This is a genomic window from Pseudomonas sp. Mb7, assembly GCF_054790525.1.
In genome coordinates, this window is the sequence record NZ_CP186501.1 from 5,545,188 (window position 1) to 5,774,049 (window position 228,862).

The window sequence follows — 228,862 nt, forward strand, 5'->3', positions numbered from 1 at the left end:
ACCGCTGCCGCTGGCCGATGCCATCACCCATCAAGCCATGGCCGAACGCTGCCGCAAGCAGAACCTTGAGTTCACCGGACGCCAAGCGTGGCTCGGGCGCATCCGCCAGTTGCTCAGCGCCCAACTGAACGCCGCGCCGGGGCTGGAAGGCCTGGCGCAACAGATGAAGTGTTCGCCACGCACCCTGCGCCGGCATCTCAAGGACATGGGCTGCAGCTATCAGGAATTGCTCGATGAACTGCGCTTCGAGCGAGCCAAGCAGATGTTGTGTGAGGATCAGTTGCCGATCTACCGCATCGCCGAGACCCTTGGCTTCAGTGAGACTGCGAGCTTTCGTCATGCCTTCGTGCGCTGGAGCGGCGTGGCGCCGAGCCAATTCCGGGCCTGAGGGGCGAATTGCGGTCAGTTTTTTTGGCCATATCCATCCCCTTTTGGCCTTTCCTGCCGTTCTCCGATTCACCTCGCGCCGCAACACTGGGAGCAACCGAATCAGCCCTGCGGAGAACAACAAATGCTGACGATCTACTCGGACGATCACCACCTGCACCATGGCCGCTGCGAACTCATCGATGGCCAACTGAAGCCGTGCTTCGAGATGCCGTCGCGCGCCGACCATGTGCTGCAGCGCGTTAAAAACCAGAACCTCGGCCCGGTCGAGGCGCCGAAGGATTTCGGTCTGGAGCCGATCGCCCGCATCCACAGCCGTGACTACCTCGACTTTTTCAAAGGCGCGTGGGCGCGCTGGACTGAATTCAATACCGACGGCGATCTGCTGCCCTACACCTGGCCGGCGCGCACTCTGCGTGCAATCAAACCGACCAGCCTGCACGGCCAGCTCGGCTATTACAGCTTCGATGGCGGCGCACCGATCACTGCCGGCACCTGGCAAGCGGCGTACAGCGCGGCGCAAGTTGCCCTGACCGCGCAAGCAGAAATCCAGCGTGGCGCGCGCGCTGCCTTCGCGTTGTGCCGGCCACCGGGACACCACGCTGCCAGCGACTTGATGGGGGGTTATTGCTACCTCAATAACGCTGCGATCGCCGCGCAGGCGTTCCTCGATCAGGGCCACAAGAAGGTCGCGATACTCGACGTCGACTATCACCACGGCAACGGCACGCAATCGATTTTCTACGCGCGCAGCGACGTGCTGTTCACCTCGATCCACGGCCACCCGGAAGCAGAATTTCCGTTTTTCCTCGGCTACGACGATGAGCGTGGCGAAGGTGCCGGTGAAGGCTTCAACTTCAACTACCCGCTACCCGCAGGCTCCGGCTGGGACGTGTGGAGTGCGGCGCTGGATCAGGCCTGCGACGAGATCGATCGCTACGGCGCCGACGTCATTGTCGTATCGCTCGGCGTCGACACCTTCAAGGATGACCCGATTTCGCAGTTCAAACTCGACAGCCCCGATTACCTGGCGATGGGCAAGCGCATCGCTGCACTCGGCAAACCGACATTGTTCGTCATGGAGGGCGGTTACGCGGTGGAGGAAATCGGCATCAACGCGGTGAACGTATTGGAAGGCTTCGAACGATAACCAGATTCTCGTCGCAACCGTAAACACCAGACCCGCCCAGGCGGGTCTTTTTTTGGTTCTTCACGGAATCCCGGGAAACACAGAAACAAGAACGCCGATTTGATTGATGATGTTCGTGCGAGCAAACACATCTAACAAACCGGCGTTCTTATGCGCGATATTAATACTTTCCTTCCTTTTTGGGAGGGCTTTTCTGTCGTCACGATCAAGCCTGATGGTGACGCGCTTCAGATCGACCTGATTCCCCACGCCACCCGATTCCCTTCCTGTAGCGGCTGCCAAAAGACCTGTTCAACCACGCATGAGTATTGCGAGCGAACCGTCCGCGATTTACCGATTCTCGGCCGTGCGGTGCGCCTCAGCGTGTTGCTCAGGCGTGTTGGCTGTCGTGATTGCGGTAAACGTATGGAGGCCGTCAGTTGGCTGGACCGCTATGCCCGCATGACGCGGCGTCTGGCCGAGGCGGTTATTCAAGCCTGCGAGCGCCTTCCCACACTGCACGTGGCTCAACTGTTTGGCCTGCACTGGGACACCGTTCGGTTGCTGGAGCGTCGAGCCTTGCAAGCGGCGTTAAGCGTTTTGCCAAAGGCGCAACCGCGACGTCTGGTGATGGACGAGTTCGCCCTGTTCAAAGGTCATCGTTACGCCAGCGTTGTCCTAGATGCGGATACACGGCGAGTGCTGTGGATCGGTGAAGGTCGCAGCCGAGCAGCGGTCAGGCCTTTCTTCAAAGAACTGGGGCCAGAGGGTTGTGCTCGAATCGAAGCGGTGGCGATGGACATGAACACCGCTTTTGACCTGGAGGTTCGTCAGCACTGTCCCAACGCGCGAGTGGTCTACGACCTCTTTCATGTGGTGGCCAAATATGGCCGAGAGGTGATTGATCGGGTCCGCGTCGACGAGGCTAACCGGTTGCGTCACGACAAGCCTGCCCGCAAGGTTATCAAGCAGGCGCGATGGCTGTTGCTGCGCAATCCGCAGAACTTGAAAACGCCGGAACAACAGGTCCGCCTGGAGGATCTGCTGGCGGCCAACCAAGCGTTGATGACGGTCTACTTGATGAAGGCTGAACTCAAAACACTCTGGACCCCCAGTACTGCCTGGGGTTGGCGATCGGCCTGGAAGCAATGGCTGCGCCATGCGCATGAAAGCGAAATACCAGCTCTGATCCAGTTCGCCAAACGGCTAAAGGGTTACTGGAGGGGCATCGTGAGCCGGGTTCGCTGGCCGATGCACACCGGTCAGTTGGAAGGAATAAACAATCGAATAAAGGTCATCAAGCGGATGGCGTACGGTTACCGAGATAGCGAATTCTTTTTCATGAAGATCAAGAGCGTCTTTCCCGGTAATCCGTGAAGAACCCTTTTTTTGCCCGCAATATGTATGTACCGCACGTCCTCCGCCGCTCGCCGCTACCTTGCCCGGAACCGCCGCCCTTGGGCGCGCCCATCAGAGCAGGAGTTGCCCATGCCCGAAATCCCCTCGCCCAGCGCCGTAGATGTCGTGACTCAACTGGTGACCGGCCCTTCACTGCGAGAAGTTGCGTCGAAAACGCTGCGCCCCGCGCTCAGGACGCTGTATCCCGACCTCGATCTCGACCCGCAGCTGGCCATGGTCGTAAGACCGACCTGGGTCATTGAAAATGATCGGGTCGTCCCGGGTCGCCACCTGATCGAATCGCTGACCGACACCCTGGTACGCCTGGGCCTCTCCGGCACGACTGTGGCGTATCTCGACGGTGAGCATTATCTGACCTTGCAGCCCGACCTGCCGTCCGCCATCCAGCTGCCGGTGAAAATCAGCGCGATCGGTAAGCTGCTCAATGAGCTGGCACCGTTGCTGTTCATCGCCTACAAGGAACACCAGGTCAATTACTGGGATGATTTCACCTACCCAGGGCAGCCGCGCTGGCAGCAGATGTCACAGGCCCTGCGCAATTTGTGGAAGGTCGACGCGAACCCTGGCTGGGATGCCGACCAGCGCGCCATGGCCGAAGCGCTTTATAAATACCCGGACAAACACCAGCGACTGCCCACCGACAAATACAAGACCCGCGCCTGCCTGATTGATCTTGACCGCGGCGAGGGTGACGAGCAGAAGCATGTGACCCTGCTCGATACCGCGGTACTGATCGGCACCGACGACAAGCGCACGTTGATCATGACCCACTCGGTGCTGCAGGGCTTCGAGAGTTTTCAATCGCTGGAAAAACTCGGCGAAGCCCTGCCGCGTCGTTATTGGCAAGGTGCCTCCGGTGCCGGGTTGAAATGGCGACTGGTCGAACCACAGGGCCATTTCTTCGACTATCAAGCCTGCACACTGGTCGCCCTGGAAGCCGAGGCGCTGGGCGCGATCAATTATTTTCAGGGTTCGAGTTCCAGCGAGCTATATCCGCACACCGGGACTGTCGGCAATCCGCGAGAGCCGACACCACGCCTCAAACCTCATATCGCTCGCCTGCGTCCGATGCTGCCAGAATGGCTCGACAGCGCCTCTCCCGCCGATCAAACCCGTTACAGCCGGCATCTGCTGGATCTGACGATGGTGCAGCACACGAACAAGGGAAAATCATTTCAAAGCGAAGTCATCAGCCTGCAAGCGTTCACCCGTGATGCCCTGAAACAACAGATAGCCAAGGATCATCCGCAAGCCGGCGAGGTGAGGATCGATGACATCGAGATCAGCATCACCAGCCTGGTGGTCTGGGGCACATTTGTCTTGCCGGGTAACACGCAGACCAAGACGCTGTCGCTCATTGAACTCGCGCTGCAGAACCTCGCGGGGCAGCCAGCCGGCAACAAAACCGCACGTTACAAGGATGGCGGCGTGTTGCCTGAGTGGATGACCGCAAGCTACCTGCAACAACTGGTCAGCAGCGTCGATATCGGCCAGACCTACCCCGCGTACCTGCAAAACCTGCTGATTGACAACAATGAGCAGGCGTCGGCACTGCAAGCACTTTATGCCAGCCAGTTGCCCATCGAACTGCCGCTGCTGGCGTTGCAGCACAAAATACAGGGCAAGACCGGCATCACTGAACAGGGTTACCGCTATGTGGTTGCCGCGCTGGCAAACACCGGCGATGAGCGTCATGTCGATCGCGATGAAATCGTCATTCGCCCGCTGGGGTTCGTGGCCCATCGCAGTCGATCACAGGCCGATATCGTCAACAACATGTTCGTCATCGGCCCGCGCGAGGCGGACAAAGGGCCGTGCCTGCTTTATCGACCGCTGTTCGAAACGGCACTGATGCAATTTCCCTCACACGCCAACCTGTTTTACGAGATCCAGCACTCACAGGAGCTGCGCGAATCGGTCCTGGCCTGGTTGCCGGACGATGTGCGCTTCAACTACAGCCAGTTCGTCTTCACCGCCCGATTGCCTTCAGTCTGGACTATCCCGCAATTGCTGGTGAACCCCTTCACCGCCCTCGACATGTCCGGCCCCGTTGCGCTGGCGACCGCAACGATTGAACACGATGTACTGGCGACCCTGCATAACAGCAACGTGCAGGCTGTCATCACCCAGGCCGATCGGCAATCGGTCTCTGATGCAGAAGCACGCTGGGCAACGCTCAAACACGGCGGCTGGATGCTGTTCAACGCGGCTTTGCCATTCCTCGGGCGCAGCGTCGGCACGGCAGCGTGGATCTGGCAGATCATGGACGACCTGCAAGAGATCAGCGACGTGGCCAATGAGCAATCCGGCAAGCTTGCCTGGACAGCCCTCACCGACATTCTCCTGGCCTTGGGCATGGTGCTCGCCCATCGCGCAGCGGTCGGCGACAAGCCATTCAGCGAGTCGATCCCGCAGGAAGAACCCACCGCCACCGTCACCACCGAACTCGTCGTCAGCAAACCGTTGCAGTTGCCGGACGTCTCCAGCACTGCACTGCCCATTGCGCATGAGATGGTGGTCAACCCCTTCACGGCGCTGAAACGATCCCCGGTCGCACTCGCAGCGCTGCTCGACAGTTTTCAGATCGCCAAACCCAAAGGCATCGGCGATGCCGCCACCGAGGGCACGCACAGGCATCTTTATTCCCGTCAACAACAGCGGTTCGCTCCCGTCGGCCAGCGCTGGTTCGAAGTCATGCTCAATGAGCACGCCGAGGTGCAGATCATCGACTCGCGCCAGCAACCGCCGCGCAACGGGCCGCAACTGACCCGCACGGCCAACGGCCAATGGGTGGTCGACCTTCGCTTGCGCCTGCGAGGCGGCGGACTTGACAGCGCACTTGAGGCAGTTCAGGACGTGAGCAAAATGGACGCCAGGCAACTGACTGCCGAAATCAGTGCGTTCGACGCAACGATGAAAGCCAAGCAGATTCAGCGTGATGCTGACCACAAAGCCTTCAACGATGCGGACGGGCAAGCACGAGGACCGGCACGCGAGCACTATCTGGCAACGCTAGGCGCACAGCTCAAGGCGTACGGCGCGAATATTGAACAGATCAAGGCGTTGAATCAGAAAGAGCCGATTCCGAACTACCGGACCGTCATGATTGAGCGACTGCAAATGCAGCTGTTTCTCGGGCAGGAATGGCTCGACCTGCATTCCGCCGTATTTCAGACTGACCTGAAGGCCATGCAGACAATGCTTGCCGATGAAGCCGGTTTCATCGCGCAGGCGTTTGTTCAGACCTTTGAAAGAATGACCCTCCAGACCCAGGCCATCATTGAAAAAACAGAGTTGGCCAATAGCCGTTTTGACGAACTGATGTTGTTGGGAAAAGATGCCGTCAAAATTATTCCAACCTACCGCAAGGCATTGCCGAAATATGATCTGAACGACCTCAAGCTTTTGCAGATCAGTCTTGGCCAGGAAATTTGCATCAAGGCCGGTACGACAGCGGACGTCGCCAATGCCTATCAGGCACTCGCCAGTCTCGTCGAAGACGCCGCGTTGAGTATCCAGAGCACGCTGAATCTGACCGAGGATGAAAGCCTCGACAACCTGCGCGAACGCATCGATGTCCTGAGCAATGTGGCCGAACAGTTTTCCGCCATCGATCAGCGCTTTGGTGATCTGCTCATCGACTACCCCGAACAGATCAACACTGAGCGACTGCAGCATGTGCGTAAACGGGTAAACGGGTTCAGGGCGCGCACGGATGTAAAACTGGCCGAGTTGCTGCACTTCAAGCACTTGCTGGGACCGACATCGGGGCCTTCGAAGGCGAGATCATCAACGCGCCAGATCATCAAAACCCAATCCAGAGGCACGGTAGTCGGCAATCGAAAAAAACGCATCAAGGGGCAAAAATCCGACCAGGTGGAAGTACGAACCACCCTGACGGGTGTCATCGCCACATTCCAGGAAGAGTCACCCGGTGTCTGGGTAGAACAGCGCACGGCAAAGACCCGCCAACCCAAGGCCCATTCTTCCGTGAGTGCCAGCAGCCGTGCCGGCCAGGCGCTGATCGACGGCCTGGATGCATTCCACCAACGTATCGAGGCTCACCTCAAACGAGGGCGGCGGATACCTGTCGAGGTCGAGGAGGAATACCACAAGCATGCCGCTGTCTTGCGCGAAGCCAATGCGGCGATTGATGAAGCATTGACCGCCAGTAATCTGACCGCAGACTTCAAAAAGCCGACCGAAGAAATCAGCCACAAGCTTGACGAGGCCGCTAACGCCCTTGACGAAAAAGGCACCAGCATTCGCATCGGACTGGTCAAACAACAACCACCGACTGCGGCGGGGGTGCAGTGGCTCAAAGAAAAAGGTGAAGTAACGGTTTCCAAAACCATTACCCGTCGCCGGCTCAAAGGCCACTCAAGGGGTTTTCTCGACGAATACGAAGTACGCGATGCCCACACCGGCAAGGTGCTGTGTTACGCACACTTCCACTACAGCAGTGTCGACGCTCCCGTCGCTTCGTTCACCGCCGGTCATATGAAAACAGTCGCGCAACGACACATCGGCGGTTCCCACGAGCCGAGCGATCCCACCAGTTCGCAGCTCCTCGAAATCCATCGCAGCGAGATTTCACGACAGTCAGCCGAGCATCTGTTCTTCACGCCTGCCAAACCTGCCGCAAGCGCTTCAGTGCCGCTGTAATGTCAGGTTCAGGGACGGCGGCAAAGCCCAGGACCAGCCCGGCGCGCTGGTCCAGCGGTGCAGTGGAGTCCGGCAGCCAGTAACTGCTCAAGCCGTTGATCTCCACGTCAACGCCTGCTGCCTGCGCAATCAACTGCTGCTCGCGCTCGATGCTTGTTACGGCCACCGTCAGGTGCAGCCCGGCGGAAACGGCGGGCAAATCTCCAACACCGGCAATGGCGGTCGGCCAACCGTGGAGCAAGGTATTGCGACGACTCAGGGCGGCGCGGCGCATGCGCCGGATATGCCGCTGGAAATGCCCGGCCGCCATGAACTCGGCCATCACCGCTTGGGTACTGACCTCGGAATGGCGGACATCCACCGCGCGGCGTTGCGAGAAGGCATCGACCAGCGCCGGCGGCAGCACCAGATAACCGAGGCGCAATGCCGGAAAGGCAACTTTGCCGAAAGTGCCGACATACAGCACTCGCCCCTGTCGATCGAGTGCCGCCAACGGCGCCAGCGGCGCACCGGTGTAGCGGTATTCGCCATCGTAGTCGTCCTCGACGATCCAGCCTTGGTTGCGCTCGGCCCAGGCGAGCAGTTCGAGGCGCCGGGCAAGACTCATCACCACGCCTGTCGGGTACTGATGAGAGGGCGTCACATACGCCACACGACAATCCCCGGTGGCCGACAACGCCGAGCAGTCCATGCCCTCCTCGTCCACGGCAATCCCGTGCAAACGAGCGCCCGCCACCGCGAACGCATGACCGGCCGCGCGGTAGCCCGGATTCTCGATCGCCACACCATCGCCCGGCTCCACCAGCAGCTGTGCACAAAGGCTAATGCCTTGCTGTGCGCCGCTGGTGATCACAATTTGCTCAGGCGAGCACTGCATGCCGCGCGAACTACGCAAATAGGCAGCGATCATTGCACGCAGGCGCGCGTCGCCTGACGGGTCGCCGTAACACAACTGCTCCAGATCCGGTTTACGCCAGAAAGCCGCATTCAGCTTGGCCCACACCTCGAATGGGAACAGATCAAACGCCGGAACCCCGACGCGAAAGGCTCGCGGTGGACCGCTCGGTGGCTTGGACAAATGGTTGTTTTCAATGCGCGAAAAACCACCGCTGTGGATAACTTTACTGGATGAAACCACAGGTAAATCCAGCCAATTTGTGGATAAGGCTGTGGGTAAGCCTGTTGAAAACCCTGTGGATACTTTTGTGGATAGTTTTTTTGCCGAGGCCGTTACTGGCATCAATTGTGCGACGTAGGTTCCGTCCCCCACTCGCCCTTCAATAAAACCCTCGGCATAGAGTTGATCGTAGGCGCGCACAACGCTGTTACGCGAAATCCCCAGCGCCGCCGCCAGATCGCGACTGGCTGGCAACCGCGTGCCACTCGCCAGCCGTCCATCCAGTACGCGCAGGCGCAAAGCCTGATACAGCTGACGGCTCAAACCCTGACGGCGATCAAGCTCGATCCCGGCAGGGTTGAACGGCATGGATAACAGCGGCGAATCGGGCATGGCAATGGACCTATGAAATTGGTCATCAATGGCTCTTACAACAGACCAATAGCCTGCCTAGGATGCTGGCATTCGCCAAGGAAAATCTGCCCATGTACACGCCACGCGCCTTTGCCATCGAAGAGTTGTCCCAACTGCACGAACTGATTCTCGCCACCCGCCTCGCCATTCTGGTGAGTCATGGCGAAAGTGGCTTGCAGGCCAGCCATGTGCCGGTACTGCTGCATTGCGAACAAGGCGAGTACGGCACGCTCTACGGGCACCTGGCCCGCGCCAACCCACAGTGGAAAGACCTGCGCGACGGCGCCGAAGCCATGCTGATCTTCGCCGGCGCCGATGCCTACGTCAGCCCGGGCTTTTACCCGAGCAAGGCCGAACACGGCAAAGTCGTGCCGACCTGGAACTACATCGCCGTGCACGCTTATGGCCACGCCGAAACCTTCAGCGATGGCGGACGCCTGCTCGACATTGTCAGCACCCTCACCGACCGGCATGAGGCCGGCCGCGCCCAGCCGTGGTCAGTCGCCGACGCGCCCGCCGATTACATCGACGGCATGCTCAAGGCGATTGTCGGTTTCGCCATTCCCATCGACCGTCTCGAAGGCAAGCGCAAGCTCAGCCAGAACCGCAGCGCCGAAGACATTGCCGGCGTCCGCGAAGGCCTGGCCGCCAGCCCGGACATCAATGATCAAACCCTCGCCCGATTGATGCGCTAAGGAAATCCCCCATGAGTCAGATCGACATTCGCCCGGTCAGCGCCGACGACCACGCCGCCTGGCTGCCGCTATGGCAGGCCTACCTGCGTTTCTACAACACCGAACTGCCGGACGCTGTGACGCACAGCACCTGGCAGCGCTTTCTCGACCCGAACGAACCGACCCACGCCGCCCTCGCCTGGGCTGGCGGTAAAGCGGTAGGCATGGTGCATTACATCTATCATCGTTCGAACTGGAGCATCGAAAACTCCTGCTACCTGCAGGACTTGCTGGTGATCCCGGAGACCCGGGGCACCGGCGTCGGCCGCCGGTTGATCGAACACGTCTACGCCACCGCCAAGGCTGACGGCTGCTGCAAGGTTCATTGGTTGACCCACGAAACCAACGCCACCGCGATCCAGCTCTACGAGCGTATCGCCGAACGCCCGGGCTTCATCCAGTTTCGCCAAGCCCTTTAAGGAGACGCACGCATGATCGCTTCACTCGCTGACTGGAAAGGCGTCCCCGCCCCCACCGCCACCTTGCTTGAAGGGCGTTTTATCCGTCTGGAAAGACTCGACCCGGCGCGCCACGGTGACCAACTGTTCGCCGCACTCGAAGGCCCCGGTGCCGACCCGAAACTCTGGGATTATTTGCCCTACGGCCCGTTCCCGGAACGCAGCGTTTTCGACGCTTGGCTGAACAACCACGCGGCCGCCAGCGACCCGTATTTCTTCAGCGTCGTCGATCGCGCCAGCGGTCAGGTACAAGGCATCCTTAGCCTGATGTCGATTGTCCCGGCCCAGGGCCGTATCGAAATCGGCCACGTCACCTTCGGCGCGCCGATGCAGCGCTCGCCGAGAAGCACCGAGGCGGTGTACCTGTTGGCCAAATATTCCTTCGAACTCGGCTACCGCCGCCTCGAATGGAAATGCAACAACGGCAACGCCCGCTCGAAATACGCCGCCGAACGTCTGGGCTTCAGCTTCGAAGGCGTGTTCCGCCAGCACATGGTGGTCAAGGGCCAAAACCGCGACACTGCGTGGTACTCGATTCTGGATGGAGAGTGGCCGGCAATTGCGGCAGGTTTCGAGCGGTGGCTGTCGGATGAAAATCAGACGCCCGACGGGCAGGTGAAAGGCTTGGTGGAATGCCGTAGTTAAATCGTCAAAGCAAAAGATCGTCCGAACGCGGCCCGAGCCTTCGGCAGCTCCTACACGGGATTGACGTTCACCCTGTAGGAGATGCCGCAGGCTGCGATCTTTTGATCTATTTTAAGCCCAGTTTTTGCGCCAGCACCGCAATGTGCTCTGGCCCGATCCCGCAGCAACCGCCCAAATGGCTCGCACCGCGCTGCTGCCAGTCAATCGCCCAGTGCAAGTAACCCGGCGGATCCAGGTCATCGCGCAGCGGATCAAGTCCGTCATTGGCCGTAGCTTCTTTTGGCTGCGGCGGAAACGCATTGGCGTAAGCACCAATGTGAATTTTCGCCCCCAAACGCTCGAAGGTGTCACGCGCGGCATCAATCGCGGCACCGATCACTTCCGGCTGACTGCAATTGAACAACAACGTCTCGACGCCCAACTCAGCCGCCACCGCAGCCGCCTCGGCGACTGGCTCACCAGAGCGCAGGCGCGGTACTTCATCGGTGTCTTCGTCCTTTAAGGTGAACGACAACCAGAACGGTTTGCCATCCTTCGGCAACCCGGCGTGAATGGCACGCGCCTCGATGATCGAGCTTTGGGTTTCCGCCAGCCACAGATCAACGTGCGGGGCCAAGCCATTGACCAAGGGCGCCAGCAACTCGGTCACTCGGTCGGCGTTGAACAGATCCGGACGATAGGAGCCAAACAGCGGCGGCAATGAGCCAGCCACTCGCACGGATTTCCCCGAGGCCTGCACCGCACGTCGCGCCAGCTCACCGGCCAACGCGGCCAGCGCCTGCCCTTCAGCGGCGAAGCGCTCTTCGCCAATATGGAACGGCACCACGGCATAACTGTTGGTGGTAATCACATTGGCGCCACTGGCGATATAAGCGGCATGTACCCCCTCAACCGCTTGCGGCGCCTCGCTCAACGCCAGCGCCGACCACTCGGGCTGACGAAATGGCGCACCCGCGCGCTGCAACTCACGGCCCATGCCGCCATCGAGAATAATCGTGCTGCCTGCGCCCATATGCTTTTCACTCATATGCTTATGAAAATAACTCACTATCAGAGTCGTTCTTATAACTATTTAATACGCACCATTCCGTTAAAAACAACCTCTTTTTTACCCAGGGATCGACTGTGAAATTTCAACCGCTACTGGCCTTGGGCCTGACCATTCTGGTCGCCTCCACGCAAGCCTTTGGTGGCACGACGCTGGACCGTATCGAGCAAAAGAAAGAACTGGTCGGCGTGCTGATGGAAAGCTACCCACCGTTCTCGTTTCTCAATGACCAGAATCAGCTTGATGGCTTCGATGTTGACGTCGCTAAGGCCGTGGCTGACAAGTTAGGCGTGAAGTTGCGACTGGAGACACCGTCCTGGGACGTCATTGCCGCCGGCCGCTGGAGCGGGCGCTACGATATCTGCATCTGCTCGATGACGCCGAGCAAGGCCCGCGCCGAAGTGTTCGACTTCCCGGTCGAGTACTACGCCTCGCCAGCGGTGATCGTGGTCAACGCCAAGGATGAGCGGATCCACGACGCCAAGGATCTGAGCGGCAAAAAAGTCGGCCTCACCAGCGCGTCCAGTTACGAAAGCTATCTGAACAAGAACCTGGTCATCGAAGGTGCCGAAGACAAGCAGTTGCAGTACCCGTTCGAAGATGTGCAGATCGCGCCGTACGATACCGACAACGTCGCCTTCCAGGATTTGGGCCTGGGCGCCGGCGTGCGCCTGGATGCAATCCTCACCAACCTCGTCACCGCGCAGCCACGCCTGAACGAAGACAAACGCTTCAAACTGGCCGGCGCGCCGCTGTACTCGGAGCCGAATTCGGTGGCCATCGAAAAGGGTGATGCGCAATGGGACGCCAAGGTGCGTGAAGTCTTCGCGCAACTGAAGCAGGAGGGCACCCTGAGCAAGCTGTCACAAAAATGGATCGGCGCTGATATAAGCCAATGACTTCTTTCCCGACACCTCCACAGCCACCACAACCGGTGGCTGAATCACGCCTGCAACGCCTGTTCGGTTTTCGTACGCGGCTGTACCTGACATGGGCGGCGCTGTTCTGCCTGTTCGCCGGGTTCTTCCTGAGCTTCGACCTGAAGTTCTCGATCATCCTCGACAAACTGCCCAACCTGGTCGGCTTGCACCTGGCGCCCAACGGCTTTCTGCAAGGCGCGGCGCTGACGCTTTTCCTGTGTATGTGCTCGATTGTCGCCTCGTCCCTGCTGGGCTTCATCACGGCATTGGCGCGCCTGTCGAAAAGCGCCGTGGCGTTCGGCATCGCCAGTTTCTACACCTCGTTCTTTCGCGGCACGCCACTGCTCATTCAGATCCTGTTGATCTACCTGGGCTTGCCCCAACTGGGCATCGTGCCTGGCGCCATCGTCGCGGGCATCATTGCCCTGTCGTTGAACTACGGCGCCTATCTCAGCGAAATCTTCCGCGCCGGCATCCTCGGTGTCGACCACGGCCAGCGCGAAGCTTCGCTGGCACTGGGTATGCGCGAGACGGTGATTTTCTGGCGCATCACCCTGCCGCAAGCCATGCGCACGATCATCCCGCCCACCACCAACCAGTTCATCTCGATGCTCAAGGACTCGTCGCTGATTTCGGTAATGGGCGTCTGGGAAGTGATGTTTCTCGCCCAGTCCTATGGACGCTCAAGCTACCGCTATATCGAAATGCTGACGACGGCGGCGATCATTTACTGGCTGATGTCGATTGGACTGGAATTGATTCAGGCGAAAATGGAACGCCATTATGGAAAGGCATATGTGCGGCGTAGCTAGGGCGATCAGCACATTGCGGGCTGCGTCGGGTTTTAATGGGGCTCTCGGCGTATCCGCACGACGCCCATTTTCAGGCCAAACAATCGGAATATTGAGTCCAACGACCTCAACGTCTGATTACCCTCAGCGTGCTCTATGTGTATCAACGTGCGGACCGAAATTTTGCACATCTTAGCGAATTGGATTTGATGCAGCCCTGTCACCTCCACTCGTAAACGGCGGACGGCTTCGCTGATGTCCAATGTCCCGTCGGCCAGCGCTTCTTGGATGCTTTCGATGAGCGCCATGCGCTCAGCTACCGTCAGGCTCATTGCAGATCCCACGCTTTCATTTCCTCTACTTTTAAATACATTTCAACAGAGCCTTCATTGATGCCGGATGCAATGTAGTGCATTCAAAGCCTGATAGAACGCCAAAATCTGCAACAAAATGCAGATTTACTCCTGACAAGCGAAATCTGAATGCAAAACAATGCAGATCAGCAACCGACATCATTCTGTAAAAACCCTTCGCTATACAGGACGGCCCGTCTTATAACAAAAAGGCCGTCCGACCATGCCGTTCCCGCCCCAGCGTCTGTCTCTCGCCATTGCCCTGTTGATCACCGCCACGGCAGCCCACGGCAAAACCGTGCAGATCGACACCGCCACTACGGCAGCGCAAACGCTGGGAGGCAGCGATACGCTGACGATTTCCGCACCGGGCAGCATCACCAACAGCGGCAAGGCCGTGAGCCTGAAAGACAAGACCAGTAGTGAAGGTGTGGTGATCGATAACGCCGGCAAAATCGTTTCCAGCGGTGGCCGGGCCATCGACAGCAGCGGTGACCTGACCCAGGCGCGCAACTACACGATTTACAACCGCAGCGGCGGGCAGATTCTCGGCGTCAACGATGCTTTGCGCATCGACAGCAACTTTGTCAGCGGCAGTCTGTTGATCGACAACAGCGGCGTGATTCGCTCCACCACCGGCCAGGGACTGGACCTCGATGCGCTACGCAGTGCCGGCGTGAAAACCACCATTATCAACCGCGTCGGCGGGCTGATTCGCGGCGACGCCAGTGACGGCATGAAGACCGGCGCCAATGCGACCATTACCAACTACGGCGAGATTTCCACCGGCGATTCGCACAATGCCGACGAGAAGTTCGATGGCATCGATATTGACTCCGCGAGCGGCGTCAGCGTGACCAACTACGGGGTGATTTCCGGTGGCCGGCACGGCATCACCACCGATCTTGGCGCGACGCTGATCAACTACGGGCAGATCACCGGCCGTAATGGTTCCGGCTTCGGTTCCGACGGCGATGGCACGGTGATCAACCACGGCACCATCACCGGGGCTTACTCAGGCTTGCAAGCGAACGGTGACGGCGACGGCGTGGACATCGACAAGATCGCCCACATCGAAAACTACGGGACCATTCAGGGCGTCGGTGCGGGCGGTGTGGACAAGGGTGGTTTCGCCAACGGCAGCGAGGGTATCGCGCTGGGTGGCGGTTCCATCCTCAACGCCAGCAACGCTTTGATCAGCGGTGCCGACAGCGCCATTCTGGTCGACGATGGCAGCGGCGGCTCGGGACTGGCGGCGACCACGCTGGAAAACTTCGGCACCATTCAAGGCCTCAACGGTTTTGGCGTGAAGTTCGTCGGTGATTTCGCCGACAACGTCATCAACGGCGGCACGATCAGCGGCAGCAATGGCCTGGCGCTGGATCTGGGTGGCGGAAACGACAGCCTGACCTTGCGCAACGGCAGTCGCTTTGTCGGCGTGGTGGATGGCGGCAGCGGTTACGACCGGGTGGTGATGGACGATGCGGCCGGTGGCAGCTTCGGCGCCAGTCGCAACTTCGAATGGTTGGAGGTCAAGCAAGGCGCGTGGACGCTGTCGGGCAGTGGTGATTTCAGCGACGGCGGCGCGGTGCGCAACGGCGCAACGCTGATCAATCAAGGCAGCATCGCTGGCAACCTGACCGTCGACGCGGGCGGTGTGTATGCCGGTGGCGGCTCGGTGGGCAATCTTAACGTTAACGGCATTTTGCACACGGACACCGGACTCGGCCGCGCCACGATTGTTCGCGATTTGACCATGGGCAGCACCGCCACTCTCGCCTACGGTGTCAACGCCGACGGCAGCAGCGCGCCCGTGCAGGTTGGCGGCATCGCCAATCTCAACGGCGCAACCCTCGCGGTGAATCCCGGCAGCGGCACCTATCCATGGCAGAGCCACTACACCGTGCTGCAAGCGGCGCAGGTCAACGGCACTTTCGGCAAGGTCAGCAGCGACTATGCGTTCCTGACGCCGACCCTCGCCTACACGCCAACCCAGGTCGACCTGACCTACACCCGCAATGACGTGGCGTTCAATGAGTTCGCCACGACCGGCAACGGCAGCAACGCCGCCAACAGCCTCGCCTCGATCGGTAAAAACAATGCGTTGTACAACGCCCTGCTCAATACCAGCCAAAGCAGCGCTGGCGCGGCAATCGAGCAACTGGCCGGCGCCAGCAACGCCAACCTGACCAGCGCCACCCTCGGCGCCAGCAGTCAGGTCGGCAACAGCATGCTCTCGGCGATGCAGCAAATGGGCGGCAGCCCGGGACTGCTGGTCGGCCTCGATCAACGCGACACGCCCGTGCTGGCGGCCAACGGCGTGCCGACCGAGGCGCGCAACCTGAATGATCCGAACGCTCGCGGCCGGCTCTGGCTGCAAGGCATCGGCGGCTACGGCAAGCTCGATGGCGAACACGGCAGCAGTGGTCTGGAGCAACGCACCAAGGGCAGCGTGCTAGGCGCCGACTGGGCACTGAATCCGGCGTGGCGTCTGGGCGTACTGGGCGGCTATTCGAAAACCGATCTGGACGCGACCGGCGTCGACGGCAACGTCGAGAGCTGGCACGCCGGCGTCTACGCGCTGCACCAGAACGGCCCGATCGCTTTGCGCCTCGGCGCGGCGTACAGCGGCCATCAGGGCGAAAGCAAACGCACCATCGCCTTCAATGGTTTCAGCGACCGCCCGAAAGGCGACTACGACGCCGATAGCCAGCAAGCCTTCGCCGAACTCGGCTATGCCATGGGCAGCGGGCGCCTCAGCGCCGAACCATTCGCCAGCCTCGGCTATCAGCGCTACCACCGCGACGGCTACCAGGAAAAAGGTGGCGCCGCCGCACTGCAAGTCGACAGCCAGACCCAAGACAACTTCAGCAGCACCTTCGGCCTGCGCCTAGCGCACCTGAGCAGCCTGGACAACGGCATGAGCGTGACCCCGCGCATGGCCGCTGGCTGGAAACACACCTATGGCGATGTCAGCAGCTCGACTCGTCAGGCCTTTATAACCGGCGGCACGGCGTTCAGTGTCGATGGCAGCTCGCTGGATCGCGACAGCCTGGTGCTGGAAGCCGGGCTGGATGTGGGGATCTCGGCGCGGCACACGCTGGGTGTGGGATACAGCGGTGAGATCGGCAGCAACAGCCGCAATCACGGTTTGATCGGGCAGTGGCAGATGAGTTTTTGAGGTTGAACAGTCGGCGGGGGCTGGATTGATTGTAGGAAAAAGGACCGCAGCAGCCGAGTAAAAGTCTTGGTTGCGAATCTCGCGGTCATTTTCTACAAAATGATGCGATGTCGCCTGCAAGCCTACGGGAAGCAGCCGACATCGGATTTTCGGGTGCATCAATAGAGTTGGGTCTTCTTCCAAAGAAAGGCCCAACCCGATGCCCACTCAACACATATTCAAACCAAAACACTTGGCTTTGGCCATTTCGCTGGCGCTGGGTTGCGTAGCGGTCGCCAACGCTCAGCAACCCTCTGAAGTCGCTGATTCACCCGCAATAATGGATGCTGCAGAATCGTCCGAAACCAGCCATAAAGAAATGGCGCTTGAACGACTCAGGGCATTTCTCACTGCCCCAAGTACGGTGCCCATCGCTTTTGAAACCCCTGAAAAGACTTTTAAAGGTACCGCTGTAAACGATCTGATCACGCTCACGGACGGCGCAAGCTTTACGGGCCTGCTGGATGGTGGCGAGGGGGATAACGTCCTCTTTTTGAATGCCGCTGAAGGCGGAGAGTTGAAAGACACACGTAACTTCAACGGTCTATTTCTCGCTCGAGGAGCCTGGACGTCGAGTTCCAAGGGAGACTTCAAGGAAGGTGTGCTGGTGAACAGTGGTACCGCTCTGACCAACTTGGGAAGCATCAAGGGCGACGTGTATGTCGAGAGCGGTGGCAGCTTTGCCGGTAAAGGTGTGGTGGGAAGCCTGGAGGTCGCCGGCCTGCTCACCGTCAATGAGGTGCTAGGCAGCCCGCGCGTGAAAGGCGACTTGCGCTTGTCCCCGACCGCCGAACTGGCTTACGAGGTAACCCCCGGTGGCAGTCAAACGATCAAGGTTGATGGCACCGCCAAGCTGGAAGGCGCCACCCTGAAAGTCGTTGCGGCTCCGGGAGAATATCCGCAAAGCAGACAGTACAAAATCCTCGAAGCCGGCAAGGTAGAAGGCGAATTCGGCACGGTCGTTAGCGACCTCGCCTTCATGACAGCCACTGCGCAATACAACAAAAAGTCCGTCGGGCTGACTTACGCCCGTAACGGTGAGCCGCTTTCGAGCGCTGCCACGACAGACAACGCTCGTGCCGCTGCCGAGGGCATTGTCGATCCAACAGCACCTGCGCCATCTGCGACACCAACGCCATTGACGGCGTCTGCACCAGCTCCAATTTCTGTTCCTGTTCCGACTTCAGCGCCGACTCCCATTGCAGAGTCCACCCCTTCGCCAATGCCGGACGAACCTCTTACTGCGCAAGTTAACGAGTCCGCCGAACAGCCCGCACCTGCGCCAATAAAACCTGCAAACGCAGCAGTCGCCGCGCTTCTGACCAGCGACAAAACCACCGCACCGGTCGCCCTCGAACAACTCGCCGCCGGCAGCAACGCCAACCTCGCCAAAGCCACGCTGAGCAGCATCACTCCGGTGAGCGCGAGCATGCTTTCGGCCATGCAGCAACTGAATAGCCGTTACGGTTCTGCCTACAGTTCCGGCAACTCGCCGCGTCAGGCCGCCGGCGCTGCCGATTCCGGGCGCGTGTGGATTCAGGCGCTTGGCCATGGTGGCAAAGTCGACCGCAACTTCGACAGCACCCTCAAACACGCTACCCAAGGCCTGGTCATGGGCGCCGACTGGCGGCTCAACGAGCAATGGCATGTCGGCCTGGTCGGCGGTAAATCGCAGACCAGACTCGATGCCCGGCAATACGATGGCGAACTCGACAGCTGGCACCTCGGTGCCTACGCCGCACGTCAGGACGGCCCCTTCTCACTGCGTCTCGGGGCGACCTACGCCAGTCATGACGGCGCCAGCAAACGTCGCGTGGCCTTCAACGGCTTCAGCGATCGCCTCAAGGGCAACTATGACGCCAACACCCAACAAGCCTTTGCCGAACTGGCGGTCAACATTGGCCGGCACAACGCGACGCTCGAACCGTTTGCCAGCGTCGGCTATCAGCGCTATCAACGCGACAGCTACCGTGAAAACGGTGGGGATGCGGCGCTGGAAGTCTTCGGACAAACCCGCGACAACCTCAGCAGTACGTTTGGCCTGCGCACGGCGAAAATCAATCGGCTGGACAACGGCATGACGCTGACACCGCGATTCAGTGCCGGCTGGAAACACACCTTTGGCGAGATCGAAAGCGACACCCGCCAGCAACTGGTCAAGGGCGGCAAACGCTTTGAAATTGCCGGTGCCGCGCTGGATCGCAACAGCCTGTCGGTGGATGCAGGCCTCGATCTCGGGCTGTCTGCCAATCACACGGTCGGCGTGGGTCTCACGGGTGAAATGGCCACTGACAGCCGCACTCACGGCGTAATGGGCCAATGGCGCATGGCGTTCTGACTGACACAACATTCTTTGTAGGAGCTGCCGAAGGCTGCGATCTCTTGATCTTGTTTTATGAACGCCAAACAACATCAAAAGATCGCAGCCTTCGGCAGCTCCTACAGGATCAAAATACGCAAAAAAAAGGGGAGCACATGCCCCCCCGAGGTTTAAAGCGTTGGATCGCGGCCGTTATCTCAGCCTTCGATCTCGATCAGAATTTCACCCGGATTGACCCGATCCCCCTTGGCCACATGAATCGCGGTGACTTTGCCCGCGACCGCAGCCTGGACTTCGGTTTCCATCTTCATCGCTTCGGTGATCAGCACAGCCTGGCCGGCCTTGACGGTATCGCCCTCCTTGACCAGGACATCGACGATGTTGCCTGGCATGGTGGTGCTGACGTGGCCCGGCGCCGACGCCTGCTTGCGTTTGCTGCTGCCTCCGCTGACAAATTCGTTGAGCGGTTCGAACACCACTTCTTCCGGCATGCCGTCGATGGACAGGTAGAAGTGACGCTTGCCTTCGGCCTTCACACCGACACCAGTGATGTCGACGCGATAGGTTTCGCCGTGAACGTCGATGACGAACTCGGTCGGCACGCCTTCGCCACCCGCTTTTGTCACACCGCCCACTTCAGGAATTGGCAGCAGCACTTCCGGGGTAAGGGTGCCGGCGGCACGCTCTTCGAGGAACTTGCGGCCGATGTCCGGGAACATGGCAAAGGTCAGCACGTCTTCTTCCGACTTGGCTAAGGCGCCGATGTCAGCACGCAGCTTGGTCATTTCCGGCTTGAGCAGATCGGCCGGACGCACGTCGATGACTTCTTCACTGCCGATCGCCTGGCGACGCAGCTTCTCGTCGACCACGCCCGGCGCTTTGCCGTAACCGCCTTGCAGATACAGCTTCACTTCGTTGGTGATGGTCTTGTAGCGCTCGCCGGCCAGCACATTGAAGAACGCCTGGGTGCCGACGATTTGCGAGGTCGGGGTCACCAGCGGCGGAAAGCCAAGGTCCTCACGCACGCGCGGGATTTCCGCCAGCACTTCGGCCATGCGGTTAAGAGCGCCCTGCTCTTTCAACTGATTGGCGAGGTTGGAGATCATCCCGCCCGGCACCTGGTTGACCTGCACACGGGTGTCGACGGCAGTGAATTCGCTTTCGAACTGGTGGTATTTTTTGCGCACGGCGTAGAAGTACAGACCGATCTCTTGCAGCAGTTCCAGGTTCAGGCCGGTGTCGTACTCGGTGCCCTTGAGCGCTGCGACCATCGACTCGGTGCCCGGGTGGCTGGTGCCCGAAGCGAAGCTGGAGATCGCGGTGTCGATATGATCGGCGCCGTTTTCGATCGCCTTGAGCTGGCACATGGTCGCCAGACCGGCAGTGTCGTGGGAGTGGATGAACACCGGCAGCGATTGCTCGGCCTTCAACGCGCGAACCAGTTCACCGGTGGCGTACGGGGTCAACAATCCAGCCATGTCCTTGATCGCCACCGAGTCGCAACCCATGGCTTCCATCTGCTTGGCCTGAGTGACGAACGCATCGATGGTGTGCACCGGGCTGGTGGTGTAAGCGATGGTGCCCTGTGCATGTTTGCCGGCAGCCTTCACCGCTTCGATGGCCACACGCAGGTTCCGCACGTCGTTCATCGCGTCGAAGATACGAAACACATCGATGCCGTTTACCGCAGCTTTAGCGACGAAGGCTTTTACTACGTCGTCGCTGTAGTGGCGGTAGCCCAGCAGGTTCTGCCCGCGCAAGAGCATTTGCAGACGAGTGTTAGGCAGCGCCGCGCGCAGTTGGCGCAGACGCTCCCACGGGTCTTCTTTCAGAAACCGTACGCAGGCGTCGAACGTCGCCCCGCCCCAGCACTCCAGCGACCAGTAGCCGACTTTGTCGAGCTTGTCGCAGATCGGCAGCATGTCTTCGGTGCGCATGCGGGTGGCGAGCAGCGATTGGTGAGCGTCGCGCAGGATGGTATCGGTGACAAAGATCTTCTTGGACATTGTTGTATTCCTCACAGGCCTGCGTGGGCGGCGATGGCGGCGGCGATGGCCAGGGCCAGCTCTTCGGGTTTGCGCTTGATCGAGTAGTTAGTCAGTTCAGGGTGGCTTTCAACGAAGCTGGTATTGAACTGGCCGCTGCGGAATTCCGGGTTGCGCAGAATTTCCTGGTAGTACGCGGCGGTGGTCTTCACACCTTGCAGACGCATGTCGTCGAGGGCACGCAGGCCACGGTCCATCGCCTCTTCCCAGGTCAGCGCCCAGACCACAAGCTTCAGGCACATCGAGTCGTAGAACGGCGGAATGGTGTAGCCGGTGTAGATCGCTGTGTCGGTGCGCACACCCGGGCCGCCGGGGGCGTAGTAACGGGTGATCTTGCCGAAGCTCGGCAGGAAGTTGTTCTTCGGGTCTTCGGCGTTGATACGGAACTGCAAGGCGAAACCACGGTGCTGAATGTCTTCCTGCTTCACCGACAACGGCAGGCCGGAGGCGATGCGAATCTGCTCGCGGACGATGTCGATCCCGGTGATTTCTTCAGTGATGGTGTGCTCCACCTGCACCCGGGTGTTCATCTCCATGAAGTACACCTCGCCCTCGGCGAGCAGGAACTCCACGGTACCGGCGTTCTCGTAGCCCACCGCCTTGGCCGCTCGCACCGACAGGTCGCCGATGTAGGCGCGCTGTTCCGGGGTCAGTTGCGGGCTCGGGGCGATTTCGATGAGCTTCTGGTTACGGCGCTGGATCGAGCAGTCCCGTTCGAACAGATGCACGACGTTGCCGAAGCTGTCGCCGAGGATTTGCGCTTCGATGTGCTTGGGATTGACGATGCATTTTTCCAGGAACACTTCGGCAGAACCGAAGGCCTTGGTTGCTTCGGAAATCACCCGAGGGAAATTCTGTTCGAGTTCTTCGCGGCTGTTGCAGCGACGGATACCGCGACCGCCACCACCGGAAGTGGCTTTGAGCATCACCGGGTAACCGATGCGGTCGCCCTCGGCCAAGGCTTCTTCGATGTCCGCTACGTTACCTTCGGTGCCCGGCGTCACCGGTACACCGGCCTTGATCATGCTGCGCCGGGCTTCGGTCTTGTCGCCCATGCGGCGAATGACTTCCGCCGACGGGCCAATGAATTTGATGCCGCGCTCGGCGCAGATGTCTGCCAGCTCGGCATTTTCCGAAAGGAAACCGTAACCGGGGTGCAACGCATCGCAGCCGGTTTCAACCGCCAGGTTCACCAGCTTGCGCGGGTTCAGGTAACCGGCCAGTGGCTCGGCACCGATGCTGTGGGCCTCGTCCGCGCGCTTCACATGCAGCGCATGGCGGTCGGCGTCGGAAAAAATCGCAACCGAGCGAATGCCCATTTCGGCGCAGGCTCGCACGATTCGTACGGCAATCTCACCACGGTTGGCGATCAGGATCTTTGTTATCACTTGGAGGTTCCCTTGAGCCGGTGGCACCACGACCTGCTAGACCCAGGTCGACGCGTGACCAAATGTTTCAATTCAGTCGCAGGTCCACACTAGCGCTCATGAGGGATTAACAAAAATGAATAAAAATTGGGTTAGCCATAAGTAAAGACTTATAGTTAAACAATCAGCCTGCCGACAGAGCCTATAAGAAATGCGTAAGTCATTGATGCGTATGACATTGCGTCAGTTGCAGATCTTCAACGAAGTGTGTGATTTACGCTCTTACAGCCGCGCAGCCGAGGAAATGTCGCTCACGCAACCGGCCGTCAGCCTACAGATTCGTCAGCTCGAAGAGCTGATCGGGCAGCCATTATTCGATTACGTCGGCAAAAAACTCTACATGACCGAAGCCGCCGAAGCACTTCAGCGCGCCAGCCGGGACATCTTCGGGCGTCTGGAAAACCTCGATATGCAACTGTCCGACATGCAGGGTTCGCTGCAGGGCCAATTGAAACTGGCGGTGGAATCCAGCGCCAAATACTTCGTGCCGCACCTGTTCGCCGCGTTCAAGCGTCAGCACCCGGAAGTGAATCTGCAACTGACCGTGGTCAACCGTGGCCAGGTGATTCGCAGGCTGTCCGACAACCGCGACGATCTGGTGATCATGTCGATGGTGCCGCAGGACATGGGTCTGGATTTCCTGCCGTTCCTCAACAACCCGATTGTTGCCGTGGCGCGCCCGGATCACCCGCTGGCACACATGGGCCCGCTGCGGTTGCAGGATCTGGAACCCTACACGCTGCTGATCCGCGAGCCCGGCTCGGGCACACGACTGGCCTGCGAAGAGTACTTCAAAGAGAAACGCGTGCACTTCACCCAGACTCAGGAAGTGGCCTCGGCCGAAGCTCAGCGTGAATGTGTTCAGGCGGGTCTGGGCCTGGCGCTGTTGACGCGCCACGCCCTGAACCTGGAACTGGCGACCGGCGGGCTCGTCGAGCTGCCGGTCGAGGAATTGCCGCTATTCCGTAGCTGGTGTCTGGTGCAAGCCAAAGCCAAACGCTTGTCACCGGTGGCGCACGCCTTCCTGGCGTTTATCCGTAGCGAGCGCGTGCAGATCAGCGCGCTGGTTGAGCGCTTCGACGGGAAGCTGCGGGTGCTGCCTGCCAGTGAGTGATCTCGGGAAAGTCGCCGATTTCGGCTTGAAGCTGACGGAGTTCGAAGCGATCTTCGATAGCGCGGCGAAACTCCATGCGGCGCTGGTCTTCCTGCTGACGACGGGTTTTCGCGGCGCTGTTGCGTTCTTCGTAGGGCTGAGCCATTTCGAGTCTCCCAAGGCGATGACGGGAGTTTCACGATAGGCGGCGGGGATGACGGTTTGGCTGCGTGTCGATGACAGTGCGATGAAACTTGCGCAGGGTTGTGGTGTTTTTGAGGACGCCTTCGCGAGCAGGCTCGCTCCCACACTTGATCTCGGTATGACACAGAATTTGTGTACCCCGAAGATCCCCTGTGGGAGCGAGCCTGCTCGCGATTAAGGTCGGAACGACCTTAGATGACTTCAGTCATCCAGCGCTTTCACGGCTTTCGGCGACAAGCGCAAGCTGCGCAGACTGCGCTTCACGCTCTTCAGGTGATTGACCAGACTCGGCCCACGCGCCATCGCCACGCCCATCGCCAGCACGTCAATCACTACCAGGTGAGCAATACGCGAAGTCAGCGGCGTATAGATTTCGGTGTCTTCGTGCACATCGATTGCCAGATTGACGGTCGACAATTCGGCCAACGGCGTCTGGCTCGGGCACAAGGTAATCAGCGAAGCGCCGCTCTCACGCACCAGATTGGCGGTGATCAGCAGATCCTTGGAACGCCCGGACTGCGAAATACAGATCGCCACATCGGTCGGTTTCAACGTCACCGCCGACATCGCCTGCATGTGCGGATCGGAATACGCCGCTGCAGTCAGCAGCAAACGGAAGAACTTGTGCTGCGCATCCGCCGCCACTGCACCCGAGGCGCCGAAGCCATAGAACTCGACCCGCTGCGCCTGCGACATCAGTGTCACCGCACGCTGCAACTCAACCGGATCGAGCTTCTCGCGAACCTCCATCAAGGTGTGCAACGTGGTGTCGAAGATCTTCAGGCTGTAGTCGGCGACCGAGTCGTCTTCATGGATCGCGAACTGGCCGAAGCTTGCACCGGCCGCGAGGCTTTGCGCTAACTTCAGTTTGAGATCCTGAAAACCGGAGCAACCGATGGCGCGACAGAAGCGCACGATGGTCGGCTCGCTGATGCCAACGCTGTGGGCCAGGTCGGCCATGGAACTGTGCATCACCGCCGCAGGGTCAAGCAGCACGTGGTCGGCGACCTTGAGCTCCGACTTGCGTAACAGGTGACGTGACTGGGCGATGTGTTGCAGCAGATTCAAGGGGCTGGACTCTTCTTATGGGCAAGGATGTAGCACGCTTGTAGTTATACTACATGAATTGGCTTTTTGCCTGCTCAATGCGTAACTCCATGTCCCCATATCAGGCGCGATGGGGTGTATGTAGCCCTTAAAACGGTTTTTCCTGTTCGCGCAAAAGCCCGGCCAGACCGCTCGCCTCCACCGGCCGGCTGATCAGATAACCCTGCACTTCATCGCAACGCTCAGCGCGTAAAAATTCCAGCTGCTCCTGGCGCTCGACACCTTCGGCGACCACTTTCAGTGACAGCCCATGGGCCATGGCAATGATCGCGCGAGTGATCGCCGCATCTTCACTGCCCTCCCCCAAACCGCGAATGAATGCCTGATCGATCTTCACGTAATCCACCGGAATGCGCTTGAGGTAACTCAGCGACGAATACCCGGTGCCAAAATCATCGATGGCCAGTTTCACCCCCAGATCGCGCAGTTGCTGGAAGGTCGCGATGATGTGCTCGACGCTGTCGAGCAACTGGCTCTCGGTCAGTTCCAGTTCGAGGTAGTGCGACGCCAGGCCAGTTTCCTCCAGCACCTGCCGCACCAGACTGACCAGTTTGCCCTGACGCAGTTGATGCACCGACAGGTTCACCGAAACACGAATCGGCTCCAGCCCCTGACGCTGCCATTCGCAGGCCTGCCAGCACGCCTGACGCAGGACGAATTCGCCGATCGGCCCGATCAGACCGGTTTCCTCGGCCAGCCCGATGAAGTCCCCCGGCGGCACCTGGCCCATGGTTGGATGATCCCAGCGCACCAGTGCCTCTGCCGCATTCAAACGCCCGGTTTGCAGGCACAGCTTCGGTTGATAGAACACTTTCAGCTGCTTGTCTTCGATGGCCTTGCGCAGATGGTTTTCCAGCTGCAAGCGCTCAAGGGTGCTGGCCTGCAGGCTGTCGGTATAGAACTGGAAGTTGTTCCCGCCCAGATGCTTGGCATGTTGCATGGCCATGTTCGACTGGCTGACCAGTGCGGAGATTTCCCGGGCGTTGTCCGGCAGCATGCTGATGCCCATCGAGGCGCTGACCACCAGCTCATGCCCTTCGACCGTCAGTGGCAGGCGCAACTTGCTCGACAGGCGCGTGGCGACCCGGGCCAGACTTGAGAGATTGCCGTAGGCATCGAACAGTACGGCGAACTCGTCACCGGACAAGCGGGCGATGGTATCCGCTTCCGGTAAGGCGTTGACCAGCCGGCGCGCCATTTTCTGCAGTAACTGGTCAGCAATCTCATGGCCGAGACTGTCGTTGAGCAATTTGAAGCGATCCAGATTGATGTGCAGCAACGCCAGACTGCGTCGTCCCTGACGCGAACGTTGATGCGCTTCATGCAAGCGCTCGCGGAACAGCGAGCGGTTGGCCAACCCGGTGAGCTCGTCGTAATGGGTCAGATAGCGCATGCGCTCTTCGGATTCGCGGCGTGCTGACAGATCGGCGAAGAAGCCGACGATATGGCTGACATTTCCCCGACCATCACGCACTGCATTCAGTTGCAGCCACTGCGGATACAGCTCGCCGTTCTTGCGGGTTTCAACCAGTTCGCCCTGCCAACTGCCGTGTTGCTCAAGTGCATGACGGATGGCGACGTAATGGCGGCGGGCATCACGGCTGCACGGCAGCTCGACGACGTTGCGCCCGAGCATGTCCTCGATGTCGTAACCGGTAACCCGGCTGAACGCCTGATTGATCGCGATCAGCGCATAGTTCGGGTCGAGAATCACGATGCCTTCACTGGCCGCTTCGAATACGGTCGCCGCCAAGCGCTGCTGCTCTTCGAGGCTTTTGCTGGCGCTGATGTCGCGGCGGGTGCCGACCATGCGGATCACCCGGCCGCTGTCGCTGCGCTCTACGGCGCGGCCTCGGTCTTCGATCCACACCCAATGGCCATCGCCGTGACGTACGCGGTATTCGATCTGATAGTCCTCGGTGCGCCCCTTCAAGTGCTCGATCAACGCGTATTTCAGCGTCGGCACATCGTCTGGATGCAGACGTGGCTTGAGGTCGCGCAAAAGCGCCGTGACGTATTCCGGAGCGAGGCCGAACAGCTCCTGAATCTGCGTGTGGTGAACCTCGTCGGTTTGCAGGTTCCAGTCCCACAGACCCAACTCACTGGCCTTCAACGCCAGCGCCAGCCGCGCTTCGCTTTTGCGAAGGGCCTGATTGGCCGCGTCCAGTTCAAGGCTGCGCTGGGCAACGCGGTCTTCAAGTTCGACCTGCGCTTCACGCAATTTGCCCTCGGCGCAGCGGCGCTGGTCGATTTCTTTGGCCAGTTCCTGATTGAGCTGTTCGCTGCGCGACTGCGTCTGTTGCAGGTGCTCGATCAGATGCTGATTCTGGAAGCGCCGCAGCAAGCCCCGATCAATCAGCCGATTGACCTGCCACGCGACCACGCTCAGCGAACCGAGCAGGATCAGACCGAGCCAGCCCCAACCGCGCGCCTGCTCGTCACCGCCCCAGAACAGATAACCGATCGCCGGCAACAGGCAGGGCAAGGTAAACGACAGAAACGCCGGCAGGCTCACCGCGTAGGCGACGCTAGCCGAGAGGGTTGCGGCGCCGATCAGGCCGAATACCCAGGCCTGCTGAATGAAGTTGTCGGCGGGCACCAGGGCGATGCCGGCACCGGCCAGGGTCAGACCGGTCATGGTCGACCCGAGCAGAAACATCCGCCGCCAGATCGGTTGCGCCTGACGATCAGGGATCGCCGAATCGAACGCCGCCACCTGAATCACCCGCAACGCCACCAGTGACAGCAACCACACCAGCCAGACGCTGACCACGAAATAGCGCTGCGGGCTCCAGAGCAAAGCGGCGCAGACCAGACCATTGATCAACATGAACAGCGTGGGCAACAACGAGCCCTGATACAGCAGACGCGTGCGCTCGACCGCCATCTCGACGGCATAGTGCTTGCGGATAACCCGGGGATCCACGGAGGGGCCCGACAGTTCGGAGCTGAGGGTCATGGGCAACGTTCTTGTTCTTATAAGGAGGGCGTGCGCCCGAAACGTGGACGGAGCATACACAAGCAGATCCCGTTGCCAAACTGCTCAAGATCATAATTTCACTTAAACTTTTCCGTCCTTTGCCACCGGCCAAACCCTGGGAACGCGGCGGGCCAATGCCTGTAGCCAGTGACCGACCGGTCGTCATCGACAGGAGTTTCATCGGCTAATGCAAAGCTCGGTTTGCCCGGGCCTGCGGCGCACCCTAGAATGCCCCGATGCGCGATGATCTCTCCCTTCTGCTGAACTCCCTCAACGATGCCCAACGCCAGGCCGTAGCAGCCCCCGTTGGCCGTCAGTTGGTCCTGGCCGGTGCTGGCTCCGGTAAAACCCGAGTGCTGGTGCACCGTATCGCCTGGTTGATCCAGGTCGAAAACGCCTCGCCCCACTCCATTCTGTCGGTGACCTTCACCAACAAGGCCGCTGCGGAGATGCGTCATCGCATCGAGCAGTTGCTGGGGATCAACCCGGCCGGCATGTGGGTCGGCACCTTCCACGGCCTGGCGCACCGCTTGCTGCGGGCGCACTGGCAGGAAGCGGGCCTGAGCCAGACTTTCCAGATTCTCGACAGCGATGACCAGCAAAGGCTGGTAAAACGGGTAATCCGCGAGCTCGGCCTCGACGAGCAACGCTGGCCGGCGCGTCAGGCGCAGTGGTTCATCAATGGCCAGAAAGACGAAGGCCTGCGTCCGCAACACATTCAGGCCAGTGGCGATTTGTACCTGGCAACCATGCGCGGCATCTATGAGGCCTATGAGGCGGCGTGCCAGCGTGCCGGCGTCATCGATTTCTCCGAACTGCTGCTGCGTGCCCTCGACCTGTGGCGCGATCACCCGGGCCTGCTGGCGCACTATCAGAAGCGCTTCCGGCACATTCTGGTGGACGAATTCCAGGACACCAACGCCGTGCAGTACGCCTGGTTGCGCCTGCTCGGCAAGGGCGGCGACAGCCTGATGGTGGTCGGCGACGACGACCAGTCGATTTACGGCTGGCGCGGGGCGAAGATCGAAAACATCCATCAATACTCCGCCGACTTCCCGGACGCCGTGACCATTCGTCTGGAGCAAAACTACCGCTCCACTGCCGGCATCCTCAAAGCGGCAAACGCCCTCATCGCCAACAACACCGGGCGTCTGGGCAAAGAGCTGTGGACCGACGGCGGCGATGGCGAAGCGATCAATCTGTATGCCGCGTTCAACGAGCACGACGAAGCACGCTATGTTGTCGAAACCATCGAAAGCGCGCTGAAAACCGGCTTGGCCCGCAGCGATATCGCGATTCTGTACCGCTCCAACGCCCAGTCGCGCGTTCTCGAAGAAGCCTTGCTGCGTGAGCGCATTCCCTACCGCATTTATGGTGGCCAGCGCTTCTTCGAACGTGCCGAAATCAAGAACGCCATGGCCTATCTGCGTTTGCTTGAAGGTCGTGGCAACGATGCGGCGCTGGAGCGGGTAATCAACGTTCCAGCCCGTGGCATCGGTGAAAAAACCGTCGAAGCGATTCGCGACCATGCACGCCACAGCGATGTGTCGATGTGGGAAGCGATGCGCCAACTGGTCGCCAACAAAGGCCTGACCGGTCGCGCCGCCGGGGCGCTGGGTGCGTTTATCGAGTTGATCGAAAATCTCGCCGCCAAGTGCTTGGAAATGCCGCTGCATTTGATGACGCAAACCGTCATCGAGCAATCCGGTCTGATCGCTTATCACGAGGCGGAAAAAGGCGAGAAAGGCCAGGCCCGGGTAGAAAACCTTGAGGAACTGGTCAGCGCCGCGCGCAACTTCGAGAACACCGAAGAGGACGAAGAGCTGACGCCACTGGCGGCGTTCCTCGGCCATGCTTCGCTGGAAGCCGGGGACACTCAGGCTGACGAACACGAAGACAGCATTCAACTGATGACCCTGCACAGCGCCAAAGGCCTGGAATTCCCTTACGTGTTCCTCGTGGGCATGGAAGAAGGCCTGTTCCCGCACAAGATGAGCCTGGAAGAACCGGGGCGTCTTGAAGAAGAACGGCGTCTGGCTTACGTGGGCATTACCCGGGCGATGCAGAATCTGGTGATGACCTACGCTGAAACCCGACGCCTGTACGGCAGCGAGACCTACAACAAGGTCTCGCGTTTCGTCCGCGAAGTACCGAAAGGCCTGATTCAGGAAGTGCGCTTGTCGAACAGCGTCAGCCGACCGTTCGGCGGCAATCAGTCGATGAGCGGCAGCAATCTGTTCAGCGGCAGCGAGATTCCGGAAACGGGTTTCAGCCTCGGTCAGGCGGTACGCCATTCGATCTTTGGTGACGGGGTGATCCTCAACTTCGAAGGCGCCGGCGCCCAGGCACGGGTGCAGGTGAACTTCAGCGAAGGCAGCAAATGGCTGATGCTCGGTTATGCCAAGCTGGAAGCAATCTGATACCAGTTTTGCTGTTTTTGTGGGAGCGAGCCTGCTCGCGAATGAAATCGCTGCGGTTTATCTGATAGACCGCGGTGCGGCTTTCGCGAGCAGGCTCGCTCCCACAGGGTTTGGTGTTCTGACCAACAATCCTGCGGAACCTATCTCCTTTTCCTACAGCCAAAAGTACATGCTCTTATTGCCTCGCGAAGCTGAACGCGACCTGTCAGGCAAAAGCCCGAAACACTCTCTCGCTAGCCAGTAACACTTCAGCTGTGCAACATGGCGCGCGTGTCTCCACAAACGGGAATTCCCTTTATGAAACGTTTTCTTAGCATCGCCATGGCGTTGTGCATCGGCCTGACGATGAGCCTCGACGCCAACGCCAAGCGCTTTGGTGGTGGCAAAAGCGCCGGCGCTGCGCCGACGCACCAGACCAGCCAGATGGCTCCTTCTTCTCCAGGTGTCGGCGGCGCCGCTGCGACCGCAGGTGCTGCCGGTGCCGCTGGCGCTGCTGCCAAGGCCGGCGGTGCTTCGAAATGGCTCGGCCCTCTGGCCGGTATCGCCGCCGGTGGCCTGCTCGCGTCCATGTTCATGGGCGGCGGCTTCCAGGGCATGCAGATCTTCGACATCCTGATCATGGCCGTGATCGCGTTCGTGATCTTCCGCTTCATCGCCGCGCGTCGCCGCAAGCAGCAAGAGCAATTCGCTCCGGCCGGCGCGCCGATGCAGCGTGAAGTGTTCGAGCAAAAGCCTGCCGCCATGGGTTCGATCTTCGGTGGTTCGGCTGCACCTGCTGCCGCCCGTCCGGTGATCAACGCGCCGGCCTGGTTCAACGAGCAGAACTTCCTTGAAGCTGCACGCAGCCACTTCCAGTCGCTGCAGCAGCACTGGGACGCCAACGAAATGGACAAGATCGCCGAGTTCGTGACCCCGCAAATGCTTGAGTTCCTCAAGCGTGAGCGTGCAGATCTGGGCGACGCGTTCCAGTCGACCTACATCGACAACCTCCAGGTACAACTGGACGGCGTGGATGACCGTGCCGACAAGACCATCGCCACTCTGACCTTCAGCGGTGTTTCGAAAACCTCGCGCTTCGACCAGGGCGAAGTGTTCAGCGAAAGCTGGAACATGGAACGTCCGCAGGGCGAGAACCAGCCTTGGCTGGTGGCCGGTATCCGCCAGAACGGCTGATCCCTTCCAGGCTTCACTTGCCGTAATAAAAAACCCCAGTCTCGGCTGGGGTTTTCTATTTCGCGGTTGCATCTATAGCGAGCTACTGTATAAACCGGCCCATATAAACCGCGCCATTCAAGCAAGAGGATCCCGGACGTGGAAGAAATCATCGAACAACTGCGTGAAGCCAACGAACCCGTGCCGGTTCCATTGGAGTTGCCTGACGAAGATCTGCTGGTCGAAATCGAAGAACAGCTGTTCATCGACATTCCGTTTGTCTTCAGAGAGTTTTTGCTGACCGTCAGCGACGTGGTTTACGGTAGCCTCGAACCGGTAACTGTCACCGACCCACAATCCCACACCTACTTGCCGGATGTCGCCGCCAACGCTTGGGATGCCGGCGTGGATCGCAGCCTGATTCCAATCTGTCAGGACGGCGATGACTACTACTGTGTCGAAGAGGATGGCACGGTGGTGCTGTGGCAGGCCGAAGAAGAGCTGATTGCCGAGGAAACCTGGGAATCGGTGTGGCACTGGGCGCGGGACGTCTGGCTGGAAAGCTGATCAGCCAGCCGCCCCGGCAGGTCAGTGCCCCGACGACTCCTTATGGTTGTCGAGGGTTTCCAGCAAGGCCACCTGCATCCGCGTGTGCACGCGGATGAACCAGCGCCAGAGCAGCGCCGCCACGGCGGCCGCGACCACGGCGATCAGTACCAGCAACTTGTTGGTCGGCAAGATACTGGCCGACAAGGCTGCCAGCAGCAGGAAAATCACCAGCAGTGAGAGAATCGGGATCACTTCGGAGATCACCCGGCGCACTCGCTGCGTGTGACGCCCGGCCATCTCCGGCTTCACACCCATCTCCGCCAGCAGCATCGACAACGCCTTGAGCTTGCGATAAGCGGCGATCAGGAACGGCAACGACACCAACAAGGCACCGCCCCAGATCAACGCCTTCTGCCAGCTCGGATCGCTGATCCAGTCTTGCAGCCACAGCGAGATGCGTTCAGCGAAATACGCGCCGGCGAAGAAGATCGCGATCACCAGCGCCAGGTTGACGCCGACTTGCAGCAAAATCTTGCGAATGATTGACGCCAGCATCGCACCCTCGCCTTGCGGCTGAATGCTGCGCAGCCATTCGCCATACATGCCCAGCACGCGGCCGAGAGGCTTGGGCACAGCCGCGGACAACTTGATCGACAGCGGATCAGCCGCGCGGATCAGATACGGCGTCAGCAAAGTGGTAATCACCGACACCGCCACGGCAACCGGGTAGAGGAAGTTACTGGTGACCTGCAACGTCATCCCGAGAGCGGCGATGATGAAGGAAAATTCGCCAATCTGTGACAGGCCCATCCCCACGCGCAGTGAGGTGCGTCCGTCATTGCCGGCGATAAACGCTCCGAGACCGCAGGACAACATCTTGCCGAGTACAACGGCTACGGTGATCACCGCAATCGGCCACGCGTATTCGAGCAGAATCATCGGGTCGAGCATCAGCCCGATGGCGACAAAGAAGATCGCGCTGAACAGGTCGCGAACCGGCTCGATCAGACGCTCGATTTTTAGCAGTTGTCGCGACTCGGCCATGATCGCGCCGATCAGGAACGCACCAAGTACCATGCTGTATTCGAGTTTGACTACGAGCAGGCAGAAGCCGAAACACAGGCCGAGCACGGTGATCAGCAGCATCTCGTTGCTTTCGAATTTGGCCACATAGGCCAGCAATCGCGGCACCAGCAGAATGCCGATGACCAGCGCGACGATCATGAACAGCGACAGTTTGCCAACCGTGGAAAACACTTCTCCGGAACTGACCGTACCGCTGACGGCGATGCTCGATAGCAGCGCAATGATGCCGATGCCGAGGATGTCTTCGACGATCAGTACGCCGAAGATCAATTGCGCAAAGCGCTCGTTTTTCATCTTCAGATCATTGAGCGCCTTGACGATGATGGTGGTCGAGGAAATCGCCAGAATCGCGCCGAGGAACAGCGAGTCCATGGTGTTCCAGTCAAACCAGCGGCCGATTTCGTAGCCGATCCAGATCATCAGGACGATTTCGAGAAACGCCGCAATAAACGCCGTGGCGCCGACCTTGAACAGCTTGCGCAGGCTGAACTCCAGGCCGAGGCAGAACATCAGGAAAATCACCCCGAGTTCGGCGAGGGTCTTGATGGTTTCTTCGTCGTGGATCAGGCCGAAAGGCGGCGTGTGCGGGCCGATGATGAAGCCGGCGACGATATAGCCAAGCACCACCGGCTGCTTGAAACGGTGGAACAACACGGTCACCACGCCTGCGACCAACATGATCACTGCCAGGTCCTGAATAAAACTGATGGCATGCATGGCGTGGGCTCCTTGAATGACGAGGCTCGCCGGCAGACGTCAGAAATGTCTGGGCGAGCGAAGTAAAAATCCGCTTTTCGTGTGGGAATTGCCTTTGTAAGGGGCTTTTGCAGGTTAACACCGCGACTTGTGGCTGGAAGGCGGTGCAATATATGGAAACAGATCGATTCCGGCGTGACGGCGGCCAGTCGCCCGGCGTCCCGATAACGGTGCTTTTGAAAAGCGACCAGGCACCCGCAGAGGTGCTTCCAGCAATCAGCCTTGATCCGTGAGAACGTTATGGAACCCGGAAACGCCCAGCTGTCGATGACGGTACTGATGACCCCCGACATGGCCAACTTCTCTGGCAATGTCCACGGCGGCACCCTGCTCAAATACCTCGACGAAGTGGCTTATGCCTGCGCGAGCCGCTATGCCGGCCGCTACGTGGTGACCCTGTCGGTGGATCAGGTGATTTTCCGCGAGCCGATTCATGTCGGCGAACTGGTGACCTTCCTCGCCTCGGTCAACTACACCGGCAACACCTCGATGGAAGTCGGCATCAAAGTCGTCACCGAGAACATCCGCGAACGCTCGGTGCGCCACACCAACAGCTGCTTCTTCACCATGGTCGCGGTGGATGATCAGCGCAAACCGGCCGCCGTGCCGCCGCTGCAACCGCAGAACAGTGAAGACAAGCGTCGTTATATGCAGGCGCAGCAGCGTCGGCAGATTCGCCAGGAGCTGGAGAAGCGGTATCAGGAGATCAAGGGCGACGCCTGAGATTTGTAGCGTTAAGAAATCGCTATCGCGAGCAGGCTCACTCCTACATTGGAATGCGTTTCCCTGTAGGAGTGAGCCTGCTCGCGATTGGATTCAACGCGGTCTTAAAGACTGATCGCCGTCGCCTCGAACTTAACCCGAGGATGCGCAATCCGGTCCTGCGCCCGCACCAGCTGCAACTCATAACTGGCGCACGCCTGAGTTTCCAGCAACACCTCATGCACCGCCGCCGCCGTGAATTCAAACGCGGCTACCAAGCTGTCACCCAGCAGCACCCGCGCCAGAAACAGGCCGGACGTCAGATCGCCCACACCCACTGGCTGACGCGGGAACGCCAGCAACGGACGGCGCAGATGCCAGCTGCCTTCAGCCGTCACCAGTAACATTTCAAAGCCATCGGCCGGTTTGCCCGGATAATCCAGATGCTTCACCAGCACGGCTTTCGGCCCGCGCGCCAACAACGCACGCGCCATCGCCAGGCAATCAAACAAGGACTGCGGCTTACGCCCGGAAAAGCTGTCGAGCTCTAACTGATTCGGACACATGATGTCCGCCACGGCCGCCGCCTCTTCCAGCAGGAAATCGCTGACCTCGGTCGGTACGCTGCAGCCCTTCTCCGGATGGCCCATCACCGGATCGCACAGATACAGCGCCTTCGGATTGACCGATTTGATGCGCTCGACGCCGCTGAGAATCGCCCGGCCCTGCGCCGCGCTGCCGAGGTAACCGGACAGCACCGCATCGCAATTGCCCAGCTCGCCAATCGCGGCGATCCCTTCGACCAGCTCGGGAATCTGCTGCGGCGCCAGCACTTCGCCGGCCCACTGACCGTACTGGGTGTGGTTGGAAAACTGCACGGTGTTAAGCGGCCAGACATTGACCCCGACCCGCTGCATCGGAAAAACCGCGGCGCTGTTGCCGGCGTGGCCGAACACCACGTGAGACTGAATGGCGAGCAGATGAGGCGTACGTTTCATTCGGGTCATTCCGTAAAACGATTGAAATTCAAGCCGCGCAGTATGCGACGAAACGCAGCCTGTACGACAGACCGGCGACGCAGTTAAGCTGACGCTATCTTTTGGAGTTCGATGTTGATGCTGACCCTGGAAAACATCTTCGTGCTGATACTGTTCGCCGCTGCCGGCGCGTGGCTATGGCACAACCACGGCTTGCGCGAACGAGCGCTGGAGCGGGTCAAGCAGCATTGCCTGAACGTGCGGGTCGAACTGCTCGATGGCAACGTCGCCCTGAAGAAAATCGGTTTCATCAAGGACGCCAACGGTCGCCGACGACTGGCGCGGGTGTACAACTTTGAATTCACCGTGACCGGCGAAACCCGGCATAACGGCACCATCACCCAGTTTGGCGCGCACAGTGCGCAGATCGAACTAGCGCCCTACCCGGCACCGTTCGACGACACGCCGCCAGTAGTGGAAGTGCACAAGCCGCGGGCGGAAGTGATCGAGTTGAGCCAGTGGCGGCAAGAACATACCAAGTGGAAGCCTTAAAAATCAAAAGATCGCAGCCTTCGGCTGCTCCTACAGGGAATCCCATGTAGGAGCTGCCGAAGGCTGCGATCTTTTGATCTAACTTTCCCGACACCCCGACAAACCCTGCTGCAGCTCATCAATGTTTTGCGGATCGACGAAGATCAGCTCAATCCGCGAATCCTTTCGCCACTCACTGACCTGCCAAATCAACTCGGCATTATCCAAAGCATTCGCAGACACCCAACCCTCCGAGCTGTGGATAACCAGTTTCGCCCGCTGCCAATTGAGGCTGGCTAGCCAGTCAGCAATGTGCCGCTTGTCGAACGTCTGCCCCGGATGCCAACGCCAACCAATACTCCAGCCCCCTTCCTGCACCTGACTCAGGCAAATCGGCAGCGTCGGATCAGTCCAGACGGCCGGCATTTGTCCTAATCCCTTGGGTACGGCCAAGTTATCCAAACCGTTGACCGCTTTTGCGGCTAGGCCCGGCAGTTCGCCCAGGTTTAGTTGCGCCTCTTGAGTCCAGACCAACGGCACTGCCGGCAACTGGCTGGCGATTTTTTCCCTGGCCCTGTCATCAAGGTTTTCAGCCTTGTTCAACAACAGCAGGCCAGCGGCTTCCAAGGCTTCTTGTTGCGCTGCGGGCAAGGCTTTCCCCGCCTGCAGCGCCTGAGCATCCAGCACCAGCACACACGGCTGCACCGCCAGCACACCTCGCCACGGCGCCTCATTCAACTGGCTAATCAGCTGCGCCGGATGCCCCAGCCCGGACGGTTCGATAAACAACCGATCTGGCTTCGCCTTGCGCAGCAACCGCCCCAGGCCAATCTGAAACGGCGCGCCGTTGACGCAACACAGGCAACCGCCGGCCACTTCGCCCAGTGCGATACCCTCGGCGTCACTCGTCAACAGGGCGGCGTCGATGCCGATCTGGCCGAACTCGTTGATCAGCACCGCCCAGCGCTCGCCAGCCGGCCGCTGAGCCATCAGTTGACGAATCAGGCTGGTCTTGCCGGCGCCCAAAGGGCCAGCAATGACATGGGTAGGAATGTTCTGCAACATGGCCGGAAGCTTTCTTGGGAGATTCAAAGATGCGTTGGATGGGATGGTCGTTGCTGTTGACGCTACTGTCGAGTGAAGCGTGGGCTCAGGCCTGCGTGGTGCACAGTCAGGGCGAGCGGCTCGACGTCAAAGTCTGTCAGCAGAACCGCAATATCCCGGAGAAACTGTTCAACGACGGTTTCTGCCAGCCGACGCTGGCCGGACAGAAAGTCGAAGTGCAGTACGTCGACCAGTGCCCGAGCGGTGCATTTGGCGTATGCAGCAACGCACAAGTTGCCAATATGCCTTATCGCCAGGATATCCACTATTACGGCGTCGCCACCGATGCCGCGTATCTGAAGCCATACTGCGAAGGCCAGAGCCAGGGTTCTTGGCTCAAGCCTTGACGCATTAGCCAAGCCAGTCGAGGGTCAGGATCAAGCGGCGCTGGCCCGCGGCGGGTTGCGGCGAGCGGTGAATCAGGCCGAAGCCTTCATTGCCATGCCATTTCTCGCCTTTCAACAGCGCTACATCGCCGCTGTCGAGTTGCTGGATTTGCACGTGGGGCTCCGCGTTCGCCTGCCCCAGCTGACTGCGATCCATCACACCCTCCTTGAGCCATTGGCTGCCGACACCCGCATAAGTCGTGATCAGTCGCACCGGCACGTGATCGACATGGAAGCGTGGACACATGGCTTTATCGAGCACCCGCAGGCGCAGACCTACACGCTTTGCCCCCAGTAAGCAGGCGAATGCGCTGACCAGCCATTTCAGGTCGGCGATAAAACCCTCGTAACCTTCCAGATCACGGAAGCCTGATGCCAGGCCGGTGAGATCGGGTTCGGCGTCCTCATCCGGCAACTCAAGGCACAACGATTCCGCCAAGGGCTCATTGAGCGACAGCAGCAGGTGAGCGAACTCGCTGATGTGCAACGGCAGTTGGCGTTGCCAGACGGCGAGGTTGGTGTCGTCTTCGAGGATTCGCGTCAAAGCTTTCGGTGTCGGACCTTGATGCTGATGGCGCGTACGGTTCTGCAGCAGCTTTAGCGCGAGCATCAGGCAGCCTCTTCGTGCCAAGGGCCGAACGGATCTGGCAACAATCGCCAGCCTTCGACACCGAGCGCCATTTCTTCATCGGTGAGCAGGCAGGCATCCAGTTCGGCTGAGAGCTGCAGGAAATCAATGTTCTGACCGATAAACACCAGTTCCTGACGGCAGTCTCCTACGCTCGACAGCCAGTTTTCCATGATCGCGGCGGTGCTTTCCTGATCTTGTGGCCACTGCTCCTTTGGCACGAAACGCCACCAGCGCCCGGCAAAACCGTGGCGCATCAAACCACCGGCCTGCGACCAACTGCCGGCGTCGGTGGGTTTGCTCGCGAGCCAGAAGAAACCTTTGGAGCGCAGCAATTTCCCGTTCAGCCAAGGACGATCGATAAAGCTGAAAAAGCGTTGCGGGTGAAAGGGCCGACGGGCGCGATAGGCTGTGGAGGCGATGCCGTACTCATCGGTTTCCGGCACGTGTTCGCCGCGTAATTCCTGCAGCCAACCCGGTGCCTGTGCGGCTTTCTCGAAGTCGAAACGTCCGGTATTGAGGATTTTCTCCAGCGGCACCTCACCCATCACCATCGGGATGATTTCCGCTTGGGCGTTGAGACGCTGGAGGATCGCGATCAACTCCTCACGCTCGCGCTGGCTGATCAAGTCGATCTTGCTGATCAACAGCACATCGGCGAACTCGATCTGTTCGATCAACAGATCCGTGATGGAGCGCTCGTCTTCCTCGCCCAGGATCTCGCCACGGGAGGCGAGGCTTTCCGCTGCCTGGTAGTCCGGCAGGAAGTTCACACCGTCGACTACAGTGACCATGGTGTCCAGACGCGCGATGTCGGAGAGACTCTGGCCGTGCTCATCGCGGAAGGTAAACGTCTCTGCCACGGGCAACGGCTCGGAAATCCCGGTGGATTCGATCAGGAGATAATCGAAGCGATTTTCACGGGCCAGCTTGCTGACCTCTTCCAGCAGGTCTTCGCGTAACGTACAGCAGATACAACCATTACTCATTTCGACTATTCTTTCTTCTGCACGATTCAGGCTGACATCACGCTGGACTTCGCTGCCATCAATGTTGATTTCGCTCATATCATTAACGATAACAGCCACGCGCAAACCCTCTCGATTACGTAGTACGTAATTCAAAAGTGTACTTTTTCCGGCGCCGAGAAATCCTGAAAGTACGGTGACGGGCAATTCTGCTGACATTGGATAATCCTCTTCAGAAGGCAGCCAATTGGCGCTTTTACTGGCGCATGGCGTTTTTGCGCTTCCTACGGTGGCTCACGTAGAAAACCAACGCCTTGAAATCGGGCTGCCCAGGCTTAATTTAAACCAATGTTATAGTATAACAATAAAAAGAAACCAGCCTTCTCTTGTCTTGATCGACAAACAACAGGAAGCTTCGCCAATCCCGCACCCGGAAATCGCCATGAGAAATGCGCTGAAATGCTCGATGTTGAGCCTTGGGTTGTTGCTGGGCGGCAATGCCTGCGCGCAATTGCCGGCACTCGCCAGCTGCACACGCAGCGCCAACCTGCTGGCTTGTGTCGACGCCGATGGCAACGCTTATAGCGTCAATACCGTCGGCAACACCCTTTATCTGCGCGGTTTTGAAAAGACTGGCCGGCGTTATTGGGCGCAGACCAACAGCCGTTTCGGGCAATTGACGTTCTTCACCGGGGTCGCCTCTGATGGCGAAGCCTGGGTTGGTTACACCCGACGTGTCGGCTGGACGACCATCAATCGTTTCTCCAGCTCGGGCGGCAGCAGCGCAAAATTCACCTGCAGCCGCATTACCGGCTGTTAAACCTGGTTGTTTTTCTGCGCCTGCTGCCAGGCAAGGTAGCTGTCGATGGGCGGATTCTTTGCAAAATAACGCTGCAATCCTTCAAACAACCCGTTGGCCACGGCCTGCTGATGTCGCGCAGTAACCAGCCGTTGACTGTCGCGCGCATTGGAAATGAAGCCGGTCTCCACCAGAATTGAAGGTACATCTGGCGATTTCAGAACCGCGAATCCTGCCTGTTCCACACGCTTCTGATGCAGCGTAGTGATGCCGGCCAGACTGCCAAGTACCGTGCTGCCCAACTGCAGACTGGCAGCGATCGTCGCGTTCATCGACATGTCGAGAATCACCCCCGCCAGCATCGGATCCTTACCTTTCAGGTTGAGCAGACTGGTGGCGCCGAGCAGATCCGCACCATTCTCCCGCTGCGCCATGAAGCGTGCCGTCGCCGATGTCGCACCACCCTCAGACAGGCAATATACCGACGCGCCGGAAGCAGTCAGACGCGGCGCTGCATCGGCATGCACTGAGATAAACATGTCCGCCTTATGCTGACGCGCGATCTCCACGCGTTTGCGCAACGGCACGAAAAAGTCGTCATTGCGCACCAGTTTTACATCGAAGCCCCTCTCTTTTTTCAGGCGTTTGGCGAGCAGTTGCGCAATGGCAAGCACCACATCCTTTTCCCTTTCGCCCTTGGCACCGACAGCACCGGGATCCTTTCCACCGTGCCCTGGGTCAACGACAACAATGATGTCTCGTCTTGGATGCGCTTTCAGCGCAGGTGTTTCACGTGGAACCATTGGCGTATTTGGCGTGGATTTGGCGCTAACCAGATCCAGAACCAAGCGATGGCCCTGGCCGTCCTGCGGCGCCAAAAGGAAGCTGTTTAATAGCACCGGATTGCTCAGATCCAGAACAATCCGCGTGTCACCGTGACCAAAAGGCCCGGAGCGAATCGAACGAATCACCGTTCCATTTAGCGCGAGCTGACGGAAATCTGCGCCAACGCTCGCACTGGACACATCAATTATCAGACGTTCCGGGGCCGTTAGCGTGAAGGTTTTATAGCGCACCGGGCCGCTTAGATCGAACACCAATCGCAGCTTTTCATCCGAGCGCCATAGGCGCGCATTACGAATTTGCGTAGCTGAAACTCTGAAAGGGAGAGCGAGGGCCGCGCTGGCCAGGATCAGATTAAGCAAGTGGCGTCTGTGCATATGAAAGCCTGTTCATGAAAAAGGCATCGTGATTTGAATTGTTATAATGTAACATTCAATTCAATCAACACGACGGTCCCGAACATGAATTCGATGACACTTCCGGATATCGCCGCGCAGGTCGCACGCCAAACTTTGCCACTCGAATGGGTGGGCATGCGCGGCATTGCGTTACCTGTTTTGTTAGAGGGTCAGCGCTTGAGCGCCAAGGCTGATGCGGGTGTCAGTCTTGATGATGGCGAGGCGCGTGGCATTCACATGTCGCGGCTGTATCTGGCCTTGGAAGCACTCGAACAGAAGAACCTGTCCCCAGCGCTACTGCATCAGGTGCTCAAGGATTTCCTGCAAAGCCACGAAGGTTTATCCAACCGCGCCTACCTGAATATCCACACCGATTTGCTGCTAAAGAGGTCAGCGCTGATCAGCCCATTGGCCGGCTGGAAGTCTTATCCCGCGAGCATTTTCGCCAGCCTGATAAATGAAGTGTTCCACGTGGAACTCAAAATCGAAGTGCCCTACTCCTCAACTTGCCCTTGCTCAGCAGCCTTGGCGCGACAGTTGATCCAGCAGAAATTCATCGCCGACTTCGCCAACAACGCCCTACAACACGCCGACGTTCTGGCATGGCTTGGCTCGACCCAAGGCATCCTTGCCACGCCTCACAGCCAACGCAGCACAGCACAATTGCACCTTCACCTCGACGACTTCATTGATGAGTTTCCTCTTAGCGTGATCATCAATGACGCTGAAGCTGCCCTCGGCACCGCCGTACAAACCGCCGTGAAACGCGCAGACGAACAAGCCTTCGCCCTCGCCAACGGGCAGAACCTGATGTTCTGCGAAGACGCGGCACGCCGCCTGAATCTGGCCCTGCGACGTACTCCCGGTATCAGCGCATTTCAACTGCGAGTGATCCACGCCGAAAGTCTTCACGCTCACGACGCCGTCGCCGAAAGCCATTGGCAGCGTGAGCAAGCATGATCCGCTGCCAATCCCTGAGTTGGGGTGCGCCCGGCCAACCACTGACCGTGCCCCTGGACCTTGAACTCGACAGCGGCAGCCTGACGGCAATCATCGGTGCCAACGGCTGTGGCAAAAGCAGCCTGCTGAAAGTGATCGCTGGGCTACAAAAGCCATTGGCAGGCAATGTCGGGCTGAGTGTCCCACGTCAAAGCGGATTGTCCTTTCTGCCCCAGCAACAGCATCTGGATCGCCAATTCCCCATCAGCCTCGAAGATCTGGTCGCCGCCGGTTTCTGGGGACGCAGGCTCTCGACTCAACTACGAAGCCAGCGCCTGAAAGACGCACTGGCGAACTGGCACCTGAGCGGACTCGAGCAACGCCCACTCATGGCCCTGTCCGGTGGCGAACTGCAACGCGCCCTGCTCGCTCGACTGAGCCTGACCGACGCGCCCGTGCTGCTGCTCGACGAGCCCCACGCCGCACTCGATGAACTCGGTCAGCAGTTGCTCTGGCAGCACATCCACGGCTGGCACGGCGAAGGTCGGACACTGGTCGTGGTGTGTCACGACCTCGCCGCCGTACGCCAACACATCCCCAAAACGTTGCTGATCAAAAACCGCGACTGCGTGTTTGGTGCGAGCGCAGAACTCATTCAGCAAACACCTCACACACAGGTGGCCTGATGCTCACCGTCGCCCACCTCTGGCAACCATTTAATGAGTTCGTGTTCATGCGCCGTGCCCTGCTCGGCGGACTGGTATTGGCGTGCAGCACCGCTCCCCTCGGCGTGTTCTTGATCCTGCGACGGATGAGCCTGATCGGTGACGCCGTGGCCCACGGTATCCTTCCCGGCGCGGCATTGGGTTTCTGGTTTGCCGGACTGAGCCTGCCCGCGCTAACGCTGGGAGGCTTGGGCGCCGGTTTGAGCATGGCTGGCCTCGCCGCCTGGATCACCCGCCGCACGGGCCTGCGCGAAGACGCCAGTCTCGCTGCGATCTATCCAATCTCGCTGGCCAGTGGCGTACTCATCCTCGGCATCGCCGGCAAACGCCTCGACCTGTTGCACCTGCTGTTCGGCTCAGCACTGGCCGTCGATGGTCCGACCCTCACCGGCATGTTGTGGGTTTCGGGATTCAGCCTGATCGCCATGGCGCTGATCTACAAACCGCTGCTGCTCGACACCCTCGACCCGTTGTTCTTGAGAACCGTCAGCCGCCTCGGCCCACTCGCCCATGGCGTGTTCCTGACGCTGGTCGTACTCAATCTGGTGATCGGTTTCCAGGCCATCGGCGCGCTGATGGTAGTCGGCCTGATGATGCTTCCCGCTGCGGCTTCGCGATTCTGGAGCCGCCGGCTGCCGACCCTGATTGCCATCGCGGCCGTCATCGGTTGCCTCTCGGTCTGGTTCGGCTTGCTGCTGTCGTTCTACTACTCGCTGCCGAGCGGCCCGGCCATCGTCCTGATCGCCGGCCTTGGCTATCTGTTGTCCGTGGTGTTCGGGCCGGTGCACGGTCTGTTGCGCCGCCCGCCTTTGCTCACATCCCAATGAGGTGTTTCCCGATGCGCGCTCTACTCGTGCTGTTCAGCCTGATGCTGTCGATGTCATTGTCGGCCGCGGAAAAACTGCCCGTGGTCACCAGCTTCAGCATCCTCGCCGACATGGTCCATCAGGTCGGCGGCGAACATGTCCAGATCACCAACATGGTTGGACCGGACGCTGACGCTCACACTTACGAGCCGACGCCAGACGATGCCAAAGCCCTTCTGAAGGCCAAACTGATCGTCAAGAATGGCTTGGGTTTCGAGCCATGGCTGGATCGTCTGGTCACCAGTACCGAGACCAAAACCACGGTCATCAGTGCCAGTCACGGCGTGATTCCACGCTCGCTGGATGAAGACGGCGAAACCGTTCCCGACCCGCATGCCTGGCACAATCTGGCGAACGCCGAGTTGTACATCGCCAATATCACCAAAGCACTGATCGCTGCGGATCCCGCGAACAAAGCCGACTACGAACGCAACAGCAAAACCTACCTGAAGCAGATCTACGCCCTGCTCGCCGAAGCCAAAGCCAAACTCGGTGCGCTGCCACCGGGCAACCGCAAGATCGTTACCAGCCATGATGCTTTCGGATATCTCGGTCAGGCCTACGGTATCGACTTCATGGCACCGCAAGGCCTGTCCACCGAACGCGACCCCTCGGCTGCCGAAGTCGCCGCGCTGATCACCCAGATTCGCCATGCCCACGTCAAAGCGGTGTTCATGGAAAACATCAAGGACGCACGCCTGCTCAAACAGATCGCTGACGAAAGCGGCGCGCACATTGGCGGCACGCTGTACTCGGATGCCCTCGCCGCCAGCGGTCCCGCCAGTACCTTCACCGGTCTGTTCGAATACAACCTCAACACTCTTTACGACGCACTGAGCCAACCATGATCCGCAAGAATCCTTCAGGTGATTTGCCCCACATTGCCGAGTCGGCCTACGTCGATAAAACCGCGATTATCTGCGGCAAAGTGGTGATCGGCGAGAACGTCTTCGTTGGCCCCTACGCAGTCATTCGCGCCGACGAAGTGGACGCCTCAGGCGAGATGGAGCCGATCATCATCGGCGCCAATTCGAATATCCAGGACGGCGTGGTCATCCATTCCAAATCCGGCGCGGCTGTGACCATCGGTGAGTACAGTTCCATCGCCCACCGCTCGATCGTGCACGGCCCCTGCGTCGTCGGCGATCGAGTGTTCATCGGTTTCAACAGTGTCCTGTTCAACTGCGTCGTCGGCAACGGTTGTGTGGTGCGGCACAACTCGGTGGTCGACGGTCGGGATTTGCCGGACGCTTTCTATGTGCCCTCGACGACTCGCATCGGCCCGAACACCGACCTCTCGCAATTTCCACCGGTCAGCGTCAGCGCCTCGGAGTTTTCTGAAGACGTGGCGCGCACCAACGTCGACCTGGTGCGCGGCTACAAAGCCTTGCAGAACGAGTTCTGAACCTATGAGCAGCGTGCTGATTCGCAACGCAAGGCTGGTCAACGAAGGACGCGAGTTCGACGGCGATCTGTTGGTCAGCAATGGGCGCATCGTCAAGATTGCCCGCAGCATCGAAGGCGAAAACGCCAAGGTGGAAATCGACGCGAAGGGCCAATGGCTGCTGCCGGGGATGATCGACGACCAAGTGCATTTTCGTGAGCCTGGTACGCCAGCCAAGGGCAGCATTCATACCGAGTCGCGGGCGGCGGTCGCCGGTGGCATCACCAGTTTTATGGACATGCCGAATACAAACCCGGCCACTCTCACCCTCAAAGCGTTGGCGGATAAAAAGCGCCGGGCTGCGATCAACTCCGTGGCCAACTACGGGTTTCACTTTGGCGTAAGCCAGGACAACCTCGATACAGTGGCGGCGCTCAATCCGTGTGAAGTCGCCGGGGTGAAAGTGTTCATGGGCGCATCGACCGGCAACATGCTGGTGGACGATCCGAAGATCCTCGAGCGACTGTTCGCCGAGGTGCCGACGATCCTCTTGGCTCACTGCGAGCACACGCCCAGCATCAACGCCAATGCCGCCAACTTGCATGAGCTGTTCGGTGATCGTTTGCCCCCGGCTGCCCATGCGTTGATCCGTAATGCCGAGACCTGTTATCGCTGTTCTTCAATGGCGGTTGATCTGGCGAAACGTCACGGCACGCGCCTGCATGTTTTGCACCTGACCACGGCGCGTGAACTGGCGTTGTTCGAGGACAGACCGCTGGCGCAAAAACACATCACGGCGGAAGTCTGCCTGCACCATTTGCTGTTTGATGATCGCGACTATCCCCACCTCGGCAACCTGATCAAATGCAATCCGGCGATCAAAACCCAATCCGATCGCGATGCACTACGCGCGGCACTGAACAGCAATCGACTGGACGTGATCGGCAGTGACCATGCACCGCATACCTGGGCTGAAAAACAACGACCTTATACGCAGGCACCTGCGGGATTGCCTTTAGTGCAGCACGCGTTACCGGCACTGCTAGAGTTGGTGGCGGACGATGTGCTGCCAATCACTACGCTGGTGGCGAAGACCAGCCACAGAGTCGCGGATCTTTTTGCGATTCCCGATCGTGGGTATCTACGTGAGGGCTACTGGGCGGATCTGGTATTGGTTGAACCGCAAGCCCTGGAGGTAAATCGGCAACCCATTCTGTCGCAGTGCGGATGGACACCGTTTGCCGGGCGCAGCTTTCGGCATCGGGTGAATGCGACGATGGTGTCGGGGCAGATTGCCTGGCGGGAGGGTCGGGTGAACGAGGGATGTCGGGGGCTGGCGCTGAGGTTTATGCGCTGAATACGAAGACGCTTTCGCGAGCAGGTCGAATCGTCGCACCGTCGCTCCCACATTAGACTGCATTTCAAAGGTGGGAGCGACGGTGCGACCTGCTCGCGAAGCTTTTAAGCTCTTGGCTTCACAGCGCCGCAGTCCTGACCCAACCAAACCGCGCGAGTCTCCAGACTGCCCTTCTGATTGATCCCGATCGCATTGAACGTGCCGTTGGCCACGGTGGTGAATTCACGATCACTGAGGAACGTCGCCACCCCGGTACCCTGCGCTTTCGGACAACTGAAACGGAATTTCCACTGGTTGCCGGTGCGATCGGTAATCTGCTGTTTGCAGCCCGATTGCGGGTCGGCCAATGGAATATCGTTGGTCGCCACCTGCTCCGGCGTCAGACAGGCACGAATGCCCTTGCCGCCGATATTGATCCCGTTCTTCTCCAGCGCAGCACGCTGTTGCGGGGTCATCTGGCCTTGCAACTGGCCGAGGATCGATTGCACATCCATCGGCTGGTCATCGACCTTGACGTTGCTCGATGTCATTTCCCACAGCCCCGGCTGCAGCATCTGCGCCTGCGCAACCACCGGCAAAGCCAAACCCAGGCCCAGCGCCAAACCCAGCAGACGAACGTTCATCGAAAAACTCCTGATCAGTAGTGGCCGTTAGACGTCGGCCGATTGCTTCGGTTCATGCACCAATTAAATAGCGACATTCGCGGCAGAACATGGTCTGTTAAGCATTGAATCTTCCGGAGCAAGGCTGCCCCATGGATTATTTTGGACCGCACATTTTCGGTTATCTGATCGCCCTGATACACACACTCGGCTTGATCGCCGCAATTCACGCGGTGCTCACCGTGCGCACGGCTCAAGGCTCGATCGCCTGGGCATTGTCGCTGATCTTCATTCCCTACCTCACGCTAATTCCGTACCTGGTATTTGGGCGCAGCACCTTTGATGGTTACATCAAGGCACGACGCCAGGCCAACGAACAGATGCGGCAGGCCATCTCCGAGTTGAACTGGCGTCCGTGGGTGGAAGAAGCGCTGACTGCACGCGCCTCGAATGCCTATGCCTCGTTACGTGCGATGCCCAAACTGGGACGTATGCCTTGCCTGGCGAATAACGAAGTGCAATTGCTGGTAAACGGCACGGCCACCTTCGACGCTATATTTCAGGCCATCGATCAAGCTAAAGAAGCGGTGCTGATTCAGTTTTTCATCATCCACGATGATCGGCTCGGTCAGCGTTTGCGTGATCTGCTACTGAAGAAGGCTGCTGAAGGCGTATCAATCCATCTGCTTTACGACCGCATCGGCAGCCACGCCCTGCCCCACAGCTATGTGCAGACGTTGCGTGATGGCGGCGTCGAGGTCAAAGCCTTCGCCACACGCAGTGGCTGGCTCAATCGTTTTCAGGTCAACTTCCGTAATCACCGCAAGATCGTCGTGGTCGATGGAGTGGTCGGGTTTGTCGGCGGGCATAACGTTGGCGATGAATACATGGGTGAAAAACCACCGCTGGCACCCTGGCGCGATACGCATGTGAAAGTGCGTGGCCCGGTCGTCGCCTGTATGCAGGAATCCTTTGCCGAAGACTGGTTCTGGGCCGCGCGTACCCTGCCGCCGCTGATCCTGCCCGACGAATACCCGGATGACGGCGTGCTCTGCCAATTGCTCGCCAGCGGCCCGGCAGATGCTTACGAAACCTGCTCGCTGTTCTTTGTTGAGGCGATCCACGCGGCGACCGAACGGGTGTGGATCACCAGCCCGTATTTCATCCCGGATGAAGCTGTATTCGCCGCCCTAAGATTGGCTGTGTTGCGGGGCGTCGATGTGCGATTGCTGCTGCCGTCGCGTCCCGATCACCGCATCGTTTACGCCGCGTCCAGTCTCTACGCCTTTGAAGCCGTGCGCGCCGGCGTACGGGTATTCCGCTACGAACCCGGTTTCCTGCATCAGAAAGTGGTGTTGATCGACAGCGAGATCAGCGCGATCGGCAGCGCCAATCTGGACAACCGTTCGTTCCGGCTGAATTTCGAAGTGATGCTGCTGACCGTCGACAGTGACTTCGCCGCCAGCGTGGAGAACATGCTTAGCGCCGATTTCGCGCAAGCCTACGAAGTCGCCAAAGAAGAAAGCCGGGAGATCCACCGCCTGCAACAGGTCGGCATGCGGATCGCCCGGCTTATTTCACCGATTCTATGAAAGCCCTCACCGGTAAGAAAAGGACTGCTTAGCGGTTAAGGGTTGTAGATATCGTCGCGCGTCCACGGCAGTTCATGGCTGCCATCCGCATGCGCCTTCACCGCGAGGATCTGGTGCAGATTGATCCAGCCGCGCGCAAACGCATAAGCGCAACCGGCCAGATACAGACGCCAGATACGCAGCGCTTGATCCGGCACCAGTTTGCCAGCGGCTTCCAGGTTGTCCTCCAGCCGCTCACTCCAGTGGTCCAGCGTGCGCGCGTAGTGCAGGCGCAGGCTTTCGACGTCGACAATCTCCAGACCGGCTTCGCTGATCTCGGCCGAGATCATCGCCAGGTGCGGTAATTCGCCGTTGGGGAAGACGTACTTCTCAATGAAATCCCCGGCACCACGTCCCACCGGACGGCCGTCGGTGTGCTTGGCGGTGATGCCATGGTTCATCACCAGACCGCCCTCCTTCACCGCGCCAAACAGGGTTTTGCAGTACTCGGCCAGGTTGGCATGGCCAACGTGTTCGAACATGCCGACGCTGACTACCTTGTCGAAACGCCCGTCCTGAGGCAGGTCGCGATAGTCGAGCAATTGCAGTTCGACCTGGTCTTCCAGGCCTTCGGCTTTGACCCGTTCGCGGGCCAGTTCCAGCTGTTCCTTGCTCAGGGTGATGCCGAACACTTTCGCACCGAACTCCCGCGCGGCATACCTGGCCAGCCCACCCCAGCCGCAACCGACATCCAGCAGATAGTCACCCGGCTGCAAACGCAGCTTGCGGCACAGGTGGCGGAATTTGGCTTGTTGCGCCTGCTCGAGGGATTCGCTGCCGGTTTCGAAATACGCGCAGGAGTAGGCCATGTCGCTGTCCAGCCAGAGCTGGTAGAACGCATTCGACAGGTCGTAATGGTAGGAAATGGCTTTGGCGTCGGTTTCCTTGTCGTGCAAGGTACGCACTGGCTGACTGTCGTCATCGTCGCCGAGCAAAGCGTTGCTCAATTCGTCGCAGACCCGGATGACCTCGCTGATCGAGCCCTCCAGTTCCAGCTTGCCTTCAACGAATGCCGCTCCGAGCGCATCAAGGCTTGGATGGGTGAACTGGCTGACCATCTGCGGGTCCTTGACCACGATGGTGACGCTGGGCGCCGGCCCCAGATTGAACTCATGGCCATCCCAGAGTCGCAGGCGCAGCGGAAGCTGCAAATTCTGTAAGGCCGGTGGAAGTTGCGCGAGCATGGAAAATCCCCCCTTGTTTCAGACGTCAGATCTGAGGGTAGACCATCCCGGAAAAATAGCAGGCTATCGATTTGATTAGCCTTGTCTATCGTTGCAGACGCTCCAGCAAACCTTCCTGAATCCAGTGTTTAAGCCAGGTCACGGCTTGAAGTGGCGCGCCCTCACCATAAGTGACTGCTAACTCGGCGCACAGTTCGGCGAAATTCCAGCCACCGTTGAGTATGCCCTTGAGAGCTGAAGCTTCGGCTGGATCCAGGCTGCGGTAACTGCAGATCAACTGGTTGCGCCAGATCAGACAGATCTGTGGGATTTCGAACGGCATGTTGCCAGGGAATTCCGATTCCTCCTTTACCGAACGCCATAAAGAAAGGCTGTTGAAACGGCACTCCAGCCATTGCATGGACGGTACCGCTCTGACGCGCAATTCGGGCCACTCCTCCGGAGCCAAAGCCGCCATGGCCTCAATTGTCAGCGGCTCAGCGGCAGGTGCATCGAAAGCCAGGGTGAAGGCCCATTCGAGCGCAATCAACTCAGCCAGCGGCGCGCTCTGTTCCGGCACCAGATGCTCGCGGACGAAGCCTTCGAAGCCTTTGCCCAACCAGCGCAGGCTGAAGTGCGCAGACGGATACCGTTGGATGTAAGCCATTGCGAGGCGGTCGAATTCCTCATCGCCCAGCCAGTGCAGGCTCGTCGGAAAGTCATTGCGCAACACGTCCAGCAAACGCGCCTTGTAAGCATTGTGGTAGATCGCCAGTCCCGTGCCGACATCCAGTGTCGGGCCACCGATCAGGCTCTCGCTCAACGTCGGATTCGCGTTGGGGTCTTCTTCGAGCAGAAACGCTTCAAACGCCAGTTGCCACTCTTTCAGGAGCATGGCTGCCTCCGCGCAAGAACATTGTTCCCGAGCTGACGGGCCGTTTGCAGTTCATCAAGCAGCGCTTCGAAGGGCGGAAAATGATCGTCGCGTTCCAGCAACGTCGCCACCGGGCCGAAATGTTCGAGTGTGCGTTGATAGAGCGCCCAGACCGGATCGCTCACCGGATGGTCGTGGGTGTCGATCACGTAATCGCCGTAATCGCTGTGCCCCGCCAGATGCAGTTGGCGGACTTTATCAACGGGCAGGCTGCTGATGAAGGCCCACGGATCGAAGCCATGATTACGTGAACTGACGTAGACATTGTTCACGTCCAGCAGTAATTCGCAGCCGCTCACATGGCTGAGCAAAGCGAGAAACTCCCACTCGGTGAATTCGTCCGAGGCGCCGCGCACGTAACTGGAGACGTTTTCCAGCACCAACGGGCGCTGCAGAATATCCTGAACCTGCATCACCCGAGCAGCAATGTAAACCAGGCTTTCTTCGGTGTAAGGCAACGGCAGCAAGTCGTGTAGCTGATGGGCATTGCCGCGGCTCCAACACAGGTGATCAGAGATCCATGCCGGTCGGACGCGTTCGGCCAATTGTTTGAGTTGTTTGAGGTAGTCAGGATCGAGGGCATGCGGCCCGCCGATGGACAACGATACGCCGTGCATCACCAACGGATAGCGCTCGGCGAAGGCATCGAGGTAATACAGAGCCTTGCCGCCCTGCACCATGAAGTTTTCCGAGACCACTTCGAACCAGTCGACATCCGGCGACTGCTCAAGGATCTGTTGATAATAAGCACTGCGTAAACCCAGGCCATAACCCAGAAAAGGAAGAGAGGCGGACATGTGCGGACTCCTGATAAAAAGTGGCCGCAGTGGCGCAAACCACTGCGGCAACACTTGCCGGTCAGTTATTCGCCGACCTTGCCACCGGCTTTTTCACACGCCGCCTGAGTCATTGCCTTGAAGCCCTGGCCTTTGCAGGCGCCCATGCCTTTACAGGCGTGGTCTTTGGTTTTGCAGTCGTTCTGGCCTTTGCAAGAGGTCACGCCGTAGCAGTGAACGTTGGCATCGGCGGCCATCGCGTTGGAGGCAACACCGGCAAACATTGTGGCGGCAGCCAAAGCGAGAGCGGCACCAGCAGCAGCGGTCTTGATGGTCATTTTTCTTATCCTCGGTAATCGTCAGGGGTGTCGGCTGGAAGGTTGTTCAGTCCCGACATAGCACTAGAGAGAGCGGCCCCGACGGCGTTACAGAGGATCGAAAAATAATTTCAAAGATCGTTCTTGAGCTTGAGCAACGGCTCCTGAAAGCGCAGCAAGCGCCCGGCATTCCCGAGGACCAGCAACGTGCTGAGGTTGTGCAGCAGCGCGGCGATCATCGCCCCGGCGGCACCCAGCCAACCGAAAGCGGCAAACACGACAATGGCCAGCGTCCAGCCCAGGCCGATGATCACATTGACCTGCAACGTCCTGCGGCACTGGCGGCTAAGCCGCACACATGTACCGAGACGGCGCAGGTCACTGCCGATCAAGACGATGTCGGCCGAGGCCAGCGCGATGTCCGCTCCGCCCGCGCCCATCGCTACACCGACCACGCCCGCCTTCAGTGCGAGGGAATCGTTGATACCGTCACCGACTACCATCGGCCGAAAACCATTGTTGATTTCCTTGAGTACGTGATTGAGTTTTTCCTCGGGCAGGGCTTGGGCTTGCACCTCATGCAAGCCGACCTCGCTGGCCAGCGATTGCGCCACACTTTGGCGATCGCCGGTTAGCAGCAATTGCCGGCCAAGACCCAACTCGCGCAATTCGTCGAGGGCAAAACGGGCTTCCGGTTTAACCGTGTCGGCGAGCAACAACCAGGCGAGGAATGCACCGTTCAATGCCAACCCGGCGATGGGACCGTCGTGATCGGGAACCGTCGTCGTGGTGATGCCCAGTTGCGCGAACAACTCCGGTCGGCCCAACGCGGCTTCGCCTTGCGCGGTCATGGCCACCACACCGAGGCCCTGACGTTCGTGGATATCACTGAGTGCCAAACATTCTTCCTGACTGACCAACCCTGCGAGCGCACGACTGACCGGATGACTGCTTGCCGCGCCAAGGCTGGCTGCAAGCGCGATGATCACGGACGAATCTGCACACGGATTATTGATCGACTGCAGGCGCAGGGTGCCGAAAGTCAGGGTGCCGGTCTTGTCGACCACCAGCGAAGTCAGGTCGGCCAGTTCTTCAAGGAACGCCGAACTGCGGATCAGTATGCCGTGACGTGCGGCCACCGCCACACCGGCAATCGCCGTGGCCGGAGCCGACAGCACCAACGCACACGGACAAGCGGCGACCAATACCGCAAGCATCGCTTGCGCATCGTGAGTGATAAACCAGGTCACTGCCGCCAGCAGCAAGACCAGCACCATATAGCTGCCAGCGTAACGTTCGAGCAACCGGGTGATTGGCGGTTTCGAGCGCTCGGCGTTCTGCATCAACGCGATGACCTTGCCCAGTGTCGACTCGCCACCGGTGCGCGTCACTTCAATACGCAACAGACCGTCGAGGTTGATCGCACCGCCGAACACCGACATACCGACACCCGCCTCGACCGGCACCGATTCACCGGTAATCGATGCAGTGTCGAGACTGGCCTGACCGGATAACACTCGACCATCTGCGGGAATCCGATCACCGGCGCGCACTTCAACGGTGTCGCCGGCTTTCAACGTGCCGTTGTCCACTTCGATGATCGAGCCATCCACTTGCACCTTGCGCGCATGGCTGCGCGTCAGTTGGCCAAGGGCATGGATCGCCTCTTGCGAGCCGATGACGCTGCGCTCCTCCAGCACATGGCCGAAGATCATGATGATCGGCAGCAACGCCGCTGTCAGCAAGTCACCAGTCGCCCATGCACCGAGCATAGCCAGGGCAATCAGTTGATCGGTGATGCCGTGCAAGCTCGGATAGCGCAGGCTGTACCACGCCGAGCGCATTACCGGCACGCCAACCAATAAAGATGCAAACCCAAGCAGCAACTGACTGACACCGGTTTGCTCAGGCATCTGCCAGCGCCAGATCAGACCCAGACCAAGCAGGCCCAGCGCAAGCATGGCCAAGGTCAGTTGCCGTGCAGCACGGCGTTGTTCGGCCGAAGACAACAGGCTCGGTGCGGCGGTCGTCGCAGTCATTTACTGGCTCCCTGAATGATCAGGCGGGAATCGTCTTTCGGGTCGACCGTGGTCACCGATCCGGCCTGACCGAGAATCTTCGGTATGCGCTCGCGGTACAGGCGCAGGAGCATTTGCGGGTCGGTAGTTTTGGCCAGACTCGACACCGTGGCCGTATCGGCAGAGGCTTTGGCCAAGCGCTCGCCAGCCTGCGCGTGAGCGACTTGTAGCGTGCGGTCGGCCTGTTCGTTGGCGGTCTGGGTGAGTTTCTCGGCGTCGGTGCGTGCATTGGCCACAGCTTTGTCGGCTTGCTGACTAGCGGTCAATACCGCGTTGAAAGCACTGACCGCCGGATCGGGCAGACTCGATTGCACATCGACCCGCGCCACTTCGATACCGATGCCCTGCCCGCTTGCCTTCAAATTGGCCAAGCGTTTGTTGATGCCTTGCACCAGATCGCCACGTAGTTTTTCACGACGTTCTGCGGCTTGATTGTCGGCACCGATCAACTCCGGGCGGGCGACCAGGATGGTGTCCAGATCGCGTGCGGCCGTCAGCGCCACCGCGCTGCGTGTCACCAGACGATCCAGCGCCGGCAAGACATGCTCGCCCTGCAACACGAAGTCGTAAGGGTCAGTGACTTTGTAGAACACCCGCACATCCAGTTGCACCACGCCGGCATCACCGGTCAATAAATAACCGGATCCGGCCAGCGCATCACTCAGGGGGGTGGCAAAGGAAGCGACCCGATCGGCCTTCAGCGCCTCATTACTGCGCAACAGATTCTTGACACGACGCTCGATCACCCGATCGGCTGCCGGCAGCAAAATCACCTGTTCGAATGGCTGCGGCCAAGCCAATAGCAGACCGGCATTCTGGATGCGATCCAGCGCGCCGAAATGCAAAACCACGGCACGATTTTGCGGATCAATTTGCCGCACATTGGAAAACACCCAGACCAATGCAGCCAGGATCGTCACCGCGTACAAGGCAAAAAATGCCAAACGCCCCGCCTGAATCCATGGACTGTTCAGCGAAGATGTTCCACGTGGAACTTCATCATTCATGGCTGCGATCCGGATTTGCTGTCGAGTGTCGGCGGGCCGTCGACCAATACTCGAAATGGCGCGGCGTCGGTACGCAGAATCAGTTTGGTGTCCGGCGTAACGATGGTGCCGAGGGTGTCGAGCGAGCGCAGCAAGTTGTAAAGCTGCGGTGAACTGGCGTAAGCACGGCCATAAATCTGCGCCGCTTCGACACGAGACTGCGCTTCGATCTCTGCCGCTTTTACCGTCGCGTCAGCCTGCACAATTCGCGCATCGCGCTCAGCTGCGGAACGGATTTGCGCGGCCTCACGTTTGCCGATCGCCGTGCGTTCAGTGGCAATTGTTTCACGCTCGGCGCGCATGCGATCGACCGTGGCAGTGAGTGTCACCGACGGCAAGGTCAAACGCTCGATGCCGACTTGCACAACCCGCACGCCATACGTCGCGAGCAATTGCTGATCGATCTGCTGGCGCAACTGCGCTTCGAAATCGGCGATACGCACCTGACTGGCATCGGTGTTCACCAGATTCGCCAGATCAAAACTGCTCGCGGTGGTTTCCAGCGCCGAGCCGACAAAGGTACGAATCTGCCGCGCCGCTTCGTCCGGCTGATTCTGCACCGCACGCATGAAACGCTGCACATTGTCCGCATCGCCCTGCACCTGCCACGCCACGTAGGCCTGCACAATGATGCGCAAGCCGTCACGGGTGCCGACATCCTGCAAGCCACTGGACGTCGTGCGCAAACGCAAGTCGACCGGAATCGCCGCCTCGAACGGCGCTGGCCAACGCCAGCTCAAACCCGGATCAAGCAACACCCGCGCAGGGTTACCAAAACGCGTGATGACCGTGGCCTCGCCCGAGCGCACTTGCACCAGGCTTGCCGCCGCGATGGCGAACGCCACCAGCAATAGGGCCCAACTCATGCGTCGCCACGGGAAAGGCCCTGCCTCTTCCGGCGCACCGTGGTGATGGTGATGATGCCCATGATGATGGTGATGTCCGCCGTTGCCATGATCGTGGCCGCTGTGATCATGCGGTTCGTGAGTATGCGACTGGCTCAATGGGCGACTCCTGGTTGAGCGGTGGTACGCGCGGGCGTCGGGTCAGCCGGCAGCGTGAAGGTCCGCAAGTCGATGGTCGGCGCATTGCTGCTGCCCCCGAGACGATGGTCGAGTACCAGCAACTTGGCCTTGCTCAGCCCTTGGCTGAGCTGACCGAGATATTGCTCCAGCACGAAAGCTTGGCCGGCACTGGCGTAAGCTTTTTGCTCGGCGCTGAATTTCAGATCCGCCGCCTGCGCCGTAGCATTGATTTCCCGCGCATTGGCGCTGGCCTGATCGCGAGCCAGGCTGGCCTGCAATTGCGCCTGATTACTCGCTTCAGCTGCCGCGCCACGCTCGCGGGAGATCAATGCCTGCGCGCCGATCTGCGCGGCTTGCACGCTGTGATAGGCATTGGCGGCACCGGCCGGCGGGTGAATGGCTTCGACGACCGTGGCGAGAATCTCCACGCCACTGTTGAGTGTTTGTAGATCATGCTGCACCGCGCGACCAATCTCATCGCCCAGCCCTACCCTGTCTTGACCAAGTAAGCCGTCCAGCGTGCGCGAGGCAAAGTCGTGCACCAGAATCCGGCTGGCGGTGCTGCGAATCAGCGTTGGCACATCCGCAATGTTATACGTCGCCGCCAGTGCGGCCTGATCGCTGAGGCCTATGCGATAGACGAAGCGCACATCCATGTTGACGATCTGAAAGCTCTGCTGATCGCCACGGCTGCTGGCGATCACTTGCGATTTGTCGTTGACGTGGCTGGCGTCCCACAAACGGTTGGCGGTCATCGGTGCCGGACCCTCAGCAGGGTTGGCTTGCAGCGGGACCGGGTTTTCGCCGACGCTGGTGGCCAGTTCATGCACCACGCCGTTTTCGATGATCCGCACCCGCCCCAGCGGCCAAGGTAAGCCGCTGTGCAAACCTGGGCCGAATACCTGCACCGGTTTGCCAAAGCGCTCATAAATACCGCGTCCCTGTAGCGGAATTTCATGGATCCCGGTGAGCAACCAACCCACTGCGGCTACTAGCACCAGCACTGGTAGAAAAGCACGGCGCATGTAGCTGAACGCCCAGATCTGGCGCAGATCGATGCCAAAACGGTTGTGCAATTCATGCTGCAACGCGAGTAAAGGTTGTGGCGGCCAGCGCAGCATCTCTGCGACAAAACTGCGCGCCAGCAGGCGCGGCTCAAGCTGTTCGCGACGAGGGCTGAACACTGAAAGAAGGGCACGCAATAACAACTCGATCGCGACCAATCCCGGCAAGATACCGATCAGGACAGCGACGCGAACTGGCCACACGGCATTCTCGCCAGCGAACAACAAACACAGTGCGCCCAGCACCAGGCTGATGATCGCCACACGCGTCAGTTGCGCGAGTGAAACCGCTTCGGGCCATTGCGCCGGGTTTTCCTGGGCCAGTTGCCGCTCCAGCACCAGCAGACCGAACGCCAACAACAATGTCAACGCTGCGCCCACCGTTGCCGATAAACCCACCGCAGCGGCCGGCAACGTCAGATTCCAAACCTGCTCGATGCTCAGCACCGCCAGCAGCGCCCAGCCACCCAACCACAGCGTCGCCGCACCGATCTGGCCAAGCAGATGCAGACTGCGCTCACTCAACCGGTCCAGCAGCCGCTCATACCACCCCTGCGGCGGAGATTGTTCCTCCCCAGCAAGCGGCGCCAGCACAACCGGATTGATCACCCGTGCGCGCCACTGTGTCACCCACCACGCCGATTGCAGCCCGGCAACCAGCACCAGCAGCGCGGCGCTCTGATTGACCAGCAGCGGCAGCCACAATGATTGCGCGGCAAACAGCCCGACAAAGAACGCCAGCACCCAGCATGCCCCGGCCAATCCGCCGAAACCGATCGCCCAGCGGCGCAGACGCCGGCTCTGCACGGCCGCCTGTTGAAAGCGCGGCAGTGCGGTCACTTGCGTGCCATCCACTTCCAGATCGACTTGCATATCACCCCAATTCATTAGCCAACACTGCATATCGTTACGATATAACGAAAAGCGTGAAATATTCGTACACAATTACGCTTATTCAAAGATGCCTAACCTGTCGCTTGGCTGAAGCCTTGACCGAAATGTCCGCAAACGCACATATTACGCTCGTAATTTTTATCCGAAACTACCGTTAGCGATCTGCATCCATCCATCAGGAGCAAGCACATGAGCAACTATGACGTAGTGATTCTGGGCGGCGGCCCCGGTGGTTATAACGCGGCGATCCGCGCCGGCCAGTTGGGCCTCAAGGCCGCTTGCGTCGAAGGCCGGGCAACCCTCGGCGGCACCTGCCTGAACGTTGGTTGCATGCCGTCCAAAGCCTTGCTGCATGCATCAGAGCTTTACGATGCGGCGATGGGTGCGGAATTCGCCAACCTCGGCATCGAGGTCAAACCGACGCTAAATCTTGTGCAAATGATGAAACAGAAAGACGAAAGCGTGGCTGGCCTGACCAAAGGCATCGAATTTCTGTTTCGCAAGAACAAGGTCGACTGGATCAAGGGCTGGGGCCACATCGACGGCCCCGGCAAGGTCACGGTGACCGACGATCAGGGCGGCAAAGTCGAACTGACCGCCAAGGACATCATCATCGCCACCGGTTCCGAGCCCACTCCCCTGCCCGGTGTCGAGATCGACAACAAACGTATCCTTGATTCGACCGGTGCGCTTTCCCTGAGTGAAGTGCCCAAACACCTGGTGGTGATCGGTGCCGGTGTGATCGGTCTGGAGTTGGGCTCGGTATGGCGGCGGCTCGGCGCGCAGGTCACCGTGGTCGAATACCTCGACCGCATCTGCCCGGGCGTCGATGGCGAGGCCGGCAAAACCCTGCAACGCTCGCTGAGCAAACAGGGCATCGCGTTCAAGTTGAGTTCGAAAGTCACCAGCGCCACCGCTTCCGCCAACGGTGTGCAACTCAGCGTCGAGCCGGCCGCTGGCGGCACTGCCGAGTTGCTGGAAGCCGATTACGTGCTGGTGGCCATCGGTCGTCGCCCGTACACCCAGGGCCTCGGTCTGGAGAACGTCGGCCTGAGCACCGACAAACGCGGCATGCTCGCCAACAAACAGCACCGCACCGAAGCCGCCGGAGTCTGGGTGATCGGCGATGTGACCTCCGGGCCGATGCTCGCACACAAGGCTGAAGACGAAGCGATGGTCTGCGTCGAGCAGATCCATGGCAAGGCCGGCGAGGTCAATTACGACCTGATCCCCAACGTGATCTACACCAAACCGGAACTGGCCAGCGTCGGCAAAACCGAAGAACAGCTCAAGGCTGAAGGACGCGCCTACAAGGTCGGCAAATTCCCGTTCACCGCCAACAGCCGGGCGAAGATCAACCACGAGACCGAGGGGTTTGCCAAAGTCATCGCCGACGAGCGCACTGATGAAGTACTCGGCGTACACCTGGTCGGTCCGAGCGTGAGTGAAATGATTGGCGAGTTTTGCGTGGCGATGGAGTTCAGTGCTTCGGCTGAGGACATCGCACTGACTTGCCATCCACATCCAACGCGATCGGAAGCGTTGCGCCAGGCGGCGATGAATGTCGAGGGGATGGCGACGCAGATGTAAGCAAAAAATTATCCGGTGACTGGGCGTCTGCTATCGCGAGCAGGCTCACTCCTACAGTTGATCGCGTTTGTTCAGAAGCACCGCGATCAATGTAGGAGTGAGCCTGCTCGCGATTGGGGACAACTTGGTCTCAGGCAGGAAGATGCCCCAGCGGCAACGCCCCCGGCGTCTTCACCGTATGAATCGCAAAGTTGCTGCGGATGTCACTCACCCCCGGCAGTTTCAACAGGCAGCCGCTGAGAAAACGGTCATACGCACGCAAATCCGGCACCACCACTTGCAGCAAAAAGTCCGATTCCCCAGACACCAGAAATGCTGAAATCACCTCCGGCAATGCCGTCACTGCGGTGTAAAACGCCTCGGCCTGTTCATCGTTGTGGCGCTCGACCTTGACCCCGACAAACACCGTCAGTCCCAGCCCGACTTCATCGCGATCGAGACTGGCCTGATAACCGCGAATCACCCCGGCCTCCTCGAGCATCCGCACCCGGCGCAGACACGGTGAGGCCGACAAGCCGATTTCGTCCGCCAGCTCGACATTGCTCAGGCGTCCGTTGCGTTGCAGCGCCGCGAGAATCTTGCGGTCGAAGGCGTCGAGTTTCATGGTTGGCAGATCCTGATAGTCGGGGCGTTGAAAACCAGCAGGTTATGCCAAAGCAGCAGGCTTTTGAAGCGGACTACGCAAGCACCTGCCCCACCTTTCGGCCCTAGACTTGGCTCACCGAATCGACAACGAAAGGGGTGTAGCGTGGCGAGTCTCTGGCTGTTTTTCCTGGCATTGGCGGTGGTCTATCTGTTGCCCGGCCCGGACATGATCCTGCTGCTGCAAACCGGTGCCCGCCAGGGGCGCGGCGCGGCGCTGGCCACCGCTGTCGGCCTGGGCATCGCCCGTGGTTGTCACGTGGCCCTGGCGGCGTTGGGGCTGGCGGCGCTGTTCAAAGCGGCGCCATGGACATTCGAGGTGGTGCGATTGGCGGGGGCGGCGTATCTGCTGTGGATCGGCATTCAGTGCCTGCGCAGCACCCTGCTGCCGAACCTGAATACCGGTGAAGCTGACGACGCACACGGGCAATGGCGCGAAGCCGTCCGACGCGGTTTGCTGACCAACCTGCTCAATCCCAAAGCGCTGCTGTTCTGTTCGGTGTTGCTGCCGCAATTCATCGTCAATGACGGCGCACCAGTACTGAGCCAATTCGCCGTGCTCGGCGTGCTGCTGGTCGGCGTCGGCCTGCTGTTCGACAGCGCTTACGCGCTGACCGGCGCCGCGCTGGGTCGTTGGCTGCAACACAGTCCAACGGCCCAACGCGTACAACAATGGCTGTTCGGCAGCCTGTTGATCGGTTTCGCCGTGCGCCTGACGTTCATCCAGCAGGCTTAGCCTTTGCGGACCTTGCGCTGGCGACGGCTGATCAACAGCAACGCAGCACCCGTGACCAGCACAATCGCGCCGATCTGCACCGGCCACTTATACGGCCGCAGCGACGAGCGCACAGCATCGGTGACCTGGGTGACGTAACGCTTGTTGGCGTTTTCGAAATCCGGGTACGGGCACTGATTGCCGAAATCCACCGCCCACGGCACAAACGGACCTTCCTTGATGTAACGCTGATACAGCGCGCTCTGATCTTCCAGGCTGCTGTTCCAGCCGGCCGCGTTGCACAGCACAGCGGCAAACGCCTGACTGGTGTGCGGCAGGTTGTCAGCGGCGCGCCCGGCCAGCGCGGTGGCGACGAAACGGTAGTGATAGCGCTGATCCGGTTTCGCTTCGCTGGCGACCTGACGTTGCACTTCGGCTTCGCTGACCAGCGGGCCGACTTTCAGCTCAGCGCTTTCCAGGCTGTAGTTGCCACCGAACGTGGCGTAGTCCGGCGCCATCTCGTAACCGAGAATATCCATGCCCCACTCACGCGCCGTCCACGCCGCGTTGTACAAGGCACTGGCGCGTTTGGTCGGCCACCACGCGGCATCGGCCTTCAGCCGTTGTTCGCCGTAGAGTCGGGCCTTGTTTTGCAGGTCGGGATTGTCGAAATAAGCCACCGCGTCGGCGTAATGCCCTTCGCGCAACAAGCGTCGACCAAGCAGATTGCGCAGGCTGGCGGCGACCGGCAGCGGCACGTAGTTGTCACGCTCCTGCTGGGTCAACGCCGGCGGCGCCGGGACGTTGTCGTCGACGTATTTTTGCAGTTCTTCGACCGTCAGCACGCGTTCGGCCACGGTCGCAGCGTCGAACCAATAGGTGCTGTTGCTGCGATACAACTGCACGAACGCTTGCAGGTATTCGCCGCGCTGCAAGGCGAGAATCGCGCTTTCGCCCTCGACCCGGCACTTCGGCTGAACGGCTTCATACGCCCAGTCCGGGGTGCGCCGGTAACCCCAGTCTTCGCTCTGCGGGAAGGCCTGCGCGGCTTTCGAATAGGCGGCGGCCGCGGCATTTTTATCGCCGTCACGCACCGCCAGTTTCGCCCGTAGCCACCACGCCAATCCGTCGTCGCCGGCGTTCTCGAGAAAAGCCTTGGCCCCAGCGTAATCACCCTGTTGATAACTCATTGCCGCCAGACGATCAGCGTTGTCGAGGCTGCCACGGGTGCTGTTTTGCAGCAGCTTGACCAGTTTCTTCTCGTTCGGCGGCTCATCGCCAAACGACCAGCCTTGGCGGCTGACCAGCGATGCCGTGACCAGTTGCTGCACGGTTTTGTGTTGCAGCAGCTCGGCCAGTTCGGCCTCGGGCAACTCCGCCAGTTCATTCATCAATTGCTTGAGCGAGGTGTAACCCACGGCCGAACCGTGCAGATTCTGTGCTTCATACAATTCGATGGCGCCGCTCCAGTCGCCTGCCGAGCGCAACACCCGCGCCTCTTCACCGAGGCTGGCAACACCCAACTCCAGCGGATCGCTGAAACCGTCGATGCTCAGTTGCCGGGCCTGGCGGAACGCATCACGCGATTGTTCCAGCGCCTCGACCGCATCCCCTCCTTCGCTGCTCATCGCAAACCAGGTACGGCCCATCGAATACGCCGCCCACGTGCTGCGCAACGGACGCTGATCTGCCGGCAGCGCCAGCAGCTTGTTGAAATACTCGACGGCGAGTTGATGATCGCCTGTGGCAAACGCCACCGCACCGGCCACGTACAAACGGATTTCCGTCGGCAGACTGGCGCCCAGCACCTCGACCTGACGCGCATCGGTCAGGCCACGCAGTTGTTTGACCAACGCTTGCTGCTCGGCGCTCAGTCCGGCCTGCTCGGCCTTCTCCCGTGCCTCGGCGGCCGCGTTTTCCTCGCCGTACATATCGTTCGGATTGTGCGTTGCCGCGGTGACATTCTTCAGCCCGGCGATGGCTTTGCCGAGACGACTGAGTTCGAAGTTGAAGTTGCCCTCAGGCAGATCCGCGAGGGTTTGCCCGCGATTGTCGAGCAGGCGCATGGGGAAATCCGGTCCGCAGGCCAGCGCCGAACCCAGCGGCAGGCAGAGGCTCAGGCAGAGCAGATGGCGGGGCCAGTTACGGGTCAACATGCGAACCTCCTTGATCAATATTGGCGCAACGCGCCCAACCGATGGCGCGTTGCCCACCCGCCGGCAAACGGCCGTCGCGCAGGCGGGTGAAGGTAAGCAGATCCGGGCCTTGTTGCAACGAGTAACCGGCGAGCGCATCGGCGCCTTCACAGCTTTGCGCCTTCAAGGTGATTTGCGCAGGCCAGGCACTGTCGAGGTTACCGGGGTTTTCGAGTTTGATGTCGTAGAGACCGTCGTGTTCGCTGAACGTCACGCCGAGCTGGCTGACGAGTTGATCACCCCGGGCCACCGCGCGCAGGGTGGTCAGGCTCCATGCGCGGCGGTCATTAGCCAGCGGCAGGCGAAACCAGATCAATCCGGCCAGATGCGCCGGCGGGTCTTCGCGCAAGGCCTTGCCGAGTTGGCTCAATTGCAGCGGATCAGCCAGCAACTCGCGGCGCTCACCATCCCGTTCAAGTTGCACCTCGCTCTCCACCACCGGCGCCCCGCCGTCATCCGGCAGCAGCGCCACGCCGTAAGCCGGCAGCGCGAGATAGAACGGTTTTTCGGTGATGCGCGCCCAGGCCTTGGCCCATTTCAACGCCTGATCAGGATCGAACAAACCCCGGCGTGGATCGCTGACGGCATGCACTTGCAGCACGCTGCTGTCGACGGTTTGCAGAAGTTCGGGCAATTGCACACTGCCGAGCCAGGCCGGTAGTGCCGTGATGCTCAAAGGCAGATTCGTCGGTAAGGCCGAGCGCAGATGTCTGAGAAATTCAGCATACGCCGGCAACCGCGCATTGCCCGCGTCGTGGTCGATTTCGACACCGCTCAGCGTCAGGCCTTGCGCCTGCCAATCGGCGAGCACCTGCAGAATCTGCGCGGTGACCTGATCCTGATCCAGCGACTTGAGTTGGCCGTCGAGACGAATCACCGCAATCAACGGACGACCATCGGCTTTCAATAAGTGCGCATCGATCCGCGCCCGACTCCATCCCGCGTTCGGAAAGGCCTGCAGCGCCAGCACCCGCAGCGTCGAGAAGTCATCGCGGCTGTCATGTAGCGCTGCCGTGTGGGCCGGAGTCCACTGACGTTGCCAGATATAGAGCTGTTGGTCGAGGGATGGCGCGTCCTGCTGCTTGCAAGCAGACAGCACGATCAAAGCAAACAGACCGACGATAAACCGCATACCTTCCAGATCCCTGACACCACAAGGCTGCAAGGTTACACAAATCCGCGTGGGAGCGAGCCTGATCGCGAAGGCGGTGTATTAGCCGAAAGCTGTGTGACTGACCCGGCCTCTTCGCGAGGAGGCTCGCTCCCACACGTCGATCAAGAGGTCACTTCAGAAGGCGCTACCTTCGCTCGGGACGTTGCGAGGCGTTTCACCAGTGCGGTGCCACGGTCGCGCATCGGCATTTCGATGAAGCGATAATTCAGTTCGCTGAGCAATACGATCAGACCGAATGCCAACAGCAAGGTAACGATCGGGTGTCCCGCCGGGCTCGGCAGTCCTGCTCCCTGCAAACGGAAAATCACTTCGCGCACCAGGAAGTACGCCGGAATGTGGATCAGGTAGATGCCGTAGGAACGACTGCCCACCCACGCCATCAACCGCTGCAAGCGTCCGGCCGGCAACAGATAATCCCGGTTGTAGGAGGCGATCCACACCAACAAGGCACTGAGTATCGCGATAGCGCCGATGCGATAGTGACTGGCAGAAAAAGGGTCGGTGGCCAGGTAACTCATCAGTAATCCGATGACGATCAGTGCTGAAGTCCCGACCCAGGGACGCCGCAGAAAAGTCGGTTGAAAGCGTTGATAGCTCGGTTGAACACTCCACATTGCCAATAACACGCCAAGGGCAAGCGCGTCGGTTCGCACGACCATCAGCAACGGCGTACGCACCAGCAACAGTTGCACGGCCACCAGCGCCAGCAATACCCACACCAGGTGTTTGCGACAGAGCAGAATCAGCAGCGGAAACAGCAGGTAGAACTGTTCCTCCAGCGCCAGACTCCAGTAGACGAAACTGCTGCCGTACTCATAACGAAAGAAGGCGTCGGCAAAGCGGAAATTGGCGTACTGCAATACCCCCGCGAGCGTGGCCTGCAGGTTGGCCTGTACCGTTCCGAATGCCCCGGAGCGGTTGAAAAACATGCACAGCAATAACACCAGTGCCAGCCATAACCAGGCCGATGGCAACAGGCGAAAGACTCGACGCAACCAGAAGTTACGCGTTTGCTCCCAGCACTCCTGACGGTTGCTGCAACCGCGCAGCGCAGGAATCAGACTACGGGCGATGACAAATCCGGAAATCGCGAAAAAAAGATCGACCCCCCACCACGGCTGCGCCCAGGCGTGAATGGATTCGAGCAGCGGCACAGGATCCTGGAACAGATTGCCGGACAGGTGATGAAACAGCACCCCGAGCACTGCAATGGCGCGCAGCACCTCGATATCCATGATGCGTTTACTGATCATCCGGTCTCCCCGCATCCAGTGGTTTACGGGCAATGATCACCTGGCTCTTGGGCATGAACTGGTCGAGGATCTGTTTGATCGCAAGCCCGTCGGGCCGGTCGAGCATCTCTTCCCAGGTTCTCGCCCACCCGCCCATCAAATGCGGGAACGGTGCCTGAATGCGATCGCGCACCGCACCGCCCGGATCCTTGCCGGCAGCCTTTTCGCTGGCCCAGAAGAAAATCATCCCCATCACCCAGAAGAACCCGGTGGCTTGCCGATGTTCGATGACCAACCCGGCATCCTCGACCATCGCCTCGAAGCGCTCCGGGGTGAAAATCTGTACATGATTGGGAGACTGGTAATAACTCGCGGGGGCGATACCTTTCTGCAGATGCTCGCCAACCGGTGCCGGCACGCTGAGCAGATACAACGCACCGGGCCGCCCCATACGCGCCAGTTCGGCCATGAACGACTCAGGCTCGTCGACGTGCTCCAACACCTCCATACACACCACTCGGCTCGCGCAACCGTCCGCCAGAGGCAAGGGCAAGCTGTTGCTGACCAGCCCCAGACTCGGCCTGGAACTCTTAGCTTCAACCTGACGCGCCAGCTCGCTCACTTTGTCGTGCTCACTGTCGGTGAAGATCACCGATGCGCCCTGACGTACCGCAAACAACGTCGCGGCACCCTCGCCACAACCGACATCAAGCAAGGTGTCTTCAGGCGTTATGGCGAAGCCCTTGAGCAATTCGCCGCTGTCATTGAGAAACCAGCCGTCCAGAACCGCATCACGCAAACCGACGTCGCGCGGCGACCAGGTGAACAAGGGCTCCGGTTCGGATTCAGGTGTCGGATCAACCACGGGTTCGTCGACGGGTTCAACGGCTTGCGGCGCTTGCGGCTCGGCTAAAAATCGCTGGAACAATCGACGTATCATGCTCCGGCAGCCTCCATGGCAAGTTCAGCGCGGCGCTCGAACAGTTGCGCAAAAAATGCCTGCAAGCGCTGTTCAGCCACAGCCTGACTGCAAAACCCTCGCAGACTCTCCACGGCTTGCGCCGAAAGGTGCGCGTAACGCTGCGGATCGTTTTTGGCCACCGCGTAGCTGGCTCGGTAGGCCGCGCAAATCGACGCCCAATTGGCCGCGTAGCGCAGGGTCCGGTAGGCCGAGCGCGGATCGTGCGGCCAGGCCGTAAACTCCTCGGTCGCCTCGATCAGAAACGCGTTATCGATATTGAGATAGTCGATCATCGCCGTCGTGCACGGCGCCACGGCCGGTTTGCCGCAAGACATGAACTCCATCAGCGGCAGGCACTGGCCTTCGCCGTAGGACGTATTGACGACGTAACGGGTCGCCTGCACCAGCCGTTCGTAATCCGCGTCCGCCAGATAGCCATAGACCAGCACGATACGGCAGCGATAAGGCTGGTTTTTGTAGAGGTGATGAAGGATATCGGTGAGCGCCTCTTCGGCATCGTGGTGAGTGAGTTTGAGCACCAGCGTTGCGTCATCGTTCTCGCGAAAAGTCGCACAGAAGGCACTGATCATGTCCTCCCAGTTCTTGCGGCCGTCGCGCGGATTGAACACCGAGGTGTAGACCACGCCTTCGAGCAACAACGTCTGCTCGGTGACCGGTGCGAGGAAGTCGATACCCGGGCCACTGCGCAGATGAACCGGACCAAAGGCATCCAGATCGACCTCACGGCTGTCGACCACCAGCCCTTTGATCGTCAAACGTACCGAATCGACCACAGGTTGCCCCTGCAACTGAACGCCACGCGCGGCGAATCGATCCCAGACCGGGGCGGGTACGGCAACAATCGGGTAACCGATGCTCATCGCTTCGCGCACCGCATCGACCGTGTAACTGGAATGGGTGATCGCGGCACCGCAGGCCTTGAGTGCAGTGCGCCAGTCGTTCAACGGATCGCCGGCAAATGGCTCGTTGGGGATGGTGCTGAATTCCCAGGCAAAGACAGGCAACGTCGGGCAGGCCAGATGCACCGGAGTGCGGTGCGGTGGCGAGAACGAGAGAAATACACACGGCTCGTCACGGGACTGGCAGTCGGCGTACAACGCATCGACTTCAGTGTTCGGGTCCATGACCTCGATCACCCGCCCGAGTCGCTCCAGGACCGGCCGATACTCCTTGAGAACGAAGTAATAGCTGTACTCCGAACGCCCGAGGTTACGGCTGATGGTGTGCTGGTTGGTTTCCGAATGGATGATGATCAGCATGAGGCGTTATCCGTAATCGGGGCAACGTTGTCGACCGGTGATGCCAGCCCGAAAAAATCGGCGACACGCTTTTGCAACGCCGGTTGCGCGCAGTAATCGTGCATGCGTTCGATCGCCGCCAGCGACATGCGCTGATACTCCTGGGGTTGTGTCTTGGCCATCCGATAGCTGTTTTCGTAGGACTTCTTCAATGACCCCCAGTCCGGTCGATGCCGTTGTGCGCGAAACAGCATTCGCGGGTCATGGGGCCAGGTGCAAGCCTCTACGCTGGAGCCGACCACGAACGCCACAGACTCATCGATATAATCCTGCATCGCCGTGTGATCGGGAGCGATCACCGGTTTGCCGCTCGCCATGAACTCCATCAGCGGCAGGCACAGGCCTTCGCAATGCGAAGCGTTGACGTAAAAATTTGCGGACTGGTAAAGCCGTGCGTATTCGGCATCGTCCAGATAGCCGTGAATCATCACGACCCGGCAGGAGAATGGTGCCAGTTGCGCCAGCGGTGTCATCAAGTGTGCGTACACCGCCGCCAGATCACTCTGGGTAAATTTCATCACCAGTGTGGCGTCGGGGGTGTCACGAAATGCTGCGCAAAAGGCCGTCAGGATCTGTAGCCAGTTCTTGCGCCCGTCATCGGGGCGGAACACCGTCACGTAGACCACACCGTCCACACGGGTTTGCACCGTTAATGAACTGTCCGGCATATCTCGCGGTGGCGGTTGGACGGCTACCGGTAAAGGCTGTGGGCCTGCGATGTTTGGCAGACGTTTGCCGAGCCAGTCATGCAAAGTCTCTGGAACCAGATCGCGAATCCCTTCCCAGTACCAGTTCTGCAGAAACCTCACGCGTGGCACTGGCGGCTCCTGCTCGTGGCCCAGATTCAGCAACCACAACCGCAGGAAATGTCGGGCAATGATAAAGCGCCGCTTCAAGGTCAGCGGTGGTGGACGCAAGGCCTCCAGCTGTGCCTCGATTTCGGCCAGCTCTTCGGGGGTCAGCGGCTCGGGCAGCAGATTATCCGGATGCAGGTTCATTTGGCGAGAATCAAAGATGCAACCTTTGACCGTCAATGTCGTACCCGCATTGACCGGCGCGCTAACCTGTTGCTCACGAATCGCTGCAAAGTGCTCCCACAGCGGGGCTGGCAAGACCAACACCGGAAAGTCTTCGCCCATGGTGCGCTGGATCGCTCGGGCGGTGTAGCTGGACAGTGTGATCACGCGGCCATGTTTGGCCAGCATGCGCGTCCAGTCCTGGCGTGGATCGTTGCCCCACTGCTCGTTGGGGATGGAGTCGTACTCCCACGTCACAACACAAACGGTCGGGCATTGGAGATCGGTCAGGGTTTTCTGCGGCCGGGTGAACGAGAGGAAAACACTCTCCTGGCCAGCGGCGAGCAACTGTCGGTAGAGCGGATCTACCTCTGTCACAGCACTGACCACGTGCACTCGCCCGAGCGTTTCGAGCAACGGCACATAGGCCTTCAGCACAAAGTAGTGACTGGCATCGGGATGCCCAAGATTCTGGCTGATTGAACTGTCGTTGATGTCCGAATAAAGAATGAAATTCATGGCATTCCACAATGAAACTGCCATCCCGGCAGCCTCACACTATGACGGCAAAGCGTTGGATCGGATCAATATCCGTCCTCCGTCTTCGGTCCCGTCTTGTTCTTGTTTTAGTGGTCAGTTTCACCTTTTTTCACGACGATGCCGACGAGCCCGGCCAATCGTGACAAGGCGCATTCTAAACACATCCGCGAAGGGTTCGTGAACCGCCCGGCGAGAATTAATCGACTACGCTGACGAGAACTGACCGGTCACGGTTTGCCCTGTTGAAATTGCTGCGCAATTGGCACAGATTGGTCACAAACAACTACAACAACTGACTTCGCCTGCCTTTCACCCGGTTTTTCTTTCGGTCTGACAGACTTTTCCTCAAGGCCTGTGGGAAGGAGGCGCAAGTTCAAGACCAAGGGGTCGCTGTTTGAAAAAGCGTCTGTTCGTCACGGATCCGAGTGGATGCGTTGGACAACATATCCGGTCGCGTCTGGCATCGTCGGGTTGGTCGTGGGATTTGCTGCCTGCCGCGTCGACCTGCGAACTTATCCATTCGCTTAGCCACACCAATCTGTGGTCGCCACTGCCTGACGCAGTCATTCAATTGGCCGGGCAGCCCCTCGCCTCCGAAGCCTTCCGCGATCCGGCACGTACGCCCGAGATCAATCTGCTCGGTACGCTCACCCTGTTGCAGCGCCCCAAAACGCGCGGCCGTGCCGGCACATTCCTGCCTGCCAGTTCCGCTGACGCCTGCGTCCAGAACGGCTCATATCTGGCCAATTCCAAATCGACCTTCATCGCCGCCGGCCACAAGCATCGCCAGGAAAACTCCCATGTGATCGGTGTATCGAGCATAGGAATACGAGGCGGCGAATACCGGGGAGAGGACAACGTCGTCCGCTTCAAAAAACCATACAGCAGGACGACTTAAATGCTGCTTTCCGTTTATCGATCACTGCATGACTACCGAGGTTTCATCCTCGGCAGCGTGCAGAGAGAGTTCCAGGCGCGTTATCGCAATTCACTGTTCGGCGCCCTGTGGCCGATCTTCAATCCGCTGTCGATGATCGTCATCTACACCGTGATCTTTTCCCACATCATGCACACCCGCTTACCGGGCGTGGACGACAGCATGGCCTACAGCATTTATCTATGCGCAGGTCTACTGGCGTGGGGGCTGTTTGCCGAAATCACGCTGCGCAGCCAGAACATGTTTCTGGACAACGCGAATCTGCTGAAGAAGATCAGTTTTCCGAAGGTCTGTTTGCCGGTGATCGTGCTACTCAATGCGGCGATAAATTTCGCCATCATCATCGGCTTGTTTCTGGGTTTTCTGCTCATTACCGGACGCTGGCCGGGTATGGCATTGCTGGCGCTGGTACCACTGGTTGCCCTGCAAATGATGCTCTGCGCAGGACTCGGCATGATGTTGGGCGTACTCAACGTATTCTTCCGCGATGTCGGCCAACTGTTCGGTATCTGTCTCCAGTTCTGGTTCTGGCTGACCCCGATCATTTACCCCATCACCATATTGCCGGAGCGGCTGCAGAGCCTGCTGCAATTCAACCCTCTGACCAGCCTGATGGCTAGCTACCAGAATGTGTTCGTGTACGGCCAATGGCCAATCTGGAGTTCGCTGCTTCCGACCTTCGTGATTGGCGCCGCGTTCTGCGCAATCGGTCTGTGTCTGTTTCGCCGTCAGGTCGGTGCAATGGAGGATGAGCTCTGATGGGACATATTCGTGTGACCGGGCTAGGTAAAGCCTTCAAGCAATACCCCAGTCGCTGGAGCCGTCTGGCCGAATGGATGACTCCTTTTTCAACGCTTCATCACCGCCAGCATTGGGTACTCAAGGACCTCACGTTCGAGATTCCTGCCGGCCAAGCCGTGGGCATCGTCGGGGTTAATGGCGCTGGCAAGAGTACGCTGCTGAAGATGATCACCGGCACCAATCGCCAGACTTGCGGCACCATTGAGCTTTCGGGTCGGGTGGCTGCACTACTTGAGCTGGGCATGGGATTTCACCCAGACTTTACTGGCCGGCAAAACGCTGTGATGGCTGGGCAGTTGCTCGGCTTGCATCTCGAGGAAATCAACGCATTGATGCCACAGATCGAGAGCTTCGCTGAAATCGGCGAGGCGATTGATCATCCAGTGCGCACCTACTCCAGTGGCATGCAGATGCGGCTGGCGTTCAGCGTCGCCACCGCACGCCGACCCGATATTCTGATCGTCGACGAAGCGTTGTCCGTGGGCGATGCCTACTTCCAGCATAAGAGTTTTGAACGCATCCGCGGCTTCCGCGCGGCCGGCACCACCCTGCTGATCGTGTCCCACGACCGCTCGGCGATTCAATCGATCTGCGATTCGGCGATTCTGCTCGATGGTGGCCGCATGGCCATGCACGACACGCCCGAAGCAGTGATGGATTACTACAACGCCTTGCTCGCTGAACGTGAGGGCCAGACCGTTCGCCAGGAAATACTCAGCGGCGGCCAGGTACAAACTGTGTCGGGCACCGGTGAGGCCGGCATTCTGCGCGTGCGCCTGCTGGATGAATCCGACCGTTCCATCGAAGTCGCCGAAGTCGGCCAACCCGTAGTACTGGCTGTGGATGTCGAAGTGCGTCAGGACCTCGAACGTCTGGTCCTGGGGTTCATGATCAAGGATCGCCTCGGCCAGCCCATGTACGGCATCAACACCCATCGCCAGAACCAGGCACTGGAAAACGTGCGGGCCGGCGAGCGCATCACCTATCACTTCGCGTTTGTCATGGGGCTGGGCAAAGGCAACTACTCCGTGGCCCTTAGCCTGTCGCGGCTCGACTCGCACCTGGACCGCAATTACGAATGGCGGGATCTTGGTCTGGTGTTTCATGTCATCAACAATCGACGCGAAGATTTCGTTGGTTGCTCGTGGCTCAATGCTCAGACCACGATCAACCGGCATACCGAAGTCAGCCTGCTCGAGCGCACACCATGAACCGCTTGCTAGTGGAATGCACCCATGTGTTTAAACACCCGATGGTCAACTCGGGTATTCAGCGTGTAGTGCGAAACGTCATTAATCAATTGCCCGCCAGCACCGAAGGCATCGAATGCATGCCGGTGGTGTTGCTCAATGGCCAACTCTATCGCGTGCTGCAACTCGCACCGCTCAATACGCCATTCTTCAATAAACTTGAAAACTTCGGAGAACGCCTGGAGCGCCTGGCCCATCGCCTCTGCCAATGGCATGAGCGGCGCGATGCACAATGCACCTCGAAACTGACGCGACGGATTTTGTATGTCGGCTACCGGCTGACCAGCTTCGGCGCGTTCGGCCTGCAACTGCGCCTGATTCGACGGATCAATCGCTCGCAATTGCTTAAACGTTGCACCCCGCTCCAACACCAGCCGGGGGATCAACTGCTGTTGCTGGACTCGTCCTGGCACTCGGACTTTTTCGCCCAGGTCGAGCGAATCAAACGCGACGGCGTCGGCGTGATTGCGGTGATCTACGACCTCATTCCGCTGACTCATCCACAGTTTTACGAATCCCGGCTGGTTGGGGTTTTCAGCGAGTGGTTCGACTGGATCACCCGCACGGCCGATGGCTACATGGCGATTTCCGCAACGGTACGCGATCAACTGCGTGAGGAGTTGAAGTACCGAATCGGTACCGAACGGACCGACAAATGTTGGTTCGATTTTTTTCACCTTGGCTCCGAACTTGATCTGCGAAACACCGAAGGAACCGTCGAGCCGCGCCTGAAGAAGTTGTTTATGACAACCGATCCGGTGTTCCTGATGGTGAGCACCATTGAGCCGCGCAAGAACCATGCGTATCTGCTCGACGCCTTAGAACGCGCCTGGGCCGCCGGTTCCACGGCACGGTTGTGTATCGCCGGGCAGGTCGGCTGGAAGTGCGATGCCCTGCTTGCCCGTGTGAGCAATCATCCAGAGCTCAACCGGCGCCTGTTCATGTTCAACGACCTCAGCGACACCAGCCTCGAACATGCCTACGCCCACGCCAGCGCGTTGGTGTTCCCCTCGTTCGTTGAAGGCTTTGGTTTGCCGCTGGTGGAAGCCATGCAACGCGGCCTGCCGGCGATGGGCAGCGATATTGCAGTGTTCCGCGAAATTGCCGGCGAGTTCATGGCGTATTTCGACTTGCAGGATCCGCAAAGCCTTGCCGACCTGATCAATGGCTTCCAAAGCAGCGGGAAGTTCCCCGCCGCCCGCAATATTGCCGACTGGCAGTGGATCAATTGGCGTGAAGCCAGCCTGCAACTGGTCGAACGCAGCGTGCGAAATATCGTGGGAGCTCGTGCGAAGCCAACAAGACGCCGAGCACGGGCATAGGCCATTACGGAGACGAACTGCTCAACTCCTCTCGCAGCGAAGCCGTCGGCGAAAGCGTCGCTCCCCGACTGATGCCGGGATTCAACGCTGGCGGAAGCTGCCTGCAAGGCTATCGGCAATTGATGCCACTGCTGCGACAGATTCCAGATGCCTGTCAGTGGTGAAAACGACTGATTCGAAATCCGCAAAAATTCGTCGCAGGAAAGTAGCTACAGATCCAGTACCAGTGGCTGATTGCTTTGCGCCGGAACTGCGCAGCAAATCAGCACATGCCCCGCTTCCGGAATATCCGCCGGCACCTGTGGATAATTCACCGCACCACTGACCAGCCGGGTCTTGCAGGTACCGCACGAACCACCGCGGCAACTGAACTCCGGACGCAATCCGCGGCTTTCCGCCAACTCCAGCAAACTGCCGCCATCGGGTTGCCAACGTGCCTCTTTCGCCGAGCGCTCAAACACCACCGGCACCGACGTGGCTGCTGCGGGCGGTTGCTCGATCACGATCGCATCCGGATCGGCCTGACGTTTCAGCGTCGACGGGCCAAAGGTTTCCGCGTGAATCTGCGCGTCGCGCACATCCAGTTCGCGCAGGGTGTCGTACAACCCTTGGGTAAAACCACCAGGGCCACAGAGCACAAAGTCGAGCTGATCGAAATCCTCGGCCTCCAGCAGGTTCCTCAGCACCGCGCCGTCGATGCGCCCATGCACATCGAAATCCTCGCCCTCTTGCAGATCGGCTTCCGGCTGGCTGAGCAAACGCAGCACTCGTACAGAATCGCCTGCGGTTTCGAGCAAACGATCCAGCTCCTTTCGAAATGGCTGATCCGCCAGACTGCGCGAACTCTGCAGCAACAACGTCGGACGAATCCCCCGCGTGCGCAAGCCCTGGTACACAACCTCGCGCAACATCGACAGCAACGGCGTGATGCCGACCCCGGCAGCCAGCAGCACCAACGGTCGCTGTTCCAGCGGCGCCACGGTGAAATGCCCCTGCGGCGCCCGCGCCTCGAGCACATCACCAACGCGAATCTGCTCATGCAGGTGCGAGGAAATCAGCCCTTCGCGCTTCACGCTGATCCGGTAGAAACCATCCGATGGCGCACTCGAAAGACTGTAGGTGCGGATATGCACCTCGCCATCAATAGTGAAACGCACTGGCAAATGCTGACCCGCGAGAAACACTGGCAACCCGGCGCCATCGGTTGGCTCCAGATAGATTGAACGGATGCTGCGACTTTCTGCTTCGATCTTCGCCACGCGCAACGGCCGCCATTGATTACCCAGTGCCTGCGCCTGCAAACGCGCGTCCGCCTCGGCCCAATTGCCGGTCAGCAGGCTGGTCGGCGACATGCCGTCGAAGCGCCAGCGTAACGCCAGAGCGGCCGGACGCCGCACCAGTTTTTCCACCTCAAATGTCCACAGCCGTTCCGCACCTTGAAAGGCTTCGATCTGCGGGTCATCGAGAAGGATCTCGGTACGCCCGCTGAGTTGCAGCAGATCACCTGTGGAAAAGTCGATGAACAGCAAGCCGGCCTTGGGATTGAGCAGCAGATTGCCGAGGGTGTTGAAATGCAGATTGCCGGCAAAGTCAGGGATGGTAAGACGATTGCCTTTCACACGGACGAAACCGGCCTGGCCACCCCGGTGGGAAACATCCACCGCACGCTGGCCGTCGACATCCACATAACTGGCAACAAAAAACGTATCGGCGCCAGTGATCAGCGCAACGGCCGCGTCATCGAGGCCGTGCAGATGCTCAGCCGGGCGTGTCTGCGGATCCGTCAGCGGCACCCGCTGAAACTGACGCAGTTGAATGTATTGCGGGCAATTGCCGAAGGCCTGATCCACGCTTACTTCAAAACCATCAGCGCTCAGATTGCCGACATGGCCGTTGAGGCGATTGCGCCGGCGGGTATGCAATTCGATGCCGAGTAAACCGATCGGCTCGCCATTGCGCAGTTGCGCCGGGTCATCGGCAGCAGGCTGGCTGGCGAAATGCAAATGCTCGGGATCCGGCGAACGGGCAAACCCCGGCGCACCTTCGAGCACACTGGCCCACGGCATCCCCTGCGCATCGACTGCGCCGTACAGCATGAAAGGCAGTTGCTGATAGAACTCTCGGTGCTGATCCGGCATCCAGGTGCGAATCACCTTACGCCCGAAGGCTTCCATACGATCGGCAACGCCGACATGGGCCTGCAACTGCTGTTCGCCAGCGTGCCACGGTGAACGTTCCATCACGACCTCTCCCCTGCACCGTCGGCGCAGTGTCGATTGCGAAAATCAGGCAGTGGTTTGCAGACCGGCAACCGTACGCGGCATGCCGACGAAACCAGGCAAGGCTTCAACCCGCGCCAGCCAGGCGCGGACGTTGCCGTAATCGTCCAGTGACACGTTGCCTTCCGGTGCGTGGGCGATGTAACTGTAGGCAGAAACGTCGGCAATGGTCGGTTCGTCGCCGGCCAGGTACGCGGTTTTGCCCAACTCGATGTCCATCACTTTGAGCAGGTTGTGCGCCCGGGTGATTGCCTCGTCCGCATTCAGTTGTGCGCCAAACACCGTGACCAGTCGCGCTGCAGCGGGCCCGAAAGCGATCGGTCCGGCGGCGGCCGACAACCAGCGCTGCACACGTGCGGCGCCGACCGGGTCCGTTGGCAACCAACGGCCGTTGCCGTATTTCTGCGCCAGGTACACCAGAATCGCGTTGGAGTCGGCCAGCACCACACCGTCGTCATCGATGGCCGGCACCTGGCCGAAACTGTTGATCGCCAGATACGCCGGCTGCTTGTGCTCACCTTTGGCCAGATCGACGAAGATCAGCTCGGTCGGCAGTTGCAACAGGGACAACATCAGCTCGACACGGTGGGCGTGACCGGAACGTGGAAAGTTGTAGAGTTTGATCGCTTGCATGGTCGACTCCGCTGAACAGTGGCGCCGCTGCGAGGATGAGAGCGCCGATGGAGGCCATCTTGCGCTGATCGCGAAAACAACAGAATCACCAGCAACTGCAATCGATTATTTCATCGGGTGCAATAACGCAGCGCCTTTCAAAGCAGGATGTTCGCGCAAAGCGTTGGCGGTGAAATCGACAAAACTGCGGATCCGCGCCGGCGCCTTGCGCCCTCCCTGATACACCACATGGATCGGCAATGTCGGCAGTTCAAATTCAGCGAGGACGATTTCCAGCTCACCGGTCGCGATTTTGCTGGCAACTTGATAAGACAGCACCCGAGTCAAGCCCAGCCCCATGCAGGCTGCGGTAATCGCTGCCTGATTGGCGGTCACGATCAGACGCGGCTCAGGACGCACGCTAAGCGGTTCACCCGCGTCGAGAAACGGCCAACTGCGTTGCTGGCCAATCGCTGAAGTCGCCACCACTGGCGCGCCCGCCAACGCGTGGGGATGAGCCGGTCGGCCATATTTGGCAAAGTAGTCCGGCGAGCCGCAAATGACCCTACGCACCTCACCCACGCGAACAGCATGCTGACTGCTGTCCGGCAGATCACCGATGCGCACCGCCACATCGATGCCCTCCTCGACCATGTTGACGATCCGATCGACCAGTACCGCATTGATCGTGACATCCGGATACTGCGCCAGATAACGCGCCATCAGCGGCGTCACAAACAAATCACCGAACAACACCGGCGCTGTGACCGTCAGTTGCCCACGCGGCTCGGCATGACTGCCCGCTGCCGAATCCTCGGCTTCCTGCACCTCAGCGAGAATCCTCCGACAATCCTCCAGATAACGCTGCCCGGCTTCGCTCAAATGCACACTGCGCGTAGTACGAATCAGCAACTGCGTGCCGATGCGCAACTCCAACGCCGCCACCGCACGCGTGACGCTGGCCGCTGACAAACCCAGACGCCGCGCGGCAGAGGAGAAGCCTTGCTCTTGGGCGACGGTGGTGAAGATGTGCATTTCCTGGAAGCGGTCCATGGTGCCTCTCGAGTCAGATACAAAAATCGCAGCCGAAGCTGCGATTTTTTGTGCGTAGGTCAGCTGTGGATAACTTATTCCACCGTCACCGACTTCGCCAGGTTACGCGGCTGATCGACGTCCGTGCCCTTGAGTACCGCCACGTAGTACGACAGCAACTGCAGCGGAATCGTGTAGAGGATCGGCGAGAGGATGTCGTGGATGTGCGGCATCTGCACCACGTGGGTGCCTTCGCCGTTGGTCATCCCGGCTTTCTCATCGGCGAATACGATCAGTTCACCGCCACGGGCACGGACTTCCTGCAGGTTGGATTTGAGCTTTTCCAGCAGTTCGTTGTTCGGCGCGACGGTAACCACCGGCATATCGTTATCCACAAGCGCCAGCGGGCCGTGTTTCAGTTCGCCGGCCGGGTAGGCTTCGGCGTGGATGTAGGAGATTTCCTTGAGTTTCAAGGCGCCTTCCATTGCTACCGGGAATTGCGCACCACGACCGAGAAATAGCGTGTGGTTCTTCTCGGCGAACAGCTCGGCGATTTTTTCCACGGTGCTGTCCATGGCCAATGCTTCACCGAGACGGGTTGGCAGACGACGCAGTTCCTCGACCAGACGCGCTTCAACGCCCTCGGCTAACGTCCCGCGTACTTGACCCAGCGACAGAGTCAGCAGCAACAGGCCGACCAGTTGCGTGGTGAAGGCTTTAGTCGAGGCGACGCCGATTTCGCGGCCGGCCTGGGTCAGCAGGGTCAGGTCGGATTCGCGCACCAGCGAGCTGATGCCAACGTTGCAGATGGCCAGGCTGGCGAGGAAGCCCAGTTCCTTGGCATTGCGCAGCGCCGCCAGGGTGTCGGCGGTTTCGCCGGACTGCGAGATGGTCACGAATAAGGTGTCCGGCTGCACCACCACTTTGCGGTAGCGGAATTCGCTGGCGACTTCGACTTGGCACGGAATGCCGGCCAATTCTTCGAGCCAGTACCGCGCGACCATACCCGCGTGATAACTGGTGCCGCACGCGACGATCTGCACGTTGCGGACTTTGGCGAACAGTTCGGCCGCTTGTGGGCCGAACGCTTGCACCAGCACCTGATCGTTGCTCAGGCGACCTTCGAGGGTTCGTTGTACAACGGCCGGTTGCTCGTGGATTTCCTTGAGCATGTAGTGGCGGTATTCACCTTTGTCGGCAGCTTCAGCACCATCGCTGTACTGCACGGTCTGGCGCTCGACGGCATTGCCGTTGATGTCCCAGATCTGCACGTTATCGCGGCGAATTTCGGCGATATCGCCTTCTTCCAGATACATGAACCGGTCGGTGACCTGACGCAGGGCCAATTGGTCAGAGGCGAGGAAATTCTCGCCCAGACCCAGACCGATCACCAATGGGCTGCCACTGCGCGCGGCGACCAGACGATCAGGCTGTTTGGCATTGATCACCGCCAGACCATAAGCACCGTGCAATTCCTTGACCGTCGCTTTAAGCGCAACGCTCAGGTCTGGCTGATCCTTGAGCTTGTGGTTGAGCAGATGGGCGATAACTTCGGTGTCGGTATCCGAAGTAAACACGTAACCCAGCGCTTTCAGTTGTTCACGCAGGGCTTCGTGGTTTTCGATGATGCCGTTGTGCACCACCGCGATGTCGCCGGAGAAATGCGGGTGCGCGTTACGCTCGCACGGTGCGCCGTGGGTGGCCCAGCGGGTGTGAGCAATGCCGAGACGGCCAACCAACGGATGCTCGGCCAATGCGGCTTCGAGTTCGCTGACCTTGCCCGGACGACGCATGCGCTCGAGGGTTTCGTCGTTGGTAAAGACCGCGACACCGGCGCTGTCGTAGCCGCGGTATTCAAGGCGCTTGAGGCCTTCGAGCAGGATGGCGGTGATATTACGTTCAGCAACTGCGCCGACAATTCCACACATGCTTATTTCTCCTGACTGACAGCCGCGCAAATCACGGTGATACCGCGGGCCTGTATCTGATCGCGCGCTTCGATAGGCAGGCGATCATCGGTAATGAGGGTATGGACGCTGCTCCACGGCAGTTCCAGATTGGGAATCTTGCGACCGATCTTGTCGGCCTCGACCATGACGATGACTTCTCGCGCCACCTCGGCCATGACCCGGCTAAGTCCCAGCAATTCATTGAAAGTCGTCGTGCCGCGCACCAGATCGATACCGTCGGCGCCAATGAACAACTGGTCGAAGTCGTAAGAGCGTAGTACCTGCTCGGCGACCTGGCCCTGAAAGGATTCCGAATGCGGATCCCAGGTGCCGCCAGTCATCAACAGCACAGGCTCGTGTTCGAGTTCGCTCAAGGCATTGGCGACGTGCAGGGAATTGGTCATCACCACCAAACCCGGCTGCTGGCCAAGTTCGGGGATCATCGCGGCAGTGGTGCTGCCGCTGTCTATGATGATGCGCGCGTGCTCGCGGATGCGTTTCACCGCCGCGCGGGCGATGGCCTGTTTGTACTTGGAAACGCTCTGCGCGGTTTCCGCGACCAGTTCCTGCGGCATGGTGATCGCCCCGCCGTAGCGGCGCAGCAACAGACCGTGGCTTTCCAGCGCGGCGAGATCCTTGCGAATCGTAACTTCCGAGGTTTCGAAGCGCTTGGCCAGTTCATCCACACTGACTTCGCCCTGCTCGTTGAGCAAGGCGAGGATGTTGTGGCGGCGTTGCGGCGTGTTGCGTTTCGACATGGCGACTTAAGTTTCGTTTCGAAAGATAACGGAAGCAATCAAAACCTATCGGCTCTAAATCGTCAAGCTGTCACCCAAAAAAAATCGCAGCCTTCAACATTCCCGTAGGAGCTGCCGAAGGCTGCGATCTCTTGATCTTCAAAAAACCGCTGTGGATAACTCAGCTCTTCTTGATCTTCTCCGGCCGCTTCCAGCCGTCGATATTTCTCTGCCGCGCTCGGCCCACGGCCAACTGCGCGTTATCCACATTCTGCGTAATCGTCGAGCCGGCCGCCGTGGATGCACCGTCGGAGATATCCACAGGCGCGACCAGCGAATTATTGGAACCGATGAACACATCTGCACCCAGCACGGTTTTCCACTTGTTGGCGCCATCGTAGTTGCAGGTGATGGTGCCGGCGCCGATGTTGGTACGGGCACCGATCTCGGCATCGCCCAGATAAGTCAGGTGTCCCGCCTTGGCGCCTTCGCCCATGCGGGCATTTTTCAGCTCAACGAAGTTACCCACATGTGCGCCCGCTTCAAGCACGGTGCCTGGACGCAGACGCGCGAACGGGCCGGCATCGCTGCCCTCGCCCAGTACGGCACCTTCGATATGACTGTTGGCTTTGATGACCACGCCTTTGCGCAGGGTGCTGTCCTTGATCACGCAGTTCGGGCCGATCACCACGTCATCTTCGATGACAACGTTGCCTTCGAGGATCACGTTGATGTCAATCAGCACATCGCGACCGACGGTCACTTCACCACGCACGTCAAAGCGCGCCGGGTCACGCAGGGTGACGCCTTGCGTCATCAACCGACGACCAGCGCGCAACTGGTAATGACGCTCCAGCTCAGACAGTTGCTTGCGATCGTTGGCGCCCTGCACTTCCATTGGGTCGTGCGGTTGCTCGGTGGCGACCACCAGACCATCACTGACAGCCATCTCGATCACGTCGGTCAGGTAGTACTCGCCCTGCGCATTGTTGTTCGACAGACGGCTCATCCAGTCAGCCAGACGATTGGCCGGGACAGCAAGAATGCCGGTGTTGCCTTCAGTAATTGCGCGTTGCGCTTCGCTGGCATCTTTGTGCTCAACGATTGCGGCCACCTTACCGTCGATATCGCGCACGATGCGGCCGTAACCGGTCGGGTCATCCAGCTCGACGGTGAGCAAGCCCATCTGTCCAGGCACGACGTGCTTGAGCAGACGCTGCAGGGTTTCGACTTCGATCAGCGGCACGTCCCCGTAGAGGATCAGCACGGTGTCGGCAGTAATGAACGGAACCGCTTGAGCGGTGGCGTGGCCGGTGCCGAGTTGCTTGTCCTGCAGGACGAAATTCAGATCGTCGGCAGCCAGTCGCTCGCGCACCACGTCGGCGCCGTGACCGATCACCACATGAATGCGTTGCGGATCAAGTTGCCGGGCGCTGTGGATAACATGACCCAGCATGGAGTTGCCGGCAATCGGATGCAGCACTTTCGGCAGTGCCGAACGCATACGAGTGCCTTGACCGGCCGCGAGGATAACGATTTCAAGAGACATGACTGGCTACCAATCCTGGGTGGTCAGCAACTGCGACCGGGTTTCGGGAATTCGGAAAAGAAAAAAGGGTAGCCGAGGCTACCCTTTTTTATCAATCGCACAACAAGCGGCTGACGGATTAACCGCCAAACTTCTTGCGGATCTGCTGGACGGTGCGCAGCTGAGCTGCAGCCTCGGCCAGACGTGCGGACGCAGCTCCGTAGTCGAAATCTGCGCTCTTCTCGTGCAGAGCAGCTTCGGCAGCCTTGAGAGCTGCCTGGGCTTGAGCTTCATCCAGGTCGGCGGCGCGTTGCACGGTATCGGCAAGCACCTTGACCATGTTCGGCTGAACCTCGAGGAAACCACCGGAGATGTAGAACACCTCGGCTTCCCCGCCTTGCTTGATCAGGCGGATCGGACCTGGCTTCAGATTAGTGATCAGCGGCGCGTGACCCAGAGCGATACCAAGATCACCCAGTGCACCGTGCGCAATCACCATCTCGACCAGGCCGGAAAAGATTTCCCCTTCCGCGCTGACGATATCGCAATGGACTGTCATAGCCATCTGATTGCCTCAACCTAAATTAGCGCCCGTTGCCGGGCGCCGGGATTACAGTTTCTTGGCTTTCTCGATCGCTTCTTCGATGCCGCCAACCATGTAGAACGCTTGTTCTGGCAGGTGGTCGTAGTCACCGTTGAGGATGCCTTTGAAGCCAGCAATAGTGTCTTTCAGGGAAACGTATTTACCCGAAGCACCGGTGAAGACTTCAGCCACGAAGAACGGCTGCGACAAGAAGCGCTGGATCTTACGAGCACGGTTTACCAACTGCTTGTCGGCTTCCGACAGCTCGTCCATACCCAGGATCGCGATGATGTCCTTCAGCTCTTTGTAACGTTGCAGAACGTACTGAACGCCGCGAGCGGTGTCGTAGTGGTCCTGGCCGATTACGTTCGGGTCCAGCTGGCGCGAAGTCGAATCCAGTGGATCTACCGCTGGGTAGATACCCAGGGAAGCGATGTCACGGGACAGAACGACGGTGGCGTCCAAGTGGGCGAAGGTGGTCGCTGGCGACGGGTCGGTCAAGTCATCCGCAGGTACGTATACCGCTTGGATCGAAGTGATCGAACCTTCCTTGGTCGAAGTGATACGTTCTTGCAGAACGCCCATCTCTTCAGCCAGGGTCGGCTGGTAACCTACTGCCGAAGGCATACGGCCCAGCAGTGCGGATACTTCAGTACCGGCCAGGGTGTAACGATAGATGTTGTCGACGAACAGCAGAACGTCGTTACCTTCGTCACGGAACTTCTCGGCCATGGTCAGGCCGGTCAGTGCTACGCGCAGACGGTTACCCGGCGGCTCGTTCATCTGACCGTAAACCAGTGCCACTTTGTCCAGAACGTTGGAATCCTTCATCTCGTGGTAGAAGTCGTTACCCTCACGAGTACGCTCACCCACACCGGCGAACACGGAATAACCGCTGTGCTCGATGGCGATGTTACGGATCAGTTCCATCATGTTTACGGTTTTGCCTACACCGGCACCACCGAACAGACCGACTTTACCGCCTTTGGCAAACGGGCAAACCAGGTCGATAACCTTGATGCCGGTTTCCAGCAGGTCGTTGCCGCCTGCTTGCTCAGCGAACGAAGGCGCTGGACGGTGAATGCCCCAACGCTCTTCGGTGTCGATCGGGCCAGCTTCGTCGATCGGGTTACCGAGGACGTCCATGATCCGGCCCAGGGTCGCTTTACCGACCGGTACGGAGATGGCTGCGCCAGAGTCGGTAACTTCCAGACCGCGCTTCAAGCCCTCGGTGGAACCCATCGCAATGGTGCGAACCACGCCGTCGCCCAGCTGTTGCTGAACTTCCAGAGTGGTTTCAGCCGCGCTCACTACTTTCAGCGCGTTGTAGATGCTCGGTACGCTGTCGCGTGGAAATTCCACGTCGATAACGGCGCCGATGATTTGAACGATACGTCCGCTACTCATAGCTGGATCCTCTGAATATTTGAACCGTTAAACCGCGGCAGCGCCGCCGACGATTTCCGAGATCTCTTGGGTGATCGCAGCCTGACGCGCCTTGTTGTAGATCAGCTGCAAATCGCTGATCAAATCACCGGCGTTGTCGGTAGCGTTCTTCATCGCGATCATCCGCGCAGCTTGTTCAGCCGCGTTGTTCTCGACCACCGCCTGGTAGACCTGCGACTCAACGTAGCGGACCATCAAGCCGTCAAGCAGCTCTTTGGCATCCGGTTCGTAGAGATAGTCCCAGTGGTGCTTGAGATCCTGATCCGGGGTTGCCACCAGTGGAATCAACTGCTCCACGGTAGGCTGTTGCGTCATGGTGTTGATGAACTTGTTGGACACCACGGACAGGCGGTCAATACGGCCGTCCAGGTAGGCATCCAGCATCACCTTGACGCTGCCGATCAGATCATTGATCGACGGCTCTTCACCCAGGTGGCTGATAGCTGCAACGACGTTACCGCCGAAGTTGCGGAAAAAGGCCGCACCCTTGCTACCAACGACACACAGATCAATCTCGACGCCGTTTTCGCGGTTTACCGCCATGTCCTTGACCAGGGCCTTGAACAGGTTGGTGTTCAAGCCGCCGCACAGACCACGGTCACTGCTCACCACAACATAACCAACGCGCTTGATTTCGCGGTCGATCATGAACGGGTGGCGGTATTCCGGGTTGGCGTTGGCCAGATGCCCAATAACCTGGCGGATACGCTCCGCATAAGGACGGCTAGCAGCCATGCGCATTTGTGCCTTGCGCATTTTGCTGACCGCCACTTTTTCCATGGCGCTGGTAATCTTTTGCGTGCTTTTGATGCTCGCAATCTTACTGCGAATCTCTTTTGCGCCTGCCATGTAACACCTATCAGGTTAGCAAGCGGGAGCCTCGCGGCTCCCGCTGCGGCTTACCAGGTTTGGGTGGCCTTGAACTTCTCGATACCGGCTTTCATGCCAGCGTCGATTTCGTCATTGAAGTCACCTTTAACGTTGATCTTGGCCATCAAATCGGCGTGATCGCGGTTGAAGAAAGCAATCAGCGCTTGTTCGAAGCTGCCGATCTTGGCGATTTCAATGTCAGTCAGGAACCCACGCTCAGCGGCATACAGCGACAGCGCCATGTCAGCGATCGACATTGGTGCGTATTGCTTCTGCTTCATCAGCTCGGTAACGCGCTGACCATGCTCAAGTTGCTTACGGGTCGCTTCGTCCAGGTCAGAAGCGAACTGGGCGAATGCCGCCAGTTCACGGTACTGAGCCAGAGCGGTACGGATACCACCGGAGAGCTTCTTGATGATCTTGGTCTGAGCGGCACCACCCACACGGGATACCGAAACACCGGCGTTCACTGCAGGGCGGATGCCCGAGTTGAACATGGCCGATTCCAGGAAGATCTGACCGTCGGTGATGGAAATCACGTTGGTCGGAACGAACGCGGAAACGTCGCCAGCCTGGGTTTCGATGATCGGCAGTGCGGTCAGGGAACCGGTTTTGCCGGTCACTGCGCCGTTGGTGAACTTCTCTACGTATTCTTCCGAAACGCGGGATGCGCGCTCCAGCAGACGGGAGTGGAGATAGAACACGTCGCCTGGGTAAGCTTCACGGCCTGGTGGACGGCGCAGCAGCAGGGAAATCTGGCGGTAAGCCACTGCTTGCTTGGACAGATCGTCATAAACGATCAGCGCGTCTTCACCGCGGTCGCGGAAGAATTCACCCATGGTGCAACCGGAGTACGGTGCCAGGAATTGCAGCGCAGGAGATTCCGAAGCACTGGCAGCCACGATGATCGTGTTGGCCAGGGCGCCGTTTTCTTCCAGCTTGCGAACCACGTTGGCGATGGTCGATTGCTTCTGACCGATAGCTACGTAGACGCAGAAAATGCCGCTGTCTTTCTGGTTGATGATCGCGTCGATCGCCAGAGCGGTTTTACCGATCTGACGGTCACCGATGATCAGCTCACGCTGGCCACGGCCGACAGGGATCATGGCATCGACAGCCTTGTAGCCAGTCTGTACAGGCTGGTCTACCGACTTACGCCAGATCACGCCCGGTGCAACTTTCTCGACCGCGTCGGTCTCGGTGTTGCCCAGTGGACCTTTGCCGTCAACAGGGTTACCCAGTGCGTCGACTACGCGACCCAGCAGTTCCTTACCAACCGGAACTTCGAGGATGCGGCCAGTGCACTTGGCGCTCATGCCTTCAGCCAGAGACTGGTAAGCGCCCAGTACAACGGCACCTACGGAGTCTTGCTCCAGGTTGAGGGCCATACCGTAGACGCCGCCCGGAAACTCGATCATCTCGCCGTACATAACATCGGCCAGACCGTGAATCCGCACGATGCCGTCAGATACGCTGACGACAGTGCCTTCGTTACGGGCTTGGGAGGTCACATCGAGCTTGTCGATGCGGCCCTTGATAATTTCACTTATTTCGGAAGGATTGAGTTGCTGCATTGCTCTGCTGCCCCTTCAAACTCAAGATTTCAATGCTTCGGCAAGTTTCGCGATTTTGCCGCGAATCGAGCCATCGATAACCAGGTCGCCGGCGCGGATAACGACACCACCTATAAGGGCAGCATCCTCCGCAACTTGCAGGCGCACTTCCCGGTTGAGTCGTGCACTGAGAACCTTGGCGAGTTTGTCTTGCTGTTCTTGGTTCAATGCAAAAGCACTGGTCACTTCAACGTCTACCGACTTCTCTTGTTCGGCCTTGTACAGGTCGAAAAGAGCGGCAATCTCCGGCAGAAGCGGGAGACGGTCGTTTTCGGCAACGACATTGATGAAGTTCTGTGCCTTGGCATCAAACTTGTCGCCGCACACGTCAATAAACGTGGCGGCCTTTTCTGCGCTCGTCAGTCGCGGGGCCTTGAGCACGCGCTGCATGGTGTCGTCTTGCGACACCGCTGCAGCCAGGCCGAGCATGGCTGACCAATTGGCCAGTTGCTGGTGGGCCTGAGCGTGCTCGAAGGCCGCCTTAGCGTAAGGTCGGGCCAACGTGGTCAGTTCTGCCATGATCGCCCTCGCTTAGATTTCAGCAGCCAGTTGGTTAACCAGCTCTGCGTGCGCGTTTTGATCGATTGTGGCACCCAGGATCTTCTCGGCGCCGCCGACAGCCAGCAAGCCCACTTGGGCACGCAGCTTGTCTTTGACACTGTTCAGTTCCTGTTCGATCTCGGCTTGAGCCTGAACCTTCACACGGTCAGCATCGACACGGGCCTTTTCAACGGCCTCTTCGACAATCTGGTTACCGCGTTTCTTGGCTTGCTCGATGATTTCAGCTGCCTGAGCTTTCGCTTCGCGCAGTTGCTGACCCGCTTTTTCTTGGGCCAACTCCAGGTCGCGAGCTGCACGGCTGGCAGCGTCCAGACCATCAGCGATCTTCTTTTGACGTTCGTGCAGAGCAGCGATGACCGGAGGCCATACATACTTCATGCAGAACAGTACAAAAATCAGGAACGCAACGGACTGGCCAATCAGGGTCGCATTAATGTTCACGCCAACACCTCGCAGTTACGTTGTCCATCACATCAAATTACTCGGAAGAATCCGGGTAATTAGCCAGCGATCTGACCAACGAACGGGTTCGCAAAGGTGAAGAACAGAGCGATACCAACACCGATCATGGTTACGGCGTCGAGCAGACCGGCAACGATGAACATTTTAACTTGCAGCATTGGAACCATTTCTGGCTGACGCGCTGCGCCTTCCAGGAACTTGCCGCCCAGCAGGCCGAAACCAATTGCGGTACCCAGTGCGCCCAGGCCGATCAACAGTGCAACAGCGATAGCGGTTAGACCAACTACAGTTTCCATCTTTCCTCCCGACTTTTACGTCGTATGGTTTAGGTTTTTTAGATTAAAGCGGTAAAACAAATCGTTTCAGGTGCCCTGTGAAGAGCCCCTTCCCGTTTGACCGGGAAGGACATCAGACTAGTCGAGACTGGTCTTAATGGTTTTCTTCGTGCGCCATCGACAGGTAGACGATGGTCAGCATCATGAAGATGAACGCCTGCAGCGTGATGATCAGGATGTGGAACACAGCCCACGCCCACTGCAGAACAACGCCCAGGCCGCTCAGCCAGAGCAGACCGCTGCCGAACATCACAGCGATCAGAATGAACACCAGCTCGCCGGCATACATGTTGCCGAACAGACGCAGAGCCAGAGAGATCGGTTTGGCGATCAGGGTCACGAATTCCAGCAGGAAGTTCACCGGGATCAGCAGGGCTTGAACGAAGATGTTCTTGCTGCCGAACGGGTGCAGGGTCAGTTCGCCGATGAAGCCGCCGAAGCCCTTGACCTTGATGCTATAGAAAATGATCAGTGCGAAAACCGAGAACGCCATGCCCAGGGTCGCGTTCGGGTCGGTAGTCGACACGGCGCGGAACGGGATGTGGTGGTCGCCGGAGATCAGGATGGCCAGCTGAGGAATCCAGTCGACCGGTACCAGGTCGACGGCGTTCATCAGGAACACCCAGACGAAGATGGTCAGTGCCAGCGGTGCAATCACCGGGCTACGGCCATGGAAGCTGTCTTTCACGCTGCCATCGACGAATTCGACCAATACTTCAACGAAGTTCTGCAAAGCACCCGGCTGACCCGAAGTCGCTTTCTTTGCCGCCATGCGGAAAAGAAGTACGAAGATCAGACCCAACGCGACCGACCAGCCGAGAGTATCGACGTGGAAAGCCCAGAAGCCCATTTCTTTGGCTTCTGCTGCGGTATGGGCAAAGCCCCAGCCGCCGTTAGGTAGCTGACCGAAGGTCAGGTTCTGCAAGTGGTGCTGGATATAGCCCGAAGCGGTTGTTTCTGCCATGGTTGCCTCAAACGCCCTAAGGTCTCGAAAGTCTTGTTCTCATCAGCAGGGGAGCGAACCAGCTGACCGACTGAGTCAGCACGAACGCGCCGAATACAGCTATCGGCGCCAGTGGCTTCACACCTGCAAACACCAGTGCAAAGAGCACTGCCGTCAAAATCAGTTTGCCTGCCTCGCCGGCATAAAATGACCGGACGATGGACTGGGCTGCTCGGGCGCCGGAAAACCGAAATGCCTTGTGAGCGAAATAAACATTGGGCAGCAAGGCTATCAGGCCTCCGCAAAGTCCCGAGTATCCGGCAACGACTCCGTGCCATTGCCAGAGCGCCAAAGCGGCAATGAGCAAAATGACAAATTGAGCCATTAACACCGGAAAAACCGCCAGGCGATGGAACGGCAGGCGGTTTGGCTTGCGGGTTTCCATCACGTTTGCTCTCCAATGGTCGGCTGCCAGAATTCAATAACTTGGCATAATTTGTGCCGACAAAATGCGCGCAGAGTATAGGGGCGGTTCTGCCCCTATTCAACTGTCAGGTAGTGATTTCCGACTGCGCGCTACATGAGGAAATGTTTCAGCGGATGTGTGCGAGCACACCTTGAAGCTCATCGAGGGAGTTGTAACCGATCACCAACTGGCCCTTTCCCTTCTTCCCATGGCGAATCTGCACCGCAGAGCCTAGGCGCTCGGCCAGACGCTGTTCGAGGCGGGCGATATCCGGGTCGGGTTTGGTCGCCTCCACAGGCTCCGGTTTGCCACTCAACCACTGACGAACCAGTGCCTCAGTTTGGCGCACAGTGAGACCGCGTGCGACAACATGTCGCGCCCCTTCCACCTGTTGATTGTCCGGCAGACCGAGCAATGCACGGGCATGACCCATTTCCAGGTCGCCATGGGACAGCATGGTCTTGATGACTTCCGGCAGCGCAATAAGCCGCAACAGGTTAGCCACAGTGACGCGGGACTTACCCACAGCTTCGGCGACCTGTTGCTGAGTGAGCTGGAACTCCTGCTGCAAACGCTGCAGGGCCACCGCTTCTTCGATCGGATTGAGGTCTTCGCGCTGGATGTTCTCGATCAGCGCAATAGCGATTGCGGTTTCATCCGGCACATCGCGGACCATCGCCGGGATGGTTTCCTGCCCGGCTTGCTGACTCGCGCGCCAGCGACGTTCACCAGCGATGATCTCGAAGCGGCCACCGCCAATCGGGCGCACCACGATCGGCTGCATCACGCCTTGCGCCTTGATCGACGCTGCCAGTTCTTCCAGCGCCTGCGGATCCATGTCGCGGCGCGGCTGGTATTTGCCGCGCTGCAGCAGATCCAACGGCAAGTGCTGCAGTTCGCGGGTGTCAGCTTGCGCCGCTTGTTCTTCCAGCGCGCTGACGGTCGGACCACTCAGCAGTGCATCCAGTCCACGTCCGAGACCTCGTTTCTTGACGGCCATGGGGATTCCTTAAGTTGCCTGAGCGGCGGCGATGCGTGAGTTTTTGCGCTGACGGCGAACCATCTCGCCGGCCAGGGCCAGATAAGCCAGGGCGCCGCGCGATTGCTTGTCGTAGGCAAGCGCCGGCATGCCGTAGCTCGGCGCTTCGGCCAGGCGGATGTTGCGCGGGATCACCGTGTCGTACAGCTGATCGCCGAAGTGTTCCTTGAGCTGCGCCGAAACGTCGTTCATCAGGCTCAGGCGCGGGTCATACATGGTCCGCAGTAACCCTTCGACTTTCAGGTTCGGATTCAGCAGTTCGGCGATGCGCTTGATGTTATCCACAAGGTCGCTCAAGCCTTCGAGCGCAAAGTACTCACACTGCATGGGGATAATGACCCCATCAGCGGCGACCAGTGCGTTCAGCGTAAGCATCGACAGCGACGGCGGGCAGTCGATCAGAATGTAATCGTAGTTTTCGCGGATCGGCGCCAGCGCGCTGCGCAGACGGCTTTCCTTCATCTGCATTTCCAGCAGCACCACTTCGGCCGCGGTCAGGTCGCGGTTGGCCGGCAGCAGTTGGTAACCGCCATGTTCGGAATAGTGCATGGCCTGGGCCAGATCGCATTCGCCGATCAGCAGGTCGTAGACCGAATTTTCCAGGCCGTGTTTATCCACACCGCTACCCATGGTGGCGTTGCCCTGTGGATCAAGATCGATCAACAGCACCCGGCGCTTGGTCGCGACCAGCGATGCTGCGAGGTTGATGCAGGTGGTGGTCTTGCCCACACCACCCTTTTGGTTCGCTATCGCGAATACCTTAGCCATTCTTGCTTGTGTTCCCAATCATGCCGTGCGGCGCAGTATCAGCAGATGGCGTTGGCCTTGGCAACCGGGTACGGCCAGGGCGTGTTCGCTATCGAGTTTGAAGTCTGCCGGCAATGCTACCAGCTCATCGGCCGGATGAACGCCCTTCATTGCCAGCCAACGTGTATCGGCGTCGCCTAAGTGGCGAGTCCAGTTGGTGAAGTTTTCCATGCTGCTGAACGCCCGGGAAATGATCCCATTGAACGGTTGAGCAGGCTGGAAGGCTTCGACACGACTGTGGATAACTTGCAGGTTATCCAGTTTGAGTTCGAGTTTGACCTGAGTCAGAAAGCGGGTTTTCTTGCCGTTGCTGTCCAGACAGGTCACTTGCGAGTCCGGATACAGGATCGCCAACGGGATCCCCGGCATGCCGCCGCCACTGCCGACGTCGAGCCAGCGACCGTTTTCGATGAACGACATCACGCTCAGACTATCGAGCAAGTGTCGCGAAACCATTTCGTCCGGATCGCGCACCGCAGTCAGGTTGTAGGCCTGGTTCCATTTGATCAACAGGGCCAGATAACCCAGCAGCAATTCGTGCTGGGTTTCAGTGAGATGGACACCGAGCTCGCGGGCTCCTGTGGATAACTCTTCGGCGTGTTGCGAAGTGACCTTAGAACTCAAGCGCTTTGCTCCAACTGACGGCCCGCGCCGCGTTTTTTCAAATGAATCATCAACAGCGAAATCGCTGCCGGGGTCACACCCGGGATCCGCGAAGCCTGACCCAGCGTCTCTGGACGCGTGGCACCGAGCTTGCTCTGGATCTCCTTGGAGAGACCGGAAATGTTGGTGTAATCGATATCCACAGGCAATTTCGTGTCTTCACTGGCGCGCAGACGGGCGATTTCGTCCTGTTGACGGTCGATGTAACCGGCGTACTTGGTTTTGATTTCAACCTGCTCGGCGACCTGTGGATCTTCGGCGCCATTGCCGGTCACTTCGACCAGACCAGCGTAGTCGATTTCCGGACGGCTCAAGAGGTTGAGCAAGTTGTATTCGTGGGTCAACGGCGTGCCGAATTTTTCCGCGATCGCATCGCCCTGCTGCGTATTCGGGCGAACCCAAGTGCTTTTCAGGCGCTGTTCTTCGAGTTCGATGCTTTCGCGTTTCTTGCAGAAGGCTGCCCAACGTGCGTCATCGACCAAACCGAGCTCGCGACCTTTTTCGGTCAAACGCAGGTCGGCGTTGTCCTCGCGCAGGATCAGGCGGTATTCGGCACGGGAAGTGAACATGCGGTACGGCTCTTGGGTACCGAGGGTGATCAGGTCGTCGACCAACACACCGATGTACGCTTCATCGCGACGCGGACACCAGGCTTCTTTGCCCTTGGCGCGCAGTGCGGCGTTGGCCCCGGCCAGCAAACCTTGGGCGCCAGCTTCTTCGTAACCTGTGGTGCCGTTGATTTGCCCGGCGAAGAACAGACCGCCGATGACTTTGGTCTCGAGGCTGTACTTCAGGTCACGCGGATCGAAGTAGTCGTACTCGATCGCATAACCCGGACGCACGATGTGCGCGTTTTCCATGCCGCGAATCGATTGCACGATCTGCAATTGCACGTCGAACGGCAGGCTTGTGGATATTCCGTTCGGGTACAGCTCATGGGTGGTCAAACCTTCCGGTTCGATAAACACCTGATGGCTTTCCTTGTCGGCAAAGCGGTGGATCTTGTCTTCGATCGACGGGCAGTAGCGCGGGCCAATGCCTTCGATCTCACCGGCAGCGGAATACATCGGCGAACGATCGAGGTTCGCGGCAATGATTTCGTGGGTGCGGGCGTTGGTGTGAGTAATCCAGCAGCTGACCTGACGTGGATGCTGTTCTTTGTTGCCCATGAACGACATCACCGGGATCGGCGTATCGCCTGGTTGCTCGGTCATCACCGAGAAATCCACAGACTTGCCGTCGATACGCGGCGGCGTACCGGTTTTCAGGCGACCGACACGCAGGGGCAGTTCACGCAGACGGTGAGCCAGGGCGATCGACGGCGGATCACCGGCGCGACCGCCGGAAAAATTCTGCAAACCGATGTGGATAAGTCCGCCGAGGAACGTACCGGTGGTCAACACCACGGAATCGGCGAGAAAACGCAGACCCATTTGCGTGACAACACCACGGACTTGTTCCTGCTCGACGATCAGGTCGTCAGCAGCTTGTTGAAATATCCACAGGTTCGGCTGGTTTTCCAGAATTTCGCGGACAGCGGCTTTGTACAGAATCCGGTCAGCTTGCGCACGGGTCGCCCGAACGGCGGGGCCTTTGCGGCTGTTCAACACGCGAAACTGGATGCCACCGAAATCGGTAGCGGTGGCCATCGCGCCGCCGAGGGCATCGATTTCCTTAACCAGATGGCTTTTGCCAATGCCACCAATGGCCGGGTTGCAACTCATGGCACCGAGGGTTTCCACGTTATGCGTCAGCAACAGGGTTTTTGCCCCCATACGTGCTGAGGCCAGTGCTGCCTCGGTACCGGCATGACCGCCGCCGATGACGATCACTTCAAAACGGGAAGGGAAATCCACCACGCACCTCGTGCCTGCTTAAGTAGGTAATTCAGGAATAGTTTGAGATCAGGTTTCTGAACCTGGTCGACAAGTATAGGGACTTCGCCCTTCCTAAAGAACCCTTTGCACAAAATTTAACCAGCTGTGGAGAACTCGAGGTTAAAAGAATAAAAAAGAGAGAAATTTATAAAACCTTTGTTTTTATGTTTATTCTTACTGAGCATACTTTCTGTGGATAGATTGCTACAAGCCTTTATATTCAATATGTACAGAGTTTCAAAACCCTGTGATCATGTGCCAATAAGGGCCTTGGATAACCGGTTTAAGCCTGTGGATTAAAGGGGTGGTTATCCACAGCGTGGGTTATATCCAGTTTTCAGGACCTGTTACCAACTGCCCTTAGTGGCAGTTATTCACAGGGCTTAATCCACAGAAATGCGGTGAATGAAGAAATAACGGGCACGAGAAATCTGCTCAGGGAGACGAAATCTGCCCGGCACTGGAGAAAGGTTTGAGAAATAGGAGGCGCAGACAGGTCGCGAATGGACCTGTCTGTGGAAAGCGGAGGGTTTATTTACCGATACAGAAGCTGGAAAAGATCCGTCCCAGCAGATCATCAGAGCTGAATGCCCCGGTGATTTCCCCTAGAGAGTGCTGAGCCTGACGCAGGTCTTCGGCCAGCAACTCGCCCGCACCCGCCAGAGTCAGTTGTGCACGACCGTGTTCAAGGGCTGCACTGGCATGGCGCAACGCTTCCAGATGGCGACGACGAGCACTGAAGCTGCTTTCCGAAGTCTGCTCGTAGCCCATACAGGCCTTGAGGTGATCACGCAGGAGTTCCAGACCATCACCTGCAGATTTGGCGCTCAGGCTGATCGTCACGTGGCTATCTTCACTGACTTCCAGGGAAATGGATTCACCAGTCAGGTCTGCTTTGTTACGAATCAACGTAACCTTGGCCGGATCCGGGCGGGTTTCGAGGAATTCAGGCCACAAGGCAAACGGATCCAGTGCTTCTGGAGCGGTTGCATCGACCACCAGCAGGACGCGATCCGCTTCGCCGATGGCTTTCAGTGCGCGTTCAACGCCAATCTTTTCCACCTGGTCTTCGGTATCACGCAAACCTGCGGTATCCACAACGTGCAACGGCATACCGTCGATGTGGATATGTTCACGCAAAATATCGCGGGTGGTGCCGGCAATCTCGGTAACGATCGCCGCTTCCCGACCGGCTAACGCATTCAACAGGCTGGACTTGCCGGCATTCGGACGACCGGCAATCACCACGGTCATACCATCGCGCAACAACGCGCCCTGTCCGGCTTCACGCAGTACTGTGGATAATTCATCACGGACCTTGTCCAGCATGCTCAGCACGTGGCCATCGGCAAGAAAGTCGATTTCCTCTTCCGGGAAGTCGATGGCGGCTTCGACGTAGATGCGCAGACCTATCAGCTGTTCGGTCAAGTTATGCACACGCTGGGAAAACGCGCCTTGCAAAGAACGCAGGGCATTGCGCGCCGCTTGTGCAGAACTCGCCTCGATCAAATCGGCAATCGCCTCGGCCTGGGCCAGGTCGAGTTTGTCATTGAGGAAGGCACGTTCGCTGAACTCCCCCGGACGCGCCAGACGGCAGCCCAGTTCCAGGCAGCGTTTGAGCAGCATGTCCAGAACGATCGGCCCACCGTGGCCCTGCAATTCCAGAACGTCTTCGCCGGTGAACGAGTTTGGCCCCGGGAAATATAGCGCCAGACCTTCATCGAGCACTTGCTGGTCATCACTGAAAAATGGCCCGTAATGGGCGTAACGCGGTTTCAGTTCGCGGCCGCTTATAGCTTTGGCTGCAACGCTGGCCAGCGGCCCGGAAATACGAACAATGCCCACACCGCCGCGACCCTGAGCGGTGGCGACGGCGGCGATGGTTTCACGAGGTGTGCTCATAAACCGGAATCCAGACAAAAGTGGCAGATAGCAAAACGCCCCACTAGGGGGCGTTTTGAGTGGTGTTATCCACAGTGCAAGTTACGCCTCGGCTTTTTTCGTCGCCGCTTCGATCTTACGCGTGATGTACCACTGTTGTGCAATCGACAGGCAGTTGTTCACAACCCAGTACAGCACCAGACCAGCTGGGAACCACAGGAAGAAGAAGGTGAAGATGATTGGCATCATTTTCATGACCTTCGCCTGCATCGGATCCGGCGGAGTCGGGTTCAGCTGCTGCTGGATGAACATGGTTGCGCCCATGATGATCGGCAGAATGAAGAACGGATCCTTGATCGACAGGTCAGTGATCCACAGCATGAACGGCGCCTGGCGCATTTCCACGCTTTCCAGCAGCACCCAGTACAGCGAAAGGAAAACCGGCATCTGTACGAGGATCGGCAAGCAGCCGCCCAGCGGGTTGATCTTCTCTTTCTTGTACAGTTCCATCATGGCTTGCGACATTTTCTGCCGGTCATCGCCATGTTGCTCTTTCAGAGCAGCCAGTTTCGGTGCAACGGCACGCATACGCGCCATCGATTTGTAGCTGGCAGCCGACAGAGGGAAGAAAATACCCTTGATCAGCATGGTCAGGAAGATGATCGACCAGCCCCAGTTACCGACAATGGCGTGGATATGTTGCAGCAGCCAGAAGATTGGCTGGGCAATGAACCACAGAATGCCGTAGTCGACGGTCAGTTCCAGACCTGGGGACAACTCTTTCAATACAGCCTGGCTTTTCGGACCGGCGTACAGCACAGCGCTGGTTTCAACTTTGGCACCCGGAGCAGCGGTCAGTGTAGGACCGGTGTAACCGATGATGTAGTTGCCTTTGCTGTCTTTACGGGTCTGGACGATGTTGTTTTCGCCCTTGGCCGGAATCCACGCGGTCACGAAGTAGTGTTGCAGCCAGGCTACCCAGCCACCGGTGACGGTTTCTTTCAACTGCGCCTTGTCCATGTCTTTCATGGACACTTTCTTGTACGGCTCCGAACTTGTCCACAGGGCGGCGCCCAGGTAAGTCGCGGTGCCAGTAGCAGTAGTGGACGAAGGATCAGCGCTGTTATCACGCTTCAACTGAGCAAACATTGCGCCGTTCCAGGGCTGAGCGCTCTGGTTATCCACAATGTAGGAAACGGCTACGTCATACAGGCCGCGTTTCAGGGTGAAACGCTTGATGTAATTGACGCCGTCCTTGCTGAACTTCAGGTCGACGACCAGTTGGTCCTGACCGTCAGCCAGTTGATAAGTCTTCTTCTCCGAAGAGTAGACCGGACGACCGGCCGGATTTGCATCCGGGCCATTGGTGCCGATCAGACCGCTTTGGGCCAGATAAACACGTTCGCCGCCGTTATCGAACAGCTGGAACGGTACATCAGGACGATCCTGACGACGTGGATACAAAGGCAAGGTCAGTTGAGCAACATCACCACCTTGTGGATCGATCGCGAGATCGAGCACGTCGGTTTTGATCTGGATCAGATCCTTGCTGGCGGCTACCGGAGTTTCGGCAGGTGCACTGGTATCGCTAGCGGCGCGCGGAATATCGTCACTGGCGGCAGCATTATTGCCAGTGGCGGTGTCCGGCAAACCGGATGTAGTCGTACTGGAAGCAACATTCTGAGTCGGCAGGGCAGCCTGGCCATAGTCCTGGTTCCATTTAAGAACCATAACGTAGGACACGATTGCCAGGGCGACGATCAGGATCGTGCGTTTGATATCCATGATTACTCGGCCATCGAAGAAGAACGGGAGGTAGGGATAGGTGGAACCGGGTCATAACCACCGGGATTCCACGGATGACAGCGACCTAAACGACGAAAGGTCAGCCAGCCACCGCGCAGAAGGCCATGATTTTCGATGGCTTCATACGCGTAGCAGGAACAACTGGGGTAGAAACGACAGTGGCTGGCCATCAAAGGACTAATGGCATAGCGATAAAACTGGATCGGAACGAGGGCCAGTTTACGCATCGGTACTGTCTACCCCTACAGTTTCGGTTTTGACTTCTGGAACTGGCTTGCTGCGTGCCAGACGCTTCCAGAGCTTGCCGAAATGCTGAATCAATTCGGGGTTTTCTACATCGCCCAGACCTTTGCGCGCGACGATAACGATATCCCAGCCGACCAGTGAATCCTGGTGCAGACGAAATGATTCGCGCATCAAACGTTTGAGGCGATTGCGCTCAACGGAGAGCTTTACGCTCTTTTTCCCGATAACCAGCCCGAGACGGGGGTGATCAAGATCGTTGTTGCGTGCAAGGAGCAGGAGATTTTTCCCCGGAACCTTGCCGGTAGGGGAGTCAAAGACTGCCTTGAAATGCCGGGGAGTAAGCAGACGCTTTTCCCGACTGAAGTCCTGACTCACCTCCAGTACCGGATTATCAAACTGCCAGACGCGCACGACCTTTGGCGCGGCGACGCGACAGGACAGCACGGCCGTTCTTGGTAGCCATGCGAGCACGGAAACCGTGGGTACGGGCGCGTTTGATAGTGCTTGGTTGGAAAGTACGTTTCATGTCGTGTTACCTGGTTCGTCCACAACGGGCCGGAATGGCCCCCGTTTTAAGAGACCGGGGATTCTAGAGAAAGCAAGCCTTCAGGTCAATTTCCAACCAGCGTTTCCTTATAAATAGATCTCTAGGTGTTCTTTGCCTGATCACCTGCTTGCCATACATAAAAATAAAGAAGGGAATTATTTAAAGCTTTTCTGTAAAGCTTATAAAAGCTAGGCACACCTTCTTCTGTGGATAAGTAGCATTAGGCCTTGTCTGACGTGATGTACAGAGAATGACAACTACAGTGGAAAACCGTGTTCAGCCTGTGCTGCGCTGTCGGATAACCTGTGTGTGGAATGGCCTGTTATCCACAGGCAGGTTATCCACCGAGTTCAACCCCCAGTTGTCCAGTGCCCTTAGAGGCGGTTATCCACAGAGCTTATTCACACACCGTTGGTCGCCTTTTTCCGATTTAACGCATTGATAAATCATGGTCACCGGGCAACCTGCATGTGGATAAGTGGACGGCTCGCCGCTACAATGGCCGCTTGTTTTTGCCTCACCGGCTTTCAACTTAGGGGATATCCGTGTCAGTGGAACTTTGGCAGCAGTGCGTGGAGCTTTTGCGCGAGGAGCTGCCTGCCCAACAATTCAACACCTGGATCCGTCCACTACAGGTCGAAGCCGAAGGCGACGAGTTGCGCGTCTACGCACCGAACCGTTTTGTGCTGGACTGGGTCAACGAAAAGTACCTGGGCCGCGTCCTTGAACTGCTGGATGAGCATGGCAACGGCATGGCGCCGGCGCTTTCCTTATTAATAGGCAGCAAACGCAGTTCCGCTCCGCGTGCCGCACCGAATGCGCCGCTTGCAGCCGCGCAGGTTTCCCAGCAGGCCCAGGCAAATGCCACGCCTGTGAGTACGCAGGCACCGACGCAGACGCCCGCACCGACGGCCAAGCGCTCGACGCAGAAAAGCCCTGAAGTCAGCGATGAACCGTCTCGCGACAGTTTCGATCCGATGTCCGGTGCCGCTTCGCAGCAAGCCCCGGTTCGCGCCGAACAGCGCACCGTGCAGGTCGAAGGTGCGCTCAAGCACACCAGCTACCTGAACCGCACCTTCACCTTCGAAAACTTCGTCGAAGGTAAATCCAACCAGCTCGCCCGCGCGGCCGCCTGGCAAGTGGCGGACAACCCCAAGCACGGGTACAACCCGCTGTTCCTTTATGGTGGCGTCGGCCTGGGTAAGACCCACTTGATGCACGCGGTGGGTAACCATCTATTAAAGAAGAACCCGAATGCGAAGGTTGTGTACCTGCATTCCGAGCGCTTCGTGGCCGACATGGTCAAGGCACTGCAACTGAACGCGATCAACGAGTTCAAGCGTTTCTACCGTTCAGTGGATGCGTTGCTGATCGACGATATTCAGTTCTTCGCCCGCAAAGAGCGCTCGCAGGAAGAGTTTTTCCACACCTTCAACGCCCTGCTTGAAGGTGGCCAGCAGGTCATTCTCACCAGTGACCGCTACCCGAAAGAAATCGAAGGCCTTGAAGAACGCCTCAAATCCCGCTTCGGCTGGGGCCTGACGGTTGCCGTCGAGCCGCCGGAACTGGAAACCCGCGTGGCGATCTTGATGAAGAAGGCCGACCAGGCCAAAGTCGAGTTACCGCATGACGCCGCGTTCTTCATTGCCCAGCGCATTCGCTCCAACGTCCGTGAGCTGGAAGGTGCGCTGAAACGCGTGATCGCCCACTCGCACTTCATGGGCCGCGACATCACCATCGAGCTGATTCGCGAATCCCTGAAAGACTTGTTGGCGTTGCAGGACAAACTGGTCTCTGTGGATAACATTCAGCGCACCGTCGCCGAGTACTACAAGATCAAGATCTCGGATCTGCTGTCCAAGCGCCGTTCGCGCTCGGTGGCTCGTCCGCGTCAGGTCGCCATGGCCTTGTCCAAGGAACTGACCAACCACAGCCTGCCGGAAATCGGCGATGTGTTCGGCGGCCGCGACCACACCACGGTGTTGCACGCCTGCCGCAAGATCAACGAACTTAAGGAATCCGACGCGGACATCCGCGAGGACTACAAGAACCTGCTGCGTACACTGACGACTTGATGAACACCAGCGCAGCTTATTAAGGCAAGGGACTAGACCATGCATTTCACCATTCAACGCGAAGCCCTGTTGAAACCCCTGCAACTGGTCGCAGGCGTCGTCGAGCGCCGACAGACCTTGCCGGTACTCTCCAACGTGCTGCTGGTTGTCGAAGGCCAGCAACTGTCGCTGACCGGTACCGACCTCGAGGTCGAGCTGGTCGGTCGTGTGCAACTTGAAGAGCCGGCTGAAACAGGTTCCATCACCGTGCCTGCGCGCAAGCTGATGGATATCTGCAAAAGCCTGCCCAACGACGCGCTGATCGACATCAAGGTCGACGAGCAGAAGCTGGTGGTGAAGGCAGGCCGCAGCCGCTTCACCCTGTCGACTCTGCCGGCCAACGATTTCCCGACCGTTGAAGAAGGTCCGGGCTCGCTGACTTGCAGTCTTGAACAAAGCAAACTGCGTCGCCTGATCGAACGCACCAGCTTCGCCATGGCCCAGCAGGACGTGCGTTATTACCTCAACGGCATGCTGCTGGAAGTGTCCGAAGGCATCATCCGCGCTGTGGCCACCGACGGTCACCGTCTGGCCATGTGCTCGATGAAGGCCGATATCGGCCAGCCGGATCGCCATCAGGTGATCGTGCCGCGCAAAGGTATTCTGGAACTGGCGCGTCTGCTCACCGAGCCGGACGGCAATGTCAGCATCGTGCTGGGTCAACATCACATCCGCGCCACCACCGGCGAATTCACCTTCACCTCGAAACTGGTTGACGGCAAGTTCCCGGACTATGAGCGCGTTCTGCCAAAGGGCGGCGACAAGCTGGTGTTGGGCGATCGCCAGGCCTTGCGTGAAGCGTTCAGCCGTACCGCGATTCTGTCCAACGAGAAGTACCGTGGTATCCGTCTGCAACTGGCCAGCGGTCAGTTGAAGATCCAGGCCAACAACCCGGAGCAGGAAGAAGCGGAAGAAGAGGTGGGCGTTGAATACAACGGCGGCTCCCTGGAAATCGGCTTCAACGTGAGCTATTTGCTCGACGTGCTGGGCGTGATGACCACCGAGCAGGTTCGTCTGATCCTGTCCGACTCCAACAGCAGTGCACTGGTGCAAGAGTCCGACAACGACGATTCGGCTTACGTTGTCATGCCGATGCGTCTGTAATCAGCTGACCCTGGATGTCCTTAAGTCGTGTTTCGGTCACCGCGGTGCGCAATCTGCACCCGGTGACCTTCTCCCCCTCCCCCCGCATCAACATTCTTTACGGCGCCAACGGCAGCGGCAAAACCAGTGTTCTGGAAGCCATTCATCTGCTGGGGCTTGCCCGTTCGTTTCGTAGCACGCGGCTGTTACCGGTCATTCAGTACGAGCAACTCGCCTGCACCGTGTTCGGTCAGGTCGAATTGGCTGAGGGTGGGCACAGTGCGTTGGGGATCTCGCGCGATCGTCAGGGCCAGTTCCAGATCCGCATCGACGGCCAGAACGCCCGCAGTGCTGCGCAACTGGCGGAGATCCTGCCGCTGCAGTTGATCAACCCCGACAGCTTCCGCTTGCTTGAAGGTGCGCCGAAGATTCGTCGACAGTTTCTCGACTGGGGCGTGTTCCACGTCGAGCCGCGCTTTATGGCCACCTGGCAGCGGTTGCAGAAGGCCCTGCGCCAGAGAAACTCTTGGCTGCGACATGGTACACTTGACGCCGTTTCGCAAGCGGTTTGGGACAGGGAACTGTGCCAGGCCAGCGCTGAAATCGATGAATACCGCCGCGCCTACATCAAAGCCTTGAAACCAGTCTTTGAACAAACCTTGAGCGAACTGGTTGAGCTTGAAGGTTTGACGCTCAGCTATTACCGAGGCTGGGACAAAGACCGGGAATTGAGCGCCGTACTGGCTGGATCCGTGCAACGGGATCAGCAAATGGGTCATACCCAGGCCGGACCGCAACGGGCTGATTTGCGTCTTAGATTGGGCGCTCACAACGCCGCGGACATCTTGTCCCGGGGTCAGCAGAAGTTAGTGGTCTGTGCACTACGGATTGCCCAAGGGCATTTGGTCAGCCAGGCCCGTCGCGGTCAGTGTATTTATCTGGTGGATGACTTGCCGTCCGAGCTGGACGAGGGCCACCGTCGCGCGCTGTGCCGTTTGCTGGAAGACTTACGCTGCCAGGTATTTATCACCTGTGTAGATCACGAATTATTGAGGGAAGGCTGGCAGACGGAAACGCCAGTCGCTCTGTTCCACGTGGAACAGGGCCGTATCACCCAGACCCACGACCATCGGGAGTGAAGGCATTGAGCGAAGAAAATACGTACGACTCAACGAGCATTAAAGTGCTGAAAGGCCTGGATGCCGTACGCAAACGTCCCGGTATGTACATTGGTGACACCGACGATGGCAGCGGTCTGCACCACATGGTGTTCGAGGTGGTCGACAACTCGATCGACGAAGCCCTCGCCGGCCATTGCGATGACATCAGCATCATTATCCACCCGGATGAGTCCATCACCGTTAAAGACAACGGCCGTGGCATCCCGGTAGACGTGCACAAAGAGGAAGGCGTTTCCGCCGCCGAGGTCATCATGACCGTCCTCCACGCTGGCGGTAAGTTCGACGACAACTCCTACAAAGTATCCGGCGGTCTGCACGGTGTAGGTGTGTCGGTAGTGAACGCACTGTCCGAGGAGCTGGTACTGACTGTTCGCCGCAGCGGCAAGATCTGGGAACAGACCTACGTCCACGGCGTACCTCAGGCTCCGATGGCCATCGTTGGCGACAGCGAAACCACCGGTACCCAGATCCACTTCAAGGCTTCCAGCGAAACCTTCAAGAACATTCACTTCAGCTGGGACATCCTGGCCAAGCGCATTCGTGAACTGTCCTTCCTCAACTCCGGTGTCGGCATCGTCCTCAAGGATGAGCGCAGCGGCAAGGAAGAGCTGTTCAAGTACGAAGGCGGCCTGCGTGCGTTCGTTGAATACCTGAACACCAACAAGACTGCGGTCAACCAGGTGTTCCACTTCAACATCCAGCGTGAAGACGGCATCGGCGTGGAAATCGCCCTGCAGTGGAACGACAGCTTCAACGAGAACCTGTTGTGCTTCACCAACAACATTCCGCAGCGCGACGGCGGTACCCACCTGGTGGGCTTCCGTTCGGCCCTGACGCGTAACCTGAACAACTACATCGAGCAGGAAGGTCTGGCGAAGAAGCATAAAGTCGCCACCACCGGTGATGATGCCCGTGAAGGCCTGACCGCGATCATCTCGGTGAAAGTACCGGATCCGAAGTTCAGCTCGCAGACCAAAGACAAGCTGGTCTCTTCCGAAGTGAAGACTGCGGTCGAGCAGGAGATGGGTAAGTACTTCTCCGACTTCCTCCTGGAAAACCCGAACGAAGCCAAGCTGGTCGTCGGCAAGATGATCGACGCCGCCCGTGCCCGCGAAGCGGCGCGCAAGGCCCGTGAGATGACCCGCCGCAAAGGCGCGCTGGACATCGCCGGTCTGCCGGGCAAGCTCGCTGACTGCCAGGAAAAAGACCCGGCGCTGTCCGAACTGTATCTCGTGGAAGGTGACTCCGCGGGCGGCTCTGCCAAGCAGGGACGTAACCGCAAGACCCAGGCGATCCTGCCGTTGAAGGGCAAGATCCTCAACGTCGAGAAAGCACGCTTCGACAAGATGATCTCGTCCCAGGAAGTAGGCACGCTGATCACCGCACTGGGCTGCGGCATCGGTCGCGACGAGTACAATATCGACAAGCTGCGTTATCACAACATCATCATCATGACCGATGCTGACGTCGACGGTTCGCACATCCGTACCCTGCTGCTGACCTTCTTCTTCCGTCAGTTGCCGGAGCTGATCGAGCGTGGCTACATCTACATCGCCCAGCCGCCGCTGTACAAGGTCAAGAAAGGCAAGCAAGAGCAATACATCAAAGACGACGACGCCATGGAAGAGTACATGACGCAGTCGGCTCTGGAAGATGCGAGCCTGCACCTGAACGAAGAGGCCCCGGGCATTTCCGGTGAAGCTTTGGAGCGTCTGGTAAACGACTTCCGCATGGTGATGAAGACCCTCAAGCGTCTGTCGCGCCTGTACCCGCAAGAGCTGACCGAGCACTTCATCTACCTGCCGGCCGTGAGCCTGGAAATGCTTGGCGACCACGCCAAGATGCAGGACTGGCTGGCCCAGTACGAAGTCCGTCTGCGCACCGTCGAGAAGTCCGGTCTGGTCTACAAGGCCAGCCTGCGTGAAGACCGTGAACGTGGTGTGTGGCTGCCGGAGGTCGAACTGATCTCCCACGGCCTGTCGAACTACGTCACCTTCAACCGCGACTTCTTCGGCAGCAACGACTACAAAACCGTCGTCACCCTTGGCGCTCAACTGAGCACCCTGCTCGACGACGGCGCGTACATCCAGCGTGGCGAGCGCAAGAAGGCAGTCACCGAGTTCAAGGAAGCCCTCGACTGGCTGATGGCGGAAAGCACTAAGCGCCACACCATTCAGCGATACAAAGGTCTGGGCGAAATGAACCCGGATCAGCTGTGGGAAACCACCATGGACCCAAGCGTGCGCCGCATGCTGAAAGTCACCATCGAAGACGCCATTGGTGCAGACCAGATCTTCAACACCCTGATGGGTGATGCGGTCGAACCTCGCCGTGACTTCATCGAGAGCAATGCGCTGGCGGTTTCGAACCTGGATTTCTGATCCCGGTTTGCGTCAAACAAAAGGCCAACGCATTGCGTTGGCCTTTTTATTGGCAGATCAAAAGATCGCAGCCTACGGCAGCTCCTACAGAGATAGGTGTAGGAGCTGCCGTAGGCTGCGATCTTTTGCTCTTTTTACTCGGATGCTGCAGACACACTCTCCAACCGATACCCATACCCATAAATCGTCAACAACTGCCACCCTCGATCCGCCGTCAACCCGAGCTTGTTCCGCAGCCGATAGATATGCGTATCCAGCGGCCGCGACGAAGCCATCTCTTCATGTGGCCAAAACCGCTCATACAGATAATCCCGCGACAACGGCCGCCCCAGATTGCTGAACAGACATCGCGCCAGCCGATACTCGCGTTCGGTCATGACAATCGGCTTGCCCTCGCGGGTGACGGTCAGTTCAGCGTCATCAAACGTCAAATCGTTAAAGCTCAGCACTTCCGTCGCAGCTGCCCGCTGCTGGCTGTGCCGCCGCAGTACCGCAGCCACCCGCGCTTTCAGCTCATTCGGCCGAAACGGCTTGCTCACATAATCATCAGCCCCCGCATTCAGCGCCTGAACAATATCGCTCTCGCCATCGCGGCTGGTCAGCATGATCGCCGCCGGTGGCGCTTCCATGTGTTCGCGGGTCCAGCGCAGCAGGGCCAGGCCGGTGAGGTCGGGCAGTTGCCAGTCGAGGATCAGCAGGTCGAAGGTTTCCCGGCGTAGCTGTCGCAACAGGTCTTCGCCACGCTCGAAGCTGTGCAGTGACCACGGCTGTTCGCCGGCATCGGCCATTTGCTGCAGGGTTTGCTCGACCCGGCGCAGTTCGGCGGGTTCGTCGTCCAATATCGCAACGCGCATACGCGGTGGTTCCTTGTTGCTTGGGCAGTTGGGCGTCAACCATAGTCGCTTGGTCATCACCTTGAAAGTAAGCGGCCCGCCGTTGGTCGACGTCCGCTATGATTCTTCGAGTCTACGTCTCAGACCTGTGACCTATGAAAGCATTCATCCTGCCCTGCCCTTTTTCCCCATGAATAATCAGCGCCGGCGCGAAAGCCGTGAGCCAAGTCAGGTGCAGCGACTGTTTCGACAGTTGGTGCGTGAATGGTTGTGGATAAGTCTAGTGCTGTTGCCGCTGACTGCGCTGCTGTCTTATCGCGCGCAGATCAACCTGCACGATGCGCATCCGGCGATGGGCGCATTATTATCGGTCGTTTGGGTGGCAGGCAGTCTAGGGCTGCTGTTATGGCGCCCGCGCTGGGCGCTTTGGGTCACGTTGATCGGCATGGCGTGCGCACTGCTGGCCAGTACGGGTCTGGCAGAAATGCGCCATTGGTGGTCGCCGACGCCGGCAGTGCTGGGCATGTTGTTCGGTTATCTGATCTGGAACTGGCGGCGCCTGAGTGTGGTGCTGACCTATTTCGGTTGGGAACTGGCGCGGCTGGACAGTGAACCGAAGGTGTTCCCCGAGCGCCGTCGTTCGCAATTTACTGGCGCCGATCGCTTGCAGGGCCAGATCATGGCGCTTGAACAGGCCATGAGCCGTACCCGCGATACGCGGCGGTTCATCGCCGATGGCCTGGAATACCTGCCCGTCGCCACGCTGATCAGCGATCCCAAAGGGCAGATCCTGCTGGGTAATCGCAAAGCTCGTCAGCTCTTCGATAACAATCTGGTAGGTGACGACGTTCTCGATCAACTGGCTCGACTCGGTTATCCGGAGTTGTCCACAGAGCAACGGCTGCCACTGTCGGCCATGCCGCTGCTGGAGTTTCGCGATTACAAGGAACGCAGCTTGCGGCTGGAGCGTGCGGCTTTACTGCCGGTGGATGGAGACACGCCGATCGGTTGGCTGCTCAGCCTCACGGACCTTAGCGCCGAACGTGCCGCCGAGGAGCAACGCAGCGTGTTACTGCGGTTTCTGTCCCACGACCTGCGCGCACCCCATTCGGCGATTCTTGCGCTGCTGGACGTTCACCGCCATCAGGCCGGGGCGGATTCACCGTTGTTCGAGCAAATCGAACGCCAGGTACGTCGCGCTCTGGACCTGACCGATGGATTTGTTCTGTTGGCGAGGGCCGAATCCGAGGCTTATCAGTTTCAACCGACGCTGTTCGCGATGCTGGTGCTGGACGTGCTGGATCAAGCGTTGCCCATCGCCCAGCAGAAACGTATCGAGCTGCTGCATGACATGGATGAAGAGTCGCAGGAACGTCTGATCAATGCTGATCAGGGCTTGCTGACCCGCGCGCTGTTCAACCTCCTGGAGAACGCGATCAAGTACAGCCCGGCAGATACCACTATCACCCTGCGCGTCAGTTGCCGTGAGGAATGGTTGCACTGTGAATTGATCGATCAAGGCAAGGGCATCGCCGCTGATGAATTGCCCGACCTGTTCAGTCAATACCGACGTTTTTCTTCCGCACAGGGCATCGACGGCGTGGGCCTCGGCTTATCGATGGTCAAAGCGGTAGTCGATCATCACGGCGGCAAAATTGAATGCCGCAGCGTGGTTGATCAAGGCACCACCTTCCTGCTTGAGTTACCGCTGATCCCCGAATGATCAGGCACAAAAAAAACCGGCTATATCAGCCGGTTTTTTTACTTCCGAAAAAAACTTATGCACCTTTTACGGTGTTTTATGAGCTTGAGAAATATATAAGTAAATCAATAACTTAATTTCAATATTCAGGCTTTTTCAACAAAACCGTACACAGGTTATCCACAAAATCTCAGACAGCGATCTGATCATTTGCAGCCGGTGCCTGCGGAGCAGGTGGCAGTGAGCCCATTTCCCGTTGAGTCTTCTCGTTCCACGCTTGTACGCGGTCGTTCAGATGAGCAATGGCGCGAGGCCCTGTGCCTTCGGCATACATCGGCTCACCGATGACCACGGTGATCACCCCAGACTTCTTGCCCCAGCCGATTTTCGGCCAGAACTTGCCGGCATTGTGTGCAATCGGCAGGACCGGAAGCGCCGCATTCACCGCCAAAGCGCTGCCACTGCGGGAGAACTTGCCGACAGTGCCGTAAGGAACGCGTGTACCTTCAGGGAAGATCAGCACCCAAACGTTGTCCTTGAGCAGTTCATCACCCTTCGCTGCGACTTGTTTCAGCGCGGCTTTCGGGTTGTCGCGGTCAATCGCGATCGGCCGCAACATGGCCATCGCCCAGCCGAAGAACGGCACATAAAGCAATTCGCGCTTGAGCACCTGGCTCAGCGGCGAGAAATAAGCGGAGAGAAAGAACGTCTCCCAAGTGCTCTGGTGGTTCGACTGAATCACGCAGGGCCGATCAGGTACGTTTTCCGCGCCTTTGATTTCGTAACGGATACCGAGAAACACCTTGGTCAACCACAAGGCGCAGCGGCACCAGTACACGTTGATAAAACGATAGCGCGCCTTGAACGGCAAAAATGGCGCGATAAAGAAACTCAAGCTGCACCACAGCAGGGAGGTGGTGCCCAGCAGCAGGTAAAAGAGAAAAATCCTGATGGCCCGCAGTATCGACATAGTGACGTTTACCGTTACGGGGCAATGCCCGAATGTTCAAGCGCACTCCCGATCAATCCCTGGTCAGGAACTTCAGAAGTACTCTAGTTGTGGATAAGTTCTGCGGCAATCGCCGCCAGATCGTCAAAAATCAGAGTGCCAACCGGCAGGGTTTTGCCCTGAGTCTTTGCGCCTTTTCCGGTCTTTACCAAAACTGGCTGTGAATCGACGGCTTTGGCGGCCTCCAGGTCACCAAGGCTGTCGCCGACGAACCAGACATTGTTCAGTTCGACGTCGTAATGCGCGGCGATGGTTTTCAGCATCCCCGGTTTCGGCTTGCGACAATCGCAGCCTTCATCCGGCCCATGCGGGCAATACACGATCAGCCCGACTTCACCACCCTGCTCCGCGACCAGCTCGCGCAGGCGCGCGTGCATGGCGTCGAGGGTGGCGAGGTCGTAATAGCCGCGAGCAATGCCCGACTGGTTGGTGGCCACCGCCACCGTCCAGCCAGCCTTGCTCAACTGCGCAATCGCCTCGATCGAGCCGGGCAGCGGAATCCACTCCTCTACCGACTTGATGTAAGCGTCGGAGTCGTAATTGATCACTCCGTCCCGATCGAGAATCAGCAGTTTCAACAGCAATCCCTCAACCCAGCAGCGAAATGTCGGCAACACCGAGGAACAGACCACGCAGACGCGCCAGCAGCGCGTAACGGTTGGCCCGCACATTGGCGTCGTCGGCATTGACCATCACCGCGTCGAAGAACGCATCGACGGGCTCACGCAATGCCGCCAAGCGTGCCAGCGATTCGTTGTACTGACGCGCTGCCGCCATTGGCTGCACCGCTTGATCCGCTTGCTGGATCGCCGAGTACAGCGAGAACTCGTTGGCGTTGTCGAAGTACTTGGCTTGCACCTCGGTCGGTACCGCGCCTTCGAGTTTGCTCAACAGGTTCGATACACGCTTGTTCACCGCCGCCAGCGCTGCTGCTTCCGGCAGTTTGCGGAAGGCTTGCACTGCTTGCACACGCTGGTCGAAGTCCAGCGCCGAACCCGGCTTCAGGGCACGCACCGACAGGTAAGTGGCGACTTCAACGCCTTCGTCTTCGTAACGCGCACGCAGACGGTCGAAGATGAACTCCAGCACGGCTTCGTTGAGGCCGGCAGCCTTGACCTTGGCGCCGAACGCAGTCACGGCGAAAGCCACGGCGTCGTTCAGGTCCAGATCGAGTTTTTTCTCGATCAGGATGCGCAGCACACCGAGGGCCGCACGGCGCAGGGCATACGGGTCTTTGCTGCCGGTTGGCAGCATGCCAATACCGAAGATACCGACCAGGGTGTCGAGCTTGTCAGCGATCGCGACGGCTGCACCGGTCAGGGTGGCTGGCAGTTCCGCACCGGCACCGCGTGGCATGTACTGCTCGTTGAGCGCCAGCGCGACGTCTTCCGGCTCGCCGTCATTCAGTGCGTAGTAATAACCGGCGACACCTTGCATCTCCGGGAACTCGCCGACCATTTCAGTCGCCAGGTCGCACTTCGACAGCAGGCCTGCACGGGCAGCCCACGAGGCGTTGCCACCGATGCGTGCGGCGATGTACGCAGCCAGTTTGGAAACGCGCTCGGCCTTGTCGTAGACGCTGCCGAGTTTTTCCTGGAACACCACGTTCTTCAGGCGATCATTGAAGGCTTCGAGTTTCTGCTTCTTGTCTTGCTTGAAGAAGAACTCGGCGTCGGTCAGGCGTGGACGAACCACTTTCTCGTTACCGGCGATGATCTGTTGCGGGTCTTTGCTTTCGATGTTGGCCACAGTAATGAAACGTGGCAGCAACTTGCCGTCGGCATCCAGCAGGCAGAAGTACTTCTGGTTGTCCTGCATGGTGGTGATCAGCGCTTCTTGCGGCACGTCGAGGAAACGTTCCTCGAACGAGCACACCAGCGGCACCGGCCATTCAACCAGGGCGGTCACTTCGTCGAGCAGCGCCGGCGGAACGATTGCCGTTCCTTCCTGACGGGTGGCCAGCTCTTCGGTGCGCTTGCTGATGATCTCGCGACGCTCATTGGCATCGGCCAATACATAAGCGGCACGCAGGTCGGCGAGGTAGCTCGACGGCGAACCGATGCGCACGCTTTGCGGGTGATGGAAGCGGTGACCACGGGAATCACGGCCAGCCTTCTGCGCGAGGATGGTGCAGTCGATGACCTGGTCACCGAGCAGCATCACCAGCCATTGGGTCGGACGCACGAACTCTTCCTTGCGCGCACCCCAACGCATGCGTTTCGGGATTGGCAAATCGTTCAGCGAATCTTCGACGATGGTCGGCAGCAGGCTCGCGGTCGGCTTGCCGGCGATGCTCTGGCTGTAACGCAGTTTCGGGCCGCTCTGGTCGATTTCGCTCAGATCGACGCCGCACTTCTTGGCGAAGCCCAGTGCTGCTTGCGTTGGATTGCCGTCAGCGTCGAACGCCGCCTGACGTGGTGGGCCGTCGAGGTTGATGCTGCGATCCGGCTGTTGAGTGGCCAGTGCAGTGATCAGCACGGCCAAACGACGCGGTGCGGCGTAGACGGTTTTAGTCTCGTAGCTCAGGCCAGCGGCTTGCAGGCCTTTGTCGATACCGGCGAGGAACGCTTCAGCCAGGGTGTTCAGGGCTTTCGGTGGCAGTTCTTCGGTGCCCAGTTCAACCAGAAAATCTTGCGCACTCATTGTGCAGCCTCCAGCTTGGCCAATACTTCGTCACGCAGGTCCGGGGTCGCCATCGGGAAGCCCAGCTTGGCGCGCGCCAGCAGGTAGGCTTGCGCAACGGAACGCGCCAGGGTGCGTACGCGCAGAATGTATTGCTGACGCGCGGTCACCGAGATCGCCCGGCGCGCATCCAGCAGGTTGAAGGTGTGCGACGCCTTCAACACCATTTCGTAGCTCGGCAACGGCAGCGGCTGGTCGAGTTCGATCAGGCGCTTGGCTTCGCTTTCATAGAAGTCGAACAGTTCGAACAGTTTGTCGACGTTGGCGTGTTCGAAGTTGTAAGTGGACTGCTCCACTTCGTTCTGGTGGAACACGTCGCCGTAGGTCACTTTGCCGAACGGGCCGTCAGCCCAGACCAGGTCGTAGACCGAATCCACGCCTTGCAGGTACATGGCCAAACGCTCGAGACCGTAAGTGATCTCGCCGGTCACCGGGTAGCACTCGATGCCGCCCGCCTGCTGGAAGTAAGTGAACTGAGTCACTTCCATGCCGTTGAGCCAGACTTCCCAGCCCAGACCCCAGGCGCCGAGAGTCGGCGATTCCCAGTTGTCTTCGACGAAGCGAATGTCGTGGACCAGCGGGTCCAGGCCAACATGCTTGAGCGAGCCCAGATACAGTTCCTGGAAATTGTCCGGGTTCGGTTTCAGGACGACCTGGAACTGATAGTAGTGCTGCAGACGGTTCGGGTTTTCGCCGTAACGGCCGTCAGTCGGACGGCGGCTTGGCTGTACGTAGGCGGCGTTCCAGGTTTCCGGGCCGATGGCGCGGAGGAAGGTCGCGGTGTGGAAAGTGCCGGCGCCTACTTCCATATCGTAGGGCTGAAGTACCACGCAACCTTGCTCGGCCCAGTATTGCTGGAGCGCGAGGATCAAGTCTTGGAAGGTACGCACGGCTGGCGTAGGCTGGCTCACGAAATTCACCTGTTTCTTGGGCTGCGATTTAAAGAGCGGGAGTATACCCGATTCAGTCGCACCTCCACCCCCTGGAGCCTTATGCCACGCTGCTTTTGGTGTACCGAAGATCCGCTGTACATGGCTTATCACGATCAGGAGTGGGGCACGCCGCTACGCGATGCGCAGGGTTTGTTCGAGTTGCTTTTGCTCGAAGGGTTCCAGGCCGGGCTGTCCTGGATCACCGTGTTGCGCAAGCGCGAGCGTTATCGCGAGGTGTTGTTCGGCTTCGACGTACAGCGCGTGGCGCAGATGAGCGACGCCGAAATCGACGAATTGATGCTCGATCCTGGGATCATCCGCAACCGCCTAAAACTCAACGCCGCCCGGCGTAATGCCCAGGCCTGGCTGGCCTTGGAGGACCCGGTGGCGTTTCTCTGGTCGTTCGTCGGTGATCAACCGCTCATCAATCATTTCAAGGATCGCAGCGAAGTCCCGGCGATCACCCCCGAAGCCGTTGCCATGAGCAAAGGCCTGAAAAAGGCCGGGTTCACGTTCGTCGGCCCAACCATTTGCTACGCACTGATGCAGGCCTCGGGCATGGTCATGGATCACACTCAGGATTGCGACCGCTACGCGCAGCTCGTCAACGGCGGTTAGAATGGCCGCCTCGCGCACCGCACAAGATCAGGAGTGACCTGTGGAAAAGTTTAAAGGCGCCTTGCTGGTAGGCGCTCTGCGGCTGTTTGCCCTGCTGCCATGGCGGGCCGTGCAGGCCGTAGGTTCGGCGATCGGCTGGATCATGTGGAAAACCCCCAACCGTTCCCGCGAAGTGGTGCGGATCAACCTTGCGAAATGTTTTCCACAGATGGATGCCGCCGAACGTGAACGTCTGGTCGGCCAAAGCCTGAAAGACATCGGCAAGTCGCTGACCGAAAGCGCCTGCGCGTGGATCTGGCCGGCGCAGCGCTCGATCGACCTGGTGCGTGAAGTTGAAGGCCTCGACATCCTCAAGGATGCCTTGGCCTCGGGCAAAGGCGTGGTCGGCATCACCAGCCATTTAGGCAATTGGGAAGTGCTCAATCACTTCTATTGCAGCCAGTGCAAACCGATCATTTTCTACCGTCCGCCGAAGCTCAAGGCTGTGGATGAGTTATTGCGCAAACAGCGCGTGCAACTGGGCAACAAAGTCGCTGCTTCCACCAAGGAAGGCATCCTCAGTGTGATCAAGGAAGTGCGCAAAGGTGGTGCAGTGGGCATTCCTGCTGACCCGGAACCGGCCGAATCCGCCGGGATCTTCGTGCCGTTCTTCGCCACCCAGGCGCTGACCAGCAAATTCGTGCCGAACATGCTGGCGGGCGGTAAAGCGGTCGGTGTATTCCTGCATGCGCTGCGCCTGCCCGACGGTTCTGGCTACAAAGTGATCCTCGAAGCCGCGCCAGAAGCCATGTACAGCACCGATACCGCCGAATCCTGCGCCGCGATGAGTAAAGTCGTCGAGCGTTACGTCGCCGCGTACCCGAGTCAGTACATGTGGAGCATGAAGCGCTTCAAGAAACGCCCCCCGGGCGAAGAGCGCTGGTATTGAGCTGATTGGCATGATCTGTGGATAACCTCACTAGCGAGGTTATCCACAACCGTTCATCAAAGGGCGCAACAAGATGTCCGAACAACGCAAATCCTTCCGCATCAAGATTACCCACGACAGCTTTGGCGAATGCCTCGGGCAGACGCGCAACCTGTCGCCTACCGGGGTGTTTGTGCAGCATCCGGTTTTGGCTTCTTTGCCCAAAGGCGCAGTGGTTTACGGCGAGGTGCAGGGTTTACCCACAGGCGCGCCGCGGGTGCGGATGGAAGTGGTGACGGTAGATGCCGATGGTATCGGTCTTCGCTACCTTTGACTTATAGCGCCTGACGATCAAGCTTCTTCAGAAACACTGTCATTTCCTTCTCGGCCTGCTTGTCGCCATGGGCGCGAGCCGCTTCCAGACCGTGTTCCCACGCCAGACGTGCGGCGGCGTGATCGCCCAGCGCCAGATGCGCCTTGCCTAACAGTTTCCATGCCGCCGAATACTTCGGATCGAAACCAACACATCGCTGGAAGTGCTCGGCGGCCTTGGCGTTTTCACCCAGATCCAGATAACCCTTTCCCAGGCCGAAGCGCAGCAGGGAGTTATCCACACCCTTGGCGAGCATTTTTTCCAGGGATTCGAGCATTTTTTGCACCCTCGTTTCAGTGATCGTTCCCACGCTCCGCGTGGGAATGCCTCAATGGACGCTCTGCGTCCGCTCTTGGGACGCAGAGCGTCCCGGGCTGCATTCCCACGCAGAGAGTGGGAACGATCAACCTCAGAAGAAGCTCAACCCCACATGGAACAGCTTCTCCACATCGCGAATATGCTTTTTATCCACAAGGAACAGGATCACATGGTCGCCTGCTTCGATCACCGTGTCGTCGTGGGCGATGATCACTTGCTCGTTGCGAATGACCGCGCCAATGGTGGTGCCGGGCGGCAGGCCAATCTTCTCGATCGGCTTGCCGATGACCTTGCTCGACTTCGCATCACCGTGGGCAATCGCCTCGATGGCTTCTGCCGCACCGCGGCGCAGTGAGTGCACACTGACGATATCGCCACGACGCACGTGCGCCAGCAAGGTGCCGATGGTCGCCAGTTGCGGGCTGATGGCGATGTCGATATCGCCGCCCTGAATCAGATCGACGTAGGCCGGGTTGTTGATGATCGTCATGACCTTCTTCGCCCCCAGCCGTTTGGCCAGCAGCGACGACATGATGTTGGCTTCATCATCGTTGGTCAGGGCGAGGAAGATATCGGCGTCGGCAATGTTCTCCTCCAGCAGTAAATCACGATCTGATGCACTGCCCTGCAGCACCACGGTGCTGTCGAGGGTGTCGGAGAGATAACGGCAACGCGCCGGATTCATCTCGATGATCTTCACCTGATAACGGCTTTCGATGGCCTCGGCCAGACGTTCACCGATCTGCCCGCCACCGGCAATGACAATGCGTTTGTAGGTTTCGTCGAGGCGGCGCATTTCGCTCATCACTGCGCGAATATTCTCACGGGCGGCGATGAAAAAGACTTCGTCATCCGCCTCGATCACCGTATCGCCCTGGGGCAGGATCGGCCGGTCACGGCGGAAAATTGCGGCGACGCGAGTCTCGACATTCGGCATGTGCTCACGCAACTGCCGCAGTTGCTGACCCACCAGCGGACCGCCGTAATAGGCGCGCACCGCCACCAGTTGCGCTGCACCCTCGGCGAAGTCGATCACCTGCAAGGCGCCCGGATGCTGGATCAGGCGCTTGATGTAGTTGGTCACCACCTGCTCGGGGCTTATCAGCACGTCGACCGGAATCGCTTCGTTCTGAAACAGTTGCTCCTCGCGATTGAGGTAGGACGCTTCGCGCACCCGGGCGATCTTGGTCGGCGTGTGGAACAGCGTGTGGGCGACCTGGCAGGCGACCATATTGGTTTCGTCGCTATTGGTCACCGCCACCAGCATGTCAGCGTCGTCCGCTCCGGCCTGACGCAGCACCGACGGCAGTGAGCCCCGGCCCTGCACGGTGCGGATGTCGAGGCGGTCGCCGAGGTCGCGCAGGCGCTCACCGTCGGTGTCGACTACCGTAATATCGTTGGCCTCGCTGGCCAGATGTTCTGCCAGCGAACCGCCGACCTGTCCCGCACCGAGGATGATGATTTTCATCCAGTCACTCCGTTAAATCCGTTTAGCTGCGCGCTGCAGCGATCTTGATCAGCTTGGCGTAGTAGAACCCGTCATGGCCCCCTTGCTGGGCCAGCAGTTGGCGACCATGGGGCTGTTTGAGCCCGGCCGACGTGGCCAGATCCAGTTCGCGGGCGCCGGGGGTACGCTCAAGGAACGCAGCGATGACTTCGGTATTCTCGGTCGGCAGCGTCGAGCAGGTGGCGTACAGCAGGATGCCGCCGACTTCGAGGGTTTTCCACATCGCGTCGAGCAACTCGCCTTGCAGTTGCGCGAGGGCGACGATGTCGTCCGGTTGACGGGTCAGCTTGATGTCCGGATGGCGACGGATCACGCCGGTCGCCGAGCACGGCGCGTCGAGCAGAATGCGCTGGAACGGTTTGCCGTCCCACCACTTTTCGGTATCGCGACCGTCGGCGGCGATCAGTTCGGCGTTGAGACCGAGGCGTTCAAGGTTCTCCTTGACCCGCACCAGACGCTTGGCTTCCAGATCCACCGCCACTACACCGGCCAGCGCGGGTTCGGCTTCGAGGATGTGGCAAGTCTTGCCGCCCGGCGCGCAGCAGGCGTCGAGCACGCGTTGGCCCGGCGCCAGATCGAGCAGATCGGCGGCCAGTTGCGCCGCTTCGTCCTGCACGCTGATCCAGCCTTCGGCGAAACCTGGCAGGCTGCGTACGTCGGCAGCGGCTTCGAGAATGATGCCGTCGCGACTGTAAACGCACGGCGTCGCGGCAATCCCGGCTTCAGTCAGCAAGCCGAGGTAGGCGTCGCGGCTGTGATGGCGGCGGTTGACCCGCAGGATCATCGGCGGATGTGCGTTGTTCGCTGCGCAGATGGCTTCCCACTGCTCCGGCCAGAAGGCCTTCAGGGATTTTTGCAGCCAGCGCGGGTGAGCGGTACGCACCACCGGATCACGTTCCAACTCAGCGAAAATCGTCTCGCTTTCGCGCTGGGCGTTACGCAGCACCGCGTTGAGCAGGCCTTTGGCCCACGGCTTCTTCAGCTTGTCCGCGCAACCCACCGTTTCGCCGATGGCGGCGTGGGCCGGCACGCGGGTGTAGAGCAATTGATAGAGACCGACCAGCAGCAACGCCTCGACGTCGGCATCCGCGGCTTTGAACGGCTTTTGCAGCAGCTTCTCGGCCAGTGCCGACAGGCGTGGCTGCCAGCGCGCAGTGCCGAAGGCCAGATCCTGAGTGAAGCCGCGATCACGATCCTCGACTTTGTCCAGTTGCGTCGGCAGGGAGCTGTTCAAAGAGGCTTTGCCGCTGAGCACGGCGGCGAGTGCCTTGGCGGCGGCCAGGCGCGGGTTCATTGCGCGTCCACCGCTGCGCCGAGCACGGTGCCGACAGCGAATTTCTCTCGACGGCTGTTGAACAGGTCGCTGAAGTTCAGCGCCTTGCCGCCGGGCAGTTGCAGGCGGGTCAGGCACAGCGCCTGCTCGCCGCAAGCGACGACCAAACCATCCTTGCTGGCGCTGAGGATTTCACCCGGCGCGCCTTTACCTTCGGCGAGTGTCGCCGCCAGTACTTTCAGCGCTTCACCGTTGAGGGTGCTGTGGGTGATCGGCCATGGGTTGAAGGCGCGCACCAGGCGTTCCAGCTCAACGGCCGGACGGCTCCAGTCGATGCGTGCTTCGTCTTTGTTCAGCTTGTGCGCGTAAGTGGCGAGCTCATCGTTCTGCACTTCGCCTTCCAGCGTGCCTGCAGCCAGACCGGCAATCGCCTGGACCACGGCGGGCGGGCCCATTTCGGCGAGGCGGTCGTGCAGCGTGCCGCCGGTGTCTTCGCCGGTGATCGGCGTGACGACCTTGAGCAGCATCGGTCCGGTGTCGAGGCCCGCTTCCATGCGCATCACGGTCACGCCGCTTTCCGCGTCACCGTGTTCGACGGCGCGCTGAATCGGCGCCGCACCGCGCCAGCGTGGCAGCAAGGAGGCGTGGCTGTTGATGCAGCCCAGACGCGGGATATCCAGCACCACTTGCGGCAGGATCAGGCCGTAGGCGACCACTACCAGCAAATCCGGCTTCAGTGCGGCCAGTTCAGCCTGAGCGTCAGCGTTGCGCAAGGTCGGCGGCTGCAACACCTGAATATGGTTTTCCAGGGCGAGTTGTTTGACCGGGCTTGGCATCAGTTTTTGCCCGCGACCGGCCGGACGATCCGGTTGGGTATAGACCGCAACGATCTCGTAAGGGCTGTTCAGCAGGGCCTTGAGGTGTTCGGCGGCGAATTCGGGGGTGCCGGCAAAAACGATGCGCAGTGGCTCAGTCATGAAGGGAGTCTCATAAAAAGAAAAAGGCTTGCCGCAGCAAGCCTTTGAAGAGGGGCATCAAGCGTTCTGGCGGTGCTGCTTTTCCAGTTTCTTCTTGATCCGGTCGCGTTTGAGCGTGGACAGGTAATCGACGAACAATTTGCCGTTGAGGTGGTCGCATTCGTGCTGGATGCACACCGCGAGCAGGCCTTCGGCGATCAGTTCATAGGGCTTGCCATCGCGGTCCAGCGCCTTGATCTTGACCTTTTGCGGGCGGTCGACGTTTTCGTAGAAACCCGGTACCGACAGGCAACCTTCCTGGTATTGGTCCATTTCGTCGGTCAGCGATTCGAACTCGGGGTTGATGAACACCCGCGGTTCGGTGCGGTCTTCGGAAAGGTCCATCACGACGATACGTTTGTGCACGTTGACCTGGGTCGCGGCAAGGCCGATGCCCGGCGCTTCATACATTGTTTCAAACATGTCATCGACCAACTGACGCACTTCGTCGTCCACTACAGCCACAGGCTTGGCGATAGTGCGCAGACGCGGGTCCGGGAATTCGAGGATGTTTAAAATGGCCATAGGCTTTGATTGCTGCACACGTTGAGTAAAGTCGGGCGATGGCCTGGCAGGTCCGAAGATGCAGGCTACCGTTGTGAAGCGTAGCTTGTGCATTTTGCACAAGCGAGCCACGGGGGCTCTGACGGTTCACGCGAATGCACATGATAAAGGGATTCACTGCATGAGGAAAACACTACTCGCCCTGCTGCTGTTGGCCTCGGCCGGCGTGGCGCAAGGGCAAGTGCAACTCAGGGATGGTTTTCCACAGCAATACACGGTGGTTTCGGGGGATACGCTCTGGGACATTTCCGGCAAATACCTGCGCGAGCCCTGGCAGTGGCCACAACTGTGGCGGGCCAATCCGCAAATCGAAAACCCCAACCTGATCTATCCCGGCGACACGCTGACGCTCAGTTATGTCGATGGCCAGCCACGTCTGACCCTTAATCGCGGCGAGTCGCGCGGCACCATCAAGCTCTCGCCACGCATTCGCACCAGCCCGGTGGCCGAGGCGATTCCGAGCATTCCGCTGAAATCCATCAACAGCTTTTTGCTGAGCAACCGCATCGTCGACAAGGTCGAGGATTTCGACAAGGCGCCGTACATCGTCGCGGGTGACGCCGAACGCGTGCTCAGCGGCACTGGCGACCGGATCTTCGCTCGCGGCCATTTCGATCCCGATCAACCGGTCTACGGCATCTTCCGTCAGGGCAAGGTCTACACCGATCCACAGACCCAGGAGTTTCTCGGGATCAACGCCGACGACATCGGCGGCGGCGAAATCGTCGCCACCGAAGGCGACGTCGCCACCCTCGCCCTGCAACGCACCACCCAGGAAGTGCGCCTCGGCGACCGTTTGTTCAGCGGCGAAGAGCGCTCGATCAACTCGACCTTCATGCCCAGCGCGCCAACCACCAGTATCAACGGCGTGATCATCGATGTACCGCGCGGCGTCACCCAGATTGGCGTGATGGACGTGGTCACGTTGAACAAAGGCAAGCGCGACGGTCTGGCCGAAGGCAACGTGCTGGTGGTGATGAAAACCGGCGAAACCGTGCGTGACCGCATCACCGGCCAGCCACTGAAGATTCCCGATGAACGCGCCGGGTTGCTGATGGTGTTCCGCACTTACGACAAACTCAGCTACGGCCTCGTCCTCAACGCATCGCGCTCGTTGGCGGTGCTCGACAAGGTGCGAAATCCGTAAGCGTGCTGCACAAGTTACCAACAGAGTTATCCACAGCTTGTTCCGAATGGTTCGGGGCTTATAACGATCAAGGATGATCCATCATGTTGCCTGTCTGTACACCAGTTTCCCCGGCGGAACTGGAAGCGCGTTTGCGCCTGCACCGCTTGCCCGATGTCGGCCCCAAGCGCTTTGCCAAATTGCTCGAGGCTTTCGGCTCGGCCTCCAAAGCCATCAGCGCACCGGCCAGCGCCTGGCGTTCGCTGGGTTTGCCGGCGACGTGTGCCGAAGCGCGGCGCTGTCCCGAGGTTCGCGACGGCGCCAGCCATGCAATGCGCTGGCTAGAGCGCCCCGAGCATCATTTGCTGATGTGGGACCAGCCGGATTACCCGGCGTTGCTGGCGCAGATTCCCGATCCGCCACCACTATTGTTTGTTGCCGGTGATCCGCAGATTCTGGAAAAACCGCAACTGGCGATGGTTGGCAGTCGCCGGGCATCGCGTCCGGGCATGGACACCGCAGTGGCATTTTCCCGCAGTCTCGCCGGGGCCGGTTTCGTCATCACCAGCGGCCTGGCGCTAGGCATCGATGCCGCTGCGCATCAGGCCGCGCTGGATATTGGCGGGTTGACGGTCGGTGTCCTCGGCACGGGGCTGGAAAATTTTTATCCACAGCGCAACCGCCGCCTGGCTGACGCGATGATTGCGTCCGGCAGCGCAGTGCTTTCCGAGTTTCCGCTGGACGCCGGACCAACGGCGAGCAACTTCCCGCGACGTAACCGCATCATCAGCGGTTTGTCCCTTGGTGTACTGGTGGTCGAGGCCAGTGTGGCCAGCGGTTCGCTGATCACCGCGCGGCTGGCAGCAGAACAGGGGCGCGAGGTTTATGCCATTCCCGGTTCGATCCATCATCCCGGCGCGCGCGGCTGTCACCAATTGATCCGCGATGGCGCGGTGCTGGTGGAAACCATTGAGCACATCCTTGAAGCCTTGCGTGGTTGGCAGCATCTGCCGCTATCCACTGACACGGCGAAAGCCGATCACCCGTTGCTCATCCTGCTCCATGCCGCCCCGCACACCAGCGAGGGCTTGGCTGACAGCAGCGGCTGGACGTTGCCCAAAGTGCTGGCGGCACTCACCGAACTGGAAATGGATGGCCGTGCAGTGTGCGAAAACGGTCGCTGGTTGGCCAGGACACGCTAGGTTTTACAAGGAAGATCGGTAAACTGCGCGAAACCTGTTTGCGGAGAGTTTTTTCATGGTTAACAGTTGGCGTGTGCAACAAGCCGCACGAGAGATTCGCGCCGGGGCGGTGATTGCCTATCCAACCGAAGCCGTCTGGGGGCTGGGTTGCGACCCATGGAACGAAGAGGCCGTGGATCGGTTGCTGGCGATCAAGAATCGTTCGGTGGTCAAAGGCCTGATTCTGGTTGCCGACAACATTCGCCAGTTCGACTTTCTGTTCGAAGACTTCCCGCAAGAATGGATCGACCGCATGGCCAGCACCTGGCCGGGGCCGAACACCTGGCTGGTGCCGCATCAAGGCTTGCTCCCGGAATGGGTGACCGGCATGCACGATACCGTCGCGCTGCGGGTCAGTGATCATCCGCAAGTACGCGATCTGTGCTCGATGGTCGGGCCGTTGATTTCGACCTCAGCCAATCCGCAGGGCCGCCCGGCGGCGCGCACGCGATTGCGTGTCGAGCAGTATTTCCGTGGGCAGATCGATCTGATACTGGGCGGGCAATTGGGTGGGCGCAAGAACCCCAGCGTGATTCGTGATCTGGCGACCGGCAAAGTCATTCGTCCCGACTGATCCAGCCTCGAACATTTGTAACGTGAGTACTCCTCGCCTTGATGGCGAGGAGTACTACAGGTGTCTGCGATTTATCCTGCAATGATGCTGGTTGTTGCGTCGGAAAAATCGTCAACTATTTGAATCAACTGAATTTTCCCACCTGATTATCAGACCGCATTTCGTGGCGGTATCGCCAAAAGCAACCATCCTTTCCCTGCACTCGAAACACTTCGATAAGTTAAGGTCTGCGGAGAAAGAATGGACACTACGGATTTGCAACTCACGGATTACCTGCAGGCGCTCCAGGTGACGTTAAACAGTCATCAGGAGGGTTGCCGTATCGTGATGCTTGAAGCGGGGTCGGATACCCAGGTGTTCGATCGGTTTATCGATCGGCAATTTCGGCTTCGGCTGCAGCATTACATGCTGACGTCCAGGGCGCGGATGCTCGAAACCCGACTGGCGACACGGTCGCGCAGTACCCATTTTCTGCTGTATCGGCACGAGCAACTGCTGGCGGTATTGAGGGCCACTCCGGCGCCGTTCGAGTGGGCATCACTGGCGCAGCAACATGTTTCGCCCACGGTGGCGTTGTCACGCCATGTCGAACTCAGTCGCTTGATCTCGTACGCGCCCAGCCAACAGCCCATTGCCGTCGACAGTCTGCTGGCGGCCGCTGCCGAGTGGGCCATAAAACAGGGCTATCAAGGTGTCACAGCGTTGTGCAGGGCATCGCAGCTACGCCTGTACCAGCGTTTCGGTCTGATGCCGGTCGCCTCCAATCCCTTGCATATCGAACAGCGCGCACGCGGGGATTACTGGGTGTTGTCAGCCGAGTGGCGGCAAATCCTCGCCGCTTTGCAACAGCCTGATTCCGCGACGGTCGGTCATTGGGCGCCAAGACCGTTGGCGGCTCATCCACCGCAGTACTGAACGCGCTCGAAGCGTCCTGCCAGTCATGGTTCTGAAACCCTGACTGGCAGGACGCCCGGAGGTATCAAGGCAGCAGGACGGTGGAACCGGTAGTGCGCCGCGCCGACAGCTCGGTTTGCGCCTTCGCCGCATCAGCCAGTGGATAACGCTGGCTGACATCCACCTTCAACTTGCCGCTGATGATCATCTCGAACAGCTCATCGGCCATTCGCTGCAGGTTTTCGGCGTTGTTGGCATAAGTCGCCAGCGTCGGCCGGGTCACGTACAGCGAACCCTTGGCGGAGAGAATCCCCAGATTCACGCCGTCCACCGCACCGGAGGCATTGCCGAAGCTCACCACCAGGCCACGCGGCGAAACGCTGTCGAGGGACGTCAGCCAGGTGTCCTTGCCGACACCGTCATAGACCACCGGGACTTTCTTGCCATCGGTCAATTCCAGCACGCGCTGGGCAACGTTTTCGTGGCTGTAATCGATCGTCGCCCAGGCGCCATTGGCCTTGGCCAGTTCGGCTTTCTCTTTGGAACTGACGGTGCCGATCAGCTTCACACCCAGTGCCTTGGCCCACTGACAGGCTAGCGAACCGACACCGCCGGCCGCCGCGTGGAACAGAATGGTTTCGCCACCCTTGAGTTCATAGGTCTGGCGCAGCAGGTATTGCACGGTCAGGCCTTTGAGCATTACACCGGCAGCCGTTTCGAAACTGATTTCGTCGGGCAGATGCACCAGATTGTCCTGGGGCAGCACATGCAATTCGCTGTAGGCCCCCAACGGGCCGCTGCCATAGGCCACGCGATCACCGACCTTGAACCGGGTGACGTCGCTGCCCACGGCATCGACGATCCCCGCACCTTCAGCACCCAGGCCGGACGGCAAGGCGGGCGGTGCGTACAGACCGCTGCGGTAATAGGTGTCGATGAAGTTCAGGCCGATCGCCTTGTTCGCCACGCGGACTTGATTGGGGCCGGGCGCGGCGGGTTGGTAATCAACATATTCGAGCACTTCGGGGCCGCCATGGGCGCGGAACTGGATACGCTTTGCCATCTGCCTGCTCTCCTTGGGTCTTTTGTGAGCCCCCTATCCAACTCCCATGCTTGATCTTCGTCAACTGCGGCGGGCTGTTGTGCGGTGGTATGCTACGCGCCCATTTGCGTCGCCCGTCTGCCGGGGCGCCGCCCGATTCAAGGTGAAGCCATGACGACCCGCACCGACGCCGTAAAGGCCTATCTGCTCGACCTGCAAGACCGCATCTGCGCGGCTCTCGAAACCGAAGACGGCGGCACGCGCTTCGTCGAAGACGCCTGGACCCGGCCCGCCGGCGGTGGCGGTCGTACTCGCGTGATCGAGAACGGCACGGTAATCGAAAAGGGTGGTGTCAACTTTTCCCATGTCTTCGGCAGTGGTCTGCCACCGTCGGCCAGCGCCCATCGCCCGGAATTGGCTGGCCGCGGTTTCGAAGCCCTTGGCGTGTCGCTGGTGATCCACCCGCACAACCCGCATGTGCCGACGTCCCACGCCAACGTGCGCTTTTTCATCGCCGAGAAGGAGGGTGAAGAGCCGGTCTGGTGGTTCGGCGGCGGCTTCGACCTGACCCCGTATTACGGCAATGAAGAAGATTGCGTTCACTGGCACCGCATCGCCGAGCAGGCCTGCGCGCCGTTCGGGGCAGACGTTTATCCGCGCTACAAGGCTTGGTGCGATACCTATTTCCACATCAAGCATCGCCACGAACCGCGTGGCATTGGCGGCCTGTTTTTCGATGACCTGAACGAATGGGACTTCGACACCAGCTTCGCCTTTATGCGCGCCATCGGCGATGCGTACATCGACGCCTATCTGCCGATCGTGCAGCGCCGCAAGAACGATGCCTTCACTGCCCGGCAGCGAGAGTTCCAGGAATTCCGCCGTGGCCGTTACGTCGAGTTCAATCTGGTCTACGACCGTGGCACCTTGTTCGGTCTGCAATCGGGCGGGCGCACCGAGTCGATCCTGATGTCGTTGCCGCCGCAAGTGCGCTGGGGCTATGACTGGAAAGCCGAGCCTGGCAGCGAAGAAGCACGCCTGACCGAGTACTTCCTGCAAGACCGCGACTGGCTGGCTGAGGCCTGAGGACATCTGATGGATCGTTACGTCGTTTTCGGCAACCCGATCGGCCACAGCAAATCGCCGATGATTCACAAGCTGTTCGCCGAGCAGACCGGCCAGCACCTCGACTACAGCACCTTGCTGGCGCCGCTCGACGATTTCGCCGGCTGCGCCACGGCGTTTTTCCAGGAGGGTCGCGGCGCCAACGTCACTGTGCCGTTCAAGGAAGATGCCTATCGTCTGGCCAACAGCCTGACCGCGCGTGCACAACGGGCTGGCGCGGTGAACACCTTGAGCAAACTGGCCGACGGCTCACTGCTCGGTGATAACACTGACGGCGCCGGACTGGTGCGCGATCTGACGGTGAACGCCGGGTTCAGCCTGACCGGCAAACGCATTCTGCTGCTCGGTGCCGGTGGTGCGGTGCGCGGTGCGCTGGAACCGTTGCTGGCGGAACAACCGGCCTCGGTGATCATCGCCAATCGTACGGTGGACAAGGCTGAGTTGCTGGCGGAGTTGTTCTGCGACCTCGGGCCGGTCTCGGCCAGTGGTTTCGACTGGTTGCGCGAGCCGGTGGACGTGATCATCAATGCCACATCGGCCAGCCTCACTGGTGACGTGCCGCCGATTGCACCGAGCCTGATCGAGCCGGGCAAGACCCTCTGCTACGACATGATGTACGGCAAAGAGCCGACGGCGTTTTGCCGCTGGGCCCGTGAACATGGCGCGGCGGTGGCGATGGATGGCTTGGGGATGTTGGCGGAGCAGGCGGCTGAGGCGTTTTTCCTGTGGCGTGGTGTGCGCCCTGATACCGCTCCGGTACTCGCCGAACTACGCCGCCAACTGGCGCAATAAATACCCATGTGGGAGATTCTATGGTTGAGGGGAAGCCCTCAACTGACTTTTGTCTGGTATTCGCTTTGCCCTTTCAGCAAGGCGAATACCACCCGAGCAAGTTTGCGAGCCAGCATCACCAACGCCTGCGTGGTGCTGAAACCCCGTGCTCTTTGGGCCTCGTAAAACCCTTTCCAGGCTTTCGTACGGCTAGCCGACATCGCAGCGTTGTGCAAAAGTCGGCGGGCCTCGGGGTCTCCGCGCTTGGTCAAGCTGCGGCGACCGTCCTTTTGCCCTGATTTCGATACCCTTAAATCCATGCCCAGGAAGGCGATAAACGCATCCGCGTTGCTAAATTCCCCCCGCTGAAACGCCGTGAGCAGGCGCGCTCCGGTCAGAAATCCAATGCCCTCAACTTTCAGGCAACGCTTCAATTGGCCGAGCAAACCGGCTTGTTTGAGCTGATCGTTGATCGTCTTTTCGATCATCGTTTCAAGCCGCTGCATGGATTTTATTTGTTCAGCAAAAGCTGCCTTCAATAGCGGCTCATTCGACCAGCTCTGCACCAGGCCGACCCTTGCCTGGACCAAAGCCGCGCGGCGGCGGAAAAGGCTCAGGAGCTGGCGGTACAGCGGTGATGGCGGGGTCCAGGGGCGCAACTCCTCGGCTTCGTTCTTCAGGTAACGGGCCAGCAACTTGGCGTCCAAGGCGTCGGTTTTGGCGCGGATCTTCACGCCTTCGCGGTAATGTTTGAGTTCATAGCCGCCCACCATGTAAATCGTGCAACCGGCCGCATAGGCCAAATCAGCGAATTCCAGGTGGTAGATGTTGGTTGCCTCAATGGCAATAGACACGGGGCCGAGCAAGGCCTTCAGCCACTGCTTAATGGATGTTTTGGTGTTGGGAATTGCTTCAAGCAGATCGCTATCGGCCTGATAAATCACCAGTTCATTTTTGGCGACATCCACGCCAACGATCGGATTTGATAGAGCGACCGGCATTGCCACAGGATTTCCTCCGGGATAAGGTTTGAGCACTTGAAGGGCTCACCCAGAGGCGCAGGCTTGTTCCTATCGTCGGTCTAGCCAGATGCATTCTTTATCGGCGCTTGGGTGAAAGGAGGAGGGGCGAAATCTCCCACGGTCTGTGCTGCGTCAACAGTCAGAATCGAGCCTTGTCCCTCCTCCTCCCTTCAAGTCCTACCATACAAGCGAGCCTGCTCGCGAAAGCGGTCTGTCTGACACATCAATGTTGGATGTGCAGCAGTCTTCGCGAGCAGGCTCGCTCCCACAAGGATTACCTTGATCGCCAATCAATCCTCAAACCGGATCGGGCATTTCTCTGGCCCTTCCAGTTTGCGTAACTCCTCTACGACCTGCGGCCGCGCCCGGCGCAAGGTCAGGCTGCGATTCTGGCTAAGCAAGCGTCGCGCCTCCTGATGCAACATCTCCACGCCCGAATAGTCGATGAAGTTGATCTGCTGCGCCTCAATCACCACGCGTGCGCCGTGCATGCGCTGCAGACGTACTTGCAGGTAATGGCTGGCGCCGAAAAAGATCGATCCGCCGACACGCAACACATCGTCTTCGCCGTCGCGCCAGTGCTGCACGCGCGGTTGCGAAGTGCGCTTGAGGTAAAAGAACAGCGAGGCCAGCACACCGGCATAAATCGCTGTCTGCAACTCCAGCAGCAACGTCGCCAGACAAGTCAGGGCCATCACCACGAACTCGGCGCGGCTGACGCGCAGCAATGAGCGAATGCCTCGGTGGTCGACCAGCCCCCAGGCAATCAACAGAATGCTCCCAGCCATCGCCGGGATCGGAATGTGCGCAATCAGCCCCGCACCAAAAATTGCGAACAACGCCACCCAGATTGCTGAAAACACCCCGGCCAGCGGCGAGCAAGCGCCCGCCTCGTAACTTAGGCCCGAGCGGGTGAACGACCCGGCCGACAGCGACCCGGAAAAGAACGCCCCGACAATATTCGACAAGCCCTGCGCACGGACTTCCTGATTGGCATCAAGCAATTGCTGCGACCGCGCCGAAATCGAGCGCGCAATCGACAGACTGGTAACCAGGCCGAGCATGCCCACCGCCACAGCGCTTGGCAGCAACCGCAGGATCAAATCCAGATCCAGCGGCAATCCACTGAACGGCGGCAAACGCCCGACAAACGCGCTGACCAGATGCACATGGCCGAACACGCCCGGCCACAACCACACCAGCAAACTGGCCAGCACCAGCGTGATCAACAGCGTCGGCCAGCGCGGCAACAGGTGTTTGAGCAGCAGACCGACGACCACCGTGGCCAAACCCAATACCAGCGAAGGTTTATCCACAGCCCGCAGGTGTTGCAGCAGATCCATCAAACTGGCCAGCGCAGTGGCTTTTGCCGGCAACTCCAGGCCCAGCAGGTTTGGCAATTGCCCGATAGCAATCACCACCGCCGCGCCAAGGGTGAACCCCAGCACCACCGAATGCGAGACGAAATTCACCAGCGCGCCAAAGCGCAGCAAACCGAGCAGCCACTGGAATATCCCCGCAAGCAAGGTCAGCAGCAGGATCAGGGTGATGTAGTCCTGCGAGGCCGGAACCGCTAAAGGGCTGACACTGGCAAACAGCACAATCGAAATCGCTGCCGTCGGACCGCAGATCAAATGCCACGACGAACCCCACAGGCAGGCGATCAGCACTGGGATGATCGCGGCGTAGAGGCCGTACTCAGGTGGCAGACCGGCGATCAATGCGTAGGCAATCGACTGGGGTAAGGCGAGAATCGCCCCGCTGAGGCCGACGATCAGATCCCGTCCGACGCTGGCGCGGGTTTGTCGCGGCAACCAGGTGAGGAAGGGGAAGAGAGAGTGGCGGCTGGGGAAGGCCATGGGTCCTCGCGGTTGGGTTTTGTTCAAGGTTATCAGGGTGCCAGGGCAAAGGCCCCTCACCCTAACCCTCTCCCAGAGGGAGAGGGGACTGACCGTGGTGTTTGTCAGAGATTCACCGATCTGCGATTTCAGAGTTGAGCGCAAGTTTTGAATCCAACAGATATCGGCTCCCTTTCCCCCTCGCCCCTCTGGGGGAGAGGGCTGGGGTGAGGGGGCAACAATCTCAAGCCGGGCACAATTCCAACAGCCCCACGATCAAAGCTTCGCTTTCACCGCCGCCAACGCATCCTTTCCATCGACGGTCTTCACGCCATCCAGCCACTTATCCAACACCGCCGGATTCGCCTTGATCCACGCCTTCGCCGCCTCGGTATTGCTGACCTTTTTGTTCACCACCTCAGCCATGATGCTGTTCTCCATCTCCTGAGTGAACGAAAGATTGGTCAGCAATTTGCCCACATTCGGACACGCCTCGGCGTAGCCTTTGCGCGTTAACGTAAACACGCTGCCGGTGTCGCCAAAGTACTTCTCGCCACCCTTGAGGTAATGCATCTTCAACTGCACGTTCATCGGGTGCGGCGTCCAGCCGAGGAAGGTGACGAATTTCTGTTTCTTCACCGCCCGCGACACTTCAGCCAGCATCGCCTGTTCGCTGGATTCGATCAGCTTCCACTGGCCCATGTCGAAGTCGTTCTTCTTGATGATTTCCTGCAGCGAGATATTCGCCGGCGCACCCGAACCGATGCCGTAGATCTTACGGTCGAACTTGTCCGCGTATTTGTTCAGGTCGGCAAAGTTATGCACACCCGCGTCCCACACGTAGTCCGGCACGGCGAGGGTGAATTCTGTGCCGTCGAGGTTCTTCGCCAGTTGCGTGACATCGCCGGTGGCGACGAACTTGTCATAGAAACCCTGCTGCGCCGGCATCCAGTTGCCGAGAAACACGTCCACCTGGCCGTCCTTCAAACCACCGAAGGTGATCGGCACCGCGAGGGTGTCGACCTTGGCCTTGTAGCCCATGCCATCCAGCAGAAACCCGGTGATGGCGTTGGTCGCGGCGATGTCGCTCCAGCCCGGATCGGCCATTTTCACGGTGTCGCAGCTTTGCTCGGCGAAGGCCGAGGCGCTGCTCAGCGCGAACAGGCCGACCGTCACTATTGTGGATAACTTACGCATGGACGTCCCCTTAACATTATTGGTTTTGGCAGGGTTGTGGATAACGTGCTTTGCGTTCCAGATCGTCGAGGTCGATGTGGTTGCGCATGTATTGCTGACTGGCGTCCACCAGTGGCTGGTGATCCCAGCTCTTCAGCTTGCCGATGGTCAACGCGTCGGCGACAAATCGGCGGCGGCGCTGGCTGGCGAGGACCTCCCGGTGAATCGACTGAATGTCCCATTTGACCCGTGCTTCGGCGAGAAAATCGTCGAACAGCGGGCGATGCTGCGGCGATTGGCTGAGTTCTTCCAGTTCACGCGGATCGTTGTCTACGTCGAAAAGTAGGCAAGGGTCGCTTTCACTGTAGATAAATTTGTAGGCGCCGCGACGGATCATCATCAGCGGGCTGATGGTGCCTTCGGCCATGTATTCGCCGAACACTTCGTCATGACCGCCCTGCCCTCGCAGGTGCGAAACCAGTGAGCGGCCATCCAGTGGCAAGCCGGGTTCCAGCGTGCCGCCGGCCAATTCGACGAAGGTTGGCAACAGGTCTGCGGTCGATACGGCAGCGCTGACACGCCCGGCATCGAACTGGCCTGGAGCACTTATCAACAGGGGGACGCGCGCCGCCATTTCGTACCAATGCATTTTGTACCAAAGGCCCTTTTCGCCGAGCATGTCGCCGTGGTCACCGGAGAAGACAATAATTGTGTCATCGATCAGCCCGGTTTCTTCGAGGGTTTGCAGAAGTTTGCCGACGTTGGCGTCGATATAGCTGCAGGCACCGAAATACGCCCGGCGTGCATCGCGAATCTTATCCACAGGCAGTGGCTTATCCCACAGGTCATAAACCTTGAGCAGCCGCTGCGAGTGCGGATCGAGTTCGTGTTGATCCGGAGTTGTAGGCAACGGGATATCGGCATCGTCGTACAAATCCCAGAACGCCTTGGGAATGGTGTACGGGTCGTGTGGGTGAGTCATCGATACTGTCAGGCAGAACGGCTGGTCGCCGTCCTCGCGGATGTGATCGAACAGATATTGCTGCGCCTTGAACACCACCTCTTCATCGAAATCCAGCTGATTGGTGCGCACACATGGCCCAGCCTGCAGCACCGAAGACATGTTGTGGTACCAGCTCGGCCTTACATCCGGCTCATCCCAGTTCACGGCCCAACCGTAATCGGCCGGGTAGATATCACTGGTCAGGCGTTCTTCATAACCGTGCAACTGGTCCGGACCGCAGAAGTGCATCTTGCCGGATAGCGCGGTGCGGTAGCCCATGCGGCGCAGGTAGTGCGCGTAGGTCGGAATGTCGGCAGGGAAATCGGCGGCGTTGTCGTAGGCGCCGATCTTGCTCGGCAACTGGCCGCTGACCAGGGTGAACCGCGACGGCGCGCACAACGGGCTGTTGCAGTAAGCGGCGTCGAACACCACGCCTTGGGCGGCGAGGCGGGAAAGATTCGGCAGTTTGATCGGCGATGGGCCGTAAAACGGCAACATTGGCGCGGCCATCTGATCGGCCATGATGAAAAGAATATTCTTGCGCTTCATGTGATCGCGGCATTCCATAGTGAATATTTATGCGACATTGCTGCGATCGAGCATGGAGTCCATGCTTTATCCGGTAAAGCCCGCGCCGGACAATGACTAGGATAAGCACAGCTTATGTATGAAGCCTTGGGTGATCTGTCCCTCGACCTGCTGCGTGCCTTCGAAGCGGCAGCCCGCCAGCGCAGCTTTACCGCAGCGGCGGTAGAGCTTGGCACCACGCAACCAGCGATCAGTCAGCAGATCAAACGGCTGGAAGAACAACTCGGTACGCGACTATTTGATCGCATTTACCGTGGGATCGAGCTGACCGAAGTCGGCGCGATACTGTTTGAGCAAGTTACTCTCGGTTTGCAGAATATCGATGCAGGATTGAGCGCGATCAGCGCACAGCAGCAACATGAAGTCCTGCAAGTTGCCACCGACTTTGCCTTCGCTGCTTATTGGCTGATGCCGCGCCTGCATCGTTTTCACGAAGCCAATCCAAAGGTCGACGTCAGCCTGGTGACCAGCGAACGCAACCACAACATGCTGCGCACCGATATCGATGTGGCGATCCTGTTTGGCGACGGGCGTTTCAAGCAGGGCGAAAGCCATTGGCTGTTCAGCGAAGAAGTGTTCCCGGTGTGCAGTCCGCAATTGCTCAAGGACCGCGCCCTGCCCTTGCCTGCTCACGCGCTGCTGGAGTTCCCGCTGCTGCACCTGCGTGGGGAGAACAGCAGTAACTGGTTTGACTGGAGCGGTCTGTTTCGCGAGTTGGGCATCACTACACCGCCGGCGCCGGGGCAATTGCGTTTCGACAATTACACGCTGTTGATTCAGGCGGCGATTGGCGGCCAGGGCGTGGCGATCGGTTGGCGGCACCTTGTGGATAACTTGCTGACGCAAGGTCTGTTGTGTCGCCCGATTGCTGAAACGACGCTGTCGCGGTTGGGTTATTACGTGGTGCTGCCGCAACGCAAACGTCGGGGCGCGCTGATTCAGCAGTTTGTCGATTGGTTGATGGCGGAACAGGCGAGCAGTGCTGAGTCGCTTAATGGACTCGCACTGCCTTCGATCGCGGTTTGAAAGTCAAAAGATCGCAGCCTGCGGCAACTCCTACATCTGGAGCGCGGTCCCCCTGTAGGAGCTGCCGAAGGCTGCGATCTTTTACGAATCTGAAGCCGCAACGAAATTCACATGCTGCCCTACATGCAAATTCAGCCTTAGCTCATCGGCAATCCCCACCGCCACGCGGTTCAGCCGCTCCAGTGGCTCGGCCAGTCCCGGTTCGAGATTGCCGCCGACCTGGCTGAAATGCTCAATGGTCAACCCGGCCACGCCGTGTGGCGCATTGACCAGTGTCCAGTGCAGCGGACTGCTTTGCACGGCTTCGCGAATTTCTTCGGCGGCATGGCGTTGCAGGCGATCATCGACGTCCCGCTCATCGAGTACGGCAAAATCCCCCACCAGAAACAGCCGCGACACATTGGCCGCTTGCAGGCCATCGACCAGTGCGTCGACGGCCAGTACCTGCTCGACCGGTCCGAGCACAACGGAGCGTTCAATTTGATCGCTACTGAATGGCAACCCCGGTGCATCCAATAAACAGATCACTGCCGAACTGCCGGCCACGCTCTGATTGATCCGCTCCGAGTCGAACAAATCACCGGTTTTGGTACGCAAGCCCGGACGCGGCGCAAGTGCGGTCAGATCGTCGAGAATGGCGATGACTTCATGCTGACGACGCAGCAACTCAGCCATCAACGCGCTGCCCAGGCTACTCATGGCACCATAGAGCACCACTTTTACCGCCGGGGTTTCGGCATTTTTCATGGCTGATCCCTTTTCTTATACCTTGTATGGCGTGTGACATACGGGTAACGCTGAGGGTTCGAACCGATTTCCGAGGGTTTGCGATGCAAGCGATCAAGGGCTACCACGCCCACGTCTATTTCGACGCCGACACCATCGATCAGGCGCGCGCGTTGTGTGAGAAAGCCGCGCAATTGTTTCCATTGAAAATGGGCCGCGTCCACGAACGCCCGGTCGGCCCGCATCCGGACTGGAGTTGCCAGTTGGCCTTCGGCCCCGAGTTGATCAGCGATGTGCTGCCGTGGCTGGCGCTGAACCGCAAAGGTCTGGTGGTATTCCTGCACCCGGACACCGGTGATGACCTGCTCGACCACACCGAACACGCAATCTGGATGGGCGCGATGCGGTCGCTGGATCTGTCTGTTTTCTGATCACAGCGTTTCTTCGGCTTCGCCCGGCAGATGCTCGTCCAGGTGCAGCCAGGGCAATTGGCTGTCCGTCCAGATGTGTCGCTCGGCGGGTGCCTGCTCTGGGTGATCAAGTGTGGCGATGGTCACGTCGATGCTTTCAGGGCTGAGCAACGTCACCAGCGCCAGTTGCGCGCCGCACTGCGGGCAAAAGAACCGCGCACAACTGGCGGACGAGTCGTAACGCAACGGCGTACCGGCCAGCCATTGGAAACTGGAGCCTGGCACTGTGATCCACGTCGTGACGATGCCGCCGCTGACCTTGCGGCAGATCGAACAATGGCAATGGGCGATATCCTGCAACGCCCCGCTGAACTGATAACGAATGTGTCCGCAATGGCAGCCGCCGCTGTGCAATTGGCTCATGATCAAAGCCCTCCTTCCCTTGTTTATTGACTCTGGTTCGCATCCGACGGCCGGTTGACCGTTCACCCAAAGCTTTCTTCAGCGAAAGGTAGCTGAAAGCTTCCGCGATTAGGATCGCCTCCACTTCCGGCAACAGACCGGTCGGCCAATGCGTGTGATACCCCGCACGAACGGCCCAATTAACAACAACAATGGTGATTCTGATGTCCTCTGTAGCCCGCCTTCGCGCTGTCACTCCTCCCGTACGTCTCGTGCTTCCCGTTCTGCGCTGATCGGCCCGATCTGCTCATTTAACTAGCCACGCTACGCCTGGAGTATTCCCATGCTGACTTTCCTTGGCTTCGCCATGGTCATCACGTTCATGTTCCTGATCATGACCAAGCGCCTGTCCGCGCTGATCGCTCTGATCATCATCCCGATCGTCTTCGCCCTGTTCGGCGGTTTCGCACCGAAGATCGGTCCGATGATGCTCGAAGGCATCACCAAGCTCGCGCCGACCGGCGTGATGCTGATGTTCGCCATTCTCTATTTCGCCCTGATGATCGACTCCGGCCTGTTCGACCCGGCCGTGCGCAAGATCCTCAAACTGGTCAAGGGCGACCCGCTGAAAGTTTCGGTCGGCACCGCCGTACTGGCGCTCGTCGTTTCCCTCGATGGTGACGGCGCGACCACTTACATGATCTGCGTGGCCGCCATGCTGCCGCTGTACAGCCGCATCGGCATGAGCCCGCGGATCATGGCCGGTCTGATCATCCTCGCCGGTGGCGTGATGAACATGACCCCATGGGGCGGCCCGACTGCCCGCGCCGCCAGTGCGCTGCACGTCGATCCATCGGACATTTTCGTGCCGATGATTCCGGCGATGGCGGCTGGTGTTTTGGCGATCCTGGTCATCGCCTACTTTTACGGTAAGCGTGAGCGTGCGCGTCTCGGTGAGCTGCATCTGGTTGGCGATGATATCGATCACAGCGAAATCAGCGTGTCGCAATTCCCGGATGCCCGCCGTCCGAAACTGATCTGGTTCAACGGCGCCCTGACCTTCGGCCTGATGTGCACGCTGATCGCCGGCCTGTTGCCGTTGCCGGTGCTGTTCATGGTGGCGTTCAGTATTGCCATGATCGTCAACTACCCTTGCCTGCAGATGCAAAAGGATCGTGTCGCCGCTCACGCCGGCAGCGTGCTGGCAGTGGTCGGGCTGATCTTTGCGGCGGGTATCTTCACCGGTATCCTGAGCGGCACCGGCATGGTCGATGCGATGTCGAAGAGCCTGTTGGCGGTGATTCCGGATTTCCTCGGCCCGTATCTGGCCGTGATCACGGCGTTGGTGAGCATGCCGTTCACCTTCTTCATGTCCAACGATGCGTTCTACTATGGCGTGTTGCCGGTGTTGGCCGAGGCCGCCAGCCACTACGGGATCACCGCAGTGGAAATGGCCCGTGCCTCGATCGTCGGTCAGCCCGTCCACTTGCTGAGCCCGTTGGTGCCATCGACGTATCTGTTGGTGGCCCTGGCCGGCATCGATTTTGGTGACCACCAGCGTTTCACCCTGAAATGGGCGATCCTGGTTTGTATCTGCATCCTGATTGCTGCACTGCTGTTGGGGACTTTCCCGGTGTTCAGCACTCTATAAGCCCACGACTCACCGTTTCGGGTCCTGGCTTCGCTGTTTGAAGCCCGGACCTTTTTCGGTTTAACAATCGCTCAAAGGAATACACATGGAATGGCTGACCAACCCCGAAATCTGGGTTGCCTTCTTCACCCTGACCGCCCTGGAAATCGTCCTCGGCATCGATAACATCATCATGATTTCGATCCTGGTCAGCCGCATGCCCAAACACATGCAGCAGCGCACCCGGATCTTCGGTCTCGGCCTGGCCATGATCACCCGCATCCTGTTGCTGCTGTCGATCACCTGGGTCATGCGCCTCACCGCCGACCTGTTCGAGGTGTTCGGCCAAGGCATTTCCGGCCGTGACCTGATCCTGTTCTTCGGTGGTCTGTTCCTGCTGTGGAAGAGCTCGCAAGAGATGTACCACGCGCTGGAAGGCGAAGACGAAAGCGACGAAACCCCGGGCGGCAAGGGTGGCAACTTCCTCTACACCATCATCCAGATCGCGATCATCGACATCGTCTTCTCGCTGGATTCGGTGATCACCGCCGTGGGCATGGTGTCCCACGTGCCGGTGATGGTCGCGGCGATCGTCGTGGCGGTGCTGGTGATGATGCTGGCCTCGGGCAAGATCAGCGAGTTCATCGACAAGCACCCGTCGCTGAAGATGCTGGCGCTGTCGTTCCTGCTGGTGGTCGGCACCGTGCTGATTGCCGAGTCGTTCGACGTGCATGTACCGAAAGGCTACGTCTACTTCGCCATGGCGTTCTCGCTGGCGGTGGAAGCGATCAACATCAAGCTGCGCGGCGCGATGGCCAAGAAGAGACAGCAGCAAGATCCGGTGAAACTGCGCAAGGACATCCCGGGCCAGTAACCCGGTAATCCAGACGCACGCAATACCCCCTGTGGGAGCGAGCCTGCTCGCGAAGACGGAGTGTCAGTCGACAAAAATGTTGGCTGATCCACCGCTTTCGCGAGCAGGCCCGCTCCCACATTTGTTTGTGCAACATTCAGTCACTGCGGACCTTGTGGGAGCTGGCTTGCCAGCGATAGCGGAGTGTCAGGCGACATCAATGTTGGTTGTGCCGACGCCATCGCTGGCAAGCCAGCTCCCACAGGAGACGGCGTTGATTTAAAGGGAGTGTATGAAGCGCCTTTCATGACACTTTTGTTTCAATCGACACTTTAGCTGTGCAATGCTGGCGCCCAGACCGTTAGCCAACTACAGCTTAAGTATCAAAAACGTAGAAACCGCGCGGTACCGTCAACTTGCCTCTCTGAGGCACTGCTATTACAGGGGGTCTGCATGCTCACCCTGCTCAATCTGCTTTCCGCCGTCGCCCTGCTGATCTGGGGCACGCATATCGTTCGAACCGGCATCCTGCGGGTGTACGGCACCAACCTGCGCCATGTGATTGGCCAAAACATGTCCAAGCGCTGGCTGGCCTTTGTCGCCGGCATCGTCGTTACCGCGATGGTGCAGAGCAGCAATGCCACGGCCATGCTCGTGACCTCTTTCGTCGGCCAGGGCCTGATGGCGCTGACCCCGGCGCTGGCGACCATGCTCGGCGCCGACGTCGGTACCGCGCTGATGGCGCGGGTGCTGACGTTTGACTTGTCGTGGCTGTCGCCGCTGCTGATTTTCCTCGGGGTGATTTTCTTTCTGTCGCGCAAACAGACGCGGCTCGGGCAGATGGGCCGGGTCAGCATCGGTCTGGGGCTGATCATTCTCGCGCTGCAATTGATCGTCGAGGCCGCTGCGCCGATCACTCACGCTCAAGGGGTCAAGGTGATCTTCGCCTCGCTGACCGGCGATATCCTTCTCGACGCCTTGGTCGGCGCATTGTTCGCGATGATTTCCTACTCGAGCCTCGCCGCCGTGTTGCTCACCGCGACACTGGCCGGCGCCAGTGTGATCAGCTTGCCGGTGGCGATCGGTCTGGTGATCGGCGCCAACATCGGCAGCGGCATTCTCGCTTTCATGAGCACCAGCATGCAGAACGCGGCCGGGCGGCAAGTGGCGCTGGGCAGTCTGCTGTACAAACTGATCGGCCTGCTGCTGATCATTCCGGTACTCGATCCGCTGGTGCACTGGATCGACAGCCTCGATTTCAGCCCGCAGGAAATGGTCATCGGTTTCCACTTGCTCTACAACACCGCGCGCTGCCTGATTCTGCTGCCGTCGGTGGGGCCGATGGCGCGCCTCTGCGCGTGGCTGCTGCCGGAACGGCCGGAGGTCAACGGCACCGCCAAACCGCGTCACCTCGACGCGACGGCACTGGTCACGCCGAGCCTGGCGTTGGCCAACGCCGCGCGGGAAACTCTGCGCATGGGCGATCTGCTCGACAACATGCTCGACGCCACCCTCGATGTGCTGCGCGGCAAGCAGACCGCCGTCACCCAGGAAATGCGCCGATTGACCGACGACGTCGAGGCGCTGTACAGCGCGATCAAGCTGTACCTGGCGCAGATGCCCCGCGAAGACCTCGGCGAGCAGGACAGTCGGCGCTGGGCCGAGATCATCGAGCTGGCGATCAATCTGAAACTGGCCGCCGACCTGATCGAACGCATGCTGCGCAAGATCCAGCAGCAGAAAACCTCGCAGCGGCGCTCGTTTTCCGAGGAAGGTCTGGAGGATCTGGCCGGATTGCAGCAGCAATTGATCGCTAATCTGCGGTTGGGGCTGTCGGTGTTCCTCAGTGGTGACCGCGAAAGCGCCCGCCAGCTACTGCGCGAGAAACGCCGCTTTCGCGCGCAGGAACGTCGTCTGGCCCATGCGCATGTCAGCCGTTTGCAACGCAAGATCGTGCAGAGTATCGAGACCAGTTCGCTGCATCTGGAGTTGATTGCCGACATGAAGCGGCTCAATTCGCTGTTTTGCGGCAGTGCGTATGTGGTGCTGGAAACGGCGGATACCGGGGCGCTGGCGGCGGATGATATTGCCGACATTACGCATTCGCCTTGAACGACTGGGGCTTGGTTTAGTCAGTTACATTGATTCAGCCTTCAGGCCGCTATCGCGAGCAGGCTCACTCCTACAGTGGGGAATGCATTTCAAATGTGGGAGCGAGCTTGCTCGCGAAGGCGATCTGACTGACGACACGGATCTCCAAATCAGCCGTATGGAAGCCTGTTATGCGTTGCCTGTTGTTCGCCTGTCTGTTGCTCGGTTCCCTGCCCGCCTTCGCCCTGGATCGTTTTCAGGTTGAAGGCTATGCGCTGCCCAATGGTTTGCAGTTGCTGCTCAAGCCCGGCACCGAGCGCGGGCATGTTGCGATCCGGTTGGTAGTGGGCGTCGGCCTTGATGATTTCGATTGCGATGACAAGGAGTTGCCGCACCTGCTTGAGCATTTGTTGTTCAGCGGCATCGATGCGACCGGCGAAGGCGGTTTAGAGGAACGTATGCAAGCGCTGGGTGGTGACTGGAATGCGTTCACCAGTAACGCCGACACCACGTTTGTCATCGAAGCGCCGGCGAAAAACCAGCGCAAGGTACTCGACCTGCTGCTCGCTCTGCTCACGCAAACGCGCATCGACGACAACGCGATCAACGCCGCCAAACGTGTGGTCGAGCGCGAGGACGGCGGCCATTACACACGCCTGCAGCGCTTCCTTGATCGTCAGGACCTTGGCCACACCGCGAGCAATCAGCTCGCCGTCGAACTGGGCTTGAAATGCCCGCAGCGCGCCGAGGTCGGTCACCTGACTCAGGAACAACTGGAGAAGGTGCGCGAGGCCTGGTACGCGCCGAACAACATGACCCTGATCGTCGTCGGCGAACTCGACAAACTGCTGCCGGCCTATCTGGAACGCACCTGGGGCGCGCTCGAAGCGGTCGAGCCGAGCGAGCACCGTGCACTGCCGGACATCAGCACTAGCGCCGCCCATGAGCGCACCCTCACCCGTGGCTTTATCGGCGACAGCGCCAAGTTGCACTGGCTGGTGCCGGAACCGGTGCTGAACGATCAGTACGATGAGACGTTCGATATCCTCAAGGATTATCTGGATTGGGCGCTGTATCGGCAGATTCGTCTCAACCACGGTTTGTCCTATGGGCCGTGGGCCGAGCGTGAGGTATTTGGCGGCGTCGGTTTCATGAGCCTGAATGCCGATCTGGATCGTGATGACGTCGACGAAGCTATTCAGGTGCTGGAGGACCTCAAGGCTGATCTGCTGAAAAACGGCCTAGACCCGGATACTTTCGCGCGGATCAAACAGGCCTCGATCGCCCATCAGGCTTGGGCGGTACAGGGCAACAGCGCGATGGCGGATTACTACTGGAGCGCCCTCGGTGATTACCAGGACGGCCGTTTTGCCAACCCGGCGCGGGAGCTTCAAGGGGTGACGCTGGAAGCGGCGAACAAGGCCATGCGTGAGTTGCTGTTGCAACCGGGGTATCTGCGGATCGAGAAGCCGTTGATCAGTGATGATCAGGTTTTGTGGTTGAGTGCGGGTGGCTTGGGTCTGGTGTTGCTGGTCCTGATCGGCTGGCGTTTGCATCACCGCCGCCGGCCGGCCGAGCACTAATCCTGTAGGAGTGAGCCTGCTCGCGATAGCGGTCCTTCAGTCACCATTTCTTCGGCTGATATTCCGCAATCGCGAGCAGGCTCACTCCTACAATGAAATGCGTTGGTTTTAAGTGACCATCAGCCTTGCCAGCGCTACTCTGTCGAGGTTTTTTCCCCTCAAGTCGTGAACTGCCCAAATGCCAAAAATACAGCTCCTGATCCAGCGCATTCTCGAACTGATGAAGCGCTATCCCGGGGTCATTGCGCTTGGCGGGTTCATCTCCGGGGTCGGCAGTTTCATCATGGTCGATCGTCAGCAGGGCCTGGCGAGTTGGATCACCGTGATCATGCTGCTCAGCTGGATCTGGCTGATGCTGGAAAACACCCTCACCGGCCTCTTCACCCGCGTGTTCAAACGCGAGATTCCCCAGCCGCTGCTGCGTTACGCGACGCAGATGATCCATCAGGAAAGCCTGTTTTTCGTCCTGCCGTTCTTTTTCATCACCACGACGTGGAATAGCGGACAGCTGTTTTTCACCGGCCTGCTCAGCGTCGCGGCACTGATTTCCATCGTCGATCCGCTCTATTACAAATGGCTGGCGCCACGGCGCTGGGCGTTTCTCGCGCTGCACACTCTGACCCTGTTCGCCGCCCTGCTCACCGCGTTGCCGGTGATCATGCACCTGACCACCGCGCAAAGCTTCAAGTGGGCGCTTGGCATTGCCGTGTTGTTGTCGTTCCCGAGTCTGGCGTCGATCTTCCCGATCCGCACGCTGCGCAATGCCTTGGCGATCCTGTGCATCACGGTCGGCATCGGTGGCGTGGGTTGGGCGCTGCGTTCGTGGGTGCCACCGGCGACGCTGTGGATGACCGACGTGGCGATCAGCACGCAAATGCAGGACCGCACCCCAGGCGCCAGCCTCGACACGGTCAGCGCCGAGCAGATTCGTGGCGATGGCCTTTACGCCTATACCGCTATCAACGCGCCGCGCGGGCTGGATGAGCGGATTTATCACGTCTGGCAATTCAACGGCAAAGAGGTCGACCGCATCGCCCTCGACATCCATGGCGGGCGCAAGGAAGGCTACCGTGCGTGGACGCACAAGCAGAACTTCCCCGGCAACCCGGCGGGCAAGTGGCAAGTGCGGGTGTTGACCGAGGATGGCCAGGTGATCGGCGTGCTGCGTTTCGAAGTCACGGACAGCACAGCGATCAAAGAAAAGTAATCCGGTTCGTGCTATTACGTTAGTTCGCATAAAGGCCGAACAAGCACGGAGCTTATGACCAGCAGCTCGATCAGCGGTAATGCTCAACTGGACACGTCGATAACCCCTGCCCGCCTGCGGGTCACGGGGGACTGGACGCTTGCCCATTACGCCGAGCTCAAGCAACTGAGCGAAAAGCTCCACGGTCAGTACGATGCCAACACCCCGATCGACCTCAACAGCCTCGGCGCCCTCGACACCGCTGGCGCTTCGTTGCTGGTCGAACTGCTCGGCTCCGAACGCCTGGGCAAATCCGCCGAACACCCCGATTGCACCCTGACCTCCGCCGACCGCGCGCTGCTGCAAACCGTGTACTGCTCGATGACCGATTTCTGCGTGCCGATCAAAGAGCCGGAAATCAGCGTCAGTGTGCAACTGCTGACGCGCATTGGTCGCGCCGTCGACACCGTCTGGCAGGACACTCTGCAACTGCTCGGTTTCGTCGGCCTGATCATGGAAACCATCGCTCGCAACCTGTTACGGCCCAAGCGCTGGCGCATCACGCCAATGATCGCGCACATCGAGCAGACCGGCCTCGATGCCGCGCCGATCGTGGCATTGCTGACATTTCTGGTGGGTGCGGTGGTGGCGTTTCTCGGCGCCACGGTGCTGGCCAGTTTCGGTGCGACGATTTTTACCGTGGACCTGGTGGGCTTCTCGTTCCTGCGCGAGTTCGGTGTGCTGCTCACGGCGATCCTCATGGCCGGGCGCACTGCCAGTGCCTTCACTGCGCAGATCGGCTCGATGAAGGCCAACGAGGAAATCGATGCGATTCGCACCCTCGGCCTTGATCCGATGGAGCTGCTGGTGGTGCCGCGCGTGCTGGCGATGCTGGTGGCGTTGCCGATGCTGACCTTCCTGGCGATGCTCTGCGGGATAATCGGCGGCGGCGTGGTCTGCGCGGTGTCGCTGGATATCTCGCCGGCGATGTTCCTGACGCTGTTGCAGTCGGATATCGGCGTGCAGCACTTTCTGGTCGGCTTGGTGAAGGCGCCGATCTTCGCCTTCATCATTGCTGCAATTGGTTGCCTGGAAGGCTTCAAGGTCAGTGGCAGCGCCGAGTCGGTCGGCGCCCACACTACGTCTGCCGTGGTGCAATCGATTTTCGTGGTGATCGTGCTCGACGCGGTGGCCGCGCTGTTCTTCATGGAGATGGGCTGGTGAGTCGTCTACCCCGCGCGCCCTCGGAGGCGGTGATCGAAGTCCGTGGCCTGTGCAATCGCTTCGGCAGCCAGAGCGTGCACGAGAACCTCGACCTGGATTTGTACAAAGGCGAGATTCTCGCCGTGGTCGGCGGCTCCGGCAGCGGCAAATCGGTGTTGCTGCGCAGCATCGTCGGCCTGCGCCGGCCTAGCGAAGGCATCGTCAAAGTGTTCGGCAAGAACCTGCCGAGCCTGTCCGAGCATGAGCGCTCGCTGGTCGAACGCCGTTTTGGTGTGCTGTTTCAGAAAGGCGCGCTGTTCTCCTCGCTGACCGTTACTGAGAACGTCGCCCTGCCCCTTATCGAACACGCCGGCCTCAGCCGCAACGACGCCGAGCACTTGGCTGCGGTGAAGCTGGCGCTGGCCGGGTTGCCGCTGTCGGCGGCGGACAAATACCCGGCATCGCTGTCCGGCGGCATGATCAAACGCGCTGCTCTGGCCCGGGCTCTGGCGCTGGACCCGGACATCCTGTTTCTCGATGAACCCACCGCCGGCCTCGATCCGATTGGTGCGGCGCAGTTCGATCAATTGATCCTGACCCTGCGCGATGCGCTCGGTCTCAGCGTGTTTCTGGTGACCCACGACCTCGACACGCTCTACACCATCACCGACCGCGTGGCGGTGCTGGCGCAGAAAAAAGTGCTGGTCGCCGGCCCGATCGACGTCGTCTCGGAAACCGACGACGCATGGATTCACGAATACTTCCACGGTCCGCGTGGCCGCTCGGCGCTGGACGCCGCCAAATTGCTCAACGAGGTCTGACATGGAAACCCGAGCGCATCATGTGTTGATCGGCCTGTTCACCGTGATTGTGGTGGCAGGTGCCCTGCTCTTCGGTCTTTTCCTGGCAAAGTCCAGTGTCGACACCGAGTTCAAGGATTACGAGATTGTCTTCAGCGAGGCGGTCAGTGGCTTGTCCAAGGGCAGCCCGGTGCAGTACAGCGGGATCAAGGTCGGCGATGTGATCAACCTGCGCCTTGATCCAAAGGATCCGCGGCGGGTGCTGGCGCGGATTCGTCTGGCCGGTGATACGCCGGTCAAGGAGGACACCCAGGCCAAACTGGCGCTGGCCGGGATCACGGGGACCTCGATCATCCAGCTCAGCGGTGGTACACCCGAAAGCCCGAAACTGCGTGGGCATGACGGCAATCTGCCGACCATCGTCGCCTCGCCCTCGCCTATTTCGCGCTTGCTCAATGACAGCAACGATTTGATGACCGGCATCACTGCGCTGCTGCAGAACGCCAACCAGATGTTTTCTGCCGAGAACGTCGAGCGTGTGAGCAAAACCCTCGCCCATCTGGAGCAGACCACCGGCACCATCAACGATCAGCGCGGTGACATCAAGCAAGCCATGCAACAACTGGCGAGCGTTGGCAAACAGGCCGGCAGCATGCTCGAACAGACCTCGTTATTGATGCGCAATGCCAACGGCTTGATCAACGATCAGGGCAAACAGGCGTTGGGCAGTGCCGAACAAGCCATGAAGTCGCTGGAGCAAAGTACCGCGACGATCAGCACCCTGCTGAACAAAAACGAAAACTCCCTCGACAACGGCATGCAGGGCCTTAATGGCCTGGCCCCGGCGATCCGCGAACTGCGCGAGACGCTGACCTCGCTGCGCGCCATCTCCCAACGCCTTGAGGCCAACCCCAGCGGCTACCTGCTGGGCCGTGACAAGAACAAGGAATTCACGCCATGAAGCTGACTCGACTTGCCCTCCTCGCCGGCTTCACGCTGATCAGCGCCTGTTCGATTCTGCCCCAGTCCGAGCCGTCGGATGTCTATCGCCTGCCGGCCGCACAGGCGCCCGCCTCGGCCAGTTCAGCGGCGACTCAGTCTTGGTCGTTGCGGCTGAACAAGTTGCAGGCCAGTGAGGCGTTGAACCGGCCGACGATTGCGGTGATTCCGCAGGGCGACGTGATCAGCAGTTACAAGGGCTCGCGCTGGAGTGATCCGGCGCCGGTGCTGGTGCGTAATCGCTTGCTCGATGGGTTTCAGCGTGATGGTCGGGTGACGTTGCTTAGTACCGATGACAGCAACTTTGCGGCGGATCTGGAATTGGGCGGGAGTTTGCAGGCGTTTCAGACCGAATACCAAGGCTCACAGGCCAGCGTTGTGGTGCGCGTCGATGCGTTGCTGGTGCGCGGTTATGACCAGCGCATTCTGGCCAGTCGCCGCTTTGAAGAGCGCCAGCCTCTGAACGATGTACAGGTGCCGGCGGTGGTGGCCGGGTTTGGCCAGGCCAGTGATCGCCTGACCGCCAAAATCGTCGCTTGGGCTGTCGAACAAGGCCAGAAACTGGCCCCCCCAAAACCTTAAGCCCGACACACAACCCCTGTAGGAGTGAGCCTGCTCGCGATAGCGGTGTATCAGTCACCGATGATGGCGATTGATAAACCGCTATCGCGAGCAGACTCGCTCCTACAATTTTGATGTGTGATCAGCCGAAGAACCAGTAGCACACGCCAATCGCGCCGAGCACACCCGCCAGTTCCGCCAGCAACGCACACCCCACCGCATGCCGCGCCCGCTGAATGCCCACCGCGCCGAAATACACTGCCAGCACATAGAACGTCGTCTCGGTACTACCCTGCACCGTCGCCGCGACCAGCGCCGGGAAGCTGTCGACGCCCGAGGTCTTCATCGTCTCGATCAGCATGGCCCGCGCTGCGCTGCCGGAGAACGGCTTGACCATCGCCGTCGGCAACGCATCGACAAACCGTGTGTCCCAACCCGCCCACTCGACCAGATGACGAATGCCATCCAGACCGAAGTCCAACGCCCCGGAAGCACGCAGTACGCCGACCGCACAGAGCATCGCCACCAGATACGGCAGCAGGTTCTTCGCGACGTCGAAGCCTTCCTTCGCGCCTTCAACGAACGCCTCGTAAACCTTCACTTTCCTCAACGCGCCGATGATCAGAAACAGCATGATCAACCCGAACAGCGTGAGATTGCCGAGGATCGACGACAATCCCGCCAAAGCCGTCGCTGAAAGGGTGCCGAGCAACGCCATGAAGCCACCCAACAACAGCGCACCCGGTACCAGATAGGCCAGCACCACTGGATCCCAGATCCGCAGGCGCTGCATGAACGCCACCGAGAGGAAGCCGACGATCGTCGAGCAACTGGTTGCCAGCAGGATCGGCAGGAACACCAGCGTCGGATCTGGCGCGCCTTGCTGGGCGCGGTACATGAAGATCGTCACCGGCAGCAGGGTCAGGGAGGAGGCGTTGAGCACCAGGAAGAGGATTTGCGCGTTACTGGCGATGGTGGCACTGGGATTGAGCTCCTGCAGCGCCTTCATGGCTTTCAGGCCGATGGGCGTGGCCGCGTTGTCGAGGCCCAGACCGTTGGCGGCGAAGTTCAGAGTGATCAGGCCAAGGGCAGGGTGACCGGCCGGGACTTCCGGCATCAGCCGCAGGAACAGGGGGCCGAGTACCTTGGCCAGCCACTCGACGATCCCGGCCTTCTCGGCGATGCGCAGAAAGCCCAGCCACAGGGTGAGGGTGCCGAACAGCAGCACCATGACTTCGACCGAGAGCTTGGCCATGGCGAAAATGCTTTCCACCATCGCCGCAAAGATCCCGGCGTTGCCGCCGATCAGCCACTGCGCCAGCGCCGATACGGCTGCCACGATGAAGAAGCCAAGCCACAGGCCATTAAGCATCAGTCAAATCCCCCGAAGAATGCCGCGAATGATAGCGGGGTCGCCAGAAACGACAAACCCCGGATTTCTCCGGGGTTTGTGTGTACCTGCTGCCACCCCATTTACCGGGTTGACCTCAATCTCCTGTAGGAGCTGCCGAAGGCTGCGATCTTTTGATTTTGTTTTTAAAAAGCAAGATCAACAGATCGCAGCCTGCGGCAGCTCCTACAGGGGTGTGTCAGTTCTTCGAGATTTCGCCTGCCGGCAGTTTTTCCTTGCTGCGCCAGTGCGGCAGGGAGTTCCAGTAGCGCTGGCCCTTGGCATCGTCGTACATGCCTTCCCAACGTGCGATAACCAGTACCGCCAGGGCGTTACCAATCACGTTCAGAGCGGTACGCGCCATGTCCATGATGCGGTCGACACCGGCGATGAACGCCAAGCCTTCCAGCGGAATGCCGACGCTGCCCAGAGTGGCCAGCAGTACCACGAAGGACACGCCCGGTACACCGGCGATGCCTTTGGAGGTGACCATCAGGGTCAGGACCAGCAGCAGCTGCTGGCTGATCGACAGGTCGATGCCGTACAGCTGGGCAATAAAGATGGCGGCGATCGACTGGTACAGGGTCGAACCGTCGAGGTTGAACGAATAACCGGTCGGCACCACGAAGCTGCAGATGGCTTTCGGTGCGCCGTAGGCTTCCATCTTCTCGATCACGCGTGGCAGCACGGTTTCCGAAGACGCGGTGGAGTAGGCCAGCACCAGCTCATCCTTGAAGATGCGCATCAGCTTGATCACAGAGAAACCGAACAGCTTGGCGATCAGGCCCAGCACCACGAAGGCAAAGAAGGCGATGGCGACGTAAACCAGGATCACCAGTTTCGCCAGCGGCAGCAGCGAGGCGAAGCCGAAGTTGGCCACGGTCACCGCGATCAGTGCGAACACGCCGATCGGCGCATAGTTCATGATCATGTGGGTGACTTTGAACATGCTTTCCGAGACGCCCTGGAACATCTTCACCAGCGGCTCGCGCAGGTCCGACTGCAGGCTCGACAGACCGAGACCGAACAGCACGGAGAAGAAGATGATCGGCAGCATTTCGCCGCGGGCCATGGCCGCGAAGATGTTCGACGGGATCAGGTTGAGGATGGTCTCGATGAACGCGTGTTCATGCTGCACTTCGGCGGCGGTCGCCTGGTACTTCGAGATGTCCACCGTGCCCAGGGTGCTCATGTCGATGCCGGTACCCGGGTGGAACAGGTTGGCCAGCAGCAGGCCGACAACGATGGCGATGGTGGTGACGATTTCGAAATAGATGATCGTCTTCAGGCCAATCCGCCCGAGTTTCTTGGCGTCGCCCACGCCGGCAATGCCGACAATCAGGGAAGAGATGACGATCGGGATCACGATCATCTTGATCAGACGGATAAAGATATCGCCTGCCGGTTGCAGGACGTTGCTGATCCACCAAGCCTTCTCGGCACTGAAGTGATTGAGCAACGCACCAATTGCAATCCCTAGAACAAGACCGATGAGGATCTGCCAGGCGAGGCTGATTTTTGCCTTCTTCATTATCTTTACCCTTACTTGCGTTTGACTCAGGCACATGCAGGAACTGGAACGCTCTTTAGCGGAAAAGTCTGTGCATCTGCCTCCGTATAAGGTGCCCCGAAGCGCGTATTTACGGCTCTTCGGCAGGCGAAAAAAGGCGCAACTATTCCGATGCAAGGTTGCGCCGTCTAATGCCGTAAACGCCTACCCTATGCCGAATCGGCATGAGCTTTTTTAAATGAAACTGGCGTCCCAACCGGTTCGATTGTGACATTTCGGCCGGCATAAGTGCCGTGAACCGGCCATCACAGCCTAGGTTGGTTGTTTTTTGAACGAGAAAAATCGACGAAATATTTAGGAAAAAGCCTACGCAGGAAGACTAGAAGTCCTACTGTTTAAGTGGTCTCTTTGTCGATATACGGTCGCCATGAAACACCGCGTAATGTTTTCGCGCGCAGTGTCAGCGATAAAAAGGATGAGCTAGACGCTCTGGGTCAATGTTTTGCGTGTTGGAAAGCTCAGCGCAAGTCCGTCGAGCCACTACGGGTCGGCGAACCTGCGGCGCAGCTTTTACCCTGACCCGGCCCTTGCGCAGGCACTCCCTGTCCCCGTAGGTCACTCCGACCCTGCAACAGTCAGAACGTCCCGGCCCCTTGGTCATGCGCCTGCCTTCCTCAGGTGGGCGCAATGGAAGGCAGCAGGGCTGCTGCCTTCATGTTCAAATCAGTACCACTTCGGATCTTTCTTCAGGGTTTCCATCAAAAGATCCTGCATGCCCTGATCGGGTTTGCCGAGGAAGCGGTAGGTGGCATGTCGCGTTGGCGACTTGTCGGCCGGCAGTCCTTCGGGCACATCCACGAGCATGGCGTATGCGTCTTTCTTGTCGAAACTGAACGCGACGATCAAGCGGTGGTTCAGGCACTTGTCTGCGGATTCGCAGAGCGGGCCGACCAGATACTGGTCGCCATCTTCAGTCACGGCATTCATCTGCTGGTCAGGCGTGCCGGACAGGTTCATCACCCATTCCGGCAGGCGTTCTTCCTTCTTCACCACGCCTTCCCAGGTTTCGCGATACTGCGGGTCGGAACTCAATAGTTCGTTGACCCGCGCCTGGCCGTCATTGGCCGCCATCGCCATGGCACTGCCGCCCAGAAGCAGGGCGGCTGCCAGTGTCTTTAACACAGTCATCGTTAACCTCGGCCGCGACGGCCAAAGAAGAAGGAAGCGATGAACATCACCAGGAACACGACAAAGAGAATCTTGGCGATACCCGTGGCGGTGCCCGCGATACCACCGAAGCCCAGTACTGCAGCGATGATGGCAATGATCAAGAATGTAATTGCCCAGCTCAACATGGTGATTCTCCTTACTTCTCTATTTAGGGGTGTTACGTGTTCTGGCGCTGCGCGCCCGAATTCATCTGTTCTTTAGAAAACCCAACGCTCTTCACGTGGCAGTTGATCCAGCGGCTGCGCCTGATCGACATCCATCATGCGCATCGAGGCGCTCTCGGCCTGGCTGCTGCTGACGGCGCTGAAGTGCGTTTGCGTGTTGTGCTGGATCGAAATCAGCGGCTCAACCTGCTGGCTGTTTTCCCAGCGCAGGTATTGCTGACAGGCGATCAGGGTGATCAACAGCGCCAGTACGCCAAACAGACCTTGCTGAATATGCAGTGGCGAGATACGCACTTGGGCGGCACGTTGGCGAGTCATCCTGGGTTCCTCACTCTTATTCGGTTGGGGCAGTTCATTTCTGCCCGGGCTGAATGAGGTATTGCAGCCTGCATGCCAGTTTTTTAATTGAAAAATATTCAATAAAATCAATTGGTTATAGGCGCGGTAGAAAACCTTCGCGACGCATCCTGCACGATGGGGCATCTGGGATCGTGCGCAATGCACGATTTTTTCGTAGGAGATTTCATTCTTATGGAATTGAGAGCAGGGCGCAGATGTCAGAAAAGTACGCAGGGAATGCCCTGCAAATCGGCATTTGTTTAAAAAACCAACAAAATCAACGTATTGGCCGTAAAGGCAGGAGAGAGCTACCCTCCTATGGCTGGCATCGTTCAGAATCAACCATGCAACTTGCCCGATTTTTCCGGGACTAACCCAAGACCAATCACTATGGAGCGTAGGAAAAATGGAATCTGCCACTGAGCATCAAGGCCGCATTCTGCTGGTGGACGACGAATCCGCCATCCTGCGTACTTTCCGTTATTGCCTCGAAGATGAAGGCTATACGGTTGCCACAGCCAACAGCGCGGCTCAGGCCGACACCTTGCTGCAACGCCAGGTCTTCGATCTGTGCTTCCTTGATTTACGTCTGGGAGAAGACAACGGCCTCGACGTACTGGCGCAGATGCGCATTCAGGCACCATGGATGCGAGTGGTGATTGTCACCGCGCATTCGGCTGTCGATACCGCCGTCGACGCGATCCAGGCCGGCGCCGCCGACTATCTGGTCAAACCGTGCAGCCCGGATCAGTTGCGTCTGGCCACTGCCAAGCAATTGGAAGTGCGCCAACTGTCGGCGCGCCTCGAGGCCCTCGAAGGCGAGATCCGCAAACCGAAGGACGGTCTCGATTCCCACAGCCCGGCGATGAAAGTCGTACTGGAAACTGCACGTCAGGTCGCCGGCACCGACGCCAACATTCTGATCCTCGGCGAGTCCGGCACTGGTAAAGGTGAGCTAGCCCGAGCGATTCACGGCTGGAGCAAGCGCGAGAAAAAATCCTGCGTGACCATCAACTGCCCGTCGCTGACGGCGGAATTGATGGAAAGCGAGCTGTTCGGTCACAGTCGTGGCGCCTTTACCGGGGCCAGCGAAAGCACGTTGGGTCGAGTCAATCAGGCTGACGGCGGCACTCTGTTTCTCGACGAGATCGGCGATTTTCCACTGACATTACAACCCAAGTTGCTACGTTTCATTCAGGACAAGGAATACGAGCGGGTAGGGGATCCGGTCACCCGCCGCGCCGACGTGCGCATTCTAGCGGCGACCAATCTCAATCTCGAAGACATGGTCCGTGACGGGCGTTTCCGTGAAGACCTGCTCTATCGCCTGAACGTCATCACCCTGCACCTGCCGCCACTGCGCGAGCGCGCCGAGGACATCCTGACGTTGGCCGACCGCTTCCTCGCCCGCTTCGTCAAAGAGTATGCGCGTCCGGCACGTGGCTTCAGCGACGAGGCTCGCGAGGCACTGCTCGGCTATCGCTGGCCGGGCAACATTCGCGAGTTGCGCAACGTGGTCGAGCGGGCGAGCATCATCTGCCCGCAGGAACGCGTGGAGATCAGCCACCTGGGCATGGCCGAACAACCGGCCAACAACGCGCCACGAGTCGGTGCCGCGTTGAGTCTCGATGAGTTGGAGAAGGCGCACATCGGCGCCGTCCTCGCCACCGCCGGCACCTTGGACCAAGCGGCGAAAACGCTCGGCATCGATGCCTCGACCCTGTATCGCAAGCGCAAGCAGTACAACCTGTGAGTGCCCGACGATGAAATTGGCGATGAAGTTGCGGACCCGTTTGTTCTTGAGCATTTCCGCTCTCATCACCGTGGCCTTGCTCGGGCTGTTGCTCGGGCTGGTCAGCGTGATGCAAATGGCTGGCTCGCAGGAAACGACGCTGCGTAACAACTTCGTCACTCTCGATCTGGGCCTCAAGCTGCGACAAACCCTGGGTGATCAACTGGTCCTCATGCTCGCCGAAGAACCCGATCCGGTCGCGTTCGAGGCGTCCAAGCAGCAGTATCTCAAGTTGCTTGATGACGGTATCGCCCAAGAGCACATTGGCGATGGCCGCCAGTATGGTTTCAGTCAGGCCAAGGCTGATTACCTGAGTTTTCTTCAGGCCTTTGATGTGTCCCGTGATCCGGCGGCTGCGTTGAGCAGCAACGCCAACCTCCGAGAGCGCTTCAACACGCTGCGCAACGGTTTGATCACTGAACACAAGCATGCACTGGACAACATTAACGCGGTTCAGCATCAAGCGCGCGACCGGGCATTGTTGATCGCCGGTCTGCTGGGATTTGTCGGGCTGGCGGTGTTGATCATCGGCTTCATCACGGCCCACGGGATTGCCCGGCGTTTCGGCGCGCCGATCGAGGCGCTGGCGCAGGCGGCGGACAATATCGGCCAAGGCAATTTTGAAGTGACCCTGCCGATTTCCTCCGCGATGGAAATGAACCTGCTGACCAAGCGTTTCGGCCTGATGGCTGAGGCCCTGCGGGAACATCAGGCGACCAACGTCGACGAATTGTTCGCCGGTCAGCAGCGGCTGCAAGCGGTGCTCGACAGTATCGACGACGGCTTGCTGATGATCGACCGCCAGGGGCATCTGGAACACCTCAATCCGGTGGCTCAGCGCCAGTTGGGTTGGGAAGATGATCGCCTCGGCCAAGGCTTGGGCACCGCGCTGGAGCGGCCGGAGCTGGATGCGCAGTTGCAACTGGTGTTGCGCGGTGGCTCGCTTGAGCGCGCACCGGAAGACCTGAGCATCGAGGTCGACGGCGAATCTCGTTTGCTGACCTACAGCCTGACGCCGGTCAGCCACACGCAGGGGCATATCCTTGGCGCGGTGATGGTCTTGCATGACGTGACCGAGCAACGCGCCTTCGAGCGGGTGCGCAGCGAATTCGTGTTGCGCGCTTCCCATGAGCTGCGCACGCCGGTCACCGGCATGCACATGGCCTTCGGGCTGTTCCGCGAACGAGCGAAGTACGCCCCGGAATCGCGCGAAGCCGATTTGCTCGACACCGTGAACGAAGAGATGCAGCGCTTGATGCAGTTGATAAACGACTTGCTCAACTTCTCGCGTTATCAGAATGGCCTGCAGAAACTCACGCTGGCACCATGCTCCATCGAGGATTTGCTGGAGCAGGCGCAACTGCGCTTTGCCGATTCGGCGGCGGCCAAGGGCATCGCCCTGCATGTCGAAGTGCAGGGACCGTTGCCACGTTTGCAGGCCGATCAGGCACAGCTCGATCGTGTGCTGGATAACCTGATCGACAACGCCTTGCGCCATACCGCCCGCGACGGTCAGATCCGCTTGCAGGCACGTCGGCATGGCGAGCGGCTGATTGTCAGCGTCGAAGACAACGGCGAAGGCATTGCCTACGGCCAGCAGGGGCGGATCTTCGAACCTTTCGTGCAGGTAGGGCGCAAGAAGGGCGGTGCCGGTTTGGGCTTGGCGTTGTGCAAGGAAATCGTCCAGTTGCATGGTGGACGCATGGGCGTTTACTCACGGCCGGGGCAGGGCACGCAGTTTTATATGGCGCTCGCTGTCTAGGCTTCATCATCCATGCGTCGACCGGCAAGGCGCCGGCCACGGGTGATCAGTTCGATGAATTGCACCGCGCTCAGCGCATGGGCGAACAACCAGCCCTGACCGAATTTCACCCCTTCACTGCTGAGCAATTGCGCTTGGGATTCGAGCTCGATGCCTTCGGCAATCACCTTCAAATCCAGCGCCTGGGCCATGTGAATGATGTGCGGGGCGACGCCGCTGCTGGCCGCGTCATGGCCCAGTGCATCAATGAATGCTTTGTCGATCTTCAAGCAGTCCACTGGCAAGGTTTGCAAGTAGGCGAGGCTGCAATAGCCGGTGCCGAAATCGTCGATCAGCACCTGATGGCCAACATCGCGCAGCGCTTGCAGGTTTTCCCGTGCCACCACCACATCAATCAAGCCACGTTCGGTGACCTCGAAGGCAATCTGCCGCGCCGCCACGCGATGCAGTGTGAGCAGCCGCGCCATGACCTGGCCGATGCGTGGCACCATCACGTCGCAGGCTGCCAGGTTGACCGAGATGTATAGCTGCGGATTGGCGCGCAGCAACTGGCCCAGTTGCTCCAGCAGGCGCTGCAGGACGAAGTCGGTCATCTGCCGGATCTGCCCGGTGTTTTCTGCCATGGGGATGAACAGGTCAGGGCTGGTCAGCGTACCGTCGGGGCGGCGCCAGCGCAGCAGGGCCTCGGCACCGACGCAGTTGCGGCTGTCGAGGTCGAAGATCGGTTGATAGAGCACCTGCAGCTCGCCACGGCGAATTGCACCGTGTAGTTCGGCATCCAGAGACTGACGCTGGCGCACCAGTAAGAACACGAAAAATCCGACAAAGGCGCCGAGCAGCAGACACGCCGGGATGATCCACCACCAGACAGCCGGAATGTGCATGCCGGTTCTGGGTGTGATCAGGACCAACTGATACTCCGGATTATCCGTGGGCATGCGGTAGATCAGCCGGGTTTGCGTAACTTGCAGGGCATCGCGATTTTTCGGTGGCCAGTGTTCCGCGGGTGGCCAGGCTTGCGCCGTGCCAAGCACCGGGATAGCACGGGTGCCATGATCGAGCACCACCAGCAGGCTGCTACCGGGAGACAAATCGACCATGTCGGTCAGATGCCCGCGCGAGGTGGCGACGCGGAAATTGCCGCGCCCCAGCATCAGCGCCGCGCGGTTTTCATCAGGTTCGGTGGTGGTGTTCAGCCAATAGCTGTAGGTCGGGCCTTTGATGTCTGGCGCGCGGACCACCGACAGGCCTTCCTGGCGCGGACGGTTGGAGCAGATCCGCGAAGCGTCCATGTAAGCCGCTTCATAGACGAAGCGATAGTTGAAGGTGACTTGCTGCAGGGTGGCGATCATTTCATCGTCACAACTGCGCAAGGGCTGCGCTTCCAGGTCATCGAGACTTTCACGCAACTGGCCAAACAATTGTTCGAGGCGGGCCAGGAAACGTTCGCCTTGTGCGTTCATTTGTTGGCTTTCGTTTTGCTCGACCTGACGCATCGCCACGAACATACCGCCGGCGATCAGCAGGCAGGCACTGAGGACAGCCGCGATCATCGCCAAAAACCAGGGGCGATAAAACCAGCTACGCAGCGTCTCTCGGGTAGCAACCATCATGGAATATCCGAAGAATTACCAATGAGTTATAGCTGCTGATTGCAATTTCGCCCTGACCGTCGGGCGGGCGTCATTATTTTGTCTGATTGAGTACCAGCAACAACGCTGCCGTTTGTGCATCCGGCGTGCCGTCGAAGCGCGAAGGGCGGAAGTGCATCTGGAAGGCGGCGAGGACGTGGCGTGTGGCAACGTCCAGCTCACCGGTCTGCGGTGTGTCATAACCCAAGTGCGCCAACTGTGCCTGGAACCAGCTGATGCTCGGCAGTTCGCTGCTGTTGAACAGCATTTGCTGGCGTGCTACTGCCTGTTCGTTCGGCCATACGCCCAAGCCTTCGGCGGCGAGACGTTTCCACGGGAACAAAGGGCCCGGATCGAGTTTGCGCAATGGCGCGATGTCGCTATGGCCAATGATGTGGCGCGGGCTGATTCCATTGCGCTTGCTGATGTCCTTGAGCAGGACGATCAACGATTGAATCTGCGCTTCGCTGTACGGATACCACAGACGGCCGGTCGGGGTGTCCTTGAAGCCCGGATTGACGATTTCGATACCGATCGAGCTTGAGTTAAGCCAGGTACGGCCCTGCCATTGGCTTTCGCCGGCGTGCCAGGCGCGCTGGTTTTCGTCCATCAGCTTGTAGATGGTGCCGCTCTTGTCGTCGCCGATCAGGTAATGGCTGCTGACTTCGCCGTGGGTCAGCAATTGCAGCGAGCGCTCCAGCGAGGCCGACGTGTAATGCACAACCACAAACTGAATGCGGCTGTCGTAATTGGCCGAAGGATGGCTGGTGTTGTAGCGAGGGCCGCTGGCACAACCGGCCAGAACGAGCAGCGAAGCGAGGAGGGTAAAGAATTTCATGGCAGAAGGCAGTACACGCAAGACAGTAATGCAACAGTGTAACGTACTGCCTCGCGTCTCGACGGTCAGTGGGCGGATTTAAACAAAATGGAACAATTTGCTCAGCCCAGCTCGACCCTGTTGCGCCCCGCATTTTTCGCTCGGTATAACGCCTGATCGGCTCTCTTCAATACAAGATCGCTGTGTTCTCCGGCACGGAATGTCGCCAGTCCCATGGAGATGGTGATGGTCACTCGTTCACCCTTGAAGTGGAACGGGCAGGCTTCGATAGCGGCGCGCAGGGTTTCCAGCAGTTTTGCGCCGACCGCTGGCGGCGTCGCCGGCATCAACAGAACGAACTCCTCACCGCCGAAACGGGCGATGAAATCGGCGCCGCGCAGACGCTTGCGCAGTACGGTGGCGATGATTTTCAGCACCTTGTCGCCGGCCAGATGGCCGTAGTTGTCATTGATCCGCTTGAAGTGATCGAGGTCGAGCATGGCCAGGCTCAGCGTGTTGCCGTGCAGTTGCCACTGTTTGATTTCATGCTCAAGGCGTTCGCTCCACGCGGCGCGGTTCGGCAGGCCGGTGAGCGGGTCGATCAGTGCTTTCTGCCGTTGTACTTCAAGATGTTCGCGGAAACCCTGGGCTTCCTGCTCCATATGCGCCACGCGTTCGGACAGGCTTTTCAGCCGCGTGGCGACTTCCTGCTCGCGGGCGTCGCGCTGCTTCTGATGCTGGTCCATGGTGCCGAGCAGGCCTTCAAGATGATTTTCCAGCACGTGCTTGAGGTCTTCCAGATCCGCAGCTTCCTGCACGCTGGTCTGCAGGCCGTCGACTTGCTCACGGATCTGCGTGTCCATGGCTTTCGCCGCCGAGCTGTTGTCGGCATGGCCCTCGCTGGCGGCTTGCAGATTGCTCTGAAACGCTTCGAGGCGTTCATTGAGCTGTTGTAGATAGGCTTCGAATTCGTGCTGGCCGCTGTCGGTGATCGCCAGCATCAACGTTGCAAGATCGTCGAGAATAGGGATCAGTTCGTACCAGTTCAAACCGTGTTTTAGCCGCTCACGCATGGCTTCGGCTTGCGGGCGGTGGCGTTCCGGCAGAGTCAGGTCGTCGAGCAGCCCGATCAGGGTGTCTTCGATGTGCTTGGCCACGGAACTGTAAGACGGCTCCGGGGTGTCCGGCAGGGCGAACAGGATGTCGTGCTCGGGCTGTTCCGGGTCGATGGCGGCCAGCGCCTGAGCAATCGGTTCGGGCAGGGGCAGGCTGTCGATGATCGGTGTTGATGGATCACCGGGGTGGATCAGTTCATCGGGATTGACCGCCTCAGCGGTGATCGGCGCTTGAGCCGGCGCTGAAGCCGGGGCGAAAACAGGCTCGGGCTCGAAGCGCTCTGCCTCCGGTTCGAGCGGTTCACTGATAACTTCGCTGATGACCGTTGGCGGTACGAAGGCCACTACATTTGCCGGTTCCAACTGGGCTGGAGCGGCTGGCGTGGGTGGTTCGACAACAGGCGCAAGTGCTTCGCTGGCAGGCGCTGCCGGTACCGGCTCAGCCGCCGCGACAGGCGCGAGCTGTGCGGTTTCCGCTGTGGTTGACGGTGCAGCCAGTGGTTGCTCTGGCGGCGAGGCTGGAACCTGCGCGGGGGATTGTGTCGCTAGCGCTTCTTCGCTGTCACGGCTACCAAACAAACGCTGCAACAATCCTGGGCGTCCCGGCTCGGCTGGCGTTTCCAGCTGACTCAAAGCCTTGCCCTGCAAGCCGCTGAGTTCACTCAGCAACAGTGGCATTTCCCGCGCCGAACCGACGCGGCTATCCAGTTGTTTGGCGAATTTCTTCAGTGGCTGAGCGACTTCACGCGGCAACGGCAAAGCCTGCAACTGAGTGACCAGCGATGTCAGCGCGGTACTGACTTGATCGATGCGGGTTTCGCGGCGCTGCTCGGAATCGAGCACGGCTTTTTCCAGGCGCGGCAGCAGGGCGGCGAGGCCGGCGTCCATGTCATCAGTGCGCACCACGTCGCGCATCTCTTTCATGCACTGATCAACGACTTTATCGGTGCCTTCAGCCGCCAGCGTGCTGCGCACCAGGCCGCGACGCAGCAAGTCGAGCCTGGCGGCCCAGCGACGTTCGAGTTTGTCCTGTTGTTCGATGCTTTTGAGGTACTTCTCTTTCCAGCGCTGGGCGTCGTCGCTCATTCAGGGGTTCCGCGAGGGGCAGGACTCAACGCGGGCAATGCATCGGCCGTGAGCGAACCCGGCAGACGAATCTCTACCGCGACCGGCAGGTGATCGGAAATCGGTTGTGCCAGCACTTCGACCTTTTCCAGGGTCAGGGTCGGGCTGAGCAAAATATGATCAAGGCAACGCTGCGGGCGCCAGCTGGGGAATGTCGCTTCCACCTGCGGGGCCAGCAGGCCGAGATCGCGTAACGGAGAATGTTGTAGCAGATCGCTGGCATGGGTGTTCATGTCGCCCATCAACACTTGGTGTTTATAGCCACCGATCAGCTCACGAATATAGGCCAGTTGCAGGCTGCGGGTTCGCGCGCCAAGGGCCAGATGCATCATCACCACCACCAGCGCTTCCGGGCCTTCGCCGAAACGCAGCAGAATCGCCCCGCGACCTTTCGGGCCGGGCAGCGGGTGATCTTCAATCGCCGACGGTTTCAGACGACTGAGCACGCCGTTGCTGTGCTGAGCGAGTCGGCCGAGATTGCGATTGAGTTGTTGATACCAGTAGGGGAAGGCGCCGAGTTGGGCCAGATGTTCCACCTGATTGACGTAGCCCGAACGCAGGCTGCCGCCATCGGCTTCCTGCAGGGCGACCAGATCGAAGTCGCCCAGCAGGTCGCCGATCTTTTGCAGGTTGCCTGAACGCCCGTTGTGCGGCAGCAGGTGCTGCCAGCTACGGGTCAGGTAATGCCGATAGCGCTCGGTGCTGATGCCGACCTGGATATTGAAACTGAGCAAACGCAGACGCTGGTCTGCGGGCAGGCCCGTTGACTCCAGGTGATGCTCATTGACCTGCGGATCATGCAGGCCAACGATGCGTTCGGACTTCCAGCGGCGCATGGCGGTTGCCGCGCTTAGTTGGCAGCAGCCTTGGTTGCCGCTCGCTCTTTGGCGACCAGTTGGTCAGCCAGTTTCAGCGCTTGCTCGGCACCACCGGCGGAGCCGATGTCAAAACGGTATTTGCCGTTGACGATCATGGTTGGAACGCCAGTGATTTCATACTTCTTGGCCAGTTCGCGAGCTTTTACGATCTGACCCTTGATGGCGAACGAGTCGAAAGTGGCGAGGAATTTATCCTTGTCCACGCCTTGAGTGGCGAGGAAGTCAGCCATGTCGTTCTTGTCGGTCAGCTTCTTGTGTTGTTTCTGGATTGCTTCGAAAACTGCGTTGTGAACCTTGTGCTCGACACCCATGGCTTCGAGGGTCAGGAACATCTGGCCGTGAGCGTCCCACGGGCCGCCGAACATGGCCGGGATGCGTACGAAGTTGACGTCGGACGGCAGTTTATCAACCCAAGGGTTGATCACCGGCTCAAAGGCGTAGCAGTGCGGGCAGCCGTACCAGAACAGCTCGACCACTTCGATCTTGCCAGGCTCTGCCACTGGCACCGGGTTAGCCAATTCGACATAAGGTGCGGCAGGGGCTTCGGCGGCTTGAGCGGTCACGCCGAACAGGCTGGCAGCGACGAGGGCGGCGCTGATGATCAGATTACGCATGCTTTACTCCTGGACAATTTGGGTCGCCTCGCGCGACCTGTTTTCAGACAGATCCTGGCGGGCATGAGTTCTGTAGTGTAACGGTAGCGGCCACAAAAAAGGGCGGCCAAAGCCACCCTTTTTATACTTGCTGCGACGGATTAATCGAGCGTTAACGTTGCGCGAGATCTATCGCTGCCAAATGCGCTTAGTGCAGACCTTGAATGTAGCTGGAGACCGCAGCAATATCTTCGTCGCTCAGGCGCTTGGCGATGGTCTGCATGGTCATGGTGTCGCCGTCGTTGTTGCGGCCGCCTTCTTCCTTGCGGAAATCGGTCAGTTGCTTGGCGATGTATTGAGCGTGTTGGCCACCCAGGTGCGGGAAGCCTGCCGCGGCGTTGCCAGCGCCGTTCGGTGAGTGACAGCCGGTGCAAGCGGGCAGGCCCTTGGCCAGGTTGCCGCCACGGAACAGGGCCTCACCGCGAGCGACGATCTTCGGATCGGCGGCGCCGACGCTGCCTTTCTGGCTGGCGAAGTAGGCGGCGATGTCGGCCAGGTCCTGATCGCTCAGGTTGGTCAGCAATCCGGTCATTTCCAGAACGGTGCGCTTGCCCGACTTGATGTCGTGCAATTGCTTGGTCAGGTAGCGTTCACCTTGACCGGCCAGTTTCGGAAAGTTTGGCGCCATGCTGTTCCCGTCCGGGCCATGGCAGGCTCCGCATACGGCGGCTTTTGCCTGGCCTGCTGCGGCATCACCGGCAGCATGGGCGAAGCCTGAGATTCCCACGGTCAACAGCAGACTCACGATCAATTTGTTCATCAGCTAATCCAACTACGGCTAAGGGTTAAGTTATGGACCGGGCTTACTCGCGCTCATCCACAGGATGATGGCTTGGTAATCCTCGGCACTGCAGTCCATGCACAAACCACGCGGCGGCATCGCCTTGAAACCCTGGGTCACGTGTTGCACCAGCGTCTCCATACCTTTCGCCAACCTCGGCGTCCAAGCTTCCTGATCGCCTCTTTCGGGCGCCATTGGTAGTTGGCCGGAATGACAGGCACCACAAACACGGTTGTACACAGCTTCCGGATCCTGTGTAGCCTGTGCGCTGTAAAGCGGCATCAAGACTCCGGCAGCCAGCAGCCATTTCGTCATAAAACGACCTTTTCAGGGTTGAGAGCGTTCTGCGTTCTAATGCGCAATCAAGGTCTGTCGCTCTCGTGAACTTCATCCTACGCTGGGACAAAGCACACACAAAATCTGCGGCATTATATACTGGCGTCACTGAAACGGAAGCGACACCGCGTTCCGCGCCCAATCCCGGCGCCGCCCACATCGGAAATCCCATGCAACTCAAGAATCCCATCCTCGGCCTGTGCCAACAGTCCACGTTTATGCTCAGTGCCGCCAAAGTCGATCAATGCCCTGACGACGAAGGCTTCGAAGTAGCGTTCGCCGGTCGTTCCAACGCCGGCAAATCCAGCGCACTGAACACTTTGACTCACGCCAGTCTGGCGCGCACCTCGAAAACCCCAGGTCGCACACAGCTGTTGAACTTCTTCAAGCTAGACGAAGATCGCCGTCTGGTCGACCTGCCGGGCTACGGTTACGCAAAAGTACCGATCCCGCTGAAGATGCACTGGCAGCGTCACCTCGAGGCTTACCTCGGTGGCCGCGAGAGTTTGAAGGGGCTGATTCTGATGATGGACATCCGTCATCCAATGACCGACTTCGACCTGCTGATGCTCGACTGGGCCGTTGCGGCCGGCATGCCAATGCACATCCTGCTGACCAAGGCCGACAAGCTGACCTACGGCGCAGCCAAGAACACCCTGCTCAAAGTGCAGTCGGAAATCCGCAAGGGTTGGGGCGACCTGGTCACCATCCAGCTGTTCTCGGCGCCAAAACGCATGGGCCTGGAAGAGGCCTACACTGTACTGGCCGGCTGGATGGAACTGGCAGACAAAGGCGCCGAGGCGGCTGAGTAAAACAGGGATTAGAAAATTGGCTGTGGTGCGCTCAGGCAAGGCGAAAGCACAGCTAAAAAGCGGAGTTTAGGTTACCTAAATGAGCATTTTTAGCTGTGCTTTCAACGCAGTCTGAGCGTGCCACAGCCAATTTTCGGGCAAAAAAAGCCCCGGACTTCATTGGGGAGGGAGAAGTTCCGGGGTTTAAGTTCCGAACCGCTAGGGCGGGGTTCAGATATCTGCCAACACTTAACACAACATAGGAGCATCGAAGGGCTTCACCAGCCATTCAGTATCTCTGAGTGGTGTCCTTCCAGATTAGTTCAGATTTTTTTCAAAAAGCTTTGGAATAATCCCAAGCGCTTTTCGAAATAAGCAGGTTTTACTGGCGCTGCCGCGACAACAGGTCGCGGCAAACCGTGTTCAAAAGCCTCAGTGAGCCTCATCCCAATTGTTGCCCACACCCACTTCGACCAGCAGCGGCACATCCAGTTTCGCCGCCTCGCTCATGTGCACGCGAATCTCGGCACTGACTTGTTCGACCAGATCCTCACGAACCTCCAGCACCAGTTCATCGTGCACCTGCAGGATGACTTTGGCGTCCAGCCCGGATGTCGCCAACCAGTTATCCACCGCCACCATGGCTTTCTTGATGATGTCGGCAGCCGTGCCCTGCATCGGCGCGTTGATCGCTGTGCGCTCGGCAGCGGCACGTTCCTGCGGCTTGTTCGAGTTGATTTCTGGCAGGTACAGACGACGACCGAAGAAGGTCTCGACATAACCCTGATCCGCCGCCTGTGCGCGGGTGCGATCCATGTATTCGCGAACCCCCGGATAACGGGCGAAGTAGGTGTCGATATAAGCCTTGGCGGTCTTGGTGTCGACGCCGATGTCCTTGCCGAGCTTCTGTGCGCCCATGCCGTAGATCAGGCCGAAGTTGATCGCCTTGGCGCCACGGCGCTGGTCGGAGGTCACTTCGTTGAGTTCGACCTTGAACACTTCGGCAGCGGTGGCGGTGTGCACGTCCAGATTGTTGCGGAAGGCATTCATCAGGCCTTCGTCCTTGGACAGGTGCGCCATGATCCGCAGTTCGATCTGCGAATAGTCCGCCGCCAGCAGTTTGTAGCCCTTTGGCGCGACGAACGCCTGACGGATGCGCCGGCCTTCCGCGGTGCGCACCGGGATATTCTGCAGGTTTGGATCGCTCGAGGACAAACGCCCGGTCGATGCCACAGCCTGGTGATACGAGGTGTGGACACGCCCGGTGCGCGGATTGATCTGCTCCGGCAGGCGATCGGTGTAGGTGCTTTTCAGCTTGCTCATCGACCGGTGCTCCATCAGCACCTTCGGCAAGCGGTGATCGTCTTCAGCGAGCTTCGCTAGCACTTCTTCAGCGGTGGACGGTTGGCCCTTGGCGGTCTTCTTCAATACTGGCAGGCCGAGTTTCTCGTAGAGAATCACGCCCAACTGCTTCGGCGAGCCAAGGTTGAATTCTTCCCCGGCGATCTCGAACGCTTCGCGCTCAAGTGCGACCATTTTGTTGCCCAGTTCGATGCTCTGAATGCCGAGCAGTTCGGCATCAACGAACGCGCCTTGGCGTTCGATGCGCGCCAGTACCGGCACCAGCGGAATCTCGATGTCGGTCAAAACGCTGGCCAGACTCGGGATGGCGCTGAGTTTTTCGAACAGCGTCTGGTGCAGGCGCAGGGTGATATCAGCGTCTTCGGCGGCGTACGGCCCGGCCTGTTCCAAAGCGATCTGGTCGAAAGTCAGCTGCTTGGCGCCTTTGCCGGCGATGTCCTGGAAGCTCACGGTGGTGTGATCCAAGTACTTCTGCGCGAGGCTGTCCATGTCGTGGCGGGTGGCGGTGGAGTTGAGCACGTAGGACTCAAGCATCGTGTCGAAGGCGATGCCGCGCACGTTGATGCCTTGGCTCTGATCGCCGCCGATGGCACAGTTGGCCAGAATATTCATATCGAACTTGGCGTGCTGGCCGACCTTCAGCTTGCTCGGGTCTTCGAGAATCGGCTTGAGTGCGCGCAGCACGGTGTCGCGATCCAGCTGTTCCGGCACGCCGATGTAGGAGTGGGTCAGCGGAATGTACGCGGCTTCGTTGGCCTGCACGGCGAACGACAGGCCGACCAGCTGCGCTTGCTGCGCGTCGATGCCGGTGGTTTCGGTGTCGAAGGCGAACAGCTTGGCGTTGTTGAGTTTTTCCAGCCAGACGTCGAAGCGCGCCTGATCAAGGATGGTTTCGTAGGCAGCTTCGGCGGGAGCGACAGGCGCTTCTTCCGCTGGTGCGCTGAACAGATCGCCGGCCAGCGCAGGTTCGCTGGCTGCGCTCAGTTCCAGACGTTTGGCGTCGCGATCGAGATCATTGATCCAGCTTTTGAATTCCAGCAGCGAGTACAGCTCGTAGAGCTTGGCCGGGTCTTCGGCGCCCATCTGCAGGTCGTCGAGTTCGACGTCCAGCGGCACGTCGACCTTGATGGTCGCCAGTTGATAGGAGAGGAACGCCATCTCCTTGTGCTCTTCAAGCTTGGCCGGCAGGGTCTTGGCGCCGCGAATCGGCAGGGTCGGCACGATGTCGAGATTGGCGTACAGCTCGGTGAGGCCGCCGTTGACGCCGACCAACAGGCCGGACGCAGTCTTCGGGCCGATGCCGGGAACGCCCGGAATGTTGTCGGACGAATCGCCCATCAGCGCCAGATAATCGATGATCTGCTCCGGAGCGACGCCGAATTTCTCCTTAACGCCCTCCACGTCCATCGAGCTACCGGACATGGTGTTGACCAAAGTAATGTGGCCATCGACCAGTTGCGCCATGTCCTTGTCGCCGGTGGAGATGATCACCGGGCGATCCGCCGCCGCGCTGCTGCGCGCCAGGGTGCCGATCACGTCGTCAGCCTCGACGCCTTCCACGCACAGCAGCGGGAAACCGAGGGCGATCACGCTCTGGTGCAGCGGCTCGATCTGCACGCGCATGTCGTCGGGCATGCTCGGGCGATTGGCTTTGTATTCGGCGTACATTTCATCGCGAAATGTCCCGCCCTTGGCGTCGAACACCACGGCGAACGGGCTGTCCGGGTACTGCTTGCGCAGACTCTTGAGCATGTTCAGCACGCCTTTGACCGCACCGGTCGGCAGGCCTTTGGAGGTGGTCAGTGGTGGCAGCGCGTGAAAGGCGCGGTACAGGTAAGACGAACCGTCCACCAGGACGAGGGGGGCTTGGCTCATGAGCAGGATCAACCTTTTCGGCGGGTCCGGCGCTAGAATAGCGGGACCGTTGACGACAAAGGGACAAGGTTATCATGCGTACGTTAAATCGCTTGCTGCTGGTCGGTCTGATTGCTGCCTCACCGTTGGCCGCGATGGCGGCGGATGATGCGCCGTCAAAGGAGCCGGAAGTTACCATTAACACGCACACGGAAGGCGACAAGGTTATCCAGGAATACAGTCGCAGTGGTTTCGTCTATGCGATCAAGGTCACGCCAAAGGGTGGCAAACCGTATTTCCTGGTGCGCGCCGATGGTACGGACGCGAACTACATTCGCTCCGACCAGCCGGATATGCTGATTCCGTCGTGGGAAATCTTTACCTGGAAGTAAGTTTCCTGACTTTTAATCGGCGCTACGCGGTCGTGGCGCCTGAACTGAGCAGTTTTTAACCATGTCTGTGTTCACTCCCCTGGCTCGGCCCGAGCTGGAAACTTTTCTCGCCCCTTACGGGCTTGGCCGTCTGCTTGATTTCCAGGGGATCGCCGCCGGCAGCGAAAACACCAATTTCTTTATCAGCCTGGAGCAGGGCGAATTCGTCCTGACTCTGGTCGAGCGCGGCCCGGTGCAGGAGATGCCGTTTTTCATCGATCTGCTCGATGTGCTCCACGAAGCCGATCTGCCGGTGCCGTACGCGCTGCGCACCACTGACGGCGTGGCATTGCGTGAGCTGAAGGGCAAACCGGCGCTGCTGCAACCGCGGCTGTCCGGCAAGCACATCAAAGTCGCCAATGCTCAGCATTGCGCGCAGGTCGGCGAGTTGCAGGCGCATCTGCATCTGGCGACCCAGGGCGAGCGCATGATCAAGCGCAAGACCGATCGTGGCCTGGACTGGATGCTGGAGGAGGGCAACGAGTTGCTCTCGCACCTGAGCGATGAGCCGCGTGCCTTGCTGCAAAAGGCGCTCGATGAAATCACCGAGCGCAAAGAGAAGATCCTCGCGCTGCCTCGGGCCAACATTCACGCCGACCTGTTTCGCGACAACGCGATGTTCGAAGGCACGCACCTGACCGGGCTGATCGACTTCTACAACGCCTGCTCGGGGCCGATGCTGTACGACGTAGCGATTGCGTTGAACGACTGGTGTTCGGATGAGGACGGTTTGATCGATGGGCCGCGTGCCCGCGCATTCCTTGGTGCCTATGCGGCGCTGCGACCGTTTACGGCGGCGGAGGCCGAGTTGTGGCCGACCATGCTGCGCGTGGCCTGTGTGCGGTTCTGGCTGTCGCGGTTGATCGCGGCGGAGCAGTTCGCCGGGCAGGACGTGTTGATTCACGATCCGAAAGAGTTTGAACAGCGGTTGGCGCAGCGGCAGCAGGTCAATACACCTTTGCCTTTCGCGCTTTAATATCAAAAGATCGCAGCCTTCGGCAGCTCCTACATGGGATTACCTGTAGGAGCTGCCGAAGGCTGCGATCTTTTTCTATGCGGCTACAGAGATTCCAGGCATCCCGCCAGATCATTGCCCAACTTCTCTAGCACTTGCTCATAGCCCTGAGCTGTCGCCGGGGTGTACCCGCCCAACGCGTCCAGCTCCGCCAGTTTCACCGGCAAACCTGCAACCAAGGTTTCGGCCAAACGCGGCCGCAACGGCGGCTCACTGAACACACACGTCTTGCCGACTTCCTGCAAACGCTTGCGCATCGCCGCAACATGCTGCGCACCGGGCTGCACTTCGGCGGCCACGCTGAACACGCCGGCATGCTTCAGGCCATAAGCCTCTTCAAAGTAATCAAACGCCTCGTGAAAGACGAAGTACGGCTTGCCTTCAACGCTGGCCAGACGCTTCTTCAAACGCTGATCCAGTGCGTCCAGACGTTCGTCAAATGCCTTGGCGTTTTTCTGATAGCGCTCGGCATTGGCCGGATCAACGGCGCTCAAGTCCGCGGCCATTTTGTCGGCAATTACCCGCGCATTGACCGGTGATAACCACAAGTGCGCATCGAGCGTGCCAGGACGGTGATCGTGATCATGCTCGTCAGCCTCTTCGGCGTGGGAGTGGCTGTCCTCAGCGAAACGCCGCAGTTTCATCCCTGGCAGATCCTGCACCGCGACGCTCGGCAGCGTTCGACCGTTCAACACGCGCGGCAGAAAGCCTTCCATGTCCGGGCCGATCCAGTAGAGCAGATCCACCGATTGCACCTTCCGTACGTCGGATGGCCGCAGCGCGTAATTGTGTGGCGAAGCACCCGGCGGCAGCAGCACTTCGGGAATCGCTACGCCGTCCTGAACGGCCGCTGCAATCAGCTGCAACGGTTTGATGCTGGTGAGGACTTTGACCTCGGCCTGAGCCGAACCGATCAGCAGAAAACTGGCGACAAAAGCCACAAAAACAGAAAAAAGTCGGGACACGATGACCACTCAAGGAGGCGAGAACGGGTAACATAATAACGTCTCTATCAAAACTCGTCGCCGCCCATGCCTATTACACCGATTGCCAGCCGTCCCCACGACCACTCTCATTGCGTGCACAGCGCTTTGTCCGAGGCCGATACCTTGTGCGCCCAGAAAGGCTTGCGCCTGACCGCGTTGCGCCGCCGGGTGCTGGAACTGGTGTGGCAGAGCCACAAGCCGCTGGGCGCCTACGACATTCTTGCGGTGCTGAGCGAGCAGGATGGCCGCCGCGCCGCACCGCCGACGGTGTACCGCGCGCTGGATTTCCTCCTGGAAAACGGCCTGGTGCACCGCATTTCTTCGCTGAACGCCTTCGTCGGCTGCGTGCACCCGGAACACGCGCATCAGGGCCAGTTCCTGATCTGCCGCGATTGCCACGCTGCCATCGAGCTTGAGCAAAAAGTGATCAGTGACGCGATCATCAACAGCGCCAAAGACGTTGGTTTCATCGTCGAAGCGCAGACCGTCGAAGTCGTCGGCCTGTGCTCTGGTTGCCAGGGGGCTTGATGAGCAATGCGCTGATCCGTCTGGAACAGGTCGCCGTCACATTTGCCGGGCAGGCTGTGCTGGACAACATCGAGCTGAGCGTCGAGCCCGGGCAGATCGTTACCCTGATCGGCCCCAACGGCGCCGGCAAGACTACGCTGGTGCGCGCCGTGCTTGGTTTGTTGAAGCCGGACAGCGGCAGTGTCTGGCGCAAGCCGAAACTGCGCGTCGGCTACATGCCGCAAAAACTGCACGTCGATCCGACCCTGCCGCTGTCGGTGCTGCGCTTTCTGCGCCTAGTGCCGGGCGTTGATCGTCCGCGTGCGCTGGCCGCGCTGAAAGAAGTCGGCGCCGAACACGTCATCGACAGCCCGGTGCAAAGCGTTTCCGGCGGTGAAATGCAGCGCGTGTTGCTCGCTCGTGCACTGCTGCGCGAGCCGGAATTGCTGGTGCTCGACGAGCCGGTACAAGGCGTCGACGTCGCTGGCCAAGCCGAGTTGTACAGCCTGATCACCCGTCTGCGCGACCGCCATGGCTGCGGCGTGTTGATGGTGTCCCACGATTTGCATTTGGTGATGAGCACCACCGATCAGGTGGTCTGCCTCAACCGTCACGTCTGCTGCTCCGGGCATCCCGAGCAGGTCAGTGGCGATCCGGCGTTCGTCGAGCTGTTCGGCAAGAACGCGCAGAGCCTGGCGGTTTATCACCACCATCACGACCACGCTCACGACCTGCACGGTTCGGTGGTCAAAGGGCCGGTTATTGGCCAACCTCACGTTCACGGAGACAACTGCAAGCATGGCTGATTTTCTGTTGTATGCCCTGCTTGCAGGTCTGGCGTTGGCGATCGTTGCAGGTCCGCTGGGTTCGTTCGTGGTCTGGCGGCGCATGGCGTATTTCGGCGACACCTTGTCCCACGCTGCCTTGCTCGGTGTGGCGTTGGGCTTTCTGCTGGATGTCAGCCCAACCGTTGCGGTGACCGTAGGCTGTCTGTTGCTGGCGGTGCTGCTGGTCACGCTGCAACAGCGTCAACCGCTGGCGTCTGACACGCTTTTGGGAATTCTCGCACCGAGCACGCTCTCTCTCGGCCTGGTGGTACTAAGCTTCATGCATGAAGTGCGGATCGACCTGATGGCCTATCTGTTCGGCGACCTGCTGGCGATCAGTCCAACCGATCTGGCGTGGATCCTCGGCGGCAGTGCGGCGGTGCTGGTGTTGCTGGTGACGCTGTGGCGGCCGTTGCTGGCGATTACCGTGCACGAAGAGTTGGCCAAGGTCGAAGGCCTGCCGGTTGCAGGTCTGCGCATGGCGCTGATGTTGTTGATTGCGGTGGTGATCGCGGTGGCGATGAAAATTGTCGGCGTGTTGCTGATTACCTCACTGCTGATCATCCCGGCGGCTGCGGCACAGCGTCACGCCCGCTCGCCGGAGCAGATGGCGCTGGGCGCGAGCCTGCTGGGCATGCTCGCCGTGTGTGGCGGGCTGGCGTTGTCGTGGTTCAAGGACACCCCGGCCGGGCCGTCAATCGTTGTGACGGCGGCCGCACTGTTTCTGTTGAGTTTTGTTCTGCCCCGTCGTGGGGTGTAGACTTGGCCGCTTTTTGCGCAAATAGAGAGTCGCAGGAATGAAGCCGTTCGCCTCCCGTTATCTGCTCCTTGTCGCATTTTCAGTGCTACTGGGCGCCTGCCAAAGCACGCCGCCGGTGGCCGAAGTCCCCGATGCGCGAGCTACGGCCATCGCACAGCTGGAGCAAAGCCTGGCCAGCAGCGAACTGGCCACTGCCGAAGATCAGTTGGCCGCTTTGCAGAAAGAAACCCCAAACGATCAATCCCTTGAGCAATACCAGCGGCAATTGGCCGAAGCGTATCTGCGTCGCAGCCAGATCGTGCTGCAGAAGGGCGATGTGAATGCTGCCGCTACGGCGTTAAGCCGTGCTCGCGCGTTGATGCCGAAAGCGCCGGCGCTGACCGGTGGCGTCAACGGTGCCATTACTGAAGCGCGCAAGGCTGAGCTGGAAAAGGCTGAGGCTGCATTGCTGGCCGCCGAGGCCAAGCCGAAAGCTAAAGTGATTGATCCGACCGCTGAGAGCACTACGGTTGCGCTGAACATCACCGATAGCCGCAAACTTCGTCGTCAACTCGACGCGATCGCCGCTGATGTGGTGAATTACGAGTGTGGGGTGACCATTCAGGCACCGCGCACCGATGACTATCCGTGGCTGGCGACTCTGCTGACCAAGCGGGTGAAGAAGTTGAACCCGGATTTTGATCTGAAGATCGTGAAACAGACCGTGCGCACAGTGCCGGCGCAGATGGTTCTGAGCCCGCGTAAACCCTAAGAAGCTTCGCGAGCAGGCTCGCTCCCACAGGGATCTCCAGAGAACACAAAATTCGTGTTTATAGGAGAACCCTTGTGGGAGCGAGCCTGCTCGCGAAAGCGGTCTTTCTATTCCCGAAGATCTTAAGCCGGAATGGCTTTCGCCTTAGGCTCCCGCGCCCAAACCCGATGCTGCCCGATCGCCGCAAAGAACGGCTTGGTCAACGCTGGCACATCCTTGCCCTGCAGCAATCCGTCATCCGCCTCCAGTTTCAGCAGATCCTGCAATTGCTTGGCCTCGCCGTGCAACGCAATCGCCTTCAGATGCTTGTACGCCTCCAGCAGGTAGTGCAGCGCCACGCCTTCGCCGCTCAACGCCTTCACCGACGCCGCGCCACCCGGCACGAACACCGCGTCAAAAATCACCGACGGCATGCCTTCCATCGAAGCATCTACTGGCAACATTTTGCCGTCAGCGGTCTTCACCGGCGCTGAAGTCGGGCCGAGTAACTTGGCATGCGCACCTTCAGCCGCCAAAGCCTTCTTAATCGCATCAATCGCTGCACTATCGACGCCATTCGCGGCAAGAATCGCCACTTTTCGCGTCTTGATGTTTTCCGGCAACAGGTTGGCCTGACTCAATGACGGCGAATGATCGAAAGAGGTTTTACGAGCCTCGACCGTGCCTTTGCTTGGTGCCGGAAGGCCCAGATTGGCGGCGACACGCTTGGCCAGTTCCAGATCGATGTTGGCCAGAATCTCGTTCACCTCCCGCGCACGGATAAATTCACGCTCTACCTTGCCCAGCTCGAAGCTGTAAGCGGCAATGATGTGCTCCTTCTCGTGATCGCTCATGCTGTTGAAGAATAGCGTCGCCTGAGAGAAGTGATCGCTGAACGACTCGCTGCGCTGGCGGATCTTGATCGCATCAATGCGCTCTGGATAACTTTCGAAACCACCGTCCTGCGCGGCCGGAGGGGTTTCTTTGGGCCAGCCGCCATCAATCGAGTTCGGCTCATACGAGGCGCGGCCCTTGTCGATCACCGTGCGGTGCTGCGCATCACGCTGGCCATTGTGGAACGGCGCAACCGGCCGGTTGATCGGCAACTCGTGAAAATTCGGCCCACCGAGTCGGCTGATTTGCGTGTCGGTGTAGGAAAACAGCCGACCTTGCAGCAGCGGGTCATTGGAGAAGTCGATGCCCGGCACGATGTGGCCAGGGCAGAACGCGACCTGCTCGGTCTCGGCAAAGAAGTTGTCCGGGTTGCGGTTCAGCGTCATCTTGCCCAGCGGCGTGATCGGCACGATTTCTTCGGGGATCAGCTTGGTCGGGTCGAGGATATCGAAGTCGAAGTCGTGCTCGTTTTCCTCCTCGATGATCTGTACGCCGAGTTCCCATTCCGGGTAATCGCCCATTTCGATCGCTTCCCAGAGGTCGCGACGGTGGTAGTCGGTGTCTTTACCGGCAAGCTTCTGCGCCTCGTCCCACACCAGCGAACAAGTGCCGGCGGTAGGGCGCCAGTGGAATTTGACGAAGCGCGATTTGCCCTCCGCGTTGATCAGACGGAAGGTGTGCACGCCGAAGCCCTGCATGCTGCGCAGGCTTTTCGGGATCGCCCGGTCAGACATCGCCCAGATGACCATGTGCGCCGATTCCGGCACCAGCGAAACGAAATCCCAGAAGGTATCGTGAGCTGAGCCACCGGTTGGGATTTCATTGTGCGGTTCGGGTTTCACCGCGTGGACGAAGTCGGGAAACTTGATCGCGTCCTGAATAAAGAACACCGGCATGTTGTTGCCGACCAGGTCGAAGTTGCCTTCATCGGTGAAGAACTTCACCGCGAAACCGCGTACGTCACGCACGGTGTCGCCGGAACCGCGTGGGCCCTGAACCGTGGAAAAGCGCACGAACACTGGAGTCTTCTTGCCCGGATCTTGTAGGAAACCGGCCTTGGTCAGCGTCGAATGGTTCTCGTAGGCCTGAAAGAAACCATGCGCGCCGGTGCCGCGCGCATGGACGATGCGTTCCGGGATCCGCTCATGGTCAAAATGCGTGATCTTTTCCCGCATGATGAAGTCTTCAAGCAGCGACGGCCCACGAGGGCCGGCCTTGAGGGTGTTCTGGTTGTCAGCGATCTTCACACCTTGGTTGGTGCGCAGGGCCTGGCCGGTGGCGTCGGAGCGAAACTTTTCCAGGCTGTCGAGTTTGGCGTTGGTGTTGGCGCGATCCGGGGCATCGGTTCCGGCCATCTGGCTTTTATCGGTCGTAGGCTTCTTGCTCATCAGTCGTAAACTCCTCGGTTGACCCCGATGCTGGCCGGGGACTCTTGAGTGGTTCCCGGGCACGGCACCCAGGGTTTTCAAGTCGCTTACTTAGTGACTGATGGGCTGCTTTGGACGTTCCTTTTTTATGACCTTTGATCTTGTTATTGCCAAATCGAAGGTTAATTGCGAAATAAATGCTAAGAACCTCTATACGGACAGGCTAAAATGCGCGCCCGGCTAACCGCTGATCCTTTTCTAACGCGCCCCACAAGGTTCGCTACGTGATCGAGTTTCAAAACGTCCACAAGACTTACCGCGTCGCCGGTAAGGACATTCCCGCGCTGCACCCGACCAGTCTCTCTATCGAGAACGGGCAGGTGTTCGGCCTCATCGGCCATTCCGGCGCGGGCAAAAGTACCCTGCTGCGTCTGATCAATCGCCTGGAGAACTCCAGCGGCGGCAAGATCATCGTCGACGGCGAAGAAGTCACCGCGCTGGACGCCAACGGCCTGCGCCGTTTCCGTCAGCAAGTCGGGATGATCTTCCAGCACTTCAACCTGCTCGCCTCCAAGACCGTGGCCGACAACGTTGCGTTGCCGCTGACCCTGGCCGGCGAACTGTCGGGCAGCGAGATCGACAAGCGTGTCGCCGAGTTGCTGGCGCGGGTCGGTCTGTCCGACCACGCCAAGAAGTACCCGGCGCAATTGTCCGGCGGTCAGAAGCAGCGCGTCGGCATCGCCCGCGCCCTGGCGACCAAGCCGAAGATTCTGCTGTGCGACGAGGCCACCAGTGCCCTCGACCCGCAGACCACCGCGTCGGTCCTGCAACTGCTGGCCGAGATCAACCGCGAACTGAAACTGACCATCGTCCTGATCACCCACGAGATGGACGTGATACGTCGCGTCTGCGATCAAGTGGCGGTGATGGACGCTGGCGTGATCGTCGAGCAAGGTTCGGTGGCCGATGTGTTCCTGCATCCAAAACACCCGACCACCAAGCGTTTTGTGCAGGAAAGCGAGCAGATCGACGAAAGCGAGCAGCGTGATGACTTCGCTCACGTGCCGGGCCGCATCGTGCGTCTGACCTTCCAGGGCGAAGCGACCTACGCGCCGTTGCTTGGCACCGTCGCCCGGGAAACCGGCGTCGACTACAGCATCCTCGCCGGTCGTATCGACCGCATCAAAGACATTCCGTACGGGCAATTGACCCTCGCCGTCACCGGTGGCGACATGGAAGCGGCGTTCGCCCGCTTCACCGCCGCTGACGTTCACATGGAGGTATTGCGCTAATGGAAGACCTGATCAGTTTCTTCACCAATATCGACTGGTACGAAATCTGGCTGGCAACCGGCGATACGATGCTGATGCTCGGTGGTTCGCTGCTGTTCACCGTATTGCTCGGCCTGCCGCTGGGCGTGTTGCTGTTTCTGTGCAGCCCGCGTCAGTTGCTGGAAAACCGTGGCCTCTACGCGTTCATGTCGCTGGCGGTGAACATCCTGCGTTCGCTGCCGTTCATCATTCTGTTGATCGTTATGATCCCGTTCACCGTGCTGATCACCGGCACGTCGCTGGGCGTGGCCGGTGCGATTCCGCCATTGGTCGTGGGTGCCACGCCGTTCTTCGCGCGTCTGGTGGAAACCGCGCTGCGTGAAGTCGATCGCGGCATCATCGAAGCGACTCAGTCGATGGGTGCGACCACGCGGCAGATCATCATCAACGCCTTGTTGCCGGAAGCGCGCCCAGGCATCTTCGCGGCGATTACGGTGACGGCGATTACACTGGTGTCCTACACGGCAATGGCCGGTGTGGTCGGTGCCGGTGGTCTCGGCGACCTGGCGATCCGTTTCGGTTACCAGCGTTTCCAGACAGACGTGATGATCGTCACTGTGGTGTTGCTGTTGATTCTGGTGCAAGTGCTGCAGATGGTCGGTGATCGACTGGTCGTGCATTTCTCGCGCAAATAAGCAGTTTTGTATTGAACAGATGAGCCGGCCATTCGCTGGCAGGCGCCAGACGGTCGCCTCATAAGGAGTTAGCTGAATGAAAAAACTGATCGCTGCTTTTGCTGCCGTTGCAGCATTCTCGGCCCACGCCGAAACCCTGACCGTTGCCGCCACTCCGGTGCCGCACGCAGAAATCCTCGAGTTCGTGAAGCCGGCGCTAGCCAAAGAAGGCGTGGAGCTGAAGGTCAAGGTCTTTACCGACTACATTCAGCCGAACGTACAGGTCGCGGAAAAGCGTCTGGACGCCAACTTCTTCCAGCACCAGCCGTATCTCGATGAGTTCAACAAGGCCAAGGGCACTAGTCTGGTTGCCGTGACCGGTGTGCACCTGGAGCCGCTGGGCGCTTACTCGAGCAAGCTCAAGGACCTGAAGGATCTGCCAAGCGGCGCCAACGTGGTGATCCCGAACGACGCCACCAACGGCGGCCGCGCGCTGTTGCTGCTGGCCAAGGCTGGCGTGATCACTTTGAAGGATCCGACCAACATCCTGTCGACCGTCAAAGACATTGCGACAAACCCGAAAGACCTGAAAATCCGTGAACTGGAAGCCGCGACCATCCCGCGCGTGCTGACCCAGGTCGATCTGGCGCTGATCAACACCAACTACGCGCTGGAAGCCAAGCTCGATCCGTCCAAGGATGCGCTGGTGATCGAAGGTAACGACTCGCCGTACGTGAACATCCTCGTGTCCCGCGCGGACAATAAGGACAGCGACGCGATGAAGAAACTCGCTGCTGCGCTGCACAGCCCGGAAGTGAAGAAATTCATTACCGAGAAGTACAAGGGTGCGGTATTGCCGGCGTTCTGATTCAGGAATGCTGCAACGAAAAGGGGACGCCATGCGCGTCCCCTTTTTTGTGTCTTGTGCTTGGCTTTGGACCTGCTGTGAAGCTTCCCCTCACCCCAGCCCTCTCCCGAGGGAGAGGGGGCCTATCTTCAAGCTTTTCGAGCCTGAGTTCGACTCACAATTGCAGGTCGGCGCAACTCGAACAAACACCTCGGTCAGTTCCCTCTCCCTCTGGGAGAGGGCTAGGGTGAGGGGCTTTTCGCTCTTCAGCTTTTATTTGCGGTTAAGCATCACCGGCAGCTGCGCAACCAGTTTGGCATTATTCAACGGCGCCCGAATAAACCCCCGCTGCGTCCCGTCCGGGCCGATCACCGCGAGATTACCGCTGTGATCCACCGTGTAATTCGGCTTACTGGTATCCGCCGGAATAAACGGAATACTCACCGCGTTCGCCACCTTCTGCAGCTCTTCGATCGAAGTCGGCGTCAGGCCAATGAACTGCGGATCAAAATAGCCTAGGTACTGCTTCAACTGCTTGGGGTTATCGCGGTTCGGATCAACGCTGACCAGCACGATCTGCAACTTATCCACAGCGTCTTTCGGCAGCTCACTCTTGATCTGCCGCAACTGCGCCAACGTTGTCGGGCAGATGTCCGGGCAGAACGTGTAGCCGAAGAACAGCAGGCTCCACTTGCCTTTCAACTCGTTGATCGCCACCGGTTTGCCGTCCTGATCGGTCATCGTCACATCCGGCAGATTGCGGCTCTGCGGCAGCAGGATAATGCCGGCGTCGATCAGCGCAGTCGGGTCGCCCTGGCCCTTGCCGCTCAGTACTTTGTTGACGGTAAGTCCCAGGATCAGCGCGATCACGGCGACGAGGATGAAGACGGTTTTCTGGGTTCGAGTCATAGGTTCAACAGTAAGTAGTGGTCTACGAGCAGGGCAATGAACAGCAGAAACAAGTACCAAATAGAGTACTTGAAGGTGTTGATCGCCGCGTGCGGCCGAGTGCCACGGTACAGCACCACGGCCCATTGCAGAAACCTTGCGCCGAGGGCGAGGGCGCAAATCAGGTAGAGCATGCCGCTCATGTGAATCACGTAAGGCAGCAGACTTACCGCCAGCAGCGCAAAGGTGTACAGCAGAATGTGTACTTTGGTGTAGTGCTCGCCGTGGGTGACCGGCAGCATCGGGATGTCGGCCTTGGCGTATTCCTCTTTGCGATGGATCGCCAGCGCCCAGAAGTGCGGCGGCGTCCAGGCGAAGATGATCAGCACCAGCAACAACGGTTCGGCACTGACGTGGCCGGTGGCAGCCGTCCAGCCGAGCAGCGGTGGCGCGGCGCCGGCGAGGCCACCGATAACGATGTTCTGTGGCGTCGCGCGTTTGAGGAAACCGGTGTAGATCACTGCGTAACCGAGCAGCGAAGCCAGGGTCAGCCAAGCCGTCAGCGGGTTGGTGAAGGTCAGCAACAAGGCCTGCCCGAGCAGCGCCAGCACCAGTGCAAAGGTCAGCGCCGCCGCGGGCGACACCCGGCCTTCCGCCAATGGCCGTTTGTGTGTGCGCGCCATCACCGCATCGATGCGCCGATCGACCACATGGTTGACCGCCGCCGCGCCACCGGCACACAACGCAATGCCCAGATTACCGAACACCAGTACCGTCCACGGCACCCCGGCGCGGGTCGCGAGGAACATGCCGACCAGCGAGGTGATCAGCATCAGCACCACGACTTTCGGTTTGGTCAGCTCCAGATAATCACGCCAGATCGCCTGATGCGGGCGCTCGCCAATCAGAATCGCCACGGTGTTTCTCCTTTTATGGTGATGGGCGCGGCCGCGTGTTTGCGCGGGCTCAGGCGCCAGCGCGCGAGCACCGGTTGTTTGACCCGGACCAGGCTGGTGCGCGCGTGGTAATTGACCAGCACCATGGTCAGCAACAGCGCCGCACCGCCAGCGTTATGCGCGACCGCCACCGGCAGCGGCAGATGGAACAACACGTTGCTGATGCCGAGGGTGATCTGTGCGGCGAGGGCGATCAGCACGAGGCCGGCCAGCCGCGTCATGCCAACCACTTTCAATTGCCAAGCGAGACCGAGCAGCACCAGCGTCACCAGCAGCGCGCCGATACGATGAGTCAGGTGAATCGCCGTGCGTGCATCGCTGTCGAGTTGCCCACCCAGATAATTCGGGCCGATGTGCTGGGTCAGGTGAAAACCGTTGGCGAAATCCGCCGGTGGCAACCATTGCCCGTGGCAGGTCGGGAAATCAATGCAGGCCACCGCCGCGTAGTTGGAACTGACCCAGCCACCCAGCGCAATCTGGCCGATCACCAACAACAATCCCGCCGTCGCCCAATACTGCAAACGCTTGGGCACGGTCAGCGCCGGCAGCACACCGGACAATCGCAACGTCAGTAAAAACAGCAGACTCAGCGTCGCAAAGCCGCCGAGCAAATGCCCGGTGACCACCTGCGGCCAGAGCTTGAGCGTCACCGTCCACATGCCGAACGCCGCTTGCGCGAACACTACGGCCAGCAGGAACAGCGGCAACTTCAACGGCTGCCCCGGATGACGACGGTTAACCCACGCGCGTCCGGCCAGAATCGAAATAAGCAGGCCGAGGGTACCGGCGAAATAGCGGTGGATCATCTCGTTCCAGCCCTTGTGCGCCTCCACTGGCGAGTCGGGGTAATGCAGTTCGGCATGGGCCAGTTGGGCTTCGCTTTTCGGCACGCTGATAAACCCGTAGCAGCCCGGCCAGTCCGGACAGCCTAAGCCTGCGTGGGTCAGGCGAGTGTAGGCGCCGAGCAGCACCACAATAAGTGCCAGCAGGGTGGCAAACAGCGCGAGGCGAAATCCAGGTTTGGCCATGACGATGCCCTTATCCGATGTTCGACAGTTTCAGCAGGTGCCGCAGGTCGTTGAGCAGATCCTTGCCTTTTACATTCGGCTCGTAACGCAGTACGAGATTGCCGTGAGGGTCGATGATCCACAGTTGCGGCGTGGCTTTGTCGCCGGTTGTCTTGCTGAACACACCGGCGTCCAGCGGGTAGCGTTGCAGTTGCGGATATTCGCGGGTCAGCTTGGCGTCGTAATCAGCGCTCACCGGTTGCGCAGCAGCAAGGGCGTGGCTTGCGCGGCCGGCATCGCGACCGAGGCCGATCTGGATCTGCCGCGCCAGATACACCAGTTGCTGGCAGTCCACCGCGCAGTCTTTCGGTGCGGTGACCAGTATCTGCCAGCGCTCTTCCTCCGCTTGCACGCCGAGGTCGGCGCGGGTCTGGCCGTTGCCGATCAGTTCGCCGTGATAGCTGCGACCTTCTGGCACCCAGAACTGCAATTTGTACATGCCGGTGGCGAGCACCATCGGCCCGATCACGCCAAGCACAATCAGCAATAACTGAATGCGCCCGCGACGACGGGTGGCGGCAGGCTTCGCCTCAGACATGCTGGGTGGATTCATGGCCGTTCCCATGGTGGTTCTCCTTTGCGTTGTGCAAGCCCAAATAGACGTAGAGGCCGAGCAGGGCGGTGGCCATGGCGAACCACTGCACGGCGTAACCGAGGTGTTTTTCCGGGCCCATGGCGACCACCGGCCAATCGGCCTCGTAGCTGGCCGGGCCGGGTTCGGCGCGTAATTCGTAGGTGAAGCCGTCGCGCTCAAGGGTTTTCCACAGCTTGACGGGTTCGACGGCAGTGATGGTTTGCGGCCAGGTGCTGCTGACCGGGTCGGCGTGCAACTGAAAAGTGGCGCCAGGGGCGACGTAGACCCAGGCATCGACATTCAACGCTTCACTGGGCGTAGTGAATTGTGGCGGCACGCGGCGATCCGGCCACGGCAGCCAGCCGCGATTGACCAGCAGCCACAATCCGGTGCGTTGATCCTGAAAGGGTTGCAGCAACTCGACGCCGACCTTGCCGTTACGCTGGCGGTTATCCAGCAACAAGCTGTGCGCGGCATCGAACTGACCGTGCAGATGCACGCGGCGATAAGCCGGATCAGCGCTATTGAGCAGTTCGCTGCTGGCCATCGGTTCGGCAGCGCGGCGTTCCGCGTAACTGGCGAGCAGGGCGGTTTTCTCGGCACCCCGACTCAATTGCCAGAAGCCCAGCGACACCAGCAGCGGCAGCAACAACGCCACCACCACGGTCGGTATCACGCCTGGGCGAAAGCGCTTCATGGCTGCGCCACAAAGTCAGTCGTTGCGATCGCTATACTCAACTGCATCGCCTGTCCCCCGGAGTTCTTCCCATGCTCAAAACAGCCATCGTCCTGATGCTGATTGCCACGGTGATCAGCCTGTTCAGCGGCCTGTTTTTCCTGGTCAAGGACGACAGCAGTTCCAATCGCCTGGTCATCGCCTTGAGTGTTCGGGTGGCATTGGCCGCCGCCACCGTCGGCTTGATCGCCTGGGGCTTTTACAGCGGCCAATTGGTGTCGCATGCGCCTTGGTAGCGTTGATCCTCAGAGTACGTAAACGAAGATAAACAGGCCGATCCACACCACGTCGACGAAGTGCCAATACCAGCTCGCCGCTTCGAAGCCGAACTGGTGCTCGTTGTCGAAATGGCCCTTCATGATGCGCATCAGCATCACAAACAGAATGATCGTGCCGATGGTTACGTGGGCGCCGTGGAACCCGGTGAGCATGAAGAACGTCGCGCCATAAATGCCCGAACCGAGGGTCAGGCCCAGTTCGTGATAGGCGTGAATGTATTCCTCAGCCTGGAAGCCAAGAAACGCGCAACCGAGCAGCACGGTGATCGCCAGCCAGATTTTCAGCGCGCCGCGATGACCTTTTTTCAGGGCATGGTGGGCGATGGTGATGGTCACACTGGAGCTGACCAGCAGAATCGTATTGATCAGCGGCAGGCCCCACGGGCTGATGACGTCCTTGGGCGGCGGGAACAGTTTCGGGTCCGGCGTGTGCAGCAGCGGCCAGGTGAACTGGAAGTTCGGCCAGAGCATGTGCGCGAGGCCTTTGGTGCCTTCACCGCCGAGCGCCGGCCCGGAGATGTGTCGCACGTAAAACAGCGCGCCGAAGAAGGCGATGAAGAACATCACTTCGGAGAAGATGAACCAACTCATGCCCCAGCGAAACGAGCGATCCAGCTGCGCGCTGTAAAGGCCCGCGCGGCTTTCCTTGATCACCGCCCCGAACCAGCCAAACAGCATGTACGCCAGCAACAGGCTGCCAACGAAAAAGATGTACGGGCCGTGGGATTCCGGACGCGTCGCCTTCAGATCGTTGAACCAGACGGCCAGGCCGTAGACGGTAATGGCCATGCCGAAAGTGGCGATGATCGGCCATTTGCTCTGGGCCGGTACGTAATAGTGCTCATGAGTTGCCATTTATTGTTCTCCTTATCGGGCACGCTCAACCGCCAGTGTTTACAGCCACCGGTGGATGTCGGGCGGTGATATCGAACAGCGTGTAGGACAGCGTCAGGTGCTTCACATCCTTGGGCATGTCGCGGTCAACAATGAAGCGCACCGGCATTTCGATCTGCTGACCGGGCTGCAGCACCTGCTGGGTAAAGCAAAAGCATTCGGTCTTGTGGAAATACGCCGCCGCATTGCTCGGCGCGATGCTCGGCACGGCTTGCGCACTCATCGGTTTGTCGGTGGGGTTGCGCGCGATGAAGATCATCTCGTTGACCGCGCCGGGGTTGGCGGTGAGTTCGTCATGCTTGGGGTAGAAATCCCAGGGCATGTCGGCGGTGTTGGTCGAGAGAAACTGCACACGGATCTGGCGAGAAGTGTCGACCACTTGCTCACCCTCGTACTGCCCACCGGTCTTGCCGTTGATGCCGAAGGCTTTGCACATCACGTCGTAGATCGGCACCAGGGCAAAACCGAACACAAACATCGCCACCACCACGCCGAGCAGGCGGGTGACGAGTTTTTTCATCGAGATCGAATCAGCCATGGTTCATGCCTCTCATCAGATCCCTTGTGGGAGCGAGCCTGCTCGCGAAGCAGACAACTCGGTGCATCAGATGAACCGCGTCATCGTTCTTCGCGAGCAGGCTCGCTCCCACAGGGAGATCTGTGTTCATTTCACTTCCGGCGGTGTGGTGAAGGTGTGATACGGCGCCGGTGACGGCACGCTCCACTCCAGACCTTCCGCACCATCCCAAGGCTTGGCCGGTGCTGGCGGGCCGCCGCGAATGGTCTTGATGACGATGAACAGGAAGAATATCTGCGTCGCGCCGAACATGAACGCGCCAATCGAGGAGACCATGTTGAAGTCGGCGAACTGCAGGTTGTAGTCCGGAATCCGTCGCGGCATTCCCGCAAGCCCGACGAAGTGCATCGGGAAGAAGGTCAGGTTCATGCCGACGAACGACAGCCAGAAATGCAGCTTGCCGAGGGTTTCGTCGTACATGTGGCCGGTCCATTTCGGCAGCCAGTAGTAAGTCGAGGCGAAGATCCCGAAGATCGCCCCCGGCACCAGCACGTAGTGGAAGTGCGCGACCACAAAGTAGGTGTCCTGGTACTGGAAGTCTGCCGGGGCGATGGCCAGCATCAGTCCGGAGAAACCGCCGATGGAAAACAGGATCACGAACGCCACCGCGAACAGCATCGGCGTTTCGAAGGTCAGCGAGCCTTGCCACATGGTGCTGGCCCAGTTGAACACCTTCACCCCGGTCGGCACCGCGATCAGCAGCGTGGCGTACATGAAGAACAGCTCGCCCACCAACGGAATGCCGACCACGAACATGTGGTGCGCCCAGACGATGAACGACAGGAAGGCGATGCTCGCCGTCGCGTAGACCATCGAGGTGTAGCCGAACAGCGGCTTGCGCGAGAAGGTCGGGATGATCGAGCTGACGGCGCCGAAGGCCGGCAGGATCATGATGTACACCTCGGGATGCCCGAAGAACCAGAACACATGCTGGAACAACACCGGGTCACCGCCACCGGCAGCACTGAAGAAACTGGTGCCGAAGTGGATGTCCATCAGCATCATCGTCACGCACCCGGCCAGCACCGGCATCACCGCGATCAGCAGGAACGCGGTGATCAGCCAGGTCCAGACGAACAGCGGCATTTTCATCAGCGTCATGCCGGGAGCGCGCAGGTTGAGGATGGTCGCGACCACGTTGATCGCGCCCATGATCGAACTGATCCCCATCAAGTGGATGGCGAAGATGAAGAAGGTCACGCTTTCCGGTGCATAAGTCGTCGACAGCGGCGCATAGAACGTCCAGCCGAAGTTCGGCCCGCCACCCGGGGTGAACAGGGTCGACACCAGGATCAGGAACGCCGCCGGCAGCAGCCAGAAGCTGAAGTTGTTCATCCGTGGCAGGGCCATGTCCGGCGCGCCGATCATCAACGGGATCATCCAGTTGGCGAGGCCGACGAAGGCCGGCATCACCGCACCGAAGACCATCACCAGACCGTGCATGGTGGTCATCTGGTTGAAGAACGCCGGTTCGACGATCTGCAGCCCTGGCTGGAACAGTTCGGCGCGAATCACCATCGCGAACGTACCGCCGAGCAGGAACATGGAAAACGCAAACCACAGGTACAGCGTGCCGATGTCCTTGTGGTTGGTGGTCAGCACCCAGCGCATCAGGCCTTTGGCGGGGCCGTGGGCGTGGTCGGCATGACCGTGGTCATCGATGACAGCGCTCATGGCCGGTCTCCTTTACGTGAGTGGGTGGGGCGGGCCGGGGCGCGCTGCCCCGGCCGGTTCACGAGGTACGCGATAGACCGGCTCATTTGCTTTCCGCCTGTTTCAGCTCCAGCACTTCTTTTGGCGTGACCATGTCGCCCTTGTTGTTGCCCCAGGCGTTACGTTCGTAGGTCACGACCGCTGCGATATCGACTTCCGACAGCTGCTTGCCGAACGCCGCCATGGCGGTGCCGGGTTTGCCGTGGAAGACAATGCTCAAGTGATCCTTGATCGGGCCGGTGGCAATTTTCGAGCCCTTGAGCGCCGGGAACATCGGCGGCAGGCCTTGGCCTTCGGCCTGGTGACAGGCAACGCAGGTGGTGTGGTAGACCTTGTCGCCGCGCTCCTTGAGTTCGTCGAGGGTCCATTCCTTGCTGGTCAGCTCTTTAAGCTGCGCGGCCTCGGCTTTGCGCTCGGCGAGCCACTTGTCGTAGTCGGCCTTGTCCTTGACCTCGACCACGATCGGCATGAAGCCGTGATCCTTGCCGCACAGTTCGGCGCACTGGCCACGGTAAATGCCGGGCTTGTCGATGCGCGTCCACGCCTCGTTGACGAATCCCGGGATCGCATCGCGTTTCACCGCGAAGGCCGGCACCCACCAGGAGTGAATGACGTCGGCGGAAGTCACGAGGAAGCGTACTTTGGCGCCGGTCGGCAGCACCAACGGCTTGTCGACCTCGAGCAAGTAATGCTCGCTCTTGGTTTCCTTGTTGTGGATCTGCTCGGCGGGGGTGGCCAGGTTGCTGAAGAACTCGACGTCCTGGCCCAGGTATTTGTAGTGCCACTTCCACTGATAACCGGTGATCTGGATATCGATATCCGGCTCACTGGTGTCGTACATCTTGATCAAGGTGGCGGTCGCCGGTACGGCCATCGCCACCAGAATCAGGAACGGTACGACGGTCCAGAGAATTTCGACGGTAGTGCTTTCGTGGAATTTTGCGGCGACCTGCCCGGTAGAACGGCGGTGCACCATCATCGACCAGAACATGGCGCCGAAGACGATGATCCCGATCACCACACAGATCCAGAAAATGGTCATGTGCAGGTCGAATACTGCGTGACTGATTTCAGTCGCTCCAGGCGCCATATTCACAGTCCAGGCAGCGTGTGCCGGACTGAAAATCGACCACAACAGGAGGCCCATCCAGACGTGTGGATGTCGCATCATTGCGGGTTCCCCTTATCGTTCTTGTTATCCCGCCGGCTTTCGCCTGCGGCAAGGGAGCGGCTGCATCAGACTACGAACTTGAATCGCCGGGCCTTGCTGCGGGTGCAGTCGGGCGTCATCAGCTAACTCCATTCAATGGCGAGTATAGACAGCGACGGGAAATTGCAATGTGCGCACGTAAATCAGCTGAAACAGCTGGCACTTGCGTTCAAGGGCACGAATGGAGAAGGATGCAGACGAGTGGTGGCAAACCGATATAACGCAGGTGCATCAAGGATGAAATAATTATGACAAATGCGTCTTAGCATTTTTCGTAAGCCAGCTAAGTTATGTCTTCCCTATTTCATTGCCTTGTTTCCTGGAGTTTTCATGAACACCGCCGCATTGCGCGAGCAGATCCAAAAAGCCCAACAACACGAAAAAGAAACCGGCCTGCTGACCCGTCAGCTGGAAAGCAAGCTGCCTCATTTACACCCGGCGATCCAATTGCCGGAAGCCGACGCCAACGGTGTGCTGACGCGTTTTGTCGCCGCCTACATTGATGAAGTGCCAGACCTGCTGGATGCAGCCAATGAAGTTGCCAGGGAAGCGGGAATCGAATCGCAGATCAAACCGGTGCTGAAAATCGCCGAGCAGTATTTCCTCCAGCCGCCAGCCATCATGGCCGGGCACGTTGGCCTGGACAGCCTGCTCGACGAAGCCTATCTGGCGCACCGTTTTGTTGAAGAGGTCAACGACCTGTACATCAAGCATTTCGGCCAGCCACTGATCCCCTTGGACATGACGGTCGCTAACTTGATTGCTCACCAATTGATCGGTGAGGAATTTGCCAACCAACTGGACGAAGCAGTGCATCACGCCATCGACGAGATGCTCAACGACGAGAGTTTTGCCCTGGAATCGGTAGAAGCCTACCGCGGCAAACTCAGCAGCCCGGACACCGGCGCCGCGTGGAAACGCTGGCCATGCATGAGCCGACGCCTGGGTGTGGGCCTGGAACTGGACCAGCCTGCTGCCTGAGTTCACACGATCCAATGTAGGAGCTGCCGCAGGCTGCGATCTTTTGATCTTGATTGTTAAAAACAACATCAAAAGATCGCAGCCTGCGGCAGCTCCTACAGGGGTTGAGTTCAACCAGCAAATTTAGCCGGCAGCGCCGATCCCGGTAGTTGTGCGAATCCGTCCCTCAAGCCTGCGCTTCAACCCGCGCGACTCAATCAACAGCTTCGAGCCCTTCGCCGCATTCGCCCGGCCCCACTCCTCCAGCAACTCCAGACACGAATGGTCGATGTAGCTCAGGTTATTGAGCGGCACATGCACCGTGGTGCCTTGCGGAATACTGCCCAGCACTTGCGTCAACGCCGGCACTTTGAGGAATGTCGCCGCGCCGACCAGACGCAACTCCATCTCGCCGTCCTGCGGCAGATCGATCAGGCTGATCTTCAATCGCGAAGCCTTGAACGCCAGTTTCAACATCGTCAGACCGAAACCGATCAACACCCCGGTCAGCAGGTCAGTGAAGATGATCGACAGCGCCGTCGCCGCATAGGTGAACATCGGCATCCGCCCATAACGACCCAGACCTCGAAACGCTTTGAGATCGACCAGTTTGAACCCGGTGTACACCAGCACACCCGCCAGACTCGCCACCGGAATGCTTTGCAGCACACTCGACAGCAACAGCACGAACGCCAGCAGCCACAGACCATGGAAGATAGTCGAGTAACGCGTGGTCGCACCAGCCTGTACGTTGGCCGAACTGCGCACGATCACCCCGGTCATCGGCAGCGCGCCGAGCAGACCGCAGAGCATGTTGCCGACACCTTGCGCCGACAGCTCACGGTCGAAGTCCGAACGCACGCCGCTGTGCATGCGATCCACCGCAGCGGCGGACAACAAGGTTTCGGCGCTGGCGATAAACGCCACGGCGAACGCGGCGATCAGCAGCGTCGGGTCGGCCAGGCTGAGCAGGTCCGCCGGTTTCAGCCAATCAATGGCTTCGGCCAGATTCGCCGGTACTTCAACGCGTTTGACCTGCAACGCCAGCAGCAGACTGGCAGCTGTCGCCAGGCCCACGCCGAGCAATGCACCGGGCACGAAACGTAGCGAATGCGGGCGAAATTTTTCCCATAGCCACATCACCGCAATCGTCGACAGCCCCAACAGCCCGGCCTGCCAGCCGAACGACGGCAAGGCCTGCGCCACAGCCGCCGGGAACGCCGTGAGGTTATCCAGGCCAGAGGGCTTCGGTGACGCATCAAGCATCACATGCACCTGCGACAGCACGATCAACACACCAATCCCTGCCAGCATCCCGTAAACCACCGCTGGCGCCGTAACCCGAAACCAGCAACCGAGTTTCAAGCGCCCGGCCACCAGTTGCAGGAAACCGGCGAGCAGCAGAATCGGCCCTAGCATTTCAATGCCGTGCTGGCGCACCAGTTCAAACACCAACACCGCCAGACCCGCCGCCGGCCCGCTGACCTGCAAAGGCGAACCCGCCAGCCAGCCAACCACCAGACCGCCGATGATCCCGGTGATCAGACCTTTGGCCGGTGGCAATCCTGACGCAATCGCGATACCCATGCACAGCGGCAACGCGACCAGAAACACAACCACTGAAGCGAGCAACTCCCGTGGCAACACCGCTTTCAATTGAGCCGCACGCATGGCGATTCTCCCGAAGTTTTCTTCAGGCATGGCTTCGCCGAACCGCTGAAACAGCGGCCGGCGTCAAACCACACAGATGTTTAGGAAGATTTAGAAGCGCGCTTTGGGCGTCGCCACCGGAATCGGATGGCTACCATCGAGCGGCAGGAAACGTCCCTGATCCGCGTCGTAAGCTTTAATTTCGCTGGTTTCGATGTTGTAGACCCAGCCATGGATGAACAGATGACCGTTCGCCATGCGCGAGGCTACCGAAGGATGGGTACGCAAGTGCTGCAATTGGGCGATGACGTTTTCCTCGGTGAGGATCGGCATGCTTTCTTTTTCGTCGGCGCAGTGACAGTTGTCGTGCACCATGGTTTTCGCGACTTCAGCGTGGCGCAGCCAGGCTTTGACTGTCGGCATCTTTTCCAGGCTGTCCGGATTGAGCACCGCACGCATGGCGCCGCAATCGGAGTGGCCGCAGATGATGATGTGCTGCACGCCAAGCGCCAGTACCGCGTATTCGATCGCGGTGGATACGCCGCCGTTCATCTGGCCGTAAGGCGGGACAACGTTGCCGACGTTACGGGTCACGAACAGATCGCCCGGCGAGCTCTGGGTGATCAGCTCAGGGACGATGCGCGAGTCGGCGCAGGTGATGAACATCGCCTTTGGCGCTTGGGCCGTGGCGAGTTTCTTGAAGAGTTCTTCCTGCTGGGGAAAGACCTCATGATGAAAATGCAAAAAGCCGTCTACGATCTGTCGCAGCGCTGCATCGGCGGATTCCGCTTCAGGGGTTTGCGCCGACGCAGCCAACGGCTGTTTATCCTTGTCACTCATGATTCATCCTCTTTGGCGGATTAGGGGAGTCGTTCCCATGTATTCCGGTATGAAGCCAGTGGCTGTTTAAAACATCCGGGTCATCCCGACCCGTCAGTCACTCGATGAACAAGGTAGCCGCCGAAACTTAACTCAAACTGAATCAAACGCTCTAGCACGTGTGTTCCAGGTCACAAAAAACGTGACTGAGTGATTTCGGCGGAAGGATTCCAACCCCTCAACCATAGGCCAATTGTCGCTAAATCAACGACATCTGGCGACCCGGCGGACAGAAGGCAGTGCAATCGAGGTTGTAGCTTTCGCGGTGATTGATGCCCAGACGCTTGATGGCTTTGGCAAATCGTTGCGCGAGCAGGTCGGCGAACACCCCTTCGCCGCGCATGCGTGCGCCGAAACGGCTGTCGTAGAGCTCGCCGCCACGGCTCTGGCGGATCAGGCTCAGCACATGCGCGGCGCGTTGCGGATAGTGCGCCTGAAGCCATTCTTCGAACAGCGGCGCCACTTCCAGCGGCAGACGCAGCATCATATAGGCAGCGCTTTGTGCTCCGGCCGCGTGGGCTTCGTTAAGCAGGTTTTCGATCTCGCTGTCGTTGATCATCGGAATCATCGGTGAACACAGCACGCCGACCGGTATGCCTGCTTCGCGCATGACCCGAATGGCGCGCAATCGCGCTTTGGGTGCAGCAGCGCGCGGTTCGAGGATGCGTTTGAGCTCGTCATCGAGCGTGGTCAGGCTGATCATCACCGCGACCAGGCGTTGCTCGGCCAACTCGGTCAGCAGGTCGAGATCGCGCAGAATCAGCGAGCCTTTGGTGACGATGGTCACGGGATGTCGATAGCGCAGAAGCACTTCGAGGGTCTGCCGGGTGATTTTGTGTTCGCGCTCGATCGGCTGATACGGATCGGTGTTGGAGCCCAGGTTGATCGGCGCACATTGATATCCTTTTTTCCCGAGCTGTTCCTCCAGCACTTGGGCGGCGTTGGTCTTGGCGATCAGCCTGGTTTCGAAGTCCAGCCCTGGCGACATGTCCCAATAAGCGTGGCTGGGCCGTGCGTAGCAATAGATGCAGCCATGCTCGCAGCCACGGTAGGGATTGATCGAGCGGTCGAAGGGCAGATCCGGAGAGGTATTGCGGGTAATGATGGTTTTCGCGGTTTCGATCATCACCTCGGTGCCTTGGGTCAGCGGCACCTCCTGATACCAGCCGTCATCCTCGGCCACCGAACGGTTCGGCGCGAAGCGGTTGTGCGGGTTGCTGGCGGTGCCGCGACCGCGCTGGGGGAGAGGGTTGATCATTGGGCAGGCTCCAGATCTGTATATGCATACAGTACATGAGCAAGCCCGCTGTGATCCAGTACCGTTCAGCGATGGGATACTTGTTGAGTTCCAAAATTTATATATAGGTGCAGAGCCGAAGTACAACCCGAGATACATATGTTTGATTGTCGCGACAAGTTATCAAAGATAGCCTTGGCTACTCCGAGTGGCACTTGTCCGATAACTAAATTCAAAGGATTTAATTCATGTCTTACCTCAATCAACGCGGTGTCTTTGTGCAAATGATGCAACCCAATGCATCGGAACCCAACACCATTGTTTCGATGCAACTGGCACGAAAGGAACTGGGCTGGAACGCTGAACAGGAACTGCCTACCGAGGCACTGGTCGACTCGATCTACGTAGTGGCGGTGTCCAGCGACCGTGGCAAAACGTTCACTGTTCGCACCAACAAGAAAGATGTGGACGGTGATGGCGATATTGATAACGACGACAAAGCGAAGTTGATTGCACTGGCCAAGGCTTATGTAAGTATCGTTAATCCGTAATTGAAAATGTAAGAATCTCACAGCAAATAAAAATAAAGCCCTGCATGACGACTCATGCAGGGCTTTATTGTTTTAGAAGAAGAGACGGTAAATGGCAGGTGGCCGGTAAAGGACTGGCTGGGCATACACCCTGTCAGCTTTGACAGTAGACCGGAATTCTCGCCAAACCTAATCTCAAGCACGCAATCAATCTGCAGGGTTTCATCCATGGCTATCAGAATACTGCTGGAAATCGCGGATATGGATCGGGATGCAAGTCCGGAAATCGCTTTTTATCACTACAGCGAGGACGCGACCGAAATGATGGATTACGACTATTCGCTTTTTGCTTCGTCGTCGCAGGCCAATGGTCGTTATGACGTGATCTGCGAAGACGCCGTCGATACTGACGGCGATGGCGACATCGACAAATACGACGAGAAGCTTTATCTGCAGCTGGCCGATGCATTTGCGCAGTTTAAAGGCTTTCAGCCCAAGCGTTGATCGGCCGCTGACACCGCACGAAAAGTCGAACCGTGCCAACGGCGTATCAATCACATCCGTCAGTTATGCGTAGTGACTTGCCCCAAATCATCCCCGGAAGTCGTTTGCATATCGTTCTTGCGTAGATTGGCTACATCTTCAGCGTCAACTGGCGCGCCTTTGTTGCCCCAACTGCCACGAATGAAACTCACCACATCCGCCACTTCCTGGTCCGACAGGCGCCAGGCAAAGCCCGGCATTGTGAACGTCGACGGTGCCGTGTGCGTCGCCGGCAACGTACCGCCCTTGAGCACAATGTGAATCAACGAAGTCGGGTCTTCCGATTGCAGCACCGGATTGCCCGCCAGCGCCGGGAACACCCTGGTGTAGCCGTGACCATCGGTGCGGTGGCACGCCGCGCAGTTGTCGATGTACACCGCAGCACCACGCTGACTGTCGTCACCGTTCCACAGTGCTTTGGCGGCTTTCTCATCGTACTGATGCGGTTGATCGTTCGGATCAGTGGCCGGCAGTGATTTGAGGTAGCGGGCAATCGCGGTCAGGTCGGCATCGGTCATGTATTGCATGCTGTGGGTGACCACGTCGCTCATGCCGCCGAACACCGCGCTGCGATCGCTGCGCCCGGTCTTGAGAAACTGCACCAGTTGCTCTTCGCTCCAGCCGCCGAGGCCATCCTTGTGATCGCCGCGCAGGCTTTTGGCGATCCAGCCTTCCAGCGGCGCACTGCCGGCGAGGAAGGTTGTACCGTCAGCCGCACTCAGGGATTTTTCCTGCATGGTCAGCGCGCGTGGTGTATGGCAGGCACCGCAGTGGCCGAGGCCTTCGACCAGATACGCGCCACGACTGATGACGGCGTCGTCACCGACTGGCTTGTAGTCCTCGACCTTCGGCGCAAACATCCAGCGCCAGCCCATCAGCGGCCAGCGCATGCTCAACGGCCATGGAATATCACTGCCCTTGTTCTCCTGTGCCACCGGTTCTACGCCGTGCATGAAATACGCGTACAGCGCTTGCATGTCGGTTTCGCTGACACGCGCATAGGACGGATACGGCATCGCCGGGTACAACGTACTGCCGTTTTTGGCGACGCCATGGCGTACGGCCTGATCGAAGTCTTCGAAGCTGTATTCACCGACGCCGGTTTTATCCGGGGTGATGTTGGTCGAGTAGATCGTGCCGATCGGCGTTTCCATTGGCAGGCCACCGGCGAACGGTTTGCCGCCCTTGGCGGTGTGGCAGGCTACGCAGTCACCGGCGCGGGCGAGGTATTCGCCCTGTTTGATCAAACTTTGATCAACTTCAGCCGCATGGATTGCGGCGCTGCCGAGCAGCGCCAGAGTCGCGATAACGAGATTTTTCATGGTCATCGCTCCTTAAGCCTGAACCAGCGGGCCGGGGTTTTTCAGGTACTGCTCGCGGATCGCCTTCGCCGACCAGTAGGTCAGTGCGGCAACCAGCCCGGTCGGGTTGTAACCCAGGCCCTGCGGGAACGCCGAGGCGCCCGGAACGAAGACGTTGTGCACGTCCCAGCTCTGCAGGTAGCGGTTCAACGCGCTCTTCTTCGGATCGGTACCCATGATCGCGCCACCGTTGAGGTGCGTGGTCTGGTAAGACGCGGTGTTGAAGTGGTCGCCGACTTTCTTGCCGATCACCGCAATGGCTTTCGGGCCCATCGCTTCGGCGACCTTGCCCATTTTCTCGACCATGAAGCGGTTCATCTTGATGTCGTTTTCCTGCCAGTCGAAGGTCATCCGCAGCAGCGGCAGACCGTAGGCATCGCGGTACACCGGATCGAGATCGAGGTAGTTGCCACGGTAGGACTGATGCGCGCCGTGGGCGTCCATCGACACCTGGTGGGTGTAGTAATCGGCGGTCGCGCGTTTCCAGGCACTGCCCCACGCAGGTGTGCCCGGCGGGTTCGAAGTGCCGGCAATCGGCCGGCTGCCGGCCTGGTTGACCCACATCGGCGAGCCGCCGACGAAGCCGTGCGGGCCGTGGTCGAAGTTATCGGCGTTGAAGTCATCCAGCGCCACGCCGTTACCGCCGGCGCCAATGAAGTTGTTGGTGTGGGTGTCCTTGTCAAAGAACGCCTTGATGGTCGCCATGTTCTGGTAGGCAAAGTTACGCCCGACCACGCCTTCGCCGCTGATCGGGTCGTATGGCTTGCCGATGCCGGACAGCAGCATCAGACGCACGTTGTGCAACTGGAACGCGCCGAGAATCACCAGATCCGCCGGTTGCTCGATCTCGCGACCCTGACCGTCGATGTAGGTCACGCCGGTGGCTTTGGATTTGCTGCTGTCGAGATTGACCCGCAACACATGCGAGTTAGGCCGCAGCTCGAAATTCGGCAGCGGCTTGAGCGCCGGCAGAATGTTCACGTTCGGCGACGCCTTGGAGTACATGTAGCACACGTAACCGCTACAGAAACCGCAGAAGTTGCACGGGCCCATCTGTGCGCCGTAAGGGTTGGTGTAAGGCCCCGAGGTGTTTGCCGAAGGCAAGTTGTAGGGCTTGTAACCGACTTCAGTCGCTGCTTTGCCGAACAGCTGTGCGGAGACTGTGTTTTTCTGCGCTTCCAGCGGGAACGGATTGGAGCGATCCGGCGCGTACGGGTTGCCGCCCTTGCCCTGACCGACCAATTGGCCTTTCACCGTCCAGGCCTGGCCCGAGGTGCCGAAGACTTTTTCGGCGAAATCGAAGAACGGCTCCAGCTCTTCATAGCTGACGCCGAAGTCCTGGATGGTCATGTCCTTGGGGATAAAGCTTTTGCCGTAGCGCTCTTCGTAGTGGCTGCGCATGCGCAACTCGATCGGATCGACCCGGAAGTGCACGCCCGACCAGTGCAGTCCGGCGCCGCCAACACCATTGCCTGGCAGGAACGCGCCCAACTGGCGGTTCGGCAGGGCGATGTCGTTGACGCTATGACGAATGGTGACGGTCTCTTTGGAGATGTCCTGAAAGAGTTTTTTGCGCACGCTGTAGGTGAGTTCGTCGATCACCTGCGGATAGTTGCCGTCCGGGTAGGTGTCCTGCATCGGCCCGCGCTCCAGCGCCAGCACGTTGAGACCCGCTTCGGTCAGTTCCTTGGCCATGATCGCGCCGGTCCAGCCGAAACCCACGATCACTGCGTCAACCTTCTTCATTACCGTTGCCATGCTTACGCCCTCTCGCCGCGAATCGAAACTGCCGGGAAGGGGTATTGCTCGTTACGTTCCACCCAATCCATGAAATCGGCGCGGGCGCCGGGGAAGCCGATCATGGTCCAGCCGACCATGCCTTTGTTGCCACCGTGGATCGGGTCGCAGAAGAACCCTTCCTTGGTGTTTTGCAGCAGCAGATTGAAGAAAATCTTTGCCGGAACCGCATCGAATTGCGGCTTGCCAGCTTCGAGTTGCTTGAGCAAATCGTCTCGGGTAGCGCTGTCTTGCTCAGCAAATACTTTACCGTTGAGGGATTTTGCCCACTGATCCGTGGCGGCGATGCCGAGTCGATAGATCTCTTTGGGCACCAGTTTGCTCTGCCAACCCATTTCCGGAGCGGCGTCGGCATTGAACGGGCCTTGCATGTACCAAAGCGCACCGGCGGCGTACGGCGTGTTCATCTGGCGGTCGATGTATTCCGGCACACCGGCTTCGAGCGCGCCCGGTCCTTGAGTATCGTTGGGGATCAGTTGAGCAACGGCGGCATTGATGAACGCCCACTCTTCGGCGGTGAAATAACTCGGTTGGTAGACGCTGGCATCAGCGTGAACCGGTTGCGGCGCGGGCGCAGCCGGCGCCGCTTCAGGCGCTGCTTGCAGGACGCTGCTGCCCAGACCGGTGCCGGCCAGGGTGACAACCGGGATCAGGGTCAGGGATTTGCGCAAAAACTCACGCCGCGGGTTGTCTCGATCTTCATCAGACATTGGGGTGCACCTCATCAGGCATTAGAGGACAGCCGCTTCTGCGAGCGGCTTGAGGATTTTTCGTCGCGACGGATCCGGTCTGACCCGGAAAAAGGGGACGCGTCTGCAACATGATGTGACAAATGGTAGCAGGCTAAGCTTCCGGATAAACCGATTCAGCGGAAAAAACACCGGTTTTCTTTACGGCAGTGCTGGAAAGCGTGCGGATTCACGTTTCTTTGACAGGCGCCTCACAGGGCTTTGACCGCGCAACGCCGAAGCTGCGTTTCCCCCTCATCGATGAATCCCGACACGGTAAAACCAGCATGTCCCGAGTGCGTTTTTTTCCTGCTTTGTGTATAGCTTTTTTAGCACTGTTGCCCTGGATACCGGCCCAGGCGGCGACGGCATCGACGGTTCGTCCGACTGAGTGGGCGCAACCGGTCGAAGTGCAATACAACCTGTTCCAGCTGTCGCCATTGCTCTATCGCAGCGCCTTGCCGGATGACGGCGCGGTGCCGCTGCTGAAAAGTCTCAAGGTCGCCACGGTGATCAACTTTCTGCCAGAAGCGGACGACTGGTTGTCTGACCCCGACATTCATCAGGTGCAACTTCCCTATCGCACCAATCACGTTGACGACGCCGATGTACTCAAGACCCTGCGGGCTATTCAGGCTGCCGAAGCCAATGGCCCGGTGCTGATGCATTGCAAGCACGGTTCCGACCGCACCGGACTGATGGCGGCGATGTATCGAGTGGTGATTCAGGGGTGGAGCAAAGAGGATGCCTTGAGCGAGATGACCCAAGGCGGTTTTGGCGACAGTATTCATTTCAAGGATGGTGTGCGTTACATGACGCAGGTGGATGTCGAAAAATTGCGCACGGCGTTGGTCAATGGCGATTGCAGTACCAGTGCTTTCGCCACCTGTTCAATGAAAAGCTGGTTCAAGTCCGCCCACATTGAGTGATCGGCGCGTCAGTCCGGTTGCGCTGCCAGATCAGCAGCCACCGGCTGAGCCATAAAGGTCTCCAGTGCGCTGAGCAGCGAAGTCGAATCACCGGAGAAGAACGCTTCACGCAGTTCCCGGCCGGTTTGCGTATTGAATATCCCATCACGCCCAAAGCGCTTGAACGCTTTGCTGGCCAATACGCCTGACCACTTGTAGGCGTAGACCGAGGCTTCGTAACCGGTCACCAGATAATCGAAACTGTTGGCAAAGCGGCAATAGGCGGGTAATTGCAGCTGCGGAATTTTTTGCAGCACCGCTTCGAAGCACGATTGCGCGTTTCGGCCATTTTCCTCGCTACGGTGCAATTCAAGATCGAGTAAAGACTCAAGCAGCAGCGTGGCGGTATCGCGACTGGTGTGCGTCGCGATCGCGGCCAGTGCTGACGTTAGCCGTGTGCGGCTTAGCGGTGCGCGGGTTTTGTAATGTGCTGACAGCCACTGAAGCAGTTCCTCTGAAAGGCTCAATTGCTCGAACAGTTGCCCGGCGAACTCACCTGTATCGCGCGCCAGTTGCGAGATCCCCGACAGGTTGTGGTGGGGCGAGCGGGTCAGCACCTGTTGCAGGCAATGCCCGAACTCGTGGAATAGCACGCGCAGGTTCTTGTGTGAAAGCAGGCAGGGATACTCGCTGGTCGCGGGCGGGAAGTTGCAGTGAAGGATGGCAATCGGCAGGGCCGGCCGGCCCTCGGCATTGATTCGTCGGTTGCGCACGGTATTGGTCAAGGCAAAGTCGGGGCCGTCCTCACGATGAAACGGATCAAAGTAGATGTACCCCATCACCTGATCGTATTCGCTGACTTCAAACAGCCGCACCTCCTCGTGCCAATTGCTTAGGTCTTGTTGCTCGGCCAATTTGATACCGAACAGGTATTCATTGAACTGGCAGAACCGGCGTAGCGTTTCATCTAGCGGGAAATACTCGCGAAGTCCTTTCAGTGTGCTCGCCGAGCGTAGCTGGCGTAATTGCTCAGCAAAAAACTCGAAATCCCAGGCCTGCAGTTCTGCGACGCCCTGCGTTGCGGCGAATGCTTGCAGCGCCTGCATGTCCTGATCCAGTGCGGCACGATTTTGCTCGATCTGTTGCTTTAAAAAATGTTCGACCTGAGTGGGTGAGGTGGCCATGTGATTTGCAAGCCGCAGTTGGGCGAAGCTCTCGAAACCCAGCAACCTGGCTTTTTCATGGCGTAACCCGAGTAACTTTTGCAAAACCGGACCGTTGTCGAACTGAAGAGCATGCGGTCCTTGATCCGAGGCCCGGGTGCAATAAGCGCGGAAATACTCTTCGCGCAAACTCCGGTCTCGCGCATTTTTCATGATGTATTCGTAAGTGTTGCGATCCAGCGTCAGCAACCAGCCGCTTTTTCCCGTTCGACGCGCATTGAGCGCCAGCCGATCCTTGAACGCGGCTGACAGGCCGTCGAGCGTCGCCGATTGGTCAATCTGCTTGCTCCAGGCGGCATTGCTGCGCTCCAGATTGATTTGGAACAATTGCTCCTGAAGCTCGATGTCGAGGTTTATCGAGGTTAACCGCTGGCGCTGTTCGGCGGGCAATTCGATGCCCGACAGACGAAAAGAGCGCAGGGTCTTGGCTAACGACGCTTTGCGAAAGTCATCGAAGCTGTCGGCGATCGAACTCTGCTGCAGACGTTGATAGGTGTGATAGAGCTCCAGGTTGGCAGACTTCTGCACCCGATAGCGTGCCGCAGTAATACTGCACAGGGCGCTCTGCTCTACCCAGTCGACATCAGCACTTTTGACCGTCGAGAGCACGTCGATGAGAACCATGGTTTCAGCGAGCCGTGCGTCGGCTTCGGCGACGGCTATCACCAGATCATCCCAGTTGGGGTGGTCGGTCTGGGTGGCGATCACTTCGGCGATGATCCGCTGGTTATCGGCCACGATGGCATTGATGGCGGGTGCCAGGTGCTCGGCCTTTACGTCGGACCAGGCCGGCAGTTGCCAGCGTTGTAGCAGGGGATTGGTAGGGGGCATCGCGTCTTCCTTGACCGTAGGCTGAAAAAATCAGCCTACGGAGAAAGCGCAAGGGCAAGGCATTACATAGATACCACCTCGCACCGTTGATTCGGTGCGAAGTAGCCACAGCTCAATTGGGCTGGTCAGGTTTCTTTTTCAGTTTCGGGTTGGGAAAAAACTGCACCGCCTGCACGGTCTTGTCCGGCGCAGGTTTGTTCAGCGCGCTGGTGTTGACCCGCGTGCCCAGCTCTTTCGGTACCGACAGCCCTTGCTCGTTGAGTGTGTCGGAGTAACCGCAAGCCACGCATTCACGGTGCGGCACGCTGTCTTCGTTCCACATCATCAACTTGTCCGGCTCGCTGCACGCCGGGCAGACCGCCCCGGCGATAAAGCGTTTCTTGGTAATCACAGGTGCCTCACTCATGCTGCCGCGTCCTCACTCAGGCCGCTGTGGCGCAAGAGTGCGTCAATCGATGGCTCACGGCCACGGAAGTCGACGAACAGCACCATCGGTGCCTGCGAACCGCCGCGCGCCAGAATCGCTTCGCGGAAAGCCCGGCCGGTTTCAGCGTTGAGCACGCCGTCCTCTTCAAACTTGGAGAAGGCATCCGCCGACAGTACTTCAGCCCACTTGTAGCTGTAATAACCCGCCGCGTAGCCACCGGCGAAGATGTGCGCGAAGCTGTTCGGGAAGCGGTTGTAGGCCGGCGGACGCATCACCGATACCTCGTCACGCACGCCTTCGAGCACTTGCAGCACGCTACGGCCGTCGCCGTGGGTGGCATGCAGTTCGAAGTCGAACAGCGAGAACTCGAGTTGGCGGACCATCATCAGGCCCGACTGGAAATTCTTCGCCGCGAGCATTTTTTCCAGCAGGTCCTGGGGCAGCGGCTCGCCGCTTTCGTAGTGACCGGAAATCAGTGCGAGGCCTTCCGGTTCCCAGCACCAGTTTTCCATGAATTGGCTCGGCAGCTCGACCGCATCCCACGCCACGCCGTTGATCCCGGAAACACCAGCGTGATCCACGCGGGTCAGCAGGTGATGCAGGCCATGGCCGAATTCGTGGAACAGCGTGGTCACTTCATCGTGGGTCAGCAGCGCAGGCTTGCCGCTGTCGGCCGGGGTGAAGTTGCACACCAGATTGGCCACCGGGCTTTGCAGTACGCCATCAACCGTGCGGCGACGGTCGCGGGCGCCGTCCATCCACGCACCGCCACGCTTGTTGGCGCGGGCATAGAGATCGAAGAAGAAGCGGCCGACGTGCTGACCGTTTTCCTTGATCTCGAACAGGCGCACGTCCGGGTGCCAAGTATCGAAGCCTTTCTGTTCAGCGATTTCGATGCCGTACAGACGCTGGACGATGGCGAACAGGCCGCTTAGCACTTTGTCGATCGGGAAGTAGGCGCGCAGCGTTTCCTGAGCAACGCTGTAACGTTGTTCACGCAGCTTTTCACCGTAGAAGCCGCTGTCCCAGCTTTGCAGGTCGGTGCAGCCCTGTTCGGCGGCGTAGGCGCGCAGCTGTTGCAGATCCTGCGCAGCGAACGGCTTGCTGCGCTTGGCCAGATCGCGCAGGAAGCTCAGCACCTGATCGCTGGATTCAGCCATTTTGGTGGCCAGGCTCAGCTCGGAGAAACTGGCGAAGCCCAAGAGTTTGGCTAGCTCCTGGCGCAGGTCGAGGATCTCTTCCATCACCGGGCCGTTGTCGTGCTGACCGGCGTTCGGGCCTTGATCCGAGGCGCGGGTGCAGTAGGCGGCGTAGACTTCTTCACGCAGGGCGCGGTCTTGCGCGTAGGTCATCACCGCGTAGTAGCTCGGGAATTCCAGGGTGATCAGCCAGCCGTCGAGGCCTTTGGCTTGTGCGGCAGCAGCCATTTGCGCCTTGGCTGAATCGGTCAGGCCGGCGAGGGCGGCTTCGTCGCTGACGTGCTTGGTCCACGCCTGAGTGGCGTCGAGCAGTTGATTGGAGAAACGGCTGCCCAGCTCGGACAGTTTGCTCTGCACTTCGGCGTAGCGTTTCTGCTCGGCTTCCGGAAGGTCGATACCCGACAGACGGAAATCACGTAGGGCGTGTTCCAGAATAGTCTTTTGCGCCACGTCGAAACCGGCGGCTTCCGGACTGTTGGCCAGCGCTTCATAAGCCTGGAACAGCTCGCGGTTCTGGCCCATATCGGTGGAGTAGGCGCTCAGGGCTGGCAGGCACGACTCGTAGGCTTCGCGCAGTTCGGCGCTGTTGCACACGGCGTTGAGGTGGCTGACCGGGCTCCAGGCAGCACCGAGGCGATCATTAAGTTCGTCCATCGCCAGTACCAGGCCGGCCCAAGTCGGGTTCTGAACCTGAGTCTTGAGGATTTCGGCAATGGCGGCGCGGTTGTCGGCCAGGATCGTTTCGATGGCGGGCAGGACGTGTTCGGCACGGATCGTGGAGAACGGTGGCAGGTCGTAGGACTGCAGCAGAGGGTTGTTCACGCTCACGGTTGGCACCTTGGCTGGGGAAACATTGCCCCATCTTAATTACAATCGACATTCACCGCAGCTATCGGCGACAGAGAGAGAAATTATCGTGTCCGTTCGCAAGTACCAGAATCACACCCCAAGCCTTTGCAAAGGCGCGTTTGTCGACGGCTCGGCGGTGGTCATCGGCGACGTCGAAATCGGTGAAGACAGCTCTGTCTGGCCGCTGACCGTGATCCGTGGCGACATGCACCGCATTCGTATAGGTGCGCGCACCAGCGTCCAGGACGGTTGCGTGCTGCACATCACCCACGCCGGCCCGTTCAATCCCGACGGCTTCCCGCTGCTGATCGGCGATGACGTCACCATCGCCCACAAAGTCATGCTGCATGGCTGCAGTGTTGGCAGCCGCGTGTTGATCGGCATGGGCAGCATTGTCATGGACGGCGCGGTGGTCGAGGACGATGTGATCATTGGCGCCGGCAGCCTGGTGCCACCGGGCAAGCGTCTGCAAAGCGGCTTCCTCTATGTGGGTAGCCCGGTGAAACAGGTGCGAGAACTCACCGACAAGGAAAAAGCCTTCTTCACTTACAGCGCGGCGAACTACGTGAAGCTCAAGGACCTGCATCTTGCCGAAGGTTACGACCAGCTCTGAATTGCCTTACAACTGCTCAGGATTTCTCATGCATTACCAGACCGTACTGTTCGACCTCGATGGCACCCTGACCGACCCGCGTGAGGGCATCACCCGTTCCATCCAGTTCGCCCTCGCCAAGCTCGGCATCGATGAGCCGGACTTGACCAAGCTGGAACACTTCATCGGCCCGCCGTTATTGCAGGCGTTCATGCAGTTTTACGGATTCGATGAGGCCAAGGCATGGCAGGCGGTGAATTTCTATCGCGAGCGCTTCAAAGTGACGGGCCTGTACGAGAACCGTGTGTTCGATGGCGTCACGCCGTTGCTGGAAACCCTCAGTGGCCAAGGCCGGCAGCTGTATATCGCCACCTCGAAGCCGTGGGAATTTGCCCGCGAGATTGCCCGGCATTTTGATTTTGCCCGGCACTTCAAGGTGATTTACGGCAGTGAGCTGGATGGCACACGGACCAACAAGGTTGAGTTGATTGCGCATCTGATCAAGGAAGAAGGGCTGGACCCGGCGAATACGTTGATGATCGGTGACCGTAAACATGATCTGATCGGGGCGCGCAGCAATGGGCTGGATGCGGCGGCGGTCGGTTATGGGTTTGGCAGTTTCGAAGAGTTGAGTGCCGAGGCGCCGGCTTATCACTTTGAAACGCTGGACGAGTTGCATCAGGCGTTTCTGCGGCGCTGATCAGTACGCCTTCGCTGGCAAGCCAGCTCCCACAGGTGAGCGATGTGCTCAGGCTCACCGCTGTCCCTGTGGGAGCTGGCTTGCCAGCGATGAGGCCAGATCAGCCACTGATATCTCATCATCTGCCAATGCTTTCAGTGCCGCTTTACGCTCAGTCACCGGTAACCCACCCAACCGCTCTACCTCAGCATAAAATCTCAGCCAATCCCCCCCGACCTTTTTGAACAACGCCGCAAACGCCGGCACCCACTGGTCATACAGCCCAAACGGCAGCAATCGCGCATTGTTCAGCGGCGCATTCACCCAGGCGTCATAACGCTTGTCCCCGGCCCACTGGCTGTCTTTCATCAGCCGATAATCCCGGCGAAACCGTTCGAACTCTGCCGCTTTGCGTTCGCGCATCTGCTCCGCCGGTAATGGCTGCGCATACAACTTCTCCAGCCGTGAGCGGGTTTCGAGCACCAACTCAATAAACTGATCGCGTTGTTTGAGCCGCGAATCGGTGTCCGCCGGCAACCCACGAAACACCCGCCACTGCCGCGTGCCTTCCTGCTCGACAAACGTGGCGAAGGATTCGTTGAATTCGGTGTCGTCTTTCACATAAAAGCGCTGATGCGCCAGCTCATGAAAGATCAGCGTGGCCAGGCGCTCGTCGCCCCAGCCCATCATCGAATTAAGAATCGGGTCATTGAACCAGCCGAGCGTCGAATAGGCCTCGACGCCGCCAATCGATACGTCCATGCCTTGCAATCGCTGGATCGCCGCTTCACCGCGCGCCGCGCTCTGGCTGTAATAACCGCGATAGGCCACGCAGCCGGCAATCGGGAAGCAATGGTTCTGCGGTGTCAGGGAGAACTCTTGAGTGGCGAACACATTCCACACCACGTACGGGCGATGGATGTCGGCGTACAGGCGATAGCTCTGGTTATCCGGCAAATGCAGATGCTCGCTGGCAAAGGTACGGGCCTTTTGCGACTGCGCCAAGTGGGTGCGCAGAGTGGCGTCGCGGCTCGGATCGTTGATCACCTTTTCCACAGGCTCGCGCGCCCGCAGCAATTGCAGTTGGCCGCTGGCCAACTGCGTGTAATAGCTGACGCTGGCGCAACCGTTGAGCAACAAAAACATCACACCCGGAAACAAAATCCGAAAAACGCGATCAAGTAACCCAAGGCTTGGAAACGGCCTGCTCAAAATAAGAAATCCCCCGGAGAGTCTGCCCGCAAGACTATCCCGCCTTAAGGAGCACCGCTATGCGCATGTTGATGCTGTCAGGAGGCCTGCTGACGCTGGCCGGTTGTGCCGGATTCGGAATGCCCGATCCTGACCCTTCGCAAGCCTGGATCGATCTTGATGCCCGGCAGCAGGACACGGCGCTGCAAGCGCTGCAGGTCGATACCCAAGCGACTGCCGACAAACGCTACTTCGAAGTACAGCCCGGCAGCCATGAGTTGAAGGTGCGTTATCAATTCCCGGTCGAGGCGACCAACATCGGTCCTGACGCTGAGCCGCTGTGGCGCGATTGCCAGTTGAGCGTGAAATTCAAGGACTTCAACGCCGGCCAGCGTTATCAGTTGCAGGCCGGCAGTATTGGTTTCCGGCCTTGGGCCAAGCTCTATGACGAGCAGCGCAAAGTGGTAGGCCAGGGCACGCCGGCAGGCTGTCAGCGCACCTGAACGGCGCTATGCTGAGTATTCAGATCAGTGGATATTCGTCATGCGCCAGTTGCTGTTGTTGCTCGTTGCTACTCTTGTGGCCGGTTGTCAGACGCCATTGCCCCCGGTCGATCCGCAGATGGCCTGGGTCGATTTTTCGACGCCGACACCCGGCGGTAAAGTGCTGATGGCCGAGCGCCTCGACAAACAGCGACTGAATGACGGGCGCTACTTTCAGGTCACCTCGGGCAGCCACGAATTGCGCGTGCGGTTTGATTTCGAAGTGTTTGGCGGTGGTGGCGCCCTGATGACTGGCCCCGTAGAGCGGCTGTGCTACCTGTACATCCGCTACGACCATTTCGAGGCCGGGCAGCGTTATGTGCTGGAAGGGCGTTCGCTGGGGTTCACACCGAGCGCCCGGCTGTATAACGCCAAGCGTGAAATCGTCGCCGAGGATTACGACTACAACTGCATTATCTGAGGTGACTCAGCGATCGTTCTTTTGATAGATGATCGCTTTGGTGCCGTTCTCACATGAACCGACCACCATGGCGATGTCATGTTTTGCGGCCTCTTCCTTGCTGACGATTTCCAGTGTGTAGGACGGCACGGCTTTGGCCTGAATCTTCACTTCGATTTCTTTTTTCAGTTCTTCACAGTCTTTGGGTGCCGCAATGGCAGAAGTGGCCAGTGCACTGCAGAGGATCGCCAAGCCAATACGTTTCATGAGTGAAGCTCCCTGAGGCAGCGCGCACGGGCGTGCGCTGAAGCTGCTGTCATTTATTCGACCATACTTTTACAGCGAGGGTTCTGACTTCGCTCACAACTTGTGCTGAAGGTTTCAAACCTTGGGTGATCAGCAGATGGCTATCGCGAGCAGGCTCACTCCTACAGGGGATCTTCGACGCTCACAATAATTGTGTTCGCTGGAGATCAACTGTAGGAGCGAGCCTGCTCGCGAAGGCGTCAGATCAGACAACACCGAATCAACTGACCAGCGAAGCCTCAAGCGTAATCTTCGCATTCAGCACTTTCGAGACCGGGCACCCTTCCTTGGCCTTGTTGCTCAGCTCTTCAAACTGCGCCTGCGTCGCCCCAGGGATTTTCGCCTTGAGGATCAGCTTCACCGCGGTGATCGCGAACCCGCCATCCACCTGATCGAGAGTCACTTCAGCCTGGGTATCAATGCTGTCGGCCTTCAGGCCCGCATCGCCCAGAATCATCGAAAACGCCATGGAGAAGCAGCCGGCATGCGCCGCGCCGATCAGCTCCTCCGGGTTGGTACCTTTGCCGCCCTCAAAGCGCGCCTTGAAACCGTAGGGCGCTTCTCTGAGGACACCGGTTTCAGTGGAGATCGAGCCGATGCCGGTTTTCAGATCGCCTGCCCAATGTGCGGATGCTTTCTTCACGATAGCCATGTCTGCCTCCTCAAGATCTGACGCGGAAACGCCGCGTCGTCGTGGTTTTTGCTTGCAAGGCTTCTGAGGATAGACGCCGCAGCAAAGTTCAGCCCGGCTGAATCGTTGACTTTTTTAGTAGGAAATTTCATCACTGCTATTGAAACTCGGGTATATGCCCTCATTGCACAAAACACGCTTATGGATTCGGCAGGTTTTCGTTTGCAAGAAGAACCTGCCTCCTCACTCGGAGACGCAGGTTTATGAAGCAACTGTCCGACGTAAAATTTTCCACCCTCGATCTGGTGCCGGTGCGCGAGAACGGCAGCCCGGCGCAATCGCTGCGCAACTCGCTGGATTTGGCGCAGCACGTCGAGAAATTTGGCTACACGCGGTTCTGGGTGGCCGAACACCACAACATGGACGGCATTGCCAGTTCGGCAACGTCGGTGCTGCTGGGTTATCTGGCGGGCGGAACGTCGACCATCCGCGTTGGCTCCGGCGGCGTGATGCTGCCCAACCATGCGCCGCTGGTGATCGCCGAGCAGTTCGGCACCCTCGAAAGTCTCTATCCGGGACGGATCGATCTCGGCCTGGGCCGCGCGCCCGGCTCCGATCAAATGACTGCTCGGGCGTTGCGCCGTGAACGCTCCGGCAGCGCTGATGATTTCCCCGAAGACGTCGCCGAACTGGTGCGCTACCTCGGCCCGCGCACGCCGGATCAGCGCGTGATCGCGATGCCGGGCAGCGGCACCAATGTGCCGATCTGGCTGCTCGGTTCCAGCCTGTTCAGTGCGCAACTGGCCGGTGAGCGCGGCTTGCCTTACGCCTTCGCCTCGCACTTCGCCCCGCGTTTCATGCACGAGGCGATTCGCGTTTATCGCAATCACTTCAAACCCTCGGCGGTGCTCGACAAGCCGTACGTGATGCTCGGCGTGCCGCTGGTGGCCGCCGATACTGATGAGCAAGCCGATTACCTGGCGACTTCGGTGTACCAGCGCATTCTCGCGTTGATGCGTGGGCAGAGCCTGGTGCAGCGTCCGCCGGTGAAAACCATGGATGGCTTGTGGTTGCCCCATGAGCGTGAGGCGGTGGGTGATTTCCTCGGTCTGGCGATGGTTGGTAGCCCGCAGAAGATTCGCGCGAAGCTGGAGGTGCTGGTTGAGCAGACCCAGGCGGATGAGCTGATTTTTACCAGTGATCTCTACGAACACGCCGATCGCGTGCATTCGTACGAGTTGTTGGCGCAGGTGATGAAGGGCTGAAAAGCCCCTCACCCTAACCCTCTCCCGGAGGGAGAGGGGACTGATTGAGGTGTTCTCGCGCTCGACATCGACCTGAAAAATCGAGTCGAACTCAGGTTTTGAACAGCCCCCCGATCTGCTCCCTTTCCCCCTCGCCCCCTTTGGGGGAGAGGGCTGGGGTGAGGGGGTTCGATTTCAAATCCACTAAAAATCCCAAATCCTGAACACAAAAAAGCCGACGCCTTCACGTCGGCTTTTGCATTTCAGGCGCACTCAACCGCGCTTGTAGACGATTTCCTTGGTGCCACCTTCGCAGGTACCGACGACGTCGCCGCCAGCCGCTGCGCCCTTATCGACAATCTCCAGCGAATACCCGGAAACGCCCTTGGCATCCAGCTTCGCCGCAATCTCGCTTTTCAGCTCTTCACATGGCTTGCCGGCAGCAAACGCACCACCCGCAAGGCTCAACAAACCTACTGCCAACATGAACTTCTTCATCGGTCGCACTCCCTGGTCGGATTAAAAGAGGCGGGCATCGAGCGTTGACCCGATGCACTCACCCTGTAGCGCTTTGCCATTCCTATGGCACTCGGCCAGCGCGCAAGTTCAGAAGACTAGACCAAACTCAGCTGCTGGCAATGCGGAAGCCGACTTTCAGCGTCACCTGAAAGTGCGCCGCCTTGCCGTCCTTGATGTGGCCACGGGTGTCGACCACTTCAAACCACTCAAGATGCTTGATGCTCTTGTTGGCTTCGGCCAGCGCGTTGTTGATGGCGTCTTCGATGCTGCTGGCGGACGAACCGACCAGCTCGACTTTCTTGTACGTGTGATGGTCACTCATGGCGATCTCCTTGGCGTGTGGAATTGAGACTAGCAGTGAATCTGCGCTGTTGATTTCGGCGGCATCGCGCAGGCGAAGTTCAGATTTTCTGCACTTTCTCAAACCGCTGAAGTCCCAACCAACACACGCCACTCATCACCAATGCAGGAGAGCCACCATGGCCAACACCTCTTTACGTAAAGCCTCGTTGCAAAGCATGGAAGCCGAGATCGAGAGTCTGCTCAAATCGTTGGAAAGCTTGAAAGACGACGCTTCGGACGAGTCGCGCAAGACCCTCAAGGCGCTGAAAAGCAATGCCGAAAGTGCGCTGAAGCACTCGCGCCATCTGCTCAGCGATGCCTATGAAGAAGTCAAAGTGAAAACCCGCGAAACCGGGATCGCCACCCGTGATTACGCCCAGGAACATCCATGGACGACGGCCGGTGTGGCCGTCGGTGCGATCGGTCTGCTGGCGGCTTACTTGCTGTTCAAGCGCGGCGAGTGATCCGTCTGGCGCAGTTCGTTCTTGAGCCACTGCGCCAGTTGCCGAGCGCGCCCGTCTGCGGCGCGCTTGGGTAGCCACAACGCCAGTTGCGCCGGGGTTTCACAAAAGCCCCATGGCGCAACCAGGCGACCGGCCTTCAAATCTTCCGTCACTAGCGGCTCCGGCGCGATGGCCACGCCAAGCCCAGCAACTGCTGCCTCCAGCAAATAATACAAATGCTCGAAACCTTGCCCCAGCTTCAATGCTTTTGCGTCGAGTGCGTTCTGCTGCGCCCAACTCGGCCAGGCTTGCGGGCGCGAAGTGGTGTGCAGCAACGGTTCGTTTAGCAGTGCCGAGGCTGGCGCGGTTTGCAGGCGTTGATAGCCGCTGAACAGCGGACTTATCACCGGGCCGATACGTTCTGCGGCCAGTTCATAGACTTGCATGTCCGCCGGCCACGGTGGTTCGGCGAACAGCAGCAAAGCATCCAGCCCCGGGCGTCGTGGATCGAGATCGCCTTCGCCCGCCGACAGGTGCAGCCGCAAATCCGGCAGATCGGCATTCAATCGCCCCAAACGCGGAATAAACCAGCGCGCTAACAGACTTCCAGAGCAACCCAAGACGAACGGTGCATCGGCGGTGCTCTGCGTCAGCTCGGCGCAAACACTGCGCAAGCGGTCAAACGCCTCGCCACTTGCATCGCGTAACCGCATGCCGGCATCTGTGAGTTTCAAGCCGCGCCCATCTTTGACGAACAGACTGACGCCAAGGTGTTCTTCCAACACCTTGAGCTGACGACTGACCGCGCCATGGGTGACGTGCAGCTGTTCGGCAGCCTGACTGACGCTGTTCAGCCGGGCGGTGGCTTCGAACGCACGCAAGGCGTTCAGCGGGGGAAGGTCGTGGCTCATGGTATCTGTGAGTTTTCCTGACAGGTTGTGGCGATCTTATCGGTTTTCAGCGTAGAAGGTCAGGGGTAGAGTGGTCGTCATTGTCTTTTGACCCGAATTCACCTGGAGCGACTCATGACCCAGACTTCGAACACCTCTGATCTGCGTAACGGCCCTGACGCCAACGGCCTGTTCGGCTCGTTCGGTGGCCGCTACGTGGCGGAAACCCTGATGCCGTTGATCCTCGATCTGGCCCGCGAATACGAAGCGGCCAAGGAAGATCCGGCGTTCAAAGAAGAATTGGCCTACTTCCAGCGTGATTACGTCGGCCGTCCGAGTCCGCTGTATTTCGCTGAACGCCTGACCGAGTTCTGCGGCGGCGCAAAGATTTATCTCAAGCGCGAAGAGCTGAACCACACCGGCGCGCACAAGATTAACAACTGCATCGGCCAGATCCTGCTGGCACGGCGCATGGGCAAGAAACGCATCATCGCCGAGACCGGCGCCGGCATGCACGGCGTGGCCACTGCCACCGTCGCCGCACGTTTCGGTCTGGACTGCGTGATCTACATGGGCACCACTGACATCGAACGTCAGCAGGCCAACGTGTTCCGCATGAAGTTGCTGGGCGCTGAAGTGATCCCGGTGGTGGCTGGCACCGGCACCCTGAAAGATGCGATGAATGAAGCCCTGCGTGACTGGGTGACCAACGTCGACAACACCTTTTACCTGATCGGCACCGTGGCCGGCCCACATCCATACCCAGCGATGGTTCGCGACTTCCAGGCCGTGATCGGCAAGGAAACCCGCGATCAGTTGCAGGCTCAGGAAGGTCGCCTGCCGGACAGCCTGGTGGCGTGCATCGGTGGCGGGTCTAACGCCATGGGCCTGTTCCACCCGTTCCTTGATGACAAGAGCGTCGAGATCATCGGCGTTGAAGCCGCGGGTTACGGCATCGAAACCGGCAAGCATGCAGCGAGCCTGAATGGCGGCGTTCCGGGTGTGCTGCACGGCAACCGTACCTTCCTGCTGCAGGACGACGATGGCCAGATCATCGACGCCCACTCGATATCCGCTGGCCTCGATTACCCAGGCATCGGCCCTGAACACGCTTGGTTGCATGACATCGGCCGCGTTCAATACACCTCGGTGACTGACGACGAAGCGCTGGATGCGTTCCACAAATGCTGCCGCCTGGAGGGGATCATTCCTGCCCTGGAAAGCGCCCACGCCCTGGCTGAAGTGTTCAAACGTGCACCGAAGCTACCGAAGGATCACCTGATGGTGGTCAACCTGTCGGGCCGTGGCGACAAAGACATGCAGACCGTCATGCACCATATGGAACAGTCGAAGCAGGAGAAACACTGATGAGCCGCCTGCAAACCCGCTTTGCCGACCTCAAAGAACAGAACCGCGCCGCGCTGGTGACCTTCGTCACCGCCGGTGATCCGGACTACGACACCTCGCTGGCGATCCTCAAAGGCTTGCCGGGCGCCGGCGCCGACGTGATCGAGTTGGGCATGCCGTTCACCGACCCGATGGCCGACGGCCCGGCGATTCAACTGGCGAACATCCGTGCCTTGGGCGCCAAACAGAACCTGGCGAAAACCCTGCAAATGGTTCGCGAGTTCCGTGAAGGCAACAGCGATACGCCGCTGGTGCTGATGGGCTACTTCAACCCGATCCATATGTATGGCGTTGAGCGCTTCATCGCCGATGCGAAAGAGGCCGGCGTCGATGGTCTGATCGTGGTCGACATGCCGCCTGAGCATAACGCCGAGCTGTGCGACCCGGCGCAGGCTGCGGGTCTGGACTTCATCCGCCTGACCACGCCGACCACTGACGACGCGCGTCTGCCGAAGGTGCTCAACGGCAGTTCCGGTTTCGTTTACTACGTGTCGGTCGCCGGTGTGACCGGTGCCGGCGCGGCGACGCTGGAGCACGTTGAAGAGGCGGTGACCCGTCTGCGTCGTCATACCGATCTGCCGATCAGCATCGGTTTCGGCATCCGTACGCCGGAGCAGGCGGCGTCCATCGCGCGTTTGGCCGACGGTGTGGTGGTGGGTTCGGCATTGATCGATCACATCGCCAACGCGACCACACCCGACCAGGCCATCGACGGCGTGCTGAGCCTGTGCTCGGCTCTCTCCGAAGGCGTGCGTAAGGCCCGCGTCAGCTAAAGGTAAAGTTCCTGATACAGAGGAATTAGCACCTCGCGGCACAGACTAATCCAGCAAGACCGAGGGATTCAGAACCAGGTTCTGAGTCCCTTTTTGCTGTTTGTGCCGTGAGGAAAGACCCGATGAAAATGCCGAAACGTCTGATGGCCGGACTGGGCGTGCTGATGATCAGCGCGACACCGCTGCTGGCCAGCGCCGATCCGCGCGACGATCATGATCACGGCGGCCCGCAACAGGGCCAGCACGATAACCGCGGCGATAATCACGGTGACGACCACCGTGGCCCACAGAACGACCACCGTGGTGGCCCGCCCCCGCGCGATTTTGGCCCGGTGCGCCAGACCATTCGTGACAATCATGGCTACTTTGTACGCGGTGCGCCGCCGCCTCCGGGGATCCATCTGGAGCGTGGCCGGCCGTTGCCGCACGGCTATTACGGCGAGCGTCTGGATAATCGGGCGTTAGGTCGTCTGCCGGTGTACCCGGGTTACGAATGGCGCCGGGCGGGGGGTGATATCGTGCTGATCGCGGTGGGCACCGGGATCGTCTACGAAATTCTCGATGGCGTTTTGTATTGATCTGCAGGCAATAAAAAAGATCGCAGCCAAGGGCTGCGATCTTTTTTTCAGGGCAATTCCAGTCCGCCCGAGGCCTTGTGCAATTTTCGTAAATGCGCGCCGATCTGCTTCACGTTCTCCTCACTGGCCGCAATTTCCGCAGCCCGCTTGGGCTCCAGTAACTTACGCACTTCTGCATCCAGATCTCCGGACAGTGCCAGCAGCTTCTTCTGCCGCTGACTGCTCTCCGCTTCGAGTCGACTGAACTCGGTCGGCTGGGGCAGTCCGTAACCCTTGGAATCGAGCAATTCCGCCGGACGACTGAGGAACCCGCTGTTGGCGAGAATTTCCTGCAAGGTCGCGTTGGCTTTATCCATCCCGCCGTTTTCCAGTTCCCGCGCGCCGAGGTAACGCTGCTTCACCTCATCCTGCGCCAGCAGCAATTGGCGGCGATAGCTGGCTTGCTCCAGCAACAGCAGCGCGGCGCTGGTACGCAAGTCGGCGCGTTCGAACCACTCGCGGCGTTCTTCGGCTGTCAGTGAAAGCCATTCCTCAACGGTATTCTGCTTGATCGGCAATTGCTTCTTCAGCACATCGAACATCGCCTGATAGCGATCGCGGAACGAGTCGAAGCGGTAACCCAGGCGCAGGGCTTCTTTCGGATCATCTAGCACGCTGGTGTCCGCCAGACCACGGCCCTTCATCACTTCCAGCAAACCGTTGGGCATGATGCTGTCCAGACCCACGAACTGGTTGTTGTTACTGCCGCTGCGCAACAGCTTCAGACCTTCCACCGCGCAGTTGTTGGAGAGGAAGAAGTAGTTGCCGTCGTAGCTCCAATGCATTTCGGCCGCGTGCTCGACCACGCCTTCGATCTCGTCCCGTGACAGGTTCAGCGGCACGGAAGCAAGGCTGCGCAATTCGGTCTTGGTGTATTCGTCGATGACCTGCGCGAGCGGCAGCACGAACAATCGCGATGGGTATTTGCCGACCAGTCCGTCCCAGCTCGACAGCTGCACATCGCCGACAAAGGCGCGGTAGGACAGCACCAGATGCTGATCCAGATCGAGCCGGCAATCCGGCCCACGCGGGCGGCCCGGCGCGCAAATCACCAGACGCAACATGCTGTGGCCCCAGCGGCTGACCCAGTTCTGATTGGCTTCGGCCAACAGGTAATCGACGGCGTAAACCCGTTCCGGATCAACTTGCCCCAAGGGTTGCTTGGCGAAGTCGTTACCGGCATTCAAAAAGGAGAAGGTCTTGCTGCAGGTGTCCTTGGCCGGCGGTGCCCAGCCGAAGTGCTCCTGGTAATAGCGATACAGCGCCGGGCGACGGCAGGCATAGCTCGGGTCGAGGAGGAAATACTCCATGTTGACCGCGACAAACTCCTTCGGGCTGGAGATTTCGTACAGGTCCGGGCTGCGGGCGATCTGGCGGTTGTGCTGTTCACGCTCACCCCGACGACCGACGTATTGCTGCCAACCGGCGAGATCGAGCAGGCGCGGGTCATCACTGAGGGTGAAACGCCGGCCGTTCTGCCCGCGACACTCATCGGGAATGCCGATCAGCCCGGCGCTGTTGAAGCGGCGGGTGCAGCGCTGGATTCGCGTGCGCTCGGCGTCCGGCCACAAGCGCGCGCGATCGTAAATGTGGGTAATTTCGTGCAGCACCGTGGCGAGCAGTTCCTGACGCACAGTGCCGTGGGGGCGATTGGTTTTTTCTTTGGCGGCGCTGCCGTCAGTCAGGCTGGCGAGCAGTTTGCGATTCAGGTCGAGTTCGGCGACCAGCGTGGCTTGGCCATAGGCGTTGCTCGGCATGTCGTCGGTCCAGCCGACATCGATGCGCCGATCCAGCCGCTCGATAAAGCTCGGCGGCAGCTTTTGCATCGCCTCATCGATCAGCGCCTGGCTGGCCTGTTGTTGGGCAGGGCTCAGACCGTCGGTCTTGAGCCGCAATTGCAGGCCGGCGTGGGCGCTGTTGCCAAGCAGCAACAACGCCCCGACCAGCAGCCAGGTGCCGAGTGACTTCACAGTGCGAGGATGGCTTCGGCGAGAACCTGATCGCTGGCGTCGCGCGCTTCCGGCACACGGGTGCGCAGGGTGTTGAGCGCGGCTTCCAGATGCGCGCCACGGATATCACCGTTAGTGGCGACGAAACTGGCGGCATCATCGTGTGCTTCGCGGATGATTTTCGAATCGCGGATCGACGTGGTGGTGTCGGAAGTGAAATCGATAGTGCGCTGGGAGGCACGAACGATGATGTTACTGGTGGCTACCAGGGTGTGCGCCTGGGCCACGTCGGCCAACAAAAACAGGCCAAGGGCGGCAGCAATCAGCGGGCTACGCATGGAACGACTCCGGAAGGGCAAGGATAACAGGGGTACAGGATAACTATTGGACGAGAATTGCCTCTGCCAGTTCAAGGTCGCTGACATGAAGTTTCGGCCGGGTTTTGCGCAGGTAATGCAGCGCGGATTCCAGTCGAGCACCTCGCCATTCACCGTCACTGGCAACAAAAGCTGCGGCATCATCGTGGGCCGTGAGCAGCAGTTTACGGTCGAACGGTGCGGAAGACACCATGCTGGTGGCGTAACCACTGACGACGGTGCCTTGCGTCGACGCATTGAAAGCATCAAAGGCATCGACCGATGTCGCCCAGCAGGCGGTGAACAATACGGAGGGAATCAGTAGATTTGGAAGAAAGCGCATCGGACTCGGTAATTTTTAGTGAGCCCAAAGGCTAGCGCAATGCCCGGGCCAGAGCCAGCGCCGAAACATCGGGACACGCCTGGCGTGTCCCGCATGGCTGCGATCGTTTAGATCGTCAGAATAGCTTGAGCCAGTTGTGCGTCAGTGGCTTGCAGCTGTGGCGCCTGGTGACGGATGTGATCCAGCGCGCTTTCCAGTTTCACCCCACGGATTTCACCTTCGCTGGCGACGAAGCTGGCGGCATCGTCACGGGCGGCGAGCACGATCTTGTCGTCACGGAAGGAGGAGGTGACGTCGGAAGTCGCGTCGGACGAGGACTTCAGTGCACCGACAACGGCGTCGGTGGTGACGATGAAACTGGTGGCGCTGGCGTTGGCAGCCACGGCCAACAGGGCGGCAGCGCTGAGCAGACGAAGACGGGACATGGTGTAACTCCTATGGATAAACCGTATTGAGAGGTGGCTCGGTATCTGAGGAGTCAGACGCCAGTGACACAACATTCGCCACGTTCTGTGTGGATATTAGGCCTGCTTTGCGGGATTCGCACAGTGGGCAGAATGCTAGCGCCAGAAGGGTTTATCCAGTTCATGCAGGCGATCGGCGTGGCTGAGGCCAAGATCGGCGAGGTCACGGCCATCCAGTTGAGCCAGCAGTTGCCGCGTTTTGGCGCGTGCCAGGCTGTCCCGAAGTCCGAGAAACAGGCGACGCAGAGCGTTTGGGCGAGGGTAGGGTTGGCTGAAGCTTTCTGAAACATCCTGTAAGTCATTCATGACGTATTCCTTATTGCCGGTGAAGGCGGAAGGTCATGTTGAGCCTGCGACAGAGGAATAGGCAGATACAGAAGAGGCAAATTGTACTGGTTCAGGTAGCGATTCTAATAAACTGTACCTGCCGGTGATAAAGCCAGCTGTATAGAGACTTAAAACCCCCCCAAAACGACGAAACCCGTCGTGGTTTCCCACGACGGGTTTCGTTTGTTCAATTCGGGTTGCTGGCGGTGGGTCTAACGACCAGAGCCAGCGACGCTACTTAGCGCCAGAACGGCTTGCTCAGCTCTTCGTAGCGTTGTGCTTCGCTGATACCGGCGTCAGCCAGCAAACGCGAATCCAGGCGAGCCAGTTGATGGCGGCTGGAGATGCGGCGCTGCCACAACATCAGGTTGGCGATAACGCGCAGAGGCAGGGAAGCCTGGGTGTTTACAGCTTTGTCTTCGAAGAACAGTTCGGAACTGAGTGTACGTTCCATGGTTGACATCCTTCCGCTTGTGGCGGGATCAGGTAGTGGTTTGACTGGTGCCCATGATCCTCTCGTTTGCCAAGTCTCTCTAGATACAGTTCAACTGTATTGTGAGTGACCAGTTAACTGTTTATAGGGGGTGTACGGGTCAAAAACGAGCAAACTGTACCTGTCCGCACTTAAGTGGTGCGTTATTGCTCAATTCGAGGAAAAAGGTAGGCAAAAGCTGTAGGAAAAGACCAGTACAGCAGTACAGTTTTTGTAAGCTTTGAAGATTACAACAATCCGCTGACGCAAACTGTGTTTGCGCCAACGGTTTATCTGTGTGAATTACACCGCAAGCATGCGCCCGGTTTCTTCCAGGTTCACATGCCAGCTCAACGCTTCACGCAGAATGTGTGGGGTATGGCCACCAATTGCACAGGCCTTCGTGAAGTAATCATCCAGCGCTTGACGGAAGTCCGGGTGCACACAGTTATCGATGATCACCCGCGCCCGTTCCCGTGGCGCCAGGCCGCGCAAGTCAGCCAGCCCAACTTCGGTCACCAGAATGTCGACATCGTGCTCGGTGTGGTCAACGTGGCTGACCATCGGCACCACGCTGGAAATCGCGCCGCCCTTGGCGATCGACTTGGTCACGAACACCGCCAGATGCGCGTTACGCGCGAAGTCGCCGGAACCGCCGATGCCGTTCATCATCCGCGTGCCGCAAACGTGGGTGGAGTTGACGTTGCCGTAGATGTCGAACTCCAGCGCCGTGTTGATCCCGATGATGCCTAGGCGGCGCACCACTTCCGGGTGGTTGGAGATTTCCTGCGGACGCAGCACCAGTTTGTCCTTGTACTTCTCCAGATTGCCGAACACGTCGCTGTTGCGGCGTTCCGACAGGGTGATCGAGCTGCCCGACGCAAAGCTCAGCTTGCCGGCGTCGATCAGATCGAAGGTCGAATCCTGCAGCACTTCGGAGTACATCGTCAGGTCTTCAAACGGCGAATCGATCAGACCGCACATCACCGCGTTGGCAATGTTGCCGATCCCCGCCTGCAACGGGCCGAGCTTGTTGGTCATGCGCCCGGCGTCGACTTCCTGCTTGAAGAAGGTGATCAGGTGATCGGCAATGGCGTTGGTGTCGACGTCCGGCGACGACACGGTAGACGGCGAATCGGCCTGCTGAGTGATGACGATGGCGACAATCTTCTCCGGCGGAATCGGAATCGCGGTGCTGCCGATGCGATCATCGACTTTTACCAGCGGGATCGGCGTGCGCGTCGGGCGGTAAGTCGGGATATAGATGTCATGCAGGCCTTCGAGGTTGGCGTTGTGCGCCATATTGATTTCGACGATTACCTGTTTGGCGAAAATCGCGAAGCTCGCCGAGTTGCCCACCGAGGTGGTCGGCACGATGTGGCCTTGCTCGGTGATGGCCACGGCTTCGATGACCGCGATGTCCGGCAGCTTCAGTTGTTGGTTGCGCAGTTGCTCGACGGTTTCCGACAGATGCTGGTCGATAAACATAACCTGGCCGGCATTGATCGCCTTGCGCAGGGTGCTGTCGACCTGGAACGGCATGCGACGCGACAGCACGCCGGCTTCGGTCAGTTGCTTGTCGAGGTCGTTGCCCAGGCTGGCGCCGGTCATCAGGCTGATCTTCAGCGGCGTGACCTTGGCCCGCTCGGCCAGTGCGTGAGGGACTGCTTTGGCTTCGCCGGCGCGGGTGAAACCGCTCATGCCGACGGTCATGCCGTCCTCAATCAAAGCGGCTGCGTCGGCGGCGCTCATCACTTTATCCAACAACGAAGGCAGGCGAATACGGTCACGGTACATGGATTATTATCTCGGGAAGCGAGTAGCAGGATGCGCAGTCTAGTGAATTTGACGAGCGCCTGTCCCGCTACCAAGGTCGCAAACGAGGCGTCTATTTAGCGGGTTTGAAGTAAAACACCGTTACCGGATCTGCAACAACGCGGCAAATTGTCCGACTGTTTGCGCAAACAAAAACGCCCCGACAAGTCGGGGCGTTCGCTATTGCAGCGGGGAATTATTCGACCGCTTTGACCATGTCTTCGATGACTTTCTTCGCGTCGCCGAACACCATCATGGTTTTGTCCAGGTAGAACAATTCGTTGTCCAGACCGGCATAGCCGCTGGCCATCGAGCGCTTGTTGACGATGATGGTCTTGGCTTTGAACGCTTCGAGAATCGGCATGCCGGCAATCGGCGATTTGGGATCGTTCTTTGCGGCCGGGTTGACCACATCGTTCGCGCCGAGCACCAGCACCACGTCGGCCTGACCGAACTCGGAGTTGATGTCCTCCATCTCAAACACCTGGTCGTAAGGCACTTCGGCCTCGGCGAGCAGAACGTTCATGTGCCCCGGCATACGGCCCGCCACGGGGTGGATCGCGTACTTCACAGTCACGCCACGGTGGGTCAGCTTCTCGGTCAGCTCTTTCAGCGCATGTTGCGCACGTGCCACTGCCAGACCGTAGCCCGGGACGATGATCACGGTGTCGGCGTTGGTCAGCAGGAAGGTCGCGTCGTCAGCCGAACCGGATTTCACCGGACGTGCTTCTTTCGCACCGGCAGGACCTGCGTCTGCCGTGTTGCCGAAGCCGCCGAGCAGTACATTAAAGAAGGAACGGTTCATCGCTTTGCACATGATGTACGAGAGGATCGCGCCGCTCGAACCCACCAGCGAACCGGCGATGATCAGCATCGAGTTGTTCAGCGAGAAGCCAATTCCCGCCGCCGCCCAGCCCGAGTAGCTGTTGAGCATCGACACCACGACCGGCATGTCGGCGCCGCCAATCGGGATGATGATCAACACGCCCATCACGAACGCCAGCGCCAACATCAGCGCGAATGCGGTGAGGTTGCCGGTGAACATGAAGGTCAGACCCAGTGCCAGCGTCGCCAGACCCAGCACGGCATTGAGCTTGTGCTGACCAGCGAACTGTACCGGGGCGCCCTGGAACAGACGGAACTTGTACTTGCCCGACAGCTTGCCGAACGCAATCACCGAACCGGAGAAGGTGATCGCACCGATCGCAGCGCCGAGGAACAGCTCCAGACGGTTGCCCGCCGGAATCGAGTCGCCCAGTTGCTTGACGATGCCCAGCGATTGCGGCTCCACCACAGCGGCGATGGCAATGAACACTGCCGCAAGGCCGATCATGCTGTGCATGAAGGCGACCAATTCCGGCATCTTGGTCATTTCAACGCGCTTGGCCATGATCGAACCGGCGGTGCCGCCGACCAGCAGGCCAACGATCACGTAACCGATACCGGCCGTGGCCAGCTCAGCGCCCAACTTATAGATAAGGCCGACGGTGGTCAGGATGGCCAACGCCATGCCGAGCATGCCGAACAGGTTGCCGCGCCGCGAGGTAGTCGGGTGCGACAAGCCTTTGAGGGCCTGGATAAAGCAGATCGACGCGATCAGGTAGAGCGTCGTGACGAGATTCATGCTCATTACTTCGGCGCCTCTTCTTTTACTTTCGGGGCTTTCTTCTTGAACATCTCAAGCATGCGGCGGGTGACCAGGAAGCCACCGAACACGTTGACCGCAGCCAGTGCCACGGCGAGGGTGCCCATGGTTTTGCCCAGCGGCGTAACGGTCAGTGCGGCCGCGAGCATGGCGCCGACGATCACGATCGCCGAGATGGCGTTGGTTACTGCCATCAAAGGCGTGTGCAGCGCAGGTGTAACGTTCCAGACCACGTGGTAACCGACATAAATCGCCAGCACGAAGATGATCAGGTTGTAGATACCGGGGGAGATAAGCTCTTCCATCGTCTGAATCCCTGCTTAGGCGTTTTTGCGGATGACTTGGCCGTCGCGGCACATCAGGCACGCGGCGACGATGTCGTCTTCGAGGTTGACGTCGAACTGGCCTTCTTTGGTGAATACCAGCTTGAGGAAGTCCAGCAGGTTGCGCGCGTAAAGTGCCGAGGCGTCTGCTGCGACTTCACCGGCCAGATTGGTTGGGCCGCAAATGGTCACGCCATTTTCGACCACGACCTGATCGGCCACGGTCAACGGGCAGTTGCCGCCCTGAGCCGCCGCGAGATCGATGACCACCGAACCCGGTTTCATCTGCGCCACGGTTTCCGCGCTCAATAGCGTCGGTGCCTTGCGGCCCGGAATCAGCGCGGTGGTGATGACGATGTCAGCCTGCTTGGCGCGTTCGTGCACAGCCTGGGCCTGACGCTGCATCCAGCTCGCCGGCATTGGTCGCGCGTAACCGCCGACACCGACGGCGCATTCACGCTCTTCATCGGTCTCGTACGGCACGTCGACGAATTTGGCACCGAGGGATTCAATTTGCTCTTTTACCGCCGGACGCACGTCAGAAGCTTCGATCACCGCACCCAGACGTTTCGCCGTGGCGATCGCCTGCAACCCGGCCACACCGGCACCAAGAATCAGCACGCGCGCCGCTTTCACGGTGCCCGCAGCGGTCATCAGCATCGGCATGAAGCGAGGATAGTAGTGAGCGGCCAACAACACAGCCTTATAGCCGGCAATGTTCGCCTGCGACGACAACACATCGAGACTCTGCGCGCGTGAGGTGCGCGGCGCCGCTTCGAGGGCGAACGCGGTAATGCCGCACTCGGCCATCTTCGCGATGGTTTCGTTGTTGAACGGGTTGAGCATGCCCACCAGCACCGTACCGCGCTTGATCAGCGTCAGTTCGGCATCGCTTGGGGCGACCACTTTGAGAATCAGCTCGGCGCCAAACGCGTCATTGGCACTGCCAATGGTTGCGCCTGCCGCTTCATAGGCACTGTCAACAACGCTGGCTTTAACGCCGGCGCCGGTTTGCACAGTGACCTTATGACCTTGGCTGATCAGCTTTTTTATGGTTTCCGGGGTTGCAGCAACCCGTGTTTCACCGGTCTGGGTTTCGAGAGGAACACCAATGTGCACGTCAAATCTCCTGCGTGATCTTATTGAGTAAACCCATGCACTACGGATGGTGCGACTGGGGCGGCCGATCAGCACGATCCCGCCAAATCAGGGCGGGGCGCGGCATTTTGCAGGCGAACTTTATGCCCTTCAAGGGATTATGACGGGTGACGGAAAATTAACTACAAGTCATCCCGTGACCGAATGTCGCAGTGGCCGGCGCAACCCCTTGCAGGCCGTGCCCTGTAAGGATTCTGGCTGAATATGGAAAAATTTCTCATCGGTGGCGTGAATAGGCAGTAATGAGTCGCCGATGAAGGCTCAAAGCCACGTCGATAGGCGCTTGTGGGACGTCTGTACGACTTTCGGATACAGTCTGTTGAATTGCGACAAATACTTATATCTGTAGGGCTTTTGTTTTCCTGACTACGGGGTTAGGTAGCGTTGTAAGCCTTTACCCTTCTAGGCTGTAGCTCTGTGCCTGAGTTACCAGCCAGTCACGAAATGCCTTTAATGACGCTGATTCGACCTTTCGCTCAGGAATCATCAGGTAGTAGGCCTTGATGCTGGAAAGCGCCTGCGGGTTTGCAATCACCAAGCGTTTCTCGGCCAGCTCGCGCTGAATCAGGAACGGTGGAATCAGCGCAATGCCCATGTCGTGCATGGCCGCTTGGGCGAGCATGGAGAATAGCTCGTAGCGCGGGCCTGTCATGTCGCGGGGGATATTCAGCTGTTGCGAGTTGAACCACTGGCGCCAGGCGTAAGGTCGGGTGGTCTGCTGCAGCAGCGGCAGTTCGGCGATGGCTGCGGCTGTCAGAAGCGTCTTGTTGCCGAGTAGGGCGGGGCTACAGACCGGCATCGGATTCTCGCCCATCAGCCTGTGGGATTCGGTACCGGACCAATCGGCATCACCGAAGTAGATCGCTGCATCGAATTCGGTATCGGCAAACAGAAAGGGCCGGGTGCGGTTGGTCAGGTTGACCGTGACTTCCGGATGCTTGAGCTGGAAATCTTTCAGACGTGGCAGCAGCCATTGCGTGCCGAAGGTCGGCACCACCGCCAGTTCAATTACGTTGGTGCCTTGCTGGCCCATCACTGACAGCGTGTCGCGTTCGACTGCATCCAGTTGCGTCGCGACTCGGCGGCTGTAGGAAAGCCCCGCCTCGGTCAGCTTCACTCCGCGTCGCGAGCGTCGGAACAGTTCCACACTGAGGAACTCCTCAAGGCTGGCTATTTGTCGACAAATGGCGCCTTGAGTCAGGGAAAGTTCTTCGGCAGCGCGGGTAAAGCTCTCGTGGCGCGCGGCAGCTTCGAAACTGATCAGGGCGGTGGTGCTGGGGATCTTCCTGCGCATGTACGTCAACCTCACTAATGCGCCGCATAAAAGGCATTTCGCGACGTTTCGGAGTGAGAAATTAGCACAACAGAATGCGAAATCCTCGTTTGCCGCGACGGCGAACCGCGCCTAGGATCAATGCCACGTTAATTCACCGATTTGCGAGGACAGACTCATGGGCGGTAAAGCTAGCTTCAATTGGATCGATCCCCTGCTGCTGGATCAACAGCTCACTGAAGAAGAGCGCATGATCCGCGACACCGCCGAGCAGTTCGCTCAGCAGAAGCTCGCGCCACGCGTTCTTGAAGCCTTCCGTCATGAGAAAACCGACCCGGCGATCTTCCGCGAGATGGGCGAAGTCGGTCTGTTGGGCGCGACCATCCCTGAACAGTACGGCGGCAGCGGCCTGAACTATGTCAGCTACGGTCTGATTGCCCGTGAAGTCGAGCGTGTCGACTCCGGCTACCGCTCGATGATGAGCGTACAGTCGTCGCTGGTGATGGTGCCGATCAACGAATTCGGCACCGAAGCGCAAAAGCAGAAGTACCTGCCGAAGCTGGCTTCCGGCGAATGGATCGGCTGCTTCGGTCTGACCGAACCCAACCACGGTTCCGACCCGGGCGCGATGATCACTCGTGCACGTAAGGTCGACGGCGGCTACAGCCTGACCGGCGCGAAAATGTGGATCACCAACAGCCCGATCGCCGATGTGTTCGTGGTCTGGGCCAAAGACGACGCCGGTGACATTCGTGGCTTCGTCCTGGAAAAAGGCTGGAAAGGCCTGAGCGCTCCGGCGATTCACGGCAAGGTCGGCCTGCGCGCGTCGATCACTGGTGAAATCGTTATGGATAACGTGTTTGTGCCGGAAGAGAACATCTTCCCGGATGTGCGTGGCCTGAAAGGTCCGTTTACCTGCCTCAACTCCGCGCGTTATGGCATCTCTTGGGGCGCACTGGGCGCTGCCGAGTTCTGCTGGCACACCGCTCGCCAATACACCCTCGATCGTCAGCAGTTCGGTCGCCCATTGGCTGCCACTCAGTTGATCCAGAAAAAACTGGCAGACATGCAGACCGAAATCACCTTGGCCCTGCAAGGCTGCCTGCGGTTGGGGCGTATGAAAGATGAAGGCACTGCTGCGGTCGAGATCACTTCGATCATGAAGCGCAACTCGTGCGGCAAGTCCCTGGATATCGCCCGTATGGCTCGCGACATGTTGGGTGGTAACGGCATCTCCGACGAATTCGGCGTGGCCCGTCATCTGGTCAACCTGGAAGTGGTGAATACCTATGAAGGGACTCACGACGTTCACGCGCTGATCCTCGGGCGTGCGCAAACCGGTCTGCAGGCGTTCTATTAATAGGAGAGCGACCATGGGCGCGCTGTCGCATCTGCGGGTACTGGATTTATCGCGAGTATTGGCCGGACCGTGGGCCGGGCAGATCCTTGCCGACCTTGGCGCCGAAGTGATCAAGGTCGAGCGCCCGGGCAATGGTGATGATACGCGCGCCTGGGGGCCGCCCTTCCTTAAAGACGCTTATGGCGAGAATACGTCTGAGGCGGCTTATTACCTGTCGGCCAACCGCAACAAGCAATCGGTGACCATCGACTTCACGCGGCCCGAAGGTCAGAAGCTGGTGCGCGAGCTAGCGGCGAAGTCGGACATCCTCATTGAGAATTTCAAGGTCGGTGGTCTGGCGGCGTATGGGCTGGACTACGAATCGCTGAAAGCGATCAATCCGGACCTGATCTATTGCTCGATTACCGGATTCGGCCAGACCGGGCCGTATGCCAAGCGCGCCGGCTATGACTTCATGATTCAGGGGCTGGGTGGGCTGATGAGCCTGACCGGGCGTCCTGAGGGTGATGAGGGTGCCGGTCCGGTGAAAGTTGGTGTGGCGCTGACGGATATTCTCACCGGTCTGTATTCGACGGTAGCCATTCTGGCTGCGCTGGCTCATCGCGATCACGACGGTGGTGGGCAGCACATCGACATGGCATTGCTGGATGTCCAGGTGGCGTGTCTGGCTAACCAGGCGATGAACTACCTGACAACGGGCAACGCACCGAAGCGCTTGGGCAATGCGCATCCGAACATCGTGCCTTATCAGGATTTTCCTACGGCCGATGGTGATTTCATCCTCACCGTGGGTAATGACGGGCAGTTCCGCAAGTTTGCCGAAGTGGCGGGGCAGCCGCAGTGGGCGGATGATCCGCGTTTCGCGACCAATAAGTTGCGGGTGGCGAATCGCGCGGAGCTGATTCCTTTGATTCGTCAGGCAACCGTGTTCAAGACGACTGCCGAGTGGGTTGCTCAGCTGGAGCAGGCGGGCGTGCCGTGCGGGCCAATCAATGATTTGTCGCAAGTGTTTGAGGACCCTCAGGTCAAGGCGCGTGGCTTGGCGATAGAGATGCCGCATGCGTTGGCGGGTTTGGTGCCTCAGGTAGCCAGCCCCATTCGTTTGTCGCAGACGCCGGTTGAGTATCGTCGGGCGCCTCCCTTGTTGGGTGAGCATACGCTGGATGTTTTGCAGCGGGTGCTTGGGATGGGGGCGGGTGCGGTGGCTGATTTGAAAGCCGCTGGAGTGCTGTAGACATTCCTTCTATATAGAAGCGCGGCGTTTACTTCCTATATAGAGAAGCGGTTGACTGTTTTTCAGCCAATCTGCAAGTGATTGAAAGAAAAGTGAAATTAACGGTTGACGGCAGATTCAGGATGTCTATAATTCGCCCCACTTCCGGCGCAGTCGAAACGGAAAACTCCTTGATATTCAATGAGTTATGTAGGTTTCGGCGGCAGGTTGCTTCAGTTCATCGAAGCCAAAAGGAAGTTGAAAAAGAGGTGTTGACAGCAGCGTGTAACGCTGTAGAATTCGCCTCCCGCTGACGAGAGATCGGAAGCGCAAGTGGTTGAAGTTGTTGAAGAATTCTTCGAAAACTTCTGAAAATAATCACTTGACAGCAAATGAGGCTGCTGTAGAATGCGCGCCTCGGTTGAGACGAAAGATCTTAACCAACCGCTCTTTAACAACTGAATCAAGCAATTCGTGTGGGTGCTTGTGGAGTCAGACTGATAGTCAACAAGATTATCAGCATCACAAGTTACTCCGCGAGAAATCAAAGATGTAACCAACGATTGCTGAGCCAAGTTTAGGGTTTCTTAAAAACCCAAAGATGTTTGAACTGAAGAGTTTGATCATGGCTCAGATTGAACGCTGGCGGCAGGCCTAACACATGCAAGTCGAGCGGATGAGAGGAGCTTGCTCCTGGATTCAGCGGCGGACGGGTGAGTAATGCCTAGGAATCTGCCTGGTAGTGGGGGACAACGTTTCGAAAGGAACGCTAATACCGCATACGTCCTACGGGAGAAAGCAGGGGACCTTCGGGCCTTGCGCTATCAGATGAGCCTAGGTCGGATTAGCTAGTTGGTGAGGTAATGGCTCACCAAGGCGACGATCCGTAACTGGTCTGAGAGGATGATCAGTCACACTGGAACTGAGACACGGTCCAGACTCCTACGGGAGGCAGCAGTGGGGAATATTGGACAATGGGCGAAAGCCTGATCCAGCCATGCCGCGTGTGTGAAGAAGGTCTTCGGATTGTAAAGCACTTTAAGTTGGGAGGAAGGGCAGTAAATTAATACTTTGCTGTTTTGACGTTACCGACAGAATAAGCACCGGCTAACTCTGTGCCAGCAGCCGCGGTAATACAGAGGGTGCAAGCGTTAATCGGAATTACTGGGCGTAAAGCGCGCGTAGGTGGTTCGTTAAGTTGGATGTGAAATCCCCGGGCTCAACCTGGGAACTGCATTCAAAACTGTCGAGCTAGAGTATGGTAGAGGGTGGTGGAATTTCCTGTGTAGCGGTGAAATGCGTAGATATAGGAAGGAACACCAGTGGCGAAGGCGACCACCTGGACTGATACTGACACTGAGGTGCGAAAGCGTGGGGAGCAAACAGGATTAGATACCCTGGTAGTCCACGCCGTAAACGATGTCAACTAGCCGTTGGGAGCCTTGAGCTCTTAGTGGCGCAGCTAACGCATTAAGTTGACCGCCTGGGGAGTACGGCCGCAAGGTTAAAACTCAAATGAATTGACGGGGGCCCGCACAAGCGGTGGAGCATGTGGTTTAATTCGAAGCAACGCGAAGAACCTTACCAGGCCTTGACATCCAATGAACTTTCCAGAGATGGATTGGTGCCTTCGGGAACATTGAGACAGGTGCTGCATGGCTGTCGTCAGCTCGTGTCGTGAGATGTTGGGTTAAGTCCCGTAACGAGCGCAACCCTTGTCCTTAGTTACCAGCACGTAATGGTGGGCACTCTAAGGAGACTGCCGGTGACAAACCGGAGGAAGGTGGGGATGACGTCAAGTCATCATGGCCCTTACGGCCTGGGCTACACACGTGCTACAATGGTCGGTACAAAGGGTTGCCAAGCCGCGAGGTGGAGCTAATCCCATAAAACCGATCGTAGTCCGGATCGCAGTCTGCAACTCGACTGCGTGAAGTCGGAATCGCTAGTAATCGTGAATCAGAATGTCACGGTGAATACGTTCCCGGGCCTTGTACACACCGCCCGTCACACCATGGGAGTGGGTTGCACCAGAAGTAGCTAGTCTAACCTTCGGGAGGACGGTTACCACGGTGTGATTCATGACTGGGGTGAAGTCGTAACAAGGTAGCCGTAGGGGAACCTGCGGCTGGATCACCTCCTTAATCGACGACATCAGCTGCTCCATAAGTTCCCACACGAATTGCTTGATTCATTGAAGAAGACGAAAGAAGCAGCCTGTATCGGTTTGTAGCTGAGTTGGTTAGAGCGTACCCCATGCTTTGTGGTTAAGAGCAGGGTGAGGTCGGCCTTAGTAGCTCGAAATTGGGTCTGTAGCTCAGTTGGTTAGAGCGCACCCCTGATAAGGGTGAGGTCGGCAGTTCGAATCTGCCCAGACCCACCAATTTTGTGTGGGAAACGCCTGTAGAAATACGGGGCCATAGCTCAGCTGGGAGAGCGCCTGCCTTGCACGCAGGAGGTCAACGGTTCGATCCCGTTTGGCTCCACCACTACTGCTTCTCTTGTATAAAGCTTAGAAATGAGCATTCCATCATGATGATGGTGAATGTTGATTTCTAGTCTTTGACTAGTTCGTTCTTTAAAAATTTGGGTATGTGATAGAAAGATAGACTGAACGTTACTTTCACTGGTAACGGATCAGGCTAAGGTAAAATTTGTGAGTTCTCTTAGTTGAGAAATTCGAATTTTCGGCGAATGTCGTCTTCACAGTATAACCAGATTGCTTGGGGTTATATGGTCAAGTGAAGAAGCGCATACGGTGGATGCCTTGGCAGTCAGAGGCGATGAAAGACGTGGTAGCCTGCGAAAAGCTTCGGGGAGTCGGCAAACAGACTTTGATCCGGAGATGTCTGAATGGGGGAACCCAGCCATCATAAGATGGTTATCTTGTACTGAATACATAGGTGCAAGAGGCGAACCAGGGGAACTGAAACATCTAAGTACCCTGAGGAAAAGAAATCAACCGAGATTCCCTTAGTAGTGGCGAGCGAACGGGGACTAGCCCTTAAGTGGCTTTGAGATTAGCGGAACGCTCTGGAAAGTGCGGCCATAGTGGGTGATAGCCCTGTACGCGAAAATCTCTTAGTCATGAAATCGAGTAGGACGGAGCACGAGAAACTTTGTCTGAATATGGGGGGACCATCCTCCAAGGCTAAATACTACTGACTGACCGATAGTGAACTAGTACCGTGAGGGAAAGGCGAAAAGAACCCCGGAGAGGGGAGTGAAATAGATCCTGAAACCGTATGCGTACAAGCAGTGGGAGCAGACTTTGTTCTGTGACTGCGTACCTTTTGTATAATGGGTCAGCGACTTATTTTCAGTGGCGAGCTTAACCGAATAGGGGAGGCGTAGCGAAAGCGAGTCTTAATAGGGCGTCTAGTCGCTGGGAATAGACCCGAAACCGGGCGATCTATCCATGGGCAGGTTGAAGGTTGGGTAACACTAACTGGAGGACCGAACCGACTACCGTTGAAAAGTTAGCGGATGACCTGTGGATCGGAGTGAAAGGCTAATCAAGCTCGGAGATAGCTGGTTCTCCTCGAAAGCTATTTAGGTAGCGCCTCATGTATCACTGTAGGGGGTAGAGCACTGTTTCGGCTAGGGGGTCATCCCGACTTACCAAACCGATGCAAACTCCGAATACCTACAAGTGCCGAGCATGGGAGACACACGGCGGGTGCTAACGTCCGTCGTGAAAAGGGAAACAACCCAGACCGTCAGCTAAGGTCCCAAAGTTATGGTTAAGTGGGAAACGATGTGGGAAGGCTTAGACAGCTAGGAGGTTGGCTTAGAAGCAGCCACCCTTTAAAGAAAGCGTAATAGCTCACTAGTCGAGTCGGCCTGCGCGGAAGATGTAACGGGGCTCAAACCATACACCGAAGCTACGGGTATCATCTTCGGATGATGCGGTAGAGGAGCGTTCTGTAAGCCTGTGAAGGTGAGTTGAGAAGCTTGCTGGAGGTATCAGAAGTGCGAATGCTGACATGAGTAACGACAATGGGTGTGAAAAACACCCACGCCGAAAGACCAAGGTTTCCTGCGCAACGTTAATCGACGCAGGGTTAGTCGGTCCCTAAGGCGAGGCTGAAAAGCGTAGTCGATGGAAAACAGGTTAATATTCCTGTACTTCTGGTTATTGCGATGGAGGGACGGAGAAGGCTAGGCCAGCTTGGCGTTGGTTGTCCAAGTTTAAGGTGGTAGGCTGAGATCTTAGGTAAATCCGGGATCTTAAGGCCGAGAGCTGATGACGAGTGTTCTTTTAGAACACGAAGTGGTTGATGCCATGCTTCCAAGAAAAGCTTCTAAGCTTCAGGTAACCAGGAACCGTACCCCAAACCGACACAGGTGGTTGGGTAGAGAATACCAAGGCGCTTGAGAGAACTCGGGTGAAGGAACTAGGCAAAATGGCACCGTAACTTCGGGAGAAGGTGCGCCGGTGAGGGTGAAGGACTTGCTCCGTAAGCTCATGCCGGTCGAAGATACCAGGCCGCTGCGACTGTTTATTAAAAACACAGCACTCTGCAAACACGAAAGTGGACGTATAGGGTGTGACGCCTGCCCGGTGCCGGAAGGTTAATTGATGGGGTTAGCTAACGCGAAGCTCTTGATCGAAGCCCCGGTAAACGGCGGCCGTAACTATAACGGTCCTAAGGTAGCGAAATTCCTTGTCGGGTAAGTTCCGACCTGCACGAATGGCGTAACGATGGCGGCGCTGTCTCCACCCGAGACTCAGTGAAATTGAAATCGCTGTGAAGATGCAGTGTATCCGCGGCTAGACGGAAAGACCCCGTGAACCTTTACTATAGCTTTGCACTGGACTTTGAATTTGCTTGTGTAGGATAGGTGGGAGGCTTTGAAGCGTGGACGCCAGTTCGCGTGGAGCCATCCTTGAAATACCACCCTGGCAACTTTGAGGTTCTAACTCAGGTCCGTTATCCGGATCGAGGACAGTGTATGGTGGGTAGTTTGACTGGGGCGGTCTCCTCCTAAAGAGTAACGGAGGAGTACGAAGGTGCGCTCAGACCGGTCGGAAATCGGTCGTAGAGTATAAAGGCAAAAGCGCGCTTGACTGCGAGACAGACACGTCGAGCAGGTACGAAAGTAGGTCTTAGTGATCCGGTGGTTCTGTATGGAAGGGCCATCGCTCAACGGATAAAAGGTACTCCGGGGATAACAGGCTGATACCGCCCAAGAGTTCATATCGACGGCGGTGTTTGGCACCTCGATGTCGGCTCATCACATCCTGGGGCTGAAGCCGGTCCCAAGGGTATGGCTGTTCGCCATTTAAAGTGGTACGCGAGCTGGGTTTAGAACGTCGTGAGACAGTTCGGTCCCTATCTGCCGTGGACGTTTGAGATTTGAGAGGGGCTGCTCCTAGTACGAGAGGACCGGAGTGGACGAACCTCTGGTGTTCCGGTTGTCACGCCAGTGGCATTGCCGGGTAGCTATGTTCGGGAAAGATAACCGCTGAAAGCATCTAAGCGGGAAACTTGCCTCAAGATGAGATCTCACTGGAACCTTGAGTTCCCTGAAGGGCCGTCGAAGACTACGACGTTGATAGGTTGGGTGTGTAAGCGCTGTGAGGCGTTGAGCTAACCAATACTAATTGCCCGTGAGGCTTGACCATATAACACCCAAGCAATTTGCGTCGAAGAGACCAGATTGCGGTGTGTGAAGACGAAACGAACCGAAAGTTCGATGTTCACAAACACCGAAAGCTATCACATACCCAATTTGCTGAAGCGAGGCCACAAGGCCACGAGTCAGTACCCGAATTTCTTGACGACCATAGAGCGTTGGAACCACCTGATCCCATCCCGAACTCAGCAGTGAAACGATGCATCGCCGATGGTAGTGTGGGGTTTCCCCATGTGAGAGTAGGTCATCGTCAAGATTAAATTCCGAAACCCCAATTGCGAAAGCAGTTGGTGTTTTGTTTTAGTAGAAGTAACTGTTTTTGCTGGCTCGTTACCGTGTTGACGGGCCAGATAAAGAATTTCTTGACGACCATAGAGCGTTGGAACCACCTGATCCCATCCCGAACTCAGCAGTGAAACGATGCATCGCCGATGGTAGTGTGGGGTTTCCCCATGTGAGAGTAGGTCATCGTCAAGATTAAATTCCGAAACCCCTGTCTGCTAACGCAGACAGGGGTTTTGTCATTTCAGGGCCTGCAAAACCGATGATCAGAAAGCTTTACGTGTCTTGCTGATACGTCGGGCCTGCCATTTGCGCCACCAGATGTAGACGCCAGTCCCCGACAAGTCTGCAATCAAAGCGGCTAGCACCGTGATCATCACTTACCCCTTAACACCAATGATTCGACCTCCATGTAACGGCACCTGCAACCGGTAAAACTGCTCTCCCAACGTCCCCTGCCCAGCAATCTCCTGCCCTGACAAGCGCCCGTCCGTACCATGAAATCACAACCAGAATTTGCAATTGCCGCTCCAACATTGCTCCTGAAAAACACCGTGACGAACGCTCTGGCACGCCGTTGGGCGGGAATCTGGCAGAAATACCATCCATTTCCTGTGTGGCCCTAAGATTTCTCCGACACGTGCCGACAGACTGGTGAGACATGCGTGCACCAAAGTAGAGCGGCTAGTAGAACGCTGCCTGCACTGTACATGGAATGTTGCATCCGGAACGCATCCCCACTTTTGGCATAAGAAGTCCCATGAAATGAATCTCAAGTTCAGCCATAAAATCCTGTTGGCCGCCTCGGGCGTCGTGGTCCTGGCGTTCGCGCTGTTCACCCTCTACAACGACTATCTGCAGCGAAACACCATTCGCCAGAACCTCCAGTCTTCCGTG

The 228,862-nt window shown here is 59.0% G+C and carries 207 protein-coding genes, 2 tRNA genes, 4 rRNA genes and 2 pseudogenes (2 of these 215 only partly in view); 93 read left to right on the plus strand and 122 right to left on the minus strand.

Annotation, left to right across the window (positions count from 1 at the left end; translation table 11 throughout):
* The 4 genes from ACOYXH_RS25110 to ACOYXH_RS25125 all read left to right on the plus strand — a co-directional run.
* Positions 1 to 388, plus strand: the 3' portion of a protein-coding gene (locus tag ACOYXH_RS25110; RefSeq protein ID WP_460410010.1) for an AraC family transcriptional regulator. 605 nt of this gene lie to the left of the window's left edge; 388 of the gene's 993 nt are visible here — the last part of the coding sequence; the start codon falls outside the window, past its left edge; its stop codon occupies positions 386 to 388.
* 123 nt (positions 389 to 511) lie between these two features.
* A complete protein-coding gene (locus ACOYXH_RS25115) occupies positions 512 to 1,537 on the plus strand; it encodes a histone deacetylase family protein (protein ID WP_099757548.1) in 1,026 nt (341 codons plus the stop codon).
* Positions 1,538 to 1,687: 150 nt separating this feature from the next.
* Positions 1,688 to 2,893, plus strand: a complete 1,206-nt coding sequence (locus ACOYXH_RS25120) for an ISL3 family transposase (RefSeq protein WP_095125809.1) — start codon at positions 1,688 to 1,690, stop codon at positions 2,891 to 2,893.
* A gap of 111 nt (positions 2,894 to 3,004) precedes the next feature.
* A complete protein-coding gene (locus ACOYXH_RS25125; protein ID WP_460410011.1) occupies positions 3,005 to 7,600 on the plus strand; it encodes a dermonecrotic toxin domain-containing protein in 4,596 nt (1,531 codons plus the stop codon).
* On the opposite strand, the gene pdxR is transcribed toward ACOYXH_RS25125, so the two are convergent.
* Entirely contained in the window at positions 7,557 to 9,110 is a 1,554-nt protein-coding gene (gene pdxR, locus ACOYXH_RS25130) for a MocR-like pyridoxine biosynthesis transcription factor PdxR (RefSeq protein ID WP_220557194.1), read from the minus strand. The genes ACOYXH_RS25125 and pdxR overlap by 44 nt on opposite strands.
* 92 nt (positions 9,111 to 9,202) lie before the next feature.
* Here pdxR and ACOYXH_RS25135 point away from each other — a divergent pair, with 92 nt between their 5' ends.
* The 3 genes from ACOYXH_RS25135 to ACOYXH_RS25145 are packed head-to-tail and all read left to right on the plus strand — an operon-like array spanning position 9,203 to position 10,968.
* Entirely contained in the window at positions 9,203 to 9,826 is a 624-nt protein-coding gene (locus ACOYXH_RS25135; RefSeq protein WP_093429613.1) for an FMN-binding negative transcriptional regulator, read from the plus strand.
* 11 nt (positions 9,827 to 9,837) lie between these two features.
* Positions 9,838 to 10,284 carry a GNAT family N-acetyltransferase gene (locus ACOYXH_RS25140; protein WP_093429612.1) on the plus strand — a complete coding sequence of 149 codons (447 nt, stop codon included), beginning with the start codon at positions 9,838 to 9,840 and terminating at the stop codon, positions 10,282 to 10,284.
* Between the two features lie 12 nt (positions 10,285 to 10,296).
* On the plus strand, positions 10,297 to 10,968 hold the full coding sequence (locus ACOYXH_RS25145; RefSeq protein WP_460410012.1) for a GNAT family N-acetyltransferase: 672 nt from the start codon (positions 10,297 to 10,299) through the stop codon (positions 10,966 to 10,968).
* 106 nt (positions 10,969 to 11,074) lie between these two features.
* Here ACOYXH_RS25145 and ACOYXH_RS25150 read toward each other — a convergent pair whose 3' ends face one another.
* Entirely contained in the window at positions 11,075 to 11,980 is a 906-nt protein-coding gene (locus ACOYXH_RS25150) for a homocysteine S-methyltransferase family protein (protein WP_460410013.1), read from the minus strand.
* Positions 11,981 to 12,093: 113 nt separating this feature from the next.
* Between ACOYXH_RS25150 and ACOYXH_RS25155 the strand changes: the two genes are divergently transcribed.
* The gene (locus ACOYXH_RS25155; RefSeq protein ID WP_220557197.1) at positions 12,094 to 12,915 is read left to right on the plus strand and encodes an ABC transporter substrate-binding protein; all 822 of its coding nucleotides are present in this window, start codon (positions 12,094 to 12,096) and stop codon (positions 12,913 to 12,915) included.
* Positions 12,912 to 13,748 (plus strand): amino acid ABC transporter permease, encoded by an 837-nt coding sequence (locus ACOYXH_RS25160; protein WP_095125055.1) that lies wholly within the window; start codon positions 12,912 to 12,914, stop codon positions 13,746 to 13,748. Before ACOYXH_RS25155 ends, ACOYXH_RS25160 begins: the two co-directional genes overlap by 4 nt.
* Positions 13,749 to 13,780: 32 nt before the next feature.
* On the opposite strand, the gene ACOYXH_RS25165 is transcribed toward ACOYXH_RS25160, so the two are convergent.
* Positions 13,781 to 14,059, minus strand: coding sequence for a helix-turn-helix domain-containing protein (locus tag ACOYXH_RS25165; protein ID WP_095049626.1), 279 nt, complete (start codon positions 14,057 to 14,059; stop codon positions 13,781 to 13,783).
* A 244-nt stretch (positions 14,060 to 14,303) separates the two neighbouring features.
* Between ACOYXH_RS25165 and ACOYXH_RS25170 the strand changes: the two genes are divergently transcribed.
* Positions 14,304 to 17,261 (plus strand): autotransporter outer membrane beta-barrel domain-containing protein, encoded by a 2,958-nt coding sequence (locus tag ACOYXH_RS25170; protein WP_460410014.1) that lies wholly within the window; start codon positions 14,304 to 14,306, stop codon positions 17,259 to 17,261.
* Between the two features lie 199 nt (positions 17,262 to 17,460).
* Positions 17,461 to 19,638, plus strand: coding sequence for an autotransporter outer membrane beta-barrel domain-containing protein (locus tag ACOYXH_RS25175; RefSeq protein WP_095125057.1), 2,178 nt, complete (start codon positions 17,461 to 17,463; stop codon positions 19,636 to 19,638).
* Positions 19,639 to 19,817: 179 nt separating this feature from the next.
* Here the strand turns inward: ACOYXH_RS25175 and oadA are convergent, their stop codons facing one another.
* Together oadA and ACOYXH_RS25185 are read right to left on the minus strand one after the other, a co-directional pair.
* Positions 19,818 to 21,626 carry a sodium-extruding oxaloacetate decarboxylase subunit alpha gene (gene oadA, locus ACOYXH_RS25180; protein WP_095125058.1) on the minus strand — a complete coding sequence of 603 codons (1,809 nt, stop codon included), beginning with the start codon at positions 21,624 to 21,626 and terminating at the stop codon, positions 19,818 to 19,820.
* 11 nt (positions 21,627 to 21,637) lie between these two features.
* Complete coding sequence (locus ACOYXH_RS25185) at positions 21,638 to 23,053, minus strand: acetyl-CoA carboxylase biotin carboxylase subunit (protein WP_025112637.1); 1,416 nt, start codon at positions 23,051 to 23,053, stop codon at positions 21,638 to 21,640.
* A 190-nt stretch (positions 23,054 to 23,243) separates the two neighbouring features.
* Between ACOYXH_RS25185 and ACOYXH_RS25190 the strand changes: the two genes are divergently transcribed.
* Positions 23,244 to 24,206 carry a LysR family transcriptional regulator gene (locus ACOYXH_RS25190; protein ID WP_095049622.1) on the plus strand — a complete coding sequence of 321 codons (963 nt, stop codon included), beginning with the start codon at positions 23,244 to 23,246 and terminating at the stop codon, positions 24,204 to 24,206.
* On the opposite strand, the gene ACOYXH_RS25195 is transcribed toward ACOYXH_RS25190, so the two are convergent.
* From ACOYXH_RS25195 to ACOYXH_RS25205, 3 genes are all read right to left on the minus strand, one after another.
* A complete protein-coding gene (locus ACOYXH_RS25195; protein WP_008078845.1) occupies positions 24,148 to 24,351 on the minus strand; it encodes a PA3496 family putative envelope integrity protein in 204 nt (67 codons plus the stop codon). The genes ACOYXH_RS25190 and ACOYXH_RS25195 overlap by 59 nt on opposite strands.
* Positions 24,352 to 24,590: 239 nt before the next feature.
* Entirely contained in the window at positions 24,591 to 25,457 is an 867-nt protein-coding gene (gene hexR / locus ACOYXH_RS25200; protein WP_007962240.1) for a transcriptional regulator HexR, read from the minus strand.
* Between the two features lie 127 nt (positions 25,458 to 25,584).
* Complete coding sequence (locus tag ACOYXH_RS25205) at positions 25,585 to 28,455, minus strand: GGDEF domain-containing phosphodiesterase (RefSeq protein ID WP_095049621.1); 2,871 nt, start codon at positions 28,453 to 28,455, stop codon at positions 25,585 to 25,587.
* A gap of 257 nt (positions 28,456 to 28,712) precedes the next feature.
* Between ACOYXH_RS25205 and uvrD the strand changes: the two genes are divergently transcribed.
* From uvrD to ACOYXH_RS25220, 3 genes are all read left to right on the plus strand, one after another.
* Positions 28,713 to 30,896 (plus strand): DNA helicase II, encoded by a 2,184-nt coding sequence (uvrD, locus tag ACOYXH_RS25210; RefSeq protein WP_460410015.1) that lies wholly within the window; start codon positions 28,713 to 28,715, stop codon positions 30,894 to 30,896.
* Positions 30,897 to 31,193: 297 nt separating this feature from the next.
* Complete coding sequence (locus ACOYXH_RS25215) at positions 31,194 to 32,069, plus strand: Tim44 domain-containing protein (protein ID WP_038359440.1); 876 nt, start codon at positions 31,194 to 31,196, stop codon at positions 32,067 to 32,069.
* Between the two features lie 138 nt (positions 32,070 to 32,207).
* On the plus strand, positions 32,208 to 32,615 hold the full coding sequence (locus ACOYXH_RS25220) for an SMI1/KNR4 family protein (protein WP_003187120.1): 408 nt from the start codon (positions 32,208 to 32,210) through the stop codon (positions 32,613 to 32,615).
* Positions 32,616 to 32,636: 21 nt separating this feature from the next.
* Here ACOYXH_RS25220 and ACOYXH_RS25225 read toward each other — a convergent pair whose 3' ends face one another.
* Positions 32,637 to 34,400 (minus strand): cation:proton antiporter, encoded by a 1,764-nt coding sequence (locus ACOYXH_RS25225; protein ID WP_007912064.1) that lies wholly within the window; start codon positions 34,398 to 34,400, stop codon positions 32,637 to 32,639.
* 279 nt (positions 34,401 to 34,679) lie between these two features.
* Between ACOYXH_RS25225 and ACOYXH_RS25230 the strand changes: the two genes are divergently transcribed.
* Positions 34,680 to 35,162, plus strand: a complete 483-nt coding sequence (locus ACOYXH_RS25230; RefSeq protein ID WP_003229693.1) for an acyl-CoA thioesterase — start codon at positions 34,680 to 34,682, stop codon at positions 35,160 to 35,162.
* Between the two features lie 104 nt (positions 35,163 to 35,266).
* Here ACOYXH_RS25230 and pdxY read toward each other — a convergent pair whose 3' ends face one another.
* Positions 35,267 to 36,139: a pyridoxal kinase PdxY gene (pdxY, locus tag ACOYXH_RS25235; RefSeq protein WP_007912061.1), complete on the minus strand. Its 873-nt coding sequence runs from the start codon at positions 36,137 to 36,139 to the stop codon at positions 35,267 to 35,269.
* A 117-nt stretch (positions 36,140 to 36,256) separates the two neighbouring features.
* Between pdxY and ACOYXH_RS25240 the strand changes: the two genes are divergently transcribed.
* A complete protein-coding gene (locus tag ACOYXH_RS25240) occupies positions 36,257 to 36,670 on the plus strand; it encodes a DUF3301 domain-containing protein (protein WP_026000521.1) in 414 nt (137 codons plus the stop codon).
* Positions 36,671 to 36,748: 78 nt separating this feature from the next.
* Here the strand turns inward: ACOYXH_RS25240 and ACOYXH_RS25245 are convergent, their stop codons facing one another.
* The gene (locus ACOYXH_RS25245) at positions 36,749 to 37,714 is read right to left on the minus strand and encodes a CobW family GTP-binding protein (protein ID WP_095049616.1); all 966 of its coding nucleotides are present in this window, start codon (positions 37,712 to 37,714) and stop codon (positions 36,749 to 36,751) included.
* A 29-nt stretch (positions 37,715 to 37,743) separates the two neighbouring features.
* Between ACOYXH_RS25245 and ACOYXH_RS25250 the strand changes: the two genes are divergently transcribed.
* A complete protein-coding gene (locus ACOYXH_RS25250; RefSeq protein ID WP_016984020.1) occupies positions 37,744 to 38,100 on the plus strand; it encodes a hypothetical protein in 357 nt (118 codons plus the stop codon).
* 4 nt (positions 38,101 to 38,104) lie between these two features.
* On the opposite strand, the gene ACOYXH_RS25255 is transcribed toward ACOYXH_RS25250, so the two are convergent.
* Both ACOYXH_RS25255 and zigA read right to left on the minus strand, forming a co-directional pair.
* Positions 38,105 to 38,749: a DUF1826 domain-containing protein gene (locus ACOYXH_RS25255; RefSeq protein ID WP_095049615.1), complete on the minus strand. Its 645-nt coding sequence runs from the start codon at positions 38,747 to 38,749 to the stop codon at positions 38,105 to 38,107.
* Positions 38,749 to 39,954 carry a zinc metallochaperone GTPase ZigA gene (gene zigA, locus ACOYXH_RS25260; RefSeq protein WP_258709010.1) on the minus strand — a complete coding sequence of 402 codons (1,206 nt, stop codon included), beginning with the start codon at positions 39,952 to 39,954 and terminating at the stop codon, positions 38,749 to 38,751. The genes ACOYXH_RS25255 and zigA overlap by 1 nt, the downstream gene beginning before the upstream one ends.
* Before the next feature lie 223 nt (positions 39,955 to 40,177).
* Between zigA and ACOYXH_RS25265 the strand changes: the two genes are divergently transcribed.
* A complete protein-coding gene (locus tag ACOYXH_RS25265) occupies positions 40,178 to 40,555 on the plus strand; it encodes a glutamine synthetase (protein WP_095049678.1) in 378 nt (125 codons plus the stop codon).
* On the opposite strand, the gene ACOYXH_RS25270 is transcribed toward ACOYXH_RS25265, so the two are convergent.
* Entirely contained in the window at positions 40,552 to 41,754 is a 1,203-nt protein-coding gene (locus ACOYXH_RS25270; RefSeq protein ID WP_460410016.1) for an N-acetylmuramoyl-L-alanine amidase, read from the minus strand. The genes ACOYXH_RS25265 and ACOYXH_RS25270 overlap by 4 nt on opposite strands.
* A gap of 84 nt (positions 41,755 to 41,838) precedes the next feature.
* Here ACOYXH_RS25270 and folE2 point away from each other — a divergent pair, with 84 nt between their 5' ends.
* From folE2 to ACOYXH_RS25300, 6 genes are read left to right on the plus strand one after another with little or no spacing between them, the layout of a single operon-like run.
* Complete coding sequence (folE2, locus tag ACOYXH_RS25275) at positions 41,839 to 42,735, plus strand: GTP cyclohydrolase FolE2 (protein ID WP_095049612.1); 897 nt, start codon at positions 41,839 to 41,841, stop codon at positions 42,733 to 42,735.
* Entirely contained in the window at positions 42,732 to 43,400 is a 669-nt protein-coding gene (locus tag ACOYXH_RS25280; RefSeq protein ID WP_093429590.1) for a metal ABC transporter ATP-binding protein, read from the plus strand. Before folE2 ends, ACOYXH_RS25280 begins: the two co-directional genes overlap by 4 nt.
* Positions 43,400 to 44,266 carry a metal ABC transporter permease gene (locus ACOYXH_RS25285; RefSeq protein WP_093429589.1) on the plus strand — a complete coding sequence of 289 codons (867 nt, stop codon included), beginning with the start codon at positions 43,400 to 43,402 and terminating at the stop codon, positions 44,264 to 44,266. The genes ACOYXH_RS25280 and ACOYXH_RS25285 overlap by 1 nt, the downstream gene beginning before the upstream one ends.
* 11 nt (positions 44,267 to 44,277) lie before the next feature.
* Entirely contained in the window at positions 44,278 to 45,153 is an 876-nt protein-coding gene (locus tag ACOYXH_RS25290; RefSeq protein WP_460410017.1) for a metal ABC transporter substrate-binding protein, read from the plus strand.
* Complete coding sequence (locus tag ACOYXH_RS25295; RefSeq protein WP_093429587.1) at positions 45,150 to 45,710, plus strand: gamma carbonic anhydrase family protein; 561 nt, start codon at positions 45,150 to 45,152, stop codon at positions 45,708 to 45,710. The genes ACOYXH_RS25290 and ACOYXH_RS25295 overlap by 4 nt, the downstream gene beginning before the upstream one ends.
* A 4-nt stretch (positions 45,711 to 45,714) precedes the next feature.
* The gene (locus ACOYXH_RS25300; protein ID WP_460410018.1) at positions 45,715 to 47,046 is read left to right on the plus strand and encodes a dihydroorotase; all 1,332 of its coding nucleotides are present in this window, start codon (positions 45,715 to 45,717) and stop codon (positions 47,044 to 47,046) included.
* A 104-nt stretch (positions 47,047 to 47,150) separates the two neighbouring features.
* Here ACOYXH_RS25300 and ACOYXH_RS25305 read toward each other — a convergent pair whose 3' ends face one another.
* On the minus strand, positions 47,151 to 47,669 hold the full coding sequence (locus tag ACOYXH_RS25305) for a DUF3617 domain-containing protein (protein WP_034152149.1): 519 nt from the start codon (positions 47,667 to 47,669) through the stop codon (positions 47,151 to 47,153).
* A gap of 131 nt (positions 47,670 to 47,800) precedes the next feature.
* Here ACOYXH_RS25305 and cls point away from each other — a divergent pair, with 131 nt between their 5' ends.
* Entirely contained in the window at positions 47,801 to 49,240 is a 1,440-nt protein-coding gene (gene cls / locus ACOYXH_RS25310; RefSeq protein ID WP_095049609.1) for a cardiolipin synthase, read from the plus strand.
* 35 nt (positions 49,241 to 49,275) lie between these two features.
* On the opposite strand, the gene cfaB is transcribed toward cls, so the two are convergent.
* The 8 genes from cfaB to hflK (ACOYXH_RS25350) all read right to left on the minus strand — a co-directional run bounded on the left by cfaB (position 49,276) and on the right by hflK (ACOYXH_RS25350) (position 58,555).
* Positions 49,276 to 50,463 (minus strand): C17 cyclopropane fatty acid synthase CfaB, encoded by a 1,188-nt coding sequence (cfaB, locus tag ACOYXH_RS25315; RefSeq protein ID WP_095049608.1) that lies wholly within the window; start codon positions 50,461 to 50,463, stop codon positions 49,276 to 49,278.
* Between the two features lie 85 nt (positions 50,464 to 50,548).
* The gene (locus ACOYXH_RS25320) at positions 50,549 to 51,337 is read right to left on the minus strand and encodes an HvfC/BufC family peptide modification chaperone (protein WP_460066537.1); all 789 of its coding nucleotides are present in this window, start codon (positions 51,335 to 51,337) and stop codon (positions 50,549 to 50,551) included.
* The gene (bufB, locus tag ACOYXH_RS25325) at positions 51,328 to 52,173 is read right to left on the minus strand and encodes an MNIO family bufferin maturase (protein WP_460410019.1); all 846 of its coding nucleotides are present in this window, start codon (positions 52,171 to 52,173) and stop codon (positions 51,328 to 51,330) included. Before bufB ends, ACOYXH_RS25320 begins: the two co-directional genes overlap by 10 nt.
* A gap of 65 nt (positions 52,174 to 52,238) precedes the next feature.
* Entirely contained in the window at positions 52,239 to 52,490 is a 252-nt protein-coding gene (bufA2, locus tag ACOYXH_RS25330) for a BufA2 family periplasmic bufferin-type metallophore (RefSeq protein ID WP_095049605.1), read from the minus strand.
* A gap of 110 nt (positions 52,491 to 52,600) precedes the next feature.
* Positions 52,601 to 54,508 (minus strand): heavy metal translocating P-type ATPase, encoded by a 1,908-nt coding sequence (locus ACOYXH_RS25335; RefSeq protein WP_460410020.1) that lies wholly within the window; start codon positions 54,506 to 54,508, stop codon positions 52,601 to 52,603.
* Positions 54,505 to 55,554, minus strand: a complete 1,050-nt coding sequence (hflK, locus tag ACOYXH_RS25340; protein ID WP_460410021.1) for a protease modulator HflK — start codon at positions 55,552 to 55,554, stop codon at positions 54,505 to 54,507. Before hflK (ACOYXH_RS25340) ends, ACOYXH_RS25335 begins: the two co-directional genes overlap by 4 nt.
* Positions 55,551 to 56,597, minus strand: coding sequence for a protease modulator HflC (gene hflC / locus ACOYXH_RS25345; RefSeq protein ID WP_095049602.1), 1,047 nt, complete (start codon positions 56,595 to 56,597; stop codon positions 55,551 to 55,553). The genes hflK (ACOYXH_RS25340) and hflC overlap by 4 nt, the downstream gene beginning before the upstream one ends.
* Positions 56,594 to 58,555 carry a protease modulator HflK gene (hflK, locus tag ACOYXH_RS25350; protein ID WP_460410022.1) on the minus strand — a complete coding sequence of 654 codons (1,962 nt, stop codon included), beginning with the start codon at positions 58,553 to 58,555 and terminating at the stop codon, positions 56,594 to 56,596. Before hflK (ACOYXH_RS25350) ends, hflC begins: the two co-directional genes overlap by 4 nt.
* 210 nt (positions 58,556 to 58,765) lie before the next feature.
* On the opposite strand from hflK (ACOYXH_RS25350), the gene lpdA reads away from it, so the two are divergent.
* Positions 58,766 to 60,166 carry a dihydrolipoyl dehydrogenase gene (lpdA, locus tag ACOYXH_RS25355; protein ID WP_460410023.1) on the plus strand — a complete coding sequence of 467 codons (1,401 nt, stop codon included), beginning with the start codon at positions 58,766 to 58,768 and terminating at the stop codon, positions 60,164 to 60,166.
* A gap of 130 nt (positions 60,167 to 60,296) precedes the next feature.
* On the opposite strand, the gene ACOYXH_RS25360 is transcribed toward lpdA, so the two are convergent.
* Positions 60,297 to 60,770, minus strand: a complete 474-nt coding sequence (locus ACOYXH_RS25360) for an Lrp/AsnC family transcriptional regulator (RefSeq protein ID WP_320413684.1) — start codon at positions 60,768 to 60,770, stop codon at positions 60,297 to 60,299.
* Positions 60,771 to 60,914: 144 nt separating this feature from the next.
* Here ACOYXH_RS25360 and ACOYXH_RS25365 point away from each other — a divergent pair, with 144 nt between their 5' ends.
* Positions 60,915 to 61,544 carry a LysE family translocator gene (locus tag ACOYXH_RS25365; RefSeq protein WP_095049598.1) on the plus strand — a complete coding sequence of 210 codons (630 nt, stop codon included), beginning with the start codon at positions 60,915 to 60,917 and terminating at the stop codon, positions 61,542 to 61,544.
* Here the strand turns inward: ACOYXH_RS25365 and ACOYXH_RS25370 are convergent.
* From ACOYXH_RS25370 to ACOYXH_RS25395, 6 genes are all read right to left on the minus strand, one after another.
* The gene (locus ACOYXH_RS25370) at positions 61,541 to 63,679 is read right to left on the minus strand and encodes a hypothetical protein (protein ID WP_320413685.1); all 2,139 of its coding nucleotides are present in this window, start codon (positions 63,677 to 63,679) and stop codon (positions 61,541 to 61,543) included. The two genes, ACOYXH_RS25365 and ACOYXH_RS25370, sit on opposite strands and share 4 nt — an antisense overlap.
* On the minus strand, positions 63,666 to 64,850 hold the full coding sequence (locus tag ACOYXH_RS25375; RefSeq protein ID WP_095125076.1) for a DUF3142 domain-containing protein: 1,185 nt from the start codon (positions 64,848 to 64,850) through the stop codon (positions 63,666 to 63,668). Before ACOYXH_RS25375 ends, ACOYXH_RS25370 begins: the two co-directional genes overlap by 14 nt.
* A gap of 143 nt (positions 64,851 to 64,993) precedes the next feature.
* Positions 64,994 to 66,145: an acyltransferase family protein gene (locus ACOYXH_RS25380; RefSeq protein WP_095125077.1), complete on the minus strand. Its 1,152-nt coding sequence runs from the start codon at positions 66,143 to 66,145 to the stop codon at positions 64,994 to 64,996.
* Positions 66,135 to 67,064: a class I SAM-dependent methyltransferase gene (locus ACOYXH_RS25385; protein ID WP_095049594.1), complete on the minus strand. Its 930-nt coding sequence runs from the start codon at positions 67,062 to 67,064 to the stop codon at positions 66,135 to 66,137. The genes ACOYXH_RS25380 and ACOYXH_RS25385 overlap by 11 nt, the downstream gene beginning before the upstream one ends.
* Positions 67,061 to 68,365: a glycosyltransferase gene (locus tag ACOYXH_RS25390; RefSeq protein ID WP_095049593.1), complete on the minus strand. Its 1,305-nt coding sequence runs from the start codon at positions 68,363 to 68,365 to the stop codon at positions 67,061 to 67,063. The genes ACOYXH_RS25385 and ACOYXH_RS25390 overlap by 4 nt, the downstream gene beginning before the upstream one ends.
* A complete protein-coding gene (locus ACOYXH_RS25395) occupies positions 68,359 to 69,939 on the minus strand; it encodes a glycosyltransferase family 4 protein (RefSeq protein WP_460410024.1) in 1,581 nt (526 codons plus the stop codon). The genes ACOYXH_RS25390 and ACOYXH_RS25395 overlap by 7 nt, the downstream gene beginning before the upstream one ends.
* Positions 69,940 to 70,354: 415 nt before the next feature.
* Between ACOYXH_RS25395 and ACOYXH_RS25400 the strand changes: the two are divergent.
* The 5 genes and pseudogenes from ACOYXH_RS25400 to ACOYXH_RS25420 form a co-directional block, all read left to right on the plus strand.
* Positions 70,355 to 70,675, plus strand: a pseudogene (locus ACOYXH_RS25400) (NAD-dependent epimerase/dehydratase family protein); the annotation flags it as partial.
* 24 nt (positions 70,676 to 70,699) lie between these two features.
* Positions 70,700 to 70,858 (plus strand): cupin domain-containing protein, encoded by a 159-nt coding sequence (locus ACOYXH_RS25405; protein ID WP_371857735.1) that lies wholly within the window; start codon positions 70,700 to 70,702, stop codon positions 70,856 to 70,858.
* Entirely contained in the window at positions 70,859 to 71,656 is a 798-nt protein-coding gene (locus ACOYXH_RS25410; RefSeq protein ID WP_095049590.1) for an ABC transporter permease, read from the plus strand.
* A complete protein-coding gene (locus tag ACOYXH_RS25415) occupies positions 71,656 to 72,909 on the plus strand; it encodes an ABC transporter ATP-binding protein (RefSeq protein ID WP_460410025.1) in 1,254 nt (417 codons plus the stop codon). Before ACOYXH_RS25410 ends, ACOYXH_RS25415 begins: the two co-directional genes overlap by 1 nt.
* The gene (locus tag ACOYXH_RS25420) at positions 72,906 to 74,270 is read left to right on the plus strand and encodes a glycosyltransferase family 4 protein (protein WP_460410026.1); all 1,365 of its coding nucleotides are present in this window, start codon (positions 72,906 to 72,908) and stop codon (positions 74,268 to 74,270) included. The genes ACOYXH_RS25415 and ACOYXH_RS25420 overlap by 4 nt, the downstream gene beginning before the upstream one ends.
* Before the next feature lie 209 nt (positions 74,271 to 74,479).
* Here ACOYXH_RS25420 and ACOYXH_RS25425 read toward each other — a convergent pair whose 3' ends face one another.
* The 24 genes from ACOYXH_RS25425 to rpmH form a co-directional block, all read right to left on the minus strand.
* Entirely contained in the window at positions 74,480 to 76,510 is a 2,031-nt protein-coding gene (locus ACOYXH_RS25425) for a pyridoxamine 5'-phosphate oxidase family protein (RefSeq protein ID WP_095125079.1), read from the minus strand.
* Between the two features lie 45 nt (positions 76,511 to 76,555).
* On the minus strand, positions 76,556 to 77,182 hold the full coding sequence (locus ACOYXH_RS25430; protein ID WP_095125080.1) for a glutathione S-transferase family protein: 627 nt from the start codon (positions 77,180 to 77,182) through the stop codon (positions 76,556 to 76,558).
* A gap of 105 nt (positions 77,183 to 77,287) precedes the next feature.
* The gene (locus tag ACOYXH_RS25435; RefSeq protein ID WP_093429557.1) at positions 77,288 to 78,214 is read right to left on the minus strand and encodes a LysR family transcriptional regulator; all 927 of its coding nucleotides are present in this window, start codon (positions 78,212 to 78,214) and stop codon (positions 77,288 to 77,290) included.
* A gap of 74 nt (positions 78,215 to 78,288) precedes the next feature.
* Positions 78,289 to 80,121, minus strand: a complete 1,833-nt coding sequence (gene glmS / locus ACOYXH_RS25440; protein ID WP_095049585.1) for a glutamine--fructose-6-phosphate transaminase (isomerizing) — start codon at positions 80,119 to 80,121, stop codon at positions 78,289 to 78,291.
* A gap of 2 nt (positions 80,122 to 80,123) precedes the next feature.
* Positions 80,124 to 80,900 carry a DeoR/GlpR family DNA-binding transcription regulator gene (locus tag ACOYXH_RS25445; protein ID WP_007911964.1) on the minus strand — a complete coding sequence of 259 codons (777 nt, stop codon included), beginning with the start codon at positions 80,898 to 80,900 and terminating at the stop codon, positions 80,124 to 80,126.
* A 160-nt stretch (positions 80,901 to 81,060) separates the two neighbouring features.
* Complete coding sequence (gene glmU, locus ACOYXH_RS25450) at positions 81,061 to 82,428, minus strand: bifunctional UDP-N-acetylglucosamine diphosphorylase/glucosamine-1-phosphate N-acetyltransferase GlmU (protein WP_095125081.1); 1,368 nt, start codon at positions 82,426 to 82,428, stop codon at positions 81,061 to 81,063.
* Between the two features lie 118 nt (positions 82,429 to 82,546).
* Positions 82,547 to 82,972, minus strand: a complete 426-nt coding sequence (locus ACOYXH_RS25455) for a F0F1 ATP synthase subunit epsilon (RefSeq protein WP_007954164.1) — start codon at positions 82,970 to 82,972, stop codon at positions 82,547 to 82,549.
* 45 nt (positions 82,973 to 83,017) lie between these two features.
* Positions 83,018 to 84,397: a F0F1 ATP synthase subunit beta gene (gene atpD, locus ACOYXH_RS25460; protein WP_007911961.1), complete on the minus strand. Its 1,380-nt coding sequence runs from the start codon at positions 84,395 to 84,397 to the stop codon at positions 83,018 to 83,020.
* A gap of 27 nt (positions 84,398 to 84,424) precedes the next feature.
* Complete coding sequence (gene atpG, locus ACOYXH_RS25465; RefSeq protein ID WP_007911960.1) at positions 84,425 to 85,285, minus strand: F0F1 ATP synthase subunit gamma; 861 nt, start codon at positions 85,283 to 85,285, stop codon at positions 84,425 to 84,427.
* A gap of 50 nt (positions 85,286 to 85,335) precedes the next feature.
* Complete coding sequence (gene atpA / locus ACOYXH_RS25470) at positions 85,336 to 86,880, minus strand: F0F1 ATP synthase subunit alpha (RefSeq protein WP_016984064.1); 1,545 nt, start codon at positions 86,878 to 86,880, stop codon at positions 85,336 to 85,338.
* Between the two features lie 21 nt (positions 86,881 to 86,901).
* The gene (locus tag ACOYXH_RS25475) at positions 86,902 to 87,438 is read right to left on the minus strand and encodes a F0F1 ATP synthase subunit delta (protein ID WP_007911956.1); all 537 of its coding nucleotides are present in this window, start codon (positions 87,436 to 87,438) and stop codon (positions 86,902 to 86,904) included.
* 12 nt (positions 87,439 to 87,450) lie between these two features.
* Entirely contained in the window at positions 87,451 to 87,921 is a 471-nt protein-coding gene (locus ACOYXH_RS25480) for a F0F1 ATP synthase subunit B (protein WP_003229781.1), read from the minus strand.
* 59 nt (positions 87,922 to 87,980) lie between these two features.
* On the minus strand, positions 87,981 to 88,238 hold the full coding sequence (gene atpE, locus ACOYXH_RS25485) for a F0F1 ATP synthase subunit C (RefSeq protein WP_003097235.1): 258 nt from the start codon (positions 88,236 to 88,238) through the stop codon (positions 87,981 to 87,983).
* 133 nt (positions 88,239 to 88,371) lie between these two features.
* Positions 88,372 to 89,241, minus strand: a complete 870-nt coding sequence (gene atpB / locus ACOYXH_RS25490) for a F0F1 ATP synthase subunit A (protein WP_007911917.1) — start codon at positions 89,239 to 89,241, stop codon at positions 88,372 to 88,374.
* Positions 89,242 to 89,257: 16 nt separating this feature from the next.
* Entirely contained in the window at positions 89,258 to 89,665 is a 408-nt protein-coding gene (locus ACOYXH_RS25495) for a F0F1 ATP synthase subunit I (protein ID WP_003229783.1), read from the minus strand.
* A 148-nt stretch (positions 89,666 to 89,813) separates the two neighbouring features.
* A complete protein-coding gene (locus ACOYXH_RS25500) occupies positions 89,814 to 90,686 on the minus strand; it encodes a ParB/RepB/Spo0J family partition protein (RefSeq protein ID WP_034152184.1) in 873 nt (290 codons plus the stop codon).
* A 9-nt stretch (positions 90,687 to 90,695) separates the two neighbouring features.
* Positions 90,696 to 91,493 carry a ParA family protein gene (locus ACOYXH_RS25505; protein WP_008084406.1) on the minus strand — a complete coding sequence of 266 codons (798 nt, stop codon included), beginning with the start codon at positions 91,491 to 91,493 and terminating at the stop codon, positions 90,696 to 90,698.
* Positions 91,494 to 91,511: 18 nt separating this feature from the next.
* Positions 91,512 to 92,156: a 16S rRNA (guanine(527)-N(7))-methyltransferase RsmG gene (rsmG, locus tag ACOYXH_RS25510; RefSeq protein ID WP_064116544.1), complete on the minus strand. Its 645-nt coding sequence runs from the start codon at positions 92,154 to 92,156 to the stop codon at positions 91,512 to 91,514.
* A complete protein-coding gene (gene mnmG, locus ACOYXH_RS25515; protein WP_095125083.1) occupies positions 92,153 to 94,051 on the minus strand; it encodes a tRNA uridine-5-carboxymethylaminomethyl(34) synthesis enzyme MnmG in 1,899 nt (632 codons plus the stop codon). Before mnmG ends, rsmG begins: the two co-directional genes overlap by 4 nt.
* A gap of 552 nt (positions 94,052 to 94,603) precedes the next feature.
* Positions 94,604 to 95,974, minus strand: a complete 1,371-nt coding sequence (mnmE, locus tag ACOYXH_RS25520; protein ID WP_093429551.1) for a tRNA uridine-5-carboxymethylaminomethyl(34) synthesis GTPase MnmE — start codon at positions 95,972 to 95,974, stop codon at positions 94,604 to 94,606.
* An 81-nt stretch (positions 95,975 to 96,055) separates the two neighbouring features.
* Complete coding sequence (gene yidC / locus ACOYXH_RS25525) at positions 96,056 to 97,738, minus strand: membrane protein insertase YidC (RefSeq protein WP_095049582.1); 1,683 nt, start codon at positions 97,736 to 97,738, stop codon at positions 96,056 to 96,058.
* Positions 97,739 to 97,740: 2 nt separating this feature from the next.
* On the minus strand, positions 97,741 to 97,986 hold the full coding sequence (gene yidD / locus ACOYXH_RS25530; RefSeq protein ID WP_010465488.1) for a membrane protein insertion efficiency factor YidD: 246 nt from the start codon (positions 97,984 to 97,986) through the stop codon (positions 97,741 to 97,743).
* Positions 97,979 to 98,380, minus strand: a complete 402-nt coding sequence (rnpA, locus tag ACOYXH_RS25535) for a ribonuclease P protein component (RefSeq protein WP_016984072.1) — start codon at positions 98,378 to 98,380, stop codon at positions 97,979 to 97,981. The genes yidD and rnpA overlap by 8 nt, the downstream gene beginning before the upstream one ends.
* Before the next feature lie 16 nt (positions 98,381 to 98,396).
* On the minus strand, positions 98,397 to 98,531 hold the full coding sequence (gene rpmH, locus ACOYXH_RS25540) for a 50S ribosomal protein L34 (protein WP_003213577.1): 135 nt from the start codon (positions 98,529 to 98,531) through the stop codon (positions 98,397 to 98,399).
* A 566-nt stretch (positions 98,532 to 99,097) separates the two neighbouring features.
* Here rpmH and dnaA point away from each other — a divergent pair.
* From dnaA to gyrB, 4 genes are read left to right on the plus strand one after another with little or no spacing between them, the layout of a single operon-like run.
* Positions 99,098 to 100,627, plus strand: a complete 1,530-nt coding sequence (dnaA, locus tag ACOYXH_RS25545) for a chromosomal replication initiator protein DnaA (RefSeq protein WP_095049581.1) — start codon at positions 99,098 to 99,100, stop codon at positions 100,625 to 100,627.
* A 39-nt stretch (positions 100,628 to 100,666) separates the two neighbouring features.
* Positions 100,667 to 101,770 (plus strand): DNA polymerase III subunit beta, encoded by a 1,104-nt coding sequence (gene dnaN / locus ACOYXH_RS25550; RefSeq protein ID WP_007911887.1) that lies wholly within the window; start codon positions 100,667 to 100,669, stop codon positions 101,768 to 101,770.
* A 14-nt stretch (positions 101,771 to 101,784) separates the two neighbouring features.
* On the plus strand, positions 101,785 to 102,888 hold the full coding sequence (gene recF / locus ACOYXH_RS25555) for a DNA replication/repair protein RecF (RefSeq protein WP_258709031.1): 1,104 nt from the start codon (positions 101,785 to 101,787) through the stop codon (positions 102,886 to 102,888).
* A gap of 5 nt (positions 102,889 to 102,893) precedes the next feature.
* Entirely contained in the window at positions 102,894 to 105,311 is a 2,418-nt protein-coding gene (gyrB, locus tag ACOYXH_RS25560; protein ID WP_093429549.1) for a DNA topoisomerase (ATP-hydrolyzing) subunit B, read from the plus strand.
* A gap of 134 nt (positions 105,312 to 105,445) precedes the next feature.
* On the opposite strand, the gene ACOYXH_RS25565 is transcribed toward gyrB, so the two are convergent.
* On the minus strand, positions 105,446 to 106,165 hold the full coding sequence (locus tag ACOYXH_RS25565; protein ID WP_034152192.1) for a response regulator transcription factor: 720 nt from the start codon (positions 106,163 to 106,165) through the stop codon (positions 105,446 to 105,448).
* A gap of 169 nt (positions 106,166 to 106,334) precedes the next feature.
* Here ACOYXH_RS25565 and ACOYXH_RS25570 point away from each other — a divergent pair, with 169 nt between their 5' ends.
* A complete protein-coding gene (locus ACOYXH_RS25570; RefSeq protein WP_460066558.1) occupies positions 106,335 to 107,867 on the plus strand; it encodes a sensor histidine kinase in 1,533 nt (510 codons plus the stop codon).
* 169 nt (positions 107,868 to 108,036) lie between these two features.
* On the opposite strand, the gene ACOYXH_RS25575 is transcribed toward ACOYXH_RS25570, so the two are convergent.
* From ACOYXH_RS25575 to glyQ, 4 genes are all read right to left on the minus strand, one after another.
* Positions 108,037 to 108,816 (minus strand): lysophospholipid acyltransferase family protein, encoded by a 780-nt coding sequence (locus ACOYXH_RS25575; protein ID WP_095049578.1) that lies wholly within the window; start codon positions 108,814 to 108,816, stop codon positions 108,037 to 108,039.
* 83 nt (positions 108,817 to 108,899) lie between these two features.
* Positions 108,900 to 109,439 (minus strand): D-glycero-beta-D-manno-heptose 1,7-bisphosphate 7-phosphatase, encoded by a 540-nt coding sequence (gene gmhB, locus ACOYXH_RS25580; protein ID WP_460066560.1) that lies wholly within the window; start codon positions 109,437 to 109,439, stop codon positions 108,900 to 108,902.
* 4 nt (positions 109,440 to 109,443) lie between these two features.
* Positions 109,444 to 111,498 (minus strand): glycine--tRNA ligase subunit beta, encoded by a 2,055-nt coding sequence (gene glyS / locus ACOYXH_RS25585; protein ID WP_460066562.1) that lies wholly within the window; start codon positions 111,496 to 111,498, stop codon positions 109,444 to 109,446.
* A complete protein-coding gene (glyQ, locus tag ACOYXH_RS25590; protein ID WP_003187265.1) occupies positions 111,495 to 112,448 on the minus strand; it encodes a glycine--tRNA ligase subunit alpha in 954 nt (317 codons plus the stop codon). The genes glyS and glyQ overlap by 4 nt, the downstream gene beginning before the upstream one ends.
* 81 nt (positions 112,449 to 112,529) lie before the next feature.
* Between glyQ and ACOYXH_RS25595 the strand changes: the two genes are divergently transcribed.
* The 3 genes from ACOYXH_RS25595 (at position 112,530) to ACOYXH_RS25605 (ending at position 114,328) form a co-directional block, all read left to right on the plus strand.
* A complete protein-coding gene (locus ACOYXH_RS25595) occupies positions 112,530 to 113,087 on the plus strand; it encodes a DNA-3-methyladenine glycosylase I (RefSeq protein WP_095049575.1) in 558 nt (185 codons plus the stop codon).
* Positions 113,088 to 113,127: 40 nt separating this feature from the next.
* A complete protein-coding gene (locus tag ACOYXH_RS25600) occupies positions 113,128 to 114,015 on the plus strand; it encodes a lysophospholipid acyltransferase (RefSeq protein WP_095049574.1) in 888 nt (295 codons plus the stop codon).
* 73 nt (positions 114,016 to 114,088) lie between these two features.
* Positions 114,089 to 114,328: a PilZ domain-containing protein gene (locus tag ACOYXH_RS25605; RefSeq protein ID WP_095049573.1), complete on the plus strand. Its 240-nt coding sequence runs from the start codon at positions 114,089 to 114,091 to the stop codon at positions 114,326 to 114,328.
* Position 114,329: 1 nt separating this feature from the next.
* Here the strand turns inward: ACOYXH_RS25605 and ACOYXH_RS25610 are convergent, their stop codons facing one another.
* The 5 genes from ACOYXH_RS25610 to def all read right to left on the minus strand — a co-directional run bounded on the left by ACOYXH_RS25610 (position 114,330) and on the right by def (position 119,006).
* Entirely contained in the window at positions 114,330 to 114,644 is a 315-nt protein-coding gene (locus ACOYXH_RS25610) for a tetratricopeptide repeat protein (protein WP_095049572.1), read from the minus strand.
* A gap of 132 nt (positions 114,645 to 114,776) precedes the next feature.
* Positions 114,777 to 116,153 (minus strand): Trk system potassium transporter TrkA, encoded by a 1,377-nt coding sequence (gene trkA / locus ACOYXH_RS25615; protein ID WP_064389689.1) that lies wholly within the window; start codon positions 116,151 to 116,153, stop codon positions 114,777 to 114,779.
* Positions 116,154 to 116,175: 22 nt separating this feature from the next.
* A complete protein-coding gene (gene rsmB, locus ACOYXH_RS25620) occupies positions 116,176 to 117,486 on the minus strand; it encodes a 16S rRNA (cytosine(967)-C(5))-methyltransferase RsmB (RefSeq protein ID WP_116254178.1) in 1,311 nt (436 codons plus the stop codon).
* Entirely contained in the window at positions 117,483 to 118,442 is a 960-nt protein-coding gene (gene fmt, locus ACOYXH_RS25625) for a methionyl-tRNA formyltransferase (RefSeq protein ID WP_220557227.1), read from the minus strand. The genes rsmB and fmt overlap by 4 nt, the downstream gene beginning before the upstream one ends.
* 57 nt (positions 118,443 to 118,499) lie before the next feature.
* Positions 118,500 to 119,006: a peptide deformylase gene (gene def / locus ACOYXH_RS25630; RefSeq protein ID WP_016984087.1), complete on the minus strand. Its 507-nt coding sequence runs from the start codon at positions 119,004 to 119,006 to the stop codon at positions 118,500 to 118,502.
* Between the two features lie 160 nt (positions 119,007 to 119,166).
* Here def and ACOYXH_RS25635 point away from each other — a divergent pair, with 160 nt between their 5' ends.
* From ACOYXH_RS25635 to ACOYXH_RS25650, 4 genes are all read left to right on the plus strand, one after another.
* Entirely contained in the window at positions 119,167 to 120,192 is a 1,026-nt protein-coding gene (locus tag ACOYXH_RS25635; protein ID WP_095049569.1) for a LysM peptidoglycan-binding domain-containing protein, read from the plus strand.
* An 80-nt stretch (positions 120,193 to 120,272) separates the two neighbouring features.
* Positions 120,273 to 121,373: a DNA-processing protein DprA gene (dprA, locus tag ACOYXH_RS25640; RefSeq protein ID WP_116254176.1), complete on the plus strand. Its 1,101-nt coding sequence runs from the start codon at positions 120,273 to 120,275 to the stop codon at positions 121,371 to 121,373.
* A gap of 55 nt (positions 121,374 to 121,428) precedes the next feature.
* Positions 121,429 to 121,986, plus strand: a complete 558-nt coding sequence (locus ACOYXH_RS25645; RefSeq protein ID WP_093429535.1) for an L-threonylcarbamoyladenylate synthase type 1 TsaC — start codon at positions 121,429 to 121,431, stop codon at positions 121,984 to 121,986.
* 240 nt (positions 121,987 to 122,226) lie between these two features.
* Positions 122,227 to 122,901, plus strand: coding sequence for a hypothetical protein (locus ACOYXH_RS25650; protein ID WP_095049567.1), 675 nt, complete (start codon positions 122,227 to 122,229; stop codon positions 122,899 to 122,901).
* 64 nt (positions 122,902 to 122,965) lie between these two features.
* Here the strand turns inward: ACOYXH_RS25650 and ACOYXH_RS25655 are convergent, their stop codons facing one another.
* Positions 122,966 to 123,943: an NADPH:quinone reductase gene (locus tag ACOYXH_RS25655; protein ID WP_095049566.1), complete on the minus strand. Its 978-nt coding sequence runs from the start codon at positions 123,941 to 123,943 to the stop codon at positions 122,966 to 122,968.
* A gap of 150 nt (positions 123,944 to 124,093) precedes the next feature.
* Between ACOYXH_RS25655 and hemF the strand changes: the two genes are divergently transcribed.
* Together hemF and aroE are read left to right on the plus strand one after the other, a co-directional pair.
* Positions 124,094 to 125,008 (plus strand): oxygen-dependent coproporphyrinogen oxidase, encoded by a 915-nt coding sequence (hemF, locus tag ACOYXH_RS25660; RefSeq protein WP_095049565.1) that lies wholly within the window; start codon positions 124,094 to 124,096, stop codon positions 125,006 to 125,008.
* A gap of 9 nt (positions 125,009 to 125,017) precedes the next feature.
* Entirely contained in the window at positions 125,018 to 125,839 is an 822-nt protein-coding gene (gene aroE, locus ACOYXH_RS25665) for a shikimate dehydrogenase (protein WP_258709034.1), read from the plus strand.
* Between the two features lie 38 nt (positions 125,840 to 125,877).
* Here aroE and ACOYXH_RS25670 read toward each other — a convergent pair whose 3' ends face one another.
* The 4 genes from ACOYXH_RS25670 to betC all read right to left on the minus strand — a co-directional run bounded on the left by ACOYXH_RS25670 (position 125,878) and on the right by betC (position 131,406).
* Positions 125,878 to 126,819 carry an IS110 family transposase gene (locus ACOYXH_RS25670; protein ID WP_220558825.1) on the minus strand — a complete coding sequence of 314 codons (942 nt, stop codon included), beginning with the start codon at positions 126,817 to 126,819 and terminating at the stop codon, positions 125,878 to 125,880.
* A gap of 311 nt (positions 126,820 to 127,130) precedes the next feature.
* The gene (locus tag ACOYXH_RS25675; protein WP_258709035.1) at positions 127,131 to 128,699 is read right to left on the minus strand and encodes a SulP family inorganic anion transporter; all 1,569 of its coding nucleotides are present in this window, start codon (positions 128,697 to 128,699) and stop codon (positions 127,131 to 127,133) included.
* A gap of 255 nt (positions 128,700 to 128,954) precedes the next feature.
* Positions 128,955 to 129,875 carry a choline ABC transporter substrate-binding protein gene (choX, locus tag ACOYXH_RS25680; RefSeq protein WP_220557229.1) on the minus strand — a complete coding sequence of 307 codons (921 nt, stop codon included), beginning with the start codon at positions 129,873 to 129,875 and terminating at the stop codon, positions 128,955 to 128,957.
* 16 nt (positions 129,876 to 129,891) lie between these two features.
* Positions 129,892 to 131,406: a choline-sulfatase gene (gene betC / locus ACOYXH_RS25685; RefSeq protein ID WP_095049561.1), complete on the minus strand. Its 1,515-nt coding sequence runs from the start codon at positions 131,404 to 131,406 to the stop codon at positions 129,892 to 129,894.
* A 114-nt stretch (positions 131,407 to 131,520) separates the two neighbouring features.
* On the opposite strand from betC, the gene ACOYXH_RS25690 reads away from it, so the two are divergent.
* Positions 131,521 to 132,471 carry a choline sulfate utilization transcriptional regulator gene (locus tag ACOYXH_RS25690; protein ID WP_460410028.1) on the plus strand — a complete coding sequence of 317 codons (951 nt, stop codon included), beginning with the start codon at positions 131,521 to 131,523 and terminating at the stop codon, positions 132,469 to 132,471.
* A gap of 81 nt (positions 132,472 to 132,552) precedes the next feature.
* Here ACOYXH_RS25690 and ACOYXH_RS25695 read toward each other — a convergent pair whose 3' ends face one another.
* Positions 132,553 to 133,218, minus strand: coding sequence for an NAD(P)-dependent oxidoreductase (locus tag ACOYXH_RS25695; protein WP_095049559.1), 666 nt, complete (start codon positions 133,216 to 133,218; stop codon positions 132,553 to 132,555).
* Between the two features lie 83 nt (positions 133,219 to 133,301).
* Between ACOYXH_RS25695 and ACOYXH_RS25700 the strand changes: the two genes are divergently transcribed.
* Complete coding sequence (locus tag ACOYXH_RS25700) at positions 133,302 to 133,628, plus strand: DOPA 4,5-dioxygenase family protein (protein ID WP_095049558.1); 327 nt, start codon at positions 133,302 to 133,304, stop codon at positions 133,626 to 133,628.
* Here the strand turns inward: ACOYXH_RS25700 and ACOYXH_RS25705 are convergent, their stop codons facing one another.
* A complete protein-coding gene (locus ACOYXH_RS25705) occupies positions 133,629 to 134,030 on the minus strand; it encodes a GFA family protein (RefSeq protein ID WP_460410029.1) in 402 nt (133 codons plus the stop codon).
* A gap of 322 nt (positions 134,031 to 134,352) precedes the next feature.
* Between ACOYXH_RS25705 and ACOYXH_RS25710 the strand changes: the two genes are divergently transcribed.
* From ACOYXH_RS25710 to ACOYXH_RS25750, 9 genes are all read left to right on the plus strand, one after another.
* Positions 134,353 to 135,660 (plus strand): CitMHS family transporter, encoded by a 1,308-nt coding sequence (locus ACOYXH_RS25710; RefSeq protein WP_095049556.1) that lies wholly within the window; start codon positions 134,353 to 134,355, stop codon positions 135,658 to 135,660.
* 85 nt (positions 135,661 to 135,745) lie between these two features.
* A complete protein-coding gene (locus ACOYXH_RS25715) occupies positions 135,746 to 136,513 on the plus strand; it encodes a TerC family protein (protein ID WP_007911817.1) in 768 nt (255 codons plus the stop codon).
* A gap of 432 nt (positions 136,514 to 136,945) precedes the next feature.
* Positions 136,946 to 138,604: a Na/Pi cotransporter family protein gene (locus ACOYXH_RS25720; RefSeq protein ID WP_095125091.1), complete on the plus strand. Its 1,659-nt coding sequence runs from the start codon at positions 136,946 to 136,948 to the stop codon at positions 138,602 to 138,604.
* A 170-nt stretch (positions 138,605 to 138,774) separates the two neighbouring features.
* Positions 138,775 to 140,166 (plus strand): M16 family metallopeptidase, encoded by a 1,392-nt coding sequence (locus ACOYXH_RS25725; protein WP_095125092.1) that lies wholly within the window; start codon positions 138,775 to 138,777, stop codon positions 140,164 to 140,166.
* A gap of 178 nt (positions 140,167 to 140,344) precedes the next feature.
* Positions 140,345 to 141,373, plus strand: a complete 1,029-nt coding sequence (locus tag ACOYXH_RS25730) for a DUF5924 family protein (protein ID WP_095049553.1) — start codon at positions 140,345 to 140,347, stop codon at positions 141,371 to 141,373.
* Between the two features lie 54 nt (positions 141,374 to 141,427).
* Complete coding sequence (locus ACOYXH_RS25735; RefSeq protein ID WP_095125093.1) at positions 141,428 to 142,576, plus strand: ABC transporter permease; 1,149 nt, start codon at positions 141,428 to 141,430, stop codon at positions 142,574 to 142,576.
* Complete coding sequence (locus tag ACOYXH_RS25740) at positions 142,573 to 143,376, plus strand: ABC transporter ATP-binding protein (RefSeq protein WP_116254167.1); 804 nt, start codon at positions 142,573 to 142,575, stop codon at positions 143,374 to 143,376. Before ACOYXH_RS25735 ends, ACOYXH_RS25740 begins: the two co-directional genes overlap by 4 nt.
* Before the next feature lies 1 nt (position 143,377).
* Entirely contained in the window at positions 143,378 to 144,316 is a 939-nt protein-coding gene (locus ACOYXH_RS25745; RefSeq protein ID WP_095049550.1) for an MlaD family protein, read from the plus strand.
* Entirely contained in the window at positions 144,313 to 144,936 is a 624-nt protein-coding gene (locus tag ACOYXH_RS25750) for an ABC-type transport auxiliary lipoprotein family protein (RefSeq protein ID WP_095049549.1), read from the plus strand. Before ACOYXH_RS25745 ends, ACOYXH_RS25750 begins: the two co-directional genes overlap by 4 nt.
* A gap of 121 nt (positions 144,937 to 145,057) precedes the next feature.
* Here the strand turns inward: ACOYXH_RS25750 and ACOYXH_RS25755 are convergent, their stop codons facing one another.
* The 5 genes from ACOYXH_RS25755 to ACOYXH_RS25775 form a co-directional block, all read right to left on the minus strand.
* Positions 145,058 to 146,287, minus strand: a complete 1,230-nt coding sequence (locus ACOYXH_RS25755; RefSeq protein WP_095049548.1) for a nucleoside recognition domain-containing protein — start codon at positions 146,285 to 146,287, stop codon at positions 145,058 to 145,060.
* 217 nt (positions 146,288 to 146,504) lie between these two features.
* The gene (gltP, locus tag ACOYXH_RS25760; protein ID WP_034152229.1) at positions 146,505 to 147,836 is read right to left on the minus strand and encodes a glutamate/aspartate:proton symporter GltP; all 1,332 of its coding nucleotides are present in this window, start codon (positions 147,834 to 147,836) and stop codon (positions 146,505 to 146,507) included.
* Positions 147,837 to 148,538: 702 nt separating this feature from the next.
* Entirely contained in the window at positions 148,539 to 149,003 is a 465-nt protein-coding gene (locus tag ACOYXH_RS25765) for an inhibitor of vertebrate lysozyme family protein (RefSeq protein WP_095049547.1), read from the minus strand.
* A 2-nt stretch (positions 149,004 to 149,005) separates the two neighbouring features.
* On the minus strand, positions 149,006 to 149,170 hold the full coding sequence (locus ACOYXH_RS25770; RefSeq protein WP_003177151.1) for a DUF1328 domain-containing protein: 165 nt from the start codon (positions 149,168 to 149,170) through the stop codon (positions 149,006 to 149,008).
* A 72-nt stretch (positions 149,171 to 149,242) separates the two neighbouring features.
* Positions 149,243 to 149,527 carry a hypothetical protein gene (locus ACOYXH_RS25775; protein WP_093429512.1) on the minus strand — a complete coding sequence of 95 codons (285 nt, stop codon included), beginning with the start codon at positions 149,525 to 149,527 and terminating at the stop codon, positions 149,243 to 149,245.
* Positions 149,528 to 149,954: 427 nt separating this feature from the next.
* Here ACOYXH_RS25775 and algB point away from each other — a divergent pair, with 427 nt between their 5' ends.
* Entirely contained in the window at positions 149,955 to 151,301 is a 1,347-nt protein-coding gene (gene algB, locus ACOYXH_RS25780; RefSeq protein ID WP_095049546.1) for a sigma-54-dependent response regulator transcription factor AlgB, read from the plus strand.
* Positions 151,302 to 151,311: 10 nt separating this feature from the next.
* A complete protein-coding gene (locus tag ACOYXH_RS25785) occupies positions 151,312 to 153,102 on the plus strand; it encodes a KinB sensor domain-containing domain (RefSeq protein ID WP_220557235.1) in 1,791 nt (596 codons plus the stop codon).
* Here ACOYXH_RS25785 and ACOYXH_RS25790 read toward each other — a convergent pair.
* From ACOYXH_RS25790 to ACOYXH_RS25820, 7 genes are all read right to left on the minus strand, one after another.
* Entirely contained in the window at positions 153,099 to 154,712 is a 1,614-nt protein-coding gene (locus tag ACOYXH_RS25790; protein ID WP_460067320.1) for an EAL domain-containing protein, read from the minus strand. The genes ACOYXH_RS25785 and ACOYXH_RS25790 overlap by 4 nt on opposite strands.
* Before the next feature lie 76 nt (positions 154,713 to 154,788).
* A complete protein-coding gene (locus tag ACOYXH_RS25795; protein WP_095049543.1) occupies positions 154,789 to 155,571 on the minus strand; it encodes an N-acetylmuramoyl-L-alanine amidase in 783 nt (260 codons plus the stop codon).
* A gap of 101 nt (positions 155,572 to 155,672) precedes the next feature.
* The gene (locus tag ACOYXH_RS25800; RefSeq protein ID WP_460066579.1) at positions 155,673 to 157,751 is read right to left on the minus strand and encodes a diguanylate cyclase; all 2,079 of its coding nucleotides are present in this window, start codon (positions 157,749 to 157,751) and stop codon (positions 155,673 to 155,675) included.
* Positions 157,748 to 158,626, minus strand: a complete 879-nt coding sequence (locus ACOYXH_RS25805; RefSeq protein WP_007911779.1) for an endonuclease/exonuclease/phosphatase family protein — start codon at positions 158,624 to 158,626, stop codon at positions 157,748 to 157,750. Before ACOYXH_RS25805 ends, ACOYXH_RS25800 begins: the two co-directional genes overlap by 4 nt.
* Positions 158,627 to 158,640: 14 nt before the next feature.
* A complete protein-coding gene (locus ACOYXH_RS25810) occupies positions 158,641 to 159,282 on the minus strand; it encodes a thiol:disulfide interchange protein DsbA/DsbL (RefSeq protein WP_134176534.1) in 642 nt (213 codons plus the stop codon).
* A gap of 187 nt (positions 159,283 to 159,469) precedes the next feature.
* Positions 159,470 to 160,081 carry a c-type cytochrome gene (locus ACOYXH_RS25815; protein ID WP_016986443.1) on the minus strand — a complete coding sequence of 204 codons (612 nt, stop codon included), beginning with the start codon at positions 160,079 to 160,081 and terminating at the stop codon, positions 159,470 to 159,472.
* 30 nt (positions 160,082 to 160,111) lie between these two features.
* Complete coding sequence (locus ACOYXH_RS25820; RefSeq protein WP_095049540.1) at positions 160,112 to 160,417, minus strand: c-type cytochrome; 306 nt, start codon at positions 160,415 to 160,417, stop codon at positions 160,112 to 160,114.
* A gap of 191 nt (positions 160,418 to 160,608) precedes the next feature.
* On the opposite strand from ACOYXH_RS25820, the gene yihA reads away from it, so the two are divergent.
* Entirely contained in the window at positions 160,609 to 161,250 is a 642-nt protein-coding gene (yihA, locus tag ACOYXH_RS25825) for a ribosome biogenesis GTP-binding protein YihA/YsxC (protein WP_007911767.1), read from the plus strand.
* A gap of 411 nt (positions 161,251 to 161,661) precedes the next feature.
* Here the strand turns inward: yihA and polA are convergent, their stop codons facing one another.
* The gene (gene polA / locus ACOYXH_RS25830; RefSeq protein ID WP_095049539.1) at positions 161,662 to 164,466 is read right to left on the minus strand and encodes a DNA polymerase I; all 2,805 of its coding nucleotides are present in this window, start codon (positions 164,464 to 164,466) and stop codon (positions 161,662 to 161,664) included.
* Between the two features lie 74 nt (positions 164,467 to 164,540).
* Here polA and ACOYXH_RS25835 point away from each other — a divergent pair, with 74 nt between their 5' ends.
* Both ACOYXH_RS25835 and ACOYXH_RS25840 read left to right on the plus strand, forming a co-directional pair.
* Positions 164,541 to 164,837: a DUF2782 domain-containing protein gene (locus tag ACOYXH_RS25835; protein WP_093429504.1), complete on the plus strand. Its 297-nt coding sequence runs from the start codon at positions 164,541 to 164,543 to the stop codon at positions 164,835 to 164,837.
* A 61-nt stretch (positions 164,838 to 164,898) separates the two neighbouring features.
* A complete protein-coding gene (locus ACOYXH_RS25840) occupies positions 164,899 to 165,852 on the plus strand; it encodes a homoserine kinase (protein ID WP_460066584.1) in 954 nt (317 codons plus the stop codon).
* Between the two features lie 83 nt (positions 165,853 to 165,935).
* Here the strand turns inward: ACOYXH_RS25840 and ACOYXH_RS25845 are convergent, their stop codons facing one another.
* Positions 165,936 to 166,856, minus strand: coding sequence for a zinc ABC transporter substrate-binding protein ZnuA (locus tag ACOYXH_RS25845; protein WP_095049677.1), 921 nt, complete (start codon positions 166,854 to 166,856; stop codon positions 165,936 to 165,938).
* 66 nt (positions 166,857 to 166,922) lie between these two features.
* On the opposite strand from ACOYXH_RS25845, the gene ACOYXH_RS25850 reads away from it, so the two are divergent.
* From ACOYXH_RS25850 to ACOYXH_RS25865, 4 genes are read left to right on the plus strand one after another with little or no spacing between them, the layout of a single operon-like run.
* Positions 166,923 to 167,405, plus strand: coding sequence for a Fur family transcriptional regulator (locus ACOYXH_RS25850; RefSeq protein ID WP_007911760.1), 483 nt, complete (start codon positions 166,923 to 166,925; stop codon positions 167,403 to 167,405).
* Complete coding sequence (gene znuC, locus ACOYXH_RS25855; RefSeq protein WP_007911759.1) at positions 167,405 to 168,190, plus strand: zinc ABC transporter ATP-binding protein ZnuC; 786 nt, start codon at positions 167,405 to 167,407, stop codon at positions 168,188 to 168,190. Before ACOYXH_RS25850 ends, znuC begins: the two co-directional genes overlap by 1 nt.
* Positions 168,183 to 168,971, plus strand: coding sequence for a zinc ABC transporter permease subunit ZnuB (znuB, locus tag ACOYXH_RS25860; RefSeq protein WP_007911758.1), 789 nt, complete (start codon positions 168,183 to 168,185; stop codon positions 168,969 to 168,971). Before znuC ends, znuB begins: the two co-directional genes overlap by 8 nt.
* A 37-nt stretch (positions 168,972 to 169,008) precedes the next feature.
* Positions 169,009 to 169,722 carry a PA5502 family lipoprotein gene (locus ACOYXH_RS25865; RefSeq protein WP_095049537.1) on the plus strand — a complete coding sequence of 238 codons (714 nt, stop codon included), beginning with the start codon at positions 169,009 to 169,011 and terminating at the stop codon, positions 169,720 to 169,722.
* A 122-nt stretch (positions 169,723 to 169,844) separates the two neighbouring features.
* Here the strand turns inward: ACOYXH_RS25865 and katE are convergent, their stop codons facing one another.
* Complete coding sequence (katE, locus tag ACOYXH_RS25870; RefSeq protein WP_460410887.1) at positions 169,845 to 171,986, minus strand: catalase HPII; 2,142 nt, start codon at positions 171,984 to 171,986, stop codon at positions 169,845 to 169,847.
* Positions 171,987 to 172,246: 260 nt separating this feature from the next.
* Between katE and ACOYXH_RS25875 the strand changes: the two genes are divergently transcribed.
* The 3 genes from ACOYXH_RS25875 to ACOYXH_RS25885 all read left to right on the plus strand — a co-directional run bounded on the left by ACOYXH_RS25875 (position 172,247) and on the right by ACOYXH_RS25885 (position 174,775).
* Positions 172,247 to 173,254 (plus strand): methionine ABC transporter ATP-binding protein, encoded by a 1,008-nt coding sequence (locus ACOYXH_RS25875; protein WP_016986453.1) that lies wholly within the window; start codon positions 172,247 to 172,249, stop codon positions 173,252 to 173,254.
* Positions 173,254 to 173,928 carry a methionine ABC transporter permease gene (locus ACOYXH_RS25880; protein ID WP_160054515.1) on the plus strand — a complete coding sequence of 225 codons (675 nt, stop codon included), beginning with the start codon at positions 173,254 to 173,256 and terminating at the stop codon, positions 173,926 to 173,928. The genes ACOYXH_RS25875 and ACOYXH_RS25880 overlap by 1 nt, the downstream gene beginning before the upstream one ends.
* A 76-nt stretch (positions 173,929 to 174,004) precedes the next feature.
* Complete coding sequence (locus tag ACOYXH_RS25885) at positions 174,005 to 174,775, plus strand: MetQ/NlpA family ABC transporter substrate-binding protein (protein ID WP_095125096.1); 771 nt, start codon at positions 174,005 to 174,007, stop codon at positions 174,773 to 174,775.
* 252 nt (positions 174,776 to 175,027) lie between these two features.
* Here the strand turns inward: ACOYXH_RS25885 and ACOYXH_RS25890 are convergent, their stop codons facing one another.
* The 5 genes from ACOYXH_RS25890 to ACOYXH_RS25910 are packed head-to-tail and all read right to left on the minus strand — an operon-like array spanning position 175,028 to position 178,936.
* A complete protein-coding gene (locus ACOYXH_RS25890; RefSeq protein WP_008081211.1) occupies positions 175,028 to 175,663 on the minus strand; it encodes an SCO family protein in 636 nt (211 codons plus the stop codon).
* Positions 175,660 to 176,559, minus strand: a complete 900-nt coding sequence (gene cyoE, locus ACOYXH_RS25895) for a heme o synthase (RefSeq protein ID WP_077575206.1) — start codon at positions 176,557 to 176,559, stop codon at positions 175,660 to 175,662. Before cyoE ends, ACOYXH_RS25890 begins: the two co-directional genes overlap by 4 nt.
* On the minus strand, positions 176,547 to 177,626 hold the full coding sequence (locus ACOYXH_RS25900; protein ID WP_095113101.1) for a COX15/CtaA family protein: 1,080 nt from the start codon (positions 177,624 to 177,626) through the stop codon (positions 176,547 to 176,549). Before ACOYXH_RS25900 ends, cyoE begins: the two co-directional genes overlap by 13 nt.
* A gap of 10 nt (positions 177,627 to 177,636) precedes the next feature.
* On the minus strand, positions 177,637 to 178,230 hold the full coding sequence (locus ACOYXH_RS25905) for a hypothetical protein (RefSeq protein WP_095125097.1): 594 nt from the start codon (positions 178,228 to 178,230) through the stop codon (positions 177,637 to 177,639).
* Positions 178,196 to 178,936, minus strand: a complete 741-nt coding sequence (locus ACOYXH_RS25910; protein ID WP_320413702.1) for an SURF1 family protein — start codon at positions 178,934 to 178,936, stop codon at positions 178,196 to 178,198. Before ACOYXH_RS25910 ends, ACOYXH_RS25905 begins: the two co-directional genes overlap by 35 nt.
* 71 nt (positions 178,937 to 179,007) lie before the next feature.
* Here ACOYXH_RS25910 and ACOYXH_RS25915 point away from each other — a divergent pair, with 71 nt between their 5' ends.
* Positions 179,008 to 179,211, plus strand: coding sequence for a twin transmembrane helix small protein (locus tag ACOYXH_RS25915; RefSeq protein ID WP_007911731.1), 204 nt, complete (start codon positions 179,008 to 179,010; stop codon positions 179,209 to 179,211).
* Positions 179,212 to 179,220: 9 nt separating this feature from the next.
* Here the strand turns inward: ACOYXH_RS25915 and ACOYXH_RS25920 are convergent, their stop codons facing one another.
* From ACOYXH_RS25920 to coxB, 4 genes are all read right to left on the minus strand, one after another.
* Positions 179,221 to 180,108 (minus strand): cytochrome c oxidase subunit 3, encoded by an 888-nt coding sequence (locus tag ACOYXH_RS25920; protein ID WP_320413703.1) that lies wholly within the window; start codon positions 180,106 to 180,108, stop codon positions 179,221 to 179,223.
* A gap of 25 nt (positions 180,109 to 180,133) precedes the next feature.
* Positions 180,134 to 180,685, minus strand: coding sequence for a cytochrome c oxidase assembly protein (locus tag ACOYXH_RS25925; protein WP_460066598.1), 552 nt, complete (start codon positions 180,683 to 180,685; stop codon positions 180,134 to 180,136).
* 126 nt (positions 180,686 to 180,811) lie between these two features.
* Positions 180,812 to 182,398: a cytochrome c oxidase subunit I gene (ctaD, locus tag ACOYXH_RS25930; protein ID WP_007911725.1), complete on the minus strand. Its 1,587-nt coding sequence runs from the start codon at positions 182,396 to 182,398 to the stop codon at positions 180,812 to 180,814.
* An 82-nt stretch (positions 182,399 to 182,480) separates the two neighbouring features.
* A complete protein-coding gene (gene coxB / locus ACOYXH_RS25935) occupies positions 182,481 to 183,608 on the minus strand; it encodes a cytochrome c oxidase subunit II (protein ID WP_095049531.1) in 1,128 nt (375 codons plus the stop codon).
* Positions 183,609 to 183,977: 369 nt separating this feature from the next.
* On the opposite strand from coxB, the gene ACOYXH_RS25940 reads away from it, so the two are divergent.
* The gene (locus tag ACOYXH_RS25940) at positions 183,978 to 184,628 is read left to right on the plus strand and encodes a hypothetical protein (protein ID WP_095049530.1); all 651 of its coding nucleotides are present in this window, start codon (positions 183,978 to 183,980) and stop codon (positions 184,626 to 184,628) included.
* 123 nt (positions 184,629 to 184,751) lie between these two features.
* Here the strand turns inward: ACOYXH_RS25940 and ACOYXH_RS25945 are convergent, their stop codons facing one another.
* The 3 genes from ACOYXH_RS25945 to ACOYXH_RS25955 form a co-directional block, all read right to left on the minus strand.
* On the minus strand, positions 184,752 to 186,278 hold the full coding sequence (locus tag ACOYXH_RS25945) for a SulP family inorganic anion transporter (protein ID WP_095049529.1): 1,527 nt from the start codon (positions 186,276 to 186,278) through the stop codon (positions 184,752 to 184,754).
* Positions 186,279 to 186,368: 90 nt separating this feature from the next.
* Positions 186,369 to 187,097, minus strand: a complete 729-nt coding sequence (locus ACOYXH_RS25950; protein ID WP_064116616.1) for a carbonic anhydrase — start codon at positions 187,095 to 187,097, stop codon at positions 186,369 to 186,371.
* Between the two features lie 238 nt (positions 187,098 to 187,335).
* Positions 187,336 to 188,394 (minus strand): PA0069 family radical SAM protein, encoded by a 1,059-nt coding sequence (locus ACOYXH_RS25955; RefSeq protein ID WP_093429491.1) that lies wholly within the window; start codon positions 188,392 to 188,394, stop codon positions 187,336 to 187,338.
* Positions 188,395 to 188,621: 227 nt separating this feature from the next.
* Here ACOYXH_RS25955 and ACOYXH_RS25960 point away from each other — a divergent pair, with 227 nt between their 5' ends.
* Both ACOYXH_RS25960 and ACOYXH_RS25965 read left to right on the plus strand, forming a co-directional pair.
* Positions 188,622 to 188,924, plus strand: coding sequence for a hypothetical protein (locus ACOYXH_RS25960; RefSeq protein WP_095049528.1), 303 nt, complete (start codon positions 188,622 to 188,624; stop codon positions 188,922 to 188,924).
* Between the two features lie 207 nt (positions 188,925 to 189,131).
* Positions 189,132 to 189,407, plus strand: coding sequence for a hypothetical protein (locus ACOYXH_RS25965; protein ID WP_095049527.1), 276 nt, complete (start codon positions 189,132 to 189,134; stop codon positions 189,405 to 189,407).
* 59 nt (positions 189,408 to 189,466) lie between these two features.
* Here ACOYXH_RS25965 and ACOYXH_RS25970 read toward each other — a convergent pair whose 3' ends face one another.
* The 3 genes from ACOYXH_RS25970 to ACOYXH_RS25980 are packed head-to-tail and all read right to left on the minus strand — an operon-like array spanning position 189,467 to position 193,314.
* Positions 189,467 to 190,768, minus strand: a complete 1,302-nt coding sequence (locus ACOYXH_RS25970; RefSeq protein WP_095125100.1) for a c-type cytochrome — start codon at positions 190,766 to 190,768, stop codon at positions 189,467 to 189,469.
* A gap of 12 nt (positions 190,769 to 190,780) precedes the next feature.
* Positions 190,781 to 192,565 carry a GMC family oxidoreductase gene (locus tag ACOYXH_RS25975; RefSeq protein ID WP_116254160.1) on the minus strand — a complete coding sequence of 595 codons (1,785 nt, stop codon included), beginning with the start codon at positions 192,563 to 192,565 and terminating at the stop codon, positions 190,781 to 190,783.
* Positions 192,566 to 192,567: 2 nt separating this feature from the next.
* Positions 192,568 to 193,314 (minus strand): gluconate 2-dehydrogenase subunit 3 family protein, encoded by a 747-nt coding sequence (locus ACOYXH_RS25980; protein WP_095049524.1) that lies wholly within the window; start codon positions 193,312 to 193,314, stop codon positions 192,568 to 192,570.
* Between the two features lie 305 nt (positions 193,315 to 193,619).
* On the opposite strand from ACOYXH_RS25980, the gene ACOYXH_RS25985 reads away from it, so the two are divergent.
* Positions 193,620 to 194,261 carry a phosphatase domain-containing protein gene (locus ACOYXH_RS25985; RefSeq protein ID WP_095049523.1) on the plus strand — a complete coding sequence of 214 codons (642 nt, stop codon included), beginning with the start codon at positions 193,620 to 193,622 and terminating at the stop codon, positions 194,259 to 194,261.
* An 8-nt stretch (positions 194,262 to 194,269) separates the two neighbouring features.
* On the opposite strand, the gene ACOYXH_RS25990 is transcribed toward ACOYXH_RS25985, so the two are convergent.
* The 3 genes from ACOYXH_RS25990 to prlC all read right to left on the minus strand — a co-directional run bounded on the left by ACOYXH_RS25990 (position 194,270) and on the right by prlC (position 198,748).
* Positions 194,270 to 196,294 (minus strand): M3 family metallopeptidase, encoded by a 2,025-nt coding sequence (locus ACOYXH_RS25990; protein WP_460410030.1) that lies wholly within the window; start codon positions 196,292 to 196,294, stop codon positions 194,270 to 194,272.
* A 112-nt stretch (positions 196,295 to 196,406) separates the two neighbouring features.
* Positions 196,407 to 196,700: a YheV family putative zinc ribbon protein gene (locus ACOYXH_RS25995; protein ID WP_095049521.1), complete on the minus strand. Its 294-nt coding sequence runs from the start codon at positions 196,698 to 196,700 to the stop codon at positions 196,407 to 196,409.
* Complete coding sequence (prlC, locus tag ACOYXH_RS26000) at positions 196,697 to 198,748, minus strand: oligopeptidase A (protein ID WP_460410031.1); 2,052 nt, start codon at positions 198,746 to 198,748, stop codon at positions 196,697 to 196,699. The genes ACOYXH_RS25995 and prlC overlap by 4 nt, the downstream gene beginning before the upstream one ends.
* Before the next feature lie 88 nt (positions 198,749 to 198,836).
* Here prlC and ACOYXH_RS26005 point away from each other — a divergent pair, with 88 nt between their 5' ends.
* Together ACOYXH_RS26005 and ACOYXH_RS26010 are read left to right on the plus strand one after the other, a co-directional pair.
* Entirely contained in the window at positions 198,837 to 199,382 is a 546-nt protein-coding gene (locus tag ACOYXH_RS26005; protein WP_095125104.1) for a gamma carbonic anhydrase family protein, read from the plus strand.
* 28 nt (positions 199,383 to 199,410) lie between these two features.
* Positions 199,411 to 200,061 carry an HAD family hydrolase gene (locus ACOYXH_RS26010; RefSeq protein WP_095049518.1) on the plus strand — a complete coding sequence of 217 codons (651 nt, stop codon included), beginning with the start codon at positions 199,411 to 199,413 and terminating at the stop codon, positions 200,059 to 200,061.
* Between the two features lie 54 nt (positions 200,062 to 200,115).
* Here the strand turns inward: ACOYXH_RS26010 and ACOYXH_RS26015 are convergent, their stop codons facing one another.
* The gene (locus ACOYXH_RS26015; RefSeq protein ID WP_460410032.1) at positions 200,116 to 201,252 is read right to left on the minus strand and encodes an aminopeptidase; all 1,137 of its coding nucleotides are present in this window, start codon (positions 201,250 to 201,252) and stop codon (positions 200,116 to 200,118) included.
* 59 nt (positions 201,253 to 201,311) lie between these two features.
* On the opposite strand from ACOYXH_RS26015, the gene ACOYXH_RS26020 reads away from it, so the two are divergent.
* Positions 201,312 to 201,734: a PA0061/PA0062 family lipoprotein gene (locus tag ACOYXH_RS26020; protein WP_034152270.1), complete on the plus strand. Its 423-nt coding sequence runs from the start codon at positions 201,312 to 201,314 to the stop codon at positions 201,732 to 201,734.
* A gap of 40 nt (positions 201,735 to 201,774) precedes the next feature.
* A complete protein-coding gene (locus tag ACOYXH_RS26025) occupies positions 201,775 to 202,194 on the plus strand; it encodes a PA0061/PA0062 family lipoprotein (RefSeq protein WP_460410033.1) in 420 nt (139 codons plus the stop codon).
* A gap of 6 nt (positions 202,195 to 202,200) precedes the next feature.
* On the opposite strand, the gene ACOYXH_RS26030 is transcribed toward ACOYXH_RS26025, so the two are convergent.
* Together ACOYXH_RS26030 and ACOYXH_RS26035 are read right to left on the minus strand one after the other, a co-directional pair.
* Positions 202,201 to 202,440 (minus strand): DUF1161 domain-containing protein, encoded by a 240-nt coding sequence (locus ACOYXH_RS26030; protein ID WP_320413708.1) that lies wholly within the window; start codon positions 202,438 to 202,440, stop codon positions 202,201 to 202,203.
* A 259-nt stretch (positions 202,441 to 202,699) separates the two neighbouring features.
* A complete protein-coding gene (locus tag ACOYXH_RS26035) occupies positions 202,700 to 203,131 on the minus strand; it encodes an OsmC family protein (RefSeq protein ID WP_034152273.1) in 432 nt (143 codons plus the stop codon).
* Between the two features lie 242 nt (positions 203,132 to 203,373).
* Here ACOYXH_RS26035 and ACOYXH_RS26040 point away from each other — a divergent pair, with 242 nt between their 5' ends.
* A complete protein-coding gene (locus ACOYXH_RS26040; protein WP_320413709.1) occupies positions 203,374 to 204,375 on the plus strand; it encodes an LLM class flavin-dependent oxidoreductase in 1,002 nt (333 codons plus the stop codon).
* Between the two features lie 252 nt (positions 204,376 to 204,627).
* On the opposite strand, the gene ACOYXH_RS26045 is transcribed toward ACOYXH_RS26040, so the two are convergent.
* Positions 204,628 to 204,852, minus strand: coding sequence for a DUF1161 domain-containing protein (locus ACOYXH_RS26045; protein ID WP_007911690.1), 225 nt, complete (start codon positions 204,850 to 204,852; stop codon positions 204,628 to 204,630).
* 127 nt (positions 204,853 to 204,979) lie between these two features.
* A complete protein-coding gene (locus ACOYXH_RS26050) occupies positions 204,980 to 205,195 on the minus strand; it encodes a dodecin (RefSeq protein WP_007911688.1) in 216 nt (71 codons plus the stop codon).
* Positions 205,196 to 205,352: 157 nt separating this feature from the next.
* Between ACOYXH_RS26050 and ACOYXH_RS26055 the strand changes: the two genes are divergently transcribed.
* Positions 205,353 to 205,679 (plus strand): ElaB/YgaM/YqjD family protein, encoded by a 327-nt coding sequence (locus ACOYXH_RS26055; RefSeq protein ID WP_007911686.1) that lies wholly within the window; start codon positions 205,353 to 205,355, stop codon positions 205,677 to 205,679.
* Here the strand turns inward: ACOYXH_RS26055 and ACOYXH_RS26060 are convergent.
* Positions 205,652 to 206,569, minus strand: coding sequence for a LysR family transcriptional regulator (locus tag ACOYXH_RS26060; RefSeq protein ID WP_095049515.1), 918 nt, complete (start codon positions 206,567 to 206,569; stop codon positions 205,652 to 205,654). The two genes, ACOYXH_RS26055 and ACOYXH_RS26060, sit on opposite strands and share 28 nt — an antisense overlap.
* Positions 206,570 to 206,683: 114 nt before the next feature.
* Here ACOYXH_RS26060 and trpB point away from each other — a divergent pair, with 114 nt between their 5' ends.
* The 3 genes from trpB to ACOYXH_RS26075 all read left to right on the plus strand — a co-directional run bounded on the left by trpB (position 206,684) and on the right by ACOYXH_RS26075 (position 209,306).
* On the plus strand, positions 206,684 to 207,916 hold the full coding sequence (gene trpB / locus ACOYXH_RS26065; protein ID WP_095049514.1) for a tryptophan synthase subunit beta: 1,233 nt from the start codon (positions 206,684 to 206,686) through the stop codon (positions 207,914 to 207,916).
* Positions 207,916 to 208,728 (plus strand): tryptophan synthase subunit alpha, encoded by an 813-nt coding sequence (trpA, locus tag ACOYXH_RS26070; RefSeq protein WP_220557254.1) that lies wholly within the window; start codon positions 207,916 to 207,918, stop codon positions 208,726 to 208,728. Before trpB ends, trpA begins: the two co-directional genes overlap by 1 nt.
* Before the next feature lie 122 nt (positions 208,729 to 208,850).
* Positions 208,851 to 209,306 (plus strand): anti-virulence regulator CigR family protein, encoded by a 456-nt coding sequence (locus ACOYXH_RS26075; protein WP_095125107.1) that lies wholly within the window; start codon positions 208,851 to 208,853, stop codon positions 209,304 to 209,306.
* A gap of 47 nt (positions 209,307 to 209,353) precedes the next feature.
* On the opposite strand, the gene ACOYXH_RS26080 is transcribed toward ACOYXH_RS26075, so the two are convergent.
* The 11 genes from ACOYXH_RS26080 to ACOYXH_RS26130 form a co-directional block, all read right to left on the minus strand.
* Entirely contained in the window at positions 209,354 to 211,315 is a 1,962-nt protein-coding gene (locus tag ACOYXH_RS26080; RefSeq protein WP_449123755.1) for a DUF7844 domain-containing protein, read from the minus strand.
* On the minus strand, positions 211,312 to 211,632 hold the full coding sequence (locus ACOYXH_RS26085) for a DUF2388 domain-containing protein (protein WP_007911662.1): 321 nt from the start codon (positions 211,630 to 211,632) through the stop codon (positions 211,312 to 211,314). Before ACOYXH_RS26085 ends, ACOYXH_RS26080 begins: the two co-directional genes overlap by 4 nt.
* 43 nt (positions 211,633 to 211,675) lie before the next feature.
* Positions 211,676 to 211,993: a DUF2388 domain-containing protein gene (locus ACOYXH_RS26090; RefSeq protein WP_460066616.1), complete on the minus strand. Its 318-nt coding sequence runs from the start codon at positions 211,991 to 211,993 to the stop codon at positions 211,676 to 211,678.
* A gap of 107 nt (positions 211,994 to 212,100) precedes the next feature.
* A complete protein-coding gene (locus ACOYXH_RS26095) occupies positions 212,101 to 212,418 on the minus strand; it encodes a DUF2388 domain-containing protein (protein ID WP_007911658.1) in 318 nt (105 codons plus the stop codon).
* A gap of 135 nt (positions 212,419 to 212,553) precedes the next feature.
* Positions 212,554 to 212,763, minus strand: coding sequence for a DUF1127 domain-containing protein (locus tag ACOYXH_RS26100; RefSeq protein WP_095049510.1), 210 nt, complete (start codon positions 212,761 to 212,763; stop codon positions 212,554 to 212,556).
* Positions 212,764 to 213,022: 259 nt separating this feature from the next.
* Positions 213,023 to 213,238, minus strand: coding sequence for a DUF1127 domain-containing protein (locus tag ACOYXH_RS26105; RefSeq protein ID WP_007911656.1), 216 nt, complete (start codon positions 213,236 to 213,238; stop codon positions 213,023 to 213,025).
* Positions 213,239 to 213,559: 321 nt separating this feature from the next.
* Positions 213,560 to 215,053 (minus strand): acetyl-CoA hydrolase/transferase family protein, encoded by a 1,494-nt coding sequence (locus tag ACOYXH_RS26110; RefSeq protein ID WP_258709048.1) that lies wholly within the window; start codon positions 215,051 to 215,053, stop codon positions 213,560 to 213,562.
* Positions 215,054 to 215,267: 214 nt separating this feature from the next.
* Complete coding sequence (locus ACOYXH_RS26115; protein ID WP_007911651.1) at positions 215,268 to 216,701, minus strand: NAD(P)(+) transhydrogenase (Re/Si-specific) subunit beta; 1,434 nt, start codon at positions 216,699 to 216,701, stop codon at positions 215,268 to 215,270.
* Positions 216,701 to 217,021, minus strand: a complete 321-nt coding sequence (locus ACOYXH_RS26120) for an NAD(P) transhydrogenase subunit alpha part 2 (RefSeq protein ID WP_003187417.1) — start codon at positions 217,019 to 217,021, stop codon at positions 216,701 to 216,703. Before ACOYXH_RS26120 ends, ACOYXH_RS26115 begins: the two co-directional genes overlap by 1 nt.
* A gap of 15 nt (positions 217,022 to 217,036) precedes the next feature.
* Entirely contained in the window at positions 217,037 to 218,158 is a 1,122-nt protein-coding gene (locus tag ACOYXH_RS26125) for a Re/Si-specific NAD(P)(+) transhydrogenase subunit alpha (protein ID WP_093429467.1), read from the minus strand.
* A 433-nt stretch (positions 218,159 to 218,591) separates the two neighbouring features.
* Complete coding sequence (locus ACOYXH_RS26130; protein ID WP_093429466.1) at positions 218,592 to 219,491, minus strand: LysR family transcriptional regulator; 900 nt, start codon at positions 219,489 to 219,491, stop codon at positions 218,592 to 218,594.
* 157 nt (positions 219,492 to 219,648) lie between these two features.
* Between ACOYXH_RS26130 and ACOYXH_RS26135 the strand changes: the two genes are divergently transcribed.
* The 8 genes from ACOYXH_RS26135 (at position 219,649) to rrf (ACOYXH_RS26170) (ending at position 228,160) form a co-directional block, all read left to right on the plus strand.
* The gene (locus ACOYXH_RS26135) at positions 219,649 to 220,830 is read left to right on the plus strand and encodes an acyl-CoA dehydrogenase (protein ID WP_095049508.1); all 1,182 of its coding nucleotides are present in this window, start codon (positions 219,649 to 219,651) and stop codon (positions 220,828 to 220,830) included.
* Between the two features lie 13 nt (positions 220,831 to 220,843).
* The gene (locus ACOYXH_RS26140) at positions 220,844 to 222,064 is read left to right on the plus strand and encodes a CaiB/BaiF CoA transferase family protein (protein ID WP_095049507.1); all 1,221 of its coding nucleotides are present in this window, start codon (positions 220,844 to 220,846) and stop codon (positions 222,062 to 222,064) included.
* 586 nt (positions 222,065 to 222,650) lie between these two features.
* A 16S ribosomal RNA gene (locus tag ACOYXH_RS26145) occupies positions 222,651 to 224,187 on the plus strand.
* A gap of 162 nt (positions 224,188 to 224,349) precedes the next feature.
* Positions 224,350 to 224,426 (plus strand) — tRNA-Ile (locus ACOYXH_RS26150).
* 30 nt (positions 224,427 to 224,456) lie between these two features.
* Positions 224,457 to 224,532, plus strand: a tRNA-Ala gene (locus tag ACOYXH_RS26155).
* Between the two features lie 246 nt (positions 224,533 to 224,778).
* A 23S ribosomal RNA gene (locus tag ACOYXH_RS26160) occupies positions 224,779 to 227,672 on the plus strand.
* Between the two features lie 151 nt (positions 227,673 to 227,823).
* Positions 227,824 to 227,939, plus strand: a 5S ribosomal RNA gene (rrf, locus tag ACOYXH_RS26165).
* Positions 227,940 to 228,044: 105 nt separating this feature from the next.
* A 5S ribosomal RNA gene (rrf, locus tag ACOYXH_RS26170) occupies positions 228,045 to 228,160 on the plus strand.
* The 16S, 23S and 5S rRNA genes sit together here with 2 tRNA genes alongside, the layout of an rRNA operon.
* Before the next feature lie 71 nt (positions 228,161 to 228,231).
* Here the strand turns inward: rrf (ACOYXH_RS26170) and ACOYXH_RS26175 are convergent.
* Positions 228,232 to 228,468, minus strand: a pseudogene (locus ACOYXH_RS26175) (PepSY domain-containing protein); the annotation flags it as partial.
* Between the two features lie 262 nt (positions 228,469 to 228,730).
* Here ACOYXH_RS26175 and ACOYXH_RS26180 point away from each other — a divergent pair.
* Positions 228,731 to 228,862, plus strand: the 5' portion of a protein-coding gene (locus tag ACOYXH_RS26180; protein ID WP_095051117.1) for a methyl-accepting chemotaxis protein. It continues 1,749 nt past the right edge of the window; 132 of the gene's 1,881 nt are visible here — the first part of the coding sequence; its start codon is at positions 228,731 to 228,733; its stop codon lies beyond the right edge, outside the window.

Bases quoted from the DNA above. Each gene is read 5' to 3' on its own strand.
- polA (WP_095049539.1), bottom strand. From the start codon at position 164,466: ATGAGCCAAGCCCCCCTCGTCCTGGTGGACGGTTCGTCTTACCTGTAC.
- ACOYXH_RS26025 (WP_460410033.1), top strand. From the start codon at position 201,775: ATGCGCCAGTTGCTGTTGTTGCTCGTTGCTACTCTTGTGGCCGGTTGT.
- ACOYXH_RS25370 (WP_320413685.1), bottom strand. From the start codon at position 63,679: ATGTTGACCCGTAACTGGCCCCGCCATCTGCTCTGCCTGAGCCTCTGC.
- hemF (WP_095049565.1), top strand. From the start codon at position 124,094: ATGACGACCCGCACCGACGCCGTAAAGGCCTATCTGCTCGACCTGCAA.
- ACOYXH_RS25455 (WP_007954164.1), bottom strand. From the start codon at position 82,972: ATGGCTATGACAGTCCATTGCGATATCGTCAGCGCGGAAGGGGAAATC.
- ACOYXH_RS25335 (WP_460410020.1), bottom strand. From the start codon at position 54,508: ATGACTGCGACGACCGCCGCACCGAGCCTGTTGTCTTCGGCCGAACAA.
- ACOYXH_RS25755 (WP_095049548.1), bottom strand. From the start codon at position 146,287: ATGCTTAATGGCCTGTGGCTTGGCTTCTTCATCGTGGCAGCCGTATCG.
- ACOYXH_RS25320 (WP_460066537.1), bottom strand. From the start codon at position 51,337: ATGCTCCTGAAAGAGTGGCAACTGGCGTTTGAAGCGTTTCTGCTCGAA.
- ACOYXH_RS25820 (WP_095049540.1), bottom strand. From the start codon at position 160,417: ATGACGAAATGGCTGCTGGCTGCCGGAGTCTTGATGCCGCTTTACAGC.
- ACOYXH_RS26030 (WP_320413708.1), bottom strand. From the start codon at position 202,440: ATGAAACGTATTGGCTTGGCGATCCTCTGCAGTGCACTGGCCACTTCT.
- ACOYXH_RS26135 (WP_095049508.1), top strand. From the start codon at position 219,649: ATGGGCGGTAAAGCTAGCTTCAATTGGATCGATCCCCTGCTGCTGGAT.
- ACOYXH_RS25285 (WP_093429589.1), top strand. From the start codon at position 43,400: ATGCTCACCGTCGCCCACCTCTGGCAACCATTTAATGAGTTCGTGTTC.
- ACOYXH_RS25725 (WP_095125092.1), top strand. From the start codon at position 138,775: ATGCGTTGCCTGTTGTTCGCCTGTCTGTTGCTCGGTTCCCTGCCCGCC.
- ACOYXH_RS26035 (WP_034152273.1), bottom strand. From the start codon at position 203,131: ATGGCTATCGTGAAGAAAGCATCCGCACATTGGGCAGGCGATCTGAAA.
- pdxR (WP_220557194.1), bottom strand. From the start codon at position 9,110: ATGCCCGATTCGCCGCTGTTATCCATGCCGTTCAACCCTGCCGGGATC.
- ACOYXH_RS25250 (WP_016984020.1), top strand. From the start codon at position 37,744: ATGCGTTGGATGGGATGGTCGTTGCTGTTGACGCTACTGTCGAGTGAA.
- ACOYXH_RS25270 (WP_460410016.1), bottom strand. From the start codon at position 41,754: ATGCACAGACGCCACTTGCTTAATCTGATCCTGGCCAGCGCGGCCCTC.
- atpD (WP_007911961.1), bottom strand. From the start codon at position 84,397: ATGAGTAGCGGACGTATCGTTCAAATCATCGGCGCCGTTATCGACGTG.
- zigA (WP_258709010.1), bottom strand. From the start codon at position 39,954: ATGTCAGCAGAATTGCCCGTCACCGTACTTTCAGGATTTCTCGGCGCC.
- ACOYXH_RS25925 (WP_460066598.1), bottom strand. From the start codon at position 180,685: ATGGCTGATTCGATCTCGATGAAAAAACTCGTCACCCGCCTGCTCGGC.
- ACOYXH_RS26105 (WP_007911656.1), bottom strand. From the start codon at position 213,238: ATGGAACGTACACTCAGTTCCGAACTGTTCTTCGAAGACAAAGCTGTA.
- ACOYXH_RS25290 (WP_460410017.1), top strand. From the start codon at position 44,278: ATGCGCGCTCTACTCGTGCTGTTCAGCCTGATGCTGTCGATGTCATTG.
- ACOYXH_RS25835 (WP_093429504.1), top strand. From the start codon at position 164,541: ATGCGTACGTTAAATCGCTTGCTGCTGGTCGGTCTGATTGCTGCCTCA.
- ACOYXH_RS26140 (WP_095049507.1), top strand. From the start codon at position 220,844: ATGGGCGCGCTGTCGCATCTGCGGGTACTGGATTTATCGCGAGTATTG.
- ACOYXH_RS25435 (WP_093429557.1), bottom strand. From the start codon at position 78,214: ATGGACCGCTTCCAGGAAATGCACATCTTCACCACCGTCGCCCAAGAG.
- ACOYXH_RS25375 (WP_095125076.1), bottom strand. From the start codon at position 64,850: ATGCGGTTTATCGTCGGTCTGTTTGCTTTGATCGTGCTGTCTGCTTGC.
- ACOYXH_RS25810 (WP_134176534.1), bottom strand. From the start codon at position 159,282: ATGCGTAATCTGATCATCAGCGCCGCCCTCGTCGCTGCCAGCCTGTTC.
- coxB (WP_095049531.1), bottom strand. From the start codon at position 183,608: ATGATGCGACATCCACACGTCTGGATGGGCCTCCTGTTGTGGTCGATT.
- rsmB (WP_116254178.1), bottom strand. From the start codon at position 117,486: ATGAACCCGCGCCTGGCCGCCGCCAAGGCACTCGCCGCCGTGCTCAGC.
- ACOYXH_RS25950 (WP_064116616.1), bottom strand. From the start codon at position 187,097: ATGAGTGACAAGGATAAACAGCCGTTGGCTGCGTCGGCGCAAACCCCT.
- ACOYXH_RS25905 (WP_095125097.1), bottom strand. From the start codon at position 178,230: ATGGGAACGGCCATGAATCCACCCAGCATGTCTGAGGCGAAGCCTGCC.
- ACOYXH_RS25770 (WP_003177151.1), bottom strand. From the start codon at position 149,170: ATGTTGAGCTGGGCAATTACATTCTTGATCATTGCCATCATCGCTGCA.
- ACOYXH_RS25190 (WP_095049622.1), top strand. From the start codon at position 23,244: ATGCGTAAGTCATTGATGCGTATGACATTGCGTCAGTTGCAGATCTTC.
- ACOYXH_RS25140 (WP_093429612.1), top strand. From the start codon at position 9,838: ATGAGTCAGATCGACATTCGCCCGGTCAGCGCCGACGACCACGCCGCC.
- yidD (WP_010465488.1), bottom strand. From the start codon at position 97,986: ATGCGTAAACTGGCCCTCGTTCCGATCCAGTTTTATCGCTATGCCATT.
- ACOYXH_RS25705 (WP_460410029.1), bottom strand. From the start codon at position 134,030: ATGAGCCAATTGCACAGCGGCGGCTGCCATTGCGGACACATTCGTTAT.
- ACOYXH_RS25120 (WP_095125809.1), top strand. From the start codon at position 1,688: ATGCGCGATATTAATACTTTCCTTCCTTTTTGGGAGGGCTTTTCTGTC.
- ACOYXH_RS25150 (WP_460410013.1), bottom strand. From the start codon at position 11,980: ATGGGCGCAGGCAGCACGATTATTCTCGATGGCGGCATGGGCCGTGAG.
- ACOYXH_RS25955 (WP_093429491.1), bottom strand. From the start codon at position 188,394: ATGATCAACCCTCTCCCCCAGCGCGGTCGCGGCACCGCCAGCAACCCG.
- uvrD (WP_460410015.1), top strand. From the start codon at position 28,713: ATGCGCGATGATCTCTCCCTTCTGCTGAACTCCCTCAACGATGCCCAA.
- mnmE (WP_093429551.1), bottom strand. From the start codon at position 95,974: ATGAGCACACCTCGTGAAACCATCGCCGCCGTCGCCACCGCTCAGGGT.
- trpA (WP_220557254.1), top strand. From the start codon at position 207,916: ATGAGCCGCCTGCAAACCCGCTTTGCCGACCTCAAAGAACAGAACCGC.
- ACOYXH_RS25635 (WP_095049569.1), top strand. From the start codon at position 119,167: ATGAGGAAAACACTACTCGCCCTGCTGCTGTTGGCCTCGGCCGGCGTG.
- ACOYXH_RS25280 (WP_093429590.1), top strand. From the start codon at position 42,732: ATGATCCGCTGCCAATCCCTGAGTTGGGGTGCGCCCGGCCAACCACTG.
- ACOYXH_RS25790 (WP_460067320.1), bottom strand. From the start codon at position 154,712: ATGGTTGCTACCCGAGAGACGCTGCGTAGCTGGTTTTATCGCCCCTGG.
- recF (WP_258709031.1), top strand. From the start codon at position 101,785: ATGTCCTTAAGTCGTGTTTCGGTCACCGCGGTGCGCAATCTGCACCCG.
- ACOYXH_RS25885 (WP_095125096.1), top strand. From the start codon at position 174,005: ATGAAAAAACTGATCGCTGCTTTTGCTGCCGTTGCAGCATTCTCGGCC.
- ACOYXH_RS25125 (WP_460410011.1), top strand. From the start codon at position 3,005: ATGCCCGAAATCCCCTCGCCCAGCGCCGTAGATGTCGTGACTCAACTG.
- ACOYXH_RS25360 (WP_320413684.1), bottom strand. From the start codon at position 60,770: ATGAAACTCGACGCCTTCGACCGCAAGATTCTCGCGGCGCTGCAACGC.
- ACOYXH_RS25205 (WP_095049621.1), bottom strand. From the start codon at position 28,455: ATGACCCTCAGCTCCGAACTGTCGGGCCCCTCCGTGGATCCCCGGGTT.
- ACOYXH_RS25960 (WP_095049528.1), top strand. From the start codon at position 188,622: ATGTCTTACCTCAATCAACGCGGTGTCTTTGTGCAAATGATGCAACCC.
- ACOYXH_RS26110 (WP_258709048.1), bottom strand. From the start codon at position 215,053: ATGTACCGTGACCGTATTCGCCTGCCTTCGTTGTTGGATAAAGTGATG.
- ACOYXH_RS25865 (WP_095049537.1), top strand. From the start codon at position 169,009: ATGAAGCCGTTCGCCTCCCGTTATCTGCTCCTTGTCGCATTTTCAGTG.
- pdxY (WP_007912061.1), bottom strand. From the start codon at position 36,139: ATGAAACGTACGCCTCATCTGCTCGCCATTCAGTCTCACGTGGTGTTC.
- znuB (WP_007911758.1), top strand. From the start codon at position 168,183: ATGGCTGATTTTCTGTTGTATGCCCTGCTTGCAGGTCTGGCGTTGGCG.
- ACOYXH_RS25775 (WP_093429512.1), bottom strand. From the start codon at position 149,527: ATGACTCGCCAACGTGCCGCCCAAGTGCGTATCTCGCCACTGCATATT.
- ACOYXH_RS26020 (WP_034152270.1), top strand. From the start codon at position 201,312: ATGCGCATGTTGATGCTGTCAGGAGGCCTGCTGACGCTGGCCGGTTGT.
- ACOYXH_RS25815 (WP_016986443.1), bottom strand. From the start codon at position 160,081: ATGAACAAATTGATCGTGAGTCTGCTGTTGACCGTGGGAATCTCAGGC.
- ACOYXH_RS26040 (WP_320413709.1), top strand. From the start codon at position 203,374: ATGAAGCAACTGTCCGACGTAAAATTTTCCACCCTCGATCTGGTGCCG.
- ACOYXH_RS25890 (WP_008081211.1), bottom strand. From the start codon at position 175,663: ATGACTCGAACCCAGAAAACCGTCTTCATCCTCGTCGCCGTGATCGCG.
- atpA (WP_016984064.1), bottom strand. From the start codon at position 86,880: ATGCAGCAACTCAATCCTTCCGAAATAAGTGAAATTATCAAGGGCCGC.
- ACOYXH_RS25995 (WP_095049521.1), bottom strand. From the start codon at position 196,700: ATGAGTGAGGCACCTGTGATTACCAAGAAACGCTTTATCGCCGGGGCG.
- ACOYXH_RS25700 (WP_095049558.1), top strand. From the start codon at position 133,302: ATGCAAGCGATCAAGGGCTACCACGCCCACGTCTATTTCGACGCCGAC.
- ACOYXH_RS25115 (WP_099757548.1), top strand. From the start codon at position 512: ATGCTGACGATCTACTCGGACGATCACCACCTGCACCATGGCCGCTGC.
- ACOYXH_RS25985 (WP_095049523.1), top strand. From the start codon at position 193,620: ATGTCCCGAGTGCGTTTTTTTCCTGCTTTGTGTATAGCTTTTTTAGCA.
- ACOYXH_RS25160 (WP_095125055.1), top strand. From the start codon at position 12,912: ATGACTTCTTTCCCGACACCTCCACAGCCACCACAACCGGTGGCTGAA.
- hflK (WP_460410022.1), bottom strand. From the start codon at position 58,555: ATGCAAGTCGATCTGGAAGTGGATGGCACGCAAGTGACCGCACTGCCG.
- betC (WP_095049561.1), bottom strand. From the start codon at position 131,406: ATGAAGCGCAAGAATATTCTTTTCATCATGGCCGATCAGATGGCCGCG.
- glyS (WP_460066562.1), bottom strand. From the start codon at position 111,498: ATGAGTGCGCAAGATTTTCTGGTTGAACTGGGCACCGAAGAACTGCCA.
- ACOYXH_RS25605 (WP_095049573.1), top strand. From the start codon at position 114,089: ATGTCCGAACAACGCAAATCCTTCCGCATCAAGATTACCCACGACAGC.
- ACOYXH_RS25565 (WP_034152192.1), bottom strand. From the start codon at position 106,165: ATGCGCGTTGCGATATTGGACGACGAACCCGCCGAACTGCGCCGGGTC.
- yihA (WP_007911767.1), top strand. From the start codon at position 160,609: ATGCAACTCAAGAATCCCATCCTCGGCCTGTGCCAACAGTCCACGTTT.
- lpdA (WP_460410023.1), top strand. From the start codon at position 58,766: ATGAGCAACTATGACGTAGTGATTCTGGGCGGCGGCCCCGGTGGTTAT.
- yidC (WP_095049582.1), bottom strand. From the start codon at position 97,738: ATGGATATCAAACGCACGATCCTGATCGTCGCCCTGGCAATCGTGTCC.
- fmt (WP_220557227.1), bottom strand. From the start codon at position 118,442: ATGACTGAGCCACTGCGCATCGTTTTTGCCGGCACCCCCGAATTCGCC.
- ACOYXH_RS25595 (WP_095049575.1), top strand. From the start codon at position 112,530: ATGCCACGCTGCTTTTGGTGTACCGAAGATCCGCTGTACATGGCTTAT.
- ACOYXH_RS25165 (WP_095049626.1), bottom strand. From the start codon at position 14,059: ATGAGCCTGACGGTAGCTGAGCGCATGGCGCTCATCGAAAGCATCCAA.
- glmS (WP_095049585.1), bottom strand. From the start codon at position 80,121: ATGTGTGGAATTGTCGGCGCAGTTGCTGAACGTAATATCACCGCCATC.
- ACOYXH_RS25395 (WP_460410024.1), bottom strand. From the start codon at position 69,939: ATGAATTTCATTCTTTATTCGGACATCAACGACAGTTCAATCAGCCAG.
- atpB (WP_007911917.1), bottom strand. From the start codon at position 89,241: ATGGCAGAAACAACCGCTTCGGGCTATATCCAGCACCACTTGCAGAAC.
- trkA (WP_064389689.1), bottom strand. From the start codon at position 116,153: ATGAAAATCATCATCCTCGGTGCGGGACAGGTCGGCGGTTCGCTGGCA.
- gltP (WP_034152229.1), bottom strand. From the start codon at position 147,836: ATGAAGAAGGCAAAAATCAGCCTCGCCTGGCAGATCCTCATCGGTCTT.
- ACOYXH_RS25735 (WP_095125093.1), top strand. From the start codon at position 141,428: ATGACCAGCAGCTCGATCAGCGGTAATGCTCAACTGGACACGTCGATA.
- dnaN (WP_007911887.1), top strand. From the start codon at position 100,667: ATGCATTTCACCATTCAACGCGAAGCCCTGTTGAAACCCCTGCAACTG.
- ACOYXH_RS25575 (WP_095049578.1), bottom strand. From the start codon at position 108,816: ATGTCGATACTGCGGGCCATCAGGATTTTTCTCTTTTACCTGCTGCTG.
- ACOYXH_RS25695 (WP_095049559.1), bottom strand. From the start codon at position 133,218: ATGAAAAATGCCGAAACCCCGGCGGTAAAAGTGGTGCTCTATGGTGCC.
- ACOYXH_RS25225 (WP_007912064.1), bottom strand. From the start codon at position 34,400: ATGCATGCCATCAGTTTTATTCAGGACCTGGCAGTGATCATGTTGGTC.
- ACOYXH_RS25920 (WP_320413703.1), bottom strand. From the start codon at position 180,108: ATGGCAACTCATGAGCACTATTACGTACCGGCCCAGAGCAAATGGCCG.
- ctaD (WP_007911725.1), bottom strand. From the start codon at position 182,398: ATGAGCGCTGTCATCGATGACCACGGTCATGCCGACCACGCCCACGGC.
- ACOYXH_RS25415 (WP_460410025.1), top strand. From the start codon at position 71,656: ATGGGACATATTCGTGTGACCGGGCTAGGTAAAGCCTTCAAGCAATAC.
- ACOYXH_RS25305 (WP_034152149.1), bottom strand. From the start codon at position 47,669: ATGAACGTTCGTCTGCTGGGTTTGGCGCTGGGCCTGGGTTTGGCTTTG.
- ACOYXH_RS25475 (WP_007911956.1), bottom strand. From the start codon at position 87,438: ATGGCAGAACTGACCACGTTGGCCCGACCTTACGCTAAGGCGGCCTTC.
- ACOYXH_RS26120 (WP_003187417.1), bottom strand. From the start codon at position 217,021: ATGGAAGAGCTTATCTCCCCCGGTATCTACAACCTGATCATCTTCGTG.
- znuC (WP_007911759.1), top strand. From the start codon at position 167,405: ATGAGCAATGCGCTGATCCGTCTGGAACAGGTCGCCGTCACATTTGCC.
- choX (WP_220557229.1), bottom strand. From the start codon at position 129,875: ATGCGTAAGTTATCCACAATAGTGACGGTCGGCCTGTTCGCGCTGAGC.
- ACOYXH_RS25170 (WP_460410014.1), top strand. From the start codon at position 14,304: ATGCCGTTCCCGCCCCAGCGTCTGTCTCTCGCCATTGCCCTGTTGATC.
- ACOYXH_RS25245 (WP_095049616.1), bottom strand. From the start codon at position 37,714: ATGTTGCAGAACATTCCTACCCATGTCATTGCTGGCCCTTTGGGCGCC.
- ACOYXH_RS25265 (WP_095049678.1), top strand. From the start codon at position 40,178: ATGAGAAATGCGCTGAAATGCTCGATGTTGAGCCTTGGGTTGTTGCTG.
- folE2 (WP_095049612.1), top strand. From the start codon at position 41,839: ATGAATTCGATGACACTTCCGGATATCGCCGCGCAGGTCGCACGCCAA.
- aroE (WP_258709034.1), top strand. From the start codon at position 125,018: ATGGATCGTTACGTCGTTTTCGGCAACCCGATCGGCCACAGCAAATCG.
- ACOYXH_RS25850 (WP_007911760.1), top strand. From the start codon at position 166,923: ATGCCTATTACACCGATTGCCAGCCGTCCCCACGACCACTCTCATTGC.
- ACOYXH_RS26010 (WP_095049518.1), top strand. From the start codon at position 199,411: ATGCATTACCAGACCGTACTGTTCGACCTCGATGGCACCCTGACCGAC.
- ACOYXH_RS25610 (WP_095049572.1), bottom strand. From the start codon at position 114,644: ATGCTCGAATCCCTGGAAAAAATGCTCGCCAAGGGTGTGGATAACTCC.
- ACOYXH_RS25730 (WP_095049553.1), top strand. From the start codon at position 140,345: ATGCCAAAAATACAGCTCCTGATCCAGCGCATTCTCGAACTGATGAAG.
- oadA (WP_095125058.1), bottom strand. From the start codon at position 21,626: ATGTCCAAGAAGATCTTTGTCACCGATACCATCCTGCGCGACGCTCAC.
- ACOYXH_RS25195 (WP_008078845.1), bottom strand. From the start codon at position 24,351: ATGGCTCAGCCCTACGAAGAACGCAACAGCGCCGCGAAAACCCGTCGT.
- hflK (WP_460410021.1), bottom strand. From the start codon at position 55,554: ATGAATGATGAAGTTCCACGTGGAACATCTTCGCTGAACAGTCCATGG.
- ACOYXH_RS26090 (WP_460066616.1), bottom strand. From the start codon at position 211,993: ATGCGCTTTCTTCCAAATCTACTGATTCCCTCCGTATTGTTCACCGCC.
- ACOYXH_RS25175 (WP_095125057.1), top strand. From the start codon at position 17,461: ATGCCCACTCAACACATATTCAAACCAAAACACTTGGCTTTGGCCATT.
- ACOYXH_RS25800 (WP_460066579.1), bottom strand. From the start codon at position 157,751: ATGAGCGACGACGCCCAGCGCTGGAAAGAGAAGTACCTCAAAAGCATC.
- ACOYXH_RS25805 (WP_007911779.1), bottom strand. From the start codon at position 158,626: ATGCGCCGCTGGAAGTCCGAACGCATCGTTGGCCTGCATGATCCGCAG.
- def (WP_016984087.1), bottom strand. From the start codon at position 119,006: ATGGCCATTTTAAACATCCTCGAATTCCCGGACCCGCGTCTGCGCACT.
- ACOYXH_RS25980 (WP_095049524.1), bottom strand. From the start codon at position 193,314: ATGTCTGATGAAGATCGAGACAACCCGCGGCGTGAGTTTTTGCGCAAA.
- ACOYXH_RS25655 (WP_095049566.1), bottom strand. From the start codon at position 123,943: ATGGCAAAGCGTATCCAGTTCCGCGCCCATGGCGGCCCCGAAGTGCTC.
- ACOYXH_RS26045 (WP_007911690.1), bottom strand. From the start codon at position 204,852: ATGAAGAAGTTCATGTTGGCAGTAGGTTTGTTGAGCCTTGCGGGTGGT.
- ACOYXH_RS25255 (WP_095049615.1), bottom strand. From the start codon at position 38,749: ATGCTCGCGCTAAAGCTGCTGCAGAACCGTACGCGCCATCAGCATCAA.
- ACOYXH_RS25645 (WP_093429535.1), top strand. From the start codon at position 121,429: ATGGTTAACAGTTGGCGTGTGCAACAAGCCGCACGAGAGATTCGCGCC.
- ACOYXH_RS25745 (WP_095049550.1), top strand. From the start codon at position 143,378: ATGGAAACCCGAGCGCATCATGTGTTGATCGGCCTGTTCACCGTGATT.
- glmU (WP_095125081.1), bottom strand. From the start codon at position 82,428: ATGTCTCTTGAAATCGTTATCCTCGCGGCCGGTCAAGGCACTCGTATG.
- atpE (WP_003097235.1), bottom strand. From the start codon at position 88,238: ATGGAAACTGTAGTTGGTCTAACCGCTATCGCTGTTGCACTGTTGATC.
- cfaB (WP_095049608.1), bottom strand. From the start codon at position 50,463: ATGCTCGCGCAACTTCCACCGGCCTTACAGAATTTGCAGCTTCCGCTG.
- ACOYXH_RS25990 (WP_460410030.1), bottom strand. From the start codon at position 196,294: ATGCCCCCTACCAATCCCCTGCTACAACGCTGGCAACTGCCGGCCTGG.
- ACOYXH_RS25135 (WP_093429613.1), top strand. From the start codon at position 9,203: ATGTACACGCCACGCGCCTTTGCCATCGAAGAGTTGTCCCAACTGCAC.
- ACOYXH_RS25495 (WP_003229783.1), bottom strand. From the start codon at position 89,665: ATGGAAACCCGCAAGCCAAACCGCCTGCCGTTCCATCGCCTGGCGGTT.
- ACOYXH_RS25690 (WP_460410028.1), top strand. From the start codon at position 131,521: ATGTATGAAGCCTTGGGTGATCTGTCCCTCGACCTGCTGCGTGCCTTC.
- ACOYXH_RS25965 (WP_095049527.1), top strand. From the start codon at position 189,132: ATGGCTATCAGAATACTGCTGGAAATCGCGGATATGGATCGGGATGCA.
- ACOYXH_RS25975 (WP_116254160.1), bottom strand. From the start codon at position 192,565: ATGGCAACGGTAATGAAGAAGGTTGACGCAGTGATCGTGGGTTTCGGC.
- ACOYXH_RS25940 (WP_095049530.1), top strand. From the start codon at position 183,978: ATGAACACCGCCGCATTGCGCGAGCAGATCCAAAAAGCCCAACAACAC.
- ACOYXH_RS26085 (WP_007911662.1), bottom strand. From the start codon at position 211,632: ATGCGTAGCCCGCTGATTGCTGCCGCCCTTGGCCTGTTTTTGTTGGCC.
- ACOYXH_RS25945 (WP_095049529.1), bottom strand. From the start codon at position 186,278: ATGCGTGCGGCTCAATTGAAAGCGGTGTTGCCACGGGAGTTGCTCGCT.
- ACOYXH_RS25910 (WP_320413702.1), bottom strand. From the start codon at position 178,936: ATGAAGCGCTTTCGCCCAGGCGTGATACCGACCGTGGTGGTGGCGTTG.
- ACOYXH_RS26075 (WP_095125107.1), top strand. From the start codon at position 208,851: ATGAAAATGCCGAAACGTCTGATGGCCGGACTGGGCGTGCTGATGATC.
- ACOYXH_RS25720 (WP_095125091.1), top strand. From the start codon at position 136,946: ATGCTCACCCTGCTCAATCTGCTTTCCGCCGTCGCCCTGCTGATCTGG.
- ACOYXH_RS25765 (WP_095049547.1), bottom strand. From the start codon at position 149,003: ATGACTGTGTTAAAGACACTGGCAGCCGCCCTGCTTCTGGGCGGCAGT.
- ACOYXH_RS25240 (WP_026000521.1), top strand. From the start codon at position 36,257: ATGCTGACCCTGGAAAACATCTTCGTGCTGATACTGTTCGCCGCTGCC.
- ACOYXH_RS25420 (WP_460410026.1), top strand. From the start codon at position 72,906: ATGAACCGCTTGCTAGTGGAATGCACCCATGTGTTTAAACACCCGATG.
- ACOYXH_RS25840 (WP_460066584.1), top strand. From the start codon at position 164,899: ATGTCTGTGTTCACTCCCCTGGCTCGGCCCGAGCTGGAAACTTTTCTC.
- ACOYXH_RS25650 (WP_095049567.1), top strand. From the start codon at position 122,227: ATGGACACTACGGATTTGCAACTCACGGATTACCTGCAGGCGCTCCAG.
- ACOYXH_RS26060 (WP_095049515.1), bottom strand. From the start codon at position 206,569: ATGAGCCACGACCTTCCCCCGCTGAACGCCTTGCGTGCGTTCGAAGCC.
- ACOYXH_RS25785 (WP_220557235.1), top strand. From the start codon at position 151,312: ATGAAATTGGCGATGAAGTTGCGGACCCGTTTGTTCTTGAGCATTTCC.
- ACOYXH_RS25795 (WP_095049543.1), bottom strand. From the start codon at position 155,571: ATGAAATTCTTTACCCTCCTCGCTTCGCTGCTCGTTCTGGCCGGTTGT.
- ACOYXH_RS25505 (WP_008084406.1), bottom strand. From the start codon at position 91,493: ATGGCTAAGGTATTCGCGATAGCGAACCAAAAGGGTGGTGTGGGCAAG.
- ACOYXH_RS26050 (WP_007911688.1), bottom strand. From the start codon at position 205,195: ATGAGTGACCATCACACGTACAAGAAAGTCGAGCTGGTCGGTTCGTCC.
- ACOYXH_RS25500 (WP_034152184.1), bottom strand. From the start codon at position 90,686: ATGGCCGTCAAGAAACGAGGTCTCGGACGTGGACTGGATGCACTGCTG.
- algB (WP_095049546.1), top strand. From the start codon at position 149,955: ATGGAATCTGCCACTGAGCATCAAGGCCGCATTCTGCTGGTGGACGAC.
- ACOYXH_RS25570 (WP_460066558.1), top strand. From the start codon at position 106,335: ATGAATAATCAGCGCCGGCGCGAAAGCCGTGAGCCAAGTCAGGTGCAG.
- ACOYXH_RS25675 (WP_258709035.1), bottom strand. From the start codon at position 128,699: ATGGCCTTCCCCAGCCGCCACTCTCTCTTCCCCTTCCTCACCTGGTTG.
- bufB (WP_460410019.1), bottom strand. From the start codon at position 52,173: ATGTCCGCCTCTCTTCCTTTTCTGGGTTATGGCCTGGGTTTACGCAGT.
- ACOYXH_RS25300 (WP_460410018.1), top strand. From the start codon at position 45,715: ATGAGCAGCGTGCTGATTCGCAACGCAAGGCTGGTCAACGAAGGACGC.
- ACOYXH_RS25230 (WP_003229693.1), top strand. From the start codon at position 34,680: ATGGAACCCGGAAACGCCCAGCTGTCGATGACGGTACTGATGACCCCC.
- ACOYXH_RS25915 (WP_007911731.1), top strand. From the start codon at position 179,008: ATGCTCAAAACAGCCATCGTCCTGATGCTGATTGCCACGGTGATCAGC.
- bufA2 (WP_095049605.1), bottom strand. From the start codon at position 52,490: ATGACCATCAAGACCGCTGCTGCTGGTGCCGCTCTCGCTTTGGCTGCC.
- ACOYXH_RS25670 (WP_220558825.1), bottom strand. From the start codon at position 126,819: ATGCCGGTCGCTCTATCAAATCCGATCGTTGGCGTGGATGTCGCCAAA.
- rpmH (WP_003213577.1), bottom strand. From the start codon at position 98,531: ATGAAACGTACTTTCCAACCAAGCACTATCAAACGCGCCCGTACCCAC.
- ACOYXH_RS25900 (WP_095113101.1), bottom strand. From the start codon at position 177,626: ATGGCCAAACCTGGATTTCGCCTCGCGCTGTTTGCCACCCTGCTGGCA.
- ACOYXH_RS25425 (WP_095125079.1), bottom strand. From the start codon at position 76,510: ATGGAACGTTCACCGTGGCACGCTGGCGAACAGCAGTTGCAGGCCCAT.
- ACOYXH_RS25390 (WP_095049593.1), bottom strand. From the start codon at position 68,365: ATGCTGATCATCATCCATTCGGAAACCAACCAGCACACCATCAGCCGT.
- ACOYXH_RS25380 (WP_095125077.1), bottom strand. From the start codon at position 66,145: ATGATCAGTAAACGCATCATGGATATCGAGGTGCTGCGCGCCATTGCA.
- ACOYXH_RS25215 (WP_038359440.1), top strand. From the start codon at position 31,194: ATGAAACGTTTTCTTAGCATCGCCATGGCGTTGTGCATCGGCCTGACG.
- ACOYXH_RS25970 (WP_095125100.1), bottom strand. From the start codon at position 190,768: ATGAAAAATCTCGTTATCGCGACTCTGGCGCTGCTCGGCAGCGCCGCA.
- ACOYXH_RS25750 (WP_095049549.1), top strand. From the start codon at position 144,313: ATGAAGCTGACTCGACTTGCCCTCCTCGCCGGCTTCACGCTGATCAGC.
- ACOYXH_RS26130 (WP_093429466.1), bottom strand. From the start codon at position 219,491: ATGCGCAGGAAGATCCCCAGCACCACCGCCCTGATCAGTTTCGAAGCT.
- ACOYXH_RS25430 (WP_095125080.1), bottom strand. From the start codon at position 77,182: ATGCAAGCGATCAAACTCTACAACTTTCCACGTTCCGGTCACGCCCAC.
- ACOYXH_RS26115 (WP_007911651.1), bottom strand. From the start codon at position 216,701: ATGAGCATGAATCTCGTCACGACGCTCTACCTGATCGCGTCGATCTGC.
- atpG (WP_007911960.1), bottom strand. From the start codon at position 85,285: ATGGCAGGCGCAAAAGAGATTCGCAGTAAGATTGCGAGCATCAAAAGC.
- cls (WP_095049609.1), top strand. From the start codon at position 47,801: ATGGATTATTTTGGACCGCACATTTTCGGTTATCTGATCGCCCTGATA.
- ACOYXH_RS25880 (WP_160054515.1), top strand. From the start codon at position 173,254: ATGGAAGACCTGATCAGTTTCTTCACCAATATCGACTGGTACGAAATC.
- ACOYXH_RS26095 (WP_007911658.1), bottom strand. From the start codon at position 212,418: ATGTCCCGTCTTCGTCTGCTCAGCGCTGCCGCCCTGTTGGCCGTGGCT.
- ACOYXH_RS25385 (WP_095049594.1), bottom strand. From the start codon at position 67,064: ATGATACGTCGATTGTTCCAGCGATTTTTAGCCGAGCCGCAAGCGCCG.
- trpB (WP_095049514.1), top strand. From the start codon at position 206,684: ATGACCCAGACTTCGAACACCTCTGATCTGCGTAACGGCCCTGACGCC.
- ACOYXH_RS26055 (WP_007911686.1), top strand. From the start codon at position 205,353: ATGGCCAACACCTCTTTACGTAAAGCCTCGTTGCAAAGCATGGAAGCC.
- ACOYXH_RS25145 (WP_460410012.1), top strand. From the start codon at position 10,297: ATGATCGCTTCACTCGCTGACTGGAAAGGCGTCCCCGCCCCCACCGCC.
- ACOYXH_RS25295 (WP_093429587.1), top strand. From the start codon at position 45,150: ATGATCCGCAAGAATCCTTCAGGTGATTTGCCCCACATTGCCGAGTCG.
- ACOYXH_RS26100 (WP_095049510.1), bottom strand. From the start codon at position 212,763: ATGAATGACTTACAGGATGTTTCAGAAAGCTTCAGCCAACCCTACCCT.
- ACOYXH_RS25410 (WP_095049590.1), top strand. From the start codon at position 70,859: ATGCTGCTTTCCGTTTATCGATCACTGCATGACTACCGAGGTTTCATC.
- ACOYXH_RS25445 (WP_007911964.1), bottom strand. From the start codon at position 80,900: ATGTCGAAACGCAACACGCCGCAACGCCGCCACAACATCCTCGCCTTG.
- ACOYXH_RS25710 (WP_095049556.1), top strand. From the start codon at position 134,353: ATGCTGACTTTCCTTGGCTTCGCCATGGTCATCACGTTCATGTTCCTG.
- ACOYXH_RS25715 (WP_007911817.1), top strand. From the start codon at position 135,746: ATGGAATGGCTGACCAACCCCGAAATCTGGGTTGCCTTCTTCACCCTG.